General features: G+C 43.6%; 192 protein-coding genes, 2 tRNA genes and 3 pseudogenes (1 of these 197 running past the window's edge). 108 read left to right on the forward strand and 89 right to left on the reverse strand.

All coding sequences use genetic code 11. The annotated features are described in order from the left end of the window. A protein-coding gene (purU, locus tag FPZ43_RS10070; protein WP_186461807.1) for a formyltetrahydrofolate deformylase crosses the window boundary here: on the reverse strand, positions 1-679 show its 5' portion. Its footprint begins 146 nt before the window's first position; the window shows 679 of its 825 coding nt (coding positions 1-679); its start codon is at positions 677-679; the stop codon falls past the left edge of the window. Between the two features lie 166 nt (positions 680-845). Here purU and mraZ point away from each other — a divergent pair, with 166 nt between their 5' ends. The 15 genes from mraZ (at position 846) to FPZ43_RS10145 (ending at position 18,864) form a co-directional block, all read left to right on the forward strand. Continuing rightward, the gene (gene mraZ / locus FPZ43_RS10075; protein ID WP_146381787.1) at positions 846-1,310 is read left to right on the forward strand and encodes a division/cell wall cluster transcriptional repressor MraZ; all 465 of its coding nucleotides are present in this window, start codon (positions 846-848) and stop codon (positions 1,308-1,310) included. Next, positions 1,303-2,205, forward strand: coding sequence for a 16S rRNA (cytosine(1402)-N(4))-methyltransferase RsmH (rsmH, locus tag FPZ43_RS10080; protein ID WP_146381788.1), 903 nt, complete (start codon positions 1,303-1,305; stop codon positions 2,203-2,205). The genes mraZ and rsmH overlap by 8 nt, the downstream gene beginning before the upstream one ends. Next, positions 2,202-2,609: an FtsL-like putative cell division protein gene (locus FPZ43_RS10085; RefSeq protein ID WP_146381789.1), complete on the forward strand. Its 408-nt coding sequence runs from the start codon at positions 2,202-2,204 to the stop codon at positions 2,607-2,609. The genes rsmH and FPZ43_RS10085 overlap by 4 nt, the downstream gene beginning before the upstream one ends. After that, entirely contained in the window at positions 2,609-4,699 is a 2,091-nt protein-coding gene (locus FPZ43_RS10090) for a penicillin-binding transpeptidase domain-containing protein (RefSeq protein WP_146381790.1), read from the forward strand. Before FPZ43_RS10085 ends, FPZ43_RS10090 begins: the two co-directional genes overlap by 1 nt. Further along, on the forward strand, positions 4,696-6,156 hold the full coding sequence (locus FPZ43_RS10095; protein WP_146381791.1) for a UDP-N-acetylmuramoyl-L-alanyl-D-glutamate--2,6-diaminopimelate ligase: 1,461 nt from the start codon (positions 4,696-4,698) through the stop codon (positions 6,154-6,156). The genes FPZ43_RS10090 and FPZ43_RS10095 overlap by 4 nt, the downstream gene beginning before the upstream one ends. Positions 6,157-6,177: 21 nt before the next feature. Beyond that, positions 6,178-7,419 carry a phospho-N-acetylmuramoyl-pentapeptide-transferase gene (gene mraY, locus FPZ43_RS10100; RefSeq protein ID WP_146381792.1) on the forward strand — a complete coding sequence of 414 codons (1,242 nt, stop codon included), beginning with the start codon at positions 6,178-6,180 and terminating at the stop codon, positions 7,417-7,419. A 73-nt stretch (positions 7,420-7,492) separates the two neighbouring features. Continuing rightward, entirely contained in the window at positions 7,493-8,884 is a 1,392-nt protein-coding gene (murD, locus tag FPZ43_RS10105; RefSeq protein WP_146381793.1) for a UDP-N-acetylmuramoyl-L-alanine--D-glutamate ligase, read from the forward strand. 93 nt (positions 8,885-8,977) lie between these two features. Beyond that, positions 8,978-10,177: an FtsW/RodA/SpoVE family cell cycle protein gene (locus FPZ43_RS10110; RefSeq protein ID WP_146381975.1), complete on the forward strand. Its 1,200-nt coding sequence runs from the start codon at positions 8,978-8,980 to the stop codon at positions 10,175-10,177. A 47-nt stretch (positions 10,178-10,224) separates the two neighbouring features. Further along, the gene (gene murG, locus FPZ43_RS10115) at positions 10,225-11,343 is read left to right on the forward strand and encodes an undecaprenyldiphospho-muramoylpentapeptide beta-N-acetylglucosaminyltransferase (protein WP_146381794.1); all 1,119 of its coding nucleotides are present in this window, start codon (positions 10,225-10,227) and stop codon (positions 11,341-11,343) included. Positions 11,344-11,491: 148 nt separating this feature from the next. Next, entirely contained in the window at positions 11,492-12,844 is a 1,353-nt protein-coding gene (murC, locus tag FPZ43_RS10120) for a UDP-N-acetylmuramate--L-alanine ligase (protein WP_146381795.1), read from the forward strand. Next, positions 12,837-13,865 carry a cell division protein FtsQ/DivIB gene (locus FPZ43_RS10125; RefSeq protein WP_186461808.1) on the forward strand — a complete coding sequence of 343 codons (1,029 nt, stop codon included), beginning with the start codon at positions 12,837-12,839 and terminating at the stop codon, positions 13,863-13,865. The genes murC and FPZ43_RS10125 overlap by 8 nt, the downstream gene beginning before the upstream one ends. 29 nt (positions 13,866-13,894) lie before the next feature. Then, positions 13,895-15,253 (forward strand): cell division protein FtsA, encoded by a 1,359-nt coding sequence (gene ftsA / locus FPZ43_RS10130; RefSeq protein ID WP_146381796.1) that lies wholly within the window; start codon positions 13,895-13,897, stop codon positions 15,251-15,253. A 128-nt stretch (positions 15,254-15,381) separates the two neighbouring features. Beyond that, entirely contained in the window at positions 15,382-16,986 is a 1,605-nt protein-coding gene (ftsZ, locus tag FPZ43_RS10135; RefSeq protein ID WP_146381797.1) for a cell division protein FtsZ, read from the forward strand. Positions 16,987-17,105: 119 nt separating this feature from the next. Continuing rightward, positions 17,106-18,350: an aminotransferase class I/II-fold pyridoxal phosphate-dependent enzyme gene (locus tag FPZ43_RS10140; protein ID WP_146381976.1), complete on the forward strand. Its 1,245-nt coding sequence runs from the start codon at positions 17,106-17,108 to the stop codon at positions 18,348-18,350. A 334-nt stretch (positions 18,351-18,684) separates the two neighbouring features. Beyond that, positions 18,685-18,864 carry a histone H1 gene (locus FPZ43_RS10145; protein WP_146381798.1) on the forward strand — a complete coding sequence of 60 codons (180 nt, stop codon included), beginning with the start codon at positions 18,685-18,687 and terminating at the stop codon, positions 18,862-18,864. 164 nt (positions 18,865-19,028) lie between these two features. Here the strand turns inward: FPZ43_RS10145 and dapA are convergent, their stop codons facing one another. Both dapA and FPZ43_RS10155 read right to left on the reverse strand, forming a co-directional pair. Next, positions 19,029-19,907, reverse strand: coding sequence for a 4-hydroxy-tetrahydrodipicolinate synthase (gene dapA, locus FPZ43_RS10150; protein WP_146381799.1), 879 nt, complete (start codon positions 19,905-19,907; stop codon positions 19,029-19,031). Between the two features lie 486 nt (positions 19,908-20,393). Continuing rightward, positions 20,394-22,223, reverse strand: coding sequence for a UbiD family decarboxylase (locus tag FPZ43_RS10155; protein WP_146381800.1), 1,830 nt, complete (start codon positions 22,221-22,223; stop codon positions 20,394-20,396). A 109-nt stretch (positions 22,224-22,332) separates the two neighbouring features. On the opposite strand from FPZ43_RS10155, the gene FPZ43_RS10160 reads away from it, so the two are divergent. Both FPZ43_RS10160 and dctA read left to right on the forward strand, forming a co-directional pair. Continuing rightward, complete coding sequence (locus FPZ43_RS10160) at positions 22,333-23,169, forward strand: sulfite exporter TauE/SafE family protein (protein WP_146381801.1); 837 nt, start codon at positions 22,333-22,335, stop codon at positions 23,167-23,169. Between the two features lie 69 nt (positions 23,170-23,238). Next, positions 23,239-24,468, forward strand: coding sequence for a C4-dicarboxylate transporter DctA (dctA, locus tag FPZ43_RS10165; protein ID WP_146381802.1), 1,230 nt, complete (start codon positions 23,239-23,241; stop codon positions 24,466-24,468). A gap of 28 nt (positions 24,469-24,496) precedes the next feature. Here the strand turns inward: dctA and FPZ43_RS10170 are convergent, their stop codons facing one another. Beyond that, positions 24,497-25,264 carry a carboxypeptidase-like regulatory domain-containing protein gene (locus FPZ43_RS10170; RefSeq protein WP_186461809.1) on the reverse strand — a complete coding sequence of 256 codons (768 nt, stop codon included), beginning with the start codon at positions 25,262-25,264 and terminating at the stop codon, positions 24,497-24,499. A gap of 90 nt (positions 25,265-25,354) precedes the next feature. Further along, entirely contained in the window at positions 25,355-26,356 is a 1,002-nt protein-coding gene (locus FPZ43_RS10175; RefSeq protein ID WP_146381804.1) for a hypothetical protein, read from the reverse strand. 296 nt (positions 26,357-26,652) lie between these two features. Between FPZ43_RS10175 and sucD the strand changes: the two genes are divergently transcribed. Beyond that, positions 26,653-27,528 (forward strand): succinate--CoA ligase subunit alpha, encoded by an 876-nt coding sequence (gene sucD, locus FPZ43_RS10180; RefSeq protein WP_146381805.1) that lies wholly within the window; start codon positions 26,653-26,655, stop codon positions 27,526-27,528. A 287-nt stretch (positions 27,529-27,815) separates the two neighbouring features. Here the strand turns inward: sucD and fabG are convergent, their stop codons facing one another. From fabG to FPZ43_RS10215, 7 genes are all read right to left on the reverse strand, one after another. Continuing rightward, positions 27,816-28,559, reverse strand: a complete 744-nt coding sequence (fabG, locus tag FPZ43_RS10185; RefSeq protein ID WP_146381806.1) for a 3-oxoacyl-[acyl-carrier-protein] reductase — start codon at positions 28,557-28,559, stop codon at positions 27,816-27,818. Positions 28,560-28,665: 106 nt separating this feature from the next. Then, a complete protein-coding gene (locus FPZ43_RS10190) occupies positions 28,666-29,394 on the reverse strand; it encodes a hypothetical protein (protein WP_146381807.1) in 729 nt (242 codons plus the stop codon). A 93-nt stretch (positions 29,395-29,487) separates the two neighbouring features. Continuing rightward, positions 29,488-29,685 carry a cysteine-rich CWC family protein gene (locus FPZ43_RS10195; RefSeq protein ID WP_146381808.1) on the reverse strand — a complete coding sequence of 66 codons (198 nt, stop codon included), beginning with the start codon at positions 29,683-29,685 and terminating at the stop codon, positions 29,488-29,490. A gap of 604 nt (positions 29,686-30,289) precedes the next feature. After that, a complete protein-coding gene (locus FPZ43_RS10200; protein WP_146381809.1) occupies positions 30,290-32,662 on the reverse strand; it encodes a ribonucleoside-diphosphate reductase subunit alpha in 2,373 nt (790 codons plus the stop codon). A gap of 173 nt (positions 32,663-32,835) precedes the next feature. Continuing rightward, positions 32,836-33,813 (reverse strand): ribonucleoside-diphosphate reductase small subunit, encoded by a 978-nt coding sequence (locus tag FPZ43_RS10205; RefSeq protein ID WP_146381810.1) that lies wholly within the window; start codon positions 33,811-33,813, stop codon positions 32,836-32,838. Between the two features lie 656 nt (positions 33,814-34,469). After that, on the reverse strand, positions 34,470-34,844 hold the full coding sequence (locus FPZ43_RS10210) for a methionine-R-sulfoxide reductase (RefSeq protein ID WP_146381811.1): 375 nt from the start codon (positions 34,842-34,844) through the stop codon (positions 34,470-34,472). A gap of 227 nt (positions 34,845-35,071) precedes the next feature. Beyond that, positions 35,072-35,956 (reverse strand): NAD(P)H-binding protein, encoded by an 885-nt coding sequence (locus FPZ43_RS10215; protein WP_146381812.1) that lies wholly within the window; start codon positions 35,954-35,956, stop codon positions 35,072-35,074. A gap of 79 nt (positions 35,957-36,035) precedes the next feature. Between FPZ43_RS10215 and FPZ43_RS10220 the strand changes: the two genes are divergently transcribed. The 6 genes from FPZ43_RS10220 (at position 36,036) to FPZ43_RS10245 (ending at position 43,279) form a co-directional block, all read left to right on the forward strand. After that, entirely contained in the window at positions 36,036-36,410 is a 375-nt protein-coding gene (locus tag FPZ43_RS10220) for a winged helix-turn-helix transcriptional regulator (protein WP_146381813.1), read from the forward strand. Between the two features lie 113 nt (positions 36,411-36,523). Next, positions 36,524-38,599 (forward strand): vWA domain-containing protein, encoded by a 2,076-nt coding sequence (locus tag FPZ43_RS10225; RefSeq protein ID WP_146381814.1) that lies wholly within the window; start codon positions 36,524-36,526, stop codon positions 38,597-38,599. Between the two features lie 149 nt (positions 38,600-38,748). Then, complete coding sequence (locus FPZ43_RS10230) at positions 38,749-39,591, forward strand: endonuclease/exonuclease/phosphatase family protein (protein ID WP_146381815.1); 843 nt, start codon at positions 38,749-38,751, stop codon at positions 39,589-39,591. Positions 39,592-39,735: 144 nt separating this feature from the next. Beyond that, positions 39,736-41,751 carry an NAD-dependent DNA ligase LigA gene (gene ligA, locus FPZ43_RS10235; RefSeq protein WP_146381977.1) on the forward strand — a complete coding sequence of 672 codons (2,016 nt, stop codon included), beginning with the start codon at positions 39,736-39,738 and terminating at the stop codon, positions 41,749-41,751. Between the two features lie 15 nt (positions 41,752-41,766). After that, positions 41,767-42,741, forward strand: coding sequence for a Gfo/Idh/MocA family protein (locus FPZ43_RS10240; protein WP_146381816.1), 975 nt, complete (start codon positions 41,767-41,769; stop codon positions 42,739-42,741). Positions 42,742-42,919: 178 nt separating this feature from the next. After that, positions 42,920-43,279: a hypothetical protein gene (locus FPZ43_RS10245; protein ID WP_146381817.1), complete on the forward strand. Its 360-nt coding sequence runs from the start codon at positions 42,920-42,922 to the stop codon at positions 43,277-43,279. A 209-nt stretch (positions 43,280-43,488) separates the two neighbouring features. On the opposite strand, the gene FPZ43_RS19280 is transcribed toward FPZ43_RS10245, so the two are convergent. Together FPZ43_RS19280 and FPZ43_RS19705 are read right to left on the reverse strand one after the other, a co-directional pair. After that, entirely contained in the window at positions 43,489-43,662 is a 174-nt protein-coding gene (locus FPZ43_RS19280; protein WP_186461810.1) for a DUF6496 domain-containing protein, read from the reverse strand. 49 nt (positions 43,663-43,711) lie between these two features. Then, a pseudogene (locus tag FPZ43_RS19705) lies at positions 43,712-44,361 on the reverse strand (CatB-related O-acetyltransferase). 266 nt (positions 44,362-44,627) lie between these two features. On the opposite strand from FPZ43_RS19705, the gene FPZ43_RS10260 reads away from it, so the two are divergent. Continuing rightward, complete coding sequence (locus tag FPZ43_RS10260) at positions 44,628-45,722, forward strand: AI-2E family transporter (RefSeq protein WP_146381820.1); 1,095 nt, start codon at positions 44,628-44,630, stop codon at positions 45,720-45,722. Positions 45,723-45,727: 5 nt separating this feature from the next. Here FPZ43_RS10260 and FPZ43_RS10265 read toward each other — a convergent pair whose 3' ends face one another. After that, positions 45,728-46,033: a hypothetical protein gene (locus FPZ43_RS10265; RefSeq protein WP_146381821.1), complete on the reverse strand. Its 306-nt coding sequence runs from the start codon at positions 46,031-46,033 to the stop codon at positions 45,728-45,730. A 78-nt stretch (positions 46,034-46,111) separates the two neighbouring features. On the opposite strand from FPZ43_RS10265, the gene FPZ43_RS10270 reads away from it, so the two are divergent. Continuing rightward, positions 46,112-47,062, forward strand: coding sequence for an MBL fold metallo-hydrolase (locus FPZ43_RS10270; RefSeq protein WP_146381822.1), 951 nt, complete (start codon positions 46,112-46,114; stop codon positions 47,060-47,062). A 1-nt stretch (position 47,063) separates the two neighbouring features. Here the strand turns inward: FPZ43_RS10270 and FPZ43_RS10275 are convergent, their stop codons facing one another. From FPZ43_RS10275 to FPZ43_RS10290, 4 genes are all read right to left on the reverse strand, one after another. After that, positions 47,064-47,660, reverse strand: coding sequence for a hypothetical protein (locus FPZ43_RS10275; RefSeq protein ID WP_146381823.1), 597 nt, complete (start codon positions 47,658-47,660; stop codon positions 47,064-47,066). 98 nt (positions 47,661-47,758) lie between these two features. Beyond that, positions 47,759-49,183, reverse strand: a complete 1,425-nt coding sequence (dacB, locus tag FPZ43_RS10280) for a D-alanyl-D-alanine carboxypeptidase/D-alanyl-D-alanine endopeptidase (RefSeq protein ID WP_261381046.1) — start codon at positions 49,181-49,183, stop codon at positions 47,759-47,761. Beyond that, positions 49,167-49,583, reverse strand: coding sequence for a hypothetical protein (locus FPZ43_RS10285; protein ID WP_146381824.1), 417 nt, complete (start codon positions 49,581-49,583; stop codon positions 49,167-49,169). Before FPZ43_RS10285 ends, dacB begins: the two co-directional genes overlap by 17 nt. A 5-nt stretch (positions 49,584-49,588) precedes the next feature. After that, on the reverse strand, positions 49,589-51,019 hold the full coding sequence (locus FPZ43_RS10290; RefSeq protein WP_146381825.1) for an APC family permease: 1,431 nt from the start codon (positions 51,017-51,019) through the stop codon (positions 49,589-49,591). 147 nt (positions 51,020-51,166) lie between these two features. Between FPZ43_RS10290 and FPZ43_RS10295 the strand changes: the two genes are divergently transcribed. From FPZ43_RS10295 to FPZ43_RS10325, 7 genes are all read left to right on the forward strand, one after another. Further along, positions 51,167-53,404 carry a sodium-translocating pyrophosphatase gene (locus FPZ43_RS10295; RefSeq protein ID WP_146381826.1) on the forward strand — a complete coding sequence of 746 codons (2,238 nt, stop codon included), beginning with the start codon at positions 51,167-51,169 and terminating at the stop codon, positions 53,402-53,404. Between the two features lie 72 nt (positions 53,405-53,476). After that, positions 53,477-53,758, forward strand: coding sequence for a hypothetical protein (locus FPZ43_RS10300; protein WP_222430961.1), 282 nt, complete (start codon positions 53,477-53,479; stop codon positions 53,756-53,758). A 40-nt stretch (positions 53,759-53,798) separates the two neighbouring features. Next, on the forward strand, positions 53,799-54,020 hold the full coding sequence (locus FPZ43_RS10305; RefSeq protein ID WP_146381828.1) for a hypothetical protein: 222 nt from the start codon (positions 53,799-53,801) through the stop codon (positions 54,018-54,020). Next, positions 54,007-54,297 (forward strand): type II toxin-antitoxin system RelE/ParE family toxin, encoded by a 291-nt coding sequence (locus tag FPZ43_RS19710; RefSeq protein ID WP_146381829.1) that lies wholly within the window; start codon positions 54,007-54,009, stop codon positions 54,295-54,297. The genes FPZ43_RS10305 and FPZ43_RS19710 overlap by 14 nt, the downstream gene beginning before the upstream one ends. Positions 54,298-54,452: 155 nt before the next feature. Further along, a complete protein-coding gene (locus tag FPZ43_RS10315; RefSeq protein WP_146381830.1) occupies positions 54,453-55,970 on the forward strand; it encodes an amino acid permease in 1,518 nt (505 codons plus the stop codon). Between the two features lie 72 nt (positions 55,971-56,042). Further along, on the forward strand, positions 56,043-57,215 hold the full coding sequence (locus FPZ43_RS10320) for an MFS transporter (protein WP_146381831.1): 1,173 nt from the start codon (positions 56,043-56,045) through the stop codon (positions 57,213-57,215). A gap of 4 nt (positions 57,216-57,219) precedes the next feature. Next, positions 57,220-57,789 (forward strand): MarC family protein, encoded by a 570-nt coding sequence (locus tag FPZ43_RS10325; protein WP_146381832.1) that lies wholly within the window; start codon positions 57,220-57,222, stop codon positions 57,787-57,789. 89 nt (positions 57,790-57,878) lie between these two features. Here FPZ43_RS10325 and FPZ43_RS10330 read toward each other — a convergent pair whose 3' ends face one another. Then, positions 57,879-60,275, reverse strand: coding sequence for an ABC transporter permease (locus FPZ43_RS10330; RefSeq protein WP_146381833.1), 2,397 nt, complete (start codon positions 60,273-60,275; stop codon positions 57,879-57,881). A 187-nt stretch (positions 60,276-60,462) separates the two neighbouring features. On the opposite strand from FPZ43_RS10330, the gene mgrA reads away from it, so the two are divergent. Together mgrA and FPZ43_RS10340 are read left to right on the forward strand one after the other, a co-directional pair. Further along, positions 60,463-61,452 (forward strand): L-glyceraldehyde 3-phosphate reductase, encoded by a 990-nt coding sequence (gene mgrA / locus FPZ43_RS10335; protein WP_146381834.1) that lies wholly within the window; start codon positions 60,463-60,465, stop codon positions 61,450-61,452. 131 nt (positions 61,453-61,583) lie between these two features. Beyond that, a complete protein-coding gene (locus tag FPZ43_RS10340; RefSeq protein ID WP_146381835.1) occupies positions 61,584-64,043 on the forward strand; it encodes a DUF5686 and carboxypeptidase regulatory-like domain-containing protein in 2,460 nt (819 codons plus the stop codon). On the opposite strand, the gene FPZ43_RS19520 is transcribed toward FPZ43_RS10340, so the two are convergent. From FPZ43_RS19520 to FPZ43_RS10350, 3 genes are all read right to left on the reverse strand, one after another. Continuing rightward, positions 64,040-64,633 carry a hypothetical protein gene (locus tag FPZ43_RS19520; protein WP_261381048.1) on the reverse strand — a complete coding sequence of 198 codons (594 nt, stop codon included), beginning with the start codon at positions 64,631-64,633 and terminating at the stop codon, positions 64,040-64,042. The two genes, FPZ43_RS10340 and FPZ43_RS19520, sit on opposite strands and share 4 nt — an antisense overlap. A 74-nt stretch (positions 64,634-64,707) precedes the next feature. Further along, entirely contained in the window at positions 64,708-65,109 is a 402-nt protein-coding gene (locus FPZ43_RS19525) for a nucleotidyltransferase domain-containing protein (RefSeq protein ID WP_261381049.1), read from the reverse strand. Next, positions 65,106-65,852: a nucleotidyltransferase domain-containing protein gene (locus tag FPZ43_RS10350; protein WP_261381050.1), complete on the reverse strand. Its 747-nt coding sequence runs from the start codon at positions 65,850-65,852 to the stop codon at positions 65,106-65,108. Before FPZ43_RS10350 ends, FPZ43_RS19525 begins: the two co-directional genes overlap by 4 nt. A gap of 98 nt (positions 65,853-65,950) precedes the next feature. Here FPZ43_RS10350 and guaA point away from each other — a divergent pair, with 98 nt between their 5' ends. The 3 genes from guaA to FPZ43_RS10365 are packed head-to-tail and all read left to right on the forward strand — an operon-like array spanning position 65,951 to position 69,865. Beyond that, positions 65,951-67,480, forward strand: coding sequence for a glutamine-hydrolyzing GMP synthase (gene guaA / locus FPZ43_RS10355; protein WP_146381837.1), 1,530 nt, complete (start codon positions 65,951-65,953; stop codon positions 67,478-67,480). After that, a complete protein-coding gene (locus FPZ43_RS10360) occupies positions 67,437-68,696 on the forward strand; it encodes an ABC transporter substrate-binding protein (RefSeq protein WP_146381838.1) in 1,260 nt (419 codons plus the stop codon). The genes guaA and FPZ43_RS10360 overlap by 44 nt, the downstream gene beginning before the upstream one ends. Next, complete coding sequence (locus tag FPZ43_RS10365) at positions 68,693-69,865, forward strand: RsmB/NOP family class I SAM-dependent RNA methyltransferase (protein ID WP_146381839.1); 1,173 nt, start codon at positions 68,693-68,695, stop codon at positions 69,863-69,865. Before FPZ43_RS10360 ends, FPZ43_RS10365 begins: the two co-directional genes overlap by 4 nt. A 35-nt stretch (positions 69,866-69,900) precedes the next feature. Here FPZ43_RS10365 and FPZ43_RS10370 read toward each other — a convergent pair whose 3' ends face one another. The 7 genes from FPZ43_RS10370 to FPZ43_RS10400 all read right to left on the reverse strand — a co-directional run bounded on the left by FPZ43_RS10370 (position 69,901) and on the right by FPZ43_RS10400 (position 79,493). Further along, on the reverse strand, positions 69,901-71,184 hold the full coding sequence (locus FPZ43_RS10370; RefSeq protein ID WP_146381840.1) for a bifunctional folylpolyglutamate synthase/dihydrofolate synthase: 1,284 nt from the start codon (positions 71,182-71,184) through the stop codon (positions 69,901-69,903). Between the two features lie 87 nt (positions 71,185-71,271). Next, positions 71,272-72,078: an energy transducer TonB gene (locus FPZ43_RS10375; protein ID WP_146381841.1), complete on the reverse strand. Its 807-nt coding sequence runs from the start codon at positions 72,076-72,078 to the stop codon at positions 71,272-71,274. A gap of 72 nt (positions 72,079-72,150) precedes the next feature. Next, positions 72,151-72,552 carry an ExbD/TolR family protein gene (locus tag FPZ43_RS10380; protein WP_146381842.1) on the reverse strand — a complete coding sequence of 134 codons (402 nt, stop codon included), beginning with the start codon at positions 72,550-72,552 and terminating at the stop codon, positions 72,151-72,153. Next, positions 72,549-73,256: a MotA/TolQ/ExbB proton channel family protein gene (locus FPZ43_RS10385; protein ID WP_391563973.1), complete on the reverse strand. Its 708-nt coding sequence runs from the start codon at positions 73,254-73,256 to the stop codon at positions 72,549-72,551. The genes FPZ43_RS10380 and FPZ43_RS10385 overlap by 4 nt, the downstream gene beginning before the upstream one ends. A 59-nt stretch (positions 73,257-73,315) precedes the next feature. Continuing rightward, the gene (locus FPZ43_RS10390) at positions 73,316-74,422 is read right to left on the reverse strand and encodes an HU domain-containing protein (protein ID WP_146381844.1); all 1,107 of its coding nucleotides are present in this window, start codon (positions 74,420-74,422) and stop codon (positions 73,316-73,318) included. Positions 74,423-74,460: 38 nt separating this feature from the next. Further along, positions 74,461-76,296 carry a TonB-dependent receptor domain-containing protein gene (locus FPZ43_RS10395; protein WP_146381845.1) on the reverse strand — a complete coding sequence of 612 codons (1,836 nt, stop codon included), beginning with the start codon at positions 76,294-76,296 and terminating at the stop codon, positions 74,461-74,463. Between the two features lie 14 nt (positions 76,297-76,310). Continuing rightward, positions 76,311-79,493: a tetratricopeptide repeat protein gene (locus FPZ43_RS10400; RefSeq protein WP_146381846.1), complete on the reverse strand. Its 3,183-nt coding sequence runs from the start codon at positions 79,491-79,493 to the stop codon at positions 76,311-76,313. A gap of 342 nt (positions 79,494-79,835) precedes the next feature. Between FPZ43_RS10400 and FPZ43_RS10405 the strand changes: the two genes are divergently transcribed. Next, on the forward strand, positions 79,836-80,882 hold the full coding sequence (locus FPZ43_RS10405) for a hypothetical protein (RefSeq protein WP_146381847.1): 1,047 nt from the start codon (positions 79,836-79,838) through the stop codon (positions 80,880-80,882). Here FPZ43_RS10405 and FPZ43_RS10410 read toward each other — a convergent pair. From FPZ43_RS10410 to FPZ43_RS10430, 5 genes are all read right to left on the reverse strand, one after another. Beyond that, on the reverse strand, positions 80,868-81,233 hold the full coding sequence (locus tag FPZ43_RS10410; protein WP_261381051.1) for a response regulator: 366 nt from the start codon (positions 81,231-81,233) through the stop codon (positions 80,868-80,870). The genes FPZ43_RS10405 and FPZ43_RS10410 overlap by 15 nt on opposite strands. 700 nt (positions 81,234-81,933) lie before the next feature. Next, a complete protein-coding gene (locus tag FPZ43_RS10415) occupies positions 81,934-84,867 on the reverse strand; it encodes a M16 family metallopeptidase (protein WP_146381849.1) in 2,934 nt (977 codons plus the stop codon). 114 nt (positions 84,868-84,981) lie between these two features. After that, complete coding sequence (locus FPZ43_RS10420; RefSeq protein ID WP_146381850.1) at positions 84,982-85,881, reverse strand: nucleotidyltransferase family protein; 900 nt, start codon at positions 85,879-85,881, stop codon at positions 84,982-84,984. A gap of 56 nt (positions 85,882-85,937) precedes the next feature. Next, positions 85,938-87,050, reverse strand: coding sequence for a M42 family metallopeptidase (locus tag FPZ43_RS10425; RefSeq protein ID WP_146381851.1), 1,113 nt, complete (start codon positions 87,048-87,050; stop codon positions 85,938-85,940). A gap of 200 nt (positions 87,051-87,250) precedes the next feature. Then, positions 87,251-87,661, reverse strand: coding sequence for a GNAT family N-acetyltransferase (locus FPZ43_RS10430; RefSeq protein ID WP_146381852.1), 411 nt, complete (start codon positions 87,659-87,661; stop codon positions 87,251-87,253). A gap of 155 nt (positions 87,662-87,816) precedes the next feature. Between FPZ43_RS10430 and FPZ43_RS10435 the strand changes: the two genes are divergently transcribed. Beyond that, positions 87,817-88,152 carry a hypothetical protein gene (locus tag FPZ43_RS10435; RefSeq protein ID WP_146381853.1) on the forward strand — a complete coding sequence of 112 codons (336 nt, stop codon included), beginning with the start codon at positions 87,817-87,819 and terminating at the stop codon, positions 88,150-88,152. Positions 88,153-88,297: 145 nt separating this feature from the next. Continuing rightward, positions 88,298-89,896: a SulP family inorganic anion transporter gene (locus FPZ43_RS10440; RefSeq protein WP_146381854.1), complete on the forward strand. Its 1,599-nt coding sequence runs from the start codon at positions 88,298-88,300 to the stop codon at positions 89,894-89,896. 211 nt (positions 89,897-90,107) lie between these two features. On the opposite strand, the gene pruA is transcribed toward FPZ43_RS10440, so the two are convergent. The 7 genes from pruA to FPZ43_RS10475 all read right to left on the reverse strand — a co-directional run bounded on the left by pruA (position 90,108) and on the right by FPZ43_RS10475 (position 99,092). Then, the gene (gene pruA / locus FPZ43_RS10445; protein WP_146381855.1) at positions 90,108-91,745 is read right to left on the reverse strand and encodes an L-glutamate gamma-semialdehyde dehydrogenase; all 1,638 of its coding nucleotides are present in this window, start codon (positions 91,743-91,745) and stop codon (positions 90,108-90,110) included. Between the two features lie 99 nt (positions 91,746-91,844). Next, positions 91,845-92,399, reverse strand: a complete 555-nt coding sequence (locus tag FPZ43_RS10450) for an arylesterase (protein WP_146381856.1) — start codon at positions 92,397-92,399, stop codon at positions 91,845-91,847. 20 nt (positions 92,400-92,419) lie between these two features. After that, positions 92,420-92,767, reverse strand: coding sequence for a hypothetical protein (locus FPZ43_RS10455; RefSeq protein ID WP_146381857.1), 348 nt, complete (start codon positions 92,765-92,767; stop codon positions 92,420-92,422). 126 nt (positions 92,768-92,893) lie between these two features. Beyond that, positions 92,894-94,345, reverse strand: coding sequence for a hypothetical protein (locus tag FPZ43_RS10460; RefSeq protein WP_146381858.1), 1,452 nt, complete (start codon positions 94,343-94,345; stop codon positions 92,894-92,896). An 81-nt stretch (positions 94,346-94,426) separates the two neighbouring features. Beyond that, positions 94,427-97,207, reverse strand: a complete 2,781-nt coding sequence (locus tag FPZ43_RS10465) for a TonB-dependent receptor (protein ID WP_261381052.1) — start codon at positions 97,205-97,207, stop codon at positions 94,427-94,429. A 116-nt stretch (positions 97,208-97,323) separates the two neighbouring features. Continuing rightward, complete coding sequence (locus FPZ43_RS10470) at positions 97,324-97,686, reverse strand: helix-turn-helix domain-containing protein (protein ID WP_146381859.1); 363 nt, start codon at positions 97,684-97,686, stop codon at positions 97,324-97,326. Between the two features lie 74 nt (positions 97,687-97,760). Further along, entirely contained in the window at positions 97,761-99,092 is a 1,332-nt protein-coding gene (locus FPZ43_RS10475; RefSeq protein ID WP_146381860.1) for a rhodanese-like domain-containing protein, read from the reverse strand. A 127-nt stretch (positions 99,093-99,219) separates the two neighbouring features. On the opposite strand from FPZ43_RS10475, the gene FPZ43_RS10480 reads away from it, so the two are divergent. Further along, entirely contained in the window at positions 99,220-99,753 is a 534-nt protein-coding gene (locus FPZ43_RS10480; RefSeq protein ID WP_186461811.1) for a hypothetical protein, read from the forward strand. A gap of 46 nt (positions 99,754-99,799) precedes the next feature. On the opposite strand, the gene FPZ43_RS10485 is transcribed toward FPZ43_RS10480, so the two are convergent. Next, complete coding sequence (locus FPZ43_RS10485) at positions 99,800-101,866, reverse strand: M13 family metallopeptidase (protein WP_146381862.1); 2,067 nt, start codon at positions 101,864-101,866, stop codon at positions 99,800-99,802. Between the two features lie 309 nt (positions 101,867-102,175). Here FPZ43_RS10485 and FPZ43_RS10490 point away from each other — a divergent pair, with 309 nt between their 5' ends. Both FPZ43_RS10490 and FPZ43_RS10495 read left to right on the forward strand, forming a co-directional pair. After that, on the forward strand, positions 102,176-104,812 hold the full coding sequence (locus tag FPZ43_RS10490) for a valine--tRNA ligase (protein ID WP_146381863.1): 2,637 nt from the start codon (positions 102,176-102,178) through the stop codon (positions 104,810-104,812). Positions 104,813-104,922: 110 nt separating this feature from the next. Beyond that, positions 104,923-106,815, forward strand: coding sequence for an ATP-binding protein (locus tag FPZ43_RS10495; RefSeq protein ID WP_146381864.1), 1,893 nt, complete (start codon positions 104,923-104,925; stop codon positions 106,813-106,815). Here the strand turns inward: FPZ43_RS10495 and FPZ43_RS10500 are convergent. After that, the gene (locus tag FPZ43_RS10500) at positions 106,812-107,264 is read right to left on the reverse strand and encodes a type I restriction enzyme HsdR N-terminal domain-containing protein (protein WP_146381865.1); all 453 of its coding nucleotides are present in this window, start codon (positions 107,262-107,264) and stop codon (positions 106,812-106,814) included. The genes FPZ43_RS10495 and FPZ43_RS10500 overlap by 4 nt on opposite strands. A 152-nt stretch (positions 107,265-107,416) precedes the next feature. On the opposite strand from FPZ43_RS10500, the gene holA reads away from it, so the two are divergent. Together holA and FPZ43_RS10510 are read left to right on the forward strand one after the other, a co-directional pair. Then, the gene (gene holA / locus FPZ43_RS10505; protein WP_146381866.1) at positions 107,417-108,436 is read left to right on the forward strand and encodes a DNA polymerase III subunit delta; all 1,020 of its coding nucleotides are present in this window, start codon (positions 107,417-107,419) and stop codon (positions 108,434-108,436) included. Between the two features lie 30 nt (positions 108,437-108,466). Beyond that, positions 108,467-109,189: a hypothetical protein gene (locus FPZ43_RS10510; protein WP_146381867.1), complete on the forward strand. Its 723-nt coding sequence runs from the start codon at positions 108,467-108,469 to the stop codon at positions 109,187-109,189. A gap of 347 nt (positions 109,190-109,536) precedes the next feature. Here FPZ43_RS10510 and FPZ43_RS10515 read toward each other — a convergent pair whose 3' ends face one another. Then, on the reverse strand, positions 109,537-109,872 hold the full coding sequence (locus FPZ43_RS10515; RefSeq protein ID WP_261381053.1) for a DUF3140 domain-containing protein: 336 nt from the start codon (positions 109,870-109,872) through the stop codon (positions 109,537-109,539). 156 nt (positions 109,873-110,028) lie between these two features. On the opposite strand from FPZ43_RS10515, the gene FPZ43_RS10520 reads away from it, so the two are divergent. Continuing rightward, positions 110,029-110,433 (forward strand): EVE domain-containing protein, encoded by a 405-nt coding sequence (locus FPZ43_RS10520; protein ID WP_146381869.1) that lies wholly within the window; start codon positions 110,029-110,031, stop codon positions 110,431-110,433. Between the two features lie 11 nt (positions 110,434-110,444). Here the strand turns inward: FPZ43_RS10520 and FPZ43_RS10525 are convergent, their stop codons facing one another. The 5 genes from FPZ43_RS10525 to FPZ43_RS10545 all read right to left on the reverse strand — a co-directional run bounded on the left by FPZ43_RS10525 (position 110,445) and on the right by FPZ43_RS10545 (position 116,205). Next, entirely contained in the window at positions 110,445-110,963 is a 519-nt protein-coding gene (locus FPZ43_RS10525) for an acyl-CoA thioesterase (protein ID WP_146381870.1), read from the reverse strand. A gap of 48 nt (positions 110,964-111,011) precedes the next feature. Beyond that, the gene (locus tag FPZ43_RS10530; protein ID WP_146381871.1) at positions 111,012-112,322 is read right to left on the reverse strand and encodes a type IX secretion system plug protein; all 1,311 of its coding nucleotides are present in this window, start codon (positions 112,320-112,322) and stop codon (positions 111,012-111,014) included. Positions 112,323-112,894: 572 nt separating this feature from the next. Further along, positions 112,895-113,248, reverse strand: a complete 354-nt coding sequence (locus tag FPZ43_RS10535; protein WP_146381872.1) for a hypothetical protein — start codon at positions 113,246-113,248, stop codon at positions 112,895-112,897. 151 nt (positions 113,249-113,399) lie between these two features. Continuing rightward, positions 113,400-115,319 carry an ABC-F family ATP-binding cassette domain-containing protein gene (locus tag FPZ43_RS10540; RefSeq protein WP_146381873.1) on the reverse strand — a complete coding sequence of 640 codons (1,920 nt, stop codon included), beginning with the start codon at positions 115,317-115,319 and terminating at the stop codon, positions 113,400-113,402. Between the two features lie 130 nt (positions 115,320-115,449). Then, complete coding sequence (locus FPZ43_RS10545) at positions 115,450-116,205, reverse strand: SGNH/GDSL hydrolase family protein (protein ID WP_186461812.1); 756 nt, start codon at positions 116,203-116,205, stop codon at positions 115,450-115,452. A gap of 87 nt (positions 116,206-116,292) precedes the next feature. On the opposite strand from FPZ43_RS10545, the gene FPZ43_RS10550 reads away from it, so the two are divergent. Further along, the gene (locus FPZ43_RS10550) at positions 116,293-117,327 is read left to right on the forward strand and encodes a quinone-dependent dihydroorotate dehydrogenase (protein WP_146381874.1); all 1,035 of its coding nucleotides are present in this window, start codon (positions 116,293-116,295) and stop codon (positions 117,325-117,327) included. 4 nt (positions 117,328-117,331) lie between these two features. After that, on the forward strand, positions 117,332-117,697 hold the full coding sequence (locus FPZ43_RS10555) for a hypothetical protein (RefSeq protein ID WP_146381875.1): 366 nt from the start codon (positions 117,332-117,334) through the stop codon (positions 117,695-117,697). Between the two features lie 117 nt (positions 117,698-117,814). Here FPZ43_RS10555 and FPZ43_RS10560 read toward each other — a convergent pair whose 3' ends face one another. From FPZ43_RS10560 to FPZ43_RS10570, 3 genes are all read right to left on the reverse strand, one after another. Beyond that, the gene (locus FPZ43_RS10560; protein ID WP_146381876.1) at positions 117,815-117,991 is read right to left on the reverse strand and encodes a spore protein; all 177 of its coding nucleotides are present in this window, start codon (positions 117,989-117,991) and stop codon (positions 117,815-117,817) included. Positions 117,992-118,020: 29 nt separating this feature from the next. Next, positions 118,021-118,091 (reverse strand) — tRNA-Cys (locus tag FPZ43_RS10565). Positions 118,092-118,138: 47 nt separating this feature from the next. Beyond that, entirely contained in the window at positions 118,139-118,888 is a 750-nt protein-coding gene (locus FPZ43_RS10570; protein WP_146381877.1) for a TrmH family RNA methyltransferase, read from the reverse strand. On the opposite strand from FPZ43_RS10570, the gene tamL reads away from it, so the two are divergent. Next, positions 118,879-121,269 carry a translocation and assembly module lipoprotein TamL gene (tamL, locus tag FPZ43_RS10575; RefSeq protein ID WP_146381878.1) on the forward strand — a complete coding sequence of 797 codons (2,391 nt, stop codon included), beginning with the start codon at positions 118,879-118,881 and terminating at the stop codon, positions 121,267-121,269. The genes FPZ43_RS10570 and tamL overlap by 10 nt on opposite strands. Positions 121,270-121,411: 142 nt before the next feature. Here tamL and FPZ43_RS10580 read toward each other — a convergent pair whose 3' ends face one another. The 4 genes from FPZ43_RS10580 to FPZ43_RS10595 form a co-directional block, all read right to left on the reverse strand. Continuing rightward, positions 121,412-121,948, reverse strand: a complete 537-nt coding sequence (locus FPZ43_RS10580; RefSeq protein ID WP_146381879.1) for a hypothetical protein — start codon at positions 121,946-121,948, stop codon at positions 121,412-121,414. 61 nt (positions 121,949-122,009) lie between these two features. Beyond that, positions 122,010-122,507, reverse strand: coding sequence for a TspO/MBR family protein (locus tag FPZ43_RS10585; RefSeq protein WP_146381880.1), 498 nt, complete (start codon positions 122,505-122,507; stop codon positions 122,010-122,012). Between the two features lie 119 nt (positions 122,508-122,626). Continuing rightward, positions 122,627-123,772: a 4-hydroxyphenylpyruvate dioxygenase gene (gene hppD / locus FPZ43_RS10590; protein WP_146381881.1), complete on the reverse strand. Its 1,146-nt coding sequence runs from the start codon at positions 123,770-123,772 to the stop codon at positions 122,627-122,629. 58 nt (positions 123,773-123,830) lie between these two features. Continuing rightward, positions 123,831-124,988, reverse strand: a complete 1,158-nt coding sequence (locus tag FPZ43_RS10595) for a homogentisate 1,2-dioxygenase (RefSeq protein WP_146381882.1) — start codon at positions 124,986-124,988, stop codon at positions 123,831-123,833. Positions 124,989-125,364: 376 nt separating this feature from the next. On the opposite strand from FPZ43_RS10595, the gene FPZ43_RS10600 reads away from it, so the two are divergent. Next, positions 125,365-125,646, forward strand: a complete 282-nt coding sequence (locus FPZ43_RS10600; RefSeq protein WP_146381883.1) for a hypothetical protein — start codon at positions 125,365-125,367, stop codon at positions 125,644-125,646. A gap of 53 nt (positions 125,647-125,699) precedes the next feature. Here FPZ43_RS10600 and FPZ43_RS10605 read toward each other — a convergent pair whose 3' ends face one another. Beyond that, positions 125,700-126,662, reverse strand: a complete 963-nt coding sequence (locus FPZ43_RS10605) for a lysylphosphatidylglycerol synthase transmembrane domain-containing protein (protein ID WP_146381884.1) — start codon at positions 126,660-126,662, stop codon at positions 125,700-125,702. A 229-nt stretch (positions 126,663-126,891) separates the two neighbouring features. On the opposite strand from FPZ43_RS10605, the gene FPZ43_RS10610 reads away from it, so the two are divergent. From FPZ43_RS10610 to FPZ43_RS10645, 8 genes are all read left to right on the forward strand, one after another. Further along, on the forward strand, positions 126,892-127,761 hold the full coding sequence (locus FPZ43_RS10610; RefSeq protein ID WP_146381885.1) for a carbon-nitrogen hydrolase: 870 nt from the start codon (positions 126,892-126,894) through the stop codon (positions 127,759-127,761). Between the two features lie 52 nt (positions 127,762-127,813). Beyond that, a complete protein-coding gene (locus tag FPZ43_RS10615) occupies positions 127,814-128,167 on the forward strand; it encodes a four helix bundle protein (RefSeq protein WP_146381886.1) in 354 nt (117 codons plus the stop codon). 9 nt (positions 128,168-128,176) lie between these two features. Then, the gene (locus FPZ43_RS10620) at positions 128,177-129,226 is read left to right on the forward strand and encodes an agmatine deiminase family protein (protein ID WP_146381887.1); all 1,050 of its coding nucleotides are present in this window, start codon (positions 128,177-128,179) and stop codon (positions 129,224-129,226) included. Positions 129,227-129,513: 287 nt separating this feature from the next. Next, positions 129,514-130,329, forward strand: a complete 816-nt coding sequence (locus FPZ43_RS10625) for a LiaF transmembrane domain-containing protein (protein WP_146381888.1) — start codon at positions 129,514-129,516, stop codon at positions 130,327-130,329. A gap of 24 nt (positions 130,330-130,353) precedes the next feature. Next, complete coding sequence (locus tag FPZ43_RS10630; protein WP_146381889.1) at positions 130,354-130,689, forward strand: DUF4288 domain-containing protein; 336 nt, start codon at positions 130,354-130,356, stop codon at positions 130,687-130,689. 21 nt (positions 130,690-130,710) lie between these two features. Continuing rightward, on the forward strand, positions 130,711-131,745 hold the full coding sequence (locus FPZ43_RS10635; protein WP_261381054.1) for a sensor histidine kinase: 1,035 nt from the start codon (positions 130,711-130,713) through the stop codon (positions 131,743-131,745). Beyond that, on the forward strand, positions 131,742-132,491 hold the full coding sequence (locus FPZ43_RS10640; protein ID WP_146381890.1) for a LytR/AlgR family response regulator transcription factor: 750 nt from the start codon (positions 131,742-131,744) through the stop codon (positions 132,489-132,491). The genes FPZ43_RS10635 and FPZ43_RS10640 overlap by 4 nt, the downstream gene beginning before the upstream one ends. A 7-nt stretch (positions 132,492-132,498) precedes the next feature. After that, complete coding sequence (locus tag FPZ43_RS10645; protein WP_146381891.1) at positions 132,499-133,059, forward strand: methyltransferase family protein; 561 nt, start codon at positions 132,499-132,501, stop codon at positions 133,057-133,059. A gap of 176 nt (positions 133,060-133,235) precedes the next feature. On the opposite strand, the gene FPZ43_RS10650 is transcribed toward FPZ43_RS10645, so the two are convergent. Further along, a complete protein-coding gene (locus FPZ43_RS10650; RefSeq protein ID WP_146381892.1) occupies positions 133,236-133,511 on the reverse strand; it encodes a hypothetical protein in 276 nt (91 codons plus the stop codon). Continuing rightward, positions 133,512-134,507, reverse strand: coding sequence for a fumarylacetoacetate hydrolase family protein (locus tag FPZ43_RS10655; RefSeq protein WP_146381893.1), 996 nt, complete (start codon positions 134,505-134,507; stop codon positions 133,512-133,514). Positions 134,508-134,686: 179 nt separating this feature from the next. Between FPZ43_RS10655 and FPZ43_RS10660 the strand changes: the two genes are divergently transcribed. Then, positions 134,687-136,465 (forward strand): aromatic amino acid hydroxylase, encoded by a 1,779-nt coding sequence (locus tag FPZ43_RS10660; protein ID WP_146381894.1) that lies wholly within the window; start codon positions 134,687-134,689, stop codon positions 136,463-136,465. Positions 136,466-136,518: 53 nt separating this feature from the next. Continuing rightward, positions 136,519-137,223, forward strand: coding sequence for an SDR family NAD(P)-dependent oxidoreductase (locus FPZ43_RS10665; protein WP_146381895.1), 705 nt, complete (start codon positions 136,519-136,521; stop codon positions 137,221-137,223). A gap of 115 nt (positions 137,224-137,338) precedes the next feature. Here FPZ43_RS10665 and FPZ43_RS10670 read toward each other — a convergent pair whose 3' ends face one another. After that, a complete protein-coding gene (locus FPZ43_RS10670; protein WP_146381896.1) occupies positions 137,339-138,532 on the reverse strand; it encodes a cation:proton antiporter domain-containing protein in 1,194 nt (397 codons plus the stop codon). A gap of 180 nt (positions 138,533-138,712) precedes the next feature. Here FPZ43_RS10670 and FPZ43_RS10675 point away from each other — a divergent pair, with 180 nt between their 5' ends. The 5 genes from FPZ43_RS10675 to FPZ43_RS10695 all read left to right on the forward strand — a co-directional run bounded on the left by FPZ43_RS10675 (position 138,713) and on the right by FPZ43_RS10695 (position 143,814). Next, complete coding sequence (locus FPZ43_RS10675) at positions 138,713-139,786, forward strand: NADH:flavin oxidoreductase/NADH oxidase (RefSeq protein ID WP_146381897.1); 1,074 nt, start codon at positions 138,713-138,715, stop codon at positions 139,784-139,786. A gap of 141 nt (positions 139,787-139,927) precedes the next feature. Next, positions 139,928-140,347: an OsmC family protein gene (locus FPZ43_RS10680; protein WP_146381898.1), complete on the forward strand. Its 420-nt coding sequence runs from the start codon at positions 139,928-139,930 to the stop codon at positions 140,345-140,347. An 81-nt stretch (positions 140,348-140,428) separates the two neighbouring features. Next, positions 140,429-141,022: a DUF4230 domain-containing protein gene (locus FPZ43_RS10685; RefSeq protein WP_146381899.1), complete on the forward strand. Its 594-nt coding sequence runs from the start codon at positions 140,429-140,431 to the stop codon at positions 141,020-141,022. A 64-nt stretch (positions 141,023-141,086) separates the two neighbouring features. After that, positions 141,087-142,466: a M16 family metallopeptidase gene (locus FPZ43_RS10690; RefSeq protein ID WP_146381900.1), complete on the forward strand. Its 1,380-nt coding sequence runs from the start codon at positions 141,087-141,089 to the stop codon at positions 142,464-142,466. Between the two features lie 16 nt (positions 142,467-142,482). Continuing rightward, positions 142,483-143,814 (forward strand): M16 family metallopeptidase, encoded by a 1,332-nt coding sequence (locus FPZ43_RS10695; protein ID WP_186461813.1) that lies wholly within the window; start codon positions 142,483-142,485, stop codon positions 143,812-143,814. Positions 143,815-143,982: 168 nt separating this feature from the next. Here FPZ43_RS10695 and FPZ43_RS10700 read toward each other — a convergent pair whose 3' ends face one another. Both FPZ43_RS10700 and FPZ43_RS10705 read right to left on the reverse strand, forming a co-directional pair. Continuing rightward, on the reverse strand, positions 143,983-145,110 hold the full coding sequence (locus FPZ43_RS10700; RefSeq protein ID WP_261381055.1) for an AI-2E family transporter: 1,128 nt from the start codon (positions 145,108-145,110) through the stop codon (positions 143,983-143,985). 126 nt (positions 145,111-145,236) lie between these two features. After that, positions 145,237-146,715, reverse strand: coding sequence for a glycine--tRNA ligase (locus FPZ43_RS10705; protein WP_146381902.1), 1,479 nt, complete (start codon positions 146,713-146,715; stop codon positions 145,237-145,239). 257 nt (positions 146,716-146,972) lie between these two features. Here FPZ43_RS10705 and FPZ43_RS10710 point away from each other — a divergent pair, with 257 nt between their 5' ends. From FPZ43_RS10710 to FPZ43_RS10745, 8 genes are all read left to right on the forward strand, one after another. Further along, complete coding sequence (locus tag FPZ43_RS10710; RefSeq protein ID WP_146381903.1) at positions 146,973-147,680, forward strand: ATP-binding cassette domain-containing protein; 708 nt, start codon at positions 146,973-146,975, stop codon at positions 147,678-147,680. A gap of 82 nt (positions 147,681-147,762) precedes the next feature. Beyond that, the gene (locus FPZ43_RS10715) at positions 147,763-148,266 is read left to right on the forward strand and encodes an outer membrane beta-barrel protein (RefSeq protein ID WP_146381904.1); all 504 of its coding nucleotides are present in this window, start codon (positions 147,763-147,765) and stop codon (positions 148,264-148,266) included. Between the two features lie 143 nt (positions 148,267-148,409). Then, positions 148,410-148,931 (forward strand): outer membrane beta-barrel protein, encoded by a 522-nt coding sequence (locus FPZ43_RS10720; RefSeq protein ID WP_146381905.1) that lies wholly within the window; start codon positions 148,410-148,412, stop codon positions 148,929-148,931. 217 nt (positions 148,932-149,148) lie between these two features. Continuing rightward, a complete protein-coding gene (gene gldG / locus FPZ43_RS10725) occupies positions 149,149-151,560 on the forward strand; it encodes a gliding motility-associated ABC transporter substrate-binding protein GldG (RefSeq protein ID WP_146381906.1) in 2,412 nt (803 codons plus the stop codon). A gap of 37 nt (positions 151,561-151,597) precedes the next feature. After that, positions 151,598-152,722: a DNA polymerase III subunit beta gene (gene dnaN / locus FPZ43_RS10730; RefSeq protein WP_146381907.1), complete on the forward strand. Its 1,125-nt coding sequence runs from the start codon at positions 151,598-151,600 to the stop codon at positions 152,720-152,722. Positions 152,723-152,906: 184 nt separating this feature from the next. Further along, complete coding sequence (locus tag FPZ43_RS10735) at positions 152,907-153,590, forward strand: DUF4397 domain-containing protein (RefSeq protein ID WP_146381908.1); 684 nt, start codon at positions 152,907-152,909, stop codon at positions 153,588-153,590. Continuing rightward, positions 153,591-154,334, forward strand: a complete 744-nt coding sequence (locus FPZ43_RS10740; protein ID WP_146381909.1) for a DUF4397 domain-containing protein — start codon at positions 153,591-153,593, stop codon at positions 154,332-154,334. 55 nt (positions 154,335-154,389) lie between these two features. After that, complete coding sequence (locus FPZ43_RS10745) at positions 154,390-155,049, forward strand: DedA family protein (protein ID WP_146381910.1); 660 nt, start codon at positions 154,390-154,392, stop codon at positions 155,047-155,049. On the opposite strand, the gene FPZ43_RS10750 is transcribed toward FPZ43_RS10745, so the two are convergent. Beyond that, positions 155,046-156,017, reverse strand: coding sequence for a zinc dependent phospholipase C family protein (locus FPZ43_RS10750; RefSeq protein WP_146381911.1), 972 nt, complete (start codon positions 156,015-156,017; stop codon positions 155,046-155,048). The genes FPZ43_RS10745 and FPZ43_RS10750 overlap by 4 nt on opposite strands. 145 nt (positions 156,018-156,162) lie before the next feature. Here FPZ43_RS10750 and rpsT point away from each other — a divergent pair, with 145 nt between their 5' ends. Continuing rightward, complete coding sequence (gene rpsT / locus FPZ43_RS10755; RefSeq protein ID WP_146268570.1) at positions 156,163-156,417, forward strand: 30S ribosomal protein S20; 255 nt, start codon at positions 156,163-156,165, stop codon at positions 156,415-156,417. A 96-nt stretch (positions 156,418-156,513) separates the two neighbouring features. Further along, positions 156,514-157,212, forward strand: coding sequence for a RadC family protein (gene radC / locus FPZ43_RS10760; protein ID WP_146381912.1), 699 nt, complete (start codon positions 156,514-156,516; stop codon positions 157,210-157,212). Positions 157,213-157,439: 227 nt separating this feature from the next. Here radC and FPZ43_RS10765 read toward each other — a convergent pair whose 3' ends face one another. From FPZ43_RS10765 to FPZ43_RS10805, 9 genes are all read right to left on the reverse strand, one after another. Next, positions 157,440-157,976 carry an Mpo1-like protein gene (locus FPZ43_RS10765; protein WP_146381913.1) on the reverse strand — a complete coding sequence of 179 codons (537 nt, stop codon included), beginning with the start codon at positions 157,974-157,976 and terminating at the stop codon, positions 157,440-157,442. Between the two features lie 51 nt (positions 157,977-158,027). Beyond that, complete coding sequence (rny, locus tag FPZ43_RS10770) at positions 158,028-159,593, reverse strand: ribonuclease Y (RefSeq protein WP_146381914.1); 1,566 nt, start codon at positions 159,591-159,593, stop codon at positions 158,028-158,030. A gap of 295 nt (positions 159,594-159,888) precedes the next feature. Then, the gene (locus FPZ43_RS10775) at positions 159,889-160,182 is read right to left on the reverse strand and encodes a cell division protein ZapA (protein WP_146381915.1); all 294 of its coding nucleotides are present in this window, start codon (positions 160,180-160,182) and stop codon (positions 159,889-159,891) included. A gap of 21 nt (positions 160,183-160,203) precedes the next feature. Further along, complete coding sequence (locus FPZ43_RS10780) at positions 160,204-160,491, reverse strand: hypothetical protein (protein ID WP_146381916.1); 288 nt, start codon at positions 160,489-160,491, stop codon at positions 160,204-160,206. Positions 160,492-160,574: 83 nt separating this feature from the next. Beyond that, positions 160,575-162,974, reverse strand: a complete 2,400-nt coding sequence (gene pheT, locus FPZ43_RS10785) for a phenylalanine--tRNA ligase subunit beta (protein WP_146381917.1) — start codon at positions 162,972-162,974, stop codon at positions 160,575-160,577. Between the two features lie 112 nt (positions 162,975-163,086). Then, positions 163,087-163,455: a hypothetical protein gene (locus tag FPZ43_RS10790; protein WP_146381918.1), complete on the reverse strand. Its 369-nt coding sequence runs from the start codon at positions 163,453-163,455 to the stop codon at positions 163,087-163,089. Positions 163,456-163,656: 201 nt separating this feature from the next. Next, positions 163,657-164,133 carry an acyltransferase family protein gene (locus tag FPZ43_RS10795; RefSeq protein ID WP_146381919.1) on the reverse strand — a complete coding sequence of 159 codons (477 nt, stop codon included), beginning with the start codon at positions 164,131-164,133 and terminating at the stop codon, positions 163,657-163,659. Between the two features lie 131 nt (positions 164,134-164,264). Further along, the gene (locus FPZ43_RS10800) at positions 164,265-164,498 is read right to left on the reverse strand and encodes a hypothetical protein (protein WP_146381920.1); all 234 of its coding nucleotides are present in this window, start codon (positions 164,496-164,498) and stop codon (positions 164,265-164,267) included. 66 nt (positions 164,499-164,564) lie between these two features. Then, positions 164,565-166,319, reverse strand: coding sequence for a lysophospholipid acyltransferase family protein (locus tag FPZ43_RS10805; RefSeq protein ID WP_146381921.1), 1,755 nt, complete (start codon positions 166,317-166,319; stop codon positions 164,565-164,567). A gap of 65 nt (positions 166,320-166,384) precedes the next feature. On the opposite strand from FPZ43_RS10805, the gene FPZ43_RS10810 reads away from it, so the two are divergent. From FPZ43_RS10810 to FPZ43_RS10840, 7 genes are all read left to right on the forward strand, one after another. After that, positions 166,385-167,218: a helix-hairpin-helix domain-containing protein gene (locus FPZ43_RS10810; RefSeq protein WP_146381922.1), complete on the forward strand. Its 834-nt coding sequence runs from the start codon at positions 166,385-166,387 to the stop codon at positions 167,216-167,218. Then, positions 167,215-167,742 carry an adenine phosphoribosyltransferase gene (locus FPZ43_RS10815; protein ID WP_146381923.1) on the forward strand — a complete coding sequence of 176 codons (528 nt, stop codon included), beginning with the start codon at positions 167,215-167,217 and terminating at the stop codon, positions 167,740-167,742. The genes FPZ43_RS10810 and FPZ43_RS10815 overlap by 4 nt, the downstream gene beginning before the upstream one ends. Before the next feature lie 345 nt (positions 167,743-168,087). Then, a complete protein-coding gene (locus FPZ43_RS10820) occupies positions 168,088-169,683 on the forward strand; it encodes a DUF6377 domain-containing protein (protein ID WP_186461814.1) in 1,596 nt (531 codons plus the stop codon). Positions 169,684-170,100: 417 nt separating this feature from the next. Next, entirely contained in the window at positions 170,101-173,124 is a 3,024-nt protein-coding gene (locus FPZ43_RS10825; protein ID WP_146381925.1) for a SusC/RagA family TonB-linked outer membrane protein, read from the forward strand. Positions 173,125-173,128: 4 nt separating this feature from the next. Further along, the gene (locus FPZ43_RS10830; RefSeq protein ID WP_146381926.1) at positions 173,129-174,673 is read left to right on the forward strand and encodes a RagB/SusD family nutrient uptake outer membrane protein; all 1,545 of its coding nucleotides are present in this window, start codon (positions 173,129-173,131) and stop codon (positions 174,671-174,673) included. Positions 174,674-174,757: 84 nt separating this feature from the next. Beyond that, positions 174,758-178,057: a VCBS repeat-containing protein gene (locus FPZ43_RS10835; protein ID WP_146381927.1), complete on the forward strand. Its 3,300-nt coding sequence runs from the start codon at positions 174,758-174,760 to the stop codon at positions 178,055-178,057. A gap of 10 nt (positions 178,058-178,067) precedes the next feature. Further along, complete coding sequence (locus FPZ43_RS10840) at positions 178,068-181,400, forward strand: FG-GAP repeat domain-containing protein (protein WP_146381928.1); 3,333 nt, start codon at positions 178,068-178,070, stop codon at positions 181,398-181,400. Here the strand turns inward: FPZ43_RS10840 and FPZ43_RS10845 are convergent, their stop codons facing one another. Continuing rightward, positions 181,401-182,339, reverse strand: a complete 939-nt coding sequence (locus FPZ43_RS10845; protein WP_146381929.1) for a GyrI-like domain-containing protein — start codon at positions 182,337-182,339, stop codon at positions 181,401-181,403. Positions 182,340-182,534: 195 nt separating this feature from the next. Here FPZ43_RS10845 and FPZ43_RS10850 point away from each other — a divergent pair, with 195 nt between their 5' ends. The 4 genes and pseudogenes from FPZ43_RS10850 to FPZ43_RS10860 all read left to right on the forward strand — a co-directional run bounded on the left by FPZ43_RS10850 (position 182,535) and on the right by FPZ43_RS10860 (position 186,629). Continuing rightward, positions 182,535-183,863, forward strand: coding sequence for a vanadium-dependent haloperoxidase (locus tag FPZ43_RS10850; protein WP_146381930.1), 1,329 nt, complete (start codon positions 182,535-182,537; stop codon positions 183,861-183,863). Positions 183,864-183,935: 72 nt separating this feature from the next. Next, positions 183,936-184,502 (forward strand): annotated as a pseudogene (locus FPZ43_RS19715) (glycoside hydrolase family 65 protein); the annotation flags it as partial. Positions 184,503-184,808: 306 nt separating this feature from the next. After that, positions 184,809-185,918: pseudogene (locus FPZ43_RS19720) on the forward strand (glycosyl hydrolase family 95 catalytic domain-containing protein). A gap of 75 nt (positions 185,919-185,993) precedes the next feature. Further along, positions 185,994-186,629, forward strand: coding sequence for a hypothetical protein (locus FPZ43_RS10860; protein WP_146381931.1), 636 nt, complete (start codon positions 185,994-185,996; stop codon positions 186,627-186,629). A 70-nt stretch (positions 186,630-186,699) separates the two neighbouring features. On the opposite strand, the gene treA is transcribed toward FPZ43_RS10860, so the two are convergent. After that, positions 186,700-188,274 (reverse strand): alpha,alpha-trehalase TreA, encoded by a 1,575-nt coding sequence (gene treA, locus FPZ43_RS10865; protein ID WP_146381932.1) that lies wholly within the window; start codon positions 188,272-188,274, stop codon positions 186,700-186,702. Positions 188,275-188,355: 81 nt separating this feature from the next. After that, entirely contained in the window at positions 188,356-189,039 is a 684-nt protein-coding gene (locus FPZ43_RS10870; RefSeq protein WP_146381933.1) for a phosphatase PAP2-related protein, read from the reverse strand. 235 nt (positions 189,040-189,274) lie between these two features. Here FPZ43_RS10870 and FPZ43_RS10875 point away from each other — a divergent pair, with 235 nt between their 5' ends. The 3 genes from FPZ43_RS10875 to FPZ43_RS10885 all read left to right on the forward strand — a co-directional run bounded on the left by FPZ43_RS10875 (position 189,275) and on the right by FPZ43_RS10885 (position 191,912). Further along, positions 189,275-190,474 carry a GAF domain-containing sensor histidine kinase gene (locus FPZ43_RS10875; protein WP_146381934.1) on the forward strand — a complete coding sequence of 400 codons (1,200 nt, stop codon included), beginning with the start codon at positions 189,275-189,277 and terminating at the stop codon, positions 190,472-190,474. A gap of 81 nt (positions 190,475-190,555) precedes the next feature. Further along, positions 190,556-191,497 (forward strand): sugar phosphate isomerase/epimerase family protein, encoded by a 942-nt coding sequence (locus tag FPZ43_RS10880; protein WP_146381935.1) that lies wholly within the window; start codon positions 190,556-190,558, stop codon positions 191,495-191,497. A 19-nt stretch (positions 191,498-191,516) separates the two neighbouring features. Then, positions 191,517-191,912, forward strand: coding sequence for a membrane lipoprotein lipid attachment site-containing protein (locus FPZ43_RS10885; protein ID WP_146381936.1), 396 nt, complete (start codon positions 191,517-191,519; stop codon positions 191,910-191,912). 79 nt (positions 191,913-191,991) lie between these two features. Here FPZ43_RS10885 and FPZ43_RS10890 read toward each other — a convergent pair whose 3' ends face one another. The 8 genes from FPZ43_RS10890 to FPZ43_RS10925 all read right to left on the reverse strand — a co-directional run bounded on the left by FPZ43_RS10890 (position 191,992) and on the right by FPZ43_RS10925 (position 201,332). Further along, a complete protein-coding gene (locus tag FPZ43_RS10890; RefSeq protein WP_146381937.1) occupies positions 191,992-192,768 on the reverse strand; it encodes an SDR family oxidoreductase in 777 nt (258 codons plus the stop codon). Positions 192,769-192,818: 50 nt separating this feature from the next. Continuing rightward, positions 192,819-193,397, reverse strand: a complete 579-nt coding sequence (locus FPZ43_RS10895; RefSeq protein ID WP_146381938.1) for a TetR/AcrR family transcriptional regulator — start codon at positions 193,395-193,397, stop codon at positions 192,819-192,821. A 98-nt stretch (positions 193,398-193,495) separates the two neighbouring features. Next, the gene (locus tag FPZ43_RS10900) at positions 193,496-193,948 is read right to left on the reverse strand and encodes a hypothetical protein (RefSeq protein ID WP_146381939.1); all 453 of its coding nucleotides are present in this window, start codon (positions 193,946-193,948) and stop codon (positions 193,496-193,498) included. A 348-nt stretch (positions 193,949-194,296) separates the two neighbouring features. Further along, positions 194,297-194,368 (reverse strand) — tRNA-Arg (locus FPZ43_RS10905). A gap of 65 nt (positions 194,369-194,433) precedes the next feature. Then, positions 194,434-195,849, reverse strand: coding sequence for an efflux transporter outer membrane subunit (locus FPZ43_RS10910; RefSeq protein WP_146381940.1), 1,416 nt, complete (start codon positions 195,847-195,849; stop codon positions 194,434-194,436). A 56-nt stretch (positions 195,850-195,905) separates the two neighbouring features. Beyond that, on the reverse strand, positions 195,906-199,109 hold the full coding sequence (locus FPZ43_RS10915) for an efflux RND transporter permease subunit (RefSeq protein WP_146381941.1): 3,204 nt from the start codon (positions 199,107-199,109) through the stop codon (positions 195,906-195,908). Between the two features lie 141 nt (positions 199,110-199,250). After that, positions 199,251-200,384 carry an efflux RND transporter periplasmic adaptor subunit gene (locus FPZ43_RS10920; RefSeq protein WP_146381942.1) on the reverse strand — a complete coding sequence of 378 codons (1,134 nt, stop codon included), beginning with the start codon at positions 200,382-200,384 and terminating at the stop codon, positions 199,251-199,253. A 345-nt stretch (positions 200,385-200,729) separates the two neighbouring features. Then, on the reverse strand, positions 200,730-201,332 hold the full coding sequence (locus tag FPZ43_RS10925) for a TetR/AcrR family transcriptional regulator (protein ID WP_146381943.1): 603 nt from the start codon (positions 201,330-201,332) through the stop codon (positions 200,730-200,732). Positions 201,333-201,465: 133 nt separating this feature from the next. Between FPZ43_RS10925 and FPZ43_RS10930 the strand changes: the two genes are divergently transcribed. Next, positions 201,466-202,713 carry a YeiH family protein gene (locus tag FPZ43_RS10930; RefSeq protein ID WP_146381944.1) on the forward strand — a complete coding sequence of 416 codons (1,248 nt, stop codon included), beginning with the start codon at positions 201,466-201,468 and terminating at the stop codon, positions 202,711-202,713. 70 nt (positions 202,714-202,783) lie between these two features. Here FPZ43_RS10930 and ychF read toward each other — a convergent pair whose 3' ends face one another. Next, a complete protein-coding gene (ychF, locus tag FPZ43_RS10935) occupies positions 202,784-203,887 on the reverse strand; it encodes a redox-regulated ATPase YchF (RefSeq protein ID WP_146381945.1) in 1,104 nt (367 codons plus the stop codon). A gap of 200 nt (positions 203,888-204,087) precedes the next feature. On the opposite strand from ychF, the gene mgtE reads away from it, so the two are divergent. Continuing rightward, entirely contained in the window at positions 204,088-205,464 is a 1,377-nt protein-coding gene (gene mgtE / locus FPZ43_RS10940; protein WP_146381946.1) for a magnesium transporter, read from the forward strand. Positions 205,465-205,567: 103 nt separating this feature from the next. Next, complete coding sequence (locus FPZ43_RS10945) at positions 205,568-206,050, forward strand: DUF5362 family protein (RefSeq protein WP_146381947.1); 483 nt, start codon at positions 205,568-205,570, stop codon at positions 206,048-206,050. 84 nt (positions 206,051-206,134) lie between these two features. Here FPZ43_RS10945 and FPZ43_RS10950 read toward each other — a convergent pair whose 3' ends face one another. Further along, positions 206,135-206,455, reverse strand: coding sequence for a DUF3276 family protein (locus tag FPZ43_RS10950; protein WP_146381948.1), 321 nt, complete (start codon positions 206,453-206,455; stop codon positions 206,135-206,137). 125 nt (positions 206,456-206,580) lie between these two features. Then, entirely contained in the window at positions 206,581-208,368 is a 1,788-nt protein-coding gene (locus tag FPZ43_RS10955) for an ABC transporter ATP-binding protein (RefSeq protein ID WP_146381949.1), read from the reverse strand. A gap of 231 nt (positions 208,369-208,599) precedes the next feature. Between FPZ43_RS10955 and FPZ43_RS10960 the strand changes: the two genes are divergently transcribed. The 9 genes from FPZ43_RS10960 (at position 208,600) to FPZ43_RS10995 (ending at position 214,698) form a co-directional block, all read left to right on the forward strand. Further along, positions 208,600-209,685, forward strand: a complete 1,086-nt coding sequence (locus FPZ43_RS10960; RefSeq protein WP_146381950.1) for a Glu/Leu/Phe/Val family dehydrogenase — start codon at positions 208,600-208,602, stop codon at positions 209,683-209,685. Between the two features lie 49 nt (positions 209,686-209,734). Further along, positions 209,735-210,685: a transcription antitermination factor NusB gene (gene nusB, locus FPZ43_RS10965; RefSeq protein WP_146381951.1), complete on the forward strand. Its 951-nt coding sequence runs from the start codon at positions 209,735-209,737 to the stop codon at positions 210,683-210,685. 6 nt (positions 210,686-210,691) lie between these two features. Beyond that, positions 210,692-211,132: a DUF1573 domain-containing protein gene (locus tag FPZ43_RS10970; protein ID WP_146381952.1), complete on the forward strand. Its 441-nt coding sequence runs from the start codon at positions 210,692-210,694 to the stop codon at positions 211,130-211,132. 14 nt (positions 211,133-211,146) lie between these two features. Continuing rightward, positions 211,147-211,467, forward strand: coding sequence for a preprotein translocase subunit YajC (gene yajC / locus FPZ43_RS10975; protein ID WP_146381953.1), 321 nt, complete (start codon positions 211,147-211,149; stop codon positions 211,465-211,467). A gap of 108 nt (positions 211,468-211,575) precedes the next feature. Continuing rightward, positions 211,576-212,523 carry a CdaR family protein gene (locus FPZ43_RS10980; RefSeq protein ID WP_146381954.1) on the forward strand — a complete coding sequence of 316 codons (948 nt, stop codon included), beginning with the start codon at positions 211,576-211,578 and terminating at the stop codon, positions 212,521-212,523. Next, positions 212,524-213,123, forward strand: a complete 600-nt coding sequence (gene coaE, locus FPZ43_RS10985; RefSeq protein ID WP_146381955.1) for a dephospho-CoA kinase — start codon at positions 212,524-212,526, stop codon at positions 213,121-213,123. Continuing rightward, positions 213,123-214,061, forward strand: a complete 939-nt coding sequence (locus FPZ43_RS10990; protein WP_146381956.1) for an MBL fold metallo-hydrolase RNA specificity domain-containing protein — start codon at positions 213,123-213,125, stop codon at positions 214,059-214,061. The genes coaE and FPZ43_RS10990 overlap by 1 nt, the downstream gene beginning before the upstream one ends. Next, positions 214,061-214,222, forward strand: a complete 162-nt coding sequence (locus FPZ43_RS19285; protein ID WP_186461815.1) for a DUF5522 domain-containing protein — start codon at positions 214,061-214,063, stop codon at positions 214,220-214,222. The genes FPZ43_RS10990 and FPZ43_RS19285 overlap by 1 nt, the downstream gene beginning before the upstream one ends. A gap of 26 nt (positions 214,223-214,248) precedes the next feature. Then, positions 214,249-214,698: a MarR family winged helix-turn-helix transcriptional regulator gene (locus FPZ43_RS10995; RefSeq protein WP_146381957.1), complete on the forward strand. Its 450-nt coding sequence runs from the start codon at positions 214,249-214,251 to the stop codon at positions 214,696-214,698. A 59-nt stretch (positions 214,699-214,757) separates the two neighbouring features. On the opposite strand, the gene FPZ43_RS11000 is transcribed toward FPZ43_RS10995, so the two are convergent. Continuing rightward, positions 214,758-215,327, reverse strand: a complete 570-nt coding sequence (locus tag FPZ43_RS11000; protein ID WP_146381958.1) for a phosphatase PAP2 family protein — start codon at positions 215,325-215,327, stop codon at positions 214,758-214,760. Between the two features lie 140 nt (positions 215,328-215,467). On the opposite strand from FPZ43_RS11000, the gene glmM reads away from it, so the two are divergent. Genes glmM through FPZ43_RS11015 form a run of 3 tightly spaced genes read left to right on the forward strand, consistent with a single transcriptional unit; the run spans position 215,468 to position 218,400 of the window. After that, the gene (glmM, locus tag FPZ43_RS11005; RefSeq protein WP_146381959.1) at positions 215,468-216,859 is read left to right on the forward strand and encodes a phosphoglucosamine mutase; all 1,392 of its coding nucleotides are present in this window, start codon (positions 215,468-215,470) and stop codon (positions 216,857-216,859) included. Positions 216,860-216,913: 54 nt separating this feature from the next. Then, positions 216,914-218,050 carry a cysteine desulfurase family protein gene (locus FPZ43_RS11010; RefSeq protein WP_146381960.1) on the forward strand — a complete coding sequence of 379 codons (1,137 nt, stop codon included), beginning with the start codon at positions 216,914-216,916 and terminating at the stop codon, positions 218,048-218,050. Positions 218,051-218,109: 59 nt separating this feature from the next. Further along, positions 218,110-218,400 (forward strand): hypothetical protein, encoded by a 291-nt coding sequence (locus tag FPZ43_RS11015; RefSeq protein ID WP_146381961.1) that lies wholly within the window; start codon positions 218,110-218,112, stop codon positions 218,398-218,400. A 460-nt stretch (positions 218,401-218,860) separates the two neighbouring features. Here FPZ43_RS11015 and accD read toward each other — a convergent pair whose 3' ends face one another. After that, the gene (gene accD, locus FPZ43_RS11020; RefSeq protein WP_146381983.1) at positions 218,861-219,742 is read right to left on the reverse strand and encodes an acetyl-CoA carboxylase, carboxyltransferase subunit beta; all 882 of its coding nucleotides are present in this window, start codon (positions 219,740-219,742) and stop codon (positions 218,861-218,863) included. A gap of 256 nt (positions 219,743-219,998) precedes the next feature. Here accD and fbaA point away from each other — a divergent pair, with 256 nt between their 5' ends. The 3 genes from fbaA (at position 219,999) to FPZ43_RS11035 (ending at position 222,060) form a co-directional block, all read left to right on the forward strand. Beyond that, on the forward strand, positions 219,999-221,078 hold the full coding sequence (fbaA, locus tag FPZ43_RS11025; RefSeq protein ID WP_146381962.1) for a class II fructose-bisphosphate aldolase: 1,080 nt from the start codon (positions 219,999-220,001) through the stop codon (positions 221,076-221,078). 87 nt (positions 221,079-221,165) lie between these two features. Continuing rightward, the gene (locus FPZ43_RS11030) at positions 221,166-221,669 is read left to right on the forward strand and encodes a low affinity iron permease family protein (protein ID WP_146381963.1); all 504 of its coding nucleotides are present in this window, start codon (positions 221,166-221,168) and stop codon (positions 221,667-221,669) included. Then, entirely contained in the window at positions 221,635-222,060 is a 426-nt protein-coding gene (locus tag FPZ43_RS11035) for a GNAT family N-acetyltransferase (protein ID WP_146381964.1), read from the forward strand. The genes FPZ43_RS11030 and FPZ43_RS11035 overlap by 35 nt, the downstream gene beginning before the upstream one ends. Positions 222,061-222,348 lie beyond the last annotated feature (288 nt).

The raw sequence follows: 222,348 nt of genomic DNA on the forward strand, positions 1-222,348 counted from the left end.
TTTGCTGGGCTATTATTGGCCCTTCATCCAATTCGTTGGTAACATAATGGGCGGTAGCGCCAATCAGTTTTACACCGCGTTCGTGTGCCTGTCGGTAGGGGTTGGCACCAGCAAATGCGGGTAAAAAGGAGTGGTGTATATTGATAATCTGCATTGGGAAACTACCTACAAAACCGGGCGATAATATCCGCATAAATTTTGCCAGCACCAGGTAGTCAAAATCGTACTGAGCTATCAGGCTTTTTACATCTTGTTCAAATGCATTTTTGTCGCTGCCTGCCTCCGCTAAATGGAATGGGATATCGAAACGTTTGCATATATCCTGCAGGGTGTTATGGTTGCCAATAACGCATTGCACCTGCGCCCCCAGTGTGCCAAAATAATTACGTACCAATATATCTGCAAGGCAATGGTACTCCTTGGTTACCAGCACTATTATCTTTTTTAAAGCGACGGGATTTGTCTTGATAGATGCACCATCGGGCAGTACTTTACCGAGCTCATTTTTAAGCGTGAACGCATCAATTGTACCCTCCACGTCAACACGCATAAAAAACAAACGGGCGTCGTTGTCCACATGCTCATGCATGCTTATTATATTAAGTTGGTGCTTGGCCAAAAGGCTCGAAATGGTGGCTACAAGGCCTACGCGGTCGGTGCATTGTATTACGATAATCATAGCATTAATTGGGACGGTGATTTATGGCCGTAAAGCTATAATTTATAAGGCTTTACGCAACGAAGAAGCATCCAAAAAATTGTTGATAACTTTTTGGTGGTAAAAAGTGGTAAAAAGTGGTAAAAGTAATTTACTTTTACGTTACAAAAATTGCCGACGCGCTATAATGTCTTATCTAACCGGAGAATTTGAATGTAAACTGGATGCCAAGGGGCGGATGATGATCCCTGCAGGCCTCAAAAAGCAGCTTCCTGAAGCTGACAATGAGGGCCTTGTGATCAACCGCGGTCTTGAAAAGTATCTTGTTATTTACACCAAAAAGGAATGGGATAAGAAGCTTGACGAACTGAGCAAACTTAACGAATACGATAGGAATAGCATCAAGTTTGTGAGATATTTTACCGCCGGCGCGACGAATTTGCAACCTGATACCGCAGGCAGGGTAAACTTGCCAAAAAATCTTTTGGACTATGCAGGCATTACCGGCGATGTAGTGTTAACCTGTATGCTTAACAAGATTGAGGTTTGGGATAAGGCTGCGCACCAGGAAATGATTAATAACGAGCCCGAGAATTTTGCCGAACTGGCCGAATTGGTTATGGGTAACAAAGGGAGGGGGCGTGATGAGTAATTACCACGTACCCGTAATGCTTCAGGAATGTATTGAGGCTTTAAATATTAAGGCTGATGGTACTTACGTTGATGTTACCTTTGGCGGCGGCGGTCACTCGCGCGAAATTATGAAACACCTGGGCGAAGGCGGGCGTTTGCTGGCTTTTGATCAGGATGCTGATGCTCAGCGTAACGTGATAGATGATGAGCGCTTTGTGTTTGTCGACCAAAACTTTCGATATCTCAAAAACTTTAGTCGTTTACATGATGCGGTGCCGGTTGATGGTATCCTTGCTGATCTTGGTGTGTCATCGCATCAGTTTGATGAGGCTGATCGTGGTTTTTCTATCCGTTTTGATGCGGAGCTGGATATGCGCATGAATCAGGCATCAGACCTGAGTGCCAAAGAGGTGGTAAACAATTATGCTGAGGCTGATCTGCACAGGATTTTCGGCATGTACGGCGAAATACAAAATGCCAAATCACTTGCCAAAACCATTGTAACTGCCAGGTTGAACGGGCCTATAAATACGGTGGCCGATCTTAAAAATGCGATCAGCAATCTTATCCCGAGAGGGAAAGAGAATAAATATCTGGCGCAGGTTTTCCAGGCGCTGCGTATCGAGGTTAACCAGGAGTTGGAGGCGCTAAAAGATTTTTTAAACCAAAGTGCTGATGTGCTGGCACCCGGCGGCAGGCTGGTGGTAATGTCATACCATTCACTTGAAGACAGGTTGGTAAAAAATTTCATTGCCAAAGGTAAGTTCAGCGGCGAGTTGGAAAAAGATATTTACGGGAACGATAACCGCCCTTTTGATGCTGTTAGCAGGGGTGCAATTACCGCTACCGAAGACGAGATAAAAGATAATAACCGTGCACGCAGTGCTAAATTAAGAATAGCTGTTAAGAGATGACCAATCGTTTACGTACAGAAATTCAGGAAGAAGAAGTAGTAGAACAGGAGATTGTTGTAGAAGAAAAACCGCGCCGCGATTTTTCTGACAATTTTTTTGTGAAACTGCTTACCAAAGGCGCCATCAGCACTGATGATGCTACCCGCGCATTGCCGTTTGTATTGTACCTGGCCTTTTTGGGTATGCTTTATATAGGCAACAGGCACATGTCTGAGCAAAACATACGTGATATTGATAAAATAAGCAAAGAAGTTAAGGAGCTGAGCTGGGAATATAAAAGCAGCAAAGCCGAACTTGCATTTAAGAGTACTTTAACCGAGGTTGCCAAGCGTGCCGATACTTTGGGTATCCGTACGGCCGAGGAGCCTCCGCAAAAGATAACTGTAAAGGAGGATGCACAGTAATGAGCATAAGAACTAACATATTGTTAAGAGTATATATCGCCTTCGGGTTGATATTGCTGTTTGCGGCAGCTGTTATATTCCAGCTGTGCCGTGTGCAGTTTGCGCAAGGCGACAAATGGAAGGCGATGGCCAAAACCATGTCTACCCGTTACAAAAATATCGAAGCTGCAAGGGGGAATATCTTTGCGGTTGATGGCAGTTTGCTGGCAACGTCGGTACCCGAATACGAGTTGCGTATGGATATGCTTGCGGGCGGTATTGCAGATGAAAAGGTGTTCGATGAAAAGATCGATTCCTTGTCAATGAAGTTGGCCCAGGTTTATAAAGATAAAACCGCACGCGAGTATTCAAGAATGTTTCGTGAGGCCCGTAAAGACAGTTCACGTTATCAGTTGGTGCGCCGCAGGGTTACTTATAACGAGTTGAAGCAAATACGCAAGTTCCCCGTATTTAACCTGGGTAAGTACAAGGGCGGTTTAATAGTGGTCCAGCAAAACAAACGCATACTACCTTTCCGTTCGCTGGCTGCGCGTACCATAGGGTATAAAAATGATAACGTAGCCAACGCAGTTGGTTTGGAAGGTGCTTACGCCAGCTACATAAATGGCGAAAGTGGCAAACGCCTGGAGCAGCGCATAGCAGGTGGGGTTTGGATGCCTGTTAATGAGGAAGATGAGATTGCACCTAAAGAGGGTGCTGATATTATATCTACCATAGACATCAACATGCAGGACCTTGCACAAAGCGCGCTTGAAAAGCAGTTGATTAAAAGCCATGCAGATCACGGTGCCGTTATTGTGATGGAAGTTGAAACCGGCGAGATAAGGGCAGTGGCCAATTTTTCGAAGGTTGAAGAGGGAATCTATAAAGAGAAATTCAATTACGCCATTGCCGGTAACCAGGATCCGGGTTCTACCTTCAAGCTGGCATCATACATGGCGCTAATTGAGGATAAGCTAATAGATACCAACACCATGATTGGTACGGGCTATTACCAGATACCAGGCAAGCTGATAACCGACTCGCACCCTAAAATTGAAACGGTAACAGCTAAGAAAGCTTTTGAAGAATCGTCTAACGCCGCCATTGCGAAACTGATAAATATACATTACGGGGAAAATCAATCAAGGTTTACAGACCATTTGTATGATTGGCATCTGAACGAAAAAATGGGTTTGCAAATCCCCGGCGAAGCGCAGCCTGTAGTGAAAAACCCAAAGAACCGCAGCTGGAACAAAAAAATGACCCTGCCGCAAATGGCTTATGGTTACGAGATGCAGCTAACGCCGCTTAAAATGCTTTCGTTTTACAATGCGGTAGCCAATAACGGTAAGTACGTAGCGCCAATTTTTGTGCGCGAAATTCGCCGTTTAGGTAATACTGTCGAGCAATTTAAAGCACGCGTTATTAATGATAAGATCTGCTCGGACGTTACGCTGAGCAAAATGAAAAAGATGCTTGAGGGTGTGGTTACCGAGGGTAGCGGTAAGCAAATTGTTTATAATCCGCTTTATAAAATTGCAGGTAAAACAGGTACCGCACAAGTGGCCGACGGTAACCGTGGCTACCGCGGCAAAAGGCAATACCAGGCATCGTTTGTTGGATACTTCCCTGCTGAAAAGCCTAAGTATTCCATGATCGTTGTAATTAACGATCCTAAAGGCGCATACTACGGTGCAACGGTATCGGGCCCGGTTTTCAGGGAGGTGGCTGATAAGATATTTGCAAGCGACCTTGAATTGAAACGCGCGCCCGAACGTCTTATTGGTAACACTACTATGCCTAAAGCAAAACAAGGCAACAGCAAGGCGTTGAAGAAAGCTTACGATAAATTGGGTTTGAAGCCATTGTATGCATCAGTAACTCCGGTAGGTGTTGATACCAGCAACGGTCTTTCGTTCGAGGAAAATAAAGTTAAGGCCGGTACGGTGCCAAATGTTACAGGCATGGGCCTAAGCGATGCACTGTATGTAATGGGAAATGCGGGTTATAAAGTTAAAGTAGTTGGTAGTGGTGTTGTTGCTTCGCAATCTGTAACGGGTGGCAGTGCGATACCTAAAGGTTCAAAAATAACAATAGAACTGCAATGAGATATTTAAGCGATATAATTGATGGCTTAGCCTTTACCGAGTTACAAGGTAGTGCCGATGTAGAGATATCTGCCGTTGTGTTCGATTCGCGCAAGGTAGTGCCCGGCTGCATGTTTGTAGCCGTTAAGGGTACTGCTGTAGATGGCCACGATTATATTGAACAAGCTGTTAAGGATGGCGCCATAGCCATTATCTGCGAAGAGCTACCTGCCCATACAGCTGCCGAAGCCGACTTTTTAATGGTGGCCGATTCGGCAAAGGCGCTGGCAACAATAGCCGCTAATTTTTATGAAAATCCATCAACCAACTTAAAACTTGTTGGTGTTACAGGTACCAACGGTAAAACCACCGTAGCTACCTTGTTATATAAGTTGTTTATAGATATGGGCTACAAGTGCGGCCTGTTATCTACCGTAGAGAATCAGGTTAATGGTCGCATTATTCCGTCAACCCATACCACGCCAGATCCGGTAGCACTTAACAGTTTGCTGGCTGATATGGTTAACGAGGGTTGCGACTATTGCTTTATGGAGGTAAGCTCGCACGCTGTGGCTCAACACCGTATTGACGGATTAAAGTTTTCGGGTGCAATATTTACCAATCTTACGCACGATCATCTTGATTACCATAAAACCTTTGATAGCTATTTAAAAGCTAAAAAGGCGTTCTTTGATGGCTTGCCTAAAAACGCTTTTGCGTTAACCAACGCCGATGATAAAAACGGTAACGTAATGTTGCAGAATACCGCGGCGCACCGCAAATCATACGGTTTAAAAAACATGGCCGATTACCGTGCACGCATCATCGAGAATCAGTTTGGCGGTTTGCTGCTGAATATTGATAGCGAGGAGGTATGGTTTAAACTGGTAGGCACATTTAACGCCTATAATTTGTTGGCGGTATACTCGGCAGCTATGCTGCTTGATCAGGATAAATCAAAAGTATTGGTTAGCCTGAGTAAGCTTACCGGTGCCGAAGGCAGGTTTGAATACATAGTTGCCCCTAATAAAGTAATAGGTATTGTTGATTACGCCCATACCCCCGATGCTGTGCAGAACGTGTTGAGCACTATCCATGACATCCGTAAGGGTAACGAAAAGGTGATTACCATACTTGGCTGTGGTGGTGACAGGGATAAAACAAAGCGACCGGTTATGGCCCGCACGGCTTGCGAGTGGAGCGACAAAGTGATATTAACGTCTGACAACCCTCGTACGGAAGACCCGGCCCAGATCATCAAGGAAATGGAAGAAGGTGTCGACCCAGCCTTTAAACGCCATACGCTAAGCATAGTTGATAGAAGGGAAGCGATTAAAACCGCTTGCATGCTTGCACAACCGGGGGATATTATTTTGCTTGCCGGCAAAGGCCACGAGAAATACCAGGAGATAAACGGCGTAAAGAACCATTTCGACGATATGGAAGAATTGCAAACGCGCTTTAAGGATTTGAACTGATAGTGCATCAAAATACAACGCATGCTATATTACCTATTCAGCTATTTAAATAAAAACTATACCATACCGGGTTTGGGGGTGTTCCAGTACCTTACATTCCGCATGGCTATGGCTGTAATTGTATCGTTGCTGGTAACTACGGTATTTGGCCGCCGCATGATTGATTATTTGCGCTTTAAGCAGGTAGGCGAAACAGTGCGTAATCTTGGGCTGGAAGGGCAAATGCAAAAATCAGGTACGCCAACAATGGGTGGTATCATCATCCTGGCGGGCATATTGGTGCCAACGCTATTATTTGCAAGGCTCGATAATATCTACATCATTATGATGCTGGTAACTACCATATGGCTTGGTGGTATTGGCTTTTTAGATGATTACATTAAAGTATTTAAAAAGAACAAAGAAGGCCTTGCAGGAAGATTTAAGATAACTGGTCAGGTAGGTTTGGCACTTTTTATCGGCTGGACAATGTACTTCAACACCAGCATTACCATGCGCCAGGAAGTAAAACTGCCTGTTAAGTATGATGTGCCGGTAGATTTCCATATGCGTGGCGACAAGCCTGTTTATACGCAGGATATCCGTAGTACTAAAACTACCATGCCATTTTATAAAAACAATGAGTTTGATTACGGCAAGGTATTAAAGTTCATAGGCCCGGGTTATGAGCATTACTCGCTGCTGGTATTCATGTTTTTTGTGATCATCATCATCACGTTCATATCCAACGGTGCAAACCTTACAGATGGTATTGATGGCTTGGCAACAGGCACATCGGGTATTATCGGCTTAACGTTGGCAATACTTGCATATGTATCGGGTAACACGCTGATGGCCGATTATCTGAACATTATGTATATCCCTAACACAGGTGAGCTGGTGATTTTCGCGGGTGCATTTGTAGGGGCGTGTGTAGGCTTTTTGTGGTACAACTCCTACCCGGCGCAGGTTTTTATGGGCGATACGGGCAGTTTAGCAATTGGCGGTATCATAGCCGTGTTTGCTATTGTAATACGTAAAGAGCTATTGATACCTGTACTGTGCGGCATTTTTGTGGTCGAAAATATGTCGGTCATTCTGCAGGTGGGTTGGTTTAAGTTTACCAAGAAGAGGTTTGGCGAAGGACGCAGGGTTTTCCTGATGGCGCCGCTGCACCATCACTATCAAAAGAAGGGTTTCCACGAATCAAAGATCGTTACCCGGTTTTGGATCATTTGCATTTTCCTGGCCATCATAACGGTGATAACGTTGAAGCTAAGATAGGAGCTTAATTAAAGTCCCTAACCCCTGAAGGGGGAAGTGGAGAATAATAAAAGAATAAATACAATAAAAGATAATGAATACAGCTAAAACAACAGACACTCAAAAGTTCCCCCTTCAGGGGGCGGACGGGGCTGCGCGTTTAGTTGTGTTAGGCGGAGGTGAAAGTGGTGTGGGTGCTGCATACCTTGCTAGACAGCAAGGCTATGATGTTTTCTTATCGGACTTTGGGCAGTTAGCTGATAAGTACAAAAACCAATTGGTAGAGTGGAATATCAGGTTTGAAGAAGGTGGCCATACCGAAGCGGAGATTTTAAACGCAGCAGAGGTAGTGAAAAGCCCCGGTATTCCTGATAAGGCGCCAATTATTCAAAAGCTGATAGCGCAAGGCACAGCAGTAATATCCGAGATTGAATTTGCAGGCAGATACACCAATGCCAAAATGATATGCATCACAGGCTCAAATGGTAAAACAACAACCAGCAGCCTAACTTATCATATCCTGAAAAATGCAGGCTTAAACGTAGGCCTTGCCGGTAACATTGGTAAAAGCTTTGCCTACCAGGTAGCAACCGAAAAGTTTGAATATTACGTGCTTGAGATAAGCAGCTTTATGCTGGACAATATGTATCAGTTTAGGGCAGATATATCGGTATTGCTGAATATTACGGCTGATCATTTAGACAGGTATGACTATAAACTGGAAAACTACGCAGCATCAAAAATGCGCATAACGCAAAACCAAACTGCGACCGACCATTTTATTTTTTGCGCAGATGATGCGGAAACAATAAAGGCCATGCAAGGCCAAAACATAGCGGCACAACAGCTGCCGTGTTCAATTGAAAAGATGATTGACCAGGGTGCATACCTTGATCATGACAACCTAATTATAAACGTACATCAACAACATTTTCAAATGTCAATTAACGAACTGGCCCTGCAAGGCAAGCACAACATCTACAACTCTATGGCATCAGGTATTGTTGCCAAGGTGCTTGAACTGCGCAACGAAACGATGAGAGAGAGCATGGGTAACTTTCGCAATATTGAGCACAGGCTTGAATTTGTTGCTAAAATATCCGGCATCAGCTTCATCAACGACTCTAAAGCTACCAACGTAAACTCTACCTGGTATGCGCTCGAAAGCATGACATCTGATGTTGTGCTGATACTTGGTGGCGTTGATAAGGGAAATGATTACAGCATGCTGCGCTCTTTGGTAAAGCAAAAAGTGAAAGCGATTGTGTGCCTTGGTAAAGATAACAAGCGTATTCACGACGCTTTTGAAGATGATGTGGAGATTATTGTAAATACTGCATCAGCGTCAGAAGCTGCACAGGTGGCATATCACTTAGCCGAAAAGGGCGATACGGTGTTGTTGTCGCCGGCGTGTGCCAGCTTCGATCTGTTTAAAAATTACGAAGACAGGGGCCAGCAATTTAAAGATGCTGTAAAAGAATTATAACCAAGTTCCCAATCCCGTAAAGGGAGACAGGAAACAATTGAGTAAGAAAACAATAATACAATTGATAAAATATTTATAAAGTAGAAAATGGAAATGCAGGCAAATGAAAGTGCTACACAAAAGCTTCCTCTTCAGGGAGCCTTGGGCCGTCTGCTCGGCAATTTGAAAGGCGACCGTTGGATCTGGCTTATCGTTATATTGCTATCTGTTTTGTCGTTATTAGCCGTTTACAGCTCAACAGGTACGCTTGCCTACAAGCAAGGCAAAGCCAATGAAAGCTATTTGGTAAAGCACATGGCGATGATTTTGGGCGGTATTGCGCTGATGTATATTTCGCACAAGCTCGATTACCGTTATTATGCCGGTATCAGTAAAATATTAATGGTGGTTACTATCCCGCTGTTGCTTTATACGCTCATATTTGGTAACCACGTAAACGATGCCAGCCGCTGGATAGCTATACCGGGTACAGGTTTAACCTTCCAGACATCGGATTTGGCTAAGCTTGCTTTGATAACCTATCTGGCACGAACATTATCGCGCAAACAAGAAAACATAAAGGATGTTAAGCAGTCATTCATTCCAATTATGGGTTCGGTGTGCGTGGTGTTTATACTTATTGCGTTAGCAAACCTTTCAACAGCGCTGATGCTGTTTGGCGTAAGCATTTTGTTGTTAATTATCGGTCGTATCAGCATCAAACAAATTGCTGTGGTATGTGCCGCCGGTATGATCTTGCTTTCGGGTGTTATCTTCCTTGGTCCGCGCCGTAAAACATACGTATCGCGTATCCACACATTTATGCACCCCGAACTGGCCAACAAGGATAAATCTTTCCAGTCCGACCATTCAAAAATTGCCATAGCAACAGGTGGCGTATTTGGAAAAGGCCCCGGCAACAGCACGGAGCGTAATTATTTACCACACCCATATTCGGATTTTATTTACGCAACTATTATTGAAGAATATGGTTTAGTAGGTGGCTTTGCATTAGTGGGCGTCTACCTGTTTTTACTTTACCGATGTATTAAAATTGTAACCAAGGCACCAAAAGCTTTCGGCGCGCTGCTGGCGGCCGGCTTAAGCTTCAGCCTAACTATACAGGCGTTTGCAAATATGGCTGTAGCAGTTGGTTTGGGCCCGGTAACGGGTGTGCCTTTGCCATTGGTAAGTATGGGTGGTACATCAATATTATTTACAAGTGTGGCCTTCGGTATCATACTATCTGTAAGTCGCGATATAGATGAACCAAGGAAGGTAGTAGTTGGCGAAATAAGAACAGTATCACAATAACAGAAGCGAGAGTCAAGAAACAAGAGTCAAGACAGAAGTAATAAGTAATGGAATCGGTTAACAGAGGAAAAAGAATCATTATAAGCGGAGGCGGTACAGGCGGGCACATATTCCCGGCTATTGCTATTGCCAATGCTTTAAAAAAGCTTGATCCGGCTACCGAGATATTGTTTGTGGGTGCAAGCGGCCGTATGGAAATGGAAAAAGTGCCTGCGGCAGGTTATAAAATTATAGGGCTGGAAATACAAGGCATTCAACGCAATTCCATTTGGAAGAACATCATGTTTCCAATAAAGTTGCTTAAGAGCGTTCGCCGTGCACTGCAAATCATTAAGGAGTTTAAGCCCGATGCTGCTGTTGGTGTGGGTGGCTATGCTTCGGGCCCGTTGTTATATGCAGCATCTTTAAAGGGTATACCAACGCTTATACAGGAGCAAAATTCCTATGCGGGTGTAACCAATAAATGGTTGGGTAAAAAGGCCGATAAAATCTGCGTTGCTTTTGACGGGATGGAGAAATTTTTCCCGTTCGACAGGATCATCAAAACAGGTAATCCAATTAGGCGCGAGTCGGTAAATATTGCTGGTAAGCACATGCAGGCGCTTGAGCTGTTCAAGCTTTCAACCTTTAAGAAAACGATATTAATAACCGGTGGCAGCCTGGGTGCGCGCACATTAAACAACAGCATACTGGCAAGCCTTGATAAGATCATAGCTGCCGATGTGCAGGTAATATGGCAAACAGGAAAGTTTTATTACAAAAGCATAAAGGAACAACTGGGTGATAATTTACACCCTAACATTTGTGTAGTTGAATTTTTAAGCCGCATGGACCTTGCTTACGCTGCCGCAGATCTCATTATATCAAGGGCAGGGGCTGGCACCATTGCCGAGCTTTGCGTAATAAAGAAGCCGGTAATATTGGTGCCATCACCAAACGTGGCCGAAGATCACCAAACCAAAAATGCATTGGCTTTAATTGAAGAAGCCGCTGCCATATTTGTAGCGGACAGGGATGCAGAGGCTAAGCTGGTTGACAAAGCGCTTGAACTTTTAAATGATAACGATTTGCAAAAAAAATTAGGCAATAATATTGGTAAGCTGGCCCTGCCGGATGCTGATGAAGTTATTGCAAAAGAGGTTATCCAAATAACAATCAACAATTGAATAGGCTAATCCCTTGCCTGTTGGCGGGGATAGCCTTTTTTAAACGTTAGTTATTGGTAATGAAAGATAGAATAAAATAAAGAAAGTTGAATAAGGTAAGAGCAGTAGTAACTACTCACTGATAAACCCAATCAACCATTCACTAAATATGGAACTAAACAACATACAACGAGTTTACCTGGTGGGTGTAGGCGGCATAGGCATGAGCGGCCTGGCGCGCTATTTCCACCATTTGGGTTGCGTTGTATGCGGGTACGATAAAACGCAAACACCTTTAACAATGGATCTGCAAAATGAAGGGATTTGCATTATTTACGAAGATCGTGCGGGATTTATTCCCATGAGTTTTCAGGAGCCGGATGCAGGTACGCTGGTTATTTATACGCCTGCTGTTCCTAAAGATTCGCAGATCCTGAATTATTTCAAGAATAAAGGTTTTGAACTTAATAAGCGTTCGCAGGTTTTAGGGCTGATCAGCCGCGGGATGTTTACTATTGCTGTTGCAGGTACGCACGGCAAAACAACTACATCTGGCATGATTGCGCACATCCTGAAGGATTCGGGTAAAGATTGCTCGGCCTTTTTGGGTGGCATCAGCTCAAACTACAACACCAATGTGCTCTACGGTAAAAATAATATTGTGGTAGTTGAAGCCGATGAATACGACAGGTCGTTTTTAACACTGCATCCGGATGTTGCGATTATTACATCAATGGATGCTGATCATCTGGATATATATGGCGATCATTCAACACTCGAGGAGTCGTTTAAGCTTTTTGCGTCGCAAATAAAACCAGGTGGTGTACTTATTTTCCGTGAAGGACTGCCCTTGCAAGGATTTACCTACGCCATGAATGATGAGGCACAGGCAACAGCCAAAAATGTGCGCATTGAAGATGGCAGCTTTTATTTCGATTATAACGACGGTAAAATAAGCATCGCTAACATCAGGATGGGTATTGCCGGTTTACATAATATCGAAAATGCCACCGCGGCAATTACAGCTTCTTTGCATGTCGAGGTATCTGCCGAGGCCATCCGCGAGGCGCTTGGCTCATTCAAGGGTATCAAGCGCAGGTTCGAATACATCGTTCGCGATAGCGAGCACGTTTATATTGATGATTATGCGCATCACCCCGAAGAATTACGGGCTGCAATTACATCGGTAAAAACGTTGTTTCCTGATAAAAAGTTGACTGTTGTTTTTCAGCCGCATTTGTTTACCCGCACGCGCGATTTTGCCGACGGTTTTGCGGAAGTGTTAGATATGGCAGATGAACTGCTGATGCTTGATATTTATCCGGCTCGCGAGTTGCCTTTACCGGGGGTAACGAGTGATACCATCTTAAGTAAAATGAAGCTGGCAGGCAAACGCCTGTTAAGCAAAGAGCAGGTTGTTGAAACGGTAAAACAAGAGAAGCCCGAACTGTTGCTAACAGTAGGTGCCGGAGATATTGACCAATTGGTTACACCATTAAAAATGGCTTTGGAGCATGTTTAAGAAACGTATCTGGAAACCTGTTTTAGTTGGGCTGGGCTGGACATTGAGCCTTGCCGGTGTAATTGTGCTGATGAGTTTTATCGAGATCAAGAAATCTGAAACTGTCTGCAAGGCTATAAAAGTGTTTATACCGGGTAACCAGTATTTTATAGACAGGCAGGAAGTGGATAAGATTTTAGAGATGACGAGCCACACGTTGGTAGGCCGCCGTATCGAAAATATAGATATACACGATCTTGAAAAGAGGCTTAAGGCCAACCCTTTTATAGAGTTTGCCAAGGTATATGTAGATATGGATGGTGTAATTGAAGTTGAAGTAAGCCAGCGCCATCCAATACTACGGGTAATAAACCGCTACGATCAGGATTATTACATTGACGAGCATGGTTTAAAAATGCCGCTTTCGCAAAACTTTACGGCAAGGGTATTGGTTGCTACAGGGTTTATTGATGAGTTGTTTGCCAACAAGGTAGATACACTGCATACCACGCTGGCAAGAGATATATTCCGCACGGCCGATTTCATCCGCAAGGATTCACTTTGGGATGCGCAGATCGAGCAGATATTTATAAACCAGGATAAGGAAATTGAACTGATACCACGCGTAGGCAACCAGCGCATATTGTTGGGTAATGCCGACTCGCTGGGTTTGAAATTTAATAACCTGAAGGCTTTTTATAAAGAGGCTATTCCAACGGTTGGCTGGGATGCTTACAAGGTAATTAACATCAAGTACGCTAATCAGGTGGTGGGTGTAAAAAACATGACCTATATGGACTCATTAGCTGCAGTTGCCAAAGCCAAAGCACGGTCGGCCGATTCGGCGACGCTGGCAAAAGCGCTTAACCAGCCAAAGCAAGATTCGGCAGTAACAGATATTATATCTGCAGAAGTAAAAAGGGTGGTGAAGCAGCAGGCTCAACCGCAAAAAAAGGAAGCCGATAAGCCGGCAAAAGTTAATGCATCTGTTGGTAAGGCCGACAATGACAAAACAAAAGCATCAGTTAAGAAAAACCGATAACGAGAAGACATCTATTAAATAGTAATTATATGGACAAGGGTTCAGCACAGGAAAAAAGTTCGCCAATTGTAGTAGGTCTTGATATAGGCACTACCAAGATCTGCGCTATTGTGGGCCGCAGAAGCAAGAACGGAAAGATAGAGGTTTTGGGTATAGGCAAGGCCGAGTCGGCCGGTGTTACGCGTGGTATGGTTTCAAATATCGATAAAACCGTACAAGGTATTACCCAGGCTGTAGATGTAGCGGGTACACAATCAAATGTAGAGATTAGGATAGTTAACGTTGGCATAGCTGGCCAGCATATAAAAAGCTTGCAGCACCGCGGGCTTATAACCCGCAAGGATTTGAGCAGCGAAATTAGCCGCCGCGATATCGATAAGCTGGTTGAAGATATGTACAACCTGGTAATGCCTCCGGGCGAGGAAATTATCCATGTGCTGCCGCAGGAATTTACTGTTGATAATGAGCCGGGCGTAAAAGACCCGATTGGTATGGCCGGCGTGCGTTTGGAAGCCAACTTCCACATCATATCGGGCCAGGTTACAGCAATAAAAAATATTGTTAAATGCGTTACCAAAGCCAACCTGGAAAGCCAGGAACTTATACTGGAGCCATTAGCATCATCTGAGTCGGTATTAAGCGATGAAGAAAAAGAAGCCGGTGTAGTATTGGTTGATATAGGTGGCGGTACTACAGATGTGGCAATTTTCCACGAGGGTATTATTCGCCACACCGCCGTGATACCGTTTGGCGGTAACAGTGTTACTGAGGATATTCGCGAGGGATGCTCTGTTATGCGTAACATAGCCGAGCAGTTAAAGGTAAGATTCGGATCGGCCCTTGCCGAAGAAAATAAAGAGAACGAAATTGTTTGTGTACCGGGTTTACGCGGTCGCGAACCAAAGGAGATCTCTGTTAAAAACCTGGCGTTTGTTATCCAGGCCCGTATGGAAGAAATTGTAGAGCATGTGTACTACGAGATCAAATCATCAGGCTACGAGAAAAAACTGATTGCCGGCATAGTGGTAACAGGTGGCGGTGCGCAGTTAAAACACCTGCCGCAGCTTATTGAGTATGTAACCGGCCTTGATTGCCGCGTAGGTTACCCTAACGAGCACCTTGCTAAAAACGAAGTGCTGCCAAAAGGTACTTACGAGGAATTGCAAAGCCCTACGTTTGCAACAGGCATAGGCCTGCTTATAAAGGGTATTCAAAAAATGGAGTACAACAGCGTTGTTGAGGCCCCTGCACAAGCAACAAGGGTATCGGTAAAAACAGAAAAGGCAAAATATACAGATGATAGAAAGTTTGGTCTTTTAGGCAAGATTTTAGAGTCGGGCAAAAAATTTATCAAGGACGACATTAAGGATGAGGACTTTCTGAAATAAGATTATCCACAACGAAAAACTTTTCCACATTATCGACAATTGTGGAAAAACCCTGTGGAAAAAGCCTTATCATTACATTAACAAAATCTATCTGAACAACAGAACACATTTAGCTGAAAACAAGGATTATGCAGTTTGAGATGTTAAAGGAAAAATCGTCAATCATCAAAGTAATTGGTGTTGGCGGTGGCGGCGGTAACGCGGTAAATCACATGTACAGGCAGGGAATTACCGGTGTTGACTTTATAATTTGCAACACTGATGCCCAGGCTTTGGAGCTTAGCCCTATACCCAACAAGGTACAATTAGGTGCAAGCTTAACCGAAGGTATGGGTGCAGGCTCTATCCCGGAAGTAGGCAAAAATTCGGCCATTGAAAATATTGAAGACATCAAGCTGATGCTTGGCTCAAATACCAAAATGTTATTCATAACAGCTGGTATGGGTGGTGGTACCGGTACCGGTGCAAGCCCAATTATTGCCAAAGCAGCACGTGAGCTGGATATACTTACAGTTGGTATTATTACTACGCCTTTCTCTTTTGAAGGTAAACGTCGTAAAATGCAGGCTGATGCGGGTATGGAAGAGTTGAAAAAATATGTCGACTCATACCTGGTAATTTCAAACGACAGGTTGCGCCAGATATTTGGCAACTTAACCCTGGGTTCGGCATTTGCACAGGCCGATGATATTTTAACTACGGCTGCCAAAGGTATTGCCGAGATCATCACATTGCCTGGTTATATCAACGTGGACTTTAAGGATGTGCGCACTGTAATGAAAGACAGTGGCGTATCAATAATGGGTAGCAGCTCTGCCGAAGGTGAAAACCGTGCTTTAAAAGCTGTTGAAGGCGCATTGTCATCTCCATTATTGAAAGATAATGAGATTGAAGGCGCACGATACATCTTGCTGAACATTAGCTCGGGCGAGAAAGAAGTAACTATGGACGAGGTAAGTATAATTACCGACTACATACAGGAAGAAGCCGGCCTTGCTGCCGACCTGATATGGGGTAATTGCCATGACGAGAACCTTGGCGACAAGATATCGGTTACCATTATTGCTACTGGTTTCCAAACCAAGGACGAACGCGAAAAAGAAATCAGCAACAAGAAAGTTGTATCGATGCTTGTGCCGGAGAACGAGCCGCTTGTTAAACCGGTTAATGAGTTTATAACCCCGATTAAAACTGATGCCGAAGCTGATGCAATGCCTTACATGAAATTGAAGGACGAGCCAAAGCAAACAGGCCTTTTTGATTTGTTTGCCCGTGCCGAAGAGCAGGACGCCAAAGATAACGTAATAAAATACAGCCTTACCGAAGAGCCGCCTATGCAACAGGAAGAGCCTGAAGCAAGCGACTTTACTTTTAAGGTAACGGAAACGGTGATGAACTTTGAGCCTGCAAGAGTAGAAGTGCAGCCACAGCCCGAGCCTGAACCGGAGCCGGTATCTAACGCTGATGAAGGTAAAACCGATGAATCTATAGAAGAGCAGTTGCGTAAATCGCGTGAGCGTATTATGCGGTTGAAAGACCTGAGCATGAAATTGCGTAACGGCAATATCCAGGAGATGGAGAATGTACCGGCTTATAAACGTAAAGAAATTGCTCTGCAGCAAACACCTGCATCTGACGAAAGCCAGATATCACGATTCTCATTATTGCCGGACAGCGATGGCAAAACCGAGATTCGTAACAACAATTCGTTTTTACATGATAATGTCGACTAATTTGACATTTGATTAAAATACAAGCCTTTGCAATAATGCAGGGGCTTTTTTGTTTTATAGTTTTGTAATCTGCACAGGTTATATTTGTGCAGTTATTAATTGAAGAGAGAGGATTTACATTGGATCTGTTTGAAAAGATAAATAAAAATATGGGAGGCCCTATTGGGCAGCATCAAAAATGGTCGCACGGATATTTTTCATTCCCTAAGCTGGAAGGCGAAATTGCGCCTCATATGTACTTTAACGGCAAAGAGCACCTGGTTTGGAGCCTTAACAATTACCTGGGCCTGGCAAATCATCCCGAAGTGCGCGAAGCCGACGCACAGGCCGCTACAGATTTTGGAATGGCCTATCCAATGGGCGCCAGGATGATGTCTGGTAATACCAAGCATCATGAGGAACTTGAAAACGGCCTTGCCGAATTTGTGGGTAAACAGGCTGCATTTCTATTAAACTATGGTTACCAGGGCATGGTATCTATCATTGATGCCTTGGTTGATCGTAATGATATTATTGTTTATGATGCCGAGTCTCATGCCTGTATTGTTGACGGTGTGCGCCTGCACATGGGTAAGCGCTTTGTTTTTCAGCATAACGATATCAGCAGTTTTGAGAAGCAGTTGCAGCGTGCCGAAAAGCTGGCTGCACAAACAGGTGGTGGCATATTGGTGATCACCGAAGGTGTATTCGGGATGTCTGGTGCACAGGGCAAGCTAACCGAAATCATCGCATTGAAAGACGAATATAATTTCAGGCTTTTAATTGATGATGCGCATGGTTTCGGCACCATGGGCCCAACCGGTGCCGGTACGCACGAAGCACAAAATTGTGTTGATGGCATAGATATTTACTTTGGTACGTTTGCCAAGTCAATGGCTGGTATAGGTGCTTTTGTAGCGGCCGACGCCGAGATTATCAATTACTTGCGCTACAACATGCGATCGCAAACGTTTGCAAAAGCATTGCCTATGCCGATGGTGCTGGGCCTTAAAAAGCGTTTCGAGCTGTTAAAAGCCAATCCGGATTTGCGCAAGCAGTTGTGGGTGATCGCCAAGGCATTACAAAATGGTTTGGTTGAATACGGGTTTGATATTGGCGTAACAGATACAATGGTAACGCCGGTGTTTCTAAAGGGCGATTTATTTGAAGCAACAAGCCTTACCAAGGACCTGCGTGAGCATTACGGTATTTTCTGTTCTATTGTAGTTTATCCGGTTATCCCTAAAGGCTTAATAGAACTAAGGTTAATACCAACTGCCGTACATACTTTAGATGACGTACAGCGCACGCTGGACGCCTTTAGTGAAGTGTCTGAAAAATTGAAGGCCGGAGCCTATAAGGAGGATAGTGTAGCCGTTGTTTGATGAATATTTTCTAATATTTTTTAACAAGTGCAGGTAAAATGCTGCCGATGTCATTCCTTATGGCAAAGCCGCAGTTTAGTTGTTGGTTAACTGAAATTAAATATAATTGCTATAAATAAATTAATAATGCAATAATATTGGCTTTATGCAGCGAAGTTGATATTCTGGACAAAAAAATATCTATTATCATATAGACTTAATAGTCAAAATATGTGGAAAAAAAGCGCTTTTAAGGCGCTTTTTTTATGTTACAAATATTTTTATTTCTCAAAAAAGCATTTAGATTAGCTTTAATTATAACAATAAACCTCAAAAATTAAAGGAGTATTTCACAATGAAAAAATTTACTGAAGTAAAGGAGCTTATTGCTTCGCTTGAAGCTGATGCCGACAAATTTTACAACAAAGGCAACAGTGCAGCCGGTACGCGTGTGCGTAAAGGAATGCAGGACCTTAAAAACCTTGCCCAGGCAATCCGCTTAGAAGTTCAGGACACTAAAAACAAAGGCGAATAACTATCGAAAACTTTTACTTTAAAAAAAATCCGGTGGTTTTGCCACCGGATTTTTTTTTTGCTTGTATCTTATCATTGTCATGCTGAGCATAGTGAAGCATCTATCTGCCAACTATTAGGTCTGCAATCAGATTCTTCGTTCCTCAGAATGACAAGAAGGGTATTCTAACCAATTATTTCTAATTGTTTCTTAATAGCAGATGCTCCGGCTTCGCTGATATTAACCAATGGTAATCGCACGGTGTCACCGCATATATTCAGATGCTTTAAAGCTTCTTTTACACCCGCTGGGCTGCCTTCGGCAAACATCAAACGGGTAAATTCAATCAGCTTGTAGTGCATTGGCTGGGCGGCTTTAAAGTCGTTGTCCAGGCATTGCCTTACCATGTTGGATAATTGCTTTGGCAAAGCGTTGCCTATGACAGATATTACGCCAACGCCGCCCATTGCTATCATTTGCAGCGTGATTGGGTCATCGCCGGATATAACCAGGAAATCTTGGGGCTTATCACGGAAAATCTGGTTCAACAAGTCAAAATTGCCTGACGCTTCTTTAATACCGATAATATTATTGAAATCTTTAGCCAGGCGCACAGTAGTTTCTGCAGAAATGCTGCTGCCTGTACGGCTTGGTACGTTATATAAAATAATTGGCAGCGGGCTCACTTCGGCCAGGGCCTTATAGTGCTGGTAAATACCTTCTTGTGTTGGTTTATTATAATGCGGGCTTGCCGATAGTATTGCATCGTATCCGGCAATATCGAAAGCCTTGATCTCGGCGGCTGTTTCGTACGTGTTATTACCGCCAATGCCTGCCACAAGATGTACACGTTTATTCACGGTTTCTGCAGTAAATTCCCACACCTTCTTCTTCTCGTCCTTGCTCAGTGTGGCGCTTTCGCCGGTTGTGCCTAACGATACGATGTACTCCACACCGCCATCAACCAGGTGATCTATCAGTTTTTTTAATGCGCTGTAGTTAACCTGTCCATCTGCCTGAAAAGGAGTTACAATAGCTACCCCTGTTCCGTGAAATTTGTTCATGTCCTGTAAATAAATATAAAAGGACGCTAAGATAATTAAATGTGCGGATATGGGAGGGGTAGGTCTTAAATTGCGAAGATGGCAATGCTATAAAAATTATATCATTGCAAGACTTTGTGATTTGTGTGATGCTGAACGCAGTGAAGCATCTACTCGCCGATGGAAAAGTTTGCCAGTAGATTCTTCGTTCCTCAGAATGACACGATGATTTATTGTGCATTGCATAGACGTAACCTCCTAAAATGCGGCATAGTGTAACGCACGTTTAGTACAGGCATTGCTAAAGCAGAAACTTTCAAAGGCCTTACCAAGCCGCGACTTTTCTTTGGTTCCTTTCTTTTGAGAGAAAAGAAAGGAACATCCACGGGTTCAACAAAAGCTACTGCCTTTCCTAACGAAGCACCAATCACGCAGGAGATTGCTTCGTACCTCGCAATGACGCGGAAATTATCATTCTGTTAATTCGCTAATTCTATAAATTCAGGTTCAGACAATCCCATACAACTCTCCACCTTGCATACCCATGGCATCAACCAATTTCTCTACCTCCGGATCTTTTTCAAGTACGGGTGCATGATGTGGTTTAATGCGTGAATCAATGATGAGTGGGCCGTGGCAACCCCAGTGCTTATTTTCGGTAAAACTGTTGATGCCCTGTATATCGTGCGATGGGTTGCTCCGTGTAAAGGTAACCCATACCAGGTTATTGATGTTTTGAGCCGTAAAATCAGCATCGTTGCATAACACCATAAGGGGCAACCCGGTCAAGTCGGCCTCGGCAAAATGCTCTTGCAGTATCTCGAAGATCATCGGCATATCGCTTTGGCGAATGTTCTTGGGTATTTCAACAGCAAGCACGCCCGGCATAGCCATTTTATAATTTACTATCGGCAGGGGCATTGTAAAGCCGGCAGGCAGTTCGGTCAAGAGTGTGCGCTTAATATCCCCCGCAACAGTAATAGCTACCTTGCTACCGCTGTTAAGGCCCTCGCCGCTATAGTCGAGCGTGTCTATCGTAGTACGCGTATGAAAATGCAGATCGCGGGTAAGATCTACACGTTCAAGGATATGTTTCAAAAATGCCTCAATATCATTTACATCCAGCGCGGGGTTGTCTTCTTTAGCAGCAATAAAAAGGTATTTGGCAAGGCTAAGCTGGCCTTTACCTAATATATGGTTGGCAATAGTTATGATTTCCTGCGGATAACGCTCTTTAACATATGGTGTATAGCGCTCGCTGCCTATGGCAAACAAAAGCGGGTGTACCCCGGCGGCATCTACCGCATTAACGGCATGCAGGCCAGGTATCTCTTTGGGTATTGCACTGCCTGTAATATCGTGTATAAGGGCGCCAAAGCTGGTATCTTCCTGCGGCGGGCGACCAACAACGGTAAAACTCCAAACCGCATCTTTACGGTGATAAACATTGTGCACCTTCATCAGCGGGAACAGGTGCGTTAGGCTGTAATAGCCCAGGTGGTCGCCAAAAGGGCCCTCTGGTTTATTGGCCATAGGGTCAACCGTGCCGGTTATCACAAAGTCGGCATCGGCAGAAATACAAAAGCCCTCGTCATCATAAAAATAACGGAAACGACGGTTACCTAATGCCCCTGCAAAAGTCATTTCAGATAGTCCCTCGGGCAGTGGCATTACAGCTGCAACAGGATGTGCAGGCGGGCCGCCTACAAATATGCTCACTTTTAGGGGCTGGCCTTTTGCATTGGCCTTGGTTTGGTGCACGCCAATACCGCGGTGTAATTGATAATGCAGGCCAATCTCTTTATCCTGCACGTAGTCGTTTCCGCCTAATTGTATGCGATACATTCCCAGGTTGGCATTCATAATGCCGGGCTTGTCTACATCTTCGGTGTATACCTGCGGCATGGTTACAAATGGGCCGCCATCTTTAATCCAGTTTACAATTTGCGGCAGCTCATGTATGCTTGTTTTCAGAAAGTTTTTTGGGCTTACCTTCATGGGCAGTGCAGATAGCGCAGTCATGGCCGAGCCCACGTACTTAAATGGGTTTTTGATGGCCTGTATAGGGTCATTCTTTACGTCAACCAATGTCTTGATCTGCTCCAGGGTATCGCGGAATATAAACCTCGACCGCTCGAGTGTGCCAAACAGGTTTGATACCGCCGGGAACTCGCTGCCCTTCACATTCTCAAATAAAATTGCCGGCCCCTCGTTTTCAAATACACGCAGGTGAATGGCCGCCATTTGCAGGTAGGGGTCAACCTCCTGTTTTATGCGGATAAGATGATTATGCTTTTCAAGATCGGCTATGCAGGCCTGTAAACTTTTGTAACCCATTTGTGCCCAAAGATAGGGTTTAGTCAAGTATTTAGTTTGCCCGAATGTTACGCGTATACCATATTTTAAATTATCCTACCTTTACGGCTGTAACCATTATTTACCGGGTATGTCTGTTCTGCTGTTTACGCTAATTATCCTTGTTGGGGCCTACTTTGCAGGGCTGCTTGGTTCACTTACCGGGCTTGGTGGTGGCGTTGTTATTATACCCTTGCTTACGTTATTGTTAGGGGTTGATATTCACTACGCCATAGGTGCATCGCTGGTTTCGGTAATTGCCACCTCGTCCGGCTCTGCGGCGGCTTACGTAAAGGAAGGTATCACCAACATAAGGCTTGGTATGTTCCTGGAAATTGCCACCACCATTGGGGCATTAACCGGGGCGTTGTTAGCGGTTTATATCCCTACGCAATACATCGCAATTATTTTTGGCTTGATATTGATCTTTTCGGCGGCGATGTCGTTGCGTAAAAAGGCTTTGCAAATAGTAACAGAGCCGGGTTACCTTGCTACCAAACTGAAATTAAGCGGCAGCTATCCCCAAGCAAATGGTGTTGTTAACTATAGCGTTACCAGGGTTGGCGGCGGCTTTTTCATGATGATGTTTGCAGGTGTTATATCAGGCTTGCTGGGCATTGGCTCGGGTGCACTAAAAGTTGTTGCTATGGACGGCATTATGCGCATCCCATTCAAAGTATCAACCACCACCAGTAACTTTATGATAGGGGTAACTGCTGCCGCCAGTGCTGTTGTTTACCTGCAACGCGGCTATATCGACCCGGGTTTGTCTATGCCGGTGGTGATAGGCGTTTTGTTGGGTGCCATGACAGGTTCAAAAATTTTGGTTAATACCGGCTCGTCCCGCTGGTTGCGTTGGGTGTTTGCCGTAGTAGTTACCTTTTTAGCGGGGCAAATGATTTATAACGGCGTTACGGGGAAGATTTAAAGTCAAAAGTCAAAATTAAAAAGTAGCAACTACTAATAACTGTTAACTAATTTTTACTCACTAAAAGCGATGAAACGCCTATTGTCCAATCTTACTTTCCAGGTTATACTGGCCATTATATTGGGTGTGCTGGTAGGCTTATATTTTAAAGGATTTGCACCTACTGCGCAACTTATCAGCCAAACTTTCATCAGCCTGATAACAATGCTGATTGCACCTATAATATTTTTTACGATAGTGCTGGGTATTGCCGGCATGAGCGACATGAAAAAGGTTGGCCGCGTAGGTGGTAAAGCACTCTTATATTTTGAGTTAGTAACAACCCTGGCCCTGGTGATAGGTGTTACGGTAGCGAACATCATAAAGCCTGGTGCAAACTTTATTAACAACCATGTTAAGGTTGATGCAGGCAAGCTTGCGGGCTACGAAAAGGCTGCTGCCGAAATGAAATGGGGCGATTTTATTGCGCACATAGTACCGCATAATATCTTCGAGTCGTTTGCCAAGGGTGATATTTTGCAGATCCTGTTCTTTGCCATATTGTTTGGCTTTGGCCTGAGCAGGACGGGGCAGGCAGGGCAATCGCTTATTGCTACTTTTGATAAGCTATCGAAAGTGTTTTTCAATATCATGAAGATTGTGATGCGGGTAGCCCCGCTCGGCGCTTTTGGCGGGATGGCCTACACCATCAGCACTTACGGACTTGCTACCCTTAAACCACTGGCACTGCTCATGGGCTCGGTGTACCTAACCATGAGCCTGTTCATTTTTGTAGTATTAAACCTAATTGCGTATTTCTTCAAATTAAGCTTGTGGAAATACCTTAAACATATAAAAGAGGAAATACTGATCGTATTAGGCACATCATCGTCGGAGTCGGCACTGCCGGGGATGATGGAGAAATTGGAAAAGTTTGGCTGCTCAAAATCGGTTGTTGGCTTGGTTATTCCTACTGGATATTCCTTTAACCTGGACGGCACTACCATTTATCTGTCTATGTCAACCATATTTTTGGCGCAGGTATTTAAGGTCGATCTTTCTATCGAGCAACAGTTAACCATTATCGGCATCCTCATGATTACATCCAAAGGTGCAGCAGGTGTTACCGGTAGCGGCTTTATTGTGTTAACCTCTACACTCGCGGCCATAAAAGTTATTCCTGTTGAGGGGGTAGCCATATTATTAGGCGTAGACAGGTTTATGAGCGAAGCACGCGCTATTACAAATGTTATAGGCAATGGTGTTGCTACAATTGTGGTAGCGAAAAGCGAGGGGGAATTTAGCCCCCCGGCCTCCTGAAGGGGAGTAGAAGTTGACGATGAATCACTTACTCTAATGATTGTCCAGGCTTCAGCATTACAGGCAAGTCATCTAAACGGGTTGCACTTACTTTAGATTTTTCGAGGTTGGTTTTGATGTACCGCACCAGGTCGTAATCGTTTAGCTTGTCGAGCACGGCAGGAGTGGGCCTGTATGCACTCATAAAGTTATCGAGCGAATCGCCTTTTAAATGGCTTATGCTTGCCACCAGGGCTTTGTTGAAACGTGCGCTCACATGGCTCTCACGTTCATCGCGCAGTAGGGTTTGCTGCAACTTGTAATTAGGATCGCGCTTTTTTGTAAGTGCCTTATAAAGCTGGGTTACATTGATAGACATCACTGCAAAGGGCACGTATTGTGATGGTGCCAAAAATATCTCATTAAAACGCGGCCCCCTGAAGTTGAATTGTTTGGCATACTCCTTACGTAAATTTACCGAATCACGGTAGTGGTTTCTCTGAGCTGTTATGGTTACTTCGCCAAGTTGCCTGTATGCAGGTTCCATGGTAATAAGCCTTTGCTGGCTGCCCCAATTGGTAACAGGTAGGTTAAGGGGTTTGTAGCCCATCAGGTTTATCTTTACTGTATCATTAGACAAAGCCTTCAGGCTAAAACCGCCGTCTTCATTTGTGAAAGCGCTTGCCGAGTTGGTTGCCACGAGCACATAAGGAATAGCTTCTCTTGTGTTTGCGTCGATCAATCGCCCGCTAATTTGCTGTGCAAACGTATTTTGAGAGAGAAAAAACAGGAAGGATATAAATAAAAACTGTTTCATCGGCAGCATAAAACTAAAGGCTTTACGGTTGACGATGAAACAGTTTAACAAACTTTAACAGAACGTGTTTTTAGGAGCCGGTAATAACGTTCATTTACAAATGATAGTCAACTTTTTTGTATAGTCCGGATTAAGCGGCTCATTGGTTTGGGCCAGCCTTTGCGAACCTACGTTGGCCGGGCAGGCAATGCCTTTCGTAGCATCATAAACCAAGTCGGTGCCTTTATCTATTAACTCTTTGGGCACATAAACCTGCACCCGTGTAACAGAATATCCACTCGGGAAATATCTAACATAGTACCCTTGCGGATGCAGTGACCATATGCCCGATGGTACTTCGGGATCTGGTTGGGGGGCTATGCCAGCTATAATGGCGTATTTCTCCATTTCCTCGTAAGATGAGCTGCCTGATGATGCCAGCCTGCGGATATTGTTCTCGGCTTCGAAAACTGCTTGTACTGCCGATGGAAGCTGATCTTTAGCCTTGATCATGACGCTTTGCGGTAGTACACCTAACGCCCCGCCCTCAAGCATTAATAACTCTTGCGCAGACAGCAGCGTGGTTGCCGTCAACTTAAGGTCGGTGCCCATATCTGCAAATTTTGTACGGGCAATTATTGCCCAAAGCAAAATTTGTATATCGTGTTGCTTAACTTCCGGATGCTTTTCGGCATGCTTCAATATCAATATAACTACCTCACTTTTTGGGCCCAGTACCGGTGCAAGCATGTAACCGTCGCCACTGCTTGGTCCACGTGTTCCGGCATGCAGGCAGTAACTTTTATTTATCATTTCGTAAAAGCCGGCGCATAGTTTGAAGCCGCCGTCAGGCGCTTTGGGCAATAAGTATAAAGGCTGCGGTGTTTGCCCTTCGGTAAAGCTGGGAGGTTTTGATCCTTTTTTGTCCACATCCTTAAAACTGGTAGTGATAGCTTGTGGTTGTTTCAGGATTTTATTTAGCCCCCCGCCCGATACCATTTCTGTCCCCTTATCCAGCAGCTTCTTTCCAAAACTGCCAAACTGCGCTTTTGCTGATACAGATGTAGCAAGGGCAAAAGCAATGCTTAAAATAAAAATTTTGTGATGTTTCATATAATCGATAGGTGTAAGTGCCCGGCTAATTTAATTAAAAGTTGTTAACACACAGTTAAGGTAGAAAGTTCCGCGAAAATTTCGCGAAAGCCCGGAAAGCACCTTAAACCAATTTGTGACTATAAAGCCACCGCTGATGTTTAAGAAGCTAATCCCGAATTTGCTGGCGCTGTAATTGACCCGGCTTTGAATAATTAATACAGCTTATACCTTAATTGTAATTTTTGAAAAAAAAACTTGCCGAACAGGGATAGGGAGATTTTTTTTTTAGCTTTGCCATACTAAATCAAAAGCCGATGAGCGTTCTCGTAAACAAAGATTCTAAAGTTATTGTACAAGGTTTCACAGGCAAAGAGGGTAGCTACCATGCCGAGCAAATGATTGCGTATGGCACCCAGCTTGTTGGAGGTGTTACACCTGGTAAAGGTGGACAAACCCATTTAGACAGACCGGTTTTTAACACAGTTAAAGATGCTGTGGTTGAAACAGGTGCTGATGTATCTATCATATTTGTACCCCCTGCGTTTGGTGCTGATGCCATTATGGAAGCAGCAGAAGCAGGCATTAAGGTTATTGTTTGTATTACAGAAGGTATCCCTACAAAGGATATGATTGCTGTTAAAGAATATCTTGCCGACAAGGATGCCCGTTTAATTGGCCCTAACTGCCCCGGCGTTATCACTGCCGATGAAGCTAAAATTGGTATTATGCCTGGTTTTATCTTCAAAAAAGGTAATGTTGGTGTAGTTTCAAAATCTGGTACGCTTACTTATGAAGCGGTTGACCAGGTTGTTAAAGCTGGTTTAGGTATCACTACCGCTATTGGTATCGGTGGCGACCCTATTATTGGTACACCAACCAAAGAAGCGGTTGAAATGCTGATGAACGATCCTGAAACACATGGTATCATCATGATTGGTGAAATTGGTGGTGGCATGGAAGCAGAAGCAGCCCGTTGGATCAAAGAAAATGGCACCAAACCGGTTGTAGGCTTTATTGCCGGCCAAACAGCGCCTCCGGGCCGCCGCATGGGTCACGCAGGTGCTATTGTTGGTGGTGCCGATGATACAGCTGCTGCTAAAATGAAGATCATGCGCGAGTGCGGTATTCGTGTTGTTGAATCGCCTGCTGAAATTGGCGCTGCAATGGCAGAAGAGTTAGCGAAGAAATAAGTTGAATCATTTAGAATATAATATTTAAAATCCTGGCCTCGGCCGGGATTTTTTGTTTATAGTCGCTTCCACAGCTCAGCCTGACGCAAGCAAACTGGTCATGCTGAACTTGTTTCAGCATCCCACATGCTAACATGATGAGATGCCGATATGCATCGGCATGACAGAAAATTAGTCGCCACCTCATAAAGTCTTCGACATGCTCAGACTGACACTGCTTTAAAAGCAAAAAAGTCAAAAGCCGCATAAGGGCTTTTGACTTTTTAATTTTGATTTTTTGAGTTATCTTATAACATACCACCGTCTACAGGGATAACCTGGCCGGTAATATAGGTTGCCATGTCTGACGCCAGGAAAACGCAGGCGTTTGCTACATCTTCCGGTTCGCCGGCACGCTTAAGCGGGATAGCTGCTGCCCAGCCTTCAACTACTTTAGGGTCCAACACATCGGTCATTTCGGTGCGGATAAAGCCTGGTGCAACCACATTGGTACGGATGTTACGTGAGCCCAACTCTTTAGCAACGGATTTAGAGAAACCAATAATACCTGCCTTTGAAGCTGCATAGTTGGCTTGGCCGGCATTGCCTTGTACACCTACTACTGAGCTCATGTTGATAAACACGCCTGCGCGGTTTTTCATCATGATCTTGGATGCAGCTTTGGTAACGTTGAAGATAGATTTCAGGTTTACTTCGAGCACATCATCCCATTGCTCTTCGGTCATGCGCATTAGCAGGCCGTCTTTGGTGATACCTGCGTTGTTCACTACTATATGCAAAGTGCCGAAGTCGGCAACTATATCATTTACCAATTTTTCGGCTTCATCAAACTTTGATGCATCGCTGCGGTAACCTTTTACCTGCGTGCCAAAGCTCTGCAGTTCCTGCTCAAGCGCCTGGCCTTTTTCTACAGATGATAAATAGGTAAAGGCAACATTGGCGCCCTGCTCGGCAAATTTTTCAGCTATTTTGCGGCCTATGCCTTTTGACGCACCGGTTATCAGCGCGGTTTTTCCTTCAAGTAATTTCATAATTTAAGTATGATTTGCTGGCCGTGAAGATAGGGATTTTTGCAGAAGCGCGAAAACCACTAATCTGTTTTGGTAGGTAAGCTTTTGGTTATAGTGGGGGATGGGATCAGAAGCAATAAGTAAGGAACATGTTACCCGCGTACGAATTAAAACCCTTTTCTGTAGTGCCGCCGTCGCGGGTGTTGTAAGTTGCGCCGGTAACGCCCAGGCTATATTTAGCTTCAAGCCCTATGCTTACGTTGTTGGTAAGCATGTAGGTAAATCCCAGTTTGGGAGCCACATAATTGGTCCGGTAATTCGATACCTCGTAAGTGCCGCTGTAAAAATCGCTGTTGATGGTTGATTTGTATGAAGTAAGTATAAAACCGCCGTTTAAGCCGCCATAAAAGCTGAACTGACCATCAAAGGAGATCTCGTAAGCTACACCAAGGTATAAACCAATGCCGCGGTAGCGGCTGTATTTGCTGCTATAGTAGTAGCCATCCTCATCTATGTAACTAAAGTCGGCATACTTTGGCTTGTAGTTACGATAGTCTATTGTTCCCGAAAAAAGCAGGTGATCTTTTTTACGTAGCACGTTTATGCCATAAGTTGGCGATCCGTTGTATATGTCTTTTAGCTCACCCAAGGGGCTTTCATAGCCTATGTTAATTGCTGCCTGCCAGCCATCGCTGCGTATGGCGCTGCTGCTGCGTGTGCTGCCACCCAATACATCACCGTCGGCATTCATTCCGGGCGAGCGCTGGGCATTTGCATTAAAGCTGATCAGTGTAACAAAAAATAAGGTGAGCAGGACCGCGCAAATATGAGTGCGCGTTAATGAATGAGATAACATTTAGTTGGTTGCGATAAAGATTTATAGCTCTAAAATAGCAATTTTTTATTTTGAGTTACAAATGTTTACCTGCCATTATACACTAAAAAAGCGCTACAGCGTTGACCGATACTCCTCCTGAAGTTCCAACAGGCACTTGGCGCACATGCAGCCTTCGTAGTTTTCGCTGATATATTGTACCTCGTTAATGCTTAACTGTACCACGCTGCACTGGCATTTGGTGTAGGAGTTTGCCTTACACTCCATACGTGTACCGCAGCGGTCGCAACTGATAATTTCGTGTTTGGGCATTTGTTAGGTCCGTGAGCTATTTACGGGAAACAAAGTTAATTATATACAATTTGGGTTATAAAATCAGAGTGTCAAAAAAAGGCCATGACTGGTGGCTTTGATCTAAGCATAATGTCTATATCCACAGATAATCAGCAACAAGCTAAATAGGCTTTAATGATAAATAAAACTGGACTTAAAAAAGTATTGTCAGCAAAAATAGCTTACGGTTATTTGCTTATCGTATTTTTGTTATTACTGATAACATACATTGTAATATTAGTCTGTGATGTTTTTATGTGGTGGTTCCTCTTTGCGAAGGAAACTATTCGGACGAAAGATATCATCCTATCGCTACGATGTTATTTAACTCGTCTCCTTTTATTGCCATCATTTGTGTTTGTATTTTAATGGTAGTTTACAACAGTAAAAAACTCAATTTATCTAGGCTCAAGTCGATTTTGATAGTAACTGTGTTTATAACCGTAGTTCATTTTATATTAATGTGCTTTTTCCCTGTCTTTGGTTAATAGTATAACAAAAAAGTCCGTAAACCTAAGTTTACGGACTTTAATTATTTAATGCTTCCGGACTTCGGACTAAACCGACTTTCGGACTTAAAAACTTACGCTGAGCAAGTTACGCAACCTTCTTCCATTGAGCAAGATGGGCCGGCCGGCATTTCTTCATTGCTGTCTGCAACAACTTCCGGTATAACGGCTTCCATGTTTTTGCCACCCTGGTTTTCAACTGTAAATTTAACCGCTTGCGATGCTGCCTGTGTACGCAGGTAGTACATACCTGTTTTTAAACCTTTTTTCCATGCGTAGAAGTGCATTGAAGTTAGTTTAGATGCATTTGGCGAGTTAATGAACAAGTTAAGCGATTGCGACTGGCAAATGTATGCGCCCCTGTCTGCAGCCATATCAATGATGTTACGCATCTTGATCTCCCAAACAGTTTTATACAAATCTTTGATGTCAGCAGGTATTTCCGGGATATCCTGAATAGAGCCGTTTGCGCTGATGATCTTGTCTTTCATGGCTGGTGTCCATAAGTTAAGGGCAACCAGGTCATGCAATAGGTGTTTGTTTACAATCACAAACTCTCCGCTCAATACACGGCGGGTGTAAATGTTTGAGGTGTATGGTTCAAAGCACTCGTTGTTACCCAATATTTGTGATGTTGATGCTGTAGGCATTGGTGCAACCAACAATGAGTTGCGTACACCGTGGTTCATTACATCAAGGCGCAGGTTATCCCAATCCCAACGGCCGCTGTCTGGTTTAACACCCCACATATCAAACTGGAACTGTCCTTTTGATAGCGGCGAACCTTTAAAGGTTTCGTAAGCACCATCTTTAATAGCTAAATCTTTAGAAGCTGTCATCGATGCAAAGTAGATGGTTTCAAATATCTCTTTGTTCAATTGTTTTGCTTCATCGCTTTCAAACGGTAAGCGCAGCAGGATAAATGTATCTGCTAAACCTTGTACACCTAAACCAACAGGGCGGTGACGCAGGTTTGAGTATTCGGCTTCTTTAACAGGGTAATAGTTGTTGTCAATTATCTTGTTAAGGTTTAACGTAGCCTGATAAGTTACCTCATACAATTTGGCGTGGTCAAACTCGCCGTTAATAACGTAGCGTGGCAATGCTAATGATGCAAGGTTACAAACCGCTACCTCATCGGCAGAGGTATACTCCATGATCTCGGTACAAAGGTTCGAGCTTTTTATAGTGCCCAGGTTTTGCTGGTTCGATTTTGCGTTAGCTGCATCTTTGTATAACAGGTAAGGTGTACCGGTTTCTACCTGGGCATCCAAAACTGCAAACCAAAGTTCCTGCGCTTTAATTACTTTACGGGCGCGGCCTTCTTTTTCGTATTTGGTGTAAAGGGCTTCAAACTCCTCGCCAAAGCAATCTGCCAGGCCTGGTGCTTCGTGCGGGCAAAACAGGCTCCACTCTTCGTTGGCTTCAACGCGGCGCATAAACAAATCGCTTACCCAAAGCGCGTAGAACAAATCGCGGGCACGCATTTCTTCTTTACCGTGGTTTTTACGCAGGTCCAAAAAGTCGAAGATATCTGCATGCCATGGCTCAAGGTAAATGGCAAATGCACCTTTACGCTTGCCGCCGCCCTGGTCTACATAACGGGCAGTATCATTAAATACTTTCAGCATCGGGATAATACCGTTGCTGGTACCGTTTGTGCCGCTTATGTATGAGCCTGTAGCCCTTACATTATGGATGCTAAGGCCAATACCGCCTGCGCTTTGTGATATTTTAGCTGTTTGCTTAAGCGTATCATATATACCCTCAATGCTGTCATCTTTCATGGTTAATAAAAAACATGACGACATTTGTGGTTTTGGTGTGCCCGCGTTAAACAGGGTAGGCGTGGCGTGTGTAAACCAACGCTCGCTCATCAGGTTATATGTTTTTATTGCGCTTTCAACATCCTCTTTGTGGATACCTACAGATACACGCATAAACAAATGCTGCGGGCGCTCGGCTATTTTACCGTCAATTTTTAACAGGTATGATTTTTCTAAGGTTTTAAAGCCGAAGTAGTCAAACCCAAAGTCGCGATCGTAGATGATGGTACTGTCAAGCAATTCGGCATTCTTTCGGATCACGTCGTATACATCGTCGGCAAGTAAAGAGGCACTTTTACCTGTTTTAGGGTCGATGTACTCGTACAGCTTGCGCATGGTTTCCGAGAACGACTTTGTAGTGTTTTTGTGCAGGTTTGATACTGCTATACGCGATGCAAGCAACGCGTAATCCGGGTGCTTGGTAGTTAATGATGCTGCGGTCTCGGCAGCAAGGTTGTCCAGTTCTGAGGTAGTAACACCATCAAACAAACCTTCAATTACTTTTTTGGCTACATCAATTGGGTCAACCAATTTAAAGCCGTAGCACAGTTTTTCAATACGTGCTGTGATCTTGTCAAATTTTACACTTTCTCGTCTGCCGTCGCGTTTTACTACATACATTGTTTGGCCTCCTTTTTACCGCCGGGGCGGGTTTGTTTTTTATTTTGTTTTAAATAGATAGCGCTGTTTGGGATTGCACCGATTAGCTTTTGATTGCACCGATTGATCCTCTTTTAATTAGATTCTTGTCGATTCTTAAACTAATCTCCAATCAACCATTCTCTAATCACTAATTAGAAATCCTCGTCTAACGAGAATGCTTTCGCTTCTGCGTTGCCGCCGCTCATTACGCCGCTTTTTTGGTAATCGCCAACCCGTTTTTCGAAGAAGTTGGTTTTGCCCTGCAGGCTTATCATCTCCATAAAATCGAATGGGTTAGTTGCGTTATACACTTTAGGATAACCTAATTCGCTTAACCACCTGTCGGCCACAAATTCGATGTATTGGCTCATCATTTTTGCGTTCATACCGATAAGGCTTACCGGTAGGGCATCATTTATAAATTCTTTCTCAATCTCTACCGCATCGGTAATGATTTTAGTTACCGCCTCTGTAGACAATTTGTTCTCGAGCATTTTATACAGCAAGCAGGCAAATTCACAGTGCGAACCCTCGTCACGCGAGATCAGCTCATTGCTGAAGGTTAAACCCGGCATCAAACCGCGTTTTTTTAGCCAGAAGATAGAGCAGAAACTACCCGAAAAGAAAATACCTTCTACCGCTGCAAAGGCAACCAAACGCTCGGCAAAGTTGCCGTTGTTTATCCAGCGCAGTGCCCACTCGGCTTTTTTACCTACACATGGTACGGTATCAATAGCGTGGAAAAGGCGGTCTTTCTCTACCGGATCTTTTACATAAGTATCAATTAACAGGGCGTAGGTTTCTGAGTGGATGTTTTCCATCATGATCTGGAAACCGTAAAAGCAACGCGCCTCCGGCAGCTGTACCTCGCTCATAAAGTTAATGGCAAGGTTCTCGTTCACTATACCATCGCTGGCTGCAAAAAATGCAAGCACGTGCGATATAAAATGTCTTTCGCCATCGTTCAGGTTTTCCCAATGTTTTATATCGTCAGACAGGTCGATCTCTTCGGCCGTCCAAAAACTGGCTTCGGCTTTTTTGTACATTTCCCAAATAGCCGGGTACTTTATCGGCAGGATCACAAAGCGGTCTTTGTTCTCTCTAAGCAGTAATTCGGTTTCCTCTTGCATATCGACTTCCAATTATATATATGGTTGATAAAAAATGTCTGTTAACACCATCTGTAATAACACCCTTTTGTACCGAGCCGACAGCAGACAACAATACCATGCGGGCTTTTGTATAAAGGGTAAAAACTTAAAGTTTTGGCCCTTATTAACCCGCCATAATTAGTTGTCTTTTTTAACCGGCGTTAAATTATTTATTGTACACAGCTCATGTAAAACATGGCTTTTTATGGTAAATACCAACCCGGGGACGGCGGTATTACAGATAGCTTTAAAAGAACTATAATTCAAAGATAGGGCATCATGTAATCGGGTGTTAATCTAAGTTTTTAACATCCCCTATAAGTTATACACAATTAAATTTTTAGTGAAGAAATTTTTGATCGCACGGTTAAAAATCAAACAACTTATTTACAGTAATTTAACGTCTGCTAAACAGTAAGTATGTAAGGCTAATAACATTTTTTCAAAAGAATTTGGACTTGTCGATGCCATGTTTCGGGGTATCGATTTCCAAAAATATCCTGAAGCTAAAAGCTATTATAAAGGCCGTTTTTGCACGCAGAAAAAGCGGTATTTAATGAATAAAAATCAACGCAAAAAATATGTGGAAAACAAAAGATCCCGACTTTATTTGATCGGGATCTTTTTTATCGGTTTTATTTTTTAAGGTCGGCTACCGGCACAAATTTCATGGATAGCGAATTGACGCAATGGCGAATATTTTTTGGTGTGAGATACTCCCCCTCAAACACGTGGCCCAAATGGGCGCCGCAGTTATTGCAAAGTATCTCAACGCGCCTGCCATCGGCGTCTGTAACACGCTTAACAGCTCCGGGTATCTCGTCGTCAAAGCTTGGCCAGCCACAGTGCGATTCAAATTTCGATTCGGACGTATAAAGCGGCGTATCGCAACGTTTGCAAACGTACACACCTTCGGCTTTGTTATCAAGCAATTCGCCGGTAAACGGCCTTTCGGTTCCCTTATGTAAAATTACCCACTCTTCTTCGGGTGTTAATTGATTGTATGCCATAATATTTATGATTTCGCAGATTGTTTTTTAATTGATTACTCCGATACTTTTTTAACGGGGTAATCAACCTTTGTTATATAAATATACGACAATTCAAGCGCCGGTTTTGTTTCTGTAAGGCATGTTTACACAGGGTTGACAAGGCATTTAAAGCAAGCATGTTTGCCCATCAAAATTAAAAAGCGAGATGCAATAGATGACAGTTACAACTCGCTTTTAAGAACTTGTTATTTATTGTAAGCCGCGGCAAACTCTTTAGCAAAATCCTCCAGTTTGGTTTGGCCCAATGTTGCAGGTTTGTGTTGCAGGTAGTCGGCCCATAAAATTTGTTTTTTGATAGCCGTACCCATTTCGGTGTAACTGCGGGCAAACTCATTTGGCAAGCCGGCTTGCAGCAAACCATCTAAAGATTGCTCGTTGGTAAACTCCACCCATTTTAAATCGGGCTTTCCTATGGCAGCGCCCAGCACTGCGGCAACATCAGCAAGCGTACGCTCGTCGCTGGCAATATACCTTATGGTTTTGCCGGTAAAGTTTTGCTGCAACTCAAAAGCGGCTATTTCTGCAATATCATTGGGATGAGTCATGACGATGTTGCTTTCCGGTCCGTAATTTCCACCTAAAAAGCCCTGGTGCTTCACCATATCTATATTACCCAAAAAGTTGGTGTAGAAGAAAGCCGGGCGAAGCATTTTGATATCAACCCCATCCAATGTGGCGAATATTTGTTCAACATCATGTATGCCGGATATAGGGCCGGTGCCGCCGTCGATATGCGCACCTATACTACTTAATAACACTACCTTTTTCACGCCTGAAGCTTTAATAGCTTCCGCATAATTGCTGCCTATACCTGCAATGTATTTACGGTAATCGGGCGACGTGATATCATTTGGTATCATTATATAAAGAGCGTTCGCCCCGGTAAAGGCCTCGGTTAAAAATTTGATATCCGTTACTGAACCAATTGCCGGCGTGGCACCTATCGCTTCAATAGCAGCAACTTTATCTTCACTGCTGCTTATCACGGTGACGTTATGGTTTGCGGCTACTAATGTTGTTGCAAGTGGTTTGCTGATGTGTCCTAATGAACCTGTTACTAAGATTTTCATAATGTTTATTGTTTTTGTTGAAACAAAGGTATATTTGTACTTACTTTTGTACAAGTACTTACCCCAAAGTATGTAGGTTATGACAGCGATAAAAGAAAGCTCAACCCGAAATGCCAACAAGCTGCAAAGCGTATCGGCCTGCCCCGTTAGTTATTTAATGAATAAAATTGGCGGGCATTGGAAACCGATAATCCTGTTTCAATTGATGAGTGGCCCCAAGCGCTATGGCGATCTTAAACGTAACATACCCGAGGTTACCGAAAAGATGTTGATACAGCATTTAAAGCAATTACAGGCAGATGATTTGATTACCCGCCACGCCGAACCGGTTGTGCCGCCGCATGTAACATATCAACTTAGTACCCGCGGCGAAAGTTTAAGGCCTGTATTGGATTCAATGGCCATGTGGGGCTTTGGGCAAACCGGCCGCAATGCCGATGGCAGCCCTGTGTAGAGTCACGCCGTAAATTCTCACTTATCATACTTGGATAGGGCCATTAAGCTAATTATAGTTAGCACTACAGGGTTTAAGCAATATTTTTGCATTTTGCGGGTATATACTTATAAATGTCAGTTACGCTGGGTTCGGTTTCTGTATGGTGGCTTCCGGTATGCCTGTTAGCAGGTTTGCTGTATGCCTGGCTTATGTACTGGCAGCCTGTTACGCTGAGCAAGCATTTACGATATGGCTTATTTGCCTTACGCGCCCTTGCGGTGACCCTGTTGGCAGTTCTACTGCTTTCCCCGTTAATCAAATCAACAAGTTATCAGCCTCAAAAGCCGCTGGTTTTAGTAGCGCAGGATAATTCGCAATCCATAAATTTATTTTCTGCAAAAGGGGATATTGCCGGTGTAAACATGGGCTTGAAAGGCTTAAAAGCAAAGCTCGGCGACGATTACGATGTGCGGTTCTTTACCTTTGATAAATTGCTTAACGAAGGCGATTTAGTAAATTACAAGGGTAGCCAAACAAATATTGCCGGAGCCCTTCAGCAACTTAACAGCCGGTTTGCCAATCAAAATATTGGCGCTTTAATATTGGCTACCGATGGCTTGTCTAACCTGGGCAGCGACCCGCAGTACGAGGCGCCTAACCTTAAAACAAGCATTTACACCATTGCCCTTGGCGACACTACCCCACGCCGCGACCTGCTTATTGGTAACATTAGCTATAACAAGACCGCTTTTTTGGGTAATGATTTTGAGGTTGAATTGCTTGCCGAGGCTTACCAAAGCAAAGGCGAACAAATGCGCCTTACGATAACAGAAGATGGAGCGCAGGTGTCGGCACAAAGTATCGCAATCACATCCGGCGCTTTTAAAAAAGTTATTCCGCTAAAGCTTAATGCTGATAAAAAAGGGATACGCAAATTTACCTTCAGCCTTGCACCACTGGCCAATGAGCTATCGGTACAAAACAATACAGAGGCGATATATATAGAGGTGCTTGATGCAAGCCAAAAGGTTTTGCTGGTTTACGATAGTCCGCATCCCGACATCGGTGTGATTAAGCAAGGCATCTCTGCTAATCGCAATTTCGAGGTTAAAGCTGTTCAGGCCGACGAGTTGGGCAACGTTGCGCCCGCCGATTACAGTATGTTGATACTTTATCAGCTTTCGGCAAATAGCTACAATAAGGTAAAGCAACTTACAGCAGGGCGAACGCCAATCTGGTTTGTTGGCGGTACACAGGCGGATGCACAAGCTTTAAACGCCGCACAAAACACCGTTAAATTACCGGCAGGCGGTGGGCAGGAAACACAAGAGGTTTTTGCGCAACCTGTTCCATCCTTCGCTGCATTTACCCTTACAGATTCTACCCTTAATAAGATAAGCAAACTGCCACCTTTACTGGCAACTTATGGCACTTACACCGCCAATGCATCGTCGGCTTTATTATTAAAACAAAGGATAGGTAATGTTGCCACCAATTACCCACTGCTGGCATTCAGCGATGAAGGAGGCAGGCGCATAGCTGTATTGGCTGCCCAGGGGTTATGGCGCTGGCAATTGGCCGAGTATCGCGAATTTGGAAGCCATGCGGCGGTTAATGAGTTGCTGAGCCAAACAGTCCAGTACCTCACTGTCAACAGTAACAGACAAAGGTTCAGAGTCTATCCGTCGAAAAATGTATTTGATGAAGGCGAAAATGTATTGCTGAATGCCGAACTGTACAACGAGGCACTTGAATTGGTTAATACACCTGATGTTAAGATCGACCTGAAAAACAACGCAGGCAAAAACTTTAGTTTTTTATTTACCCGCAGCGGGCAAAGTTACCAGCTTAATGCAGCCGCACTGCCCGTGGGCGATTATACTTACCAGGCCATAACCAGTTTGGGCAAACAGCAGTTTAAAGCATCGGGCAGGTTAACCGTTAAGCAACTCAATTTAGAAGCAAGGCAAAGTACGGCCAACCATACCTTGTTAAAAAGCATAGCCGATAAATCGGGCGGGCAAATACTGCTGCCATCCCAAATTGGTAAGCTTGCTGATCTGATCCGCAAGAACGACAATATTAAAACCGTTGTTTATGAGGACAAGAAGTATAACGACCTGGTAGACCTGAAATGGATTTTTGCCGTACTAATGGTATTGCTAACTACCGAGTGGTTTTTACGCAAACGGGAAGGCCAGATTTAGATACCCGTCCCTTGAAATGGACGGCCATGATTTGCTTGCCCATTGCGCAGTTCATTACTGTCGGCTTTAGCTTACATATATCAGGTAAAAAATTTAACATCTACTTAATCTGTTAAACACTTAATTTGGCCTTTCAAACATCTATCTATATGAAAAAGCTATTTTTTATTCTGTTTATTTCGGTTGTTGCGCATACCTTGAGTTATGCACAGCAATTAAATATTGCAACCTACAACCTGCGCAATGCCAACCGCGGTGATTCGACTGCAGGCAACGGATGGGGGCAGCGCTTCCCGGAAATAGCCAAATTAATTCAATTTCAAGATCTTGATATTTTTGGTACACAGGAAGCCAAATACCATCAGCTAACCAACCTTGCCGATAGCCTGCCGGGTTATAAATGGTATGGTGTTGGCCGCGATGACGGTAAGCATGGCGGCGAATTTTCTGCTATTTATTACAAGTCGGACAGGTTTAAGGTAATAAAAGGGGGCAACTTTTGGATGTCTACAGATACCGAAAAGCCCAACAAAGGCTGGGATGCGGCATTGCCGCGCCTTTGCACCTGGGTGCAGTTTAAGGAAGCAAAAACGGGCTTTACCTTTTACTTCTTCAACCTCCATATGGATCATATTGGCGTAATAGCCCGCAGGGAAAGTGCCAAACTTGTATTGGCAAAACTAAAGGCTATGGCAGGTAAAACACGGGCTATCCTAACCGGCGATTTCAATGTCGATCAATCTTCAGATAGCTATGCGGTCATAAATAACTCGGGCGTGCTTAAAGATAGTTATGTGCTGTCGCCCGTTAAACTGGCTCCGGCCGATACCTTTAACGGCTTTGACTCGACAACCAAAGGCAGTAACCGCATCGATCATATTTTTGTGAGTCCACAGTTTAAAGTACAACGCTATGGCATCCTTACCAATACATACGGCGGCGGCAAAACCCCGTCAGACCATTATCCGGTAGTTGCTGTTTTAAAGTATTAGTTGGCTCATGGTTAATAGATCATGGTTGATAGTTGCTTAGTATGAACAAGCCATTATTATAATGCGCGTTGCTGAAGGTGTGAGTTGGGCATACCATAAACAATGATCTATGAACCATATGCTAAAAAAACTATCTTCGCTATCATGTCGCCTAACCAAGCTAAAGACCATATAGCGGCCCTTACTGCCGAACTTAAACAGCACAATTACAACTACTATGTGTTGGCCATGCCTACCATTGCCGATTTTGATTTCGATAAGAAATTAAAAGAGCTGGATGCGCTCGAGAAGCAATACCCTGAGTTTGCCGACCCAGATTCGCCCACGCAAAAGGTCGGCGGGGAGGTTACAAAGGAGTTTGTGACTGTTAAGCACCGATGGCCGATGCTGTCGTTAGGCAATACCTATAACGAGCAGGAACTGGTAGATTTTGACCAGCGTGTACGCAAAGCAATTGGTGATAATTTTGAGTATGTATGCGAGTTAAAGTTTGACGGCCTATCCATGAGCCTTACCTATGAGAATGGTAAACTGGCCCGTGCTGTTACCCGTGGCGATGGTACCCAGGGCGACGATGTAACCACCAATGTGCGTACTATTCATAGCATACCGAAGAAACTGCCATCAGGCAACTACCCTGATTTGTTTGAGATTCGAGGCGAAGTTTTTATGCACGTAAAAGCCTTTGAGCGCCTCAACAAGGAACGCGTAGATAACGGCGAACTGCCTTATGCCAACCCCCGCAACTTTGCATCGGGCACCATGAAGCTACAAGACTCGGCCGAAGTGGCACGCCGCCCGCTGGATTGCTTTTTGTATGGATTGTATACCGAAAAAACCTTGTTTAAAACCCATTGGGAAAGCCTTGAGGCTGTAAAAAAATGGGGCTTTCATGTTGATGACCATAGCAGGCTTTGCAGTGATATTGCAGGCGTGCTCGATTTTATAAACCACTGGGATAAGGAGCGCTTTAACCTGAGCTATGATATAGACGGGATTGTTATAAAGGTTAATAACTATTCGCAGCAGCAGGAGTTGGGTTTTACGGCCAAATCACCGCGCTGGGCAATATCATATAAATTTAAAGCCGAACGTGTAGAAACAGAATTGCTTGCCGTAACCTACCAGGTTGGCCGTACAGGTGCTGTTACGCCGGTTGCAAATTTAAAACCGGTACTACTGGCCGGTACCACGGTAAAACGTGCCACGCTGCACAACGCCGACGAGATTACCGAGCGCCTTAAACTGCATGAGCATGATACGGTGTTTGTTGAAAAGGGCGGCGAGATCATTCCTAAGATCATCAGTGTAAACCTGGATAAGCGCCAGCCGGATGCGAAACCTATTAAATATATAACGCATTGCCCGGCCTGCCATACCGAATTACTGCGTACGGAAGGCGAAGCTGCCTGGTACTGCCCAAATGACGAAGGTTGTCCGCCACAGATCGTCGGGAAAATACAACATTACATAGGCCGCAAAGCCATGAATATTGACGGCCTTGGCGATGAAACTATCCTTACGTTTTATAACCTGAAGCTTATTAACCATATCAGCGACCTGTACACTTTGCACGAGCGTGCCGAAGAACTGAAGCAGATAGGGCGTTTTGGTGAAAAATCCATCAATAACATGTTGGATGGGATTGAAAAATCCAAGCAGCAACCGTTTGAAAAAGTGTTATTTGGATTAGGTATTCGCTATGTTGGTGCAACTGTGGCCCAAAAGCTGGTTGCGCACTTTAAAACGATAGACAGGCTGATGGCCGCCACCGAAGAAGAACTGACTGCCGCCGAAGAAATTGGGGCACGTATAGCCCAAAGTATTACAGAATACTTTAACGATCCGCAGCACAAGGCAGAGATTGAAAAATTAAAAGCCGCAGGCCTGCAGTTTGTTGCCCAGGAAAAGGAGGTTAACCTGGCAAGCGATAAATTTGCCGGTCAGAATTTTATTATATCCGGTACGTTCGAGAAATTCTCGCGCGATGAGTTGAAGGATATTATTGAACAAAACGGTGGTAAAATTTTAAGCAGTATATCAGCCAAATTAACGTACCTGGTAGCAGGCGAAAATATGGGACCTTCTAAACTGGAGAAGGCTACTAAACTGAATATTCCGATCATCAGCGATGATGAATTGCTGGCATTGCTGGCATAACCCTACGCCTTAAATATGAACACAATTAACTGGGGTATCATCGGGTGCGGTAACGTAACCGAAAAAAAAAGCGGGCAGGCATTTAACAAGGTTGCTGGTAGCCGCCTTGTAGCTGTAATGCGCCGCGATGCAGAAAAGGCCGCCGACTATGCCCGCCGTCATAATGTTGAGCACTGGTACAGCAATGCAGATGAGCTGATGGACAACCCTGCAGTAAATTCAGTCTCGATTGCAACACCACCGGCGAGCCACCTGGACTACGCTTTAAGGGCAATTGAAAAAGGCCTCAACGTTTATGTTGAAAAACCGGTAACCCGCAACGCTACCGAGGCACTTAAAATGGCTGATGCAGTTACCAAAAGCGGTGCAAAACTTACCGTTGCCCACTATCGCAGGGCGTTACCTATGTTTTTACACGTTAAGCAATTGCTTGCTGATAATGCTATTGGGAAGGTGCGCACTGTGCAAATACGTATGTGGCAAAAGCGTGAGCCAAAACTGATAGCTGCTACAGAAACCAACTGGCGGCTGGATCCTGCTTTATCGGGAGGAGGCTACTTCCATGACCTTGCCCCGCACCAGCTCGACCTGATGTTGTATTATTTTGGCGAACCAGCCAGCTACAGTGGCTATAGTTTAAACCAGGCCAACACCAGCCCGGCCGACGATCATGTTTGCGGGACTATCGTTTTTAAGAATAACATCATCGTTAATGGATCCTGGTGCTTCAACGTAGCCCAAAGTGAAACTACCGACACCTGCGAGATCATCGGCACTGAAGGGCGTATTACTTTCCCTTTTTTTGGTACATGGGTAAAAGTCAAAAACGCACAGGGCGAACAAACCACAGATTTTGTACACCCTGAGCACATACAACAGCCCATGATCGAAAAAATTGTTTCCTTTTTTAAAGACGAGGGCCCCAATCCCTGCACTATACACGAAGCAGTTGTACTAATGCAGATAATGGATGCATTTACTGGGAAGTAAAAATGACTAACCTGCTGCGGTTGCAAACCGGCTCAACGCTTTTGTTTCAAAACTCACACATAAGTACGTTGATTTTAGGCACGAAAAAGGTCCGATTGCTTAGATACTTGAAGTTGCGTCATTTATTATTGGGAACTGGTGAAAGGTAAGGGTATCTCCCGGATGAGTTTATAACTTAATGAAAAAGATTTTTACGGCTTTATACTTAAGCATCAAGGCTCGGCGGCCGGAAGGTACTCCATATTTTCGCGTGCAGTTGATAATAGCGACTAATATTTATTTTCATGTAATGCAAGTAATGACCCTGCTTAAAATTGAAGGGCTCGAAATTACAATTGATAAATCTGTATCAATTGCTGTTACTATAGCTTTGTTGCTTGTGGTTTTTAAGCTTTTTGCCATCTACTTGCCAAAACAGGAAATCGATTGTGTTGCAATAACTGATTCTGAAAGAAAGAGAGGCACATACATATTTTATGCATATACGATTTTAAACTCGTCTCTTCTTATGTACTTACTCACAAGATTAGTTAAATAAGTAGTTTGTGAAATGTTATAATACGTCCTCTACGAGGGGTTGCATTCAAACATTTTGTGAAATGGGACAGAAATGATTTATGAAATAACGTTTACTATAACTGTTTACGTTTAAAGAATGTGCTGATGCGGGAACGTATATATTTTCAAATTAATATAATATTCTAAAAAATCTTAAACTAAAAGCCTCCTCAGTAGGAAGCCTCTAGTTTATTTCTTCTTCGGTACTTTGGCACCTTCTTCGCGGGCTTCTGAAAGGCCTATGGCAATGGCTTGTTTGCGGCTTGTAACTTTTTTGCCGCTGCTGCTTTTCAACTTGCCCTCTTTCATCTCGTGCAAAACCTCGCCAACTTTTTCGCTTGCTTTTTCTGAATACTTTGCCATGGTTTCCTGTATTATTGATACTTAAACATAGCAAAGCTTCTGCCAGTTTTTAAAGGGCAATACGTTCCAGTGCATCGAAATCTACACCGTTGATAAGCGCAAGATGCGCTGTGATCTTTTCAGCGCTCCAGTTCCACCAGGCAATTTTTTGCAGGCGCTCGATCTGGCTGTCAGTATATCTCTTACGAATTTCCTTTGCGGGATTGCCGCCTACTATGGTGTAAGCGGGCACGTCTTTGGTAACCACGCTGCGGGCTGCGATGACGGCACCATCACCAACTTTCACGCCCGGCATAATCAGGGCATCGTAACCAATCCAACATCGTTGCCGATAACTGTATCGCCTTTGTTAGGGAACTTTTCAATCAGGTTTTTGCCCTCAGTTATCTTTTCCCAGCCGTTGCCAAATGCAGCAAAAGGGAATGTGGACAAAGGGCCGGTTTCGTGATTAGCTCCATTCATCATAAACTTCACATCAGCTGCGATGGCGCAAAAGTTACCGATGATAAGTTTGTCGCCTATAAAATCGAAATGATAAAGCACGTTCTTCTGCTCAAAATTTGACGCATCGGTAAAGTCAGCGTAATAAGTATAATCGCCGACGATGATATTGGGGTTAGTGATTTGATTTTTTAAAAATACCAGATTGGTATGCGGCGCAATAGGGTGAAGCGCGCCAGGGTTTGGGCCGTTAAGCATAAAAACTAAATTTATAAAGTAAGTATAAAACAAGTTAAAAACACAGGCCTGTGTCTTTATCAAATAAAGATGCAAGAGCTATATGGCTAACAGGCCGCTTATACTATCACTTTAGTAAATTTTAGTTATTGGGTGCCGCAAATATACAAAAGCGGTGCTATATCTGTAAATCGCTCTCCTGTTATGTTTATTAATACATATTTGTGGCTCGCAACCAAACATAAAAATGCTGTGCGTGTTGAGCAATAAAATTTACCCCTGCTTGTATGATTCCGAAAAAAATAATTGCCCCTTTTTACGAACGTTTAGCCCTTATACTAATTGGCTTTTGCCTTTTAGGTTACCTCATAATCCTGGCTAAGGATTTGGTTGATCCACTGATATTTGGGTTTCTGTTTGCAGTGCTGCTTTTGCCTGTATCGGATTTTCTGGAGCGCAAATGCCGTATGCCGCGCAGCATGTCGTCGTTTTTGGCCATACTGTTGATGCTGGGTTTCGTGGTAGGTATCATGTACTTGGTAGGGGCGCAGATCTCGAAACTGTCAAACGACTGGCCGATGCTGAAGAGCCAGATAGATCAATCACTAACCAGTTTACAGCTTTGGGTGCAGGATACCTTCCACATCGCCACCAATAAACAAATGGTGTATGTTGAAAGTACAGGGCGTAAAATTGTAGCATCGGGTACTGCGGTGCTGGGTACTACCTTTAGCGCCGTGTCATCACTGCTTTTGTTCTATGTGTTTATAATGATCTTTACGTTCTTCATACTGTTTTACAGGCGATTGCTGCTACGTTTTCTTATTGCAGTATTCCAGGGCGACAACGATTATGTAGTGATGGACATCGTACAGAACATACAAAAGATTCTGCGTCAGTATATATTTGGTTTATTGCTGGAGATGGTTATAGTTGCAGGTGTTGCCATAGCCGTCTTTTTTATGATCGGTATTAAATATGCGGCATTGCTGGGTATAATAGTTGGCCTGTTTAACATCATTCCTTACCTAGGTATATTTACCGCTTTGCTGTTGAGCACGCTTATCACCTTTGCTACCGGCACTATAAGCGATACCATAACAGTTGCCATAAGCGTAATAGGGATACATGCTGTAGATGCCAACTTGTTGCTGCCTGCTGTTGTAGGTTCAAAAGTTAGGCTTAACGCATTGATCACATTTATAGGAATCATCCTTGGCGAAATGCTTTGGGGCCTATCAGGTATGTTTTTATCTATCCCGATCATTGCCATATTCAAGATAATTTTCGATAGAGTGGAAGGCCTGCAGCCATGGGGATACCTGCTTGGCGGCGACTATGAATATAAGAAGAAGGCCCAGGAAAAAATGAAGACCGAATAAGGGAACTACTTTGTTAATTGGTAAATGCGTATCGACACCATCACCCCATAAATAATCAGGATGATGGTATTGAGCGTTAAAATCCAATTAAGATCGGCGTACTTATACTTATTTTTTGCGCAGATTACAAGCAGCGTTATAAAGCATAGTATAAGCAAAATAGGGAAAGCCAGCACCCAGGGGTTTTTAGGCGCCAGGTAAATATGTTGTAGTTGTGCAGCGTCGCCTTTCAAAAAAGGTATCATGGCAACAACAAGTAAAATCAAAAATATACGTACGGCTGATTTTGCGGCTATCTGGCTTGCTTTCATTACGGGCGCAAATTAAATATTTTGCTGCTATTGTGTATAACACCTACTTGGTTGAAACACGATAGTTACTTTTGCATCATGGTATCACTGCGTTATTCAATACTCATTTGCTTGTGCGCTCTTGCAATTAATTGCTTCGCGCAAACTGCTAAGCCTGCTTTCAGATTAGTGCCATTGGGCGTTTTAGGCGGAGGTGATGAAAGCAATCTTTCGTCATACATGCTGGCGCCTGTTGGGTCAAATAGTTATATATGCCTTGACGCAGGCACCTTGCGTTACGGGATAGAAAGAGCCGTTGCTAACAAAGTCTTTAATAAAAATGCAGAGCAGGTACTGAAGCAGAATATCAAGGCCTATTTGATTTCGCACGGGCACCTTGACCATTTAGCCGGGATGGTAATTAACGCGCCCGATGATACCACTAAGAATATCTACGCCCTGGGTAGCACCATCGAAACCCTAAAAACAAAGTATTTTACCTGGCAAAGCTGGGCCAATTTTGCCGATGAAGGTGAGGCCCCTGCTTTGAAGAAGTATCATTACAAAGTAGTTGATCCCGGTAATGAGGTTGCTATAGAAAATACCGAACTTGCCGTTCGTGCTTTTCCGCTTGCCCACGCAAATTTAACCAGCACAGCATTTTTGGTACGCAGCGGCGAAAACTACTTGCTTTACCTGGGCGATGTTGGTCCTGATGCCATCGAAAAAAGTGATAAACTTCACCAGCTTTGGGAAGCGGTTGCCCCGCTTATACGCTCAAAAAAACTTAAGGCAATAATGATAGAGGTTTCCTTCCCGAACGAGCAGCCCGACAAAACCTTGTTTGGGCATTTAACGCCCAAGTGGTTAATGGCCGAGATGGGCGAGCTAAGTAAAATGTCAGGATCATTAAAAGGCTTAAACGTGGTAGTCACCCACCTTAAACCGCCGGCAAGCAGCATCAACAAGATCAAGGGGCAGCTTAAAGCAAACAACGCAATAGGCGTTAATCTTATCTTCCCTCAGCAGAGCAAAGCATTGACCTTTTAGGTTATTTATCGTCAAGCAGGTCGATACAATTGGCAGATAATGCTTTGAGGCGTGTGCTAAGCGTGGCGTTTGCCTGCTCGTCGTTTATGTTTTTGTAAAGCATTTTTATCAGCGTAAGCGTCTCTGGGCTGGGGTCGCAGGCCTGGGCTTTCTCAAGGTGGGGCAGGGCTTTTTTGACAGTAGCCGTGTAAATTGTTTTAAGTCGTTTGTATTCCGCAGCGTTAGCGCGTGCAGCGTTCAGTTTGTCGGCAATATCATCTGCCTGTTTATTGTAAATGTAACCTAACGCGCGGTGTACCACATAATAGTTAGGGGCGGCGGCGGCTACTTTTTCATACAAGGGCAGCGCCTTTGCGCTCTGGCTGTCGTTTTCGTAAAGACTTCCCATCGAAAAGTAGAAATTTGTGCGTGCCTTGTCAGCTAATTTAGCAGCATTAGGTAACACCTCTTCGCCAATTATAAACGCACTATCCCTGCGGCTCTCTAGCCGGGCCAGGTTAAAATCGAGATAGCGGTTATAGACTTGCTCTTCCGATTGCGCCTTAGCCAGCATAACCGACGAGGATAATAGTATTATTAAAAATGCCCTTTTTAGCATATCAAGTTATTTTGAATATCTGCCTGAGTAAAACCTTGTGTGTTGGACTGCCCTTTAGGTTTAAAGTTTAATAAAACCCCGCGCTACCACCCGGTGTCTTATTTTAATTCGTCCAGCACTTTAAAAATCTTGGCCCTTATGCCGCTGCCTGGCCCATTGTAGTTATTCACCATGATGGAGAAGCACAGTTGCCGGCCATCGTGCGTTTGGAAGCCTGCATAAGCCTGTACGCCGTTTATGCTGCCGCTCTTCATTTTCATATCGTTATAAATTGGCAGGCTCTCGTAAAAATCATTGAACCAGTCGGCTGTCTTTGCCGACTGTAAAATACGCGCCACGCTTAAGGTTGTTACCCTGTCTTGCGGCGATAGCCCACTCCCGTCATAAACGTTTAATGATCGTTTATCAATGCCTTTTTGTTCCCAAAATGCCTGCATTACATCGCGCCCGTTGGCCGTTGATGGTGCTTTGCCCATTTTATTTGCAACGGTTATTAGTAACTGTTCTGCATAAAGGTTTACGCTTTTTTGGTTGAGCCAGTAAACTATCTTGCTCAACTCGGGCGATTGTATAGCGGTCAACGTAGCGGTTGCCTGTGGTACTGCCTGGTTTTTCTCTGCCAATTGCACGGATGATTGTGGCTCGCCGCTCACGGTTATACCCAGGTGGTTAAGGGTATCATGCAGGCGCAGGGCCGCGTCATAAGCAGGGTCGGGTATGGAAGCTGCTATACGTTTCTTTGTTTGGTCTACAGCGTAAGTACCGCGCAGGTACATCACTTTACTGTTAAAGGCTGGCAGGTAAGGGTATGCCTGATCGCCGGTTTTTGCTGCTCCGTTTATCAGCTCGCTTTTGTATTGCAGGTAGTTGGTTTCGGGTATAGTACCGGCAACGCCAACTGGCGTGCCAACTGTACCTGTACGCAAGGCTATATCAAACTGGTTTTCGCGCCAACAAAGGCCGGCAATGCCCGCGCCGTAATAAGTACCAAGGTCCTGCCAAATCCAACCATCGGGGATGGCTTGTGTGTTGAAAATTCCGTTATCGCCAATTATGCGCCCGTTTATTTTTTTGATACCTGCTTTTTTCAAAGCATCGACCATTGTATTTAAAATAACGTTCTCTTTTGTTGATGCGTAGCGCCAGCTACCAAGGGTAGGGTCGCCGCTGCCTTTTATGATAACATCGCCGTTCAAAGTGCCGGCGGTTATGGTGCCCGTATAGCCAAGTTGGGTTTGGTGCTTAAAATCCTTGCCTAAAATGTTAAATGCCGTAATGCTGGTAACTGTTTTAAGCGTAGAGCCTGGTGCAAGACCAACATTTGGGTTGGCGGCAAATACCTGTTCGCCGGTTTTGGCATCAAGCACCGTAAGCGAAACTGATGCGTACTTGCACTGGCTATCCTGCTGGAAGCGCGTAAAAGCTACTTGCAGTTTTTGCTGAAGCGTTTGCGCAACAGCTTGCTGGAAAAAAGAAGAAATGCTAATGACGGCAATACAGCCTATTTTACTGATAGTATTCAAGTCGTTGTTGTTTTAAGCGTGCCTGCTCTTGCGTTGTCAGGCGGTTCCAGATATGGGTAGGGATACCCGGTTCGTCTTTCCCTTTAACGGAAACGTTACCAGTATATAAATCAATAAATTCCCAGTAAATAATAAGTTTGTCAGTCAAAATAAAGTCCATCCACCCATCGGCCACCAACTCCATTTTTTCGTTTAAGATTGATATGCCGGAATAATTATCAAGGCTGCCATCAAGGTAGTTGGCATGTTTGCCTTCAATACAACTTTCCGACCAATCGAACCGAAGCGGTCCTTCAAATTTATAATAGTTTTCCAAATCAAATAACAGCTGCCGCTCAACTTCGGCCCGCAATAGCGGCCCCATAGTTTGTGAGTAGCCATAATTATTAAAATCGGCCATTGTACTTATTCAATCTGTTGCGTTTTTACGTTGCGTTGTGATATAAAGTAAATAGGTATGCCTGTAAGTACAATAATCAAACCGTATTTCACGTAATCGCTTTTGTAAACGCATAATAAAATGCAAAAAGCAACCCCCATTAAAATATAGATGGCCGGTATAAGCGGGTAACCCAGTGCTTTGTACGGGCGTTCGGCATCGGGGCGCTTAGCACGTAATATAAATACACCGGCAATTGTAAGTACGTAAAATACTACAACAACAAAAGATATCATATCCAGCAAATCGCCGTACTTGCCGCTCAGGCAAAGTAACGATGCTACCACGGCCTGTATCCACAAGCCAAATTCAGGCACAGAGTTTTTGTTAAGCTCGGCAGTTTTCTTGAAAAATACCCCATCTTTGGCCATGGTATAATAAACCCTCGCGCCCGAAAGAATGAGGCCGTTGTTGCAACCAAAGGTTGATATCATAATCATTACAGCGATGATCATGGTGCCGATGTTGCCAAATATTACCGTTGATGCAGTTACAGCAACGCGATCTTTCTCTGCAGTGGCAATTTCGTTTAGCGGTAACACTGCGGTATAAACAACGTTAGCCAAAACATATATTACAGTAACTATCAGCGTACCGAACATCATGCTGAGTGCCACATCTCGTTTAGGGTTTTTCATTTCGCCGGCTACAAAAGTTACGCTGTTCCAGGCGTCACTGCTAAATATTGATCCTACCATAGCAATAGCGATAGCGCCAAGTGCAGCGTTGATGATGTAGTCGCCGGTGGCAGCAGTGCCATCGGTGTTTAATTTATGCATGTGCCAGGCATCAGCCCAGTTGGCGTTCCATACATCTGCTTTAAAGGCTATAAAGCCGAAAATTATCAAGCCGAACAAGCTTAATAATTTGGTCATTGTAAACGTGGTTTGTATAAGCTTGCCGCCTTTAACCCCTTTGGTGTTGATATAGGTTAAAAAGAAAATTAATACGATAGATACGATCTGAGCAGCATTGATCTTAAGCGAACCTATATTGAACAAAATATTTTCATCGCTTACAGCAGGTATAAGGTATGCCGTAAACTTTGAAAAAGCCACACCTACTGCAGCTATGGTACCGGTTTGTATCACAGCAAAAAAGCTCCAGCCGTATAAAAACGCTACCAGTTTGTTGTACGACTCTTTAAGGTAAATATATTGCCCGCCCGCTTTTGGGAACATGGCACTTAGCTCGCCATAGCTTAAGGCTGCAGTCAGCGTCATGAAGCCTGTTATAAGCCACACGGCAATGAGCCACCCGGCCGACCCCACATTGCGAATAATGTCGGCACTTACTATGAAAATACCCGAGCCTATCATTGAGCCGGCCACCAGCATGGTGCCGTCGAGCAGGCTCAGCTCATGTTTCATGTTTGATGAGGAATTGTCGTTTGCCATTAAATGTGCTTTTTAAAACTTAAACATATTCAAAAACTTTATTATTTGACACGCTATTGTCAATAATTAATTTACTATTTTGCATTACCAATTATAGTTGATCGTCCTTAGTATCAACAAAACCAGCTTATTATAAACTAAATTATTATGGAAATTTTGAACAATTACCTGATTTACCTTATTCCCGTTTTTGGGCTGGTAGGGTTACTCGTGATGGCTGTAAAGTCGGCCTGGGTAACCAAACAGCCAACCGGCGACGAATCTATGAACCAGCTTGCGGGCTACATTGCAGATGGGGCAATGGCGTTTTTGCGTGCCGAGTGGAAGATTTTGAGCTACTTTGTTGTGATTGCCGGGTTGCTATTGGCCTACTCGGGCACAACTGTAGAAACATCAAGCCCGATTATTGCCGTATCGTTTTTGATAGGTGCATTCCTGTCGGCCTTTGCAGGTTATATAGGTATGCGTATCGCAACCAAGGCTAATTTGCGTACCACCCAGGCGGCTAAAACAAGTTTGGCGCAGGCACTTAAAGTATCATTTACCGGTGGTACGGTTATGGGCCTTGGTGTTGCGGGTTTAGCCGTTTTAGGTTTGGGGTCATTGTTCATCGTTTTTTACCAGCTGTTTGTTGTGAAAACGGGCGGCAGCGTAAATGGGCATGCCATGGAAAAGGCGCTTGAAGTTTTAGCGGGCTTTTCTTTGGGTGCAGAATCTATCGCTTTGTTTGCCCGCGTTGGTGGCGGTATTTATACCAAAGCTGCCGACGTAGGTGCCGACCTTGTAGGCAAGGTTGAAGCAGGCATACCCGAAGATGATGTACGTAACCCTGCAACAGTTGCCGATAACGTAGGCGACAACGTAGGCGACGTTGCCGGTATGGGTGCCGATTTATTTGGATCATACGTAGCTACTATGCTTGCCACAATGGTATTAGGTCGTGAAATTGTATCTAAAGATGCATTTGGCGGCATAGCCCCGGTATTGCTGCCAATGGTTATAGCGGGTTTGGGACTGATATTTTCGATAGTGGGAGCTTCATTAGTTAAGATATCTAAGGAAAGCGACAGCGTGCAAAGCGCCCTTAACTTAGGTAACTGGGCCTCGATAGTGTTAACCGGTATAGCCACTTATTTTGTTGTGATGTGGATGCTGCCGGAAGGAAACATGTTTTTGACGCGCGACCTGGATGCGGCCGGAGCCGTAAAACAAGGGGCTTTGGTATTTACCAAAACAGGCGTGTTCATGTCTATTGTTGTCGGGCTGGTTGTAGGGACGCTCATGTCGATAATTACTGAGTACTATACCGCCATGGGTAAACGTCCTGTGTTAAGTATTATTAAGCAGTCGTCAACCGGGCATGCTACAAATATTATTGGTGGTTTAGCCGTGGGTATGGAATCAACCGTGTTACCAATTCTGGTATTGGCGGCAGGCATTTACGGCTCATACTTTTTTGCAGGTTTATATGGGGTGGCCATCGCGGCTGCAGGTATGATGGCTACTACTGCTATGCAATTAGCCATCGACGCTTTCGGCCCGATTGCTGATAACGCGGGTGGAATTGCCGAAATGAGCCGTTTGCCCGAGGAAGTGCGCGGACGTACAGATAATTTGGATGCCGTAGGTAATACTACTGCTGCTACAGGCAAGGGTTTTGCCATTGCATCGGCGGCTTTAACATCGCTTGCCTTGTTTGCCGCTTTTGTTGGCGTGGCTGGTATAGAGCATATCGATATTTATAAAGCCAATGTGCTTGCCGGGTTATTTGTGGGCGGCATGATTCCCTTTATATTCTCGGCGCTGTGTATTTCGGCAGTGGGCCGTGCGGCTATGGCGATGGTAGAGGAAGTAAGGAGGCAGTTTCGCGAAATTCCGGGCATTATGGAATACAAGGCAAGGCCCGAGTACGAAAAGTGCGTAGAGATATCAACCAAAGCATCTATCCGTGAAATGGTTGCCCCGGGCTTGATTGCGCTCATAACTCCGTTAGTTATTGGTTTTGCCTTTGGCCCGGAAGTATTGGGCGGCTTGCTGGCAGGCGTAACCGTTTCCGGCGTGTTGATGGGAATCTTCCAAAGCAATGCAGGCGGGGCATGGGATAATGCCAAAAAATCATTTGAAAAAGGGTGCGAGATAAACGGAGAGATCTATTACAAAAAATCAGAACCGCACAAAGCATCTGTTACCGGCGATACCGTGGGAGATCCGTTTAAAGATACATCGGGTCCGTCTATGAACATCCTTATCAAACTGATGTCGATCGTTTCATTAGTAATAGCACCACACTTGAACCATTCGGTACAAACCAACGACCGCATCCAAAAAGAGATTAAGGTGCAGTCGATGAATACGCACGTTATAAAGGCTGATAAGAGCGTATAAGGTAGGTAAGTATTAAAGGGCCGCTTGTAGAGCGGCCCTTTGATTTTAAAAGTTGATACGTTATCTTTCGGCATGGAGCGCAAAGCATTAACCGCCATATTACTTTACTTACTTTGCCTGTATGATTTTTATTTATACCTGCCAGATATACTCGATCTTTTCCACGTTGATTTCTTCGCGCCCGATCCCGGTGTATTAATTTACTTTGATGCCGCCATGCTTTTGTTTGGCGGGCTTGTATTAGGGCTATTGCTGAGGAGGCAGCCTGGGAAGTTTAATAAGTACCTTGGTGCGCTCATGATATTAAGCAACCTTATACTTACACCATTATTTATATGGAGAGCGTTGCCGTAAAATTGTTGATATTAATGAATAGGATATGTAAATTTGTTATATGACGGTATCTATCAATGTACATACTGAACAAGAAGAAAAAGTATTGCTGGCTTTTTTAGATAGCCTGAAGTATGATTATATAAAGGATGATAACGACGCACCCCTTACTCCTGATCAGCGAGACGAGATATTATTGCGTGATAAAGAATTTATTGACGGGAGAAGTTCAGCTCGCGATTGGGCAGAAATAAAATCTGAATTAGGAAGTGTTTCCCGTTAAGCTTTTAAAGAAGGCTGAGAAAGACCTAAAGGTTGCTTGTGAGTGGTATGAAGAAAAGCAGCATGGTCTTGGAGGAAGGTTCTTTACTGCTGTAGACAATCAAATCGGTCTGATATCGAAAAATCCGTTGCAGTACAACCTGCGTTTTTCTGAAAGATACCGCTTTGCGCCCACAACGGGCTTTCCTTATCTTATTGTATACAGGTTTGACGAGTTTAGGCGGGAAATTATAATACTTGCAATATTTCACACAAGCAGAAATCCCTTAAAGTTTTAATTTTTTTAAGCGATATAAGTAGCCGTTTAAACTTTTTATTCGGTAAACATTCGCAATCACCTTGTTACATTCCGTACTTTATCTTTTCAATAAATTTAAGTACGTTTGGGCTAACTGTTTTTAAAGTTTTACTAAACTGATCTTATTAATTTAAAATGAAGGTATTTGTTAAAAAATCTATTGAACAATTAACGGCCTCATCGGAAGGGGAGAGCCTTAAGCGCACGCTTGGGGCTGGCAGCCTTATAGCGTTGGGTATTGGTGCAATTATTGGTGCCGGTTTGTTCGTAAGGACTGCTGCTGCTGCCGGCGAACACGCTGGTCCGGCGGTAACCTTATCATTCATTGTAGCAGCTATCGGCTGTGCTTTTGCCGGCTTATGCTATGCTGAATTTGCTTCTATCATCCCTATTGCCGGTAGCGCGTATACTTACGCATATGCTACAATGGGCGAAATTGTTGCCTGGATAATTGGTTGGGCGCTAATATTAGAATATGCCTTAGGTGCTGCTACAGTGGCCATAAGCTGGAGTGAATATGCCAACAAGCTCCTCGGGGGCGGGATACCTTACGAATGGTGTCACTCGCCAATGGAGTCGGTAATTGTAAATGGTCAAACCATCCATGGTATAGCAAATATCCCTGCTCTTTTAATCCTGATCATCCTGTCGTTACTACTAATAAAAGGTACCCAGGAATCTGCTACTGTTAACGGTATCATCGTATTTATTAAAGTAGCCATTGTATTGGTATTTATAGCTATTGGCTGGCAGTATATCAATCCTGCTAACCATACACCATACATCATCCCTGCCGATGCTCCGGATATCATCCAGCAAAATGGTAAGCCATACTCTTATGCTCCGTTCTTCAACCACGGTTGGGGTGGTATTATAAGCGGTGCCGGTGTGGTATTTTTTGCTTTCATCGGTTTTGATGCGGTATCAACTGCTGCGCAGGAAGCTAAGAACCCTAAACGTGATATGCCTATTGGTATATTGGGTTCATTGGTGGTTTGTACCATATTATACATTTTGTTCTCTTGGGTTTTAACAGGTGTTGCACCTTATACCGATTTCATGAAATCAGGTAAAGAGGCTTCCGTAGCATTTGCTATCAGCAATTATATGCATGGTTATACATGGTTATCAACCCTTGTAACCGTAGCTATTTTAGCTGGTTTCTCATCAGTGATTCTGGTAATGCTTATGGGGCAGTCAAGGGTGTTTTACACCATGTCTACAGACGGCTTGTTGCCTAAAGTGTTCTCAGACTTGCACCCAAAATTCCGTACGCCATATAAAAGCAACCTGATTCTGTTTGTATTCGTTGGTGCTTTCGCGGCCTTTGTTCCCGGTAGCGTAGCAGGCGATTTAACTTCAATAGGTACTTTGTTTGCGTTTATACTGGTGTGTGTGGGTGTAATTTTATTACGCAAAACTGATCCTAACCTTGAGCGTCCGTTTAAAACACCATTGGTGCCATTGGTGCCAATATTGGGTATTATTGTTTGTGCCGGTATGATTGTAGGCTTACCAAGCGAAACACAAGTAAGTGCTTTAGTGTGGATGATACTGGGCTTGCTTATTTACTTCGGCTACAGCAAAAAGCACAGTAAGCTTGGCAAAGTGGCCGACATACTACCAACTGCATCAGATTTCGAAAAACAGTAATTTTTTGATTACGATATAGTAAAAGGTTCTGCCCGGGCAGAACCTTTTTTGTTTTCAACGCTTTTGTATGCAATGAAAACTAAACGGCTGCTTTGGGTGCTGGTATTTATTGCGGTGATAAACTCAATGGGGTTTGGTATCATTATCCCTTTACTTTATCCATACGGTAAAAAGTTTGGCGTTACCGAGCAAACCATTGGGTTATTAACTGCCGCTTTCTCAATAGCGCAGTTTTTTGCAACTCCGGTATTGGGTTCATTATCAGATAGGTTTGGCCGCAAGCCAATACTTGTTTTCAGTTTAATTGGCACGGCCGTATCCTTTGTAATGTTTGGTTTGGCTAACAGCGTTGTTATGTTGTTTGCTGCAAGGATTCTCGACGGGTTAACAGGTGGTAATATCTCGGTAGCGCAGGCCATGGTATCAGATATTTCATCCCCGAAAGACCGGGCAAAAAACTTTGGGATTTTAGGATCCGCATTTGGTTTTGGTTTTGTAATTGGCCCTGCGGTAGGCGGGCTGCTCAATAACTTCGGCATGAAGGTGCCCTTCTTTTTTGCGGCTGCCGTGGCCGTTATAGGTGTGCTTTTAAGCCAGTTTTTGCTCGCCGAAACCAACAAACACAAGGATGATAAGGAAAGTGCCGAAAAGAATAAATTTAGTTTCGCCGCTTTAATTACCGTGCTTAAAATGCCGGTAATTGGCACGGCCATATTCACCGGTTTTTTGCTTACCATGGCACAGTTTACCATGATCATTGGTTTCCAAACCTTTAGCACTGACGAATTGAAACTTAATCCCACCCAGATAGGCTTGTTCTATGCCGGTTTTGGCGTTACGGGTATTTTGATGCAGTTGGCTGTGCCTGCAATTAAAAAGGTAATTTCATCGCAGGCGCTCATTCTCATATTATCTACCATTTGCTGCCTGGGTATGATGACCCTTGCAGGCTTCGCTACCGGATTGGCACTTTTTGCCGTCGCTATAGGTATATATGGCTTATTTAACGGTTTGCGTAACCCTATGCTCAACGCCATTATAGCCGACCACAACGACGAGGCCGAACACGGTAAGGTGATGGGTGTAAATCAATCATACGCATCTATTGGGCAAACGCTGGGGCCCATAACCGCCGGATTAATTACTGCTGTATCCATACATAGTGTTTTCTTTTTATCATCTTTGTACATATTGATAGCGCTATTGTTTAGCCTTAGGCTTAAAGCGAAAGAAAACAAATCCTGATCTTATGCAACCATTCATTTTCAAAGAGATCATTTCTGTTACCATGATCCTCTTTGCCATAATCGATATACTTGGCTCCATTCCTGTTATTATACAGCTGCGCCAACGCGCAGGGCATATCGAGTCGGAGAAGGCAAGTATTGCTGTATTGGTGCTCATGATCGCATTTTTGTTTCTGGGCGATGAGTTGCTTTCTGTTATCGGGTTGGACATATCATCATTTGCTATTGCCGGTTCAATAGTGATATTTATCATCGCTTTAGAAATGATCCTCGGGGTTAATTTCTTTAAAGAAGAAGTACCCGAAGCTGCCTCGATAGTCCCGCTTGCCTTCCCAATGATAGCCGGCGCAGGTACTATGACCACCTTGCTGTCATTAAAATCGCAGTATCAAACCCAGAATATAGTTGTTGGCATATTACTCAACACAGCGGTAGTTTATTTGGTGCTTAAAAACGTAAAGTGGCTCGAAAAGCTATTTGGTGTTACCGGTTTGCATATTCTGCGTAAAGCTTTTGGTGTGATACTATTGGCTATCGCCATTAAGCTTTTTAGAAGTAACTCGGGCCTGTAAGCAAGAGTCAAGAAATAAGAGTCAGGAATCAAGAAGCACCTTAAAGTACATCCTTTCCTGATTCTTGATTCTGATATCTTGAATCTAACTTACTCTGTCCTTAAACTTTTAACCGGATTTACCAATGCGGCCCTTACCGTTTGCAGGCTAATTAAAATTGCGGTTACCAGTAGTAGCGCACCAATTGCCATTGCAAAGGGCAGCGGAGTAAGGTTTACGCGGTATGCATATGCGTTTAGCCATTGATGCATTAGCATATAGGCAATGGGGCAAGCCACAAGCCCGGCAATTAACACCGTAGGCAAAAAGTCTTTAGCAAACAGCTTTACAATACCACCTACCGATGCGCCCAGTACCTTGCGAATGCCTATTTCTTTTGTGCGTTTTTGTACGTTAAGTGCAATTAAGCCAAGCACGCCAAGCAGCACTATCACCACTGTTAAAGCGGTTGCAAGGTAGCCCGCTTTTTTGAGTTGAAGTTCCGTTTTATATATTTTGGCCAGGGCTTCGTCCATAAAGCCATACTCAAACGGAGCGCCGGGCATAACTTCTGCCCATTTTTGTTGCACTGCGTTCAAGCTCTCATTGATGTTCCCCGGCTTTAATTTAATAGAAAAGTAGCGGTATAATAGTGTGCGGTTAACATTCATAATAGTAGTAGGCATAATGCGAGCAGACATGCCACCAAAAATAAAATCATCTGTAACGCCACAAATAGTTAGCGGCGGCATACCAACCGAATTAAATTGCTTACCTATGGCTTGTTGGGGCGTTTTAAAACCAAGTGCCACCCGCTGCGCGTCATTGATAACCACCAAGCCTGAGTCTGCCGGCATGTAGTTTGGCTTAAAAAATTCACCGGCTTTAACCGGGATGCCGTAGGTAACTGCGTATTGGTTATCAGCTATCATCAGCGTAGATGCAAATGCCTGCGATGGCGCATCTGCTTGTTTGTAAATTTGCAAGCCACCGCTGCTGCCACCATCGGGAATTTCCCATGACAGGCTTAGCGACTTAATTTGCGGGATCTGGCTCAGTCTGTACCTTATATCTTCCATTTTTTGTACGCCGGGTTTACTCCAGTCGCGCGGCAACTGTGCATACACCACGTAATCTTTATCGTAACCCAGGTTTTTACCGAAGAAAAGACCGATCTGTTTTGTGATAACAATAGCGCAAATGAGCACCACCAACGCAGTAGAAAACTGGAAAACAATTAAAGCGCTGCGCAACCATGTTTGGTCGGCCACTTTATGTAACTTGCCCTTAAGCGAGTCGACAGATTTCAATGCCGATAGCACAAACGCCGGGTAAACGCCGGCCAGCAAACCCACAAGCAGCGCAAAAGCAAAGGGGAATAAATATACGTACCAAGGGTAAGCAAATAATAATGGAATCTGCGAATCCAACAGTTCAATAAAGAATGGACGCCCCAATGCGTAAAACGCCAAAGCCACCAGCGTTGATATCAGCACCATAATTACCGATTCGGTAAGGAACTGCCATATCAGTTGCCTCCGCAACCCGCCTAATACTTTGCGTATACCCATTTCTTTTGAGCGTTGCCCCGAACGGCTAATGCAGATGTTTACAAAGTTTATTACCGCCATAGCCAGGATAAACAACGCAATGGCCGATAGCGTGTAAATCATCCTTTTGATTTGGCCGGTAAAATAATAGTCTTTAAGTGATACGAGGTAAGGCTCAAGATTATCGGCTATTTGTTTCGGTGCATTTTGTTTTATAAGCCGTTTCATGGGGGTAAGCAGGGCCTCGGGCTTTACGCCTTCTTTCAGTTCAATAAGGCCAACGGTAACCGTATTGTTCCAGCCATCCAGGCTGCGGCCCATATATTTTGCCGCTGCAGCCGGTAAAAAGAAAGTGCTGTTGCTTTGATCGATAACGTTGGTAACCGAATTTTTAGGCAGTTTAGCCAGCACGCCCGTTACTGTAAAGTCATGGCGTTCGCCCTTGAAGTTTTCGATATTGAGCGTTTGCCCAACCACATCTGTTTTGCCAAAGTATTTGATGGCTTTATCATCAGTAATTACAACAGAAAACGGATCATTTAAGGCCGTGTTAGTATCGCCGTGCAATAATTTAAAACCGTACACGTTAAAAAAAGTGCTATCCCCAACTTGCAGGCTTTCGCGGAAATGCTTGTCACCTTTTGATACGGTAGAGCTTACGCCATCCCAGTGATAGTAGTTGACCACAAGGGTAGGGTATTCATCCTTTAATGCCTTTGGTATAGGTGCCAATGAAGTAAGAACGTAACCCATGTTTGGGTCTTTCCATTTGCTTTGAACGATGTATTGATTGCCGGCGTTTTTCAGATCACCGTTCACGCTTGTTTCGTTCCAGATATACCCGCCAATAAGCATGGTAAAGGCAATACCCACAGACAGGCCGAATATATTGATGATCGAAAAAAGTTTATGCTTGATGATGTTGCGCCAGGCAATAATAAAGTAATTGTGCAGCATATGTGAGGCTTTAGTTAAAACTAAGGTATTGGCTAAAGTGCATCAACAGAAAAGATTAACACTTTTTAACAAGGGGCGGTTTTTATGATGACTTGCATACCGGGAATACGCGTCGTTGATTATTTAATTCGCTAAATTCTTTTAATTCTATAATTTCGGGTTCAGACAAAACCCAAACTAAAAACCTATGAGCTACCAACCATCAGCAGATAGATACAAAAAAATGCGTTACCGCCGTTGCGGTAAAAGTGGCATAAAGCTGCCCGAAATTTCATTAGGGCTGTGGCACAACTTCGGCCATGTGGATGTGATGGAAAACTTCCGCCAGATATTGCACCTTGCTTTTGATAGCGGTATTACACATTTCGACCTGGCCAACAACTACGGCCCGCCCCCGGGATCGGCCGAAACCAATTTTGGTAAAATACTCAAAGAGGATTTTGCAGGCTACCGCGATGAAATGATCATTAGCAGTAAAGCAGGATACACCATGTGGGACGGCCCTTACGGTGATTGGGGTTCAAAAAAATACTTGGTGTCCAGCCTGGATCAAAGCCTTAAACGTATGGATTTGGACTATGTAGATATTTTTTACCACCATCGCCCCGATCCGGAAACGCCTTTGGAAGAAACAATGGCCGCCCTTGATCTTATTGTGCGACAGGGAAAAGCCTTGTATGCAGGCATATCCAACTACCCGGCTGCCGAAGCCGAAAAGGCCATCGGGATGCTGAAAAAAATGGGTACGCCATGCCTTATCCATCAGCCCAAATACTCCATGTTTGTGCGCGAGCCCGAGCAGGGATTGCTGGATGTTTTGGGTAACGAGGGTGTTGGCTGTATTCCGTTTTCGCCATTAGCGCAGGGCTTGCTAACAAACAAATATTTGCACGGTATTCCTGAAGACTCAAGGGCTGCAAAGTCAACCGGTTTTTTACAGGAAAGCCAGGTAACCGAAGAGGTAATCAATAAAATTAAACAACTTAATGCCCTGGCCGAACAACGCGGGCAGACCCTCGCCCAAATGGCATTAGCCTGGTTGCTGAAGGACGAGCGCGTAACGTCGGTACTGATCGGCGCAAGCAAACCCGCCCAATTAGCCGACTCGTTAAAAGCGCTTGATAATGTCGATTTCAGCAGTGATGAGCTGCAGAAAATTGAAGCCATTTTAGGTTAATTGATAACCACACCGCAAATCAAGGGCATAATTTTAAAAATTATGCCCTTTTGCTTTAACAATATTTAACAACCCGCGTCCAACCAACTTTAGTAACTTACGCACCAAAGCCCTAATCCGCACACTACCGCATGAAAAAAGCTATACTGCTACTTTTATTTTCTTTTACCGCATCATGGTTATATGCACAGGATATTACCTTTAAAGGCAGCATTACCGATGACGCAGGCAAGGGCGTGCCTTTTGCAACTGTATACGTGAAGGGCACAAATAAGGGGACATCTGCAAACAGTGAAGGCGAATACAATCTGAGCATTAAGGCGGGCACTTATGATGTACTGTTTAAGGCTGTAGGTTACAAACAGGAAAGCAGGCGAATAGATCTGACCCGCAGTCAGGCAGTCAATATTTCATTAAAGCCCGAACTGTACGAACTTAAGGAAGTTGCCATACGCGCCGGGGCAGAAGATCCTGCTTATGCTATCATCCGCAAGGCTATTAAAAAACGCAAAAGTTACCTTAACGAAGTTGATGCTTACACCTGCGAAGTTTATATAAAAGGATTGCAGAAGCTGCTTGCCGCGCCTAAAAAGTTTTTAGGGGTTGATATCCAGAAAATAGCACGCGAGAACGGTCTCGACTCCAACCGCCGGGGTATTGTTTACCTGTCGGAGTCACAATCAAAATATAGCTATATGCGGCCAGGGCAGGTGCATGAAGAGGTGATCTCGTCCAAATTTTCGGGTAGCAACAGGGCTTTTACTTTCAATCGCGCGTCAGACATGCGGGTTAATTTTTACGAGAACCTGCAAAACTGGGAAGGCTTAAGCGCAAGGCCGCTGGTATCGCCAATTGCCGATAATGCGCTATCATACTATAAATACAAATGGATGGGCATCAGTATCGAAAACGGTGAGACTATCAACAAGATACTGGTTATGCCAAGGCGCGAGTCTGACCCTTGCTTTAGCGGATACATATATGTGATGGAGGATACCTGGCGCCTGCACAGCGTGGGTTTGTACTTAACCAAAAAGGCAAACATTAACTTTGTGGATACGCTTAACGTAAGCCAGGAATTTTTCCCGGTAAACGGCAAGGTTTGGATGCCGGCTTCTATTAAGTTTGATTTTAAGGGCGGTTTCCTGGGCTTTAAGTTTGCCGGTTATTTTATATCGCTTTACAAAGACTATGACATCAACCCAAAGCTTGACAAAAGCCAGTTTGCAGAAGTGTTGCGCATAACAAAGGGTGTAAATAAAAAGGATTCGGCTTACTGGGAACAGGAGCGCCCCATCCCCTTAACCGAAGAGGAGAAAACGGACTATCAGAAAAAAGCTGTATTAGCCGCCAAGCGCGAATCAAAGCCCTACCTTGACTCGCTCGACAGGGTAAACAATCGCCTTAACCCAGTAAAGCTTTTGCTTAGCGGCTACCGCTACCGTAACCGCTACGATAAGGAATATTATAATTTCGACCCGATACTAAGCTCACTGCTTTATAATACGGTAGAGGGTTTTGCCATCAATTACGGCGCATCATTTACCAAACAGATAGATAGTGCCAATAACCGTTACTTTAGCATATATGGCAGGGCGCGCTACGGTTTCTCCAATAAGCTATTTAACGCAAACGGCGGGATTGTGCTTCCTGCCGGCCCGGTTACGCTGAACCTTGCGGGTGGGTCCGACGTGTTGGATATGAATAACCGCCAGCCTATATCCACCTTTGTTAACACGGCTTATACCTTGCTTGATAGGCGCAACCTACAAAAGCTTTATCAAAAGCAGTATGTTTCAATTGCAGCATCAACGCGCATCAGCGGCGGCTGGCTGGCAAGCGCATCGGCAGAGTGGGCCAATCGCAAATGGTTAAGCAATACGGCAAATTATAGCATCTTTCATCCTAAGAACCGTGAGTTTACATCCAACAACCCGCTTAATCCAGGTTTAGATGTGCCTTTGTTTCCTGATAATCAGTCGTTTAAAATTAGTGCCCGCACCAGTTACAACTTTAGCAACAAGTACGAAACCTATCCATCAGGCAGAAGATACCTGCCTTCAGATTACCCGACGATAGGCCTGAACTTTACCAAGGCTGTTAAAAACGTATTTGGTTCTGACGTGGATTACAGCCTATTATCGGCAGATATCGCTAAAGATGATATCCCGGTAGGCTTGTACGGCAAAACTTCGTTTTACATTAGTGCGGGGAAATTCTTAAACAAGAATAACCTTTACTATACCGATTATCGCCATTTCTCGGGCAACGAAACGTTCTTTTATAAGGCCGGCACAAATAAGTTTTTGCTGCTGGATCTTTATCAATACAGCACAGGCGATAAATACCTGGAAGCTCATGTGGAACACAATTTCCTGGGGTTGCTGATGGGCAAATTGCCAGGCATACGTAAGCTTAAACTGCAGGAAGTGGTAGATGTAAATTATCTATCTACGCCAACGCTTAAAAACTACACCGAGTTAGGCATAGGCCTGCAAAGCCCTGCTGGCTTGCGGATAATGTACGGCGTATCATTCAATAACGCCGGCGGTACTACTAACAGGGCTGTAAGGCTGGCGTTTGGGTTTTAGGATTTATAAAGATGTTCACGGATTTCATAAACCAATGCCTCTGCCGCAGTAGTATTTGGATGGTCGGGCAGATTTGATTTTAGATACAATTCATCAATCCTGAGCAATTTCTCGTCTATCATGTTCATTAGTTCCTGAAATTCAAATTTGCCGCTTCGTATGCTCAACAAAAAGTCCCTGTCTGACCGATGAACTTGCACTTCGTGGTGTAATGCAATTTCTTCAGCCATATTTAGCAGCCTAAAAGTGTGCATCATATTTTTTGTATCGTAATTTTTACCGTTCGATAGCGTGTTTTCATATCTTTTTTGATTGCGCTTTCGTTCCCAATCCATATATTCTTTATAGTTACGGCAATAAATAGAATACGAGTCTTTATTAAATATCATGGTGCCAGACGGCAGCAATCCTTTTGGCACCGAGCTTAACTGTACATCATCCGCATCCGGCCCGGAAGCAATGCCTTTAAAAGATGCGTTGTCTGAATTTCTGCTTGATATATATACTAAATAAACATTTCTAAAATGATCGATGTTTACCAGTCCGCAATTCTCTTGCAGTACGTTGTTATGTGATAGCCATTCATTCAAAGAAATGCTACCATTGCCTTCAATTATATAGCAAAAATCGAGTATACTTTTGCGTTCTTTGTCTACTGGGTTATTTATTTTTTGTTTAGCCCGCGCGCTTTCTTCACTTGGGTTTGTGCATATCCTGCAAATGTATCCTTGCAAAGTTTAGATAGGAAATCGGCAGGCTTTATCAAATCCATTATCGGATGCCTGTAAAGCACATGTGATTTTGGAGTATTTAAAAGTTCGAGGATATTAGGATTATTCTTTAATAAAAGTTCCAAAAAACGCCTCACTTCAAAATAAACCTCATCGTTTGAATCATTATTAAGTTGTTCCTGATATCCAAAGCCATAAAATTCCTTTTTCGACGTAAAAAATACGCCTTTCTTATCTGTGTCAGATTCAGGTAGATTTAAGTTGTATGCATTGCTACCACTAATGCAATCCAATAAAATATTCTTTTTCGTAGCAATCAGTTGTTCGTAGGTCATGCCGAAATGTATTTCCTGAAAATGATATCTAATTCATTCGTAGTGTTTTTAGTTGTTGGCAATTGTTCAACTTGTAATTTGCAGTTTTCAATCACATCACTAATCCAAGTATTTAAAATAGGTACAGCTTTTACAAGCGTTTTCTCGTCACTAATGGCTTTTAATTTTAATAAGTTATTCACCTCCGTTTGAAAATTACTTTCATTAACCAATACCCTGAGTCTGTCAAACTCCATAGGCGGAAGCTCATGTTTCTCGACAATCCACTTACAAGCTAAAGCTGACCTTAATCCATAGAAATATCTCTTTATTTTAACTTCACTTTCTTGTAGGTCATTATTGAAAGTGTTTATGGCCATTGATAAATAATGATTTCCACCGGCTTTCAATGAGTAGTATTTGTGCATTAGCGACCGCAATTCTTCTGCAAAACCATAATCTTCCCTATATACAATTGGAGACTGTAACCATTCATACAGTGGGGAGTTTGATTTGAGAAAAAGCTTCAATGCTTTTTTAATATCCCAGCCACCAATATCCAGCAAATCGTTTACAGGTAAATCAATTACATCCCTTAGTTCTGTAATACTCAAATATGAATCAACGTTGCCAGCGTATATAAATCTAACATCGAAATCACTGTCAGGTGATTTAAACCCCCACGCGCGACTTCCTGATTCGCAAGCGTACAATAACTTGATGTGGTGTGTGCTTTGTAACTCTTTTAGTTTCTCTTTTATCATAGCTTGCATAGCACGCAATTTACAAGATTAGCTTTTATCGTATCAAACTTTGCAAAATTTCCGCTTTCCAACGTCCACTCAAAAGCTTATCTTTGCCCATGCAAGAAAAAATCCTCATTCTTGACTTCGGCTCGCAGTTTACCCAACTCATCGCGCGCCGTGTCAGGGAGCTCAATATCTACTGTGAGATCCACCCATACAATAAGTTTCCGGAAGTTGACAGCAGCGTAAAAGGTATTATCCTTTCGGGCAGCCCTTATTCTGTTCGCCAGGAAGATGCACCTCATTTCGAGTTTGCTAAGTACCATACAACCATGCCAATTTTGGGTGTTTGTTATGGCGCACAGTATGTTGCACATTTTAACGGTGGCGAGGTATTGCCATCGAGCACACGTGAGTATGGCCGTGCAAACCTGCAGTTTATTGACAATGCAAGCCCGTTGTTAAAGGATATCCCAGCAGCATCGCAGGTTTGGATGTCGCATGGGGATACTATTGCACGCATTGCTGACGATTTTGAAGTTATTGCAAGTACAGACAGTGTAAAGGTTGCGGCCTACCACGTTAAAGGTACTGATACATATGGCATACAGTTTCACCCGGAAGTAACCCACAGCACGGATGGCAAGCAGTTGCTGCAAAACTTTCTGGTTGACATTTGCGGCTGTGCGCAGGATTGGACACCCGACTCATTTATTGAAACCACCATTGCAGAACTGAAGGCTAAGCTTGGTAATGATAAAGTTGTGTTAGGTTTATCGGGCGGGGTAGATTCATCTGTTGCGGCAGTGTTGCTGCACCAGGCAATTGGAGCAAACCTGCATTGTATTTTTGTTGATAACGGCTTATTGCGTAAAGATGAGTTTGAATCTGTTTTAGACTCATACAAGCACATGGGCCTCAATATAAAAGGCATCGACGCTAAAGATCGTTTTTACGATGCATTGGCAGGCCTTAAAGACCCGGAGAAGAAGCGTAAAGCCATTGGCCGCGTTTTCATCGAAGTATTTGATGATGCCGCCCACGAAGTGCAGGGTGTTAGCTGGTTAGGCCAGGGCACAATTTATCCTGACGTTATCGAGTCTGTTTCGGTAAAAGGTCCGTCGGCAACTATTAAATCGCACCACAACGTAGGTGGCCTGCCCGATTTTATGAAGCTTAAAGTTGTTGAGCCGCTAAACACTTTATTTAAAGATGAAGTGCGTAAAGTTGGTGCAGCCTTAGGCATCGATCAAAACATTTTGGGTCGCCACCCATTCCCGGGCCCGGGTTTGGCTATCAGGATATTAGGCGATGTAACGCCCGAGAAGGTTGACATACTGCAACAGGCCGATGCGATTTACATCAACAATTTACGCTCTGCCGGTGTTTATGACAAAGTATGGCAAGCAGGCGCTATATACTTGCCGGTACAATCGGTAGGTGTTATGGGCGACGAACGTACTTACGAAAACGTTGTTTGTTTGCGTGCGGTAGAGTCATTAGATGGTATGACGGCCGATTGGTGCCATTTACCTTATGATTTGCTGGCCAAAATATCTAACGAGATCATTAATAATGTTAAGGGCATAAACCGGGTAGTATATGACATCAGCTCGAAACCACCGGCTACCATTGAGTGGGAATAAGTGGTTATTTCTTGTTATTGCAATAATTTTAGGCGCTTGCTCGCCTAAAGTTGTTCGCGTACCCGTAAGTGAAAAGTCCAAGCCTCAAAAGCCGCCTATGGTGGCGGATAAGGCCGATAATAACAAGCCTGTAAAAGCCAGCGAAGAAAAAGTATCAAATATTGCATTGATACTTCCTTTGGGGCTTGATCATTTGGCTCCCGGTAAAACTTTTACAACCGCCGATGCCACACAGGCAAACCTTTCGGCCGATTATTACCAGGGCTTTAAACTCGGGCTCGATTCGCTTACTGCCGGTGGCGCCAATTTTAAGCTTCAGGTTTATGATAGCAAGGGCGATGTTGCTCAGGCTCACAGCCTTGCCTATAACCCGCAGGTGCGCAGCAGCGACCTGATAGTTGGCCCCGTGTTTCCGGACGATGTAAAGTCATTTACATCGGTTTTAACTTCGGCTCGTAAGCCTATCGTGTCGCCTTTGTCGCCCGCTGCGCCGGCTACGTTTAAAAACCAAAACCTGGTTACCATGACACCTCCGCTTGAGTATCATGCAATGGGGGCAGCTACTTTTATAGCCAAAGAAATGGGCCCTAAAAAAGTGTTCATCCTTAGCTCGGGTTTTAGCGATGAAAAGCTATACACAAGCCCTTTTAAACGTACTATCGATAGCCTGAGCAAGCGTAAGATCCAAGTGGTATATTTTACTGTAACACGAGGAAACCTTACGCCGCTTGTTGCGCAACTTAATAACAAGGTGCAAAACGTTTTTATAGTACCGTCAACCAAGCAATCATTTTTGATGGTTACGTTACGCTCGCTCGATACCCTTGCCAATAAGTTCCCGGTAACGCTGTTTGGCCACCCTAACTGGGAGAAATATGCATTTCTGAAGGTTGGACTATTGCAAAAGCTTAAAACACACATTACATCATCAGATAAGATAGATTATAAGGCAACTGCCACGAATACTTTTATACGTAATTACCGCAGAGCCTATAAAGCCGAACCAAGTGATTACTCATTTAAGGGGTTCGACCAAGCCATGTATTTTGGAGAGCTTTTAGCAAAGGATGACAAGAGCTATACCGAGCCCGAGGAGCATGACTTTACCGGACTGCACAACAGCTTTCATTTTATAAAAAAACCGGGGCAGGGCTGGATCAATACGCATGTTGATGTATTGGAATATAAGAACTTTGAATTAAAAAAGGCCGAATGAAAGCCATAAATCAGCTTAAGACGTTTCAGCGCATACTTGCCGAGTATCCGGCTGATACCCCCTTAAGCAAATTTTTGCCCGGTTTTTATCGACAGAATAAGCAAATGGGCTCAACCGACCGAAAGGTTGCAGGCAGGCTTATTTATAACTATTTCAGACTGGGCCGGGCCTTGCCAAACCTGCCGCCCAAAGATCGTTTAATGGTTGCCGAGTTTTTGTGCAACTCGCAAAGCAATTCATTTTTACTGCATTTTAAACCGGAGTGGGAAGCCTGTATTGGCTTTAGTATCGATGATAAGATAGCTTTGGTTAAAACGGCTTACCCGGATTTTAAGCTGGAAGATGTATTTCCCTGGACGGATCAATTGTCTGCTGATATAGATAAAAAGGCTTTCCTTAAATCATTTTTTGTACAGCCCGACCTGTTTATTCGTGTAAACCAAAAGTTTGAGTCGCAGGTAAAAGCCGAGTTAACAAAGGCCGGTATTGCATTTAAGGATGAGGGCAACAATTGCCTTTCATTGCCTAACGGCACACGGTTAGATGCAATTTTTGCCAACCAGCATTGGTTTGAGGTGCAGGATCTGTCGTCGCAACAAACAGCAAATTACTTTAAGCCGCAGCGCTGGGACAGCTGGTGGGATGCCTGTGCAGCATCGGGCGGGAAATCGTTGTTATTACATAGCCTGCAACCTGATATTAAGTTGGTAGTATCTGATATCCGCGAGTCTATTTTAGCCAACCTCGATGAGCGCTTTCAACAAGCCGGGCTAATGAAGTATCAAAAAAAGCTGCTTGACCTTACCGAAAATAACGAACAACTACTATATAATTATGCCTTCGACGGGATCATTTTAGACGCGCCCTGCAGCGGATCGGGCACGTGGGGCCGCACACCGGAGATGATATCTCAATTCGAGATGCACAAGGCTGATTTTTTTAAGCGCTTGCAGCAAAACATCATACCTAACGTTGCCAAGCACCTTAAGCCCGGCAAGCCACTTATTTATATTACTTGCTCCGCCTTCCATGCCGAAAATGAAGATGCGGTAAATTTTATAACCGAGCAGCTTGGCCTTCAGTTAGAAGAAATGCAGGTACTTAAAGGCTACTCGCACAAAGCCGATACCATGTTTGTTGCCAGGTTGGTAGCGCCGGTGTCAACCTAACGCGACGAGCTATCATCCCGCTTAAGCTTATTATCTCAAACTACTTCTGCAACTACGAAGGTGCTTCCTCCAACAAACACAAGGTCATGTTTGCCTGCCTTTGCCTGAGCAGCCTTTAATGCGCTTGTAACTGATGGGTAGGCCTGGCCTGTAAACCCAAATGCTGCGGCTTGCTCTCTCAGGTTTTCTGCATCAAGCCCGCGTGGGATATCAGGTTTACAAAAGTAATAGGTGGCATTGGCAGGGAGCATGGCAAGTACCTTGCTGATGTCTTTATCGTTAACCATGCCTATCACAAAGTGCAGCCTTTCATACTGTACCGATGCAATGTTTTTCAGCACTTCGCGTATGCCTTCGGGGTTGTGGCCTGTATCACAAATTGTTAGCGGCTGCCGGCTCAATATTTCCCAGCGGCCATGTAGCCCGGTAAGTAATTTTACCTGCTTCAATGCCGTAGCGATATGCTCATCACTTATATCGAAGCCTTGTTTGCGTAATTCATCAACAGCCGTAAGTACCGTTTTTAAATTTTTTTGCTGATATGTACCTGTTAAATCTAATTGCAGGTTATAGTCGTTTTCAATACCACTTATGGCAATATTCAATAGGCCATTTACGTCAATGTCTGCATTCACTATATGCCAGGCTTCGGAAGCAAAGCGGATAGGGGCGTTCTCGAGCAGTGCCTTATCAGCGAAGATATCGGCAACTTCCTGCTGAAATTCCCCAATTACTACAGGAGTATATGATTTAATGATGCCTGCTTTTTCCCCTGCTATCAATTGCAGCGTGTTGCCAAGCATGTTCATGTGGTCCCAGCCTATATTGGTGATTACAGATAACAGCGGGTTGATAATGTTTGTAGAATCGAGCCTGCCGCCTAAGCCTACCTCTATAACGGCAATATCCACCTGCTCCGTAGCAAAAACATCAAAAGCAAGGGCAACGGTCATTTCAAAAAAAGATGGCTGTATGGCGGCAAAATCCGGCTGGTGCTTAGCTACAAAATCAATTACGGTTTCCTCAGAAATCATCTGCCCGTTTATACGGATCCGTTCCCGAAAATCTTTTAGATGCGGGGAGGTGTAAAGCCCCGTTTTGCATCCGGCCGTTTGCAGGATAGCTGCCAACATGTGCGATGTTGAACCTTTGCCGTTGGTACCACCCACGTGAATGCTCTTGAACCTATTTTGCGGTTGGCCTAATATGTCGCAAAGTGCAATGGTATTGGTAAGATTTTTTTTAAATGCCGATGCGCCGTCGCGCGTAAACATGGGCAGTTGCGTGTATAAGTATTGAAGGGTGTCTTGGTAGTTCATGGCGGCTACTTAATTAGTTCATGTCCGAACTAATCTTCATGCACAAAGTTAAGGGCAAACTGTTAACTTACTAATGCAAACAGCGAATTAATGGCGTTTGAAAACGAATACCACATTACCGCGTTGCTCGTCACTATTCTCAACCGCGCTGACTCTCGAGTTTTTAACAGCATCAACACATCTTTGCAATAACGAGTTATCTGCAATAGTGGTACCCCTGCCAACGGCTGCGTAAATAATGGTACCATCTTTATCAACACGAATGTCTACCACTACCTTGCCTTCGTTACGCCCGTCATCGCTCACATTTGGCTTGCTTACAAAATTGCGCTGGGTAAGGTTAAGGCCGCCGCCATTACCGCTGCCTGTGCCGTTGTAATTATTTGTGAGCGTGGTGCCCGTAGTTTTGCCCTGGTTGCCCGGTGTGTTGCCGGTACCATCGCCAGCGCCTGTGCCGTTGTTGGTTTTACCTTTGTATAAAGCGTTTTGGTTAACACTTGGCTTTGCTTCTGTTTTGGTTGGCGTTGTAGCTACCGTATTGCTCGGCGCTTTTGAGTTCGCTGTTACTTCGGGCGCGTCCTCGTTGGTTTGGGTAACCACGTTCTTATCACTGTTATCAGCCTGCACTTTTTCTTCGGTAGGTGGGGCTGGAGTTACTTTATCAGGTTTGGAGTTGTTGGCTTTTTCGGCTACAGAGGGTTCTTCAGTGCTCATGTAGTCGCTGCCCATACCTTCATCAACGGTACCGTAATTTACCAATATGCCGCCTGTACCTTCTTGAGCCGGCGCAGGCTCGCGGAAAACAATAAAATAGCACATAGCAATAACCGCCGCAAGTATTACACCTGTAGCCGCAAATGCCTTTGGATAATTGTTTTCTTCTCTGTATTCCATTTTAGTTCAGTGTGCAGTTGTTAGTAGGCCGTGTGCAGTTGATTTGCAAACTGTAAACTTTCTTACTGTAAACTACCCCTTAGGCTCGGTGGCCAATACCATTTTAATATTTAATTTTTGTGCTATATCCATTACCTGCACCACATCCTGTATGGCAACCGTGCGGTCAACATACAATACGATGGTAAGCTCGGTTGCCATGCTTTTGTATGATTGTAACGTTGGCTGCAACTGGTCAACAGGGGTTGGCTTTTTATCAACCGTGTAGTTCAGGTTTTTATCTATCGAAACGTTGATGGTTTTTTTAGATACCGACTGCCCGCTTGATGATTTTGGCAGCATCAGCTTAACTACGTTGGGATTGGTAACGGTAGACGCAATAAGGAAGAATAACAGCAGGAAAAACATGATGTCGTTCATGGCCGAGGTGTGTACCTCTGCCGATGCGCCCCTGTGTCTTTTTCTTAAGTTCATTTGCTTGGTTCCTCTAACAGGTCAATAAATTCGATGGCATCCGTTTCAAGTTTCAGTATCACTTTATCAACCATCATATTTAAAATGTGGTAGCATACATAGGCAATGATACCCACAAATAAACCGGCTGCCGATGTAACCATTTTTACGTATAAACCGCCTGATATTACACCCATGCTGATGTTATCGGTTTTTGATATATCATAAAAGATCTTGATAACCCCGGCAATGGTACCCAGGAACCCAAACATCGGCGCTATACCGGCTACTATACCAATGATGCCTATGTTTTTCTCCAATTTTGAAACCTCAAGTTTGCCCACGTTTTCAATGGCGCCTTCAATGTCTTTAATAGGGCGGCCAATACGTAGTAACCCTTTTTGCAGCATACGGCCAAGCGGCGAGTTGCTGTTACGGCAAATAGCAATAGCCGACTCAAGGTTGCCCGATTGTACACTGCTGCGCACCTGGGTCATTAAATGTGATTCGTTTTTTGAGGCCTTGCGGATAGTGAAAAAGCGTTCGAAAAATATAACGAGGCCAAGTACAGCAAGGATACCGATAGGTATCATTACCCAACCACCTTTTATAAGCAAATCGCCAAACCTTAATTCTTCATCGGGTAGTTTTGCCAGTTGCTGGGTGGCCTGTTGTGCGGTATCAATAAGCTTTGCAGCTGTATCTGTAACCTGCATAAGTAACATCATATTGAGCTATAAAATTAGTGAGTGTTTAATTGTTAACTGATTTTGGTTGGCTTTTATTACTTTTTGTAGGGCTGCACAAAAAGATCTGCATCCTTTAGCTTCCCTTTATGATCGGTAAGGAGTTTGCGTTTCAAGGCATCGGCCTCATCCCATGTTTTAAAGGTACCAACGGTGATTTTAACTTTACGGCCCGGCACATTTTCCAATATATGCGCTGGTATACCCATTGACTTGTAATTGCTGATGGCTTTATTTGCTTTTTCGGGCGAATCGAATGATCCGGCCAGTACTTCAAACCTTGGGCCTGTTATGGTTTCGGTTGCGGGTATGGCAACTTTTTTATCTGGCTCGCCACGTTTAACTATGGATACCGTGTCCTCGTCATATTGGGGAGTCTGCGCGCTGTCAACAACAATTGCCCGGGTAGGCTTCTTCTCAGGCACCCGTTTACGCACACGGGGAGTATCGGTTGCTGTTGCCGGCGTTACATCCTTTTTAGAGCCTTCAAATATATCAGGACTATATTTTTGGAGCAGTATGTAAGTCAACCCACAAAATAACACGATGAGCACTATGGCAACCAGTATAGATGTAATGCGCCTGCGGCGGGTAAGATTTACTAAATAAGCCTCATGCTCTTCGTCGGTATCAAACCGTGGTACGTCAACGTCCGATTGATATGTGGCTGTATCTATTGAAGCAGCCTCCTGTAAACGTTCTGCCTCCATAGCGGCCGCCTGCTCATCAGGATTAATACCCTTTTTAAACAGACGCAAAGTAGGCAGACCAAAAAACTCGGCATCGCTATCAATGCTATTGTTTGACCGAAAGGCAAGGCCCGATGTATTGGTGTAAAACCAACCAACCTCGCCAAGCGGTACTTCGCTGCCAATAGCCTGCTGCCTTAACGAGGTGACAAACTTTTCGGTAAAGTATTTGGATGATGCCAGCGATATGTTCTTATTATCAGCAATATACTGGGCCAGTGTATCGTCATCAAGTGACTGCTGATCAAACTGAATGCTGTAGCACGGCGGGTAAAACCTACCTTCCTTTTCGTTATAGTAGCCATTTACACGTGTGTGCGCAAAGTAGCCAAGACCAGGCACATTAACTTCGCCATGCTGCCCAAGCAGTTCGCTTATAAAATAGCCTACATCCATTTGCTAAAAGTACACATTATTATAAAAACTCAAAAAGCTTAAAAAGCATAACCTACGCCACCAAAGATGTTGAAGCCATACGCAGGGTAATATACCCATGTACGGTTGCTTGAGTTAAGCAGGTTGTTAGCCTGTACAAATATGGAAAGCTGTTTGTTTACTTTGTAAGCTGCGCCACCGCTTAGGTCGACAAATGATGGGTTGCTCACGTTAACTGTTGCCGCACCGATAGGCCTGTCTTTAGTATCACCGCGAAACATTAACGAGCCTGTGATATCAACCTTATTGCTTATGTGCAGGGCAGTACCCGCAGTGATAACAACCTTAGGTAAGTTCCATGGTTGTGTCTCGGTTGCAAGGCTGTAATCCTTGTATTCTACGCGGCCAAAAATGTTTACGTCGTCGCCTGCTTTAAAGTCAAGCTCGCCATTGAAGCCAGTAACACGCGCTTTGCCATCATCATAAATAACGGCAAACTTGTTAAACTCGTCTGCAAAGTTGTTAACCAGCAACGGCATGTTTTTGATAGAGTTGCGGTAAACGGCTGCTTTAAATGCCAGGCCCGGTGCCATTGTACCTTTTAAACCTACGGTAATATCAAGCTGATCTACCGAGTTGCGTATGTTTATGTTTTGGCCCAGGAATGGGTTAATAGCAGCCAAATCTGCCAGGGATGTTCGGTTTACGTTACCTTTTGCCTCCGCAAACAAGCGTACATATTTTGGTACCACCTGGAACTCCAGCTTAGCTGCCGGGAAAATAAAGAACCTGTCGGACAGGCCAAACTCTTTGGCTATAGTCACACCCGCGTCGATCTTGTAATTTTCGCCCTGGAACCTGATGTATGGATTTGCGCGTAAAATGTTATTGCCCGAGTCGTAGTTTAAATCTTTCTGCGTAGCCAAATCAACTGAGCCACTTAAACCTGCATAGAATTGGTTTACGGTTTGGTTTACAAAGCCGCTTAACACAATGTTGTTTTCGCGGGCATTAAATGCGTTGTTAAACAGGTAACCTTTTAATTTAACTGCGTAAGTAAAGGCGTTTTCAACATCCTGGTAGTTCTTTGCTATTTCGCCTTCCGCGCTTATTTTGTTAAAGGTTTGCTTTGCAGGATCAAACGGGGCAGGAGGGTTGGTTTGGTCAAAACCGTAAAAATAGGTTTGGCGGCGGTTGTAGTTAATACGGCCCGAAAATGTATTGTCGCCAACTACGCTTTTGCCAAAGACACCTATTTCCTGGCGGCTGTCATTTTGCTTAGGCAGAGTATTGCCCGATTGTGCAATGTGTTTAACAAACCCGCCTAATTGCAAGGCCTCGTCCCGGCCATTTGAAAAATAACCTTCAGCAAACGTTGTTTTCATGCTGCCCAAACCGCCTTTCACGTAGTTGTTGGTCAAAGCAGAGTCCTGTTCGGCAGGGCGTTTCATGGCTTCAAGCTGGCGTATGTTGTTGTCCTGCTCCAGCTTTTTATCGGCCGGGGCGTAGGTCATGGGAGCCTTAAATACGTTAAGATCTTCGAGGTCGGGGTTACGGCGAATTTTAACTGCCTCGGCCAATACCGGTTTATAATTGGTAGTAACTACAATCTCTTCAGACAGGCTTCCACCCTGGTTTTGGGCAGTATTTTGACCGCCCTTTTTAGTAGTATCTGCAGCCGCAGTTTTGGCTGCTGCATCGCCAAGGCTTTTGGCTGTGCTTTTTGCCGGGGTTGCTGCAGACTTGGTTACTTTTTTAGTTGCTTTTACTGCTGGCTTCTGCACGGTTTTAACGGCAGGTTTTTTTGCTGTTTTGCCCTTGGTTTGCGCCATTGCCGGAACAAAGCAAATTACCATTAACAAGGTAAGCAGTGTGAAAGTGTATTTAGTGTTCATTTTGCTCATCTCTCTTATTGTTCTTTGTTCTCGGGTTTAGTTTCTTCGGCAGCAGCCGGTTTGGTTTCGCCGCTGTTAACGGGTTGCGCCTGCTGTGTGGTATCTGGTTTAGTTTGTTCGGCAGGTGCCGCAGGTTGTTGTTCTGCAGGAGCCTGCTCTATGTTTTGGTTGGGTGATAACACCTGCAGTTTCTTTTTGGCTGTTGGTAAAATATCGTCATTGCCTTTATAATTTTCAATAACGCTTTGCAGGGTTGCCTTAGCCTGGAAGTCATCCTTAAGGGCTACATAGTTATCAGCTAAGAGGATAAACGTTTTGGCAATCCAGTAATCATAGTTTGGCAATTCTTTAGCCAGGTCAAAACATGTTTTCTGCGATGCTTTGTACTTACCCTGGTTGTATTCTATCAGGGCAATGTTGTATTTAGCTTCAGCAGCGGCAATGGTTTTTGTATTGGCTACGGTATAGTTAAACTCCTTAATTGCTGCTTCGGTATCGCCACGCTGCAGCTGTGCTTTACCGGCATATAACCCGGTACGGAATTTATCTTCCTGCGATGATTTTTCGTTTTCGCGCACCAGCTTAACGTATTTTATTACATCATCAGCCATATTAATTTGCGAGTAGCAAAGCAACAGGTTGTTGATAGCAAACGTATAATCGGCCTTATATTCGGAGTTTGTTTCCAAACGTTTCAGGAACACTACAGCATCGTTATATTTCTTTTGATTGATATACAGCTTAGCCATCGATATCAATGATTTTTCGCTGTAGGCGCTTGTCCAGTCGTTCAGGATCACGTTATAATCAATAATGGCAGCGTCTGTCTGGCCAAGGTTAACCAATGCCTGCGCACGTATATAGCGCGACTCTTTTTCGTAGATCTGCTTGGTTGGAAACTTATCAAAGTAAGCGCTTACGGCGTTTACTGTTCCCTGCCAGTCGCCTTTTAAATAAAGGTTGTTGGCCGCGGTGTACATAATGCTTTCCTGCTCGGCAGTGGTATAATTACCAATACCTGTGGTGCCTGCATAGTTGATAAAAGTTTGTGCATCGCCTTTGTCAGTATATATCTTTTCTACCTGTTTTAAAGATGTCTTTGCTTCGTCAGACGATGGATATTCGGCAACCACACGTTTAAAGGCATTGGTAGCATCCTCATCGGCACCTGCATTATAGTCAATTAAGCCAATGGTAGTAAGCGCACGCGGGATGTAGCTGCTTCGCGGGTATTTCTGCATCATAGACATCAGGTCGGACTTTGCACGAACACCATCATTTTTAAGGAAGTAGGTGTATGCTATCTCAAACGATGCATCATCTGCATAGTCGGAGTTAGGGAAGCGAGTAAGCACCTCGTTCATGGTAGCTATCTTGGTATCAAAGCTACCCTGTAAGCCCTGGATATTGCCGCGCTGAAAAAAGGCGTAATCCTGTCCCTGGCTTTGTTGCGCTATAATCTTATTGTAGTTTGCCAATGCCTGACTGTAGTTTTTCATTACAAAGTAGCTATCGCCAAGGCGGCTTATTGCGTCATTCTCGGTGTACTTATCTTTCGTATTACCTGCCAGGAAGCGCTCAAAATAGTTAGCAGCCTTGCGGTATTGTTCGCCGTAAAATGCGGCGTAGGCAAGTGCATAATTCGCATAGTTGGCAACATCGGTTTGTTTAGATTCCGGCATGGCCAGGAAAGCCTCAAAGTTCTCTACCGATTCGGTGTATTTACGCACCTCGTACATGCTCTCGGCCATCCAGTACAGCGTTAAGGCCTTTATCTTTTCGTCTACCGGGTTAGCCAGCGAACGTAAAAAGATACCTATGGCGTTTTCAAAAGCACGCTCGTTATAAAACTCCAGTCCGCGGAAATAGGTAACCTTTTGATAAGCTGCCTGCGCACTTGCCGATTTATTTGGAATAGGCTCCAATATTTCAACAGCTTCGCGGTAGTTTTTAGAGTTAAGCAAAGCCTCGCCTAATAACGTTTTAACCTCATCGGTACGGGCCGAGCGGGGATAGTTGCGCAGGTAGGTACGTGTAGCTTCTAAAGCCTGGTTGTTAAAGTCGAGCTCGTATGAAAGCTTGGCGTACTGGAACAAGGCATCCTCCTGAATCTGCTTATCAAAATTTAAACGCGATGCCACCATAAAGGCGCTGCGCGCGCTTTGTTTATTGTTCAACTTCAGGAACACATCACCCAGGGTATAGCTACCGCTTTGTGCATAGTTATCCTCTTTTGATACCAGCTTTTGTAATTCGGTAGCAGCTTTGGCGTTATTGCCAACTTTATAGTAAGTATAACCTATCTGGTAATTATCCTGTGTGTTTTGGGTGCGGTTTTGATCCTGCTCCTGGAAACGGCTGTAATAGGTTACAGCATTATCATAATCGCCTTTGGCAAAGTACGACGCGCCGATAATACGTAGCATTTCTGTTTCGTGCTGTTGCTTTGTGCTGTTGATGATAGGAATAGCATAGCTGATAACATCATTATAGCGTTTATCTAAAAAGTATACGGCTGTAATATAGTACGGGTAGCTTGCCTCATACTTTTTTGAGTTTTTAAGGCGCTCAAAATTTGCCAGTGCAAGGCGGTAATCTTTATTTAAATATGCAATATACGCGTAATAGTATGTAGCATCATCTGTAAAGGGCGAGCGTTTGTTTTTAACCTCGCTAAAAAGCAATTGTGCGTTCTTATAATCGTTGGTTACAAAATAGGCGTAACCCTTACGGAATTTGTATTCGGTGCTTTGGCCGCCACTCAGATCGCCGGCATTTACTTTATTGAACCAAACTAGCGCCTCTGCAAACTTACCTTGTTTGAAGTACGATTTACCTACCTGGAAAAATGCAGCTTTAGCCAGCGGGTTTTCCGGATGTTCTTTTATAAAGCGGGTAAACATGCTTTCTGCGTCGTCGTTACCCAGCTCCAGGGCGCAAACAGCCTCGTAATATTGTGCGTTCTCCTTAAGAAGTGAAAGTTCCGACTCGAACTGCGATGCCGAGCTGGTGGTCTTCACCTGGCTGCGCTCAACCAGGCGGTATTGCTCGGCGGCCGAGGCAAATTTACCTTTATCCATCAGCTCCCCGGCGTTTTGATAAATGCGGTTAACCTGGAACGATGGGTTTTGCTGCGCCTGCGCCGAAACGGCTACAAAAACGGGCGCAAATAAGGCTACGTATTTAAGTTTTATCATAAGTGCGTACTATCGATGGTGCTAAATTAGCTAAACGCAAAAATGCATTCCACATAAGTAATTAACAAATGTGAATAAGCACTTTTTTTAAACGGCTACAGGTTAATGATGTTATGCGTGTGGAAAACTTTAAGTAAGGGGTTTAAGGCTGTTAAAACCGGCAGGGAGTATGGCGCAAAAATAGTATTATTTAATATGCAGTGGCAGGCAAAATGCTACAAAATAATAAGGCCAAGTTTGCGTTTTTAAATCGCGATGATATATAGGTTGTTGGTTGGTTATAAGTGGGTTGCAATACATTTAGTTATTGCTATAAGCTTGGTGGTATTTTCAGGTAGAAGTATGGCTCAGCCGCCCGTGCAGCTTATTAAACTGCAGCCGGCTGGTCCGGCTATCAATACATTTAAATACCACATTGCTAAAGTTGTAAGTGCCGGCAAGGCATCCGCCACGGGCAACCTAATAGAAACAGGCATCGATAAGAAGCCCTCAACCTTGAAGGTACAAATAGATGGTGGTAGCTTTGTGCTTGAAAAATTTATGAAAGCAAGCGTGGAGTCGGCCGATAAAGCAACACCTGTAATAGTTCAGATCAAAACTTTAAAAGTTACCGAAGCTTTGCTACCCAACGGCCGCATAAACGGAAGTTTGTCTACTGCCATTGAATTCAGCTTGCAAAAGCCTGATACAATTTTATACCTCACCGATTATAAAGCTACATCGGCATACCAACGCAATGCGGGTAACGCCAAGCAAATCGAGCCATTGTTAGCAACCACATTACGAAACAGCATGGTGTATCTCGACAACTGGATTAACGCCAATGCGGATAACAATATAAAGTTGGCTAAGGCTGTAAAGTCTACGTTTAAATATCATAGCGAGCAGCCCGAAGGTGATACCATTTATTATGATGCTAATAGGCCGCTCAAGTGGCAGGATTTCCAAGCGCCTCAGCCGAGGTATAGCAAGTTTGGCGCAGAGATATTTGCCAGCCTGGGTTATGCCGAACAAACTAAACTTAGCAAGGGCATTATAGAGGTTGAAATTGACTTGAAGGTTTACATGCCCAAGAGTGCAAGCTGGGTGCTTGAACGCAGTAGCTACGGCTTAAACCACGAACAGCGGCATTATGATATTGTACGCTTGGTAGCCGAGCATTTCAGAAAAAAGATTGAGGAAACAGCTTTACCGGTAGATAATTATGACGGGCCGATAAACGTTGCTTATTTTGATGCTTTATACGAGTTGGATAAACTGCAGAAGCAATATGACGCCGAAACTGAACACGGTATTAATAGGTATCAGCAGGAAATTTGGAATAAAAAAATAAGTGATGAGCTTTATAAATTGGGCATAAAGCAAAGTCAGGAATTAAGCAGCTTGTAAGTGCGTTTTAACTTTGTTTAAAAGATTGTTGATATCAAACGGTTTCGCGATAAAATCATTAGGTGCACCACTTTGATTAAGTGTTTTTGCAACAGAATGGCTTGCCGAAATCATTATTACCGGAATGTTGTTGGTGCTTTCGTCCTTTTTTAAGGCTTTGCAAAGCTCGCGCCCGTCAAGGCTGCCCAACATAATATCAAGCAAAATTAAATCGGGGTGTATTTCGTTAATTTTCTGCATTAAGTGGCGGCCGTCACTAAGAGTGTCAACCTGGTAGCCCGAATCTTCAAGTATAAATTGTAATATCTCTAAAATATCATGGTCATCGTCTACCGCTAAAATCCGTCGCATTATCTCAAAATTAGTCTCTGTCTTAAACCGTGCACAACAGTGCTGTATGTGTGCCTATATTACAACATCACTAACAATACTTATACCAATTATTAATAAGTGGGCTTTCTAATTAGTTTTTAATGATATAAATATCCTTCTATAACTATTAAAGAGAGTATTTAAAAGGCATGCAAAATTGAATAATAGCTTTTTATAAAGGCTGCAATGTAGCTTGCTGTGAAATAATGTACCACATGTAGGGCAATACGCGGTATTGGCCAAGCATTTCTTCTTAGCGTGCGGTTATTGATAGGTGATACGAATACTACTATAAATCAAGGAAGGCCTTGCTATATATACTTGTATAAGTAATAGTTAATTCAGGAAATACTTGCTACGCTTGCATTTATAACATATGTAGCGTTTTAAGGGTAGCCAAAAAAGAAACGTTCGCACAATTAAACCACGTGGGATGCGGTCATCAAACTCAGATTTGCACTTTGTGCATATGTGTTCTACTTTTTTGTTTTGTAATGCAACCATTTATACAAGCAGGGGGATTTGTATTTTACGATCAAGAGAGCGATTGTAACAAATATATTACTTTAGTTTGTTTGTATATTATAAGTACAAAAAAAATTATTGAGTTTTTTAGAGAAGCTGCAAAGCAAGAAAGGCACCATAAGGCGCCTTTCTTGTTTTGCAGTAAAAATAATATTTAATACCCGAATATTTGCTTCATATCCGGCTTAATAAGTTCGCCATATTTTTTCATATCGTCGTCGGTTACCCGTTTGTCTGATGCTACAATGCAATAGATGAATGGCTTGTTCTGTAATTCCTTTTTATTAAAGTTTGCAAGGTCGGTAAGGGTAAGTTTGTTTACCTCGTTAAAGGTATTTTTACGTTCATCATAATCAAGCCCTTTGCGCTGGGCGGCAAGGTAACTAAAGATAATGCCGTCCTGTGTTACGCGCTCGGTCTCTATCGATTTGCGAATATTATCTTTTGCAGCAATAAGTCCTTTCTCAGATTGCGGCATGTTATTTATCAAATCGTTCATGGATTTAATAGCTTCATTCATTTTATCAGCCTGTGTGCCTACATATCCAACAAAAATATCGTTATCGTCTTTCTTGGCCGATTGGCTGTAGTATGCGTAAGTTGAGTAAGCCAGGGCTTTAGATTCGCGAATTTGCTGGAATACTATCGAATTCATGCCGCCGCCAAAATAGTTATTAAAGGCATTTATTACCGGATTTGATGCCGGGTTATACATGCTCTCGTTACGTACCCATTGTATTTCGGCCTGTACCATATCGTAATTGGCGAATAGTACTTTGTTGCCGTTTACCTGTGTACGGGTAAACACTTTTTTGGCAGGATAGGCTGTAAAGGTAGCTGGCGTTTTATGTAGCGTGGCTAATGATGTGCCTACCTGCGCTGCATTTTGCGGGCCATAGTACAATATAGTATGCTTGTAATTAACCAGGCTGTGTAAAATATCAACCAGTTGCTGTGCCTTTAGGTTGTCAATATCCTCATCACTCAATGTATAGTTAAAAGGATTGTCGGCACCGTACTGTGCGTAATTTACAAGACCCTGCAAAAGCGCAGCTTTGTTAAGTTTTAAGTTTTCTCTCGATTTTTTTAAACGTGCCTTCAAGCCTGCAAGCGCTTGTTCATCTGCTTTGCAATTGGCCAGCAGGTTTTCGAACAAGCTAACAGATGGGCCAAAGTTTTCCTGAAGGCCGCTTATTGTGACCATAGATGTTTCGGTACTTGCATTTACGCTGAAGGTAGAAGCCAGTTTGTAAAACGCTTTGCTGATATCTTCTGACGATTGCTTATCGGTACCTAAAAACTGTAAATACTGTGCGGCTACCGGCAATAGCTTATTGTTCCAGCTACCCATATCAAAACGGTAATACAGGCGGAATATGCTGTTGTCTTTATTCTGCACCGATAGCACATCAACCGGCCCCGATTTACTGCGCTGTATATCTTTGCCAAAGTCCAGCCAAACAGGTTGCACTGCATTAGCCGGCATGGTGTTTATCATTTTTACATAAGGCGATTGCTCGCCGGCATTTACTTCTACCGGGGTGATAGCAGGCTTTTCAACTTTCACTACGTTTTTATCGGCACCTTGTCGCTTGTAAACAGCCACGTAGTTATTGTCTTTTAGATATTGGTTGGCAAATGCCACTATCTGTGCCTTTGTTACTTTAGATAATTCGTTTATTGCGGCCACATCTGTACGCCAGTCAACACCGCTTGTAAAATCGTCCATCAGGTTGCTGGCACGTTGCGTATAGCTTTCATCCTGTTCAATTTTGCTGCGCTTGTAGTTGTTTACAATAGATTGGATCAGGTCGTCAGAGAACTGGCCCTTGCGCAGTTTATCGATTTCGGCAAGCATCAGGGTTTTAACATCATCTAACGATTGGCCCTTTACAGGAGTGCCGCGCAAAATAAGTACGCTGTAATCCTTAAGTGTATTGGCAGATGCCGATGCGCTAAGCAGTTTTTGCTTTTTGGTAAGATCAAGGTCGAACAGGCCTGCTTTGCCATTGGTTAGCAGCGAACCCATAAGGCTCAGCAAGCGCGCATCGCGGGTGCTGGCACCAGGAAAACGATACGCAATGGTAAGGTTCTCGGGATTAGGGCCGTAAACTTCTTTAATAACCGGGGTGGTGATAGGTGCCTCGGGTGTGATTTTGTAAGGCGGAACCGGCTTGCGGGTCATCGAATTGAAATGCTGCGCAATCTTTTTGATCATCACATCCGGGTTAAAATCACCTGATAGAATGATGCCCATGTTGTTTGGCACGTAATAATCGTAGTAGTATTTGCGAATAGCCTTTAACGACGGGTTTTTAAGGTGCTCAATAGTACCTATGGTTGTTTGTTTACCATAGTTGTTGTTTGGAAACAAGCCCTCGAAAAGTGCTTCCCAAACTTTGCTTGGGTCGCTGTCCAGACCACGGTTCTTTTCCTCATAAACCGCTTCAAGCTCGGTATGGAAAATACGCAGCACCGGTTTGCGGAAACGCTCGGCCTGCATGGTCAGGAATTTATCAACTGCCGAGCTTGGTATATCTTCCGTATAAACAGTTTGCTCAAATGAGGTAAAGGCATTGCTGTTTTGGCCGCCCATAGCGCTCATCATCTTGTCATACTCGTTGGCTATGGCAAACTTGGCAGCTTCGCCAGATGTTTTGTCAATATCCTTGTATATCTCTTTGCGTTTGCCTTCGTCTTTAGTTGAGTTATATTGCTCATACAACTCGTCGATTTTATCGAGCAATGGCTTTTCTTTAGCCCAGTTTAACGTGCCAAACTTATCGGTGCCTTTAAACATCATGTGCTCCAGGTAGTGGGCAAGGCCGGTATGGTCGGCAGGGTCGGTTTTACTGCCTGCTTTAACAGCTATGTAGGCTTGTATGCGTGGTTGTTTATCTGTAGGGCTTAAAATAACAGTAAGGCCGTTTTTTAAGGTGTAAAAACGTGAGTGAGTTGGGTCGCCGGTTACATATTTGTAAGTGTAACCGCCGCCGGTTGCCGTTTTCCAGGCGTAGTTGTTTTGTGCCGAAAGGTGGGCCGAGTAGCCGCCCATCAGCAAGAGCATAAGGGTTAGTCTAAGTTTCATCAGGATATTTTAAGCTATAAATATATCACAAAAAGCAAACAATTGGCACCGGCATACCAAACAAAAAATCCCGCCTTTTTAGGGCAGGATTTGATATTTAATAAGGCGGATAGCTTATTCCCAAAGGTTACTTGGGTAAACGCCGCTATCAACCAAAGCAGAAATGCTCTTTTGTACAATTGGCTTGTCTTCTTTGTATGTAACACCAAACCATTTTGCATCGGTAGGGATTACTTTAAAGGCAGCCTCGCCGGTTTTAATTAACCCATCAGCAACAAGCGGGATAAAGAACTCAGCTTTAGGATCAGCCTTTTTAGCTTCAACAAAAGCTTTAAACATTGGCTCGCTTTGTTTGAAAACTGCCGGTGTAAAGCCCCAGAAATTCATTGATACACGGGTTAGCGGGTCTAAAGGAAATTCTTGCCCGTCTTCTTCATAGGCTACGCTGCCGTCCTCTTTAAAGTAAACTTTAAGGCGCTCGTTAATAGCAACCATGTTACCATCTTCTACCTGGCACACACCGCGCGATACCGAGCCGTAATCTGATAAGGTGCGGTCAACCTGGTAACCTATAAGCGAGTAGGTGTCGTCGCTAACTTCGGTAGTTAAAAACTTAGCCATTTTTTCGAAGGCGTCATATCCGTAAAAGTCGTCAGCATTAATCACGCAAAAAGGCTCATTCACCTGGTTACGCGCTGCAAGTACAGCGTGGGCAGTACCCCATGGCTTTGCGCGCTCAATTTCCTCTGTTATACCAAACGGTTTCAAATCATAGCTTTGGAAAACGTAATCTGTCTCGACACGCCCGGCCAGTTTAGGCTCAAATTTGGCTTTAAATGCTTCGGCAAATTCTTCACGAATAATGAAGCTGATTTTGCCAAAGCCTGCTTTAATGGCGTCATAAATTGAGTAATCGATGATGGTTTCGCCGTTTGGGCCAAAGCCATCAACTTGTTTCATGCTGCCATATCTGCTGGCCATACCTGCCGCCAGGATGAGAAGGGTTGGTTTCATAAATGCTATTTTATAAATTGTATAAAGTAAGGTGCTGTATTAAATTTTGTTTGGAATTATTTGATATATCTGAAGTCTTGCCCAGCTTCGATATTAAGCAACGACTCATAAATAAGGCGGATAACATTGTCTACGTCATCTTTGTGAATCATCTCTACCGTAGTATGCATGTAGCGCAGTGGTAGTGATATCAGAGCCGATGGTACGCCATCGTTTGAGTATGCAAAGGCATCGGTGTCAGTACCGGTTGATCGCGACGATGCCTGGCGCTGAAATGGTATGCCCGCTTTTTGTGCCGACTCGATAAGTAATTTGTTCAGGTTGTTTTGTACCGCAGGCGCATAAGAAATTACCGGCCCTTTACCGCTGCTTAAATCACCTTGCGTAATCTTATTGATCATCGGGGTATTTGTATCGTGGGTAACATCGGTAATAATGGCTACGTTTGGTTTAATACGGTGGGCAATCATCTCGGCACCGCGTAAGCCAATTTCTTCCTGCACGGCATTTACAATGTAGAGGCCAAAAGGCAGCTTTATGTTATTCTCTTTAAGCAAACGTGCTACTTCCGCAATCATGAAGCCACCGGCGCGGTTGTCTAAAGCACGGCCAACGTAGTAGCGGTCGTTTAATACCATAAATTCATCCTCGTAAGTAATTACACAACCTACGTGGATGCCCAGGTTTTCAACTTCTTCCTTTGTAGTGCAGCCGCAATCCAAAAAGATATTTTTTAGGGTAGGAGCTTCCTCCTTTTCGCCGCCGCGGGTATGAATAGCCGGCCAGCCGAATACTGCTTTAACAATACCGTTGTCGGTATGGATGTCAACACGTTTTGATGGCGCTATCTGGTGGTCGGAGCCGCCATTGCGGATAACATAAATTAAACCATCATTGGTGATGTAGTTTACAAACCACGATATCTCATCAGCATGAGCCTCGATCACAACCTTGTAATCTGCCTGCGGGTTGATTACGCCAACTGCTGTACCGTAATTATCTACAAAATGCTCGTCGATGTAGGGTTTAAGGTAGTCGAGCCACATTTGCTGGCCCTTCCACTCAAAGCCGGTAGGAGATGGATTATTAATATACTTTTCAAAAAACTCCAGAGATTGTTGATTAACAACAGCTGGTTTTTGTTCTGTTTCTGTTTTGTCTGTAGCCATTTGTAACACATGGCAGCATAGTGCTGCTATGGCAAATATAGCAAAGCAGATTTAAATGGAATATAGCATGTTAACGTTTATGTAATAGTGTTAACAATTTAATAAGAATTTAATACTAGGAGTGCCACTTTTGTAACAGTTAGTTAGATCAGTTAGTAAGAAGGGTCAGGTTGCGCAAGGCAGGCTGACCTTTTATGTTATTACAGGCATATTTCCATCCTTATAAAGTCAATACCGCCCTTATTAAACACATCACCAACTTGCTTGTAGCCATGTTTTTCATAAAAGCCTATAGCCGAAAGCCGCGCATGGCAATACAGTAGTTGGCCACCCTCGTTGAGTACAAAATTGGTTATATAATTGAGTAATTGTGTGCCAATGCCGGTGCCCTGCAAAACCTCACTAACTGCAAATTTGCGAAACTGCCAGTGGTGATCGCTGTGCTTGAACAATGATATTACGGCAACCAATTTGTTATCTGTAAAAGCGCCAAAGTGATATCCTTCGTTATCTTCCTCCATTTCCATATCGTGCTTGTACTTGCCGGGGTAAAGCACATCCCGGCGCAATTGCCAGGTAAGCTGGGGCGTAATCTGTTCAATAGAAAGCATAAGCGAATGTAAGCGGATTATGATTTAAATGGTAATCGGCTTTTATTTTCGACTGTATTACGTAAGTCTCCAATGGGAAAATAAAAATTAGATAAAATTTATTTTGATCGAACGCAGCCTTTGTTGAATTACGAAAATTTATATATTTGTGCAGCATGAAAAAAGGCCATTTTAAGCTTGCAGCAACATTTTTGTTTATGAGCATCTTTATTATGAAGATGGCCATATCTTTTGCACCTGCTTTTTGGTGCCTGAATAATAAAGCCGTTAAAGCTGTAATAATGCAGCTTGAAAACGAGACCAAAAGCGAAAAGGAAGATCCTGAAAAGGATGCCTTTAAAGAAAAAAAATCTTTCGACGAGAATATCAGTCATGTTGTTATTGCTTATATAACACACATACACGAGGTTACTATATTACATAACCGGGAAAGATCACTTTATACTGAGGTTTATCATCCGGTAATACCTACCCCTCCTCCAAACGCATAATTAATGCTGACCTGGCTTACTGCCGGGTTGGGTTTGCTATCCTGGTAATTACCGGCAAAGCAATTAAAGCGCAATCTACATTGGCATAAGCCGGTGTGTTATGCCAAAAGTGTTATTAAAATTAAGTTTTTAATTCGCGCTTATTATGCAAATTAAACAAGGCAGCCAAGCATTTGCCGAAACCCCTAACCAAACAAAATACTTTACAGCCAAAAACCTGCAGCGGGATATTCCTTCAGGGCTTGTTGTGTTTTTAGTGGCGCTGCCGCTATGTTTGGGTATTGCGCTTGCATCTGGTGCGCCATTGTTTTCGGGCATACTGGCGGGTATAATAGGGGGCGTTGTAGTAGGTACTTTAAGCGGTTCGCAGCTTAGTGTTGCCGGGCCTGCCGCGGGGCTTACTGTAATAGTATTAAACGCTATAACCAAGCTTGGCTCATACGATGTGTTTTTGCTGAGCGTATTTATAGCCGGCGCGTTGCAAATAGTGCTTGGGCTCATAAAGGCGGGCACCATAGCCAGCTATTTCCCATCATCGGTAATAGTGGGGATGCTGGCAGCCATAGGCATCATACTTATCATGAAACAGCTTCCGCACGCAGTTGGCTATGATGCAGACTTTGAAGGTGATGAAACGTTTGCCCAGGCCGATGCCGACAATACCTTTTCGGGCGTGGTGAGGGCATTGGGTAAAATTAACTATGGTGCCGTAATTATCAGCCTGGTATCGTTGGCTATCATGATATACTGGCCAAAGGTTAAGAAGTTAGCGCTTGTACCTGCGCCGCTTGTTGTTGTGGTAGTGGGTATAATCTTAGCTTCTGTTTTTTCGGGAAATGGGCTGGCGCTTTTAAATAAACAATTTGTGCAGATCCCGATTGTGGGTAGCACGCAAGAATTTGTGGGGTTGTTTAAGTTGCCCGATTTTGGGGCTATTGGCAATAAGCAGATTTGGATAACGGCAATTACCATTGCCATTGTTGCCAGCCTCGAAACATTGCTTAGCCTCGAAGCGGTCGACAAAATTGATCCTATCAAAAGGATATCGCCTACAAACCGCGAGCTGGTTGCACAGGGGGCTGGCAACTTAGTGAGCGGTTTATTAGGCGGTTTACCCATGACAGCCGTTATTGTGCGGTCATCGGCAAATGTAAACTCGGGTGCACGTACCAAGGTAAGCACTATTTTTCATGGCTTGTTATTGCTGATATGTTTACTGGCTATACCAACCGTGTTAAATAAGATACCACTATCGTGCCTTGCAGCAATATTGCTTACTGTGGGTTACAAGCTTGCCAAGGTGTCGCTGTTTACGCATATGTGGCACAAGGGGCTTAACCAGTTTGTGCCGTTTTTGGTCACTATTGTGGCCGTTGTATTTACCGATTTACTAATTGGTGTAGGTATAGGCATGGCTGTGGGTATATTTTACGTATTGCGCACAAACATGCGTAACCCATATTTTTATGAGATTACTACAAACGGCAATAGGAAAACCATCAATCTTAAACTTGCCGAAGAGGTTTCTTTCTTGAATAAGGCCTCGATACAAGCTACCCTGGCGGATTTGCCTCAAGGTATCACGGTAGTTATCGACGGGTCAAATTCACGCTACATTGACCCGGACGTGTTGGAAATCATCCATAACTACCGCCGCAATGCGTTTACCAAAGGCATAGTGGTTGAATTACATGATATAAGAGAGCGCTACGAGATGCCAAAGTTCAGGCACGTTGCGCTATGAGATATTCAAGTGTTTGCTGTTCATCAAAATTCCAGTAATGGGGTTGTTTTTTTAGTTTAGGCCGGCGGGAAAATTTCTTGCCGGCTTTTTTGCTTAATCATTTCGCCTAGATCTGATTGGTGAATAATAGATTAAGGCATTTTCAACGGGATAATAAACTAATAAAAAAGCCCAACTTTAATTAAAGCTGGGCTTTCTCTATTTACAATCATTATAACTCTTTCTGTAAAAACGGATACCTGTAATCTTTCGGCGGATCGAACGTTTCTTTAATAGTGCGCGGAGATACCCAACGCAACAGGTTTATCATCGAGCCTGCTTTATCGTTAGTGCCGCTGCCGCGTGCGCCACCAAATGGTTGCTGGCCTACTACTGCACCTGTAGGTTTATCATTAACGTAGAAGTTACCTGCTGCGTTGCGAAGGCGTTGTGTTGCTTGTGCAATAGCATAGCGATCTTGAGAGATGATAGAGCCTGTAAGGGCGTATATAGACGTTTTATCAATAGTATCCATGATCTGCTCAAACTGATCGTCTTCATAAACGTAAACGCTTAGCACAGGGCCAAACAGCTCGGTACACATGGTAACATAAAACGGATCATCAACTTTTATAACAGTTGGTTCAATAAACCAGCCTTGAGATTTATCATAGTTACCACCCGCAATCAGCTCAACACTATCGTCAGCCTTTGCATCGTCAATGTACTTAGCCAGTTTATCAAAAGATACTTCGCTTATAACCGCATTGATGAAGTTTTCAAAATCTTCGGTAGGGCCCATCTTAAACGTAGCCATCTCGCGTACCATGTGCTCTTTAACAGCCGGCCATAATGAAGCAGGTATGTATGCACGTGACGCAGCCGAACATTTTTGACCCTGGTACTCAAAGGCACCACGTAATAGTGCTACGGCAACAACATCGGCATTGGCGCTTGGGTGGGCAAGTACAAAGTCTTTACCGCCTGTTTCGCCAACTATGCGTGGGTAGGTTTTGTATTTATGAATGTTGGTACCAATAGTTTGCCAAATGTTTTGGAAAACACCGGTTGAGCCTGTAAAGTGGATACCAGCAAAATCGGGATGGTTAAATACCACCTCTCCAACTTCCGGTCCGTCGGCATATATCAGGTTGATAACACCCGGCGGCACGCCAGCTTCTTTAAATATCTGCATGATAACGTTAGCGGCGTAAACCTGCGTATCGGCAGGTTTCCAAACCACAACGTTACCCATCATGGCTGCACTTGCAGGCAGGTTACCGGCAATGGCTGTAAAGTTAAACGGTGTTAAAGCAAACACAAAACCTTCCAGCGGGCGCTGCTCTACACGGTTCCAGATACCTTTACCAGAAACAGGTGGCTGTTGCTGGTAAATCTCGGTCATGTATTGCACGTTGAAGCGCAAAAAGTCAACAAACTCGCAAGCTGCATCAATCTCTGCCTGGTATGCATTTTTGCTTTGGCCTAGCATGGTTGCAGCGTTAATAGTGGCGCGGTATGGCCCGGCTACCAGATCGGCAGCTTTTAAAAATATGGCGGCGCGTTGTTCCCAAGGCAGGTTTTCCCAGTCGGCTTTTGCAGCAAGGGCAGCATCAATAGCGGCATTTACATGGCTCTTATCGCCGAAGTGAAAAGTGCCTAATAGGTGTTTATGATCATGCGGCGGGCGCAGTTCTTTAAGGTTACCTGTGCGCACTTCATCGGCGCCAATGTACATCGGTATATCAACCTGTTGCGAGCGGGCAGCCTCTAAAGCTGCTTTAAGTGCTGCACGTTCCACACTGCGTGGGCCGTAGTTTAAAACAGGCTCATTTACTGCAGGGGGCACGTTAAAAAATCCTTTTAACATAGATATTTATTTTGGTGTGCAAAGATAAGGCTTAATGTGCACAAGTGCGAATTTGCAATCAGTCGGATTTGTTTTGTGACGGCCGTATGAAGTAGCCGATTATAATATTCTTTTCAGTTCCGGCCAAACCAATTCTGCCACAACCTTATAACCTTCTGCAGAGGGATGGAGCCTGTCCCACAGGTTGAGGTGCTTTTGGCCAGCCACACCTTTGAGAAGAAATGGAATAAATGCCATCTTATTGACTTTGGCCAGTTGCGGGTAAATAGCGCTAAATTGTACGGCAATGCTGCCACCAAGTATTGCAGGTATTTCTATCCCCAAAAGCATGAGCTTTGCAATTGGATATCTGGATTTTACTCTATTGATTATCGCCTGGAGGTTTTGCGCAATTACAGCAGGAGGAACGCCCCGCCTGATATCATTAATACCCAACTCCAAAACGAATACATCTACCGGCTGGCTAAGCCAATAGTCGAGCCGTGACAAACCGCCCGCGGTAGTGTCACCACTTAGTCCAGCGTTTATTATTTTATATGGTAAACCCAGTTTGGCTATCTTATCACCTATAAGCGCCGGGAAAGATTCTTTTGCTGCATTTGCCAGGCCGTAACCGGCTGTTAAGCTGTCGCCGAAGAAAAGTATGTTCTGCATATAATAAGGGCTATGCGTTATTAACTTTCATCTAAATTCCAAAGCCCAGGGTGGTTACGGTAATGCATAATATTTTCTATCACTTCCTGCACTTCCGTTGTACTTAATTCCGCGTTGCCGTCGGCTATATAGGTAAACAGTTTGCCTGGATCTTCAATAGCGAGGTGACCCAGGTAATTAGGGTCGAGCTTTTTTTCTAATAGTAACTCTGCTTCCTGCCTGCTCTCCATAGCAGGCGTTTCATCATTTGCGCTACTATATATATTGTAGGTGTAGGTAAGCACGGGGTGCCCGTCGGCCTGTGCCTGTATATTGGGGAGTATTTTTACCGGCCTGTTGCCTCCAACTGTAAAAAATAACGGTACCATAATATAGCTCTTTGTTTTAACAACTGTTCAACAGCATAATGGTTTTCAGCTATACCACATCCGTAAACAAACAAAAGCGGCTACCCAAATGGATAGCCGCCTTGTTATTAAGATAGTTTTGTTTAATTATTTGGTAGCACCAGGAGTGGTGTACAAAGTAGCTTGTGGGTTAAAGTTTGTCCAGTTAGCTGTCCAATCTGTTGAGCCCATAGCACCGCGGTAAGTTACTCTTTCAAAGAAAGTATCAGCAACTTTTGCATTTGTAAATGCTGCACCTGTTTCAGCAACAGAACCAGCTTTTACAGTGAACACAGGGATACCAGCGTTAGCAAAGTCTGATGAGTATTTGAAAGGATCAGTTAACAAAGTTGAAGCATTTAAAGTTGAGTTGAAAGTGTTATTAGCTCTCAAAGTAGCTTCGAACAATGATTTGTTTTCGCCTTTAACTTCGTTAGCAGCAGTACGGATGTTGCCGATAATGTTGTTGGTAAATACTAACCTCCCTGCAGTAAAGTTAGTTGAAGTTGAAGCAGCAGTAGTTACTTTTGAATCGTCGATATAGATGCCATCAACAAAACCTGCAAATACCGAGTTAAGGATGCTCTCGCCAGAGTTACGACGGATTTGTGCAGCGTGCTGGTAGTTAGCGTTAACAGATGGGATAGTTGTAGCCGCACCTGTTGGGATAACCGGGCCAACCAAAGTCATGTTAGAAAATACAGCTGAGGTTTGTGGGGTTTTATCAGAACCAGAACCATCGTTATCAGACTCGAATGCGTTTGAACCAGAAACGTCCGCAACTGTAGGGTAACGCTGAGAGATACCAAACTGTACTTTACCAGCGAAACCAAAGTCGGTATCAAAATCATCATCTACGCTACCAATAGCTAATAAGTGTTTAGCATTTACTGTACCGCCAAACCACTCAAAAGCGTCATCACCAGAACGGTAAACCATTACATAGTCTATTGTAGTGCCCGAGCCTACACCGCCCATTGTTAAACCGTTGATCTCATTATCCGGAGAGAATGGGATACCGGCATACTCGATACGTACATATTTTAAGGTACCAGAGTTATCGTTAGCTACGTTACCACCGTATTGGATGTATTTAGCAGCATCGCCTTTAGCATCTAAACCACCCTCAATACCTACGTTTTCACCTTGGTTAACAGGAGCTTTACCCAAAAGGATGATACCACCCCAGTCACCAGCGTTGCGGGTACCGGCAGCAAATGATGATGTAAATACAATTGGTTTATCAGCAGTACCTACTGCTTCAATTTTAGCACCGCGGGTAATAATCAAAGTACCTTTAGTAGCTTTATCGCCTTTAATGATTGTACCTGGCTCAATAGTTAAAGTTGCACCGTTGGTTACATAAACAAAACCTGATAGTGTGTAGATTTTGTCGGCTGTCCAGGTAGTGTTAGTAGTAATGTCGCCACTAACAGATACAGTATTTGATGGAGTGGTTACTACCGGAGGTGTTGTGTCGTCAATTACAGCATCTTTTTTAGAGCATGCACCAAAAAGCAAGGTGGCACCTAATGATAATAATAATAGAGGTTTTTTCATGATTGTTTCTTTCGAATTTTATACAAATTACGAGCTTAATTATTAAGCCTGTGTTAAGCAGGCTTTAACAAATGACTAATATTAAAATGTGTAATTAAATGATAATGAGTATGTTGAGCCAATGTTGTAGCGGCGGAAGATGTTGCCTGGACCAGACGGAATGTAAGGTTTGCCATCAAGCTCATACTCGAAGCTGTAGTTGTTTGCAAGTATGTCTGTAGCGCTTAGTTTAAACTCGCCTTTGTTTTTAAACACCTTATAACCTACCTGTGCATCTAACACGTTACGCGGCATTTCATACACGCTCGAGAAACGTGCGCCACCAGCCAGGAATATGCGTTTACCAAGGCGGTTAAACAACAAGTTTATTGATAGTTTGTTATCCAGCTCGGTGTGTGTAATACCGGCGTTAACCACATATGGCGACTGGCCTACCAACCGGCGTGTTTTTTCAAGACGATCGATACCATCATCAGGGTTGGTTACGCGCGATTTGTTAACGGATAAGTTTGCGTATGCTGTAGTGTTTTTCATGAACATGCTACCGTTGATAAAATCAAGCGCTTTGCGGGCCTCAAGCTCGAAACCATATACATAAGCTGATTTGGAGTTGAAGTAGCTGATGGTGGTGGTTGAGTTACGGTCGTCAAATATTGGTTCGATAGCGTTTTGGAATTTTTTGTAGAAAGCTGATACCGAGAATATCTGACCGGCAGCAGGATAAAATTCGTAACGGATATCGGCGTTATCAATCAATGTCCTTTTCAGGCTTGGTTCACCCTGTACTGTAGCCAGTAATTCGTAATCATAAAACGCAAAGGTTGCAAGCTCCCTAAACTCCGGGCGGGCAAGTGTGCGGTAGTATGATGCCCTGAAATTTGCTTTAGGCGTTAAACTGTAAGTAAAGTTAACCGACGGAAGGAAATCTGTATTGTTTAGCTTAACTTCCGGCTGGTTAGGATCCTGTGTTTTTAATTTCAGGTCAAATTTCTCAACGCGTAAACCGTAAACAACCCTTACGTCTTCGCCAATCTTGCTGTCCAACATGGCGTAACCAGCGTTAGTTAAACTGTGGGCATTGTATCTGTCGGCAAGGTTTGAAATCTCCTGCAAATCAAATATACCTGCGTTGATAACGCTCGGGCTAAACAGGGTTTGGATAGGGCGCTGCAAAATTGCATCGATATCGTAAGTTGAGTTTGATCTGTCGGCAATTAAACCGATGAAGCGGGCATTGAAGTTCCTGTCGCGGTATTGTGAGTTAACACCTAATTTTAAAGTGCTTTGTTTAAACAGGTTTACCGGCAGGCTGTAATCTACTTTGCCCGAGTAAATATTCTCGTTAAGTTTAGAGAAGAAACGTGCATTTTCCTTACCAAGCGTTTCAAGTGTAGCATAGTATGGATCGCCCGGGTTACTTTGTTTGTAGTTAACCTTACGCTGATCCGGCTGGTCATTGGTAATGTTGCTGAAACCAAGGTTCCATTTGATTTTTGATTTTTCGCCAACAGCATGGTCACCTTCAAGCGTGCTTTTAAACAAGCCTTTTTCAAGCATGTCATAAGCATAAAAGCGGTTGTCATTTGATGACGTTGACGAGTTAGGGCCGGTACGGTAAGTAAACTGGTCGTCCAGGATACGGTTGTACAGGTTTTTGAAGGTGATTTTGTTTTTACCGAAGCTGTATGCAAAGTTTGCAAGCGCACCAATGTTGGTAGAGAACTTGCTTATCTCGCTTTGGTAGTCGTAGTTATCATAACGCTGTATCAAATTAGGCGTTATGTTTTGCGAATTACGGTAGGTTAATGATACCGTTGTACCTAACTTGTTTTTTGCGGCACCCAACTCTTTAACATCACCAACTGTAAGCTGGTAGCTTTGCGTAGGCAACGCTTTGTTGGTGTAGATATTAAAATCATTATTAAGGCTGCGTGCCGATTGTATTTCCTGGTTTTTTGAAAGCTGATTGTTTACAATACGCTCTGTCGACGGGAAATTGTTGGCCAGTTTACGGCTGCCGTCGTCAAAACCAAAGTAATCGCTGGTTGAGCGGTAGCCGCTTTTAAAGTCTTTAAAAGTGCTTTTGGTATTGTAACCTGCGCCAATACCAAAGCTTACAAAGTTTTGATCTGGTATGTCTTTGGTCAATATCTGTACGTTACCGCCTGCAAAGTCTCCGGCCAAATCAGGGCTGGCTGTTTTGCTGATGATGATATTGTCGATAAGGTTACTTGGCACAATATCAAACGAGAAAGCCTTGCGGTTAGGCTCGGTGCTTGGCAGCGGAGAACCATCTAAAGAGGCTGTGTTGTAACGGTCGCTCAAACCACGTACAACCACAAACTTATTGTCCTGTATGGTGGTACCGCTAACGCGTTTCAATACATCGCTGGTGCTCCTGTCTGGTGAGCGGCGTATAAGTTCTGATGAAATACCATCAGATATTGATACGCTGTTTTTTTGAATAGCGTATAATGAACTTACCGACTCCTGACGGTAGGTTGCCTTAATAACTACTTCTTTTAAAGCAGTAGTTTCTGATTGCGACAGGGTGACATCAAGCGGAGTTGCTGCCCCTGCTTTTACTTCAATGTCCGAAATTGATTTTGTTTGATAGCCAATGTAGCGTATTAAAACGGTGTATTTGCCCGGGGCAACGCCGCTTAGTGCATAGTGGCCTTCAACATCTGTTGCTACACCTTTAGTAGTGCCTTGCAGGCTTACTGTGGCACCAATTAATGTTTCACTGGTTTTTGAGTCGATAACTTTACCGGTTATCCTACCCGGGTTTTGGGCAAATAGTGTGTTTGCCGATAGGGTTAAGGAAATAACGACTGAGATTACGGTTAAAAATCTTTTCACGTGTATTAATTTAATACCGCAAAATTATTACCGCGATGTTAGTTGAATGTTACTGATGTATTACCAAAAAGGACACTTAATATTAAATGAATGTTAAGTGCAAAATAAAATTACTGTTAACCAGCGTTTTGTTTTTCGGGATTTAAGTGCTGCTTAATTTCCTGCATTTCCAGTTCATAGGCACGCATACGAGCGTGTAAGATGTCTACTTCGGTACGCAGCATTTGTATCTCCGTGATGAGTTTGGCCGAGTCTGGTTTGTGCAAATGCTTTTCGCCTGTGCCCAGGATGAGCCACTCGGGCGAGTATTTTAACTGGAAGCAAAGTTTACGGATAAGATAGTAACTTATATCCTGCTTCTTGTTAATCACCTTGCTTATAAAGCCCTGATCAACACCTATGGCATTAGCAAGGGCTAATTGCCCGCCATGATCTTTTACAATAACTTTTATCCGTTTTAAAACCGCCTCGTCAGTCATAGTGTGATGCTGCAATTATAAACAATTTTATCAAAGTGAATAGAGGCAGCAACCAATCGTATAAAAAAAACGGTTTAGAACGTTTTTATTGCGTCGCTAAGATCATATACCGGCACGTCTTTTATTTGCGCCGAAATAATACTAACTGCAGCGGCCGAGCGATAGCCTGCTGCGCAATGCACCACAATTGGTTTATCGGCAGGTATTTCGCCAATGCGTTCCCTCAACTCGGGCAGCGGAATTGTTAAAGCATCAGCAAATATTTTACCCGCTTTTATTTCGGCCCAGTTGCGTACGTCTATGATGGTGCAATTTTGGGGTTGCGCTCTGAAAGCCGCTTCATCAAGTACAGGCGCTTGTTCTGTAGCTGTTGGCGGGGTAAGCAGCGCTGCTTTTATATTTTGCTCGTAGCCTATTTTGGCAATTTTGTTAATAGCAATGTCAAGTGCGGCATCACTAGCAGCAGTGAGGTAAAATGCTTCGCCCGGGTTGATGATAGACCCTAACCAGGTTTCAAACTTTTCACCGTCCTGCAAATTAATGCTGCCGGGCAAGTGGCCCTCGCGATAGTTACCCCTCGGGCGGGTATCTATAACCTGTATGCCTTCAGCCAAACCAGCATCGGCCTTAATCTTAACAACATTATCAACGCTTTCATTAAAGTTTGGTGCACCGGTTTTATTCAGTTCCACGTCATAGCCAAAATATTTTGGCATAAAAGGTTGGTCGGAAGTAAGCAGGTTTACAAAGGCCAGTTCGTCCATTAGTTGCAGGGCGTAGTTTTCACGTAACTCTTTACCAATAGTTGTTTGCAAATCTGGGCTCATACTTTTGCCACAGAGCGAGCCAGGACCGTGTGCCGGGTAAACGGTAATGTCCGCAGGCAATTTCATTAACTTTTGGCGGGTGCTTTGGTACATCTGCCGGGCCAATTCTTCTTTCTTGGCTGTAATGTTCCCTGCGCTTTCGCGTAAGTCGGGCCTGCCCACATCGCCTGCAAATAGGGTGTCGCCGGTAAATATGGCGCAATCGCGGCCGTTTTCGTCTTCCAATAATATGCAAATCGAATCGGGCGAGTGACCGGGTGTGTTAATCGCTTTTAGTTTGATGTCATTCAGTTGAATAACATCGCCGTCATCAAATGCTTCATGCGGATATTCGGCACCTGCAAGCTTGCTAACATAGATAACGGCATCGGTGGTTTTATGAATCTCAAGATGCGAGCTCACAAAATCGGCATGGGGGTGGGTTTCAATAACACCGGCAATATCTGCGTTGTGCAGCGCTGCAAAATCGTAATAAGGCTGCGGGTTGCGGGCCGGGTCAATCACTATCATGCGGCCGGTGCGAATTATTGCGTACGAGGCATGCGCCAAACCTTTATCGTAAAATTGATGAACTATCATAAGCGGTTACAGCCGGCAAAGATAGGATTTGCGCGGGAGAGGTAAAAGGTAGGAGTGTAGATGGGAAGTAAAGATGTGCATCACAGATGCTAATTCGCTTACGCACTCGTCGCTGACGAGCGCGAGGGTGGATTCAGGTCTACAAAATATAGTTCATGGGTTGATAGACGAGGATAGTGGTAATCATGTCTCAGGCGGTGTTTTTAAAATTGGGAGGTATAGTATCGAAAACTATTTAATTGATCCCTTGAACGTATTTGCTGTTCTTATCGATAAAGAAAGAGCACCTATCGTTAATGGTATTAAACTTACAGTCGGCGAAGAGTATAAATTAAAATCTTTACCTGCTAGTAAGCTCCAAGAAATAGTAGATGAGATATTTTCTTTAGTTGAACCTGAACTGGCAAGTTTTTTTTCTGACTTTGATCAATCAGAATTAGAAAGAGCTAATGTGGAATTTACTAACGGTATGGTACTTTCCTACCCTAAATGGATTTTTTTGAGGCGAGGTAAAACATTATTATTTGAAGTCTACAACAAAGTTTTCACAAGCCCAATTGTAAATTTTTCAACACTTTTTAAGGCTATGAGAAAGTTGAATTTGTTCCCACTTGAACTTTTATCAAAACTTAGTGAGTTGAAGAGTACTATTAAGGAATAATGAAAAGCCCGGCATAACCGGGCTTATAAAACCACTCTCCAAACGCCTACCAAACTTTAATACGTTCTTCGGGCTTTTTGTACATTTTGTCGCCGGGTTTAACGTCGAATGCGGCGTACCATGCATCCATGTTTACAACAGGTGCATTGGTGCGGAACTCCTCGGGCGAGTGCGGATCAGTCAGGATCCTTTGCGCGGCCGACTCGGGGCGTTGTGCACTGCGCCATACCTGTGCCCACGACAGGAAGAACCTTTGGTCGGGCGTAAAGCCGTCAATCTTGGTGTTTGATTTGCCTTGTTTAGTTTTCTTGAATGCTTCATAAGCTACATTCAATCCACCTAAATCTGCAAGGTTTTCGCCAAGGGTTAGTTTGCCGTTTACGTGCATAGTATCAAGAACAGTAAAGGCATTGTACTGGTTTACCACCTGGTCTGCACGGCCTTTAAATTTATCGGCATCTTCCTTGGTCCACCAGTCGCGCAGGGTGCCATCGGCATCATACTGGCGGCCCTGGTCGTCAAAGCCGTGCGTCATTTCGTGGCCTATTACCGCACCTATACCACCGTAGTTAATAGCATCATCGGCACCAAAATCAAAGAAAGGGAACTGCAAGATCCCGGCAGGGAAAGCAATTTCATTATTTACCGGGTTGTAGTAAGCATTTACGGTTGGCGGTGTCATGCCCCAGCGGGTTTTATCAACCGGTTTGCCCAGGCGGGTAACGTTATAATTGTAGCGCCATTTAGATATGGTTTTCAGGTTCCCATAATAATCATCACGATTGATGACAATGCCGGCGTAATCTTCCCATTTATCAGGATACCCAATTTTAACACTAAAGGCGTTCAACTTCTTAAGTGCGCGTTGCTTGGTAGCATCGCTCATCCAATCGAGGCGTTTAATGCGGTCGCCAAGGGTAACTTTAAGGTTGTTAACCAAGTCAACCATGTATTTCTTAGCAGCCGGTGTGAAGTATTTTTCTACGTAAAGCTGGCCAAGCAATTCGCCCAGGCTGCCGTCAACAAGGCCGCTCATGCGCTCGTCGCGCGGGGTTTGTACCTTTTGGCCGCTAAGTGCGCTGCTATATGCAAAGTTTGCTTTAACAAACGGCGAGCTTAGCGCGCTTGCAGCACTTTTAAGCACGTTCCATTTCAGGTAAGTTTTCCAGTCGGCAACAGGTGTTGAGGCAAGCATGCCGTCAATATCCTTGAAGAAGGTTGGCTGGCCTACAATTATGGTGTCCTGGCCGGCAACTTTAAGCATAGGCAAAAGTTTTACCCAGTTTAAGTGCGGGGTGGTTTTGCTGAAATCGGCAACCGAAAATTTGTTGTAGGTTACGTTGGGGTCGCGCTGTGCCACACGGCTTAGCTGTGATTTGGCAAGCGCTTTTTCCAGCTCATAAACTGTGTTCGCATTTTTCGCGGCTTCATCAGCGCTGCTGCCTGTTAATGCAAAAAGGGCAGTGGCATACGTTTTAAAAGCATCCTGAATTTTTTTCGAACGGGCATCATCTTTCAGGTAGTTGTCCCTATCGGGCAGGCTGGTGCCACCCTGGCGCAGGTTCACAATGTAACGCTCCACGTGTTTGTCATCCTGGCCTACGCCAAAGCCAAACAGCGGGCTGCCCAAGCCGTTCATGCGGTCATAAACCAGTTCGTTTACAACACCGTCAATGCTGTTTATTTTGTCAATACGGGCAAGGTCGGCCTGTATCGGGGTGTAGCCTTTTTTCTCAATGGCAAGGCTATCCATACCGCTGGCGTATAAATCGCCCACGCGTTGTTTAAGGCTGCCTTTGGTTTGGCCCTTTGTTGCGCTAACCTCTTTAAGCAAATTTAAAAGGCGGTCAGTATTTTCCTGCCTTAAAATGTTGAAGCTACCCCAACGGGTTTGTTTGGCGGGGATAGCATTTTGCTTTAACCAGCCGCCGTTGGCATATTCAAAAAAGTCGTCGCCCGGCTTAACAGACATGTCCATATTGGCCGGATCAATAAATTTTTTAGGGGGATCGCCGGCAGATTTTTTGCCCGGTTTGCCGCCATCAGCAGCGAAAGCACTTACCGACAGGCACAGGGCGCCGGCCAGCATCAAATTATTAAACTTTAACTTCATAACAATTTAGTAAAAAGTTAAAGCTAATAAATTAATACAGTAGCTTGCAAATAGCCTATTTGTTAAACCAGCTAAGCAAGGTTGATAATCCCGAAAATCTGAACATTACAGCCAGTAAACGGTTGGCAGGCAGCGTTTTCATACTTGTATTGGGTGTTACAATATAGTAACGCGGTATTGTAAAATTATTGTTGCCAAACGATATTATGTTTTATATAAGGCAAATCAGCAAACGGTGGCTTTTAATTAGTTATTGATATATCGATTATAGCAATTGGTATTAGTTGCAAATACTTATTTTTGCGGGCTATGGACATTGCTAAAACATACTCAGCCCAACAAGCAGAACAAAAATGGTATAAGTACTGGTTAGATAAAGGCTTTTTCAGGTCGGTGCCTGATGATCGCGAACCTTACACTATCGTTATACCGCCGCCAAATGTTACCGGTGTGCTGCACATGGGCCACATGTTAAACAATACCATACAGGACGTTTTAATTCGCCGTGCCCGCATGAAGGGCAAAAACGCCTGCTGGGTACCCGGTACCGATCATGCCAGTATTGCTACCGAAGCCAAGGTAGTTGCCATGCTTAAAGAGCAGGGTATCAACAAAGCCGACCTTACCCGCCAGCAGTTTTTAGCCCACGCGCTTGATTGGAAAACCAAATACGGCGGCATTATACTGGAGCAATTAAAAAAGCTTGGCGCATCATGCGATTGGGACCGCACCAAATTTACGATGGACGATGACATGACCGAGTCTGTTATCGACATATTTATTCACCTGTACAAAAAGGGCTGGATATATCGCGGTGTGCGCATGGTAAATTGGGACCCGCAGGGTAAAACTGCCGTGAGCGATGAAGAAGTTATCCGTAAAGAGGTAAACCAGAAACTTTACTACATAAAATACGAGGTTGCTAATGCCGATACCCCATCTGCGCAGCATGTAATAGTGGCAACTACACGCCCGGAAACCATTATGGCTGATGCGGCTATTTGTATAAATCCTAATGATGAGCGTTACACCTATCTGCATGGCAAAAGTGTTTATATCCCGCTTATTAACCGCGAAATTCCGGTAATACTGGATAACTACGTTACCATGGATTTTGGTACCGGCTGTTTAAAAGTAACACCCGCGCATGACCTTAATGACTATGAGCTGGGCATACGCCACAACCTGCCTGTAATTGACATTTTAGATGATGACGGCAAACTGAACGAAAAGGCCACCATACTGGTTGGCGAAGACAGGTTTGCTGCCCGTAAAAAGATCGCCGTAATGCTCGAGGAGGCTGATGCCTTGGAGCGTACGGAAGATTACACATCGCAGGTTGGTTTTTCGGAACGCACCAACGCGGCTATCGAGCCAAAGCTATCTATGCAATGGTTCCTGAAAATGAAGGAAATGGCGCAGCCAGCCCTTGATTACGTTTTGAACGGCGAGGTAAAATTGATCCCCGAGAAATTCATAAACACCTACCGCCACTGGATGGAAAACGTGCGCGACTGGAATATTAGTCGCCAATTGTGGTGGGGTCAACAAATACCGGCCTACTATCTGCCAAACGGCGAAATTGTGGTTGCCAAAACTGCCGAAGAAGCGTTGCAGCTTGCACAAGAGAAGAACCCGGCATTAACCGCTGCCGATTTAAGGCAGGATGAAGACGTGGTAGATACCTGGTTCTCGTCATGGTTGTGGCCGGTATCAGTATTTGATGGTGTGCGCAACCCGGACAATGCCGAAATAAACTATTATTATCCAACTAATGATTTGGTTACCGCTCCCGAGATCTTGTTCTTCTGGGTGGCGCGTATGATAATGGCGGGCCACGAGCTTCGCGGTCAAAAGCCATTCAACAATGTCTATCTAACCGGTATTGTAAGGGATAAGCTGGGCCGGAAAATGTCAAAGCAATTAGGCAACTCGCCCGATCCGCTGGATTTAATAAACCAGTACAGCGCCGATGGCGTGCGTGTTGGTATGATGCTATGCTCGCCCGCGGGTAACGACTTAATGTTCGACGAAAGCTATTGCGAACAAGGGCGTAACTTTGCAAACAAAATATGGAATGCCTTTAAGCTGATAAAAGGCTGGCAGGTTGATGATAGCCTTGCCAATCCAAACGCAATAGCTATCGAATGGTTTGGGAGCCGTTTTAATCAGGCACTTACCGAGATAGAAGACAACTTTGCACAGTACCGCTTGTCGGAAGCGTTGATGACTACCTATAAACTGGTTTGGGACGATTTCTGCGCATGGTACCTGGAAATGATCAAACCTGCCTACCAGCATCCTATTGATAGCGAAACGTACAGCAAAACAATTGCTTACTTCGAAAATATTTTGAAGCTGCTGCATCCGTTTATGCCGTTCCTTACTGAGGAATTGTGGCATGACGAATTGTTTGGCACCCGTAATGAAATGGATTGCTGTATTGTTGCCCAGCTACCCGCAATCGGGGAAATCAATGCACAATTAAATGCAGAGATCGAAGTAGCGCAACAGTTAATTGCACAGGTGCGTAACATTCGTAATAGCAAACAGCTGTCGCCAAAAGAAGCGTTGCCGCTATCTATCAAGGTCAACTCGGCTATTAACTACAACCAGTATACAACTATAATAAAGCATCTGGCCAATATCAGTAGTATTGAGTATGTAACCGAATCGATTAATGGCGCAAACAGCTTTATTTGCGGTACAGACGAGTTTTTTGTTACTCTTAATATTGCTGTTGACGTTGCAGAAGAAACTGCCAGGCTCGAAAAGGAGAAAGAGTATTTGATAGGTTTCCTTAAATCTGTAAACGCCAAATTGGGCAATGAGCGTTTTGTGGCAAACGCGAAACCCGAAATTGTTGAGAACGAACAAAAGAAGCGTGCCGATGCAGAGGCTAAATTGAAGATCATAGAGGACAATCTGGCGGCTTTGGCAAACTAATTGCAATACTACTGTACAGTTTACACTATAGTTGGGATTTAATTTATATATTTAATCAACCAATTGTAAACCAGGTAAACAATCACACAGTAAAGTATTTAGCCCAGGCAGTGAGTTTTTTTAATTTTTCAATTTATAAAATTCTAAATAAGGATCAATCCATTCTTGACCAGGCACGTATTCGCCTGCTTTACTATGGCATGGTGCTGGCCTTTATTGCAATGGGGGCGCTTTTTATAAGCGTTTACCTGCAGCATTTGCCTTACATGAGTGCATCTGCTGCAGTTATGATGGTTATACTGGCAGGGTTATTTAAGTACTTAACTTACAAGCCCGACTGGCGCATAATATCGCACATTTTGCTGGTAACTGGCACAGTTGTAAACCTTTTTACCGTATTTTATTTAACACAGCAGGTACCTATTACCACCATCCAGATTATCATCCTGGTTATCATGTTCAGCTTTTATATGCTGGGCCAAAACTGGGGTATGTTTTTCTCCTTGCTAAATGTGTTGCCTGTGCTGTTGTTTATGGTTATGGCCTATGACCATAGCTTCTTTTTCGATTTTAAGCCCGAGCGTACTGATGATGCAACAGAGATAATAGGTGTCTTTGCCAACTTTATACTTATCATCTTCATCCACAGTCACTTGTACACAGCGTTTATAAAAAATATCCGCGAGTTAAAGGCTACCGGCGAGGAACAGGCTGCGCTGAACATCAAGTTTGAAAAAGCTATCCAAAAGGCCGAGAAATCATCTCAGGCACAGGCAGAATTCTTGTCGACCATGTCGCATGAAATTCGCACCCCTTTAAACGCGGTTATCGGCATGAGCAATTTGCTGATGATGAATAACCCAAGGGCTGATCAGAATGAGAACCTCGAGATCCTAAAGTTTTCTGCAAATAACTTGCTGGCCATTGTGAACGATGTGTTAGACTTTAACAAGATCGAGTCGGGCAAGATCGTCTTTGAAAAGATCAGGTTTAACCTGGTAGAGTTGATGCAGAACATTTGCGGCGGGCAAATTATAAAGGCTGAAGAAAAGGGCTTGCTCTTTAAGCTTGATGTTGATAGCTCGTTACGAAAGAAGATCATCTTCGGAGACCCTACACGTATCACCCAAATTATTTTTAACCTGGTTAGTAATGCCATTAAATTTACCTCGCAAGGTAGCGTTGGCGTTAGGGTAACCTGCCTGGAGGACAGGCATAACATGATAACCGTTGGTTTTTCTGTTAAGGATACCGGTATAGGCATTAAGAAAGAAAACCTTGAGAGCATATTTGAGCCATTTACTCAGGAGTCTATAAGCACAACCCGTCAGTATGGTGGCACTGGGCTTGGTTTGGCCATTGTTAAGCGATTGATGGAGCTGCAAGGTGTTCAACTGAATGTGAAAAGTACCGTTGGTGAAGGCTCCGAATTTTTATTCAATATGGAGTTCCCGGTTGCTACAGAAGTGCCATCAGAACGCCGTTTTGTGCCAAAGCCACAAGCAACGGCAGCGACGCCATCCGCATTTTCTGTACCGGCAAATAGCAACGGGCGTGTAACATCAACCCCCGATGCGCCAACACCGCCGCCTGTCCAGGCACCTGAAGTAGCTGAGGTGCTAAACAATGAATTGCGTGTACTCATAGCAGAGGATAACCCAGTAAACGTTATGCTGATGAAGAAGCTTTTCTCAAAGTGGAAGATAGTGCCAACTATTGCCGATAATGGCGAGCGTGCAGTGGAGATTGTTCAATATGGTAACTTCGACATCATACTGATGGACCTGCAGATGCCTGTCATGAACGGTTTTGATGCCTCAAAAGAGATCCGCAAAATGGCTGATCCTGCAAAAGCCAATATCCCTATTATCGCTTTAACGGCCTCTGCGTTGTTTGATATTAAAGACCAGGTAGCCGCCGCCGGTATGAATGGTTATGTAGCTAAGCCATTTAAACCCGATGAACTGATGGAAAAGATTCAAAGCCTTGTGGCTACCGTTTAAAGCAGTTTATAATCGGGCAGTTCCTGTAAAAATGTATAGTTTTCCTTGTTAAAATCAATGTTGCAATAGTAGTGCTGCAAGCCATTGCTAACTGCCATAAATTTTACCTTATGCACCATGTTGTAGCGCGCAGCCTGATCAAAAGTTGCCTGGCTAATGGCCACCGATGGCGCTTTGCACTCTACAAGCAAAATTCGTTCGCCTGCCGAATTAAAAACCACGATATCCGTACGTTTGGCCAGGCCGTTAAGCCTGAGCCCGCCTTCCAGTTTTATCAATGATTTAGGATAATTTTTGTGCCTGATGAGGTATTGCACAAAATGCTGACGCACCCATTCTTCGGGCGTTATAATGATGGTGCGCTTGCGCAATTCGTCAAACAAGGTAAGCTTGCCATTATCATCGGTAATTTTGAAAGGGTAGGGTGGTAAATTAAGCGGCTGAAGCATTGTAAGTGCAAAAGTAAAAATTCAAAATTCAAAAGAGGTACTTCCTGATTAAATAGGTTAAGGGCCAGCCGACCCACGGATTTGATTTGGATTATTCAACAAATTCTCCATTTATACTTTTGACTTTATACTTTTGACTTTTAACTTCTCTCATGACTGCTCCCGAGATTATAAAAGACCTTAAAGCCCGCAAGTTTAAACCTGTGTACTTGTTGCACGGCGATGAGCCTTATTTTATTGATCTGATTGGCAACTACATTGAGCATAAACTTTTAAGCGATGCCGAAAAAGGATTTAATCAAACGGTGCTATATGGTAAGGATACTGATATCATGACGGTAATTAATGCATCCAAGCGCTACCCGATGATGAGCGATTATCAGGTGGTGATAGTTAAGGAAGCGCAGGATATGAAGTGGGGCAAGGATGATGAAGGCAAAGGCATCAATCCCGTATTGGCCTACCTCGAAAACCCGCTGCCAAGCACAATACTTGTTTTTTGCTACAAGTACGGCAAGTTTGATAAACGCAAAAAAACCTACAAAGCGATGGACAAACACGGGCTGGTGTTTGAGTCGGCCACGTTGTATGATAATAAAATACCTGCCTGGGTTGAGGGCTATGTAACCGGCAAGGGATATAAAATAGGGCAGCAGGCATCAGCCATGTTATCAGAGTATTTGGGGAACGACCTTTCCAAGATTTCAAACGAGATGGACAAACTGATGCTCAATGTAACAAAAGGCGAGGAGATCACTCTAAAACACATTCAGGACAACATCGGCATCAGCAAAGAATATAATGTGTTTGAGCTGCAGGCTGCGTTGACCCGTAAGGATGCTTATAAAGTAAACCAGATAGTGAATTACTTTGAAGCCAACCCCAAAGCAAACCCCATAGTGCTGGTATTGGGTAACCTTAATAATTTTTTTAGTAAGGTGCTGGCGTATCACTACGCTAAAGATAAAACACCGCAGGGCCTTGCAAAAGAGTTGGGCATAAGCCCTTATTTTGTGAAGGATTATGAGCAGGCTGCAAAAGGTTACAACCTTGGCAAAACCTTCCAGGTGATAAGCTACCTGCGCGAGTACGATCTGAAAAGCAAAGGGGTAGAGTCAAATGCGGGGCCGGGTGCACTAATGAAAGAACTGATGTTTAAAATATTACACTAACCTATTTGACCCTTATTTACGCTTGTTAAAATGAAAAACCTAAAACCCCTTGCTTTACTTGCTGTAAGCGCTGCTGTAATTTTCGCCTCATCGTGCGATAGGGCACAATCAAATGTGCAAACCCTTTATACCGATAACTGCGGCGTATCATGGAAGCTGATTAAGGCCGGCGAAACGCTGCCCAAAGGAATTGGTATGTGCTCATACAAAGTAACCGTGCCCGATTACCCTATGCAGGGCGAAAGCGTGTTTAAATCGGCGTTTAAGAACCGTGTAATGGCCAAGATCGAAGTTACCTACGATTACTCGATTACCAACGCGATAGATTACGTGGGAGAGGCCAAGTACCTGGGTAAAATTAATTCAGACAGCGATAGTGAGGCTAATTCGGCAAAGGCCTATGAAACGGCCGAGAACTCGGTTATCGATAAACGTATAAAAGAGGTTGCCCGCGATTTATTGATCGATGAAGACATTGTTGAATTCTCTCAGGCTGACTTTGAAACCAAGCTGCTGGACGATGTTAACAAGTTGCTGGCATCAAAAGGTGTTAAGATCAACTTCCTGAGCTTTGTACCTATCCCCGAAGAGCAAACAAGGCAGGCCATAGACATTGTAACCGCTATGAAAATATATGACAGCAAGGGCCTTGGCGAAGTGGGCAAAGCCGTAGCAACTGCCCGGGCCGGTGCGACAAAAGTGAGCGTATCAACCGAAACCAAAAAACCTGCAGAAACAGAAGAGAACGACTAATAGCCGTTCTCTTTTGTATACGTTCCATTATGCAGACGCAGGTTGGTCAGCCTAAATAACATTATAGATATCAAATTTACAATGGTTTAGCGTGTGTTGGAAATTAGATTATATTTGCCGTATCACAACAACCAGCCTGTCATGAATATATTTATTGCCACTGCGCATTTCTTTTTGTTTTTTGCCGGATTATTTCCGGCGTAATTTTTTCAGCTTCCTTAAGTATGTTAAAAAGAAATACTATCCTGCCTGGAAATTTCCTAACTATATAAGCGTAGGATAGTCCGAATATCTCCACCACAAGTTTGTAAAACGCGACTTTAAGTGACAATAAGGCAATAGTACTATTACTTTTTAGAATAGTCGTGCCCCCAGTTTTTTAGCGAATAATCCCAGTTAGAGTTTTCGGGCTTACTTGGGCGTTGCGCCATGTGCCGCTTAACGTAGCTATTTACTTTTTGCATGTGTTTATAATCGGGTTCGGTAAGCTCGTCCTTTTTCTTATTAAGGATTTTTATGATATGCTCACCCGATTTATGACCTACCGATTCGCCGTCGCCACTGTCCCAACCAACAGCTTTAGATTCGTCTGTTTTTAACCATTTCTCTAATTGGGATGCGGTCATGTTTACCGTGTCTTTAAATTCCTTGTATATTTCTTCGTGTTTATCGTTGTCCATCATTTGTTGTTTGTTAAATAAATTAACCAAAACGGAAAATGTTTTCCGTGAGTGGTATAATGCAATCCGTGCGTTTTAAAATTTTTGATTATCGCCGCATTTTGTGAAATTTGCTCCTGTTCAGACTTACATATATTAACACGCTGAATGCTTTTATAGATGAACCATTGGTTAGTAAAATCGGAACCGTTTAAATATAGCTGGGATAAATTTAATGAAGAGGGCCGCACCTTTTGGGATGGCGTACGCAACTACCAGGCCCGCAATAATTTGCGCGGTATGCAGGTAGGCGACCTGGTGCTTTGGTACCATAGCAATGAAGGTAAAGAAGTTGTAGGCATAGCCCGTGTGGTTAAAGAGGCCTACCAGGACCCTACTACCGACGATAAAAATTGGGTGGTGGTTGACCTTGAACCTGTTGAAAGCCTTAAAAAAACAGTTACACTCGAGCAGATAAAGGCTGATGAGCGCCTTAAAGATATTGGCCTGGTGCGCCAGGGCCGCTTATCGGTAATGGCCGTTAAGCCCGAAGAGTTTGACAGAATATTAGAACTGGGTAGCTAACGCTACCCTTTTTATTTTTCGGCAAAAAATAGTGCCTTCAACTCGGTAGCATCGTCTGCCTTCATGCGGCCGCCAAGTACAAGCCTTAACTGCCTGCGGCGAAGCGCACCTTCATAAAGTTCAATTTCGTCTTCAGTTTCAGGCAAGAGGGGTGGCACCGGAATGGTTTTGTTATTTTCATCAAGCGCAACAAAGGTGTAAAAGGCATCATTGCTTTTGATCTTCATGCCCGACGGCACGTTCTCGGCATATACATCCATACGCACCTCTACCGATGTATTGAAAGCACGGGTAACGCGGGCCTCGATAGTGATTACATCGCCAAGCTTTATAGGATGGTGGAAAGATACATTATCTACAGAAGCTGTTACCACAACCCTGTTGCAATGTTTTTGCGCAGATATGGCTGCTGCAATATCCATCCAATGCAAAAGGCGCCCGCCCATAAGGTTGTTAAATGTATTGGTATCATTGGGTAATACCAGTTCGTTCATGATAGTTAACGATGCCTTTGGCGATTTTCCTTCCATGCGGCAAAGATAAGTTTTCCGTTCAGATAATACTATGCGTGCATTGTATTATTGCTGTTTAGCCGTATTCAGCATGGCATAGCCTACCAGTTCTTCCCAGCGCGCTCCCGGTGGGCGATAGTAAACCAGCAATTGATAATCGTTTTCAGTTTCAAAATAACTGCCTTCCAGGGTTATGTAATCAGGTTTGTTTGTAGCACTGCTTACCCATACATACTGGTAATCATACACCCCTTGCTTTAAGAAAAGGTTGGTGTAATACCGGCCCTGTGTGTCATATTGCAGGCGGCTGTTCTCATCAATTTTATAATCATTAAACTGGCCTACAATATATGGTGTGCCTTCATTATCGGGCTTGTTGGCCGCCAGGGTAAAATATACGTGCGCATAATCGGCATCAACACGCGGATCATTTCCGTTTTGGTTTAGCACGAAAAACTTACCGTCGTTGTCATAAACCAACAAATAGTTGGGGCTGTTGCGCACCGGGTCGCCCAGGAGCATTACGGTGTTGGCGGTATCCCGGTAAATACGTGCTACCCTGTCAGAATTAAGCCTCAACGAGCGTGTATCAAAGTGACGAAACTCGTTGCCGCCTGCAAAGTCGTTAATGTTTACATCATTAAAAACCAATTGTGTGCCGCGTATATAAGTAGGTGTGTTGTTCATCCTGCCGGTTTCCGGCCGGGCATTTTGCATCACCAGGGCACGCATGTTTTGATGGGGATTTTGTACGTTGAGGCCTGCATAATCTATAGTGAAATTCACTTTTTGATTACTGCGGCGCAGCGCAACATTGTTTGATGGTAGCACATTGGCCGCTATTGATACGCGCTTTCTTACCACGTATAAACGGCGGGTAATTAACAGCTTTGTGGGATCGTTGTCTTCATACACCTTCAGTACATAGTTGCCAGGTAGTTTTGGCGCAATGTTATTGTTGGGTAGCTTAATTTCGTAATGAGAGTATTTTTGAAAGGTAGCGGTAGAGTAGGTGTAATCAAAAATACGGTCGTCTGTAAAAGATTGCAGATACTCGGCAGGCGACAGGCGCGACAAGTTCCAGTCTGCATCGCAATGCTCCAGCGTGTAATTAAGCGTACGGCTACCGCCTTTTAAATCATCAAACCCAAGGGTTACGGTTTCGCCTGCATCAAGGGTGATAATTGGGAACGACCCTTCTTTGTCCGACTTGTAAAATTCAACAGACTTAATCTCGGGCCGGTAAACTGTGTTATTATAAGTTTGGGCTGATGCAGTGGTTGACAGGAACAAAAACAGAAGGCTAAGCACTGCCTTAATATTCCCTACGTCATTACGAGGTACAAAGCAATCCTTGAGCTTTTCAAACCATTTCATAGGGGAGATTGCTTCGTATCTCGCAATGACGCTCTGTTTTGTAAGTGGCATGTGATAAAGATAGCAACAAAGTACGGGCTAAGCAATTTGCCAATGTTGGCCTTGACCGAACAAGACTACTTATTTCGTTTGCTAAATACATAACTATCAGCACATAGTTTGATAATAAGCGCGATGCATAATATCTCAAACGGTAATGAAAAAGTAATTGTAAACCATGAGGTAGCATCAAGTTTCCGACACAGGTAGATTAATCCAAAACACATCAATAAGATTGCGGCTACTCTTGTCCTATGCAACTCTTTTAAGTTTGCTATAATTAAAGTTACACGACCAAGAAAAATCAGGCACATCGCCACAGGTAAAAACTGATTATAACTGCAATTCCAGCAAAAACGGAAGTCATAACTATAAGTAGAGAAATTTATAATCTGTCCTATTTCGAATAGCAATACAGGTCCGATACCATGTCCGGCATCAATGAATATAAGCCAGCTCGAAATTATTACCAGCCAGGTAAGGCGTTTATCGTGATAGGGCATTAGGTCTTAATTATGTATTGTATTTAGTGGTCAGCTAATCTTTTCCAAACTTCGATTATATTGCCATTTCCGTAGTAACTTAAAAATTAATAAACACACAACTATTAAAAAAGGAAAAGACACTGTAAAGGTAAAGCCTGATGTGTTGTCAAAGTTATGGCAAAGAAATAAAAATCCGTACAATAAAAATCCCAAAGCTATAAGCCGTACAGGACTTGATTCTTTGATATTGGCAATTAACAGGGTGGTTTGCCCTATAGCAATTAAAATTGCTGCTGCAAAAATAGATTGATCATAACTACAGCCCCATCCAAAGCAAAATGAATTTAAATGAATGGCCGGGAGGCCTATAATGCCGATTGCTTCAGCTATGATAATGGGCATAACGCCGTGCCCGATGCCAATAGGAATAAGGCCACTTGTGGCGATAACCCAGTAGGATAATGTTTTATAATGACAAGGCAATTCAGTAATGGTAATTGATCAACCAATATAAACAAAACAGGCAAAGCTTTATGCTTTGCCTGTTTAAAATCTATGCTTCCAGTTCCATGATCTGGTCGGCGAGGGCTTCCCATTTTTGCTGGATCTCGCCAAGCTCCAGTTTTTTGATCTGGTAGTTCTGGTTAATGTCTTTCAGCTTTTGCGTTTCGTTGTATAGCTTAGGGTCGTTTAATTGGCCCTCGAATGCTTTAATTTCTTTTTCGAGCGTTGCAACCTTTTCTTCAATCTTACCCAATTCCTGATTAAGCTTTTTAAGTTGCTGCGATCTGTTTTCAGTCTGCTCCTGTTTTACAGGTTCAGGCTTTTTTTCTTCCTGCTTTGGTTTTGGCGCAGGCGCAGCTTTAGGGTCAAGCTTGCGGTTGGCATACCACTCGTCGTATTCTGCATACGTGCCCGGGTATTGTTTTATCTTCTGATCTTCGATAAACCAAATCTTGTTGGCAACATTGTCCAGGAAATACCTATCGTGCGATACCACAATCACCGTACCTTCATATTGCTGCAGTGCCTGTATCAAGATGTTAACCGAGGCCATATCCAGGTGGTTGGTAGGCTCATCCAGTACGAGGAAGTTTGCATCTGCAGTAAGTGCCTTGGCCAAAGCCACACGGGATTTTTCACCACCCGATAATACCTTGATCTTTTTGAATACATCATCGCCCGTAAAAAGGAATGATCCTAATATCGAACGAAGTTCAGTATCGCTATGTTTTGGCGCGAAAGATTGCAGCTCCTGTAATATTTGGTTCTCCAGGTGCAGGCTCTCTAACTGGTGCTGCGCGAAAAACGTTTGCGATACATTGTGACCGGTTTGCGCAGTGCCTTTATATTCGGTGTCGGCACCGGCAACGATGCGTAACAAGGTAGATTTACCTTTACCGTTGGCACCAATCAATGCAATTTTATCGCCTTTTTCAATAACAGCTTCGGCATCATCCAAAATATCTATGGTTGGATATTTTTTGGTTATGTGCTCAAGTGTTACCACGTGCCTGCCGGATTGCTTGCTGAACTTAAAGCTGAAGTTCACTTCAGGATTATCGTCGTCAACATCCTCTACACGCTCCATCTTATCAAGCATCTTGATACGTGACTGCGCCATTTTTGCCTTAGATGCCTTGGCACGGAAACGCTCAATCAAACGCTCTTCCTGTTTAATTTTAGATTGTTGGTTTTTAAACTCGCCGCGTTGAATTTCGGCACGCAGGGCTTTTTCTTCCAGGTAGAAAGAATAGTTGCCCGCATAAACGGTAAGCTTTCCTTTGCGCGATTCAACCGTGCGGTTAATCACTTTATCTAAAAACCACCTGTCGTGCGATACAATGATGATAGCGCCGCTAAAAGATTTTAGGTAATCTTCCAACCACTGGATAGACGGTAAGTCGAGGTGGTTGGTAGGCTCATCCAGCAATAAAATATCCGGAGCCTGTAAAAGGATCTTGGCAAGCATTACGCGCATGCGCCACCCGCCCGAAAACGTGCTCAGCTTGCGCGCGCAATCTTCATCGCTAAAGCCTAAACCGGCTAAAATTTCGCGTGCCTTGTATTCGATATTGTAACCGTCAAGCAGTTCAAATTCGTGTTGCTTGTCGCTCAGTTTATTTAAAAGGTCTTCGCTGTAATCCGTCTCCAGTTTTTTAAGCAGGGTCTCGATCTCGTCATGCAGCTGGTTTTGGCGCTCAAAAGCCTCCATTGCCACGTGTACAATATTCTTATCAGACGAGTAGGAAAGCAAATCCTGGTTAAGGTAACCCATTGTAAGGTCCTTAGCCATGGATATAGTGCCCGATGTTGGCGTGTAATCTCCAACAATGATTTTAAGCAAAGTGGTTTTGCCGGTACCATTGGCACCAATAAGGCCAATTTTTTCTCCGGGTTTTATATGCCAGTTGGCTTCATCATATAAGGCCCTTGCACCAATCTCGAACGTAAGGTTATTTATAGCGATCATTTGGCGGCAAAGATACGCTTTTTGGAAGCCGCCTCAAAGCCCGCCGCAAACAGTTTACCAATTGATGATTAAGCTATAAAGATCTTAAATCAAAACTGATAACCGCTCACAAATAACTGATAACTAACTCCTACTTAACAGTAGCCAGCCATCCCTCGCTCATCAGCTTTTCGCCGGCAATGCTTGGGTGTACGCCATCAAGCGTCCAATAGGTTGCAGGAGCAGCTTTAAGTGCTTTATCAAATATGGTTTGATAGGGGATAAACGGTGCGTTGTATTGCTCAGCAATATCGCGGGCAGCCTTGCGGAACAAATCAAACGTTGGATACCATGAGCTATTTACAGATTTAGTGCCCTGCAATGCAAAAGGTTCTCCAATAATCAATTTAACGTTAGGTAATTCCCTTTTGGTGCGGTCAAGCAGTTTGCGGTAGTCGGTTATATACGTATCAATGGTGCCTTTGTAGCCACTTGTTAGGGTATGCCAAAAATCGTTTACGCCAATATGTATGCTTAATATGTTGGGTTTAATTGCAAGGGTGTCGGTGTCCCAGCGCTCGGCCAACTGGTAAACCTTGTTGCCGCCAATGCCGCGGTTAAACAGTTTTAAATTTTTATCGGCATGTTTAGCCATCAATTCAGCAGCAGTAAGCAGGGCATAACCGGTACCCAACATGTTTGTGGTGTTTGGCTCGGTTGCTTTACGGTCGCGGCCCCAGTCGGTTATCGAGTCGCCCTGAAAAAGAATGATGTCATTTGCTTCGATAGCTACTTTTTTTGCAGCGTAAGCGCCGGCAGATGCCGATACAATTTCGGGAATGCTGATGGCGGCAATAGCACCTACAGATGCAGTTTTTAAAAAGTTGCGGCGAGAGTTGGCAATCATTTTGGGTTGTTCGTTTTTAGGTATATTGATGGGCAAATTACAATATTTTGCATCAGCATAAAAATTAAAAACGGTAAATTCGCCCCCATGTATCAACTGCTCAAACCGCTGCTGTTTTTGTTCGACCCCGAGAAGGTGCATTATTTTGTAACCCGCAATTTAAAGCGCTTTACACGTTTCCCGGGTGGTTCGGCACTAAGCAAGGCCATTTGGGACGTTGATGACGCCAAGTTGGAACGCGAGGTTTTTGGCCTGAAATTTAAAAATCCTGTAGGCCTTGCAGCCGGCTTTGATAAAAATGCCGAGTTGATAAGTGAAATGGGTAAGCTTGGTTTCGGTTTTGTAGAGGTAGGCACTGTTACGCCATTACCACAGCCCGGCAACTCCAAGCCCCGCATGTTTAGGTTGCCTGCTGATGAAGCCCTTATTAACCGCATGGGTTTTAATAACTTGGGGGTAGATGTAGCAGCCGAGCGTATTGCCAGCTATCGCAGGAATTTAAAACCCGGCGAAAAGGCTCTGATTATTGGCGGTAATATTGGTAAAAACAAGGTTACTCCCAATGAAGATGCCGTGAGTGATTACATCAAATGCTTCGACAGGTTGTTTGATGTGGTGGATTATTTTGTGGTAAACGTAAGCTCGCCCAACACACCCGGCTTGCGCGAATTGCAGGAAAAAGAACCGCTAATGCAGTTGCTTAACACCCTGCAACAGCGTAATAATAAAAACGGGATAAGCAGGCCAATACTACTAAAGATAGCCCCCGACTTGACTAATGAGCAGTTGGACGACATTGCCGATATTGTGAAACAAACAGGTATAGCTGGCATTATAGCCACTAATACGACCATTAGCCGTGATGGGCTTTCATCTCCGCATAAGGTCGAGACCGGCGGTTTAAGCGGCAAGCCGTTAACCCAACGCTCAACAGAAGTTGTCGCGTATCTACGCAAAGTATCGGGCGGGGCGTTTCCTATTATTGGGGTAGGGGGCATACATTCGGCACAGGATGCCATGGATAAGCTTAACGCCGGAGCCGCGCTGGTGCAGCTTTACACAGGTTTTATTTACGAGGGCCCGGCTTTGATAGGTCGTATAAATAAGGAATTGTTAAAATAAAGATATGAGTAGCGAAGAAGCATTGATAAAGGTTTGTAATGACCTTGATATTGAGTTTGATAAAGGCGATATGCAGGACTGGGGTATAGTAAACTCCGACCCGAGCCGTGTGGCCGAGTTTATTGAGTATTATCAGAACACCGAATTGGTAGACAGCGCCCGTGCGCATGTTTTCGAACTGGTTGTAGCATCATACAACGATGCCATGCTGCACCGCCCGGTGAGGCCGCAAATAAAGGCTGATTTTATTAAGTTAATTAAGGAATCGCATGCAATGCCGGCAACTAAAGCAGTACGCGAGTATTGGATAGAGATATACGATAGGAAAGATTTCCCGATAGGGAAACTGATATCTGAAGTAAAAGCTTAAGGTTTATCAGCGCAGCAGTGCATTTTCAATGCGGTGCTGCGTATTTTATAAGAGCTATAAACGCAAAAAAGGCATTTCAATTGAAATGCCTTTTTAATTTCTTGTAAGAAAGAAAAATTAGTTAGCTGAAGCAGCTTTAGCTAAAACCTCGTTGTTTTTGTCAATTTGGTTGCCTTTTTTCTGTGCAGAACGGCTACCCAATTCAATGTTGGTAGCTAACTTCAAAAACTGAACTTCTAAGCGTGAAGTTGTTTTGTTCCTTCTATCTTTTCTTTTTAAACGAGTAACGCCCATGATCTTTTTTTTAAATGTTTTTAACCCTGAGGTCGAAAGCGGATTCGAACCGCTGTAGGAGGTTTTGCAGACCTCTGCCTAGCCACTCGGCCATTCGACCTTTTTTTAAGGACTGCAAAAATAGTAAATATTATTTGTCAATCAATTTTATTTAAAGGTTTTTGCAGTAAGTTCTGAACAAAATATCGCCGTAGCTACACCAACGTTTAAAGATTCGGCTGCGCCAACCCTTGGTATGGTTACGCTGCGGGTTATTAACGGCTGTATTTCCGGCCGTATGCCATTGCCTTCGTTACCCATAACAATAAGCCCATGCGTGCCAAAATCTGTAGTATAAATATTATTACCGTTAAGCAACGCACCAAAAACAGGTACGCCCGCCTTTGATATAAACGTGCGCAGATCGGTATAACTAACATTTACACGCGCAAGCGACCCCATGGTGGCCTGTACAACCTTGGGGTTATAAACATCTACCGTGTCATCGCTGCAAATAATGCGGTTTATGCCAAACCAGTCGGCTGTGCGTATAATAGTTCCCATATTGCCGGGGTCCTGCACGCCATCAAGCACCAACGAAAAGCCTTTTTGCAGGTTGCTTACATCAATTGCACTGTCTTGAGGTATGCGGATAGTCGCAATTGCATCTGCAGGGGTTTTAAGTAAGCTTACCTTTTGCAGCTCATTCAGAGAAATTTCCTGAAGGTTTATTTTCTGCGATAAATTAAGCATTTTTGGGGCGTTACCATACGTGTGGTAAATAGTGTGTATGCTGTAGGGAGAATCAATAAACTCGCTTATGGATTTGTTGCCCTCAACAAGGAATAAACCATGCTCCCGGCGAAACTTTTTTTGCTGTAACGACGTTAGTAAACTGATCTGAGATTTTGAAAGCATATAAGATATCCCCGTATTTACGTGTTGCAATATTAAGTATTTTGGTGGGCATTATTGCCGCCGGTTGCAGCGTTACGCGCGGATTAAATAAAGATCAGGCTATAGTACGTAAAATCACCATCAAAGGGGTGGATAAGGAATTTGACGACTTTGCTTATGATTATGTAGATAAAGAGCAGCAACCCAACAACTGGCTCAATCTTCAATTCTATTACACCTTCAGCAACAAAGGTAAACGCAACATAGGCGAAGCGCCGCGTATACTGGATAGTAACCTGGTAGAGTTTTCGCGCCTGCAAATTCAGAAGTATCTTCAAAACAAAGGTTATTTAAAAGCTAAGGTTGACGATAGCATAAAGGTTAAAAACCGAAAAGCCGAATTGATTTTTACCGCTACCGAAGGTCCGCTTTTCAGAATAAGGAATTATAAAGACAGCATTGCCGACCTAAAGGTTAAGGCTTTGTATAATCAAACACGTAACAGTTACACCCACGTAAGGCCAGGCAGCAGGTTTGATACCGATAGTCTTGCTTATGACCGTGATGCTTTTTACCAGGTGATGAAGCGCAACGGTTATTACGACTTCTATCGCCAGTACATTAATTACACGCCCGATTCCAGTTTTAATAAAAGCGTGGTAGACCTGGTAATGATTGTTGATAATCCGGCTAATAGCGCAAGTCACCCTACTTTCAAGATCAACAATACCCTGGTAACAATTACCCGCAGCAATGGCCGTACCATCGGCAAGGCCGATACAATACAGGTTGATACGCAATACCGCTTTGTTGACTTTTCGGGCAGGTTTAAGCCTAAAACAGTTACCGACTATATTTTTCAGCGCAAAGGCGAATTGTATGATATTGATAAACAAACTTTGACCACTTCACGCTTATCGGAACTTAATGTATTCAGGAATGTGCCCAGCCCAACCTACGAGAAAACTGCCGATAGCACCAACCGCTTAAATACTAAACTGGAACTAGTACCGCTAAAGCGCATGAGCGACAGGGTAGAGGGTGAGTTTTTGTTTAACCAGGGGCGCTTTGGGTACAACGTGGGCAATACTTTTATCAGCCGTAACTTATTTAAGCAGGCAGCTTCGTTGCAGGTTAAACTAAACTGGAGCGTTTTGTTTGACAGCGGCCGTGCGGCAGGTGACGAACTGGGTATTCAAAATCAGGATTTTAAGGCAGGTGTTAATTTAAGTTACCCGCGTATTTTATCGCCGTTTAATTTCCCTAACCTTGCCAAGTTCGGTGTACCGCATACTACGTTCTCTACCAACTTCTCTTTGTTCTACCAAAAAGGATTGGTTGAGCGCCGCACTTTTATCAACTCCATTACGTACGATTTTTTTGAGACCTACCGCAAGCAGCACTCCTTTGCGCCGATCAATATCGAATTTTCAAGCGGTACGCTTGATCCGGCCGCAAGGCAATCGTTACTAGATAGCGGGCGTTACTCATATGTTTATCTTATCGGCCGTACTACTTTTACATCAGGAAGTTTATACACTTTCCAGTACAATGCCAACGAGCTTAATTCGTACCGCGATTTTATCTATTTCCGCGCAGGTTTAGATATTGGTGGTAACACGCTAAGCCTTGTAAGCAAGCTGCTAAACACGCCACGTGATACCGCCGGGCAGCGCACTATTTTTGGTTACACTTATTCGCAGTACGTAAAAACGGAATTTGATTACCGCCTGTACCGCAGCCTTGGTTCCGAGCGTCAATTCATTTTCAGGTTCAACCCCGGTATTGGTATACCATATGGTAACAGCAACCTGCTGATATTTGAGAAGAACTTTTACGCAGGTGGTGCTAATGATATAAGAGCGTGGTTGCCACGTACGCTTGGCCCTGGCCAGTTTAACCGCGCCACAGCTTACGGTAACGATATGGAAACCCGCCGACGCTTAAAATATCTTGACCAGTTTGGTGAAATTAAAATTGTTGCCAACGCCGAGTATCGTTACAAACTGGCCGATAACTTTTTTGGATCAAAACTTAAAGGGGCATTTTTTGTGGATGCCGGTAACGTATGGCGTTTACACAAGGAAGTTGAAAACCCTAACGGCGAATTTAGGTTTGGTAACCTCTTTCAGTCTACCGCTATTGGTATCGGTACAGGCCTGCGCTTCGACTTAAGCTTCTTTATATTCAGGTTAGATGCTGCCTTTAAATTTAAAGATCCGCAGTTTAACGGATCCGATCAATGGGTGTTTATCAAACACTTTGACGAGGTGTTTAAAACCGGAGATTTCCGCAGGGCATACCAGCGTGCCAATGCTACAGGTATTGATAATAAAGGCAACATAGTAGGCGAAAACTATAGCTTTATGCAGCTAAACTTCGGTATAGGTTTGCCTTTTTAGGTGGTTGGTTATTTGTTATTAGGTTATTCTTATTAGTCATTTGTTAATCTGTTATTTGCTACCAGTTATCCGTTGTCAATACCAAATTAAATAGTTTTAAGTTGTTAAAACCTTCATTGTGAAGATGCATTCAACTGCTAACTCAAACAAACATCCCCTTCAGACCATCGATAATACTTTGGAAGAACGTGCCAACTGCCAGGCCATTATTGTGGGTGAAATACATGAACAGGCAAAACACAATAATTGCGATGATGATAAACCGCTTAAAGAGGTAGCCCAACAAAACAAGGCCAAGCGGTATGGATATCAACAGGATCCAGCTTATTTTGACAGGGGTAAGCCTGCTGTCGTGCCTGTAAATGTAGTAAAGCATCGAGTGGGTACCACTGTCGTTTTGATGCCTTGCATATATAAATGCCGATTTATCAAGCTTGTGCCTGTAAAAAGCCGTGCCTTTGTCAAAAGTCATTTTCTCCGTAAAGCCGTTGATGGCAAAAGTAAAAATGCCCGAAACGTTTTCCTGAATGTTACCCGCTGTATCGGTAGCGATTATGGCTACTTCATCTTTGGCAAAGGGGTTTTCTTTAACAACAAAGTGGTTGATGGAAACTGTATCGGCAAATGATGCGCCGAATGCTGCCAATAGTATAATACAGGTAAGTAAAGTTTTTTTCATGCTGATGATACCGTTTTATTTTAAAGCGGCAAAGTAACGAGCATAAAAATAGCGTTTTTTATTACTTGTTAAGTATATAAATGCTGATGTTTAGCAAGGTGGCATAGCTAACCCAAAGCAAATAAGGAACCAATAGCCAGGCAGCTACCATGCTGAACCTTCCAAACCAGCTAATGTTCAGGATGATTAATATAAGTAGTAAAATGATCACAATCAGCCCGCCAAATATGTTGTGCAAGCCAAAGAAAACTATCGACCATGAAAAATTAAGTAACAGTTGAACGGCATAAATTACCACCGTTGTTTTGAAAGTGGCCGAGCCATCCCGCTTTTGCCAAACAAGATATGCTGCAGTGGCAATTAGGATATATAGGGTAGTCCATGCTACCGGAAAAGCCCAGTTAGGCGGGGTGAACGAGGGCTTATTAAGTGTACGGTACCAGCCATCAATTTCGGGCCGGGTAAACATTGATGCCACAAAACCTATGGCAAGGGTAATTACCAGGCTAATTATGAGCGGAAGTAACTGAAATTTACGTGCGGGTGTGGCGGTTGTCATATTCTAAATGTATACACCTATTGGCAACGGTTAAAATTGATGTTGGTTTGTATTGTAATTGAAAACCGGCACACAGCTAAGTCTTTGCCCTTAACAATGTGCCGGTACTTATTTAGGGTTTATAAATTCCCCCTTAATTCCTGCTCGCGTTCAATAGCTTCAAACAGGGCTTTAAAATTACCGGCACCGAATGATTTTGCACCTTTGCGCTGTATAATTTCAAAGAATAGCGTAGGCCTATCCTCAACAGGTTTGGTGAAAATTTGCAGCAGGTAGCCTTCGTCATCCCTGTCAACCAATATGCCTAATTGTTTAAGCGGTTCAAGATCCTCATCTATATGGCCAACACGGTCAACCAATTCATTGTAATAGGTGGTAGGTACTGTCAAAAACTCAACACCGCGGCTTTGCAGATCCGTTACTGTTTTTACAATATCATTGGTGGCAAGCGCCATATGTTGTACCCCTTCGCCCTCGTAAAACTCCAGGTATTCCTCAATCTGCGATTTCTTTTTACCTTCCGCAGGTTCGTTAATTGGGAACTTTACAAAGCCGTTGCCGTTGCTCATAACCTTGCTCATCAAAGCTGAATATTCGGTCGAGATCATTTTATCGTCGAACGTTAAGATGTTTTTGAAGCCCATGATGTCTTCATAAAAATTTACCCATTGGTTCATTTTATGCCACCCCACGTTACCTACGCAATGGTCAACGTAAAGCAGGCCCGTATCACTTGGGTTGTAGCGGGTAGTTAAGTCCTTATAACCCGGTAAGAAAGCACCATGGTAGTTTTTACGTTCAATAAACAGGTGTACCGTTTCGCCATATAGTTTAATGCCGCTGGTGCGTACTTCGCCGAATTCATCGGTAATGGTTTGCGGCGGCTGGTAGGCCTCTGCGCCGCGGGCGGTGGTTTGCTCAAATGCACTGTAGGCATCATCAACCCAAAGGGCCAATACCTTTACACCGTCGCCATGCTTTTTAATATGCTCTGCGATGGGGTGCTCCGAGTGGAGCGGGGTAGTCAGTACAATTGTTATTTTCCCCTGTTGCAAAACGTATGATGCCTTGTCGCGCACACCCGTTTCGGGCCCGGCATAAGCAAGATCCTGGAAACCAAAAGCTGTTTTATAGTAATGGGCAGCCTGCTTGGCATTGCCCACATAAAATTCAACATAGTCGGTGCCGTTTAGGGGTAGAAAGTCGGCAGCCCCCTCTAAATCTCCCCCGACAAGGGAGACTTTATTTTCTATTTCTTTAATCATTTTTTAGTAATTGTTTTCTTTGTAAAATCTCCCTTTCCGGTAGGGTTTGGCGGGGCTTTTAAACAACCCAGCTTTTGTAATAGTTCTCATCTTCAATGGCAATGGCATCTTCGGTAAGCATCAGTGGGCGAAAAGGGTCTATCATCACAGCCAATTCATCGGTCGCCTCTTTACCTATCGATTTTTCGACCGAGCCCGGTGCCGGGCCGTGCGGTATGCCGCCAGGGTGCAATGTTATCTGTCCTCTAACCACGCTTTTGCGGCTCATAAAGTCGCCATCTATATAATACAGCACCTCATCACTATCTACATTGCTATGGTTATATGGTGCAGGTATGGATTGCGGATGGTAATCAAACTTGCGCGGCACAAATGAGCATATCACGAAGTTGTTCCCCTCAAAGGTTTGATGCACTGGTGGTGGTTGATGCACACGACCGGTTATGGGTTCAAAATCATGGATAGAAAAAGCCCAAGGGTAATGAAAGCCGTCCCATCCTACAAAATCAAATGGGTGAGTGCCATACGTATAAGGGTAAATAAGCCCCTGCTTTTTAATCAGGATTTTAAAGTCGCCATTCTCATCGTGCGTCTCCAAATCTGCAGGGCGCTTTATGTCTCGCTCACAATAGGGGGCATGCTCCATTAACTGGCCGTATTGGTTGCGGTAGCGTTTGGGTGTGCGTATAGGGCTAAAGCTTTCCACAATAAAAAGCCTGTTATCGTCATCATCAAACTCCATTTGGTAGATGGTGCCACGAGGTACCACAAGGTAATCGCCGTACGCAAACTTAATTTTACCGAAGCCCGTTTTTAAAGTGCCGCTACCCTTATGTATAAAAATAACTTCGTCGGCCTGGCTGTTCTTGTAGAAATAGTCCGTCATGCTTTGGCGGGGCGCTGCCAGTGAAATATGCAGATCGGCGTTCACCAAAACAGGCTTGCGGCTTTGCAGGTAATCGTCTGCCGGTGCTATATTAAACCCTATGAGGCTGGTGTGCTTCAGATGCTTTTCGCGGGCTATTTTGGGTTCGACAGAGTAGGGCTCACCCAAAGATTTTACAATAGTTGGCGGGTAGGCATGGTAAACCAGCGAGTACAGGCTCGAAAAGCCTTCGGTAGATACCAGTTCTTCGGCATACAAGCTGCCATCCGGCTTTCTAAACTGCGTATGTCGCTTATGCGGAATACGCCCCAGTGTGTGGTAAACAGGCATAATTGATTGACTTAATTTTGTAATACAGCGTATACGCAAACCCGGGCAATAGTGCAAAGGCAGCGTTTAAAACAGCTTAAACAAATTATACGATTAGTTGGCTAAGAAGAGAAGGCAGCTGAAATATGCGCGCCGCAAAAAAGAGAATTAGTATTGCGCCAAAACTATTTTGGCAAGCACAGCATCCCTGAACATGGCCGACCTGCTCATGGAGGTTAAGCCAAGGGAAAAGTAAAATTGTTTGCTAATGCTCATAATTGGTTTTACTAAGTTATGATTAACTTATATAAGTAGCAATATTAAAGGTTGCACATTATAACTTAATAATATAATTGAACGTAAAAATGTTTAATTTTGATATGGAAAAAATTGATTGATGATAAAAAAGCCAGCCATATTGTTGGGAGTTGGAATCTGGATAGTAGCCACGCTGCTATATTCGGAGTATAGCACTTTTACGGGTAGCCATACCTCAATTGGTTTCCCGTGGAGATTTTTTTCGCACAAACCGGCCAATGCACCTTTGTCAGCCGGCGAAGAGATCGAGTTTATTATTGAATATCTTTTGCTGGACGTAATTATTGCCTTGATAATTGTTATGCTGCTTAACTTTATACTGGCAAAAACAGCCAAAGCCATAAAGCACGCAGACTTATAAATCTCATTAAATTACCACAATTTTGTAATGAAAGCTTATTTGAAAAAGGGCGCTTAACCCTGCTTGCTTTCGGCTGTTAATTCGCCTTTGGGCAAACCTTCTTCCAAACGGCTTGGGCGTATAACATAGTAAATACCAAGCAACGCTACTATCAGCGAGATAATGTAAAACGTTCCGGGCAGGAAGGTTGCAAGGCTTTCGTCCATAGGGAATACCTTGGTAAGCTGCAAAAATACTGTTTCGCGTATGCCTGCACCACCAATACTGATTGGGATGATGGTTGCCAGTGCCGATATAAGGAATGACAAAAGATATGGGGAATATTTGCCGTCAAAATCCTGGCCTATCATGATAAAAACAATGGCCAGTAGTTGCAGGCTTTGCACAGCGACTGCCTTGGCGTGCGCCGCGAAAAAGTAACGTGTGTAATCTCTAAAAAATTTATAAGCTACGAAGTAATAGATGATTGAACCGGTAACGAAAATGCTAAGCGGGATACCGATATGAATATCTATCTGAGGTATTAAAAATATCAATGCAACTATAATTAAACCTATTGCCCAAAGGCCGCTCAGCCTGTCGAACATAATGGCCCAAAACACCTTTTTAGCCGGAAGCTTATAGTTTTTGTTGAGCAGATATATCTTGTAACCATCACCACCAATACCTCCCGGCAGCAGGAAATTATAAAATAATCCTAACAGATAAAGCCTGAAATTAAAGCGTGGATCAAGGTTAAGTTTTATCGATTTAAAAAAACTTAGTAACCGCCAGGACGAAATCACCATTGATACAAAAAAGCTAAGCAGTGCGGCCAGCATCCACCAGTAATTGGCGTTTATAAGGCGAAGCTTTACCTGCTCAAGCGGTACTTTTCTGAAAACGAAGTACAGCAGCACGCTGGTTACAGCAAATTTCAACACTACCTTGGTAATGTTCCAGGCAATGTCTTTCCAGGTTTTGGGCTTAACGGCCTTTTCGGTTTCTTCAACCTCGGTCTGTATCAAGTCTTTCATCCGGCTGCAAAGCTATGGCTTTTTTTATTTACCAGTGCCATAGCACTGATTGGATGATGTACATTTCACAGATTTTAACAATAGAGGCGTTGTCGTTGGTGCAAAAGTCATACAAATTGGTGAATTCGTGAGAATGTAATCGCTTTATAAAATCAGTGTAATCATCGTTACTAATCGATGTAATCCTAAAATCAAATGCGTATTTTTGCGGCAAATTTTAAAACAAGCTATGGGTAAAGTACAAGTAGGTATAGTGCAGATGACCTGCACTGCAAACAAACAGGAAAACCTCGACAAAGCAATTGTTAAGGTTAGGGAAGCTGCCGCAAAAGGTGCGCAGATTGTTTGTTTACAGGAGCTTTTTACGTCATTGTATTTTTGTGATGTAGAAGATTATGACAACTTTAAACTGGCCGAGTCTATTCCTGGTCCGTCAACTGATGCGCTGTCGGCTGTAGCTGCCGAGCTTGGTGTGGTTATCATTGCATCACTGTTTGAGAAACGTGCCCAGGGCGTTTACCATAACACGACAGCTGTTTTGGATGCTGATGGTGCTTATTTGGGTAAATACCGCAAGATGCATATCCCGGATGATCCGGGCTTTTACGAAAAATTTTACTTTACCCCGGGCGATTTAGGTTACAAGGTTTTCAAAACCAAATTTGCCACTATAGGGGTGCTTATATGCTGGGATCAATGGTATCCGGAAGCTGCCCGTATCACCTCATTAATGGGTGCCGAAATATTGTTTTATCCAACTGCTATTGGCTGGGCAACCACGCAGGACGAAGCTACCAATACCAAGCAATACAACGCATGGCAAACCATTCAGCGCAGCCATGCGGTTGCCAATGGTGTGCACGTAGTTAGCGTGAACCGTGTAGGCGAGGAAGCAGGCGTTAAATTCTGGGGTGGATCATTCTTTGCCGATCCGTTTGGCGAGATCATGCACCAAACAACTGTTGAGCAGGAAGAAGTGATTGTAAAAGAACTTGATCTTAACAAATCCGACTATTACCGCAGCCACTGGCCTTTCCTCCGCGACCGCCGTATAGATTCATACCAGCCGATAACGAAAAGACTTTTGGATAACGATTAGTATTTAGAGAGACCATAGTCGATAGCCCATAGTCAATAAGAAAAAGAGCCAAATGGCATTTAAGTTTGAGAATCTTCAAGTCTGGCAAAGAGCCTTGGATCTATCAGAGCAAGTGGATTTGCTTACAAAAAATAGTTTTCCTAAAGAGGAGTTATTTATATTAACCTCTCAAATAAAACGAGCTGCTGATTCAGTTGTGCTTAATATTGCTGAGGGTTGTACAGGTCAATCAAATGCTACTTTTAAACAATTTTTAGGTTATGCGCTGCGGTCCGCAGTGGAAGTTGTATCCTGTCTTTTCGTTGGCCAGCGACGAAGAATAATTAACGAGACCGACTTTAAAAGGCTTTATATAGATTATGAAGCATTGTGTAAAATGATTTCTGCCTTAAGGAATACGCTATAACATCAAATTATGGACTATAGACCATCGACTATAAACTTAAAATCCTTCCACTTCCCTGCCGAATGGGCACCGCAAACTGCTATGTGGCTTAGCTGGCCGCACAAGGAAGCTTCGTGGCCGGGTAAACTGGATTTGATATATCCCAAATACTGCGAGTTTATCAAGGTAGTAGCCCAGGGGCAGCTTGTGCGCGTTAACGTGGGCGATCCGCAAATGGAAGCTTTTGCTAAACAGCAATTGCAAATTGCAGGTGCAGATTTAAGTAAGATCGAGTTTTATCATTTTCCAACTAATGATGCCTGGTGCCGCGATCACGGGCCGGCTTTTTTGGTTAATTATGATACCAAAGAAAAAGTGATTGTAGACTGGGGGTACAATGCCTGGGGCGATAAATACCCTCCGTATGATCTGGATGATGTAATCCCTACCAAAATTGCCAACCATTTTAACCTGCCGGTGTATCATCCCGGTATTGTGATGGAAGGTGGCTCGGTAGATTTTAATGGCGCCGGTACAGTTTTAACCACTACGGCCTGTCTGCTTAACAAAAATCGCAATCCGCATTTAAACCAGGGCCAGATTGAGGAATATCTTCAAAAATTTTACGGCGTTGAGCAAGTACTCTGGCTTGGCGACGGTATTATTGGCGATGATACCGACGGCCATATTGATGATATTACCCGCTTTGTAAATGAAGATACCGTTATTACCGCCGTTGAAGAAAACAAAAGCGACGAAAATTACAATATATTACAGGAGAACCTGCAAACGCTGAAAACCATGCGTTTACTTAATGGCAAACAGCTTAACATAGTTGAACTGCCAATGCCTGATGCCGTTGTGTATGACGATCAGCGCCTGCCTGCTTCATACGCGAACTTTTACATTGCTAACCAATCTGTAATAGTGCCAACCTATCGTTCAAGGAATGATGATAAAGCATTAGATATTATCCAAAGCTGCTTTCCCGACCGCAAAGTTGTAGGTATCGATTCTACAGATATTATCTGGGGCCTGGGTAGTTTTCATTGCCTCAGTCAGCAGGAACCGGCGGTGTAGATAGAGCGCGAGCCTGGTGTTTTACTTTTAAAATTTCATGTCATTGCGAAGAGTGCAGCGATGTAGTAATCCCCGTAATTGGATCAACCAATAGCGACGGGATTGCCACATTTTTGCGTGCAATAAGACCGCCCTTAATCCACCACTAAGTGCCAATTAGCATTCCCCTAATTTTTTACCGACAATTCTCCCGCACTTACCGACATCTTTAATCATATTGCCAATATAAGGTTGGCTAATCACAATTGTTAATATAGATTTGATTAACAATAAAAATTACAAACGTCATGTCTAACAATATAAACACCCCTAATAAAACCCCGCAGAGCAAAGCTATTGCAGGGCTAATATTAGTAGCCATCGGAGGCTACTTCTTGTTACAGCAATTTGACTTTTTCTTCATTCCCGACTCTGTCGAGCTGTGGCCATTAATTTTGATCTTCATTGGTCTGTACGTTGGCGGGCGCAGCAATTATAAAAAAACATCGGGCCCTATTCTTATTGGCTTAGGTGCTATTTTTATGGTTACAGAAAACATTAACAATTCCGAGGGCTTTGTATGGCCGGTAGCCTTAATGTTCTTAGGTTTCTGGATCTTATCAAAACGTAACAATGCCCAAAGCAGGGCGCAAAACAACGCTTACTGGGATAACAAATACCAGGCAACGCCTTATGATCCAAACAATCCGCAAGATTTTGTTAACCCGGATGCAGCAACACCGGATGCCGAACAGGGCCCAGCTGCAACCGTGCCACCAAGCGACGATGATTGGTTGAACGCTACGGCAATATTTGGCGGCTATAACAAAACTATCTTTTCAAAAAACTTCAGAGGGGGCGACATTACCGCAATATTTGGCGGTACCGAGATTGATTTTACCCAGGCAAATATAAACGGCCGTGTGGTGATTGAGCTTACCCAGGTATTTGGCGGTACCAAGATAATAGTGCCGGCCAACTGGCAGGTAGTGGCAGATATGGCTGCCGTTTTCGCCGGGGTGGATGATAAGCGTATTAAAACTGCGCAAAATATAAACAGCGACAAGGTGCTGGTACTAAAAGGCACCTCGTTATTTGCAGGCGTTGATATCCGCAGCTATTAATATTCATTAAATAAACTACTGATTATGAACTGGTACGTAGCAAAATTGGTGTTCAGGGTAATAAGCGGAAACGGTGAGCATAATGCCCAATTTGATGAACAACTGCGGTTGATTAAAGCTGATGACGAGCGCGAGGCCTTTGAAAAGGCAAGCAATATTGGCCATGCCAACCAGGATAGCTTTTTAAATGTGCAAAAGCAAACGGTTAAATGGCAGTTTATTGATGTAGCCGAGCTTAATGCCATTAGCGGCCTTAACGATGGTGCCGAACTGTACTACAACATACATGAAGCCCCCGATCCGGATTTGTATATTGCATGGGCACATCATAAAGGTGCTTTGCTTGGCGTAAAAAACTAATTATCATAAAAAACCAAAACCTTGGCTTCACCAAATACTACGCCATCAAAGCTATTAGCTGCCTTTGCCATTTGCGGATTGGCATGGGCTGCTATGCAGGGCTATATTATTCACAGTTTCGGGTTCACCTGGCTTACCGCCATTACCGATAGTGTGCTTAATGTTGCCCTGTTGGCAATTGCCTGCTGGCTTATCAATAATAACCTGCGCTACTATCAGCCCGATAAGGAAAGTTACTTTTACTTATTTATTTGGTGTGCTGCTTTAGCAGCTGCCTGCGTGGCAGGGTGCCGCTACATTTTGCCTTTATTTAATATGGGCGATGTGTACAACAATTTCTTACAGCAATCATTGGTTTTACGGGCTTTCACTGTATTCCTGGCAATAGGGTGGATGGCTATGATAAGCGCCCTTTGGTACACCCAGCTTGATCATAAACGCACAGAAGAACGTAAAACGGAGGCCGAAAAGCTTGCCCGCGATGCCGAGCTTTACAATTTGCGCCAACAATTGCAGCCGCACTTTTTGTTCAATAGCTTAAACTCTATCAACGCACTTATTGGCTTTAAACCTGATATGGCCAGGCAGATGATACACCAGCTATCGGATTTTTTGCGTGGCACGTTAAAAAAGGACGAGCAGCTATTGGTGTCTCTAACAGATGAGTTGGCCCATTTAAACCTATATCTTGAAATTGAAAAGGTACGTTTTGGCCACCGCCTGCAAACCGAAATAAGCTGCGATAAAGCCTGCGGCGAAGCTATGCTGCCGTCGTTACTGTTGCAACCTCTTGTTGAGAATGCTATTAAATTTGGCTTGTACGACACAACTGATGCCGTTACCATAAGCGTACGTGCCGAAATGGAGGAACAGTACCTCATCATCATGATCCAAAACCCCTATGACCCCAAAACGTCGAGGCCGCGCAAAGGTACCGGTTTTGGCCTTAGCGGGGTGCAGCGCAGGCTTTATTTGATATTTGCGCGCAACGATCTGATGGAAACTCACGCAAATGATAATATATTTACAACCATTATAAAAGTACCGCAGCTATGAAACGCGCTTTGATTATTGATGACGAGCCTTTGGCACGTATGGTTGTATTGGAATATTTGCAAGATTTTAAAGATAAGATTGAAGTGCTGCAGGAGTGTGGTGACGGCTTTGAGGGCCTTAAGGCCATACAGCAGCACCAACCCGACTTGATTTTTTTGGACGTACAAATGCCCAAAATAAACGGCTTTGAAATGTTGGAACTGGTGGATAATCCGCCAGCGGTGATATTTGCTACCGCTTTTGATGAATACGCCATTAAAGCGTTTGAGGCTCACGCTGTTGATTATTTGCTTAAGCCATTCAGTAAAGAGCGATTTTCAAAAGCTATTAAGAAATACATTGCGCAGGCTCCAACGGCTGCAACAGTAGCAAAGGGTACAGAAACCTTGCTGGAGGCCGCTGCGCAATCACCGGCGCAAAACGAACGTATTGTGGTTAAAACCGGTACCAAGGTTAAAATTATATCGGTACTGGATGTAGAGTATCTGCAGGCCGATGATGACTACGTAAGCGTGGTTACCGCCGAAGGTGCGTTCCTGAAAAATAAAACAATGGCGTTTTTCGAGAAAATACTCGATCCGAAATATTTTGTGCGTGTGCATCGTTCATATATCATAGCCATACAACAAATTACCCGCTTAGACCCATACGAGAAAGACAGCCACTTGGCCATCTTAAAATCAGGTGCCAAAATACCAGTAAGTAAAACGGGGTACGTGAAATTGAAACAAGTGTTGGGGATTTAAGAGTATCATGAACAACGTTTTTATCGGAACCTACTTCATTTGGTTACTGTCCGAGATTGTGCTTAACCGGATGCTGCACTCAAAAAGTACGGATAAGCAGGGTGCCGACAAAAATTCACTATTAATTATTTGGATAATTGTAGTTGCAGCGGTTGCCGCAGCGCTTTTTATCTCTATGAGTATTTACATCCCAATAGCACAATTTAAAGCTATAAGATATATTGGGCTGGGCGTAATTCTGTTAGGCATCATACTCAGGTTTGTTGCCGTAATTACATTAGGCAAATATTTTACGGTTGATGTCACCATAAGGGAGGGGCACCAGTTGGTAAAAAGAGGTTTCTATAAATACTTCCGTCATCCTTCTTACACAGCGTCGCTGCTTACTTTTATTGGCTTTGGTATATCGCTAAATAACATCATCAGCCTGGCTGTAGTTGTGGTGGCTGTTATTGCTGCTTTTAAAATGCGCATCAACATCGAAGAAAAAACCCTGACTGATCAGTTTGGCGAGAAGTATACACAGTATAAGAAAGAAGCCTGGGGATTGATTCCTTTTATACATTAGCTTTGATTGAAGAGATTGATGTCATTCTGAGCGATAGCGAACAATCTAATTGCAACCGTACTTAAGAATGCAGTGTTTATCATAGATCCTTCGCTTTCGCTCAAGATGACAGACTTTATTGTATTCTAGAGTTAAAGGTAGATAATATCATATCGCCATTTCGGCGGACGAAGATTTTACTCTGCTAACAATACCATCCAGGCTTCGTCGGTACGGCCAGTTGCCAACAACTGTTTTGCTTTTAAATGTAGTTGCAAATCGCGTGTTTGCGTGTCGCCAATGGTGGCATCAAATAAATCCTTTATCTCTTCGCGTTGTGTATAGGCTGCTATCTCTTCATCGGATGGGAGTGCGGCTACACTGCCCAGTTGCTCCAAATCAGTTGCCGATAATACTTTTGAGTTGCGTACAGCATGTGGAATTGCATCCAAGCCAATAACAGGAGTAGCCATTTATTTCTTAAGATTAAGTATTGAAAAATCGCTGTCGCTTTTTTTGATAATATTACCAAGCACACCAAGGCCTGTCACTTCCATTTCTACAAGGTCATTCGGTTGCAGCCACTGTGTTTTATAGTTTGTATCGTTTAACAAGCCGGTGCCGTTAAGCTCAAGAAAGCAGCCGGTACCAACAGTGCCGGAGCCAATTACGTCGCCCGGTAAAACATCGCATCCGTAGGCGGCACGTTCAGTGATCTCGGCAAACGTCCAATCCATGTCGGCCATGTTACCGCGGCTCACTTCCTTACCATTTACGTGGCAAAGCATTTCAAGGTTGTATGTGTTGCCGGTGTGGCCATCCTTAGTGTTTGTTAAGTGCGGTTCCAGCTCATCGGGCGTTACCAGCCAGGGGCCAATAACAGTGCTAAAATCTTTACCTTTTGCAGGGCCAAGGTTCAGCAGCATTTCCTCCATCTGCAGGGTGCGGGCACTCATATCGTTCATGATCATGAAGCCGGCAATGTAGCTGTCGGCTTCAGCTGCTTTTATATTACGGCCTTTTTTATTGAGTACCACAGCTACTTCAAGTTCAAAGTCCAGCTTGTCGAAATGGTCGGGCATGCACTCAATCTCTCCGGGGCCTTGTATGGCGTTATGGTTGGTGAAGTAAAACACAGGGTACTGGTCAAATTCGGGAATCATATCCACTCCACGATTACGTCGAGCCGTTTCCACATGTTGCCTAAAGGCGTAAGCATCCCTGCATGATGTTGGGTGCGGTACCGGTGCCATCAGCTCAAAAAACAATTCCTGCCTTGCTTCTAATTCACCGCTCTTTATTGCCCTATCAACCTTTTTAGCGTGTTCCATCAACTCGTCGCCACCCCATAAAAATGCAATCATATTATCAGGGATGAGCTTATCGCACGAGTGTAGGTTGTAAATGTGGCCATCTATAAAAATGCCCAGGTGCTCGCGGTCTTCCGTTTTGTATGATACTAACTTCATGGATGTGGCATTAATTGGTTATGTCAAAATTAAGCATTTTAATTACCAACAACCAATCCGTCAACCGTTGGTTAAACTGACTTTATCCGCGTCGATCCTGTTACTTGTAAATCCCCGTATTTGCATGTGTCAAACCATTATTACTAATTTGCCGTTCCGTTATAAACCAATAAAACCAAATGAGTGCTTTCAATGATTTTAATAACCCGCAGGTTGCGGCGTTGCCCCGTCATTTAAAACAATTTATTGTAAACCAGCACTACGAGCACTACACCCCCATAGATCATGCTGTGTGGCGCTACGTTATGCGGCAAAATTACAGCTACCTAAAGGATGTAGCTTACTACCCATACATACCAGGCCTGCAAAAGGCCGGACTAACCATTGAAAAAATACCCGACCTGCAGGATATGAATACTGCACTGGCTAAAATTGGCTGGGGTGCAGTGACGGTTGACGGCTTTATACCACCTGCAGCCTTCATGGAATACCAGGCTCACCGGGTATTGGTTATTGCAGCAGATATACGCCAATTAAATCATATAGAATACACGCCAGCCCCCGATATTATCCACGAGTCGGCAGGGCATGCACCCATCATTGCAGATAAAGATTACCATGAGTACCTGAGTTATTTTGGATCGATAGGGGCGAAGGCGATGTTCAGCGCGCAAGATTTTGAGCTATACGAGGCCATTCGCCGGTTATCTATCCTCAAAGAAATGCCCGATGCAAACGCTGCCGACATTGAACAAGCCGAAGCCCAAGTGGCCAATCAGCAGGAAAATATGGGCGAGCCATCTGAAATGGCGCTACTGAGCCGCCTGCACTGGTGGACGGTTGAGTACGGCTTAATAGGAACGCTTGATGATCCTAAAATATACGGCGCCGGGTTGCTGTCGTCAATTGGTGAGAGTGCCAGCTGCATGACAGCGAATGTTAAAAAGCTCCCTTACACCATAGATGCCTTAAATTACAGCTATGATATTACCAAAACTCAACCCCAGCTTTTTGTAACTCCAACCTTCCAAAATCTCATAGATGTATTAGAGCAATTTGCCAATAATATGGCTTTTAGGCGGGGTGGTGCCTATGGGATGCAAAAGGCAATTGAAAGTAAAAACACCTGCACTGCTGTTTACAGCTCGGGCCTGCAGGTGTCAGGTACGTTTACTGATATGGTAACCGACGAAAAAGGATTGCCGGTTTATATAAAAACCACAGGACCATCAGCTTTAGCAATTGGTAATAAGCAACTGGCCTGGCATGGCAAAAGCTATCATAAAGATGGTTTCAGCTCGCCGGTGGGGCGTTTAAAGGGAAAGGCTAAGCCGTTGGAAGAATTTACTGTTGACGAACTTAATGCCATAGGCATAAAACAAGGGCAGCAGGTAACATTGGATTTTGAAGGTGCCACACGGGTTATTGGTAAAGTCGAGATGATTCGCGGCGAAGCCGGCAAGATACAGCTGATCACATTTACCGATTGTACGGTTACTAACGGCATGGGAGAAACCCTTTTTAACCCGGCCTGGGGCACTTATGATATGGCGGTAGGGGAGCGCATAGTTTCTGTTTTTGGCGGCGCGGCTGATAAGGATGCTTTTTTGGAGGTAATCTATCGCTCAAACACGGCCACCCATCATCCACAGCATGACTACCGCACACTCGAGCTGCACAAGCTTTACCAGCAGGTGCGTAACAGGCGCAACAAAGGTGGCGACCTCGGTTTTTTAGGCAATGTATGGATGATGTTGCAACGTTACCATCACGACGATTGGCTATGCGCTTTGGAGATTCTTGAACTACTGGAACACGAAGATGCCGAAGTAAATCTTGCCGCGGAAATAAGGCAGTTCCTGGAACATAAAGCAGCTAACCAACCCGAATACAAAAAGCTGATAACAGATGGCTTGTACTTGATTAAGCATCCGGTTGAAGAGAAATTGGTGGTGTAATAAAATTATTAGCTTTGCCTGCTAGGATACTCCGTAAAGGAAAAATTTGAACTATGAATATTATTATTACAGGCGCCAGCAGCGGCGTTGGTTTTGAGGCCGTTTTAGAATTGATACTTTCGGGCAAGCATAAGGTAATTGCTTTAGCCCGTTCCCAAGATAAATTAACAAAGTTACTTGAAATTGCAAAAGGACTTAATCCTGAATGCGAGCTGTATGCCATTGCGTTTGATATTGTGCATGATGATTACCAAGGCTTGCAGCAATTTATAAGGGCAAATTTTGATGGTAAGATAGATGCCCTCGTAAACAATGCCGGTGTTTTAATTAATAAGCCGTTTATGGACCTTGATGAGGCCGATTTTGTGGAAATGCTGCAAAGCAACTACATAGGCCATGTGCGCATCATTCAAAGCCTGACCGGCTTTATGGGCGAAGGCTCACATATCTTAAACATAGGCAGTATGGGCGGCGTTCAGGGGAGCGCAAAGTTTGCCGGGCTGTCGGCTTATTCGGCCAGCAAAGCTGCTCTACATGTGCTTACCGAATGCCTGGCTCAGGAGTTTGCCGAAAAGGGTATTAAAGTTAATTGCCTTGCCTTGGGTTCGGCACAAACAGAAATGCTTGAGAAAGCCTTCCCTGGCTATGAGTCGCCGGTTATGGCATTTGAAATGGGTAAATATATTGCCGATTTTGCACTTACCGGGCATCGCTTCTTTAATGGTAAAATTTTACCGGTTGCGGTAACTACGCCTTAGTTTCTTAAATAGAATAGTGTTCCGTCCCTTTCAAGGGACGGCAATGAAGCATTTGAAAAGGAACGACGATAAATTGATTGTAAATTTCATTGCCGTTAGCTTTAGCTAACGGTTACTATACATTCTCAAATTCTTGTCTGGACGATCGCTTGGTGCTGAATAACCCGAGACTCATGATAATACTTGTACCTAATATTACAACAAATAATAAGCCTGTACCCAGCATGTGGATCTTGATATCTGCAGGCACGCTGTAGTAAAGCAATACACTGATAAGGCCTCGTGGCACAATTACCAGTTCGGGCATCATAACTCCCTTTAAAACACCCTTCAGGTACACAAAGCGCACAAAGTAAATAATAAGCAATACCAGACCGCCATTAACCAATACGGCAATTTCCTGCAGTTGGTAAACATTCATAGTATAGCCAAATACAATAAAAAAGAAGGTGCGCATAATAAAGGCACTCTCGGCCGATAGCTGGAACAGTTGTTTAATATCCTTGCTTAGAGATGGATAGATAAATATCTTTTTGAACCAGTTGCCCGGGATCTGTTCGGCATTATTGAGGAAGAGCCCCAAGGCCAGCACAATAATCAGCGACGACAAATGGAACGACTGGCCAATGCTGTAAACCAATATCAGTATGGATATAATAAGGAATGACTTTATATGATGGGTAAGCCGCCCAATAAGGTAGAGGAGAAGCAAGCAAGAGCCAATGGCTACAAGTAATATCAGCGCAAGCTCGGCACCAAGCTTAGCAAACGATGATATGTTAATTTGCTTGTTGCTAAGCATAAAATTGAACAGCACAACCGTAAGTATATCCGAAAAGGATGACTCATAAATAATAAATTCTTTCTTTTCCTTACTCAGGCTTGATGCTGAGGGTATGGCAATTGCCGAGCTTACCACGCAAAAAGGTATAGCGTTTATAAAACAGCGGTATACGCTTTCGCCGCTTATATAACAAAATGCGGCTGTAATAAGTGCAGCCGTTACAAGCAGTATGGTAAGTGCCGATAGGAACGACTTTTTTATGACCGTGTTTTTGTCACTGCTATATTTAAGCTCGAGGGCACCTTCAAAAACAATCAGGATAAGGCCAAGCGTGCCCAGCGCAGGCAAAATAGTCTGAAAGTTGATGTTACGCCAGCCAAAATAATCGCTGGTAAGGCGAATGCCGATGCCCAAAAAAAGCAGTAATATCACCGACGGTATTTTGGTTTTACCGGCAATCAAATCAAACAGGTAAGAAAATATCACCAGTCCGCTTAATATTATTAACGATGCGTATGTAGTCAAACTATCTGCTTAAGTAAATAGCAAAGTTAAAACTATTTTTAACGAAGCCATTGTAACAACAGTAGCTTGTAAGCCCGCCGATATTCATTTATAAGTAATTTAAACCTTGTTGCGGTTATTTTACCAAACCGTGTATTTACAATTGCTGTTAGTATTGATATTTGTTAAAAGAACATTATTATGTCTCAACTATTTTCACCTATAACCATAAAAAGTTTAACGTTTAAAAATCGGATAGTAGTTTCGCCTATGTGCCAGTACTCTGCTGCCGACGGGTTTGCCAACAACTGGCACCTGGTGCATTTGGGTAGCCTTGCTGTAGGCGGCGCGGCGCTTTTAATTACCGAAGCGGCCGCGGTATCAGAAGATGGCCGTATATCATTTGCAGATATCGGTATTTGGAAAGACGAACATATTGCCAAGTTAAAAGAGATCACCACCTTTATTGAGGAGCAAGGCGCCATAGCCGGTATACAGCTGGCACACGCAGGCCGTAAAGCCAGCCACACCGAACCTTGGAACGGCAGCAAACAAATATTGCCGGCAGACAAGCACGGCTGGGAAACGGTGTCTGCCAGCGCTGTGCCTTTCAGCCCGGATGAATTGCCGCCGCACGAGTTAGATAAGGCCGGAATCACACGTATTATAAACGACTTCAAGGCCGCGGCCCTACGTGCTGTTGCAGCGGGCTTTAAAGTGGCCGAGGTGCATGGTGCGCATGGTTACCTGGTATCGCAATTTTTATCGCCGCTAAGTAACCGCCGAACTGATGAATATGGGGGATCTTTTGAGAACCGCATCAGGTTTTTAATTGAAGTGGTTGATGCCGTTAAAGAGGTTTGGCCGCAGGAGTATCCGCTGTTTGTGCGCATATCTGCCACAGAATGGACCGAGGGCGGCTGGACAATAGAAGATTCTGTTGCGCTTGCCAAAGTTTTAAAAGACGATGGCGTGGATCTGGTTGACTGCTCATCGGGTGGTAATGTTCCCGGCGTACGCATTCCGCTTAAACCAGGCTACCAGGTGGATTTTGCAGAGACGGTAAAAAAGGAAGCAGGGGTGTTAACAGGTGCGGTTGGCTTGATAACCACACCACAGCAGGCCAATGAAATTATTGAGTCGGGCCAGGCAGATATGGTATTATTTGCCCGCGAAATGCTGCGCGACCCACATTTCCCGTTGCGTGCCGCTCATGAGGTAGGCCATGAAATTAAATGGCCCGTACAGTATGAACGTGCAAAATGGCGCGACTAAGTGATGAAAATCTATCGTAAGATATAAGTCTTCCCATGCAGTAAACGCAATCGGAATAAATTAATTTATTCCTTAACACGTATTATTTTATTACAACACAACATATTATTACTTTCGTTATAAACTCAAAACAATAAACTTATGAAACGTACAGCAAATGCACATTGGAATGGTACTTTACAAGACGGTAAAGGCGAAATAACTACCCAAAGCACTATTCTTAACAACACACAATATTCATTTAAAACCCGCTTTGCCGATGGCATTGGCACCAATCCGGAAGAGCTTATTGCTGCTGCACATGCAGGCTGCTTTACCATGGCCGTTGGAGCGGCTTTAACACAGGCCGGTTTTACCCCTGGTGATTTAACTACCGATGCTATCCTTGATTTGGATATGCAGGCGTTAGAGATTAAAGGTATTCACCTGGAGCTTAAAGCATCAGCTATTGATGGTGTTGATGAGGCTAAATTTAAAGAAGTGGCCGAAGGTGCAAAAGCAGGCTGCATTGTATCTAAAGCACTTAGCGTGCCTATTACCTTAAATGTTACTTATGCATAATAATATCGCTAAATAATTGTTTAACAAAGCGATGGCCCAAAACCATCGCTTTGTTGTTTTTAGCTACCTGATTAAATAAATATGGGCAATCGCTTCCTTAATCGTATATCTGCCACACTTGTGGTTACCTTGGTAATTGCAGGTTTTTTGGTGTTCCTGTTCTTTTATATCAAGCATGAATTTACCACAACCCGCACTGAGGTCAATGATGATGTGATGATATCGCGCATTGTATCAATGGGTAAGCTTGAGCTGGTAAAATACTCCATGAAGGATGTGGTAGAGAAGAAAGAATTGCACATGATCATTCCCGACTCGCGCGTTTTGTTTGTTGCCGTTGGCGAGGTTACAGCCTGTATCGACCTAACAAAGGTGCGCAAGGACGACATTGTGCAGCAGGGCAAAGACAGCGTTGTGGTTACCCTGCCCAAACCCGAGATATGTTACGTAAAACTTGATCATGGTAAGTCAAAAGTGTATGACGTATCGGGCGTTTGGTTTGCCGATAAGTCCAAGCAAATGGTGGAAGACGTTTATAAAATTGCCGAACAGAAAATGCTTGCAGGCGCAAAAGAGCAGGATATTTTAGGCAAGGCGCAGCAAAATGCGGCACTTATATTTAAGCCATTTTTAGAAAACGTATCAGGAAAAAAAGTAACCCTGCAGTATAAGTAAAGGGTTTTTGTTATTGTTTAATTATAGCGATATATTTATGCAGTTTATTACTTAAACCATAAATATGACCCCGAAACTTATTAAACTATTAACATTGGGTGCAGCCGGCGTTTTATGCTCCCTGAGTGCACTTGCCCAGCCAAGGTTACCGCAAGGTTATTTTTGGAAAAAACTTCCCAACGGGCTAGAGGTAGTTGTTATCGAGAACACCAAAGTTCCGCTTACTACCATTGAGGTTGCTGTTAAAAACGGTGCTTATACCGAAGGCCGCGAGTACAGTGGCCTATCGCACCTTTTCGAACACATGTTTTTCAAGGCTAATAAAGACTATCCCGACCAGGAAAAGTTTTTGAAACGCACGCAGGAACTTGGCGCGATCTGGAACGGCACCACCGGCAACGAGCGCGTAAACTATTATTTTACAGTTGGTAAGGATAGCCTTGATGCCGGGCTAAAATTGATGAATGCTTCTATCCGCTTCCCGATATACAAAGAGGAAGATATGAAAAAGGAGCGCCCTGTGGTTGACGGTGAATTTCAGCGTAACGAAAGCAGCCCGGGTTTTCAATTGTATTACGAGGCCAGCAAAAGGCTTTGGGGTGATTTAATAACCCGCAAAATGCCAATCGGTATTCACGAAGTGATCAATACCGCCACACCCGAAAAAATGATGATCATCAAGGGTAAATATTATCACCCTAACAATAGCCTGCTTATTATTTGCGGCGATATAAAACATGAGGACGGCTTTAAAAAAGCGGAAAACATTTTTGGCGACTGGCCAAACAGCGGTTTCGACCCGCATGTAAAATACCCTATACCTGATTTTGCACCACTCACCAAAAACGAAGTTTTTGTGAAGGAAATGAGCATTGCCAGGACACCGTTTATGATGTACGCCTGGCAAGGGCCTGCCTACACAAGAGATTCGGCCTCAACGGTGGCTGCCGATGTGTTTTCATACATCGTAAGTTTAAACTCTTCAAAATTTCAGCAGGCGCTGGTTGATAAAGGGTTGGCATCATCAGCAAGCCTTAGTTACACCACAAGCCACTACACGGGCGACATCAGCATATTTGTAGTGCCTAATCCCAATAAGCTAAAGGAGTGCCACGAGGAAGTGCTTAACCAGATTAAGCAATGGGGTAACCCGGCTTACTTTACCGATGAGCAACTTGCCGATGCGAAAGCTATATTACTGCGTGAGCATAGCCGCCAAATGGAAAAACCATCGTCGCTGCCATCGCAACTGAGTTTTCAATGGTGCAGTACATCGTTAGATTACTATACCGACCTTACCGACAACTACCAAAAAGTGACCCGCGCAGATATTGCTAAATATCTTAAAACCTACATTGTAGGTAAGCCAATGGTGGCAGGTATGATATTAACGCCCGAGATGAGTAAACAGGTAAATGCAGCATCATTTTTTGTGGTTAAATAAATCAAGACAGAGCAACATGAAAAAATATATATATGTAATGTTTATGGCTGCTGCAACGGGTTTTATTAGCCCTGCATTTGCCCAACAAAAAGCCTATGAAACAACGGTTGATGGGGTTAAGGTAATTGTGCAACCAAGTGGTAACGATATTGTAGAGATACAAGCCGTTATAAAAGGAGGGGTTGCCAACTACCCTGCTACCAAAATGGGTATCGAATCTATGGCCATGACCGCACTTACCGAATGCGGTACATTAAAGCACGATAAGAACGCCTTTAAAAATCAACTCGAAAAAATCAGCGCCTCTGTTTATGGGATTACCAACAAAAACTATTCGGTTATTAAGCTAAATTGTATTAAAAGCGATTTTGATACCGCATGGCCTTTATATGTTGAAGCGGTAACCATCCCGGCGTTTGATGCAAAGGAGTTTGAGCGCATTAAACAAGACGCTGTTACCAACTTAAAAGCCAGCGACTCGAACCCCGATGTAGCAATTGACAAATATGCCGACAAAATAGCTTTTGCAGGCCGCGATTATGCAAAGGATCCTGAAGGCACGCCGGAAATCATAGCAAAACTAACCGCTGCCGAAACCAAGGCTTACTACCAATCGGTACTTACCCGCTCACGTATGCTGATTGTGGTAGTGGCTGATCTTGACAAAGAAACCATTGAAGCTAAAGTAAAGGGCTTGCTTGCTAATATTAAGCAAGGCACGCCTTTCGAAATGAAGAAGTCGTTTTTCAGGGTGTACAAAAACACGTTCTCGTCCGAGAATCGTGAGTTGGCTACCAATTATGTAGAAGGCATAACTAGCGGTCCGGCTCCTGGTACGCCGGATTTTGATGCCTTTAACGTTGCTATGCGTATTTTTGCCGATAAGCACTTTCTTGACGTACGCACAAATAACGGCTTGTCGTATGCGCCGCAATCATGGTTCAGCGTAGGGTCTACATCTGCAGCAAGGTTTTCGGTTTCAACTACCGATCCTAATAAATACATTGCCGTGTTTGATAAACTGGTTGATAGGATAAAAACGCAAGGCTTTAGCGCGGCAGATGTTGCCAATATGAAAGTTACTTACCTAACGGGGTTTTACTATAAAAACGAAACCAATAGCGCACAGGCCTCATCAATAGTGTCAAACCAGGTGCTTCACAATAACTGGAAACGCTCATTAACCCTTGCCGAAGATGTTAAGAAATTGACACCCGAGCAGGTTAGCGATGCCTTCCGTAAATACATTGGCAATATTGTTTGGGTATACCAAGGCGATACCAAAAAGGTAAACCCGGTGCTATTTACAAACGGCCTCAACAAAGGCGACTCACCGGTTAAGAATTAGTTTATAGTAGATAGATCATGGTCAATGGTTCATAGATCATAGAATAGAATATAGTCCATGGTCCCTAGATTAAAGCCGGATTCTGTTATGCTTTGCGTAGTGGGATCCGGCTTTTTTTTGTGTCAAAATAAAACAAAGACTTATCGATGCAAAATCGGCCCCAATGACCTAATCAACCTTCTTCTGCTCATGCGTTGGCAGTACGGCTTTACGTTTGTTGCGGTTGCGCCACATTTCGCCCATATGGTGGGTGGGCACGTTGTCGCCAAGTAATTTGCCCCAGGGCTTAAGGTCGTCTATGCGATCAAAAACGATTTTAATAACCGCCACAAATGGGATGGATAAAAACATGCCCGATACGCCCCAAAGCTGGTTGCCAAGCAGCACAACGATGATAGACATCAACGCGTTTATCTGCACTTTTGATGATACAATGCGCGGCACCAGGATATTGTTATCAATAAACTGGATGACGATGTAGGCGATAACCACGCCTAACTGAGTGGAGTAACCATCTTTAGTAACGGTAGCCATAAGCACCGGCAACGCAATGGCAATAATACCGCCCAGGTAGGGTATAAGATTAAGTATGGCGCCAATACTACCTATTAGTATGGCGTATTTAACACCAAGTAATAAAAGCGCAATTGAATTCATGACGGCTACAATAATCATTTCGATAAGCAGGCCTACAATGTAGCTTTGTATGGCACTCTTAGTTTCGCCCAGCACATCACTTACCTTTTTGGAGTTTTCTTCTGCAAATACCTCAAAAAGAAAGTTGAGGATAAGTGTTTTGTAGTACAGCATTAAAAAGATATAGACAGGCAGCAGAAAAACTACCGATAATGTACTTAAAACGCTGTTTACGGTACGGCCCACCATAGCCTGACTGTTGTCTAAAGCATCGTGCACCATTTGGTCCTGCTTTGTAATAGCTACCCCGAAGGTTTGCTGGATCCAGCCTTTAAGGTTTATGGTGATATCACCAAGCTTTTGCTTAAGCATAGGCAGCGAATCGCCGAATTGGATGATTTGAGTGGAAAGAAAATAAAATACGGTGGCTACAAATAATATCATTATAGCCATAGCTATAATAATGGATAATATCTTAGGTACTTTGTGCTGCTGCAGGCGGTTGCAAAGCGGGTTAAGCAATACCGCCAAAAACGCCGCAAACGCCAATGGTACCATAATATCTGCGAGTGTTGCCAGTACATATACCAGCAATATCAACCCAAAAAGTACAACAGTGCTCTGCATGTAAAAAGGCTGATCTTTTATTTTAATACCCATGTAGTTGTGTTTTCATATAAACACTAAGGTATTTAAGGCGGCAATTGTTTTAAGTATGGTTTACAAGATGCAAATAAAAAAAGCGCCTGTAAATCAGGCGCTTTTGCAATGTTGCTTAACAATATTTTACAATACATTTTTCCAGCTAACCAGGTCGCCTATAATACGGTCAAGGTCGGCAGCGGCAACGCGTTCCTGGGCCATGCTGTCGCGATGGCGTATGGTGACTGTGTTGTCTTCAAGGGTCTGGTGATCAACCGTGATACAGAAAGGCGTGCCAATGGCATCTTGGCGGCGGTAGCGTTTACCAATAGCATCTTTCTCCTCGTATTGCAGGTTGAAGTTGAGTTTCAACTCATCCATAATCTCACGGGCTTTTTCAGGTAAACCATCTTTTTTGGTGAGCGGGAAAATAGCCGCTTTAACAGGGGCAAGGCATGGGTGTAGGCGTAGCACAGTACGGCTATCCTGTTTTTCTTGGGTGCTTAGGTCTTCTTCCTCGTACGCGTTAATCAGCGTAAGCAGGAACATCCTGTCCAGACCTATTGATGTTTCTATAACATATGGGATGTAGTTACCGTAAGGCTTGCCTGTTTCAGGGTCAACCTCAGGGTCAAAATACTGCATTTTTTTACGAGAGAATTTCTCGTGTTGGCTCAAATCAAAATCAGTACGGCTGTGAATACCCTCTACTTCTTTAAAACCAAACGGGAAATTAAATTCGATATCATAAGCAGCATCGGCATAATGCGCGAGTTTGGTATGCTCATGATAGCGGTATTTTTCTTCGGCAGTGCCAAGGGCAAGGTGCCATTTAAGGCGGGTAGCTTTCCACTTGTCGAACCATTCGCGCTGTGTGCCGGGGCGAACGAAGAACTGCATCTCCATTTGCTCAAACTCGCGCATGCGGATAATAAACTGGCGGGCAATAACCTCGTTACGGAAAGCCTTACCAATTTGCGCAATACCGAAAGGAATTTTCATCCTGCCCGATTTTTGCACGTTCAAATAGTTTACAAATATACCCTGTGCAGTTTCGGGGCGCAGATAAATAGTTTCAGACTCATCAGCGATGGCGCCAACTTGCGTGCTGAACATCAGGTTAAACTGGCGCACATCGGTCCAGTTGGCGGTGCCGCTTATAGGGCATTTTATACTTTGTTCGATGATAAGCTCGCGCAGACGAGGTAAATCCTCCGCTTTAAGCGCGTTGTCCATTGCTAACTGCAATTCTTCAGCTTCGCTGGTTTTGCCTTCCTCGTCAAGTTTTGCAATACGGTCTTCAAGCAACTGATCGGCACGGTAGCGTTTTTTGCTGTCCTTGTTGTCAATCATCGGGTCGCTAAAGCCATCAACGTGTCCGCTTGCTTTCCAGATGGTTGGGTGCATAAATATGGCCGAATCGATACCGACAATGTTATCGTTCATCTGCACCATGGCTTTCCACCAGTAGGTTTTGATGTTGTTCTTCAACTCCGAGCCGTTTTGGCCGTAGTCGTACACGGCGCTAAGGCCGTCATATATCTCGCTGCTTTGAAATACAAAACCGTATTCCTTGGCGTGCGATATTACATTTTTAAATAAATCGTCGGTTTGAGTGCTCATAATAGGGCAAAGATATATTTTTAGCGCTTAAAGCTTAAAGCACAATGCAAAAAGGTTCTGAGATCAGTTTTAACATTTTTCATCCTGAGTCACGAAGGATCTCATAGCTGCTATGTTTGAGAAATGCATTGTTTATAACAGATTCTTCGCTGCGTTCAGAATGACAAGATATTATTGGTAGGCAAAGAGAGATCATTTTCATATGATCACATATCTCATTTCCTAAATCTCGCATTTAACCTATAACTTTACGCCTTATGAGTATTAAGGTAGCGGCATTAACCAAGGTTTACGGGCAGCAAATAGCCGTTGATAACATCAGTTTTGAGGCAGGCAAGGGCGTGTTAGGTTTTTTGGGCCCAAACGGTGCCGGTAAAAGTACCACAATGAAAATGCTTACCTGCTTTATTCCGCCAACTGATGGCACCGCCACCGTTTGCGGTTTTGACATTGGCACACACCCGCTTGATGTAAAACGCAATATTGGTTACCTGCCCGAGAGCAACCCTTTATATACAGATATGTATGTAAAGGAGGCGCTTGCTTTTGTGGCCGGCATACACGGCCTGCACCAGCCGGCCAAACGCATTGCCGAAGTTATTGAGCTTACCGGCCTTGGCCCCGAACAGCATAAGCAGATCAACGAACTATCTAAAGGATACCGACAGCGTCTAGGATTGGCGCAGGCAATACTGCACGATCCGCAGGTACTTATACTGGATGAGCCTACATCGGGCCTCGATCCGAATCAATTAATAGGTATAAGGCAGCTGATAACCGAACTTGGTAAAAAAAAGACAGTTGTGCTATCTACCCATATTATGCAGGAGGTTGAAGCCGTTTGCAACAACGTGGTGATCATCAACAAAGGCAATATTGTAGCTAATGACACGCTTGGCGCTCTCAAACAGCAGAATAATAACCAGTCTTTGGAAGAAATATTCATCAAGCTTACCAACCAATAATTAATATTTTTTCAAAAACCTTTTTAATAGATGGTTGTCTGTAGATGCAGAAAATGCATTTGCTTATTTATTTATTAAAATCATGAAAAAAGTATTACTTCTTTTAGCCGTTATCAGCGGCTTGTCGATCAGTTCTCACGCACAGTCTCGCAGAGCTTCAAAAGGAATTTGGAGCATTGGTGCAGAAGTTGGCCTTCCGGTTGGCGACGCATCTGATTTTTACAGCACTGTGCTTGGTGCCTCATTAAAGTATGATATCCCTGTAGCGCAGTCTACATTCTTCAACGTTTCTGCAGGTTATAATGCCTTTATGTTGAAAGACCGTTTCAAAAACAGATTTACAAAATCATACGGTGCTATACCGTTGAAAGCAGGGTTAAAATACTATGCAGATCAGCGTTTCTTTATTGAAGGCCAGTTGGGTGCTGCTTTTGGTACTAACGATGGTGCAGGTACATCATTCGTTTATGCACCTGGTGTTGGTTATACCTTTGCAGGTGGCATAGAAGCAGGCTTACGTTACGAGGCTTGGTCAAACAACGGCACGCTTGGTCAGTTGGGCCTGCGTGTTGCAGTCAATTTCTAAGCATTATCTTATTGATATTAAGGCCCGGCAGTTACTGTCGGGCTTTTTTTTTGAAAAAAATGTAACGTTTTGTAACAATGCGAGTCTATTACAACAATTCGTCATACAACCGTGGCGAAACACTTAAACTTATACAATTAAAAATGAAAAGAGTACTACTTTTATTAACCGTAATATGCGGTTTCTCAATGGGTGCATTCGCACAATCTGGTTCACGTACAGGCAAATGGAACATTGGTTTAGAACCAGCGTTACCTCTTGGTAATCTAAAGTCCGTTTATTCGTTTGCACTTGGTGCTTCGGTTAAATATGAACTACCCGTTGCTTCATCAACTTTTATAACCTTTAGTGCCGATTATCAACGCTTTTTTATTAAAAGTGATCTTAAAGATGCCCTCAATTCTGTAGGTATTGATAAATCAGGTGTTGGTATAATACCGGTTAAGGTGGGTGTAAAAACTTATTTTGATCAAGGCTTTTTTGCAGAAGCTCAAGTTGGTGCAGGTTTTTCAACTGAAGAAGGAGGTAGTACCTCTTTTGTATACGCTCCTGGAATAGGTTATACTTTTACCAGTGGCTTTGAAGCAGGTTTAAAATACCAGGGCTATTCAAGTGACGGAGCAAACGATGGCGTTTTAGCTTTAAGACTTGCATACAGGTTTTAATTTGAACCGTTAATGTAATCAAAGGCCCCTGTTCAAGGGGCCTTTTTTGTTTTGAAAGGTCGGGTCCGCTTGATTAGCAGTACCCACTATGATTTATGACCTCGTCTTATTAACACACCGATATTTCTTAAAACTCCGCCGGTGCGCTTTTTAAAAGGGCATTATTTAAAAGCGCATAAGTTTGTAACTTTACTGCTTCCTAATAGCTGAATATACTGTGCTGTCTATCCTTAAAAAAGAAATAACAACCTATTTAAGCTCAATGGTGGCATATGTTACCATTGTTGTGTTTTTACTGGTACTTGGTTTGCTACTTTGGGTTTTCCCTGATACCAGTATCCTGGCATACGGTTACGCCGGCCTGGAAAGTTTATTTAGCACTGCGCCTTATCTTTTTATGTTTTTGGTGCCTGCCATAACCATGCGCACTCTTGCCGAAGAACGCCGCGAGGGCACTTTCGAGTTGTTGCTTACCCGCCCGCTCACCGCTTTTCAAATTGTGATGGGTAAATACCTGGCAGGGGTACTCATTGTGCTATTTGCGTTATTGCCTACAATTATTTACTACATTTCTGTTTACCTGTTGGGCGCACCGCAGGGTAATATCGATACAGGTGCCGTAATTGGTTCATATATCGGCTTGTTTTTATTGGGCGCTGTATTTACGGCAATAGGACTATTTGCTTCATCGGTAACCAAGAACCAGGTAATATCATTTACCATAGCCGTATTTTTGTGCTTCTTCTTTTATAGTGGGTTCGGCTCATTAGGCGGTTTGCTATCCTTACAAAATATCGGACTGGGCAGCCTGGGCATTGTAGAGCACTACGAGTCGGTGAGCCGTGGTGTTTTAGATACGCGCGACCTGATCTACTTCCTGATGCTGGCCGCATTATTTTTATGGCTTACGCTGTTATCGCTACATAAGCAAACCGGCCGAAAGTTTATTAATACCGTTTTTTTAAGCGTATTGGGTATCATTTTTTCGGTAAGTATTTTAACAGTATTCTCAAATAAATTCTTTACCCGCTTCGATTTTACCAAGGAGAAACGCTTTACCATATCACCCATCAGCCGTAAGTTATTAGATAGTGTTAGTGAACCGGTAAACGTGGTGATTTATTTGGAAGGTGATAATTTTCCGGGTGGGATGAAACGCCTGCAGACATCTGTGCGTGATATGCTCAGCGATTTGCAAGCCTACAGCAACGGGCACATGAGCTACCAGTTTACAGATCCCTTGAAAGATATTTCGCAAGATGAGCAGAAAGCCGCCTATGAAAATCTTGCAGCAAAGGGTATTGAGGGGCAAAGCCTGAGCGTAAAAACGGATGATGGTGTATCACAAAAGGTGATCTTCCCTTTTGCATTGGTAACCTACGGCGGCAGAAGCATACCGGTTAAATTATTGCAAACGCAAAGTTCAATGGGCCTCTCGCCCGATGAAGTACTCAATAATTCTATTCAAAACCTGGAGTATGCCTTTACGTCAACCATAAAAAAATTGGTAAGCGGTGGCAAGCAGCGTATAGGCTTTACCGAAGGGCATGGCGAACTTACAGATCTGCAGCTGAACGATGCAATGCAATCTTTAAGTGACGGCTTCCTGGTAGGCCGGGTTGATTTAAACACCATTGCGGCGGATAGCCTGCAAAAGGTAAGCCTGCTTATAATACCAAAGCCCGACAAGGCTTTTACAGAGGTACAAAAGTTTAAAATAGACCAATACCTGATGCGCGGCGGGCGCATACTTTGGGCCATTGACCAGGTAAACGCCGAAATGGACAGCCTGCGCGGCAAGGGCAACCAACAATTGGCTTTCCCCAAGCAGCTAAACCTGGACGACCAGTTGTTTAGCTACGGTATACGCATAAACTACGACCTGATTGCCGACCTTAATTGCGGTGAAATACCTGTTACCACTGGCGATGTAGGTGGGCAGCCGCAAATACAGTTGTTAAGGTGGCTGTTTTACCCTGTGTATCTGCCAACTTCAACGCACCCCGTGGTAAGAAACCTGGATGGTATCATAAGCCAGTTTGCCAATACAATTGATGTGCTGGATACGCGAGGTGTAAATAAAACAGTATTACTGGCTTCGTCGCCTTTTAACAAGAGTTTAAAGGCACCGCACATGCTTTCGTTACAGGCGTTGCAGCAGGAGCCCGATCCTAAAGAGTTTCAAAGCACGCCCAAAATTACCGGTGTGTTGCTGGAAGGGCAGTTTACATCAGCATTCCGTAACAGGCCCGTGCCAGAAGGGATAGAACAAAACACCCAAACCATACAGCAAAGCAAGCCTGCCAAAATGATTGTGTTGAGCGATGGCGATATTTTGCGCAACCAGGTAGGTACAGATAACTCGCCTTATCCTTTGGGATACGATAGATATAGTCGCCAAACCTACGGCAACAAGAACCTGCTGCTCAACATTGCCGATTACATGACCGACGACTCGGGGCTAATTTCACTGCGATCAAAAGAGATAAAAATACGCCTGCTGGACCGTGCCCGTATACGCCAGGAAAAGCTGATGTGGCAGCTTATAAATACGGTTGTGCCAATTGCAATTGTGTTAATATTTGCTATTTTTCAACATTATATGCGCAGGCGAAAGTATGCCCGCTAAATTTTATACTTTTGGTAGATAAACGTTAATTATTACTATGAGATTTATAGTTTCCACATCAACATTGCTAAAGCAACTGCAATCTGTAAGCGGTGCGTTGAGCAACAGCACTGTTTTGCCCATACTGGAAAACTTTTTGTTCGAGATAAAAGAGGGGAACTTAACTATTTCTGCTACCGATTTGCAAACCAGCATGACCACATCGCTGGCGGTTGAAGCAAAAGAAAATGGCCGTATAGCTATCCCTTCGCGCATATTATTAGATACCTTAAAATCACTACCGGAGCAGCCTGTTGCTTTTTCGGTTGATGATAAAACCTTTGCCATTGAAATAAGCGCCGGAGATGGTAAATATAAATTGAGCGGCGAAAACGGCGAGGACTTCCCCAAGATCCCGGTTGTGGAAAACGCGTCATCAGTAAACTTGCCTGCATCTGTATTGGGCGAGGCCATCACCAAAACTATATTTGCGGTAAGTAACGATGAGTTGCGCCCTGCCATGACAGGTGTTTATTGCCAGCTAAGCAGCCAGCACTTAACATTTGTAGCAACTGATGCGCACAAGTTGGTACGTTACCGTCGCCTGGATGCAAAGGCTGATAGCACCACGGCTTTCATCCTGCCTAAAAAGGCACTTACGTTGTTAAAGTCGGCCCTGCCGTCTGATGATGTAAACGTGTCTGTAGAATACAACAACACAAGCGCATTTTTTAAATTTGGCAACATTAATCTTGTTTGCCGTTTAATTGACGAACGCTACCCTGATTACGAAGCGGTAATACCTAAAGAGAATCCTAACAAACTGGCTATTGATCGTTTATCGTTCCTTGGCTCGCTTAACCGTGTGGCTATTTATGCCAACAAAACCACTCACCAGGTAAGGTTGAAAATAAGCGGCAGCGAACTGAATATATCATCAGAGGATATTGACTTTGCCAACGAGGCGCATGAGCGTTTAAGCTGCCAGTACGAAGGCGAGGACCTGGAAATTGGTTTCAATGCACGTTTCCTGATAGAAATGCTTAAAAACCTGAGTTGCGAAGAGGTATCGTTAGAAATGTCGACTCCTAACCGTGCAGGTTTATTACTGCCACAAGGCGGCGACGAAAACGAAGACGTATTGATGCTGGTAATGCCGGTTATGCTAAATAGTTATGCGTAGGTTAGAGATTAGTTATTGGTGAGTGGTTGAGCAGTGATTGTTTTTGCCATTATTAAAACCATTAACTGATAACAACTAACTAATGTCAACACAAAAAAAGTCCGGCACTTGCGCCGGACTTTTTTTGTGCCCCCGGATAACAAATCTTATAATTGCACAGTTATATAGCATCTGCCCATAAAATATGTTAAACAGATCCACTTTGTTTCTTTCGTTGCTTGTAATAGCGGTGCTGGCCTCTTGCAAAAAAGATGGCGACGACTCGCTAGTTACCATTCCTACAGGGGCCAGGCTGAATGTTATTAACGCAACTAATGATACGCTGAATTATTATTTGAACGGAACAAGGATAAACAATACATCAAGCCTTTATCCATTGGGTACATCCGGCTATATTCTTTCTGCCGTAGGCGAAAACAATTATCAATTCAAAAAATTCCGTAATGCTGCTGCTTTATTCAGCCTGCCGCTTGCGCTTGATTCGGGCCGTGTGTACTCACTGTTCGTCACCGGGCAATCGGCAGAGAGTACCATTTTAACTGCCGATACGCTTGCCCCTGCAGTTCCAGACAACCTAAATCGTCCACGGGTACGTTTTGTAAATACCTCGCCGCAGGCGGGCAACCTTGATGTGCTGGTTGGCGACACGGTTAACTTTAAAGTGAGAGCCTTTAAATCTGTCTCGGTATTTTTACCTGTAAATCCGGGAAATAAACGTGTACGCATTTACAAGAGCGGAACGGGTGCATTGTTATCAGACGAAATACGGGTTTTAAACAACAGCCGCGTTTATACTTTATTTAGCAAAGGCACACCGGGCAGTGCCGGTAATAATGCGTTTGCAACAGGCTTAGTAATTAACCAATAAATGAACAGTAACAAGAGCAAAATTTTACTTTACCTGTTTTATTGTATAGCAGGCGGCATGCTTATACCTGCCATAAGCGCCTGTTCAAAAAATGGTGCAACGCTATCTACAGATAATGCCTACCTAAACATTATAAACCTAAGCCAGGGTATTGGTACGGTTAACTTGTACGCCAATACAAACAGGGTTAGCACTGCAACTTATAATTACCCCACAGCTTCGGGCTACTTTTTGCTGAATATTGCCGATACGCTTTTGCAAATACGCCCAATTGTGGCCGCAAACGTGCCGCAGGTAAACTACCTGGAATTGCAACGCAGGCTGCAAAAAAATGTCAGGTACACTTGGTTCTTAACAGGGTCGCGTACTGATGCCTCACTCGATTATGTAATCACGGTCGATTCATCGTCAGTACCCACCAGTGGGCGGGGTAAAATAAGGTTTGTGAACCTGTCGCAAAATGCACTCGCGCTTAATTTATACGCTAATGACACATTGGCTTTTGCAAATGTGCCTTACAAAACGGTAACTAAGTATATCGAAGTTACAAACGGCAATTACACTATTGATATCAGCGCCACATCAGCACCAGCGTCGCCTGTCAAAACCCTTACAAACTTCAGCATACTCGATGGCCGCCTTTATACCATATATACATACGGGCTGCTGGGCCGCCCAAGTAATGATAGTGCTGCGTTTAACGCCAACTTTGTACTCAACACCATCCCCGACATTATAAGATAACATAGCTGTTTTAGCTTTATGTTATTACCTTTACGCAAATAAAACACGCCACGCTTTGGAAATTCTGCATAACCTTATCGACTTTATATTACACATTGATAAACACCTGGCCGATATTACCAGCCAGTACCAGGGTTGGACCTATCTTATCCTGTTTGTGATCATATTTGCCGAAACCGGTTTTGTGGTAACACCTTTCTTACCGGGCGATTCATTGTTATTTGCAGCCGGTGCCCTTATTGCCGGGGGCGCATCCGGCCTTGACGTAAACTTGTTATGTATAATTCTTATTATATCGGCTTTTGCAGGCAATACCGTAAATTATTTATTGGGCAGCTATCTTGGCCCCAAAGTATTTAAAGAAGAAAATAAGATATTAAAGCTAAGCTACTATTTGCAAACCAAGGCTTTTTTCGATAAGCATGGCGGCAAGGCCGTAATATTTAGTCGTTTTGTACCTATCATTCGTACCATTGCTCCTTTTGTGGCAGGGGTAGGGCGTATGCCTTTTGCCCGTTACAGCTTATATAATATTGTAGGCGGATTGTTGTGGATAGTAATATTCCTTTACGGTGGTTACCTGTTTGGTAATGTGCCTTTCTTTAAAAAGAACTTTTCGTTGGTTGCCCTCATCATCGTGCTGATATCTGTATTGCCGCCAATATTTGCTTTTATAAAAAGCCGTATGGGTAAAAAGGGGCCGGTAGAGGGTTAACGATTAGGTACCGGTTCAATATACACCCTACCCGAACGATACAATTGCTCCTCATAGTTGAGTTTTGCAAGCTGCGCTTTTGTAAGCGGTGTGGCTATTAATTTATCAAGGCTTGGCTGCCCTGCATCTACCCATGCCGAGAACCAAAAGCTCCCTACGCTCAGGATTGACGAACGCATGCGCCTTTGTACCATGCCATTTAAAAGCTTGTGATATGCCCGACTGTATGCTACCGAGTAAACTTTAACCTTCCGGTTTCCGCGTTTTTCAATGGTGTATTTCTTTAATGGAGGGAAACTTTTATCCAATTGCCGTTCCAATCTTAAAACCGAATCGACACTGGCGTATGATGACCTGCATATCCTGAACGCCTCGGCCAGCGGGTTGCTGATGTATCGCGCTTTGCCAATATCGTAATTGTAGCCGTTTGCAAAAAGCTCGGGCAGGCGGCTTTCCCAAAGGCCATGTATGCCTGTTTGGCCCGTTAGCTGTCCGTCATAGTTTTGTGTTAGGTGCAATGGTGTATAGGCGTCGGATATATAGTGTCCCAAATTGGCCGATGTAATAAGGATGCTTGTAGTATCATGCGCCTTAAATGCTTTTACCAGCCAGTAGTAGTGCGATGTTATTGCCCACGGAACGGTGCCATATTTGTTTAGCGTGTCGCTGCTGTATTTTGCAGCGGCGTCAATCCAATGCTTGGGCATTGCCTTAAAAGGCTGCTTGCCGTAGCGGTCGGCATCAAAAAAGTGGTGCGGTGCTTCGGTGCTGTCCACATAACGTTTTTTATCGGCACTAACAGCGTGTTCGGTAATAAATTGAATGTTAGCCCGATAAAAACCTGCCATCCCTTTGGGCAGCGTAAATACAGCCAACCTGTGTATGCGGTAATGGGCAAAGAAACCCCATGACAAGCCCGACGTAACAATTACAAACAGGGCAACAAAGGTTAAGGCAAGGCGTTTCATGAGCAGGTTATTAACGGCTAAATATAATTATAAGGTTGTTGAAGGCTATGTTAATTTTATTAAAACAAAAAAGGGTTTGCATATTAAGTTTTATCGCCATATATTTGCACCTCAAATAAAAGAAAAAGAATAACAGCTATAAACGATGGCAAATCATAAATCATCAATCAAAAGAATCAGGGCAAACGCTGCGAAGCGTCTGCGTAACAGGTACCAGGCTAAAACCACCAGGAACGCTGTTAAAAAATTAAGAAGTGCAACTACTAAAGCTGATGCTACTCCTTTATTGTCTAAAGTGATCTCTATGTTGGATCGTTTGGCTAAAAAGAATGTTATTCACAAAAACAAAGCTTCAAACAATAAATCGAAGCTTACTAAATTTGTTAATGGCTTAAGCTAATCGCTTAATACGATATATAAAAAGGGATGGTGCATTGCATTATCCCTTTTTTGTTGCTTATATTTTTTAATTTAGGCTGATAAACCCACCATCATTTTGGAACCTTATCAAAACAAGATCAGCATAAAAGCATGGGCCGAAGAAGATCGCCCCCGCGAAAAGCTGAGCGGCCAGGGGCGCCGTGCTCTTACTGACGCCGAACTCATTGCCATATTGATAGGCAGCGGCAGCCGTACCGAAACCGCTGTTGAACTAAGCAAACGTATTCTTCACCATTACGATAACGACCTTAACAAACTTGGCAAGGCCGGCATAAGCGAATTGAGCCAGTTTAAAGGCATAGGAGAGGCCAAGGCTATATCTATTATAGCCGCATTGGAATTGGGCCGCCGCAGGGGTGATACAGAGATTAAAGTGCCCGACTCGATAAGCTGTAGCCGCGATGGCTATAACATTATGCGCAGGCATTTAATGGATTTAAACCACGAAGAATTTTGGTTGATGCTGATTGGCCGGGGATCGAGAGTTATAGCCAAAGAACTGGTTAGTAAAGGCGGATTAAGCGGTACCGTTGCCGATCCGAAGATTATTTTCCACATGGCATTGCAACACCAGGCAAGCGCCATCATCATGGTGCATAACCACCCGTCGGGAAACCTAAAACCCAGCCGGGAAGATCTTGTGCTTACCAAGAAGATAGCCGATGCCGGCCGCTTGCTCGACATCAACGTGCTGGATCATCTCATCATTACCGATGGTGGATATTTTAGCTTTGGGGATGAAGGGCTGATGTAAGGTCTGAATCAGAATTTACAGGATTGAAGAATTTACAGAATAAATAGTGCTGGCAGGCTTTAAAAAGTTTTAATAACCGCGTCATTGCAATGACGCACATTTAACTTTGTGTACTCGACTTTAACTTAACAGCCATTTGTCATTCTGAGGAACGAAGAATCTAATGATAGACTATCAACCGGCAAATAGATGCTTCACTACTTTCAGCATGACAATGTGCAGAAAGTCTAATACTTCAACCCAATCTTTTCAGCTAAAAAGTGCAGTACCCATATTGGCGTTATCAGTACCAATTCTTTATCGTCAGCAAATGAGCGGGGATTGTTCTCTATGCGCCCGCCTATATATTGCCCCAAAAAGGCAGCGGCTAAGATGAACGTACCTGTCCAGATGAGGGGAAGACCACCTTTCAGTTCGATAACCGCCAGTTGCGATACGCCGTAGCTTAACGCGAACAATACCAGCAGCACCATGTACGATAAGTTTGACGATAGCTTAAGCGTGTAATAAACGCTGAAGGCTATCAGAAATGATGCCCAGTTAAAATAACCATTGTATGGGCCTAAAAACTTAATGTAGGGGAATGGGATGGCCCAGGCTATGGTTAATATGCCAAACAACATCAACGGTACACAGATAAAATGGAGCAGCCTGTTTGTAGGGTGTTTGTGGCTGGCGTTTAATCTGTTAAAATAAACCTCAACCGGGCGAAGGTTTTGCTGCGGAGTAGCGGGCTTTATGTTTTTTGAATGCTGTTTTGCCATAAACAAAAAAGCCCCCTCGGTTTATGGAGAGGGCTTGCGTAAAAGTATTAATTATTTTGCAAATGCTACCGAGCGGGTTTCCCTGATAACGGTAACTTTTATCTGACCAGGGTAGGTCATCTCTGTTTGTATACGGTTTGATATATCAGCCGCAAGTATTTCACTTTGGGCATCGCTTATCTTTTCGCTTTCAACAACAACGCGTAATTCGCGGCCTGCCTGTATAGCAAATGTTTTCTCGACGCCTGGGTATGATAAAGCGAGCTCCTCAAGCTCTTTTAAGCGTTTGATGTAACTTTCTACCACTTCGCGGCGTGCACCCGGCCTTGCGCCCGAAATAGCGTCACACACCTGTATGATAGGGGATAACATCGAAGTCATTTCTATCTCATCGTGGTGGGCGCCAATCGCGTTGCAAACTTCGGGATGTTCCTTATATTTTTCGGCTAGTTGCATACCCAAAATAGCGTGAGGCAGTTCCGGATTATCATCAGGCACCTTGCCAATATCATGCAGTAAACCGGCACGTTTTGCTAATTTGACATTCAAGCCCAATTCGGCAGCCATTGTAGCACAGAAATTTGCAACCTCGCGCGAGTGCTGCAACAAGTTTTGTCCGTATGATGAACGGTAGCGCATTCTTCCCACCATGCGGATCAGCTCCGGATGCAGGCCGTTTATACCTAAGTCGATAACGGTACGTTCGCCTATTTCTACAATTTCTTCTTCTATCTGCTTTTTGGTTTTGGCCACAACCTCCTCAATACGGGCAGGGTGGATACGGCCATCTGTTACCAGGCGGTGCATTGCCAAACGGGCAATTTCGCGGCGTACCGGGTCAAAACCCGATAGGATAATTGCTTCCGGTGTGTCATCAACAATGATCTCGATACCGGTTGCTGCCTCAAGCGCACGTATGTTGCGGCCCTCACGACCAATAATACGGCCCTTAATTTCATCATTCTCAATGTTAAAGATAGATACCGTATTTTCGATAGCCGACTCTGTAGCCGTACGCTGTATAGTTTGGATAACAATCTTTTTAGCCTCCTTAGTAGCGGTAAGCTTAGCTTCATCAACAATATCCTTTATCTGGGCCATGGCCTTGCTGCGGGCTTCCTCGCGCAGGTTATCAACCAATTGGTTTTTTGCCTCTTCGGCGCTCAGGCCTGCAATGCTTTCCAACTGCTCAACATGCTGCTGCTTAAGTGCATCAACATCTTCCTGTTTCTTGATCAGTATCTCGGTTTGTGACTCTAACTTTTTGCGGGTACCGTCTAGCTCGTTCTCCTTACGGTTAAGGTTTTCGAGCTTTTGGTTGTATGATTGCTCTTTTTGCTTGATGCCGTTCTCCCGTTGGTTAAGGGTATTATTTTTTGCGTTTACTTCCTGTTCGTGCTCAGCTTTTAACTGCAAAAATTTCTCTTTTGCTTCTAAAAGGCGGTTCTTCTTCAGGATCTCCGCATTGTTTTCGGCGTCCTTTAGGATTTTTTTAACTTTATTCTGCGCGTGTATTTCCTGGTCTTTAAACAATTTGCGCAACAGGTATCGGCCAATTAATATTCCTGTCGGGACACCTACGAGGATCCCGATTATCAGGTACAAAAATGTATTCATTCTTCTTTTAGGTTATATAATAAAAAAACCGCAACTAACTTTTAAGTGTCATGTATTGTTAAAACTTCTGGTCGGATTGCTCGGGATCACGGGTTACCGTCATATTCACGATCAACGCATGCCTCTTTGATCCGAAGATATTGAAGCGTTAAGTTTTTAATAGTGAAACTTAAAATTTAACTGCGGTTAAATCTTAAAATGCTCGTATAGTAAGTCAAAAGTAAAAAGTGAAAAGTAAAAAGCTTTTGAAGCTTTCAACTTTCAGCTTTTCGCTTTCAGCTTTATTTAAAGAACGCTATTGTTTAGAAAAAAACTCGTTCAGCAAATGATCCAACTGGTAAACTTTGTCGGTTACTTCGGTGTCTTCCGTTGTGACCTTTTTATCTGCTTTTAATGATGATGTTGCATAATGCAATACACACATCGATAACAGATCCTGTTTATCCCTAACCGCATAATTTTCCTGGTATTCTTTTATGCGATCGTTGATCAGCTTAGCTGCCCGCCTTATAATCTCTTCTTCTTCCATGTTTACCTTTAAGGGGTAAACTCTGTCAGCAATATTTATTTTTATTGAGATTTCTCCCATTTGAGCTTTTCACTTTTTGTATTACTTTTTAAGCAACACAATACACTTATCTATTTCCTGCACAAAGTCGTTAATTTTTTGCTTAATGTCAACACTTTTTTCATTTGTTTCTGAAAACGACTTTGCCAGTTTCAATACACGAAGCTTCTCTTCCAGGTCTTTTGTTTTGTTGGTGCTGGCTTTCAGCGCCACATTTAATGCTTCACTTTCCAACTTAAGCAGGTCATTTTCTTCCTGCAAAGCAGCGCAAAGCTCAATAAGCCGCTCTGTTTTTTCTAATACTTTATCTAACTGGTCAGTTACTGACATTAACTTTGGTTATTGGTTGATTATGTCAATTAGTGATTAGTATTAAACGTAAAACTATTCACTAATCAACCACTCACTATCCACTATTTCCTTATTTCCGCTCCGGCTTCTTTGCCTAAGTTATAAATTAATTTCTGCATCGTAGCATCAATCGCCTTATCGGTAAGGGTTTTTTCGGTGTCTTGTAAAATGAAGCTTAACGCGTATGATTTTTTGCCTGCAGGTAATTTATCGCCCTGGTAAACATCAAACACGTTCACATCTTTCAATAATTTTTTATCTGTACGCTGCGCAATTTGCTTTAGCTGGGCAAAAGTAACAGCCGTATCAACCAGCATGCTCAGATCGCGCCTCACCGTCGGGAATTTTGACACTTCCTGGTATACAATTGTGTTTTTACGCACCAGCTGCAATATCAGGTCGAAATTGAAATCAGCATAAAACACTTCCTTATCTACATCAGCCTTTTTAAGTGCTGCAGCAGTTACTGCGCCATAGCTAACCAGCATTTTATTGCCGCGCAGATATTGCAAACCGTAAGCGAAATTATTAGTGCTGATATCTTCAGTAGTGTAATCGCTTATGTTAAGTTTTTTTAACAAACCATCAACAACGGCTTTTAGATTATAGAAAGATACACCCGCTTGCTTCTGGTTCCATTGTTCGCCCTGTTTGGCACCTGTCATGAAGATAGAAAAGCGCTGCGCTTCTACATATTTACCTTCAATATGGTTATATATCTTGCCAAACTCGTAAAGTTTAAGGTCGGCAGCTTTGCGGTTTTGATTGTAGGCAATAGCTTCCAGACCCGAGAATAGCAATGTTTGGCGCATAGCGTCCAGGTCACTGCTTAGCGGGTTCACTATTTTTACAGCATGATCCGGATCATCCGAGTAGGCAAGCTTTGTTAGCGAGTTTGCAAGGATCTCGTTAAATCCGTTTGCGGTTAAAATATCAGATATATGATTTTGAACCGTGTCTTTTTCAGGCCTTACCGAATTGTTTAACGATGCCCTTATCTGCGTAGGGATCTCGATATTGTTGTAACCATAAAGACGCAGTATTTCTTCAATTACGTCAACCTCACGGGTAACATCTACGCGGTATGGCGGCACTTTAAGTGATAGACCTGCTTCGGTTTCGGCTACTATCTCGATATCTAAAGCCTTTAAGATGCTTTTTATAGTGCCGTTGCCGATGGCCTTGCCGATCAGCCTGTCGATATTGTGATAAGTAACCTCAACTTCAAAAGGCGCAACTGGGTTAGGGTAATGGTCGAATATCTCTGATGAGATTACACCACCTGCAACTTCCTGTATCAACAGCGCAGCGCGTTTCAGCGCAAAAACTGTCATGTCCGGGTCTGTACCACGTTCAAAACGGAAAGACGAATCTGTTTTTAGCCCATGCCTTTTGGCTGTTTTACGTACCGATACCGAATTGAAGTAAGCGCTTTCCAAAAATATATCGGTAGTGCTATTGCTTACGCCCGATTTTGCACCGCCAAACACACCGGCAATACACATCGGTTCTTCAGCATTGCAAATCATCAGGTCATCTGCATTCAATTTGCGGTCGGCATCGTCAAGGGTTTTGAAAACAGTACCCTCGGCTACATTTTTAACAATAACCTTGTTGCCGGTAATCGTGGCCGCATCAAAGGCATGCAGGGGCTGGCCCAGGTCATGCAATACATAGTTGGTAACGTCAACAACATTATTGATGCTGCGTACCCCAATAACGGCCAAGCGCTCCTTAAGCCATTTGGGTGATTCTTTTACTTCGATGCCCGATATGCTCACGCCCGAGTAACGTGGAGCCGCAGCTTCGTTCTCAACCACAACTTGTATTGGGCTATTATTGTTATCGACTTTAAATGCACTTACGTCGGGTTTGGTAACGCCAATTTTTAAGTATGCAGCGATATCCCTGGCAGTTCCCAGGTGCGATGCGGCATCAGCACGGTTTGGCGTAAGGCCAATCTCGTACATGTAGTCGTCATTCAGTTTAAAGTATTCCTTGGCGGGTGTGCCTACAGGAGCGTCGGCCGGTAGCACCATGATGCCGGCGTGGTCTGCACCCAAGCCAATTTCATCTTCGGCACATATCATACCTTCAGAAACCTCACCACGTATTTTCGATTTATTTATTTTAAACGGTTCACCGGCTGTAGGGTATACTGTTGTGCCCACAGTGGCCACTACCACTTTTTGCCCGGCAGCAACGTTGGCCGCCCCACAAACCACCTGCAGGTCGGCATCGCCGCCAACATCAAGCTTTGTGATATGCAGGTGATCGCTGTTAGGGTGGTCAATACACTCCTTCACATAACCAATTACAAGGCCTTCTAACCCGCCCGGGATAGCCTGAACTTTTTCAAGACTCTCCACCTCCAAACCGGTGCCTGTTAGTATCTGCGAAACCTCCTCGGGGGTTTTATCTGTATCAATAAATTGCTTAAGCCAGTTGTATGATATTTTCATTATCCGGCAAAGATAGGATTTGCGTGTTAAAGCTGAAAGGATGTAATTATTGGAGGCTAACTAAAGTCAGAAAAATAAAGCAGGTGATTGCGGCTCCCGTTTGCAGTTTAAATCATGATTTTCTAATGTCAATCCTCTTAAGACGAAGAAACGGTCGTTCAACAAGCACAAAGCTTAAAAAAGCTAAAACGCAGGTAAGCAATAATGCTAATGCCATGGCACCTGGAAATCCAAGCGATTTGACAAAATTTGTGAGTATAAGTTGCTGTACAGGAAAGGCGTAAATGTATAAGCCGTAAGATATATCGTATTTTACATTAAGCGTAAAGGTCGAGAAGCCTTTTACAACCAAAATGGCAATTAAGGCAGGAGCAGCAATATTGAATCCGCCGTTCCTGATAAGTAATAGCGACAGCAATAATAAAAATGCCAAGCCCTTTATATCTAAAGCCAAACGGTCCTGAAATATATATAGCGCCATTCCACATAAATAAGATGTGTATAAAAGGCGGGCATTGGATAAAGTTAAAATTGCTGGCCCTATCTTGTGACTATCATCGTAAATATTAACTGCATAAACTACATATACAAAAACCAACAAGATTAAGAACGCAACCTTATTTTTATTGAATAAGCCAAATGAGCCTGCTATGCACGTCATTACATAGCACTGCATTTCCGGTTAAAGGCTCCAGAGGCTCCCGTTGATTGACGCTTGGTAATAGCTTTTTGCGGTTGCATCGCTCACGCCCCACTGGCCAATTGATAGCAACGCATTATTTTTTACGAACGACAAAGAACCACCCGGCTGCAAAAAGTTAAAATTGGCAAAGGTTGCATTATTTAAATAATGCATAGCGGGTGCCAAAATAAATGCGGTAACCAACAAGCAAGCCCAAAAACCGGGCAATATACGTAGTACACGGTTATACAAAAAGCGTAGCGGATTTGCTGTGCGTGTAAAACTGGCTGTAATTAAAAATCCGCTGAGCGCAAAAAAGGCTGCTACGCCAATGTTGCCTAAATTAACCTGCCCTTTTGAAAATACCTTAAGCGGTTCGGTGTCGTCGATACCGGCTAACAAATAGCCATGGGAAACAAACACAAAAAGGCAAAGTAAAATACGCAATGCATCGAACGCATTTTTATTGTAGGGCATTAGTAGGAATATTAAGCACCTAAAATAAATATTTTAACCGAGCTTCACCCTTTTCATTGCCTATAATAAAACAAGCCCGTTGCATAAGCAGCGGGCTTGTTTTATTCTTAAATTTCAATGCCAGTAAACACCTACTCTTTATTCGGGTCGGTATCGTCGCCCAGGTTAAGGGTGTATGACGGCTCGGCCGCATCATAAGCCTGCTCGGCTTGCGGTGTTTCATCAGTTTCACCAATAGGTTCATTAGTTTCGTCGAACCCGTTTGAGTGAATATCCTGCTGGCTCATCTGCTCATCATTTTCGGTTTGCTCCAGTTGATCGTCCTGTTGCAGCATATCGTCTTGTTCCTCCGGTGTGGTTGCCATAATTTGTTAAGTTTAATTCAATTATTATTTAAACCAAGATAGCAGCCTGTTGTTTTCATTAGCAGCTTAAAGGTTCTTGCCCAACTTTTCCAACATATCCTGCGGCACCTTTTGCAAATCAAGCATTAGGAAGCCATCAAGGCAGTTGGCAAATTTAGGATCGATATTAAAGCTTATAATTTTTGCATTAAGCGCAACATACTGGCGCAACAATACCGGTACCTTCATGCTGTTGGTTTCCACCTCCGATATAAGTGCATCCAACCCTTTAAAAGTATTCTCGCCTGCCAACAAGGCATCCGTGTCGATATTATCAAAATCAACTTTGAATTTTTTACGCGGCTTAACATACTGCGCCATTTCATGGTCAAAGTGATTGCGGTTGATGTAATCAACAATAAGGGATTTTGAAAACGTGCTGAACGAATTACTTATACTTACCGGGCCAATAAGGTAACGGTAACGCGGATTATCCATTAAATATTTTAGGATACCCTTCCACAACAAAAACAAAGGCAACGGTTTGGTTTGATATTCCTTCCGTATAAACGAGCGGCCCAACTCAAGGCTCTTTTTAAGCACCGGCGTAAATTGCTCTTTTATTTTAAACAACTCATTTATATAAAAACCTTTTTTGCCAACGCTGTAAAATATTTCGTCGCCCAAGCCAATGCGGTAGGCACCCACTATCATCTTGGTTTCAACATCCCAAATAAACAGGTGATGATAGTAAATGTCGTATCCGTCAAGATCAATTTCCTTGTTGGTGCCTTCTCCAACCTCTCTGAAAGTGATTTCGCGCAGTCGACCGATTTCACGAATTACGTTGGGTATCAAATTACTTGGCGTAATAAAAACCTCGTAGTTTTTCTCTGTCCATATTTTATAGACCTCGCGTAAAGGCTCAATTTCTTTTTCAAGTTTTTCGGGACTAACGGCAGGTGTTATGGCTTCAGGTAGCTTTTTTACCTTAAATAAGTTGCGGGCGCTGAATATCTTCTTTTCATCCTCAAGGCCTGCGCCTAATGCATATGTTTTTGCACGCAGGTAATTAAGCACCTTTGCACTGTTATTGTTATCAGGTATGTCCGCAAATTTAATAGGCTTGCCAATACGCAGTTTTATAGTGTGGCCTTGCTTGTTAAATAACTCTGAGGGCAGTTTGGCAGTACGCAGGGTAGGGTGCAACATGCTCAGCAAGTTAAACAACAACCCATTATTGCCGTGGAAGTATATTGGTACGACAGGGACTTTAGCTTTGGATATAATTTTACCCACTACCGGGTGCCAAAGGCGATCAGTAATTTCTTTCTTCTCTATTTTAAATGTTGATACTTCGCCGGCTGGAAATATTCCGATTGGCGTTCCGTTTGCTAAAAGCTCGAGCGTATTTTTTAAACCGCTTATGCTTGATGAATGCTCAACATTCTCAAATGGGTTTACAGCAATAAAATAGTCGGCCAGGTTTGGGATCTTTTTCAAGATAAAGTTGGCCATTAGCTTGGCATCGGCCCTTACCATGGTAAGCATTTTTAATAAAACCATGCCTTCAATACCACCGTACGGGTGGTTGGCAATTGCTATAAAGCTACCGTCCTTGGGTATGTTTTTTAATTCGCGTTCGTCAAATTCAATATCAATACCGCAGCCTTTTAAAATGGCATCAACAAACTCGGGGCCTTGCTTTGGCTGCGCCTGGGCAAACAAATCGTTTACCTGGTTTATTTTCATCAGCTCCATCAGCAACGCGGCCAAACCTGGCATCTTAAGCTTATCCAGTTTAGTTGCTTTTGCAAACTCTTCGGTGGTTATTATTTTCATGCTGGGTTAAAACGCAATAAAAGTGTCTAAAATTATTTACTTTACAGCTTGGAAAACCATCTTCAATGAAGCAGTACGTCAAAAATTACCTATCGCTCACTAAAAAGGAGTGGAACGGCATGGTTGTAATGTTGCTGCTCATCGCAATGGTGCTTGCGGCACCCTACGCTCTTCAATGGTTGCATAAAGATACTACAATAAATGCAGCGGAGTTTAACGCTGCCCTTGCGCAACTCAACAAAGCTAACTCGGGCTTGGCTACCGACGGAAAAAGCCGACCCAAAAAGCAACTGTTTAAGTTTAACCCCAATAGCTTGCCGGTAGTAAAATGGCTGCAACTTGGGCTAAGCGATAAGCAAATAGCTATCATCAAAAATTACGAGGCTAAAGGCGGTCGGTTTTACAAGCCAACCGACCTCAAAAAAATATATGGCATAAGCCCGGCAGACTATAAGGCACTGCAACCTTTTGTCGATATACCCGATGCTCCCGTTGCAAAACCAATAATAGAGCTCAACAAAGCCGATTCGGCTGCGCTTACTGCCTTAGACGGTATTGGTGCCGCATTTGCAAAACGCATTTTATATTACCGCGAGCGGCTGGGCGGTTTCATCAACAAGGAGCAGCTAAAAGAAGTTTACGGGTTAGACGATGTTAAGTATCGTGAAATAAGCGGACAGCTTAAAGTGAACCCGGCGCTGATCCGTAAGATTGATATTAATGCCATCAGTTTTGATAAGTTGCGGTTGATGCCATATTTAAATTATAAGCAGGTAAACGCAATCATTGAATATCGTAACCAGCATGGTAAATACGCTTCCATTGATGATTTGGCCAATGTAGCCATACTTGATGCCAATATTTTGCGTAAAATTGGGCCTTATTTAGTTTTTAAATGATTGAGCAGCAAATAAAGTCAGCTATTCGTGATATACATGATTTCCCAAAGCCCGGAATAATATTTAAAGATATTACGCCCATACTTAAAGACCCTGTTTTGTGCGATGCCATAAGCACTGCTTTTCTGGATAAGATTAAGGATATGCAGATAGATGCCGTTGCAGGTATCGAAAGCCGTGGTTTTTTATTTGGCCTTACGATGGCTACCAAGTTAGGGGTGCCTTTTATACCGGTGCGCAAAGCAGGTAAGCTACCTTATAGCGTAAACCAAAAAATTTACGAGCTGGAATATGGTACTGCCACTATAGAAATACATACTGATGCCTTTGAGCCCGGCAACCGCATTCTTATACATGACGACCTTTTGGCAACCGGCGGCACTGTCACCGCAACCAGCGAATTAATTAAGGAAATGGGCGGGCACGTTGCGGGTTTTAGTTTTGTAGTAGGCCTGAGCTTCCTAAAGGGCCTCGAAAAAATATCAGCTATAAGCGATAACATTGTTGTTTTGGCAGATTATTAGCACCTGTGAACTAGCTTTACCAACACTTCAATTTGGCTTTGGCTATTAATTTTTTACCATAATCTGATTGTAATACACTAAGCCTGCGTTTATTTTTAAAGCGCAGGCTTTTCTATTAGCTTTTTCGCAATAATGCCGCTTCCAATTAATTTGTGCCTAATTATCCTTAATATTACCATAGGTAATTAACCAATTATAAACCTATTTTTATTTACTGATATTTCTACCATATTGCCCTGGCAGATGCTGTTGTTTGGTGGTAGGGAGAGTTTCTTGAATTAGTATTCACTTATTAGTCTGCTCGCTTTTGTAAATAATTTTATTTGTATGCTTCGTCGATATTTAATGGTGTTTTTGCTTGTTTGCCCTGCTATTTGTGTAGCGGGAAATGATAGCTTGCTAAATGCTCTTAAAGCAGAAATCGGCAAAAAGGAAGTGTACAATAACGCCAAAGAAGCCCGCATACGTCAATTAAAGCAGCGCAGAGCTGCTTTATCATCAGCCGATTATGGCGCCCAATACGATGTTTGTGTAAAACTGTACGACGAGTATCGCTCGTACCAGTACGATTCGGCCTATGTTTATGTAAACAAGCTTAAAGACTTAAGCATTGCCATGAACGATATGTCCAGGGCTTACTACAGCCAGATAAAACTTGGCTTTATCCTGCTTTCGTCGGGCATGTTTAAGGAAACGTTTGATTGCATGAATAACGTAAATCCAAAACTGCTTAACGATTCCATGAAGGTTGAGTATTACTTTATCATGTATCGTTGCAATAGCGACCTTTCAAAATTTAATGCCGATAAATATTTTGCGCCCAAATACATGCAGGCATCTCGGGCATATATCGATTCGGCTATAGGTCTTACACAGCCTGGTTTGGTAAACCGCATATATTACACCGGCCTTAAATATATGCTGGCTAACGATCATGAAAAGGGATCGGCCGAGCTGGCAAAACTGCTTGCGCCTAATATGCCTATATCAATGCATCTCCGGGCCATGATTGCCTGCTCCCTGGGCCAAATGTATTTAAGACAAGGCAAGCAGGAACAGGGGACAGCCATGTTGATGCAGTCGGCAGTAGCCGATTTGCGATCATCAACCAAAGAAAACATGGCGCTTTTTACCCTGTCAGAACAATTGTATAAAACGGGAAATACAAAAGATGCTTACAGCTTTATACAACTGGCCAAAGCCGATGCCGATTTTTACGGAGCCAGGCAACGCAAATTGCAGATAGGGGCTATACTACCATTGGTAGCAGCCGCCGAGATAAACCACACCGAAAGTGAAAAGCGTACCATCCTGAAATATTTGCTTGCTATAACCGCGCTGGCCTCATTAGTTGTTTGGTTCGCTGTAATGATATACAAGCAGTTGGGCAGGCTTAAGGTGAAGGAGCGTATAATTGAAGAAAAAAATACGCAGTTAAAAGGAGTAAACCATCGCCTGCTCGAAGATGCTCATATTAAAGAAGAATATATCGGGCAGTTTTTTAAAATCATTTCGGGCTATATACTCAAGCTCGAAAAATTAAAGATGTCTGTCGACACCAAGTTGTCCATCAAAAAGTATGATGATATCCGTACCATCATCAATAACATCAACATCAAAAATGAGCGGGCAATACTATACCACAGTTTCGATCACATCTTTTTAAAAATCTTCCCTAATTTTATTCCGGTGTTTAATTCTTTGTTCGACGAAAAGGACCAGATATGGCCACAGGAAGACGAAGTGCTGAACACCGACCTCCGCATTTTCGCACTCATACGTCTTGGCATTGATGATAACGAAACCATTGCCAAAATCCTGGAATACTCTGTAAATACCATTTACGTGTATAAAATGCGCGTTAAAGCAAAGGCGAAAAACCCTGAACAATTTGAGCAGTGCATAATGGGTATAAAGGCGGTTGCACCTGTAGATTTATGATGCTATGGAGTCCTTAATTAGGCGATCTTAAAGGAATAATTCAATTGAAAAGCGGCCTAAATACCCTAAAAAAGTTTATATTTTTAGTCATTTTTTTAGGATTATACTACTAATAATCAGCATTTTACTGTTTATAAAGCTTATAAAAATTTTTAAATGGGCGTACGTTGTAGTTAATAAAGAGGATTAGACACATATTTGTAATAGATATCGTGTTTGAGTTATTGCCGACAGATATTAAAGCCAGTGAGAAGGCTAAAATTATAAACCAGTTACTGATAAATTTTTTCGTGTTCAGGGCCGTAATGCCGCTTTAAATAATTGTTTGCTCGACAGGGTTATTTACATACATGCCATTTTGCGCCCTTTGCTGTGATATAAAAAGCTTATAACCAATAATCAATTAAACCACAAACTATGCAATTTAAACACTTACTCACCTTATGTTTTTTTGCTTTGAGCTGTCTGCTTGTGCAGCCTGCTTTTGCGCAGAACAAAACAATTACAGGTAAAGTAACCGACAAGAAAGACGGGCAGCCGTTAATTGGGGTATCTGTAGGTACTGCCGGTGGTGCCGGTACGCTTACTGCTACCGATGGTACTTTCAGGCTTTCGGTGCCTGCAAACACAACCAGCCTGGTATTATCTTACATCGGTTACAATCGCTTAACAGTAAGCATCGATGGCCGTACATCAATTGATGTAAGCATGGAATCGGCCAGCACAAACCTTAACGAAGTAGTTGTAATAGGCTACGGTACGCAAAGGGTAAAAGATGCTACAGGTTCCGTATCATCACTGGGCCAAAAAGACTTTAACAAAGGTGTTATTGCTACGCCAGACCAGTTATTGCAGGGCCGCGTTGCGGGTGTGCAGGTAACGCCATCAAGCGGTGAGCCTGGTGCAGGTGCACAAATCAACATTCGTGGTGCAGGTTCAATCCGCTCAGGCGATGGCCCCCTATATGTAGTTGACGGTATTCCATTGGATAACGGCGGTACAAGCGGCGGCTATGGCGTTGGTGCAGGTAGCTCATCTGCCCGTAACCCATTGGCTTTCTTAAACCCGGCCGATATCGAAAACATTTCAATCCTTAAGGATGCATCATCTGCCGCTATTTATGGTGCGCGTGGTGCAAACGGTGTAATTTTGATTACTACACGTAAAGGCCGTAAAGGTCAGGGTGTACAGTTTTCATCAAACGTAAGCTTGGCTAACCCGGCAAGCCGCTATGATGTGCTTGGCCGCGACCAGTTCCTGGCTGCAGTTGCAGCAGTTGGCGCAAACGCAGGCCCGGTATCTGCAGGCGGTGTTGATTACGGCGGCGATACAGATTGGCAAAAACAAATTTACCGCACTGCAATCTCACAAAACTATAACGTAGGCTTTGGCGGCGCAGGTAATACTGCCAGCTATCGCGCATCTATCGGTTATGATGATCAAAAAGGTATTATTAAAAATACCGGCTTAAAGCGTTTAAATGCACGTATCAACGCTTCAAAATCATTTTTTAATGAGCGTTTAAAATTCGATTTGCAATCAACTTACTCAAACGTTAAAAACCAGTACGCGCTTATCACAAATAACGCGGGCTTTAACGGTAGCCTTGTGGGTGCAGCTATCCAGCTTAACCCAACTGCACCTGTGTTTGACGACCAGGGCCGCTATTTTAACTTAAACGGTTACAATGCGGATGGTTATCCAAACGGTAACGGTTTCCGTAACCCGGTTTCTTTATTGGATCATATTGATGACCGCGATAACATCAACCGCTACTTAAACAACTTAACCATGACCGTTAAGCTTCTTGAAGGCTTATCATACAAAGGCAACTTCGGTGCTGATATATCTCGTGGTTTAAGAAAAACTTTCTATGATCCTAAGATTGTGGGTTTCACTGATGCAATCGGTATCAGACAGGTAAACTACCCATCACCAACCGGTAATGGTACCGCTATTTACCAAAATAACAAACTAACCAACTATACTACTGAGCATACCTTAAACTATGATAAAAAGTGGAAAGATAACAGCTCATTAACAGTATTGGCAGGTTACTCTTACCAAACATTTAAAAACTTCAACGATAACCAGTTCGGCTTTAAAACATCACAGCCGGGTGTATTAGTTAAAGATTACAACGACTTCCAGCAACACCTGCCTGTACCGGTGGGCGATAGCTCGAGCTACAAACTGCAATCATATTTTGCACGTGTTAACTACTCAATCAAAGATCGATACATAATCACGGGTACAATTCGCCGTGATGGTTCAAGCCGTTTTGGTGCTAACCACAAGTATGGTAACTTCCCTGCTGCAGCTGTTAAATGGCGCATCAGCAATGAAGAGTTTATGCCAAAAGGTGGTTTCTTTGACGATTTAAGTTTGAGGATCAACTGGGGTAAAACAGGTAACCAAGAAATACCTGCTTATGCATCACTTCCGGTTCAGCAAATTATCAACAACTCGGGCGGTACTGCTTACTTGTATCAGCCAAACCCTGATTTGAAATGGCAAACCAACACCACCTATGGTGCAGGTATCGACTTCTCGATCATCAAAGGCCGCTTAACAGGTACTGTTGATTACTTTAACAAATCTATTCAAGACCTTCTATTCTTCCAGGATATTGCACAACCAACCCTTTCTTCAAGGATTTACAGAAATCTTGATGGTAACGTAATCAACAAAGGTTTAGAGGTAGGTTTAAACTTTGCAGCAGTACAGGGTAAAGATTTTTCATGGGATATTAACTACAACATGACCTTTATCAAAAATACCTTGTCGAACTTCAAAAACTACATCATCACAGGTAACATCGATGGTCAGGGTCTTTCAGGTGCATTTTCACAGTTGATTACTAATGGTGTACCATTGTTTACATTTAACGTGCCTAACTATGCAGGTTTAGATGCAAACGGTTTTGGTATATATCCTAACGGTTTGGACGTGTCATCACTACAAGGCAGCCCTAACCCTAAATTCACCGCTGGTTTAACCAACAACTTTACTTATAAAAACTGGAACTTAAGCTTCTTCCTGAACGCTGCAACCGGTTTCTATATCTATAACAACACCGCAAACGCCTTCTTCTTTAAAGGCAACTTGCTAAGTGGCCGTAACGTAACTAAAGATGTTGCTACAAGCAACGAGAACCCGCTTAACTCTGGCGAGGTATCAACCCGTTTCCTTGAAAAAGGTGACTTCCTGAGGTTGAGCAATGCTACATTGGGTTATACTTTCCCATTGAAAGAAAGCGTGTTTAAATCGTTACGTTTGTCAGTTACCGGCCAAAACTTGTTCCTGATTACAAACTACTCAGGTCTTGATCCGGAGATCAACACAGATAAACAAAGAGATCAGGTTGCTTCAAGGGGTATCGATTATACCGCTTATCCTAAAGCAAGAATATTTACATTGGGCTTAAATGCAAGTTTTTAATAATATGAAAAAGAAAAATATAATCTCGAAGGCGGCCTTATTAAGCTTAGCTTGCATGGCAGCAATGGGTTGCGCCAAACTGGATGAGAAATTATACGGTTCAAAATCCCTATACGGCGACAACGCCGGCGCCGAGCAATTGGCGGGTGTTTACTCACAATTATACGGACAAACCGATCAGGCAAATACGTACGCACTACAGGAGCACTCAACAGATGAAATGATGGGCCCTACACGTGGTACTGACTGGGGTGACTTTGGTACCTGGCGCAAGCTGCATACCCACACCTGGACACCGCTGCATAACCAGATCAACGATACCTGGGATCAGCTTAACATTGGTGTGTTCCGTGCTACAAAGGTATTTGAAGATGCTACTGATGTAAACATCAAAGCGCAAGCAGCATTTTTACGTGCATACTTCATGTTCCAGGTGGTTGACCTTTTTGGCCAGCAGCCAATACGTGATCCTAAAGCACCTGCGTCATCAATACCTACAGTATTAACACGCAGCGAGGCTACAGATTACATCATTAAAGATTTAGAATATGCTGAAACAAACCTGCCGGCAACCACAGCTAACATTGGTGTGGCTAATAAAGCTGCTGCACAGGCATTGTTAGCAAAAGTTTACCTAAACCGTGCTGTTTACACATCTGCAACAGTGGGTGGTCCGTTCACATTTGCGCAGGCAGATATGAACAAGGTTATTGAGTATGCAAATAAGGTAACAGCTGCAGGTTACACTTTGGAGCCTGCCGGTAAATACTTCCAGGATTTTGCTTGGGACAACTCTGAGATGTCTAAAGGTAACATCTTTGGTTTTTATAACACCACTACCAGTGCACCGGCATCGGCCAAAAACCGTTGGAGAATGGAGTTACACTACAACCAGACACCAGATGGTTGGAACGGTTTCACCACACTTGCCGATTTCTACAACTCATTCGAGTCGACAGATGAGCGCCGTGGTGTTGCTTACCCAGGCTTAACAAACCTTATTGGTTTGAGAGCAGGCTTTGCTGTAGGTCAGCAGTTTGGTCCGGGTGGCAAAGCATTAACCCAACGTAGCGGCCAGCCGTTGATCTTTACTCCAGAAGTAAACCTCAACTTTTCTACAGAGGCGCAAGGTATCCGCGTGTTCAAATACTTCCCGCAGCCGGCTGCTAACGGTACAGTCAACGATGATAACTCATCAAATGACTACGTAATACTACGTTATGCCGATGTTGTGCTTGAAAAAGCAGAAGCTATTTTCCGTGGCGGTGTTGATCCGCAAGGCCAAACAGCTTTAGCCTTGGTTAACTCGGTACGCACGCCTCGTGGTGTGGCTCCTTTCGGTTCAGTTACCGAAGCTAACCTGCTTGCAGAGCGTGGCCGTGAGTTGTACTGGGAAGGCTGGAGAAGGAATGACCAGATCCGTTTTGGTAAATTCAATGATCCGGTTGATCAGCGTCCAAACGCATCAGACAAAACACGTACACTATACCCGATACCTCAGCGTGCGGTTGATACCAACCCTAACCTGAAACAAAACGCGGGTTACTAACCAGGAAACCGGTTTTCAATTAGTTATATTTGATTTAAGGCGTAGCGAAGAAATTCGCTACGTTTGTTTTTTCTGCTCGGCCTAATGTTTAAAAAATTATTTTTACCCCTACTAATTTTAACGGCTGCGTGTGCCTCTTGTAATAAAAAAGGCGCTAATGATATATTATTTTCGCTGCAGCAAAATGATACCCTGGGCATTAATTTCATTAACCAGCTTAATGACCAGGACCGTACCAATGTATTCACCTTTCGCAACTATTACAACGGCGGCGGTGTAGCCATTGGTGATATCAATAACGATGGTTTAAACGATGTGTACCTTACATCCAACCAGGGAGGTAACAAGCTATACCTTAACAAAGGCAACTGGAAGTTTGAGGATATTACTGACAAAGCCGGCGTAAAGGGCACCAAGTACTGGAGCACGGGCGTAACCATGGTTGATATCAATGGCGACGGCTGGCTGGATATTTATGTTTGCCATAGCGGCAACATAATTGACCGTAAGGGCAACGAGCTTTTCATCAACCAGCACAACGGCACTTTTACCGAAGAAGCCGAAAAATATGGGTTGGTAGATAACGGCCTGTCCACACAGGCTATATTTTTTGATTATGACAATGACAACGATCTTGATTGCTTCGTCCTGAATAATTCTTTTAAGCCGATTGGTGCTTTTGACTTCAGTAAAAATTTGCGTGCGGTTGTCGATACCCTGGGCGGTGCCCGACTGTACCGTAACGATGGCGGGCATTTTACCAATGTGACCCAGCAGGCGGGCATTTTTTCCAGCGATATTGGTTTTGGTTTGGGCGTTTCTGTAGCCGACCTTAACAATGACGGGTATCCTGACATTTATGTAAGCAACGATTTCTTTGAACGCGACTACCTGTATATCAACCAAAAGAATGGCACGTTTAAGGAAGATGTCCAATACGAGATGGGCCACCTGAGCCTGGCATCAATGGGGTCGGACATTGCAGATATTAATAACGACGGGCACCCTGACATCTTTACCACAGAGATGCTCCCGGAAGGCGATAAACGCCTGAAGCAAATGACATCATTCGAATCATTTGACGTAATTAAACTCAAACAAAACGATGGCTACTTTAACCAGTACATGCAAAACTGCCTGCAGCTAAATAACGGCGATGGCAGCTTTTCTGAAATAGCCTTTAGTGCAGGCGTTGCAGCGACCGACTGGAGCTGGGGGGCCTTGTTTTTTGATATGGATAACGATGGCTGGAAAGACATATTTGTATCAAACGGTATTTATAAAGACCTTACCGATCAGGATTATATAGAGTTTTTGGGGAATAGGGAAAGCATGGATAAAATTGCTGAAAAACGGTCGTTCGATTACAAGGAGTTTTCTAATAAAATGATCTCGACTCCTACGGTTAACTACGCTTTTTTCAATAACCGCAACCTTACATTCACCAATAAGGCTAAAGAGTTTGGGCTGGACAAGCCATCGTTCAGCAACGGTGCAGCCTACGGCGATCTGGATGGCGATGGCGATAATGACCTGATTGTAAATAACGTAAACAGCCCGCTATTTATTTATAAAAACAACGCCAATAAATTGGGGAACAATTATATTCAGTTAAAGCTAACAGGCAGTTCCGCCAATACTTTTGGGGTGGGAACAACGGTAAAGGCTTTCTCAAAAGATAAATCGGTTGTTTATTACCATCAGCCAACACGGGGTTTTGAAAGTAGTACATCGCCCAATTTGCTCACTATCGGGTTGGGGAAGGTTAATGTTTTAGATTCGCTGCAGGTTATATGGCCGGGCGGCAAATATCAGGTAATAAAAAACGTAAAGGCTAATAAGGTTTACAGTTACAAAGCGGCAGATGCAACTGCGCAATACAATTACGATTTACCTTCGGCTTCAACGCTATTTACAGAAACTGCAAGCACTCTATTCGATAACGTGCCCATGCATGTTGAAGACCATTTTATTGATTTTGACAACGAGCGCCTGATGCTGCAAATGCTATCAACCGAGAACCCTTATATGGCCAAAGGCGATATCAATGGTGATGGTTTAGATGATTTTTATTTTGGAGGATCAAAGGATACGCCCGCCGCCATATATATCCAGCAGCAAAACGGTCGCTTTAAGCGCTACATTCCGGAGGATTTTGAAAAGCAGGTTTACCTGGAAAATGCCGGTGCCGTTTTTGGCGACTTTGACGGCGACGGCGACCAGGATTTAATTGTTGCGGTCGGCGGCAATGCCGATGAACCTGGCGACCCTATTTACCTGCCACGCTTTTTCGAAAATGATGGTAAGGGCAACCTGCACCGCAACCCGCAAAAAAGTATTCGCCTCTCGGTAAACGCCTCAGTTATCGTTGCAGCCGATTATGATAAGGATGGGCACTTGGACTTGTTTTTAGGCGGTCGCAGTGTACCAAAAACCTATGGCGAGGCACCACAATCGTTTGTGTTACATAACGACGGCAAAGGCAACTTTACCGATGTATCTGCAAAGGTATTTGGAGCAGATAATAAATTAGGTATGGTGACTGCCGCCCAATGGGCCGATCTGGACAACAATGGCTACCCCGACCTTGTTGTGGCCGGCAACTGGATGGGCATCAAGGTCTATAAAAATAACAAAGGCAGCTTTACCGAAGACAAACAGCTTGATAATTACAAAGGCTGGTGGAGCGCCCTGCAAGTTGCAGATATAAATGCCGACGGCAAACTGGATATAGTTGCGGGCAACATTGGGCAGAACATCAAGTTTAAAGCATCTGCAACACAGCCTATGAAGTTATATGTTAAGGACTTTGATAACAATGGCACCAAAGAGTGCATTACATCAATGTATAAGAACGATAGCATAGCCTATGTTTTCCACATGAAGCCTGATTTGGTAGGGCAGATGCCTTTGCTGAAAAAGAAATACCTGAAATATGCTGACTACGCGGGTAAACCCTTCGACCAGGTTTTTGATGCCGATGCGCTTAAAGGTGCCGAAGTACATGAAATGAATTACTTGTCGTCGGCAGTATTTATTGCGGGGGCGGGCGGCAAGTTTAACGTTAAGCCTTTGCCTTACAATGCGCAGCTATCAAATGTGGGTACCATCTTAATTGATGATATCGACAATAGCGGCAAACCATCCATAATTTTAGGAGGAAACTTTTACGGCTTTAAGCCCGAAGTAGGGCGTTTAGATGCCAGCTATGGCCAAATTTATAAATATACTGACAAAGGATTTACGTATCTTCCACCGTCAAAAACCGGTATTAAACTAACGGGGCAAATACGCTCGTCATTGATGATTAAAAACCGTCAGCAACAAAAGTATTACCTTTTTGGCGTTAATGACGATAAGCTAAAAGCTTACAAGCTACGTTAAGCTGTAACCAATGTACAAACTTACTTCACACCCATATAAGCAACTTGTTGTTTGCATTGCCGCCTTGCTATGCATAACCGTTTCATGCAAAAGCAAAAAAACGGGCGAAGGCATATTTAAGATCCTTCCTGCGTCAGAAAGCAATGTTGATTTTGTGAACCGCAGCCTGCCAACAGACTCGGTTAACATACTCGATTACCTATATTTTTACAATGGTGGCGGCGTTGCTACTGCCGATTTTAATAATGACGGCCTAGAGGATATCTATTTCGTATCTAACCAGGAGAGTAATAAGCTTTACATTAATAAAGGCAACTTAAAGTTTGAAGATATCACGAAAAAGGCTGGCCTATCTGGGGCGGGAAACTGGAAAACGGGTGTTACCGTGGTAGACATTAACGGGGACGGCTTTAAGGATATTTACCTTTGTGTAGTATCAAACTATAAAGGTTTCAAGGGTAAAAATCAGCTTTATATTAATAACGGCGACCTTACGTTTACCGAATCGGCTGCGCAATACGGGTTGGACTTTGCGGGTTTTTCTACCCAGGCATCATTTTTTGACTATGATAAGGATGGCGACCTGGATATGTTTTTGCTAACTTCATCCGTACACAGTAACGATACCTACGGCGACTCCACGCTTCGTTTTAAAGAAAGCCACGATGCCGGCGACCATCTTTTCCGTAACGATAACGGCAAATTTACTGATGTTACCAAAGGGTCGGGTATTTATTCGGCACCAATTGGCTACGGCCTTGGCGTTAGCGTGGGCGACCTTAATAATGATGGCTGGGACGATATATACGTAAGTAACGATTTTTTTGAGCAGGATTATTACTACATCAATCAGCAAAATGGCACGTTTAAAGAAGAAATAAAAACGGCGTTTGGCCATACCAGCTTATTCTCGATGGGGAACACTCTTGCCGATGTTAATAAGGATGGCTATGTGGACGTAATAAGCACCGATATGCTTCCCGAGGATATGAAAGCGCTTAAATCTACCATTAACGATGAGCCGCTCGACATATACAACCAGGAAGTAAGCGTAGGTTACTATTACCAATACTCAAAAAACAGCCTGCAGTTAAACGTTGGTAATGGGCGTAAGTTTGTTGATATCAGCCTGTATTCAGGCATGTCGGCAACAGACTGGACATGGTCGCCCCTTGTGCATGACTTTGATATGGACGGACGCAAGGACATGTTTTTTTCGAACGGTATAAAACGCAGGCTCAATGATATGGATTACCTGAAGTACCTGGGCGACCCTAACGTGGTGAAGGACTTTAAAACAAGCCGCTTTTTTGATAAAGAGAAAATAAACCTGATGCCCGAAGGATCGGTGCATAATTATTTGTACCGTGGCGGCGACAAGCTGAAATTTGATGATGTATCTGCCGGAAATGACATGGTCGACAATTCGATTTCTTCCGGAGCAGTAGCTGTCGACCTTGATAACGACGGCGACTTGGAGCTGGTTACCAACAACATGGATGCACCAGCTTTCATCTACCGCAACATGACTATGGAGAATGCGGCAAAAGATAAAAAGCCATCTTTCCTTAAGTTTAAGGCGAAGTATACAAAGGCAAACCCCGATGGTATTGGCGCTAAGTTCTTTATGCGCTCGGCACAACAGGTAGATCATCAGGAAATACAAACAAGCACCGCTTATGCAAGCACGCAGGGCACAACTTTAAACTTTACATTTTTACCCGGCGATAAGCCTGTGGAATTGATGGTGCTATGGCCCGATAACAGTTATCAACTGATTAAGGATTTCAAGATAAACGGCTTAAATACCATTAAGTACGATGCTTCACAGGCAAAAACGGCTGAAAATGTTACCAATTTAGTAAGCAACTATATCAAAGACGCACGTGAATTTAATTACTTGCCGGTAGACGCAAAAGTATTAGCTACGCAGGCCGTTTTTGAAACGCCCGATTTCAACTTTTATAATCTTTTACCACATAGCTACCTGCCACATACACCTGCCATTGCGGTTGCCGACGTAAATAAGGACGGAATTGACGACATATATGTTGGAGGCATTGCAGGAGAGGAAAAATACATCTTAGCCGGTAGTGCTGATGGTAATTTTAAAAAAGTAGCTGTAAAAGGTTTTGATGCATATAAGGACTATGGTGATACCGAGGCCCAATGGGCCGATGTAAATGCCGACGGCATGCCCGATTTAATAGTGCTTACAGCCAACCATCCTTTTATTGATGCTAAGAAGCGCCAGCAACCAAGGTTGTACATTAACAAAGGCAATTTTGAATTTGAATATAGAGCTTTACCTGCGTTACCTATACAGGTGGCCAAAGTATTTGCCTATGATTTTGATGGCGACGGTAAGCAGGATTTTTTCATGAATGGTGCGCTTTCCTTCCAAGATTATACCGCAGCCCCGGCATCTGTTGTGCTGCTTAATAAAGGAAACGGAGATTTCGCCGCTGCAAATAGCAAACGCTTTAGCGCCCTTACCGATATCAAATTCATCAACAGCATATCAGCGCAGGATATCGACCGTGATGGCACCCCTGACCTGATCGTAGCCGCCGAGTGGCAGCCGTTACAGATATTATTAAACAAAAATAAAAACCTTACAAAGCTTTCATCGGCGGTGTTAGACAAAGCCAGCGGCTGGTGGCAATGTGCAATAGTTACCGACGTTGACGGTGACGGCAAAGCCGACCTTGTAGCGGGTAACTGGGGGCTGAATAATAAATACAACGTAACCGCTACGCAACCGCTTTATGCATACAATAACGACGTTGATAAAGACGGTAAGAACGACCTGATATTATCATACTTTTACAAAGAGAAGTATTACCCTTTCCGACCGAAGAATGATTTGGAACAGGAATTGCCTATTCTGAAAAAGGAATTTTTGAGCTTCCAGAAAATGGCTGATAAAACTACGGAAGAGATATTTAAAGAGGGCATTACAAAAGATGGGCGCCTGGAAGCCAACGAGTTTAGCAGTGTTTATGTAAGCGATATCCTGAATGCCAAGGCTATTACCCCAATGCCTTATTTGTATCAGCAGGCACCTATCCGTAACATAGTACCGCTTAACAATGGTAGCCGTGAAATTTTATTGAGCGGTAACTTTTGGGGGGTAGTACCCTATGAGGGCAAGTATGATGCACTTGGCCTGGTAACCACACATTACGATCCCAAAACAAAGCAATTAGCAATGCCCGATTATTGGATAAATAGCATGCTGAACGCCCAGGAGCTTACGCATCTATACCCTTATAAAGGAGGAAGCAAACAAGGTTTTGCAGTTGTAACCTATGAAGGTAAACTGATGCTGGTTACCAAATAATTAATAAATGGGTGAGCAAATTTTAGTTACCCATTTGCCGCTATCGGGCTGTGTGAGGCGGTTAGTTTGCAGCTCCTCATAAGGCATTGCAGGCGATATAAGCCCGTGGTCTTTTTGATAGTTGCGCAACTGCCGGAAGGCATTGTAAATGGTCTTGGGGCCACCGTAAACGCTTGCGGTTAATAGGTTACCACCAAGCACCATTTTGTTGATCACCTGCCCGGCACCTGGTTTAATAACTTTATTAATAGGCAGCGCAACCATTACACGGTAGCTGTCGGGCCCGCTTTGGTCGGCATTGAGCAGGGGCTGCCCTGTAACTTTAGCACCTTGTGCAGTGGCTTGTTTTTGTAATTCATCAGCAAGCTTATATATAGCCTGCGCCGATGGGTAACCCGTTGTTACGGTATTACCTGCAATCATTACTGAGATCTTGATTTTTTCTAAAGACACATCAATACCGTACACCTTATTGTTTTGGTGCATGAACTTCTTGAAGCGCGCCAGTATTGTGTCAAGTTCGGGCTGACGGCTTTTTATTTCGGTAAACTCTTTGATGCGCTTAAATGGATTAATGCTGCTTTGGTGTTTTACTGCCCAAATCACTTCACTTTCGCCATCGCCGGTTGCAGCAATACTGATGTAGCTGTTTATGCGGGCAGTATCAAATAACAGGGCAAGCTCCATGCCGCCAAAGGTGCCGTTTTGAAGCAGGTAATTATGGCCATTGTAAGTAAGTTGTTTTTGCTGCAGCTTTGGTTTATCGCCCGGCCACCACTCGGCCCAGCGGTTTTCATTGGTCATGAATTTGGCAACCCTTACGTCGGTGGCGTCTATCTTAACCTTGGCATTTATAGTGATGTATTGAGGGATGATAAAATATATACCGATGAAGGCAAGCAATAGCAGGCCTATTACAAAAAGGGCAGGTTTTTTCATAAAATCGTAGCACTAATCCAGGTTTGCAGGCAGCTGGCAGATGGCCGCCTCAACGCCTGCAAAATAACCATTAAATGTGGTCAAAGTCAAGCGCCAAAAACCTTTAAATAACGGGAAAAGCCTATATTAGCACTAATTTCCAATAAAACCTGTTTAATTAAACCATTGCTAACTGGGTTGCCAGTTTATACTACTATGAAGCGTTTGTTAACCCTGCTTACGTTTGTTGCTTTGTTTGCTATATCCTGCAAAAAGGCCGACTACCAAAAGTTTACCCACAACCCCGAATTATATCGCACTACGGTTAAAAAGCTTAATGATATTGTGCTTGAAAATAACTTTCCGCCGGTTATTGCTTCCCGTAACTATGCTTATGCCAACATTGCTGCGTACGAGGTTATCGCCGCCGGCGATCCTAAGCATTACCGCTCGCTCGCCGGGCAAATCAAACATTTACCTGCGGTACCAAGGCCGGTTAAGGATGCCGAGATCGATTTTCCATTTGCATCCATGTTGTCTTTTTGCCAGGTAGGTAATGCCGTAACTTTTCCTGAAGGCAGTATGGAGATTTACGTAGAGGAATTAAAGCAAAAGGTGAAAGATGCAGGGATGCCATCATCGGTCTTTGAAGCTTCCGTTACGTATGCCGATTCTGTTGCCAAACATATTTTAAAATGGAGCAAGGGCGATAACTACGCTCAAACACGGTCGGCCAGTAAGTATACGGTAACCCGCAAGGATGGCCGCTGGATACCTACACCGCCCATGTATGCCCAGGCGCTTGAACCGCACTGGGGCGAAATACGGCCGATGGTGCTCGATTCATCTTCACAAATACCTGCGCCCGAGCCGCCTGCTTACAACATGACCGATAAAAAAGGCACATTTTACAAGGCCGTAATTGAGGTGAAAAATATGGTTGATAGCCTTAACGAAGATCAGCGCCACATGGCCGATTTTTGGGATGATAATGCCTTTAAATTAAACGTTATAGGCCATGCCTCATTTGCCACTAAGAAGTTTTCGCCCGGTGGCCACTGGATGAACATTGCCGGTGCGGGCGCCCAAATTAAAAAAGCCGACTTTGGTACAACGGTGGCGGCATACACACAGACATCTATAGCGCTTTATGATGCCTTTATTAACTGCTGGTATGTAAAGTATAGAGCAAACAGCGTGCGCCCCGAAACCGTAATAACCAAACTGATTGACCCTGATTGGCGGCCGTATATACAAACGCCCCCCTTCCCCGAATACATTAGCGGGCATGCCGTTATATCAGCCGCTGCGGCGGAAGTGCTTACACATAATTTTGGAGATAACGTAGCCTATACCGATTCGTCTGAATCGGAATTTGGAATCGCGCCCCGAAAGTTTACCTCCTTTAGGCAGGCAGCAAACGAAGCCGCACTTTCCCGCGTGTATGGCGGCATCCATTACCGCAATGCTTGCGTAATAGGCAGTCAAACAGGCCGAGTTATTGGGCAAATGGTAAACGAAAAGTTGCAGTTGAAGATCAAATAAACCCTTATCCTTATTATGAAAAAGAACATATTTACATGCGTTGCTATATGCTTTATGGCTGCGGGCAGTGTAATGGCGCAAAATGTAAGCCCCTGGACAATTAAGGCTGATAAGATTGACCCTGCAAACTACTACGGTATAACGGCCGCCAATGGGATGATAGGCATTGTGTCCTCGCCCGAGCCTTTCAAGGTAAAGAACGTGGTATTGGCTGGTGCTTATGATCTGTACGGGCGTGGGCGGGTAAGTAATTTCCTCAACAGCTTTAACCTGCTTAACATGTATCTGGAGGTTGATGGTAAACGCATCGATGCCAAAATGGTAAGCAATTATAAGCAGGAGCTTGATATGCAGCATGCCGCCATGACAACATCTTTTGACTATGGTGATAAGGCATCTATAAAATATACCTACTACTCGTTAAGGCAATTGCCTTTTACGGTGCTGATGGATGTGGCGGTAACGGCCAAAAAGCCCATCAACATAACCGCTGCCAGCGTTATGGAAGCGCCTGACGCGTTGAAGCAGGTAGAGAACTATTACAACGAGATAGACCGCCCGCATGTAACCATCAGTTTGCTCACATCAACTGCAAAAAGCCCTACGGGTAAGTTGCAGCTTTGCGCATCAACCTCGTTTTTGTTTAACGAGGAGCATGGCAAGGAGCCTCGCGTTATTCATGAAATGTGGGACAACAACATGCACCTCATGAAATTTAGCCGGACCATGGCTGCCGGGCAAACGTATAAGTACGGCGTTACAGGATCGTCCATTACATCGGCACACCACCCCGACCCGTTAAATGAAGCTGAGCGCCTAACTATTTTTGCGAAGCTTGAGGGTAGGGACAGGTTAATACAATTTCACAACAAAGCCTGGGATGAGCTTTGGAAAAGCGATATCCAGATCGAGGGCGACCCGCAAGCCCAGCAGGATGTGCATAGCATGCTTTATCACTTATACTCGTTCTCGCGGGCGGGCTCTGCTTTGTCGCCATCGCCAATGGGTTTGTCTGGTTTAGGTTATAATGGCCACGTTTTTTGGGATACCGACCTTTGGATGTTCCCGGCCATGTTGGTGTTGCATCCCGAGATTGCAAAATCTATGGTTGAGTACCGCTACGAGCGACTGGATGCAGCGCGTAAAAACGCGTTTTCGCATGGCTACAAGGGTGCAATGTTCCCCTGGGAAAGCGCCGACAGCGGTGTGGAAGAAACACCGGTCTAGGCCTTGAGCGGCCCCTTTGAGCACCATATAAGTGCCGATGTTGCCAATGCTGCTTGGGCCTATTATTGTGTTACACAGGATAAGGACTGGCTGCGAGAAAAGGGCTGGCCGCTGCTTTCGGCTACGGCAGATTTTTGGGCAAGCCGCGTAGAACGTAATGGCCCGGGCCATTATGATATTAAAAATGTAGTAGCCGCCGACGAGTGGGCCGAGAATATTGACAACAATGCCTTTACCAATGCTGCCGCGAAGGCCAATTTAATGAATGCCACTGCGGCTGCTAAATTGCTAGGCTTAAAGGCCGATAGCGATTGGGTAAACGTAGCAAATAACATCCCCATCCTTAAAATGGCAAACGGCGTTACACAAGAGCATGCACAATACAAAGGCGAAGGTATTAAGCAAGCCGACGTAAACCTTTTGGCTTATCCCCTTAAAGCCATCACCGACCCGGCACAGATCAAAAAAGACCTTGAGTATTACGAAACCCGTGTACCAAACGAAGGTACCCCGGCTATGACCCAAGGTGTTTTTGCATTGCTTTACGCCCGTTTGGGTAACGGTGAAAAAGCCTATCATTGGTTTAGGGATGCTTATGAACCCAACTTGAATCCACCGTTCCGGGTAATTGCCGAAACCAAAGGTGGCACCAACCCATACTTTGCCACAGGCGCAGGCGGCATTGTCCAGGCTATGCTTATGGGTTTCGGTGGACTGGATATTACACCAACCGGCATTGTTCAAATAAAAAGCGCCCTGCCGACAAAGTGGAAATCATTAAAGATTACCGGGGTAGGGGTTGAGAAAAAGACTTATACGGTGAAGTAGATGCTGGACAAAGCTTATATATTTTAAAATTTTTAGTGATATCAATTAATAACTAAACATCCTAAGTGCAGTAAAATGATTGACTTCCAAAATCATAAATACGATCTTGTCGAGTTAGCCGCAATTTTCGCAAAAGATACCAGGAGGAGGGACTTTATCTTTTACTATGATAACTGGGGAGAGGATAATAACGAGAACTTTTATACCAAATTTATCGACGAAAATATTTGTAAAGGCAAAACATCAAGACAAGATGATGCTATTGAAGTATCCATTCGAGCTGGGATTTTTAGAGGAAAATATTTTGACTGTGTAAAGGCGATACTACATTCTCGCAAAGGACATTGGATAAAGCTGACTTGTTTGGATTGGTTGTATGAGTTTTCAAATAAGATTGATACTGCAAAGTACATTGAGCTTAATACTTGTTACATGCGGAGGCCTAATCTTTCGGAACTTAATAAAGTGCAAGCAACCTTAAACTTATTAAAAACGGGCACCTCAAGAGAATTGTCAGCCGAGCTTTATTCCCAATTGCTAAGTGCCGAAATACCGGGGACTTTTTACCGAGTTAAAATCTTATTAACTGATAGCAGTGTAAAATTTAACGAAACATCAAAGCCTGATATGGTAAAGGTATTTGTCGAAATTGCCACACACTCATCCTCACTGTCTGAAAGTCAAAAGCGCGACATTGTGATATTTGATTAAAAACACGTGTCACCAGATTTGCAGTTATCAATACCTAATTGCGAAAGCCTTATAGATTTTTATCAGTTAATTACTCCGCCTTTTTCTCCTCAAACTGATATCTGTTCATCAGCTTAAGTAATACACCATTTGTCCAGCCGAAGCCGTCTTGGAGGGGATATTCGCCGCCGCCTGCGGTAAGGCTTGTATCAACTACATTATATTTTTCGAGCAGTTTGCCTGTTTGCTTAAATACGCGAATGTTAAGGGTAATCCAACGGGTAGTAATGTCTTTGGCCAAGGCCTTTTTGCCATAGTTTTCCAATCCGTCAATCGCCATGTATTGCAGCGGAGCCCACCCGTTTGGCGCGTCCCATTGCTGGCCGCTAAAGTTAAGGGTAGTAACCAGTCCGCCGGGTTTTAAAAAGTTTTTCTGCAGGCCGGCTGCTATTTTATCTGCCTGCGCCGGGGTAGCCAAGTTAAATTCTAAAGGGAAAACTGCGGCCAGGGTAGGTATGTTCGATTGTTGTTGCGTTGTCCAGTTATAATCATTAAACCAGCCGGTTTCTTCATCCCAAAAGTATTTCTGGATTGCTTTTTTACGCTGTGCGGCTTTGGCGGTGTAAGCAGTGTACTGCGCCTGGTTGCCCTTTAGCTTATAGCTTTGCGCAATGGTTTGTTCAAGATTATACATTAGGCAATTCAAATCCACCGGTACAAGATTGGCTGTTTGTATGGTATTTAACTGGCCCGAACCATCAAACCAACGGCTACTAAAATCCCATCCCGATGCTGCTGCGGCGCGTATGTTATGATAAAATACAGGCAGCGGTTGCTTTGTAGTTTTTGCTGCATCAACATCTTTAATGTACGATTCTTCTCGCGGCTCGTCACTTTCATCCCAATAGCGGTTAAACAGTGTGCCATCGGCCATACGAACTGCCCGATGGGTGGCTTTGTTGTTGGCTAATTGCGTGCCACCAAGCATCCAGTAATTATATTCTTTTACAAGTTGTGGCTGATATTTGATAAGTATGCGGTTGCCCTGGCTTTTAGCAAGCAGGCCAACCATCATCGAAAAGAAAGGTGGTTGCGAGCGGGTAAGGTAATAGGAGCGGTTGCCGTTCGGGATAAAGCCGTATTTATCTATCAGGAAGGCAAAATTGTCGAGCATGTTTTCAATCACATCAAACTTTTTGCTTTCCTGTAGGCCCAGCATGGTAAAATAGCTGTCCCAGTAATATACTTCCCTAAAACGGCCACCAGGCACAATGTATGGTTTTGGTAATGCGGCCAAGGATGAGTATTTAGTGGCTTCGTCCGGCTGGCGCTGCAACACCTGCCATAAAGTATCAATATGCTTGCGAATGCCCTCTTCCACATTGGTTTGAAACGCGTGGGTAACGCCGGATGGCACACTAAAATTGGTCATCACGAAATTACGCAAATCAAAACCTGTTTTACCCAATTGCTCATTATAAGCCTTCATGATTTGTGCAGGCGGGTACTTTGGCGTACAATCAACAAAGGTTTTATTGTCAGGAAAAATATCTGAGGATTGCACGGCTTCAAAAAGGCCGGGAAATAGCTGGCTTGGCGTACTTTGCTGTGATGTTGCATGCAGGCTAAAAAGCAGGCATACAAATAAGGTTATATTTTTAATCATGATATAGATTTAACGACTGCCCAACCCCAAAAAGGTTTAAGCTGTTGATAAATTTAAATCATTAAAAAGCCAATAGCAAGTTTATGATTGGTTATCAGAGAGTTTGTCAAGCTTATCCAGCTTCAGGAAATAGCGGGTAAGCAAAAACACAATATAAACAACAAGCGGTGCGGCAAGTATATCAATGGTGTAATGGATATGCTGTATCATTAGCAGTATGGCTACCGCTATAATGGCTACAAAAGCAATGATCTTATCGTTACGTTTTTCCAGACACAAGAACACAAGTACAAGGGTAGCCGTATGGCCCGAGAAGAAAAGGTCGCGCGTTACCGAGGCATTTCCATAAAATACACCTGTAAGCGGGTCCACAAGGTTAACCAGGCCAACAGGTGGCTCAAGTGCCACACATGTTATGGCCAGCATGCGTGCAAGGCTTACAAATACAAGTGTCCAAACGTAGTTAATGTAAATTTCGGGCTTGTACAGTGCTCGTACCAATATCAACAACCCCATGCCCCAGATAATCAGGAATATAGGAACAGAAACATCGTGGGACGGTAGCGAAGCCAGTACCCCGTCGTGCAGAATTATACCCTGCCTTTTTTGTATGCTCTTGAAAAACAAAGGCATTAGCGAAAGTATAAAGGCTATACATATCGAACCCCATAAAATGCGCATCCTTTTAGGTTGCGATTGCAAGGCGTTTGTCCATGCTCGTTTTATAGAAGGGGTATCAACCGGCGTCACGTATATAACAGGCAATTATTAAGGAGCGCAAAGTTACTAAAAGAAGCAATATTAAATACAGGTTAGTGTAATATTAAAGCAAAGCTATGGTTTTGAATTACCTGCCTGAAAAATAAGCTGAATGGCTTTAATTATATTTATCCTTACCACTTTACAGAATAATTTTGCCGTTTCGCTCCGTTTATGATTAACTTGGGATGTTTTAAAATACCTACATAGATTAATTACGTAGTTTAAATTAAAGCTTAGTATGCAGAACCCCATCCCTGATAATGAAATGCAACGGATCATTAGTTTAAGCGACTATGATCTTGATTATTCCAGCCTGCAGGAAAACTTTAAAGACCTTGCAAAACTTGCGGCAAAAGTTGCCGGTACCGAAGTTTCATTAGTTAATTTGATAGATACCTACACGCAATGGACCGTAAGCAGCCATGGTTTGGATATAGACCAAATGGCCCGCGAGGATTCGGTATGCCAATATACTATTGCTTCGAACGGCCAATTTGAAGTGCCTGACCTAACCGCCGACGAACGCTTTAAAAATAAATTTTACGTAGTAGATGACCCAAGCCTGCGCTACTATTTTGGCGTGCCGCTGACAACCAGCGACGGACAAAACCTTGGAGCCCTTTGTGTAATGGACAAAGCGCCAAAAGAACTATCGCCGGAGAAGGAAGAACTGCTCAAAATAATTGCCGATGAGATCATAAACCGACTCAATGCACTCAAGGTAATTGCCGGTTTAAAAACGGAGCTAAACGAAGCTCATCAAACTAAAAAGAAAGTAGCACACGATATTCGTGGCCCGTTGGGTGGCATTATTGGTTTGGCACAGGTTATTAGTGAGCAAGGGAAAGATAACGAGATTGATGAGGTACTTGAGTTTATTAACCTGATACAGCGCAGCGGCCGATCTTTGCTTGAATTAGCCGACGAGATACTTACCATTGAAAAACCACAGCGTGAAGCCAACGCAGACGAGTTTACGTTACTGATATTTAAGGACAAGCTTGAAAAACTGTATACGCCGCAGGCTATAAATAAAAACATTAAGTTTACTGTCAATACCTCTGCAGATGCTGCAAACGTTCCTTTTTCTAAAAATAAGCTGTTGCAGATCACAGGGAACTTAATATCTAATGCTATGAAGTTTACCCCACGCGATGGCAGCGTTACGGTTGACTTGAGCCTGAAGATAGAAAAAACGCAAAACACCCTTCAAATTAACGTTGCAGATACCGGCGTGGGCCTAACGGCAAACGAGATATTTCATATACTAAGCGGTAACAAGGCATCAACTAACGGTACAGGCGGCGAGATAGGTTATGGCTTTGGCCTGGCTTTGGTAAAACACCTGGTTGATACCATTGGTGGCACCATGCATATTTACTCGCAGCCGGGGCAGGGTGCCAACTTCGAAATTTTGCTGCCGCAAAAGGAGAGGTAACAATTATTGGTAATGCTTTTATTACAGTGTTTTATCACACAGAATATTTAATAAATTAGCAGAAACCAATACAAACCTAAAATGAAAAAAAACACACTTAGCAGGCGCCGCTTTATAGGTATAAGTGCCGTAGCAACGGCGTCTGCATTGTTTTTATCCAAAGCTTCATTTGCTGCCTCGGCCTTAATGGCTGCCCTTAAGCCCAACTCAAAAATCAACGGTGTGCAAATAGGTGTTATTACCTATTCGTTCCGGAGCATGCCGGGCACTGTTGAGGATTTGCTTAAATATTGCATTGAATGTGACATAAACGCCATTGAACTAATGGGCGAGGCCGCGGAAGCTTATGCGGGTGCACCAAAAAGGGAGTCGGCAGAGTCTTGGGATGATTTCAGGCCCAAACTGGCGGCTTGGCGATCTTCCGCATCTATGGATAAGTTTAAGGAAATCCGTAAGATGTTTAATGATGCCGGTGTATCCATCTACGCCTGGAAACCAAATGCGCTTGGCGCAAAAAATACCGATGCCGAAATTGATTATGCCTTTAACGCAGGTAAAATGTTGGGCGTAACACACCTAACTGTAGAGTTGCCAAACGATGATGCCCTTACGCAACGCCTTGGCGATATGGCCGCCAAACATAAGCTGATGGTAGGCTACCACGCTCACACCCAGGCAACGCCCACACTGTGGGACAAAGCGCTAAGCCAATCAAAATACAATGGTATTAACCTGGATATTGGCCACTACTCATCAGGCACCAGCAGCAGCCCGGTGCCGTTTATTGAGAAGTATCACGACCGTATTACCAGCATGCACATTAAGGATCGTAAGTTTAACAACGGGCCCAACGCACCATGGGGGCAGGGAGATACGCCAATAAAAGATGTAATGCAGTTGATGAAAACAAGCAAGTATAAGTTCCCGGCAACTATTGAGCTGGAGTATAACATACCGGCAGGGTCTGACGCGGTAAAGGAAGTGAAAATTTGCCGTGCTTACCTGGCTGACGCTTTAAAGTAATATTTGCTATCTTAACAACATGAAGAAAACCTTATGCTTTGCGCTTGTCGCTCTTATATTGAGCAGTTGCAATTACACTACCTATAATATGAACCGTGGCGAGCTCAAGATCGCTAAAAAGGACACATATAATGTTTACTACAGCACCATTACCCCTAATGGCGTAAAGGCCAAAGTAAGCTATGTTGATAAAGATGGTAAAGATCACGAAGAAAAATTTGACGGCGGCCGGTGGGAAAAGCTGGTACAGTTGCCATCAAAGACTGCCGTTATATTTAAAGTAGACACAAAGTTGCCAAAAACTACACCTAACAGCCAATTGATCACCAATATTAAGGTTGATAATGCAGTGGTGTCCGAGCAGATACAGACTGGCAAAGATGTTAAATACAGGTTTGCATTTAAACTGCCCTGATCAAGCCTTTATCGGTCATAAGAAATTAAAGCCCAAGCATTAGTTGCTTGGGCTTTAATTTGTATAAGGGAAGTTCAAATTAGCTTACTACTGGTAACGAACCTCCGTCGATGCTATATATTGCACCTGTCAAGTAAGCTGCCGACGGCGATACCAGGAAGCGAACCAGTGAAGCGACTTCTTCAGGCTCGGCCATGCGGCCCATTGGTATACCGCCTATTTGCGTTAGCAGGTGGTTTACACCTTCCTCAACCGATATACCTGCTGATGCGGCATAGTCCTTTATAAAGTTTTCCATCATTTCGGTTTTTGTAGCACCGGGCGCTACAGTAAGCACGCGTACGCCTTTGCTTGCAAGCTCTGTTGCAAGCGCCTTGCTGTAGCTATTTAAGGCAGCTTTGGATACTGCATACGCCAGATTAAGATCCCACAATGGTAGCTTACCTGCAATTGATGATATATGTATAATCACACCGCTACCTTGCTTAATCATTTGTGGCAACAGGGCTTTGTCCAGGCGTATGGCAGAGATAAGGTTCAACTGGAGTTCCTGCTCCCAATGCTCATCTGTAAGGGTACTGAAGCCGCCACCAGGCGTGGTGAGCCCGCCAACATTATTGATTAAGATATCAATGCCTCCGTAAGCTTCGCTGATGGTCTGTGTTAGGTTGGCTACGTCCGTAGGGTTCGTTAGGTCTGCCGCAATGAAATGATACGGGCTTTCTGCCGGTTGAGTTCTCGCACTCACAATCACCTCAGCACCCGATTTGGCTAACTGGTCTGCAATGGCTTTACCTATACCTTTTGTGCCACCTGTAACTAATGCTTTTTTTCCTTTTAAATCTAATACTTCCATGTTGCTGTTTTTTATTCTGAAACAATTGTTTCAGAATTGTTTAAAAAAATTTATTTTGATAATTGTTTAATGAAATATTGGGCCATGCGTTTGATTTTCACAGGGTCTTTATGCAGTATATATGACTCGTGCCAGCCTGTCCAGGTACTATTAAAATAGTCTGCGAGTAACGCAGGATCTTCATCAGCGTCAATTTCTCCTTTAAGCATAGCGCTTTGAATAAGGTTGTATAAAAACTGATAAGATCTGTCGCTATCTTCTTTTAAAATGTCCTTAACCCGCTGGTCGTTGGTTGCCATTTCAAAAGCACATTTAATGGCCATGCAGCTATCTTGTCCATTGATAATAATGTCGACCGCATCATGGATGTAATCCACCAATACGGAAAAAGGTGAATCTTTGCTTGATAATCTTTTATCCCAATCCTTTTTTCGGATGTCAGTATAGTGGTTAACACAGCGCACAAACAGCTCCTGTTTGTCGCCGATGGTGTTGTAAAGGCTGCTGCTGTTAATCTGCATGGCATCGGTCAAGTCGCGCATAGATGTAGCATTATAGCCCTGTTTCCAAAAAACTTCCATCGCTTTTTGGATTGCCAATGTTTCATCAAATTCAACGTTTCTTGCCATTGCTTTACAAAGGTACAATAATCTGAAACACCTGTTTCAGATTATTGTCATATATGGATGTTAAATTTGCTCATATTCCTATTAGCTGATCGCTGGCCTCATCGGCTCAGATAATCGTAAATTTCATGCCCGGTCTTGGTTCCATCGGCTAATTTTTCAGTATAGTCATAGTAAAAAATAAGCTTATTTGCACCAGCGTCCTGAACTTCGCAAGTTACTGTTTGTTTCGGAGCTGGTGTACCGTCGGCAAAATAAGCATCAACCACAAAAGTTAGTTTTTTGCCGTCAACCTTGTAATTGAAAGTTGTATAATTACCTATTCCAGTTCCATCGGTATTGAATTGAACATATTCTCCTCCAACAAAAATATATGTACTGTCTTTTGTTTGGCCGCCTGAGTATTGTTTCCGAAGGCTTGTTAAGTACCTCCACTTACCTGTTATTACCGGAGCCTGGGGTTCTTCAACTTTAGTTGACGACTCTTTTTTGCATGCTGTAAAGTAGACTGAGAAAAATAAAACCGTTGCTACCGTGGCGAATTTCTTAAACATAAGATGTGATTTGAGATTTGGATTTATAGCGAAGATATGCCATCGTAACTAAATCTTCATTAACAGTGGGCCGTAATTATTTTGCGTCTATCTGCTGTATTAAAAATGCATCGTTTTGCTGGAGCACATATGCATATTGGCTCTTATTGTACAGAAACGTTTTGCACACTTTTAGTAAATGTTTACTCCTGAATGCTATTGCTCGAATTAGTTTTTATTAGATAACGTAGGCGGTTTCAAATTAGAAAAAAGGTTTGTGAGACTTTACCGACAGGTTTTGGTGTAGCAGTTATAGAGAAATACGGTACGATAAGTATTTAATATACTATCGTACCGTATAGCTTAATGTGTTCCCGACGAGATTCGAACTCATATCATTAGAACCGGAATCTAACATTCTATCCATTGAACTACGGGAACGGGAGGCCAAATATAAGTAAAGTATTTTACCTTATAAATGAAATCGGCCCCGTTGTAAAATAGATTTACTGCCAGCCACCCCCTAATGAGCGGTAAAGTTCGGCAACGGCGCTAAGTTGGGCACGTTTAACCGAAGCCAGTTCCAGCTCGCTTTGCAAAACATTGCTTTGCGCGGTGATAACCTCAAGGTAATTGGCCAAACCATTGCGGAAAAGCATGTTGGCGTTACCCGTCGCCTGTTGCAGCGTGCGCACCCTTTCGGCAGCTACAGTTTGCTCAGTTTTTAACTTTTCTATTTTGACAAGCGCATCAGAAACTTCGCCTACAGCATTTAAAACCGATTGGCGAAACTGCAGCACTGTTTTTTCGCGCTCAACCTTGGCAACCTCGTACTGGGTTTTTAAACGCTTGCGCTGGAATATTGGCTGAGTAATACCACCCGCAACCGTTCCAAATAAGGATGCAGGTATATTGAACCAATTGCTTGCCCTGAAGGAATTTACACCACCCGTGGCTGTAATATTTAAGGCCGGATACATGCTGGCCTTTGCAATACCCACCTGGGCATTGGCTATGTTAAGTGCAAGTTCGGCGCTGCGTACATCAGGGCGGCGGCTTACTATGGCCGATGGCAAGCCTGATGGCAGGTTATCGTTTAGTGGCAACTGATCTAGTTTAGTGCTGCGCTCAACGCGGCTTGGTAAGGCACCGGTAAGTATGCTCAACGCATTTTCTTGTATGGTTATATTTTGCTCGAACTGCGGTACCAATTGTGCGGCTACCAGCCGCTGTGCTTCGGCTTGTTGCACTGCTAAAGAGGTAACCTGGCCGGCATCAAACTGCAGGTGTATAATACGCAGGGTACTGTCGTTAAGCGTTAAGTTCTTTTTGGCAACATCAAGTTGGGCATCAAGCATCAATAAGTTGTAATAACCTTGCGATACCGAGGCTACAATATTGGTTTGCACCGCTTTTTTCGCTTCGGTAGTTTGTAAGTAGGTGGCAAGCGCGGCTTTATTCTGGTTGCGAATGCGGCCCCAGATATCAGCTTCCCATGAAAGGCCCAAGTTGGCCGAATAGTCTTCGATATGTTTGGTGCCTAAGAACTGGCCAAGGCTTATACCGTTCAGGCTATTGTCTGACGGGCGACTGGTAGTAGCCGTTACGTTTAAATTAAGCTGTGGCAAGTAATTCCATTTTACCTGTTTAAACAATAAGTCAGATGACTCGATGTTTTTTACCGCTATCAGCATGTCGTAGTTATGCGCAATGGCGCTATCTATCAGCTTTTGCAAGGTAGCATCGGTAAAAAAGTTTTTCCACTGTATGTTGGCTATGCTGGCGGTATCTGCAGTGGTTGTTTGTGCGTTGCGGAAAGCTACCGGCAATTCCGGTTTTGGCGCAGGCACATCTTTTGAAACTTTACAGGCGCTCAGTATTACCAAGGATATTAAAATCAGCCTGTTGATTATATTTTTCATTGTTTTATATGATAGATGCAACCCGGCCGGTTTACCTAGCCGGGTTGCATTGTTGTTTAAGATAATTGTGGTTGTAACTCTTCGGCCGGGTGTTCCTGGTCGTTTTTATCGAGGTTTTTTTCAATTGGTGCACCCGTAACACGTTCCTGCAAATGCTGGAATATTACAAACAACACGGGTATGATAAATAAACCTAATATTACACCAGACACCATACCGCCGGCTGCACCTATACTGATGGAGTGGTTGCCCTGGGCAGACGGGCCTGTGGCAATACTCATTGGGAATAAACCGAACACGAATGCCATAGATGTCATGATAATTGGGCGGAGCCTTGACCTTGATGCATCAATGGCCGACTCAACCAATCCGTAACCTGCCTTGCGGCGCTGTACGGCAAATTCCACAATTAAGATGGCGTTTTTAGCAAGCAAACCTATTAGCATAATAAGTGCTACCTGTACATAGATGTTGTTTTCGATACCTGTTAAGCCAAGCACCACAAACACACCAAAGATACCGGTAGGAATAGACAGGATAACTGCAAGCGGGAGTATATAGCTTTCGTACTGTGCCGACAACAGAAAATATACAAACACTAAACACAGCATAAATACAATTGCAGACTGCCCGCCAGATGAGATCTCCTCGCGTGTTTGGCCCGAAAACTCGTAGGCGAAACCTTGCGGAAGCTCTTCTTTAGCAGTTTCCTGAATAGCTCTGATGGCATCGCCCGAGCTAAAGCCCGGTTTTGGGATGGCATTGATCTGGATAGAATTGAATAGGTTATAACGTGACGCGGTTTCTGAACCGTAAACACGGGTTAGTTTAACCAGGGTATTGATGGGCACCATTTCGCCTGTTTTGTTTTTTACAAATACACGGTCGATCGATGAAGCATCGGTACGGTCGGCAATATCGGCCTGTACAATAACACGGTAGTATTTACCAAAGCGGTTAAAGTCTGACGCCTGTGCGGTACCGAAATAAGCCTGCATGGTCTGCAAAATATCGCGCACGTTTACACCAAGCTGGTTGGCTTTTTCGTCGTTAACCTCCAATTGTAATTGCGGATAATCTGCCTTGAAGGAGGTAAATGCAAAGGCAATTTCTTTTTTCTGCATTAGTTTGCCAATGAAGTTATTGGCCACGCCGCTAAATTTATCTAACCGGCCACCGGTTTTATCCTGTAGCACCATGTCAAGGGCCTCTACGTTACTAAAGCCCGGTACAGTTGGGAAACTGAACACGAAGAAGTTACCACCAGTTATTGCACCTAACTGCCCGCGAATGATGTTTTGCAGTTCGTCGATATTTTTGACGTCGCCACGATCTTCATTTGGCTTAAGCAATACAAATATTACTGCCGAAGATGGGCTGCTTGAATTAGTTAACAGGTTAAAACCTGATATGGCCGTTACAAACCTTGACGCGGGTAAAGCCCTTAATTTTTCTTCGGCCTGGTTTAAAACTTTCGTAGTACCATCTAATGATGTACCAGATGGTGTTGATACCGATATAGCTACGAAGCCCTGATCCTCTGTAGGAATAAAGCCTGATTTTGTAGTACTTACCAGGTAAACTGTTACTGCTGTAATTACAGCCAGGCCGCCCATGCTAATCCATTTATTTTTAATCAGGAATTTCAATCCGCCAACGTAACGGTTGGTAACCGCTTCAAAGCTGCTGTTAAAACCGTCGTAAAACTTTTGCGCAAAGCTGCGTTTTGGTTTCAGCGTACCATCCTCGCGCAAGGCGTGGTTATCTTTTAGGAACAAGGCTGCCAACGCAGGGCTAAGTGTTAGCGCATTTATCGCAGATATAACGATTGCGATCGACATCGTAAACGCAAACTGGCGATAAAAGATCCCGGTTGAACCTGTCATGAAACCTACCGGAAGGAACACGGCAGCCATTACCAACGTAATAGAGATGATGGCGCCTGTAATTTCGTGCATGGCTTCGGTAGTAGCGGCTTTAGGGGCCAAATGTTTGTGTTCCATTTTGGCGTGTACTGCCTCTACAACCACAATGGCATCATCCACCACGATACCAATGGCCAGCACCAGGGCGAACAGCGTAAGCAAGTTGATTGAAAAACCAAACAGCTGCATAAAAAAGAACGTACCTAAAATAGCCACCGGTACTGCAATTGCCGGGATAAGTGTTGAGCGGAAATCCTGCAGGAAGATGAATACCACAATGAATACCAGGATAAAGGCTTCAATCAGGGTATGTTGCACCTGCGATATCGATTCATCCAAAGCGGTTTTGGTGCGATAGAACTGGTTCCATTCAACACCGGGAGGGAAATCTTTAGCGGCTTTCTCCATTACTTTGTCAACAGCAAGCTGTATTTCGTTTGCGTTTGATCCTGCTAGTTGTATCAAACCAAAAACTACACCTTCACGTCCGTTCAAGTGGGTTAAGCTATTGTATGAGTAAGCACCCAATTCAACACGGGCTACATCTTTTAAATGCAGTACCGAACCATCTGCATTGGCACGGATAGCAATGTTTTCGTACTCTTCGGGTTTGGTTAATTTCCCCTTGTATTTAACAACATATTCAAAAACTTCGGTACTGCGCTCACCAAATTTACCCGGAGCTGCCTCTAAGTTTTTATCTTGTATGGCGGCCATAACCTCTGCAGGTGTAATTTTATAAGTGGCCATTTGCGTTGGATTTAACCAGATACGCATCGAATAATCTTTAACACCACCAAATATTGTGGCCGAGCCAATACCCGGGATACGTTTGATCTCCGGAATGATATTAATGGCGGCATAGTTGGCGATAAATGTGGGGTCGTATTTTTTAGGGTCGGTTGTATAAATACCCACCGCACCAATTAAGCTGTTTTGCTGTTTGGTGGTGGTAATACCCTGTTGTACAACCTCGGCAGGTAATTGTGCTGTAGCCTGGGCCACACGATTTTGCACGTTTACAGCTGCCTGGTCGGGGTTGGTGCCTTGTTTAAAGTAAACGGTAATGGCCAGCGATCCATCGTTACTGGCGATAGAGCTCATGTAGCTCATGTTTTCCACACCATTGATAGATTCCTCAAGTGATGGTGCCACAGAGCGCAGCACGGTTTCGGCATTTGCGCCCGGGTATATTGCAGTTACCAATACTGCCGGCGGGGCAATATCCGGGAATTGCTGCAATGGCAATTTGGTAAGGCCCAGCACACCCACTATAACCAGCAGTATGGATATAACGGTTGATAGTACCGGCCTTTCTATGAATTTTCTAAACATTGTCTTCGTTTTTGCAGAATCAAGACGCAAGGGCTACCCGGTAAGGCAGTTTTTACTACCTTTTAGTTAGTGGCGACGAATGGCTCCCGACTCCTGATCCTTAAATTGTTATTTCTGTTGTCTTTGTGTGTTTTGCGTAGATTAGCGTTTAGCTACGGCGGCTACTTTTTCGGCAGTTTTCTCAGGCTTAATAACCATCCCTTCCTGCAGGCGGTCAACGCCGCTTAGCACAATCTGGTCGCCGGCTTTAATGCCATCTTTAACCAGGTAGTTTGTGCCGCTTGTACCTTCAATGGTAATAGGTAACTTCTTAACCTTGTTGCTATCTGCAAGGGCAAATACAAACACTTTGTCCTGCATTTCAACGGTAGCTGATTGTGGTACTATTAAAGCATTGCTGTGTGCAAGGCTCAACCTTACTTTGCCTGTGTTACCGTTGCGCAATAAACCCTGCGGGTTAGGAAAACTTGCCCTTACGCTTATAGCACCTGTAGTTTTATCAAACTGGCCGTCAATCATATCAATATGGCCGGGTTTAGTGTACTCGCTGTTATCAGCCAATACAAGGGTTACAGCAGGCAGGTGTTGTAGTTTTTCTTTCAAAGTAGCGCCTTCGTAGTGGTCTTTAAAGCTTACAAAGTCCTTTTCGCCAAGGGCAAAATAAACGTGTACGTCGTGCACGTCAGATAGTTGGGTTAAAGCCTCAACATCTTGCGGAGATACCAGGCTGCCTTGTTTTTTCAACAGGCGACCGATGTAACCGCTAACTGGTGCTTTAATAGTAGTATAACCTAAATTAATTTGTGCTGTAGATACATTGGCTTTAGCCTGGTCAATGTTAGCTTTGGCTACAGATTGAGCTGCCTTAGCAGATTTTAACTGAAAGTCAGACACGACTTTATTTTGCACAAGGGGTGTAAGTTTTTCAACCTCGAGTTGAGCGTTTGCATACGCAGCCTCGGCAGCGTGCAATGATGCAAGCGCATTATTTAAAGCAGCACGGAAAGGTTGTTGGTTGATCTGGAAGATTGGCTGACCCGCGCTAACATAAGCACCTTCGTCAACAAATACCTTGTCTAACGCGCCGCTTACCTGTGGGCGCACTTCAACGTTTGTTGTACCTTCAATAGACGCAGGGTAGTCTTGATAGGTAGTGCGCGAGCCCGCTGTAACGCTGGCCACAGGTAATGATGGCGGGGGCGGAGCCTGCTGCGTTTGCGGCTGGCTGCAGCTAAATAGTGATATAGCTATAATAGCAACTAAAATAATTTTCATGATAAGCAATTTAGTGGATGATGTTCGCGGGTTAAGCGCCGCCCGGAGGCTGCTTATATAAACCGTTTCTGTTGTTTTTGATGAGTAGTCCATTTTCTGTTGAGTCTTTGTTGTATGATAGGTGTTGTGTTTGTTGTCATTTTTTGTGTTAAAGCAAGATTTGCGCTAATGCTCAAACATCTCAATTAACGTCCGTAAATTATTTAACGGTGTTAAGTAATGTTTACAAAGTTTAATCAGCGTTTCCATATTAGTTAGTGTCGATATAAATAAGCTTTTAATTACTATTGTCAAATCATTTAACAGTGTTAGAAATTTAACAACGTATGTTAAAATAAAAATTTTTTAAGGGGTGATAGATTTTACAATACCTGTAATAGCATCCCTAAGCACCTGCCTGTTTATTGTATCATTAAAGCCTCTATCCAAAAGATTGATAGAAACCAAGCCGTGTACTACCGACCAAAATGTATAATATTTGGTGCAAATCACTTCCGACTCCATATCTTCGATATGCATCAGTTTGCCTATCGATTCGGTAATAATATCCCACGGGCACTCTGCCTCAGGCAGTTTATTTACCATCTCACAACTGCAGCTTGCATTAATGCCAAACATTACCTGGTACAGTTCTTTATTGGCAAAAGCAAAGTTCCAATAGGTAAGCCACATTTCTTCCAACTGGTCGCCTGGATTATCATGTTTGTCTTTGGCTTCCTGTAATTGTTTGGAAAGCTTCAAATAGCCCTGGCGGGTTAACTCAAGCAAGATGGCTTCCTTATTGGCAAAGTACTCATATATAATAGGGGCGGTGTACTCAATCATATCCGCAATTTTGCGCATACTCAATGCCTGCCATCCCTCTTCCTTTACAATAGTAAGCGCAGCCTCCAGAATGTTACATCTGGTTTCTTCCTTCAATCTCAATATCCTGTCCTTGCTGGCCATTGCCTGATTTTACTCCTATTAGATTATTTAACAGTGTTAAGCAAATGTATAACCATTTTAGCAGCACCGTTTCATTTAATTGTCATTTACTTAAAATATTTTACCATATATTCGAAATTCTACCTCTTAAAGTATGAACAAAAGCTTTTTACCCGAAGATTGGGTTGTAGTAATTCTTGGATTTATTATTATCGCAGCCTCGTTGGGTGGCATTATTATTTCATCCCCGGAATATAGTTGGGAAAATAGTGCAGTACTTACAGCCAAAATACTCAGCGGCGCAAACCTTCTTAAGATAGGCGTACAGTTTATTTATGTAATGGTAATTGCCCTTGCTGGCGCTATGCTTACCGGTAAATCATTTACCAACGTAGCGAAGGTATTCCCCATGGTGTATGTTTTAACCGTATTAGCACTTATAGTAGCGGGCAGCAGCCAGATGAAGGCGCTTAATCTCGAGGCGGTGATATTTAGCCTTGCAATTGGCCTTTTGATAGGTAATACTTTTAAATTGCCGCAATGGTTTAAGGATGCGCTGGCTTCAGAATTTTATGTAAAGATAGGCTTGGTACTGCTGGGCACGTCAATCATCTTTTCGGATATATTGAAGGCTGGTTCGCTGGGTTTGATACAGGCCTTGATCGTTGTGATATCGGTTTGGTATTTTTCATACTGGGTGTGCAAAAAGCTAAAGATCGATTCGGAGCTAACCATGATGCTCTCGAGCGCGGTATCTATCTGCGGTGTCTCTGCAGCTATTGCTACATCCGGTGCTATTAAAGGCGATTCAAAGAAACTTTCGCTTGTTATTTCATTGGTATTGATTACGGCTGTGCCCATGATGGTTTTTATGCCTTACCTTGCTAAGCTGATGGACCTATCGCAAGAGGTTACAGGTGCATGGCTTGGGGGTAGTATCGATACTACGGGGGCTGTAGTGGCCTCGGGTTCGTTGGTTGGCGAGACAGCATTGAAAATCAGCTCTATTGTAAAGTTTTCACAAAATGTATTACTTGGCCTGGCTGCGTTTGCTATTTCTGTGTACTGGACGTACACTAAACATCCTAATGCAGCCGACAGGGAAACCAAGCCTACACTTGGCGTGATATGGGAGCGTTTCCCCAAATTTGTGATCGGCTTTATAGCTGCCTCATTATTGTTTTCACTACTTATCCCTGCCGAAACCGCAGCTGCTGTTAAAAATCCGCTTAAAAATTTGCAGGGCTTATGGTTTGCCCTTGCCTTTACCAGCATAGGCTTGGAAACCAACTTTCGAGACCTTATCAATAAAGATAGCCGCAAACCCGTGTATGCATTTTTGATTGCGCAGGGCTTTAATGTTGTGATTACACTGGTTATAGCAATGATGTTATTCAGGTAACATAATGCACGTTAAAACAAGAAAGGGTAGCTTTTGGCGACCCTTTCCTGTTTTATAAAAGTAAATATAATTACACGTTAAAACGGAAGTGCATAATGTCGCCATCCTGCACAATGTAGCTTTTGCCTTCTACAGACATTTTACCGTTTTCTTTAATAACAGCTTCGGATCCGTTAAATTTCACGAAGTCCTCGTATTTAATCACTTCCGCACGGATAAAGCCTTTTTCGAAATCAGTATGGATCACACCGGCAGCCTGCGGTGCAGTAAAGCCTTGCGTAATGGTCCAAGCTCTTACTTCCTGTACACCGGCAGTAAAGTAAGTAGCGAGGTTTAACAATTTGTAAGCAGCTTTAATCAGCTTATTAACGCCCGATTCGGTAAGGCCCAAATCGTCCAGGAACATCTGGCGCTCTTCGTAAGTATCTAACTGCGATATTTCAGATTCTATTTGTGCAGATATGATCAATACCTCTGCGTTTTCTTCTTTAACCGCCTCGCGTACTTTGTCAACATAAGCGTTTCCGGTATTAACGGCACTCTCGTCAACATTACAAACGTATAATACCGGTTTGGCAGTAAGCAGTTGCAGGTCGTCGATGTATTCTTTATCCTCGTCAGATACCTGGGCTGTACGTGCAGATTTACCCGACAGCAAGTGCTCCCTGTAAACAAGCGCTACTTCGTAGGCTTTTTTAGCGTCTTTATCGCCACCGGTTTTAGCCATTTTCTCAACCTTCTGGATCTTTTTCTCCAAAGATTCGAGGTCTTTTAGCTGTAACTCGGTGTCAATAATCTCTTTATCTCGTATCGGGTCAACAGAGCCGTCAACGTGGATCACGTTATCATTATCAAAGCAACGCAAAACGTGTATAATGGCGTTTGTAGCGCGGATGTTTCCTAAAAACTGGTTACCTAAACCTTCGCCTTTGCTGGCACCTTTTACAAGGCCTGCAATATCAACTATCTCGATAGTGTTCGGCACAATGCTTTTCGGGTTAACAATTTCGGTTAGTTTGGTAAGGCGCTCATCGGGCACGGTAATTACGCCCACGTTGGGCTCAATAGTACAAAACGGAAAGTTGGCCGCCTGTGCCTTTGCGTTTGATAAACAGTTAAAAAGTGTAGACTTGCCCACATTTGGCAAACCCACTATACCACATTGTAAACCCATTGTTTTTATTTAGTTGATTGGTGGGTAGTTAATTAAGAGAGCAGTTAACCACTCACTATTTACTTAATAAACCACTCACTTATAAAGCCGCAAAGATAACACAAAAAAAGCCTTGAAATTTGAAAAAATAAACGACTTTTGCCTGCGCACAAAAAGGGCATTATCAAGGTTAAAAACATGTAAACAACAGGGGGCTTTTTATGGAAGAAATGGTTGAGCAAATTGAATTATTACTGGAGCAGGAAGACACTACCCAACTTCGGGAATATTTAAATAACCTCAATATTTCGGACGTAGAAGAGCTTATTGATGAATTGCCTGAACACGGCCCGTTGTTTATCGAAACCCTTTCCATTAGCCGTGCTGTAAACGTTTTCAGGATACTTGACTTCCCCACACAAGAGCGCATACTAAAAAAACTTTCGGGCCCTAAGAGTAATGAGATCATTACCGAGTTGCCGCCCGATGACCGCACCGCGCTGTTTGCCGACCTGCATGGCGACGTTGTTAAAACATTAATCCTGAACTTATCGCCTGCCGACCGTAAAGAGGCGCTGATACTGCTGGGTTACGAAGAAGATAGCGTTGGCCGTTTAATGACACCCGACTATGTTGCGGTTAAAAAGAACTGGGATGTTAACCGCGTGTTGTCGCACATTCGCCGCTATGGTAAAAACTCCGAGACCATTGATGTTATTTATGTAATTGATGAAAAAGGTGTATTGCTTGATGATATCCGGATCCGTGAGATATTATTGGTTACCCCCGAAACCAAAATAAGTGAGTTGATGGACGGACGCCTGATTGCTTTGGATGCAAACGACCCGCAGGAAGAAGCCATCAATGTTTTCAGGATGAATAACCGTACCGCTTTACCGGTTACGGATAGCGAAAATATACTATTAGGGATTGTTACGGTGGATGATATCCTTTGGATAGCCAATGAGGAATATACCGAGGATATCCAAAAGATTGGTGGTACCGAAGCTTTAGACGAACCTTATCTGGATATCAACATCTTCAGGCTGGTTAAAAAGCGCGTAGGGTGGTTAATCATACTTTTTCTGGGTGAAATGCTTACTGCTACGGCCATGGGCTTTTTTGAGAAGCAGATAGAAAAAGCGGTTGTACTTGCATTGTTTATTCCGCTGATTATATCAAGCGGAGGAAACAGCGGTTCGCAGGCATCTACTTTGATTATACAGGCCATGGCACTTGGCGAAGTAACCATAAAAGACTGGTGGCGGGTTATGCGCCGCGAAATTTTATCGGGCTTAATGCTTGGAGGTACGTTGGGCATTATCGGCTTTATGCGGATATTTATATGGTCTCAGTTTTCTGATACCTATGGGCCATACTGGCCACTGGTAGGGCTCACAGTAGGGCTGGCTTTGGTGGGTATAGTTTTATGGGGATCCTTAGCAGGATCAATGCTGCCACTGATTCTTAAGAAGCTCGGTGCCGACCCTGCAACATCTTCGGCTCCGTTTGTAGCTACACTGGTTGATGTGACCGGCCTCATCATTTATTTTAGCGTAGCCGTAAATATCTTAAGCGATACCTTGTTAAAGCATTAGGTAAAGCCGGCTATTTTACCCTAATCTCACTCGTTATTTACTGCAAATAGTTTGTTGTAATTGAAATAGTTTCTCTATTTTAAGGCAAAATTTAAACCTTACAATGGAACCATTTGAACACAATGAAATCCCGGCTACCGAGCCGAAATTAATTTTAACAGAAGAAGCGCAGTATTATCTTCAAAAATCCGGACAGTGGGCCTATTTTTTAGGAATAGTAGGCTTTGTACTTACTGGGCTTTTTGTGTTAATGGCCTTATTTATAGGTAGTTTCATGGCTGCGATGGCTCGCTTTAGTCCTACAGGTGCAGGTATGCCTGCCGGTACCGGTGGTCTGTTTAGCTTTTTTTATATACTTATTGCTGTTTTTTATTTCTTTTTCTCGCTTTACATATACCAGTTTGGTGATAAAATTAAGAAAGGTATTGTATATGGTAACGCTATTGATGTTACAGCTGCGTTAGGAAAACTAAAATCGTTTTTTAAGCTTTGGGGAATTACTACTATTGTTATAGTTGGTTTCTACGCGTTAATTTTTGTGATTGTGATAGTTGCCGGTGTAGGTGCTGCATCAATGATGAAATAAGATAAACCATAAAATATTTATAAAACAAAACGGCCCGCAATTGCGGGCCGTTTTCATATTCTTAGGTTTTGTGTTTGGGTGTTGTTAAAAGGAAAAGTCTTCATCAGCCTTGGCAACTTCTGATGCCTCGCTATATTCGTAGCGTTTTTCAATCACTTCCTGGTGATCCTTAATATACTCAACGGTGTCTTTAAGGCCCTCGGCAAATTTCTCAAAATCTTCCTTGTATAAAAATATCTTGTGCTTTACAAACACACCATCTTCCAGGCGTTTTTTGCTCTCGGTAATGGTAATGTAGTAATCATTTGATCGGGTTGCCTTCACATCAAAAAAGTATGTTCTTTTGCCAGCCCTTATCTTTTTTGAGTAAACCTCTTCACGCTCTCTGTTGTCAAAATCTCCCATGTGTACAGTATAGTAATAGTTTCGGTTGGCTAAATATACTTAAAAATCTTATGCGCAAGCATTTATTGTAACATATTTAATATCTATTGAAACTTTTACGCTATAAAGTTGTAAAGGTTTCGCGCTTAGGCGTTTTCAGCTTCCTCTAACAGTTGTTTTTCGTATAAGTCGAAATATGCTCCGCGATTATCCATAAGCGCGTTGTGAGTGCCTTGTTCTATGATTTCGCCGTTGTCGAGCACCAAAATCTTATCGGCATTTTTTATGGTAGATATGCGGTGTGATATTATTATACTTGTTTTACCCTGCATAATACGGCCAAGGTTGCTCAATATTTCCTCCTCTGTACGCGTATCAACCGCCGATAAGCAGTCATCAAATATTAGTATTTGTGGCTGTTTAACAATTGCGCGTGCTATACTCACCCGTTGTTTTTGCCCGCCGGATAGCGTTACACCACGCTCGCCGATTAAAGTATTAAAGCCGTTATCAAGCTCAATAATATTATTATAAACAGCGGCATCACGTGCAGCCTGCTCAACAGCCGGCATGTCCAATACATCAGCGCTAAATGCAATGTTATGCGATATAATATCCGAAAATAGGAAAACCTCCTGCGGCACAAAACCAATTTGCCTGCGGTAGCTGTCGAGATTTAGTTTGGTGATGCCCTGCCCGTCAATTATTATTTGCCCGGCAGTGGTATCATACATCCGCATAATGAGATTTGCAATAGTTGATTTACCTGAACCTGTACGACCTATAATAGCCACCATTTGCCCCGGCTCGGCAATAAAAGATATATTTTTGATGGCTTTAATGCCCGTGTCAGGATACGTAAAGCTTACGTTATCAAACTTGATCTGCCCTCTTAAATCTACTTCAGATGCCTTCGGTGATTGTATCTCTGGCTGCTCATGTAAAAACTCGTTGATACGTTTCTGCGATGCGGCGGCACGCTGTATCAGCGAAGTTACCCATCCTAATGATATAACCGGGAAGCTTAGCATGTTAAGGTAAACAATAAACTCGGCTATGTTACCCGGTGTGATGTTGCCTTTCATCACCTCTACACCACCTATGTACATGGTAATAACGTTGCTTAAGCCGACCAGCAGCAGCATCACCGGGAAAAATACCGATTGCACCTTTGCCAGCGCCATGGATTGTGTTTTATAGTCCTGGCTTTCGGCTGCAAACTTGTCTTGTACAAAGCCCTCGCGCACATATGATTTTATCACCCTTATACCTGAGAAGTTTTCCTGCACAAAGCTGGAAAGTCCCGACAAGCGCTTTTGTATCTGTTCGCTGCGGTGGTTGATGGTATTGTTTACATAAAATATAATAACCGCCAAAATCGGCAACGGCATTACGGAGAATATGGTGAGCCGCACATTTACAATTAGCATGGCGTAAATAACCATCATGAACAGCACCACAGTGTTTATGGTGTACATAATACCGGGCCCAAGATACATGCGTACCCGGCTAACGTCTTCGGTAACGCGGTTCATAAGGTCGCCGGTGTTGTGACGGCGGTAAAATGCTAACGACAGGCGTTGGTAATGCTCGTATATCTCATTTTTTTGATCGTACTCGATATGCCTGGACATCAAAATGATGGTTTGCCTCATAAAAAACAGGAACAAGCCACGCAGCAGGGCCAACACCAATACCAGGATACCAAACAACAAAAGGCTCGAGCCGAAAACATCATAGATCATTTCCTGCCTGTTAAAGCCTGTAAAAAGCTGGAACATGCTTATATTTTCGGTAACCAAATCAAACGCTACGCGAATAACCTGCGCGGGCAGCACGCCAAAAATGTTTGATATAATTACAAATAAAATGCCCGGCACCAGGCGCCAGCGATATTTGTAAAAGTATTTATTGAGGTAGGCAAGTTCTTTCATATGGGTTAAGCAAGGCAATAGGTGTGCCGCCCCGGGGCAATTGCTTTAATGCTTCCAAAAGTAAAGCTTACTTATTGCATATTCAAAAAGCGGGGCTTTTTCTTACCTGCCGCAAACATTGTAACCGTCACAGGTTGTTCATCTTTCAATTGAACCTGTAGCAGACTCTCGTGCAGCTTTGTCGCAATCAAAAAAAACACCTACTTTTGCCGGACAATCATTGCAGCCGAAATGCCCTCAATACAGCCTCGAAATAGCATATTTGAACAACTTGATACCTACGGGCATAAAAAAATTGTGTTTTGTAATGATCCGGATACTTCATTAAAAGGGATTATAGCCATTCATGATACTACACTTGGGCCAGCTATGGGCGGCACACGCATGTGGAACTACAAGAATGAACAGGATGCCCTTGAAGATGTTCTGCGCTTATCAAAAGCCATGACATACAAATGCGCTATTGCCGGTTTAAATATGGGTGGCGGTTACTCAGTTATTATGGGGGATTCTCGCCAGGATAAAACCGAGGCATTGATGCGCAAGTTTGGCCGTTTCATTAAAAACCTCAACGGCGAGTTTGTAACGTCTGAAGATGTGGGCACCAACCCGCGCGACATGGAATACATCCGTATGGAAACCGAGCACGTTACAGGCATACCTGAAAGCCTTGGCGGGAGCGGCGACCCTGCACCAGTGGCGGCAAAAGGTGTTTTTATGGGGATGAAGGCCGCCATAAAGGAACTTTACGGTAATGATAACGTAGCCGGCCGCAGCGTAATTGTGCAGGGCATTGGCCACGTTGGCGAAAACCTGGTAAAACTGCTGCGCGACGAAAACGCAAAGGTATACGTAAGTGATATAAATGATGACAGGGTACGCCAGGTATCAAAAAAATATGGTGCTGAGGCGGTTTCAAATAACTCAATATTCGATCTGTCTGCAGATATTTATGCACCATGCGCTATGGGAGCAACCATCAATACACAAACTATTGCCAAACTCAAGTGCGGCATCATAGCCGGCTCGGCCAATAACCAGTTGCAAAACGAAACAGAACACGGTAAAATGCTGGTGGAGAAAGGCATCCTCTTCGCGCCTGATTATGTGATCAACGCAGGCGGTATCATCAGTGGTTATTCGGAGTTAATGGGCTACAATAAAAAACGCGCACTGCAGTTAACAGAGAATATTTACGAAGCAACCCGCAATGTGCTAAAGCTTTCAAAAGCCGAAAATATTTCTACCATTGATGCCGCAAACAAAATAGCCGAAAAACGTATTTCAGATATTAAAAAAGTTAAGTCAACCTATTAGTAATTTATCATAAAACAGAGGGCAAAGGCTCCTCATAATCGTTCTTACAATGTTAAACAGAAGGCACCTTAGGGTAAAAGTGTTACAAGCGCTTTATGCGTATCATCAATCGGATACAAAAGAGATTAAATCTTTTGAGAAACACTTATTAGGCAGTATTGACCAGGTTTTTGAGATGTATATCTGGATGCTGTCGCTGATAAGCGAAGTAGTAGATTACACTTCACGTGATGCCGAAGAGCGTGCAAACAAACACTTGCCATCGGCGGAGGATTTGAACGCCAACAAAAAGCTGCTTACCAATAAATTCATTACTTCGCTGTTAGATAACAAGGAGTACATATTGGCAGTAAAGAAATATAAAGTTGAATGGTCTTTTGATCCTGAATTGGCCAAATCACTTTTTGATACCCTTAAGGCATCTCCGGATTACGCCGAGTATCTTGCTAAAACCGACGATTCAATCCAGTCTGATAAAGATATTATCAAATTCATTTTCAAGAAGGTTATACTTAAATCGTCATTAGCCGAGCAGGTTTTTGAAGATAAGTTTATTTACTGGCCGGTAGATAAAGAGGTATTGCAGGCATTGATAGCAAAAACCTTTAAAAACTTTTCATCAGACGATAAGCCGGAGCAAAACAAGCTGGCCGAAATAAGCGGCAACTGGGTTGAAGACCGTGAATTTGTAGTGAACCTGTTTGAGCAAACAATCCGTCATGATGCCGCCTACCAGGAGCTTATTGCCCAAAAAACGCAAAACTGGGAGCCGGACCGTATCGCAATGATGGATACCCTGTTGATGAAAATGGCCATTGTTGAGTTCCTGAACTTCACATCAATCCCTGTTAAGGTGACTATTAACGAGTACCTTGAAATATCCAAGGAGTTTAGCACGCCTAAAAGTAATTCGTTTATAAACGGTATCTTAGACAAGATTTTGGCCGAGCTTAAAGCCGAGAACAAGATCAAAAAGATGGGTCGCGGATTAATTGAATAACTTAACATGAAAAAACTTTTCTTTAGTACCATAGCAGCCTGCATTTTTTTAGCAGCCTGCAGGCAGCCCCAAGCCAAGCAACAGGCCGAAGCTACTACACCAGCAGCAGAAACTGCTGCAGCAACAGCCAATGCACCTGCCATGAAGTTTGAAAAAGAAATGCATGACTTTGGTAAAATTAAAGAAGGCGAGAGCGTTACTTACGCTTTCAAATTTACCAATACAGGCAAATCGCCGCTTATTATACAGGATGCAGTTGCAACCTGTGGTTGCACCAAACCCGAGTGGAGCAAGGCCCCAATACAACCAGGCGCAAGCAGCGAAATAAAAGTAACCTTTAACAGCGCAGGCAAAGTAGGCCTGCAGGATAAGCAAGTAACCATTACTGCCAATACAAATCCTGCCCAAAATATGGTGCACTTAATTGGCGAGGTAACCACCAAATAATTTAAACGTTTAAAATGACAGCAACTATTCTTTTACAGGCCGGCGGCGGCATGGGTGTACAGCAATTAATTATGTTTGGCTTAATTGCCGTTGTGTTTTATTTTTTCATGATACGTCCGCAGGTTAAAAAGCAAAAAGATCAGAAAAAATTTGCCGAAGAACTAAAAAAAGGCGACAAAGTAATCACTACAGCCGGCATACATGGCCGCGTGTACGAAATAGCCGATACAACTATCCTTATTGAGGTTGAGAACGGTGCACGCATCCGTTTCGATAAAACTGCAATATCTTTAGATGCAACAAAAGCGTTGAACACGCCGGTTGTAACAAAATAATGCCTTTTGCCGGTTTGCGCACAAGCCGGGCAACAATTTAAAGCGAAAAGAACGGGGCATTTGCTAAATTGCCACCGGGCTTTTCGCTTTCTGTTTTAAATAATAACTATGGCCATAATAAAACTATCAGCAATTGAGCGCAGGCGTTTGTCGGCATTCATTACGTGCCTGGTAGTTGCGGTATTGGCCTGGTTGTTCACCGCTCTCGGTAATCCGTACAAATACACCGTAAAGCAGGTTGTAACCTATAAAAACGCACCTAAGAAGCGTGCATTCCACGCATTGCAGTCTGATACGGTCGATGCTACTGTACAGGGTACTGGCTGGCAAATGTTATTTTCGCGGATAAATAACGATCATTTGCCCATAGTGGTAGACCTGCATACACTTGAAACGCGCGATTACGTTGTACTGAGTGCTCAATTAAAGCAGATCAACTTAAAGAAGCAGGTAAATCGTGAAATTATTACAATTAATCCTGATACGCTCTTTTTCGATTTTTCTAACCGTACCGTTAAGCGGGTGCCGGTAAAACTGGTAAGCGTTATCAAATATCAAAAACAGTTTGCCCAGTCGGGTAATGTTGTTTTACAACCGGCATACGTTACGGTAAGTGGCCCCGCCGATGTAATACAAGGGATCAAATACTGGCAAACCGACTCGGTTAAGCTATCAGATATTAATGAAAGCTACAGCTCGCGTGTAAGCCTTAAACCATCGCCCGAGGGTAATTTGGATATCAAACCAAAAAGCGTTAGGGTAAACATTCCCATAGATGAGTTCACCGAAAAAACCATGAGCATATCGGTTAAGCTGATCAATAATCGGCATTACTATGATGTAAAGGTTTTTCCGCAAAAGGTAAAGATCACTTTTACTACGTCTCTTACAGATTATGGTGACATAAACGAAGATGATTTTGAGGTAGTGGCTGATTTGGATAACTGGAAGCAAAATGGTTACAGCGTATTGCCCGTTAAGGTAACGCATGCGCCATCATTTAGCAAGATTGTGAAAATTGAGCCGCAGGTGGTTGATTTTATCGTTAAGAAATAGATGTTTAAAGTAGGTGTAACCGGAAATATAGGCAGCGGCAAAACCACTGTTTGCAAGGTTTTTGAGGTATTGGGCATACCTGTTTTTTACGCTGATGATGCTGCCAAGAAGGTTATGGTGGAAGATGATTTGTTAATTGCCGGTGTTAAACAGCAGTTTGGCAATGAGTCGTACTTTGAAGATGGTAGCCTTAATCGCAAACACATTGCCGGGATTGTTTTCAATGATAAAGAGCAACTTACTAAACTAAATGCACTGGTGCATCCGGCAACATTTCGCGCGTTTGACGCCTGGGTAGCGCGCGTAGACAAAGCTGTGCCGTATGTTCTAAAAGAAGCAGCCCTGTTGTTCGAAAGCGATTCATATAAAATGTGCAACCGGTCGGTACTGGTATCGGCCCCGCTTGATGTTCGCCTGCAAAGAGTTATAAAACGTGACGGCATCAGTGTTGATGAAGCCCGCAACCGTGACGCCCGCCAGTTTACCGAAGAGGTAAAACGAGGCATGGCCGATGATTTAATTTTAAATGACGATACCGGGCTGGTTATCCCGCAGGTTTTAAAACTGCACCAGCTTTATCTTTCGCTTTCTCACAGCTAATGATCCTTGACGATTTTTTAAAATTTGACGCAAACGGTCTGTATTGCCGTTACGCCGATTTTTATCTCGACCCACAACAACCGGTTAAAACGGCCGTAATTTCGCACGCCCATGCCGATCATGCCGTTAGCGGTAATGCTACTGTTTATGCAACGCCGGCAACCATAGCATTTATGCAGTTGCGGTATGGTAAAAGCGCAGGTAGGGAGCTCTATACAGCCGCATATAATGCACCTTTTACCATTGGGGAGGTTCAAATAACTTTTATATCAGCCGGGCATATGCCAGGTTCGGCCCAGGTATTAATGGATTATAAAGGTATTCAATATTTATACACCGGCGATTACAAATTACAGCCCGACGACACCTGCGAGCCAATTGAATGGGTACAGGCCAATGTATTGATAACCGAAAGCACATTTGCCGATCCCGCTACACAACATCCCGATCCGGTTCAGGAAATTAAAAAACTGGCGGATGTTAAATCGAACATATTGCTTGGTGCTTATGGAATTGGTAAAAGCCAGCGCCTCATCAGGATGATAAATGATCATGCTCCGCAAAAGCAAATACTTGTTCATCACAAAGTAATGCCTATAAATGCCGTTTATCAAAGGTTTGGCTTTGAGTTGGGCCCGCACCAAATGTATAGCCGCAAGCTGATGAAGGAGCAAAGCGAGTACGTGTATATTGTTCCGCCTTTTACATTCGATAGCTATATAAGAGCAACTGGAGTAAGGCGGTTTTTTGCTTCGGGCTGGAAAAAGCTGCAGGTAAATCAGCAGGATACCTTGTTTATATCAGATCACGCCGATTGGAACGATATTTTGGAAGCCATAAAGCAGGTGAAACCACAGCAAATATGGACTTTGCATGGCGACGGCAGGCACCTAAAGGAGCATTTTAAAGATAGCATTGTGGTAAAAATTCTTAACTGATGTTGCAGCCGGGTACCGACTATTATATAAACGACGATGGCAATTTTGTTTTTACGGAAGCCTACCATAAAAAGCGCGGTTACTGCTGTAAAAACAAGTGTTTGCATTGCCCCTGGCTTTACGGGCGGGAAAAGCCGGTTACCCAAGCAAAGAATAAATAAGTTATATTTGCTTCTTTATCAGATTTATGGGAATAGAAGAAGATATCAAGAGCACCAACTTTGAGGATAATTACCACAAGGTAGTTATCAATATCAACTATACTTATGGGTGGATAAACAACTATATGCGCCCCGAGTTTGAGAAATTTAAGCTTACCCAGCAGCAGTTTAACATTCTGCGCATATTACGCGGGCAGTATCCAAAACCGGCTACCGTGAACCTGCTTAAGGAGCGCATGATTGATAAAATGTCTGATGCATCACGCATTGTTGATCGCCTGGTGCAAAAGGGCTTGGTGTCACGCTGCACAAATGCCCGCGACCGCCGCGCCGTTGATATCCGCATTAGCGAAGAGGGCCTCGCCACCCTCGAGAAAATGGACAGCACCTTTAAAACCAAAGACCTTTTTAAACAAAACCTTACCGACGAAGAAGCCGCCCAATTGAGCGATTTGCTTGATAAAATGCGGGGGTAGTTTTACATACAAAATGTTAAGGCGTTTGCGGGAGCAAGCGCCTTTTTTTCAAAACTTCTCTAAGCCCTAAATCCCGGCTGCCATTTCTTAAACCCAACAGCAAATAACCAGCCCACCAAACTACCGTAAATGGCCCCACAGGTAATATCTAAAGGGAAGTGTACGCCTACGTAAATCTGTGCAAAGCATACAGTGGCCGCCCATACAACCAGTGCCGGAGCAACCCATTTCCATCGCCTGTAAAACAGGCAGCTTAAAAATATGGCTATGGCAAAATGGTCGGTGGCATGGGTGGAAGGAAAGCTGTATCCCGTGCCGCAAGGTACGCGGCTAATAACCGTTGCGGTAGTTACAGGATCGCGACAGGGGCGCAGGCGTTGTACCTGTTTTTTAACGAGGCTGGCGCTGGTAAAATCAGCAAAGCCAACAGCTAAACAAAGCATTAATATTAAGATAGCGCCTTGTTTAAGGTACTTCCAGATACAAAAGCCGATGATGAAAATGTAAAGCGGTATCCAAAACTTTGGGTTACGCATCAGGGGCATTATCCAATCAAAAAAAGCATTGGTGCAATCGGTATTAATAAAGCGAAACAGTTGCCTGTCGAGGTCTAAAAGTGCGTTGAGCATTGCCTTTATGCAGATATGTTGATAGCCTTAAGTTTAAAGGCAGGTAAATATAGCCATTATGCAAGGGTTAAACAGGCATTAATTTTACATTGGTATCGGTTAAATATTGTTATTTTTGCAGCCTAATATCTATCAGCGTTTTGACATTAATAAAATCAATTTCAGGCATCAGAGGGACTATAGGCGGTAACGCCGGCGAAGGATTAACGCCTCTTGATATTGTTAAGTTTACATCTGCTTTTGGTAGCTGGGCCGTTAAAAGGTCGGGGCTTAAAAAAATTGTGATCGGCCGTGATGCCCGCATATCCGGTACTATGGTTAATAATTTGGTTGTGGGCACCCTGCAGGGGCTTGGCATCGACGTGATTGACCTTGGCCTTTCAACCACACCAACGGTTGAAGTTGCCGTACCTGATGAGCAGGCAGCAGGCGGTATAATCATTACCGCCAGCCATAATCCTAAACAGTGGAACGCGCTAAAGCTGCTTAATGCCCAGGGCGAATTTATAAGCGATGCTGATGGCAAGGAAGTACTTGAAATTGCCGATAGCAGCAACTTTATATATGCCGATGTTAACGACCTTGGCAAGGTAACGGTTGATGACAGCTATCTGCAAAAACATATCGACAAGATACTGGCCCTGCCGCTGGTGGATATTGAAGCCATAAAGGCAGCGAATTTTAAAATTGTTATTGATTGCATAAACTCAACCGGTGGCATATATGTGCCGGCGCTGTTAAAAGCGCTTGGCGTTGAAACCGTGCACGAGCTATATTGCGAGCCCGATGGCAACTTTCCGCATAATCCCGAGCCACTGCCCGAAAACCTGAATGCCTTGTCGCAGGAGGTTGTGAAGAAGCAGGCTAACCTTGGCATAGCTGTAGACCCTGATGTTGACCGCCTTGCGTTTGTCAACGAGGATGGCAGCATGTTTGGCGAGGAATATACTCTTGTAGCTGTATCAGATTATGTTTTGAAAAATACCCCCGGTAATACGGTATCAAACCTTTCGTCAACCCGTGCCCTGCGCGACGTTACCGAAAACCGTGGCGGCGAATACCATGCTGCTGCTGTTGGAGAGGTTAACGTGGTAAATAAAATGAAAGAGGTAGGCGCCGTAATTGGCGGCGAAGGCAATGGCGGTGTAATTTATCCGGAGTTGCACTACGGTCGAGATGCCTTAGTGGGCATTGCTTTGTTTTTAAGCCATCTGGCAAAATATGGTAAGCCGGTTTCTGTATTACGAAGCTCATATCCCGGCTATTTTATCTCGAAAAATAAGATCACGCTTACGCCTGAGATGGATATTGATGCCTTACTGCTGAAGGTGGAAGAAAAATACAACAAACAACCGCATACCACTATTGATGGTTTAAAGATTGAATTTGACAAAGAATGGGTGCACCTGCGCCGATCAAATACGGAGCCTATTATCCGCATTTATTCTGAAGGGAATTCTGAAACCGTTGCAAACGGCCTTGCAAACAAGATCATTACGGATATAAAAGAGATACTGAATTTAAACGAATAAAGCAGGAGTTACCCATTGCTTACTGCTCACTTTAACAAATAACTAATTTATACAATGCGCGTTTACTTTGATAATGCAGCCACTACCGCTCTTGATCCTGAGGTTTTAAAAGAAATGTATAAGGTAATGGAAAGCCAGTTTGGCAATCCGTCGTCTATACATGCCCATGGTCGCGAGGTACGAACGGTTATCGAGCGTGCACGTAAAACCATAGCAAACCTGCTGCATACATCACCTGCGGAGATCTTCTTTACAAGCGGTGGTACCGAGGCTGATAACACAGCTATCCGTTGCAGCATCATTGATCATAAGCTTACGCATGCCATTACAAGCCGGCTGGAGCACCATGCCGTGTTGCATACCCTGGAGGCTATAGAAAAATCGGGCCTTATCAAGCTAAGCTTTGTTAATACCGATAACAAGGGTGCGGTAGATTACGATCACCTTGAAACCTTGCTAAAAACCAATGAGCGCAGCCTGGTATCGTTAATGCACGCTAATAACGAGTTGGGCACCATTACCGATCTTGAAAGGGTAGGTGATATAGCTGAGGCCTATAATGCAATTTTCCATAGCGATACAGTACAGACCGTTGGCCATTACCAACACGATTTGAGCAAGCTGAAACTGCATTTTATGGTATGTGCCGGACACAAGCTCCACGGGCCAAAAGGCGCGGGCTTCTTGCACATCAATCATAAAGTTAAGATCAACCCGATGATATACGGCGGCTCGCAGGAACGCAACATGCGTGGTGGTACCGAAAACGTGTATGGCATTGTTGGGCTTGCCAAAGCGTTGGAGCTGGCTTATTCGGAAATGGATGCACACCAGGCGCATATACAAGGCATTAAGTCATACATGAAGGCTAAACTGGAGCAGGAAGTTCCGGGCGTGACTTTTAATGGGGAAACAGACCCGTCCAAAAGTTTGTACACTGTGTTAAACGCATCATTCCCTGAAATGGAAATGGCCGATATGCTGTTGTTTAACCTTGATATTGCAGGTATATCAGCATCTGGTGGTAGTGCCTGCAGCTCGGGTACAGATATTGGTTCGCATGTATTAACGGCTATAGGCGCTAATCCGAACAGACCTTCGGTAAGGTTCTCATTCTCGAAATATAATACGAAGGATGAGGTGGATTACACGGTGGCTAAGTTGAAAGATCTTTGCCTTGTGAGCGCTTAGCAACTTATTTTTCGGCATAGTCTTTGTTTTATATTAACTACATCAATAAAACAAAAACTATGGAAACCAACGAGAGAAACCCGGAGTACAATCCAAATATCAATCCGAACGAAAATCCTGAAGAACAACAGTCACATCAGGAAGGTTCGGGTTACCACCGCCAATCAGAACAGGAGCAACAAAAAGAAGGTGCTGATACATCATATAGCGAACAAACAGATGTAACGCCACCAAACAAACATGAGTTCCCATCTGAGGGTGTAGCTACAAAAACAGATTTTGCAAGTCGCCCGCATGGCCGTACCACCGGCCGTATGTTAGGCCACGAGCCAGGTACAGAGGGTATATAATAGCCCCCACGGCCCTCGAAGGGGAAGTAGGAATTAAAAACGCCATTCGTAAACTGCGAATGGCGTTTTTGTTATAAATTAGGCTATGAGTTTAGAAATGTTAGTTCATGTACCGTTTATAACGTTTATTGGACTATTGCTTTATACTAAATCAGAGTCGTTACGAGTTCGGATTAAGCAACCTGCGATTTACTATTTACTACTGATATTTTTAAGCATCTGTATGTACTTCGGATTATTGGCAATATTAGTCACAGTAAGTTCCGAGAATTCCCCATTTTAAGTCTCATTTGTCATGTCATTGCGAGCGATAGCGTGGCAATCTCGTCGCTTGTAAATATAAACGCGATGAGATTGCCACGTCGCTGCGCTTCTCGCAATGACATTTTTTAAACAGCCATTATAATAAACAAAAAGGCCACCTGTTTCCAGATGGCCTTTATATATTGTCAAACTTAAATTAAGCTTCGGTTTCTTGCTTCTCCTCTTTAACACCGAACGGTGCAAGCATTTTTAGGAATGAAGCCAATTTCTCTTTCATCTCTCGGCGATCTACGATAAAGTCAAGGAAACCATGCTCCTGTACAAATTCTGCGGTCTGGAAGCCTTTAGGTAAATCCTTTTTGATGGTTTCTTTAATAACACGCGGGCCTGCAAAGCCTATAAGCGCACCCGGCTCCGCAATGTTAATGTCCCCAAGCATAGCGTATGATGCGGTAACGCCGCCTGTAGTTGGGTCGGTTAATAAAGATATGTACGGAACTTTGGCTTGTGATAGTAAAGCCAGCTTAGCCGATGTTTTAGCCATTTGCATTAATGAAAATGCAGCCTCCATCATACGGGCACCACCTGATTTGGATATCATCAGGAAAGGAATTTTGTTGGCAATGCTGTGATCTATTGATCGGGCAATCTTTTCGCCTACAACAGATCCCATTGAGCCACCTATGAAGTTGAAGTCCATACAGGCAATAACCACATCCTGGCCGTTCATTTTACCAACAGCCGCACGGATAGCATCCTGTAAGCCGGTTTTTCTTTGTGTTTCGGCTACGCGATCAGTATATTTTTTACTGTCTGTAAACTCAAGCGGGTCGCCCGAGTGCAGGTTGGTAAACAACTCGGTAAACTGGTTGTCATCAAATAATACCGAAAAATATTCTTTTGAGCCTATGCGCAGGTGAAAGCCGCAATAGTGGCAAACATATTGGTTTTCAACCTGTTCGGAGTAATGCAAAGGTTTTTTACAGTTGGGGCACTTGTTCCAGATGCCATCAGGAGCTTCTTTCTTTTCCTCAGTAGTTGTAATTATCCCTTTAACTTCTCGTTTAAACCACGCCATATCGTTATCAGATTCTTTCAATTTTAGTGCAAAGAAACAAAAAAAGGTTTGAATAGGGCTTAAAAGTTAGCATAACTTACGCGCCAACGCTTTATGGTAAAATTATCTTATTGTAAATAATACACTAATAATTGTACCGCTATGCGCTTAACAAGCTGTTTAACAACATAAAGCTTTTGCTAATTGTTTAACTTTTTATTACAACTTACAGCTAAAACCGTATTTTTTTATAACTTCGAACCCCAAACATACGCACATGGATTTAAAAAACTATAAAGGTGTACTGCACGGCGATCAGGTGCAGGAACTATTTGAAGCAGCAAAAAAGCATCAGTTTGCTTTACCTGCTGTGAACGTAATCGGTACCAACTCTATCAACGCAGTTATGGAAACTGCCAAAGCAGTTAACTCGCCGGTTATTATCCAGTTATCAAACGGCGGCGCTCAATTTTATGCCGGTAAATCGTTAGATAACTCAAAATTGCAGGCTTGCATTTTAGGTGCAGTATCGGCTGCTAAACACGTGCATTTATTGGCAGAGCACTACGGTGTTGCTGTTATTTTACATACCGACCACGCAGCAAAGAAATTGTTGCCATGGATTGATGGTTTATTGGAGCATGGCGAAAAATTCTTCGCTGAAACTGGTACGCCATTATTCTCGTCACACATGCTTGACCTTTCTGAAGAGCCAATTGAAGAAAACATTGAAATATCGGCAAAATACCTTGAGCGCATGGCTAAAATGGGTATGACTGTTGAGATTGAGTTGGGCGTTACCGGTGGTGAAGAAGATGGTGTTGATAATACTGATGTTGATAGCTCACGCCTTTACACACAACCTGAAGAGGTTGCTTACGCTTACGAAGAACTGTCTAAAGTAAGCCCGCGTTTTACTGTTGCAGCTGCTTTTGGTAACGTACACGGTGTTTACAAACCGGGCAACGTTAAATTACAGCCGGTTATTTTGCACAACTCTCAGGAGTTTTTGAAAGAGAAACACAACCTTACTGCCGAGAAGCCAATTAATTTTGTATTCCATGGTGGTTCTGGTTCAAGCCAGGAAGAAATTCGCGAGGCGATATCTTACGGTGCTATCAAAATGAATATCGATACAGATATGCAATGGGCTTTTTGGGAAGGTATAAAAGACTACTACCAGTCAAAAGAAGGTTATTTGCAAACACAAATTGGTAGCCCTGATGGCGAAGATTCTCCAAATAAAAAGTATTACGATCCACGCGTTTGGTTACGTAAAGGCGAAGAAACTTTTGTTAAGCGTTTAACTACCGCTTTTGCAGATCTTAACTGTTTAGACGTCAACAGCAAGCTGTAATTAGCTTAATGACGCAAAAAAAAAAGCGCCGGTGTTTTAAACATCGGCGCTTTTTTTTAGTTTAATTTCAAACAAAGCCCCGCTAAAATGTCATCACATCAGAAAAAAAACTTCTTCGAAAAATTTTCAAATTGGGCTACAGTAGCCACCGGTAGTTCGGCTGCTTTTATCAGTGCAACGGTTGTTATTATCGTATGGATCGTTACCGGGCCGGTGTTCCACTATTCGGACACCTGGCAGCTTGTAATTAACACTGGTACCACAATCATTACATTTTTGATGGTGTTCCTTATTCAAAAATCGCAGAATAAAGATTCAAAGGCCATTCATCTAAAGCTCAACGAGTTGCTTGCATCGCACCAGGGCGCAAGCAATCGTATGGTAAATATTGAGGACCTCACCGAGAAGGAGCTTGATCAGCTCCATAAGTTTTACATCAAATTGTCTAAATTAGCCGAACAGGAAGATGATATAACCTGCACGCACTCTATAGATGCTGCAGAAGAAAACCACGAAACCAAGCAAACCGGATTCCGCTCAAAAACGCACTATCAAAATGCCCTCAAAAACCGAAGTAAAAAAAGTAAATAACCCTGCCGAATTAGAAAAAGTATTTGCCATACGCCGCGAAGTATTTGTTGACGAGCAAAATTGCCCGCCAGAGCTGGAATGGGAGTTTGAGGATGAATCGACCCACTTTTTGGCAACGGTTGACGGCGAACCAGCAGGAGCAGCCCGCTGGCGAAAAACCGAAAAAGGCTACAAGTTGGAACGCTTTGCGGTACTATCAAAATATCGTGGTTACGGGGTAGGTGGAGCGCTTGTTAAAGCCGTAATTGCAGATTTGCCTGCCGATGCCGACTATGTATACCTTCACGGCCAGGTGCAAGCCTGCGGTTTGTATGAAAAATATGGATTCCAAAAAACCGGGCCCGAGTTTGAGGAAGCCGGTATTAAGCATTATAAAATGGTGCTGGCTTAAGGTAGCTTCAAGGCGTAGCAACAATTACTTACGATAAATAGCCTTAAACAGAAGGAAATGGTCCTGCTGAACTTGTTTCAGCACCCCATAGATACGTCAACCGCGAGTCATGTGCAATATATGTTATGAGATGCCGAATTTATTTCACTGTTGTCCGGTAAAGACCGAAGTTAGTTTAAAAAGCCGTGATTGCATGCGATCAAAGCATGTTATGTCTTAAAATCAATATCCAAGCCCCCCAATTCAAGTTGGAGGGCTTTACCGCTTACCGCGGACAGCCTTTCCGGG

The sequence above is a fragment of the Mucilaginibacter pallidiroseus genome (genome assembly GCF_007846085.1).
Classification (GTDB): Bacteria; Bacteroidota; Bacteroidia; order Sphingobacteriales; family Sphingobacteriaceae; genus Mucilaginibacter; species Mucilaginibacter pallidiroseus.

What these genes read in the sequence shown, in the direction of transcription:
- mraZ (WP_146381787.1), top strand. Translation starts at nt 846, where the DNA reads ATGTCTTATCTAACCGGAGAATTTGAATGTAAACTGGATGCCAAGGGG.
- rsmH (WP_146381788.1), top strand. Translation starts at nt 1,303, where the DNA reads ATGAGTAATTACCACGTACCCGTAATGCTTCAGGAATGTATTGAGGCT.
- FPZ43_RS10085 (WP_146381789.1), top strand. Translation starts at nt 2,202, where the DNA reads ATGACCAATCGTTTACGTACAGAAATTCAGGAAGAAGAAGTAGTAGAA.
- FPZ43_RS10090 (WP_146381790.1), top strand. Translation starts at nt 2,609, where the DNA reads ATGAGCATAAGAACTAACATATTGTTAAGAGTATATATCGCCTTCGGG.
- FPZ43_RS10095 (WP_146381791.1), top strand. Translation starts at nt 4,696, where the DNA reads ATGAGATATTTAAGCGATATAATTGATGGCTTAGCCTTTACCGAGTTA.
- mraY (WP_146381792.1), top strand. Translation starts at nt 6,178, where the DNA reads ATGCTATATTACCTATTCAGCTATTTAAATAAAAACTATACCATACCG.
- murD (WP_146381793.1), top strand. Translation starts at nt 7,493, where the DNA reads ATGAATACAGCTAAAACAACAGACACTCAAAAGTTCCCCCTTCAGGGG.
- FPZ43_RS10110 (WP_146381975.1), top strand. Translation starts at nt 8,978, where the DNA reads ATGCAGGCAAATGAAAGTGCTACACAAAAGCTTCCTCTTCAGGGAGCC.
- murG (WP_146381794.1), top strand. Translation starts at nt 10,225, where the DNA reads ATGGAATCGGTTAACAGAGGAAAAAGAATCATTATAAGCGGAGGCGGT.
- murC (WP_146381795.1), top strand. Translation starts at nt 11,492, where the DNA reads ATGGAACTAAACAACATACAACGAGTTTACCTGGTGGGTGTAGGCGGC.
- FPZ43_RS10125 (WP_186461808.1), top strand. Translation starts at nt 12,837, where the DNA reads ATGTTTAAGAAACGTATCTGGAAACCTGTTTTAGTTGGGCTGGGCTGG.
- ftsA (WP_146381796.1), top strand. Translation starts at nt 13,895, where the DNA reads ATGGACAAGGGTTCAGCACAGGAAAAAAGTTCGCCAATTGTAGTAGGT.
- ftsZ (WP_146381797.1), top strand. Translation starts at nt 15,382, where the DNA reads ATGCAGTTTGAGATGTTAAAGGAAAAATCGTCAATCATCAAAGTAATT.
- FPZ43_RS10145 (WP_146381798.1), top strand. Translation starts at nt 18,685, where the DNA reads ATGAAAAAATTTACTGAAGTAAAGGAGCTTATTGCTTCGCTTGAAGCT.
- dapA (WP_146381799.1), bottom strand. Translation starts at nt 19,907, where the DNA reads ATGAACAAATTTCACGGAACAGGGGTAGCTATTGTAACTCCTTTTCAG.
- FPZ43_RS10155 (WP_146381800.1), bottom strand. Translation starts at nt 22,223, where the DNA reads ATGGGTTACAAAAGTTTACAGGCCTGCATAGCCGATCTTGAAAAGCAT.
- FPZ43_RS10160 (WP_146381801.1), top strand. Translation starts at nt 22,333, where the DNA reads ATGTCTGTTCTGCTGTTTACGCTAATTATCCTTGTTGGGGCCTACTTT.
- dctA (WP_146381802.1), top strand. Translation starts at nt 23,239, where the DNA reads ATGAAACGCCTATTGTCCAATCTTACTTTCCAGGTTATACTGGCCATT.
- FPZ43_RS10170 (WP_186461809.1), bottom strand. Translation starts at nt 25,264, where the DNA reads ATGAAACAGTTTTTATTTATATCCTTCCTGTTTTTTCTCTCTCAAAAT.
- FPZ43_RS10175 (WP_146381804.1), bottom strand. Translation starts at nt 26,356, where the DNA reads ATGAAACATCACAAAATTTTTATTTTAAGCATTGCTTTTGCCCTTGCT.
- sucD (WP_146381805.1), top strand. Translation starts at nt 26,653, where the DNA reads ATGAGCGTTCTCGTAAACAAAGATTCTAAAGTTATTGTACAAGGTTTC.
- fabG (WP_146381806.1), bottom strand. Translation starts at nt 28,559, where the DNA reads ATGAAATTACTTGAAGGAAAAACCGCGCTGATAACCGGTGCGTCAAAA.
- FPZ43_RS10190 (WP_146381807.1), bottom strand. Translation starts at nt 29,394, where the DNA reads ATGTTATCTCATTCATTAACGCGCACTCATATTTGCGCGGTCCTGCTC.
- FPZ43_RS10195 (WP_146381808.1), bottom strand. Translation starts at nt 29,685, where the DNA reads ATGCCCAAACACGAAATTATCAGTTGCGACCGCTGCGGTACACGTATG.
- FPZ43_RS10200 (WP_146381809.1), bottom strand. Translation starts at nt 32,662, where the DNA reads ATGTATGTAGTAAAACGCGACGGCAGACGAGAAAGTGTAAAATTTGAC.
- FPZ43_RS10205 (WP_146381810.1), bottom strand. Translation starts at nt 33,813, where the DNA reads ATGCAAGAGGAAACCGAATTACTGCTTAGAGAGAACAAAGACCGCTTT.
- FPZ43_RS10210 (WP_146381811.1), bottom strand. Translation starts at nt 34,844, where the DNA reads ATGGCATACAATCAATTAACACCCGAAGAAGAGTGGGTAATTTTACAT.
- FPZ43_RS10215 (WP_146381812.1), bottom strand. Translation starts at nt 35,956, where the DNA reads ATGAAAATCTTAGTAACAGGTTCATTAGGACACATCAGCAAACCACTT.
- FPZ43_RS10220 (WP_146381813.1), top strand. Translation starts at nt 36,036, where the DNA reads ATGACAGCGATAAAAGAAAGCTCAACCCGAAATGCCAACAAGCTGCAA.
- FPZ43_RS10225 (WP_146381814.1), top strand. Translation starts at nt 36,524, where the DNA reads ATGTCAGTTACGCTGGGTTCGGTTTCTGTATGGTGGCTTCCGGTATGC.
- FPZ43_RS10230 (WP_146381815.1), top strand. Translation starts at nt 38,749, where the DNA reads ATGAAAAAGCTATTTTTTATTCTGTTTATTTCGGTTGTTGCGCATACC.
- ligA (WP_146381977.1), top strand. Translation starts at nt 39,736, where the DNA reads ATGTCGCCTAACCAAGCTAAAGACCATATAGCGGCCCTTACTGCCGAA.
- FPZ43_RS10240 (WP_146381816.1), top strand. Translation starts at nt 41,767, where the DNA reads ATGAACACAATTAACTGGGGTATCATCGGGTGCGGTAACGTAACCGAA.
- FPZ43_RS10245 (WP_146381817.1), top strand. Translation starts at nt 42,920, where the DNA reads ATGAAAAAGATTTTTACGGCTTTATACTTAAGCATCAAGGCTCGGCGG.
- FPZ43_RS19280 (WP_186461810.1), bottom strand. Translation starts at nt 43,662, where the DNA reads ATGGCAAAGTATTCAGAAAAAGCAAGCGAAAAAGTTGGCGAGGTTTTG.
- FPZ43_RS10260 (WP_146381820.1), top strand. Translation starts at nt 44,628, where the DNA reads ATGATTCCGAAAAAAATAATTGCCCCTTTTTACGAACGTTTAGCCCTT.
- FPZ43_RS10265 (WP_146381821.1), bottom strand. Translation starts at nt 46,033, where the DNA reads ATGAAAGCAAGCCAGATAGCCGCAAAATCAGCCGTACGTATATTTTTG.
- FPZ43_RS10270 (WP_146381822.1), top strand. Translation starts at nt 46,112, where the DNA reads ATGGTATCACTGCGTTATTCAATACTCATTTGCTTGTGCGCTCTTGCA.
- FPZ43_RS10275 (WP_146381823.1), bottom strand. Translation starts at nt 47,660, where the DNA reads ATGCTAAAAAGGGCATTTTTAATAATACTATTATCCTCGTCGGTTATG.
- FPZ43_RS10285 (WP_146381824.1), bottom strand. Translation starts at nt 49,583, where the DNA reads ATGGCCGATTTTAATAATTATGGCTACTCACAAACTATGGGGCCGCTA.
- FPZ43_RS10290 (WP_146381825.1), bottom strand. Translation starts at nt 51,019, where the DNA reads ATGGCAAACGACAATTCCTCATCAAACATGAAACATGAGCTGAGCCTG.
- FPZ43_RS10295 (WP_146381826.1), top strand. Translation starts at nt 51,167, where the DNA reads ATGGAAATTTTGAACAATTACCTGATTTACCTTATTCCCGTTTTTGGG.
- FPZ43_RS10300 (WP_222430961.1), top strand. Translation starts at nt 53,477, where the DNA reads ATGGAGCGCAAAGCATTAACCGCCATATTACTTTACTTACTTTGCCTG.
- FPZ43_RS10305 (WP_146381828.1), top strand. Translation starts at nt 53,799, where the DNA reads ATGACGGTATCTATCAATGTACATACTGAACAAGAAGAAAAAGTATTG.
- FPZ43_RS10315 (WP_146381830.1), top strand. Translation starts at nt 54,453, where the DNA reads ATGAAGGTATTTGTTAAAAAATCTATTGAACAATTAACGGCCTCATCG.
- FPZ43_RS10320 (WP_146381831.1), top strand. Translation starts at nt 56,043, where the DNA reads ATGAAAACTAAACGGCTGCTTTGGGTGCTGGTATTTATTGCGGTGATA.
- FPZ43_RS10325 (WP_146381832.1), top strand. Translation starts at nt 57,220, where the DNA reads ATGCAACCATTCATTTTCAAAGAGATCATTTCTGTTACCATGATCCTC.
- FPZ43_RS10330 (WP_146381833.1), bottom strand. Translation starts at nt 60,275, where the DNA reads ATGCTGCACAATTACTTTATTATTGCCTGGCGCAACATCATCAAGCAT.
- mgrA (WP_146381834.1), top strand. Translation starts at nt 60,463, where the DNA reads ATGAGCTACCAACCATCAGCAGATAGATACAAAAAAATGCGTTACCGC.
- FPZ43_RS10340 (WP_146381835.1), top strand. Translation starts at nt 61,584, where the DNA reads ATGAAAAAAGCTATACTGCTACTTTTATTTTCTTTTACCGCATCATGG.
- FPZ43_RS19525 (WP_261381049.1), bottom strand. Translation starts at nt 65,109, where the DNA reads ATGACCTACGAACAACTGATTGCTACGAAAAAGAATATTTTATTGGAT.
- FPZ43_RS10350 (WP_261381050.1), bottom strand. Translation starts at nt 65,852, where the DNA reads ATGATAAAAGAGAAACTAAAAGAGTTACAAAGCACACACCACATCAAG.
- guaA (WP_146381837.1), top strand. Translation starts at nt 65,951, where the DNA reads ATGCAAGAAAAAATCCTCATTCTTGACTTCGGCTCGCAGTTTACCCAA.
- FPZ43_RS10360 (WP_146381838.1), top strand. Translation starts at nt 67,437, where the DNA reads ATGACATCAGCTCGAAACCACCGGCTACCATTGAGTGGGAATAAGTGG.
- FPZ43_RS10365 (WP_146381839.1), top strand. Translation starts at nt 68,693, where the DNA reads ATGAAAGCCATAAATCAGCTTAAGACGTTTCAGCGCATACTTGCCGAG.
- FPZ43_RS10370 (WP_146381840.1), bottom strand. Translation starts at nt 71,184, where the DNA reads ATGAACTACCAAGACACCCTTCAATACTTATACACGCAACTGCCCATG.
- FPZ43_RS10375 (WP_146381841.1), bottom strand. Translation starts at nt 72,078, where the DNA reads ATGGAATACAGAGAAGAAAACAATTATCCAAAGGCATTTGCGGCTACA.
- FPZ43_RS10380 (WP_146381842.1), bottom strand. Translation starts at nt 72,552, where the DNA reads ATGAACTTAAGAAAAAGACACAGGGGCGCATCGGCAGAGGTACACACC.
- FPZ43_RS10385 (WP_391563973.1), bottom strand. Translation starts at nt 73,256, where the DNA reads ATGTTACTTATGCAGGTTACAGATACAGCTGCAAAGCTTATTGATACC.
- FPZ43_RS10390 (WP_146381844.1), bottom strand. Translation starts at nt 74,422, where the DNA reads ATGGATGTAGGCTATTTTATAAGCGAACTGCTTGGGCAGCATGGCGAA.
- FPZ43_RS10395 (WP_146381845.1), bottom strand. Translation starts at nt 76,296, where the DNA reads ATGAACACTAAATACACTTTCACACTGCTTACCTTGTTAATGGTAATT.
- FPZ43_RS10400 (WP_146381846.1), bottom strand. Translation starts at nt 79,493, where the DNA reads ATGATAAAACTTAAATACGTAGCCTTATTTGCGCCCGTTTTTGTAGCC.
- FPZ43_RS10405 (WP_146381847.1), top strand. Translation starts at nt 79,836, where the DNA reads ATGGCTCAGCCGCCCGTGCAGCTTATTAAACTGCAGCCGGCTGGTCCG.
- FPZ43_RS10410 (WP_261381051.1), bottom strand. Translation starts at nt 81,233, where the DNA reads ATGCGACGGATTTTAGCGGTAGACGATGACCATGATATTTTAGAGATA.
- FPZ43_RS10415 (WP_146381849.1), bottom strand. Translation starts at nt 84,867, where the DNA reads ATGAAACTTAGACTAACCCTTATGCTCTTGCTGATGGGCGGCTACTCG.
- FPZ43_RS10420 (WP_146381850.1), bottom strand. Translation starts at nt 85,881, where the DNA reads ATGAAACCAACCCTTCTCATCCTGGCGGCAGGTATGGCCAGCAGATAT.
- FPZ43_RS10425 (WP_146381851.1), bottom strand. Translation starts at nt 87,050, where the DNA reads ATGGCTACAGACAAAACAGAAACAGAACAAAAACCAGCTGTTGTTAAT.
- FPZ43_RS10430 (WP_146381852.1), bottom strand. Translation starts at nt 87,661, where the DNA reads ATGCTTTCTATTGAACAGATTACGCCCCAGCTTACCTGGCAATTGCGC.
- FPZ43_RS10435 (WP_146381853.1), top strand. Translation starts at nt 87,817, where the DNA reads ATGAAAAAAGGCCATTTTAAGCTTGCAGCAACATTTTTGTTTATGAGC.
- FPZ43_RS10440 (WP_146381854.1), top strand. Translation starts at nt 88,298, where the DNA reads ATGCAAATTAAACAAGGCAGCCAAGCATTTGCCGAAACCCCTAACCAA.
- pruA (WP_146381855.1), bottom strand. Translation starts at nt 91,745, where the DNA reads ATGTTAAAAGGATTTTTTAACGTGCCCCCTGCAGTAAATGAGCCTGTT.
- FPZ43_RS10450 (WP_146381856.1), bottom strand. Translation starts at nt 92,399, where the DNA reads ATGCAGAACATACTTTTCTTCGGCGACAGCTTAACAGCCGGTTACGGC.
- FPZ43_RS10455 (WP_146381857.1), bottom strand. Translation starts at nt 92,767, where the DNA reads ATGGTACCGTTATTTTTTACAGTTGGAGGCAACAGGCCGGTAAAAATA.
- FPZ43_RS10460 (WP_146381858.1), bottom strand. Translation starts at nt 94,345, where the DNA reads ATGAAAAAACCTCTATTATTATTATCATTAGGTGCCACCTTGCTTTTT.
- FPZ43_RS10470 (WP_146381859.1), bottom strand. Translation starts at nt 97,686, where the DNA reads ATGACTGACGAGGCGGTTTTAAAACGGATAAAAGTTATTGTAAAAGAT.
- FPZ43_RS10475 (WP_146381860.1), bottom strand. Translation starts at nt 99,092, where the DNA reads ATGATAGTTCATCAATTTTACGATAAAGGTTTGGCGCATGCCTCGTAC.
- FPZ43_RS10485 (WP_146381862.1), bottom strand. Translation starts at nt 101,866, where the DNA reads ATGAAGTTAAAGTTTAATAATTTGATGCTGGCCGGCGCCCTGTGCCTG.
- FPZ43_RS10490 (WP_146381863.1), top strand. Translation starts at nt 102,176, where the DNA reads ATGGACATTGCTAAAACATACTCAGCCCAACAAGCAGAACAAAAATGG.
- FPZ43_RS10500 (WP_146381865.1), bottom strand. Translation starts at nt 107,264, where the DNA reads ATGCTTCAGCCGCTTAATTTACCACCCTACCCTTTCAAAATTACCGAT.
- holA (WP_146381866.1), top strand. Translation starts at nt 107,417, where the DNA reads ATGACTGCTCCCGAGATTATAAAAGACCTTAAAGCCCGCAAGTTTAAA.
- FPZ43_RS10510 (WP_146381867.1), top strand. Translation starts at nt 108,467, where the DNA reads ATGAAAAACCTAAAACCCCTTGCTTTACTTGCTGTAAGCGCTGCTGTA.
- FPZ43_RS10515 (WP_261381053.1), bottom strand. Translation starts at nt 109,872, where the DNA reads ATGATGGACAACGATAAACACGAAGAAATATACAAGGAATTTAAAGAC.
- FPZ43_RS10520 (WP_146381869.1), top strand. Translation starts at nt 110,029, where the DNA reads ATGAACCATTGGTTAGTAAAATCGGAACCGTTTAAATATAGCTGGGAT.
- FPZ43_RS10525 (WP_146381870.1), bottom strand. Translation starts at nt 110,963, where the DNA reads ATGGAAGGAAAATCGCCAAAGGCATCGTTAACTATCATGAACGAACTG.
- FPZ43_RS10530 (WP_146381871.1), bottom strand. Translation starts at nt 112,322, where the DNA reads ATGAAATGGTTTGAAAAGCTCAAGGATTGCTTTGTACCTCGTAATGAC.
- FPZ43_RS10535 (WP_146381872.1), bottom strand. Translation starts at nt 113,248, where the DNA reads ATGCCCATTATCATAGCTGAAGCAATCGGCATTATAGGCCTCCCGGCC.
- FPZ43_RS10540 (WP_146381873.1), bottom strand. Translation starts at nt 115,319, where the DNA reads ATGATCGCTATAAATAACCTTACGTTCGAGATTGGTGCAAGGGCCTTA.
- FPZ43_RS10545 (WP_186461812.1), bottom strand. Translation starts at nt 116,205, where the DNA reads ATGATTGCCAACTCTCGCCGCAACTTTTTAAAAACTGCATCTGTAGGT.
- FPZ43_RS10550 (WP_146381874.1), top strand. Translation starts at nt 116,293, where the DNA reads ATGTATCAACTGCTCAAACCGCTGCTGTTTTTGTTCGACCCCGAGAAG.
- FPZ43_RS10555 (WP_146381875.1), top strand. Translation starts at nt 117,332, where the DNA reads ATGAGTAGCGAAGAAGCATTGATAAAGGTTTGTAATGACCTTGATATT.
- FPZ43_RS10560 (WP_146381876.1), bottom strand. Translation starts at nt 117,991, where the DNA reads ATGGGCGTTACTCGTTTAAAAAGAAAAGATAGAAGGAACAAAACAACT.
- FPZ43_RS10570 (WP_146381877.1), bottom strand. Translation starts at nt 118,888, where the DNA reads ATGCTTTCAAAATCTCAGATCAGTTTACTAACGTCGTTACAGCAAAAA.
- FPZ43_RS10580 (WP_146381879.1), bottom strand. Translation starts at nt 121,948, where the DNA reads ATGAAAAAAACTTTACTTACCTGTATTATACTATTGGCAGCATTCGGC.
- FPZ43_RS10585 (WP_146381880.1), bottom strand. Translation starts at nt 122,507, where the DNA reads ATGACAACCGCCACACCCGCACGTAAATTTCAGTTACTTCCGCTCATA.
- hppD (WP_146381881.1), bottom strand. Translation starts at nt 123,772, where the DNA reads ATGATTAAAGAAATAGAAAATAAAGTCTCCCTTGTCGGGGGAGATTTA.
- FPZ43_RS10595 (WP_146381882.1), bottom strand. Translation starts at nt 124,988, where the DNA reads ATGCCTGTTTACCACACACTGGGGCGTATTCCGCATAAGCGACATACG.
- FPZ43_RS10600 (WP_146381883.1), top strand. Translation starts at nt 125,365, where the DNA reads ATGATAAAAAAGCCAGCCATATTGTTGGGAGTTGGAATCTGGATAGTA.
- FPZ43_RS10605 (WP_146381884.1), bottom strand. Translation starts at nt 126,662, where the DNA reads ATGAAAGACTTGATACAGACCGAGGTTGAAGAAACCGAAAAGGCCGTT.
- FPZ43_RS10610 (WP_146381885.1), top strand. Translation starts at nt 126,892, where the DNA reads ATGGGTAAAGTACAAGTAGGTATAGTGCAGATGACCTGCACTGCAAAC.
- FPZ43_RS10615 (WP_146381886.1), top strand. Translation starts at nt 127,814, where the DNA reads ATGGCATTTAAGTTTGAGAATCTTCAAGTCTGGCAAAGAGCCTTGGAT.
- FPZ43_RS10620 (WP_146381887.1), top strand. Translation starts at nt 128,177, where the DNA reads ATGGACTATAGACCATCGACTATAAACTTAAAATCCTTCCACTTCCCT.
- FPZ43_RS10625 (WP_146381888.1), top strand. Translation starts at nt 129,514, where the DNA reads ATGTCTAACAATATAAACACCCCTAATAAAACCCCGCAGAGCAAAGCT.
- FPZ43_RS10630 (WP_146381889.1), top strand. Translation starts at nt 130,354, where the DNA reads ATGAACTGGTACGTAGCAAAATTGGTGTTCAGGGTAATAAGCGGAAAC.
- FPZ43_RS10640 (WP_146381890.1), top strand. Translation starts at nt 131,742, where the DNA reads ATGAAACGCGCTTTGATTATTGATGACGAGCCTTTGGCACGTATGGTT.
- FPZ43_RS10645 (WP_146381891.1), top strand. Translation starts at nt 132,499, where the DNA reads ATGAACAACGTTTTTATCGGAACCTACTTCATTTGGTTACTGTCCGAG.
- FPZ43_RS10650 (WP_146381892.1), bottom strand. Translation starts at nt 133,511, where the DNA reads ATGGCTACTCCTGTTATTGGCTTGGATGCAATTCCACATGCTGTACGC.
- FPZ43_RS10655 (WP_146381893.1), bottom strand. Translation starts at nt 134,507, where the DNA reads ATGAAGTTAGTATCATACAAAACGGAAGACCGCGAGCACCTGGGCATT.
- FPZ43_RS10660 (WP_146381894.1), top strand. Translation starts at nt 134,687, where the DNA reads ATGAGTGCTTTCAATGATTTTAATAACCCGCAGGTTGCGGCGTTGCCC.
- FPZ43_RS10665 (WP_146381895.1), top strand. Translation starts at nt 136,519, where the DNA reads ATGAATATTATTATTACAGGCGCCAGCAGCGGCGTTGGTTTTGAGGCC.
- FPZ43_RS10675 (WP_146381897.1), top strand. Translation starts at nt 138,713, where the DNA reads ATGTCTCAACTATTTTCACCTATAACCATAAAAAGTTTAACGTTTAAA.
- FPZ43_RS10680 (WP_146381898.1), top strand. Translation starts at nt 139,928, where the DNA reads ATGAAACGTACAGCAAATGCACATTGGAATGGTACTTTACAAGACGGT.
- FPZ43_RS10685 (WP_146381899.1), top strand. Translation starts at nt 140,429, where the DNA reads ATGGGCAATCGCTTCCTTAATCGTATATCTGCCACACTTGTGGTTACC.
- FPZ43_RS10690 (WP_146381900.1), top strand. Translation starts at nt 141,087, where the DNA reads ATGACCCCGAAACTTATTAAACTATTAACATTGGGTGCAGCCGGCGTT.
- FPZ43_RS10695 (WP_186461813.1), top strand. Translation starts at nt 142,483, where the DNA reads ATGAAAAAATATATATATGTAATGTTTATGGCTGCTGCAACGGGTTTT.
- FPZ43_RS10700 (WP_261381055.1), bottom strand. Translation starts at nt 145,110, where the DNA reads ATGGGTATTAAAATAAAAGATCAGCCTTTTTACATGCAGAGCACTGTT.
- FPZ43_RS10705 (WP_146381902.1), bottom strand. Translation starts at nt 146,715, where the DNA reads ATGAGCACTCAAACCGACGATTTATTTAAAAATGTAATATCGCACGCC.
- FPZ43_RS10710 (WP_146381903.1), top strand. Translation starts at nt 146,973, where the DNA reads ATGAGTATTAAGGTAGCGGCATTAACCAAGGTTTACGGGCAGCAAATA.
- FPZ43_RS10715 (WP_146381904.1), top strand. Translation starts at nt 147,763, where the DNA reads ATGAAAAAAGTATTACTTCTTTTAGCCGTTATCAGCGGCTTGTCGATC.
- FPZ43_RS10720 (WP_146381905.1), top strand. Translation starts at nt 148,410, where the DNA reads ATGAAAAGAGTACTACTTTTATTAACCGTAATATGCGGTTTCTCAATG.
- dnaN (WP_146381907.1), top strand. Translation starts at nt 151,598, where the DNA reads ATGAGATTTATAGTTTCCACATCAACATTGCTAAAGCAACTGCAATCT.
- FPZ43_RS10735 (WP_146381908.1), top strand. Translation starts at nt 152,907, where the DNA reads ATGTTAAACAGATCCACTTTGTTTCTTTCGTTGCTTGTAATAGCGGTG.
- FPZ43_RS10740 (WP_146381909.1), top strand. Translation starts at nt 153,591, where the DNA reads ATGAACAGTAACAAGAGCAAAATTTTACTTTACCTGTTTTATTGTATA.
- FPZ43_RS10750 (WP_146381911.1), bottom strand. Translation starts at nt 156,017, where the DNA reads ATGAAACGCCTTGCCTTAACCTTTGTTGCCCTGTTTGTAATTGTTACG.
- rpsT (WP_146268570.1), top strand. Translation starts at nt 156,163, where the DNA reads ATGGCAAATCATAAATCATCAATCAAAAGAATCAGGGCAAACGCTGCG.
- FPZ43_RS10765 (WP_146381913.1), bottom strand. Translation starts at nt 157,976, where the DNA reads ATGGCAAAACAGCATTCAAAAAACATAAAGCCCGCTACTCCGCAGCAA.
- rny (WP_146381914.1), bottom strand. Translation starts at nt 159,593, where the DNA reads ATGAATACATTTTTGTACCTGATAATCGGGATCCTCGTAGGTGTCCCG.
- FPZ43_RS10775 (WP_146381915.1), bottom strand. Translation starts at nt 160,182, where the DNA reads ATGGGAGAAATCTCAATAAAAATAAATATTGCTGACAGAGTTTACCCC.
- FPZ43_RS10780 (WP_146381916.1), bottom strand. Translation starts at nt 160,491, where the DNA reads ATGTCAGTAACTGACCAGTTAGATAAAGTATTAGAAAAAACAGAGCGG.
- pheT (WP_146381917.1), bottom strand. Translation starts at nt 162,974, where the DNA reads ATGAAAATATCATACAACTGGCTTAAGCAATTTATTGATACAGATAAA.
- FPZ43_RS10790 (WP_146381918.1), bottom strand. Translation starts at nt 163,455, where the DNA reads ATGGCGCTATATATATTTCAGGACCGTTTGGCTTTAGATATAAAGGGC.
- FPZ43_RS10795 (WP_146381919.1), bottom strand. Translation starts at nt 164,133, where the DNA reads ATGCCCTACAATAAAAATGCGTTCGATGCATTGCGTATTTTACTTTGC.
- FPZ43_RS10800 (WP_146381920.1), bottom strand. Translation starts at nt 164,498, where the DNA reads ATGGCAACCACACCGGAGGAACAAGACGATATGCTGCAACAGGACGAT.
- FPZ43_RS10805 (WP_146381921.1), bottom strand. Translation starts at nt 166,319, where the DNA reads ATGAAAATAATAACCACCGAAGAGTTTGCAAAAGCAACTAAACTGGAT.
- FPZ43_RS10810 (WP_146381922.1), top strand. Translation starts at nt 166,385, where the DNA reads ATGAAGCAGTACGTCAAAAATTACCTATCGCTCACTAAAAAGGAGTGG.
- FPZ43_RS10815 (WP_146381923.1), top strand. Translation starts at nt 167,215, where the DNA reads ATGATTGAGCAGCAAATAAAGTCAGCTATTCGTGATATACATGATTTC.
- FPZ43_RS10820 (WP_186461814.1), top strand. Translation starts at nt 168,088, where the DNA reads ATGGTGTTTTTGCTTGTTTGCCCTGCTATTTGTGTAGCGGGAAATGAT.
- FPZ43_RS10825 (WP_146381925.1), top strand. Translation starts at nt 170,101, where the DNA reads ATGCAATTTAAACACTTACTCACCTTATGTTTTTTTGCTTTGAGCTGT.
- FPZ43_RS10830 (WP_146381926.1), top strand. Translation starts at nt 173,129, where the DNA reads ATGAAAAAGAAAAATATAATCTCGAAGGCGGCCTTATTAAGCTTAGCT.
- FPZ43_RS10835 (WP_146381927.1), top strand. Translation starts at nt 174,758, where the DNA reads ATGTTTAAAAAATTATTTTTACCCCTACTAATTTTAACGGCTGCGTGT.
- FPZ43_RS10840 (WP_146381928.1), top strand. Translation starts at nt 178,068, where the DNA reads ATGTACAAACTTACTTCACACCCATATAAGCAACTTGTTGTTTGCATT.
- FPZ43_RS10845 (WP_146381929.1), bottom strand. Translation starts at nt 182,339, where the DNA reads ATGAAAAAACCTGCCCTTTTTGTAATAGGCCTGCTATTGCTTGCCTTC.
- FPZ43_RS10850 (WP_146381930.1), top strand. Translation starts at nt 182,535, where the DNA reads ATGAAGCGTTTGTTAACCCTGCTTACGTTTGTTGCTTTGTTTGCTATA.
- FPZ43_RS10860 (WP_146381931.1), top strand. Translation starts at nt 185,994, where the DNA reads ATGATTGACTTCCAAAATCATAAATACGATCTTGTCGAGTTAGCCGCA.
- treA (WP_146381932.1), bottom strand. Translation starts at nt 188,274, where the DNA reads ATGATTAAAAATATAACCTTATTTGTATGCCTGCTTTTTAGCCTGCAT.
- FPZ43_RS10875 (WP_146381934.1), top strand. Translation starts at nt 189,275, where the DNA reads ATGCAGAACCCCATCCCTGATAATGAAATGCAACGGATCATTAGTTTA.
- FPZ43_RS10880 (WP_146381935.1), top strand. Translation starts at nt 190,556, where the DNA reads ATGAAAAAAAACACACTTAGCAGGCGCCGCTTTATAGGTATAAGTGCC.
- FPZ43_RS10885 (WP_146381936.1), top strand. Translation starts at nt 191,517, where the DNA reads ATGAAGAAAACCTTATGCTTTGCGCTTGTCGCTCTTATATTGAGCAGT.
- FPZ43_RS10890 (WP_146381937.1), bottom strand. Translation starts at nt 192,768, where the DNA reads ATGGAAGTATTAGATTTAAAAGGAAAAAAAGCATTAGTTACAGGTGGC.
- FPZ43_RS10895 (WP_146381938.1), bottom strand. Translation starts at nt 193,397, where the DNA reads ATGGCAAGAAACGTTGAATTTGATGAAACATTGGCAATCCAAAAAGCG.
- FPZ43_RS10900 (WP_146381939.1), bottom strand. Translation starts at nt 193,948, where the DNA reads ATGTTTAAGAAATTCGCCACGGTAGCAACGGTTTTATTTTTCTCAGTC.
- FPZ43_RS10910 (WP_146381940.1), bottom strand. Translation starts at nt 195,849, where the DNA reads ATGAAAAATATAATCAACAGGCTGATTTTAATATCCTTGGTAATACTG.
- FPZ43_RS10915 (WP_146381941.1), bottom strand. Translation starts at nt 199,109, where the DNA reads ATGTTTAGAAAATTCATAGAAAGGCCGGTACTATCAACCGTTATATCC.
- FPZ43_RS10920 (WP_146381942.1), bottom strand. Translation starts at nt 200,384, where the DNA reads ATGAAAATTATTTTAGTTGCTATTATAGCTATATCACTATTTAGCTGC.
- FPZ43_RS10925 (WP_146381943.1), bottom strand. Translation starts at nt 201,332, where the DNA reads ATGGCCAGCAAGGACAGGATATTGAGATTGAAGGAAGAAACCAGATGT.
- FPZ43_RS10930 (WP_146381944.1), top strand. Translation starts at nt 201,466, where the DNA reads ATGAACAAAAGCTTTTTACCCGAAGATTGGGTTGTAGTAATTCTTGGA.
- ychF (WP_146381945.1), bottom strand. Translation starts at nt 203,887, where the DNA reads ATGGGTTTACAATGTGGTATAGTGGGTTTGCCAAATGTGGGCAAGTCT.
- mgtE (WP_146381946.1), top strand. Translation starts at nt 204,088, where the DNA reads ATGGAAGAAATGGTTGAGCAAATTGAATTATTACTGGAGCAGGAAGAC.
- FPZ43_RS10945 (WP_146381947.1), top strand. Translation starts at nt 205,568, where the DNA reads ATGGAACCATTTGAACACAATGAAATCCCGGCTACCGAGCCGAAATTA.
- FPZ43_RS10950 (WP_146381948.1), bottom strand. Translation starts at nt 206,455, where the DNA reads ATGGGAGATTTTGACAACAGAGAGCGTGAAGAGGTTTACTCAAAAAAG.
- FPZ43_RS10955 (WP_146381949.1), bottom strand. Translation starts at nt 208,368, where the DNA reads ATGAAAGAACTTGCCTACCTCAATAAATACTTTTACAAATATCGCTGG.
- FPZ43_RS10960 (WP_146381950.1), top strand. Translation starts at nt 208,600, where the DNA reads ATGCCCTCAATACAGCCTCGAAATAGCATATTTGAACAACTTGATACC.
- nusB (WP_146381951.1), top strand. Translation starts at nt 209,735, where the DNA reads ATGTTAAACAGAAGGCACCTTAGGGTAAAAGTGTTACAAGCGCTTTAT.
- FPZ43_RS10970 (WP_146381952.1), top strand. Translation starts at nt 210,692, where the DNA reads ATGAAAAAACTTTTCTTTAGTACCATAGCAGCCTGCATTTTTTTAGCA.
- yajC (WP_146381953.1), top strand. Translation starts at nt 211,147, where the DNA reads ATGACAGCAACTATTCTTTTACAGGCCGGCGGCGGCATGGGTGTACAG.
- FPZ43_RS10980 (WP_146381954.1), top strand. Translation starts at nt 211,576, where the DNA reads ATGGCCATAATAAAACTATCAGCAATTGAGCGCAGGCGTTTGTCGGCA.
- coaE (WP_146381955.1), top strand. Translation starts at nt 212,524, where the DNA reads ATGTTTAAAGTAGGTGTAACCGGAAATATAGGCAGCGGCAAAACCACT.
- FPZ43_RS10990 (WP_146381956.1), top strand. Translation starts at nt 213,123, where the DNA reads ATGATCCTTGACGATTTTTTAAAATTTGACGCAAACGGTCTGTATTGC.
- FPZ43_RS19285 (WP_186461815.1), top strand. Translation starts at nt 214,061, where the DNA reads ATGTTGCAGCCGGGTACCGACTATTATATAAACGACGATGGCAATTTT.
- FPZ43_RS10995 (WP_146381957.1), top strand. Translation starts at nt 214,249, where the DNA reads ATGGGAATAGAAGAAGATATCAAGAGCACCAACTTTGAGGATAATTAC.
- FPZ43_RS11000 (WP_146381958.1), bottom strand. Translation starts at nt 215,327, where the DNA reads ATGCTCAACGCACTTTTAGACCTCGACAGGCAACTGTTTCGCTTTATT.
- FPZ43_RS11010 (WP_146381960.1), top strand. Translation starts at nt 216,914, where the DNA reads ATGCGCGTTTACTTTGATAATGCAGCCACTACCGCTCTTGATCCTGAG.
- FPZ43_RS11015 (WP_146381961.1), top strand. Translation starts at nt 218,110, where the DNA reads ATGGAAACCAACGAGAGAAACCCGGAGTACAATCCAAATATCAATCCG.
- accD (WP_146381983.1), bottom strand. Translation starts at nt 219,742, where the DNA reads ATGGCGTGGTTTAAACGAGAAGTTAAAGGGATAATTACAACTACTGAG.
- fbaA (WP_146381962.1), top strand. Translation starts at nt 219,999, where the DNA reads ATGGATTTAAAAAACTATAAAGGTGTACTGCACGGCGATCAGGTGCAG.
- FPZ43_RS11030 (WP_146381963.1), top strand. Translation starts at nt 221,166, where the DNA reads ATGTCATCACATCAGAAAAAAAACTTCTTCGAAAAATTTTCAAATTGG.
- FPZ43_RS11035 (WP_146381964.1), top strand. Translation starts at nt 221,635, where the DNA reads ATGCCCTCAAAAACCGAAGTAAAAAAAGTAAATAACCCTGCCGAATTA.